This is a genomic window from Cypionkella psychrotolerans, assembly GCF_001294535.1.
Classification (GTDB): Bacteria; Pseudomonadota; Alphaproteobacteria; order Rhodobacterales; family Rhodobacteraceae; genus Cypionkella; species Cypionkella psychrotolerans.
This window is the reverse complement of sequence record NZ_LGIC01000031.1, coordinates 1-226,291: the sequence shown is the minus strand read 5'-3', so window position 1 is coordinate 226,291 and position 226,291 is coordinate 1. Positions and strand designations below refer to the sequence as shown.

Below are 226,291 nucleotides of genomic sequence, written 5' to 3'. Positions count from 1 at the left end.
AAACCACCGAAACCGGTGGCGATGCTGCACAGGTGATGAGCGTGATGCTGCGCAAGATCGCGGGCTTTTCCGGCCTTGTGCATGAAAACATGTATCGCGCGGCGGGCTGGCATTTTCTGTCCATCGGTCGGTCTTTGGAACGTGCCGCAATGATGACCGATCTTTTGGCGGCGGTCGCTGGTCCCACCTCGCCCCCCGGCGGCCTCGATATGGCGATTGAGGTCGGCGACAGCATCATGGTCCACCGCCAGCGCTACGCCGTGTTCACCAGCCGCGAAAGTGTGATTGATCTGCTGGGCCTTGACGAGTCCAACCCGCGCTCGGTCCGCTTCCATCTCGATGTGATCGCCAAATGCGTGGATGAGTTGTCCCACACCGGCCCGCACGGCCAGATGACCGAGTTTGAGCGCAAAGTGCGGATACTGCAAACCTCGGTGATCGTCCACACCGTGCAAACGCTGGACACGCAGGCGCTGCTGGCGGCACGCGGGCAGATTTATGATCTGTCCACCGCGCTCGGCTCCGCGTTCATGCATTAAAGCATGTCAGGTTCTGATAAAAATAGTCTTATCGAAAAACGCGTTCGAGCGTATGCGAGAGGCAGAGACTTTCGATTCAATGTGAACCGGACATGCACGAGGGGCGGGCGGTGATCTACGACATCAAACTGCAAATTGCCTATCAATATGCCAATCCGGCGGTGGGCGGGCGGCATGTGGTCTGCGTGATGCCGTTGGACATGCCCGGTCAGCGCGTGCAGGCCAGCCTGCTCGACATCACCCCACGCCCGGAAGAACGCTTGGACCGCTTGGATTTCTTCGGCAACCGCATCACCGAGTTCAGCTTTCGTGGTCCGCATGACTCAGTGGCCTTCACCATGAAAGCCCGGATCGAGCGGCTGGTGATCCCCAGCCTGCCCAGCAATGCCATCGCTTTGTCCGCGATGCCCGCCGCTTTGGCCGCGCAGCGCGATCTTGGCCCGAATTCACCGCTGCATTTCCTATCACCCTCGGTCCGTGTCCCGCGTGACCGCGCGATGACCGCCTTTGCCCATGGCGCGCTGCACCCAGATATGGATGTGGCCGAAGCCGTCGTCGCCGTAGGCAGCGCGCTGCACCGTCACATGAAGTTTGACCCCGAAGCCACCACAGTTGACACCCCAGCGACCGAGGCTTTCGCCAAGCGTCACGGCGTCTGTCAGGATTTTTCGCACATCATGATCGCTTGCCTGCGCGGCATCGGCATCCCGGCAGGCTATGTCAGCGGCTTCCTGCGCACTCTGCCACCGCCCGGAAAACCCCGGCTGGAAGGGGCCGATGCGATGCATGCTTGGGTGCGTGCATGGTGCGGTCCTGACGCTGGCTGGATCGAGTTCGACCCCACCAACGACAAACTTGCCGGAGAAGATCACATCGTCGTGGCGCGGGGTCGCGATTACGCCGATGTCTCGCCGATCAAAGGCACGATGCGGATTTCGGGCGGCCAAAAAAGCAAACAAGCCGTCGATGTGATCCCGCTTGCGGGGTAAACCACAGCTATGCGGTTTGCGCCTGCGGTGCCGCCGCCATCTGCGCCTCGATGAACCGCGCGGTGCGCAGATAATGTTCGGCCAGCAGATCGCAGGCCAAATCGGCATCCCGCGCCAGTGTCGCCTGCGACAAAGCCGCGTGTTCGGCCTGAATATCGCGATGATGTTCAACATTGCGCTGTTGCAGCATCGGATAACGATAGCGCTCGGCCTCAACATACAGCCGCTGGAAAAACTCCAGCAGCCAGCTTGAGCCACAGCCCGCAATCAGTGCCAGATGAAAGCCGCGATGGCGATCTTCCAGCAGCTTTTGCTCATCCGCATTCGCCTCCACCGCCCGCGCCGATTGCAGCATCAAGCCATGCAGGGCGCTGACAATCCCGGCCTCCCAATCATCGTCGCCCAGTTCGATGGAAAGCCGCAGCGCGCGCTGTTCGATCAGCACACGGGTGTTGATGGTATCCCACATTTCCGCCATCGACAGCGGCGCCACCGAAAACCCCCGTAAGGCGATCGAGGTCACCAGCCGCTCGGCCTGCAAGCGGTTCAACGCCTCACGCAGCGGCGAGAATCCCATGCCATAGCGCTCAGACAGCTGCGCCATCCGCAACGGTTTGCCCGGAGCCAGCACCCCCCGCACAATGTCTCGCCGCAACGCGTCATAGGCGGTTTCTGCCAAAGTCATCCGGGGCCTCTTTCTGCTGCGCCCAGTATGGCGCAGGGTAGATCAGATGGCAATTTCATTATTTTCGAAAATATGACTTGCTTGCGAAAATAATTCTGGCATTTTAGACGAACAAAGTCGACATAAGGGGGCAGGGATGAGCAATCAGCGCGAAAATCACCGCGAGGACGTGGCCGGCCGTGCCAATGTCGAAGACACGCCCGAACTGTTGGCCTATTACGAGCAGCTCGAAAAATTTAGCACCGGTGCTTTGTGGACGGTGGCCAATAAGATCGAACCGTGGCAACCGAAAAGCCAATCGGTCCCCGTGGTTTGGCGCTACCGTGATCTGCGCGAGCAAGTCCTGCGCTCGGTGCAGCTGGTGACGCCCGAAAAAGCTGGGCGGCGGGTGATCTATCTTAACAACCCCGGTCGCACCGATGTTGCCGCAGCGGTCGGCTGGATTTACGCAGGCCTGCAAGTGATGAACCCCGGCGAGGTCGCCTCGGCCCACCGCCATTCCGCCAGCGCCATTCGCTTCATCATGGAAGGCAGCGGCGCTTATACCGTCGTCGATGGCCACAAGATGACCTTGGGCGCGAATGATTTTGTGCTGACCCCCAACGGCACTTGGCACGAACACGGTGTTGCCGCCGAGGGCACCCCCTGCATCTGGCAAGACGGCCTCGACATCCCCTTCGTCAACGCGATGGAGGCGAATTTCTACGAGGTCCACCCCGATCTTGGCCAAGCTGTCGGCTATCCGGTGGATGATATGACCAAGACCTGGGGCAACGCAGGCCTGACCCCCGGCGGTGGCGCTTGGAGCAAAGGCTACAGCCCGATGTTCAAATACGAATGGGCCCCGACCTATGACGCACTGGTGAAATACGCCAGCACCACCGACGGCTCGCCCTTTGATGGCGTGCTAATGGAGTATGTGAACCCGGTCACCAACGGCCCGGTGATGCAAACCCTTGGCGCGTCCATGCAACTGCTGCGCGCGGGCGAACACACCAAAGCCCACCGCCACACTGGCAGCTACCTCTATCATGTCGCCAAAGGCAAAGGCCATTCCATCATCAACGGCCAGCGCTATGACTGGCAGGAACGCGATATTTTCTGTGTGCCGTCATGGGCTTGGCATGAACACGTCAACGATCAACCGGGGGAGGATGCCTGCCTGTTCTGCCTGTCGGACCTTCCCGTCATGCGGGCCTTGGGCCTCTACCGTGAAGAAGCCTTTGGCGACACCAACGGCCATCAGCCGCTTCTGTAAGGACAAGATATGAAACTGGTAACTTACCGCGCCTCGGTCGAGGCCGCAGCAAAGCTGGGCGTTATGGACGGCGATCTGGTCGTCGATGTGGCCCGCCTGGGCGCGATGATGGGCGAAGATCTGCCCGATTCCATGCTGGCCCTGATCGACGCAGGCCGCCCCGGTCTGGCAACGCTGAAAGCCTGCCTTGAGGGCGCCGAGGGCGATTATACCACCGGCGTTGCCACCGATCTGGCCAATGTCACCCTGCTTGCCCCGATCCCGCGTCCCCGCAAGAACATCTTCGGCATCGGCCTGAACTATGTTGAACATGTCGCCGAAAGTGCTGCATCCCTCGACACCTCGAAAGACCTGCCGAAACAGCCGGTGATCTTTTCCAAACCGCCCACCACCATCATCGGCCCCGGCTGTGCCATCGAACACAACGCCAAAATCACCCAGCAACTCGATTGGGAGGTGGAACTTGCCGTGATCATCGGCACCACCGCCCGCCGTGTCACCCGCGAAAACGCGTTGAATCACGTCTTCGGCTATTCGGTGATGATCGACATCTCGGCCCGCGACAACCGCCGCGCCGGGCAATGGATTTTCTCCAAGGGCCAAGACACCTACGCCCCTTTCGGCCCTTGCATCATCACCGCCGATGATATCCCCGACCCGCAAACGCTGGACCTCTGGCTCACGGTTAATGGCGTCGAAAAGCAGCGCTCCAACACCCGCCACATGCTGTTCAAGGTCGATACGCTGATTGCCGACATTTCCGCTGGCATCACGCTGGAACCGGGCGACATCATCGCCTCGGGCACCCCGGAGGGCGTCGGCGCGGGGCGGACCCCGCAAGAATGGCTCTGGCCCGGTGATGTGGTTGTGGCGACGGTTGAAGGCATTGGCACCATCCGGCACCCAATCGTCAACGCCACCCCAGACTAACGCTTAGGTCATCCTCTGTGCTCAAATATCCCGGGGGTCCGGGGGCTGGCCCCCGGCGGTCTGCCACAAAAGGAACGCCTAAATGACTTTCACCGTCGCCGTCGCCCAAATCGCCTCGCTGCCCAACGACCCGCTCGCCACCGCTGAAAAAGCCGCCGCCGCCCTGCGCGAAGCCGCCGCCAAGGGCGCGAAACTGGTGGTGTTCCCCGAGGCGCTATTAGGTGGCTACCCGAAAGGTGCCAGCTTCGGTGCCCCGATAGGGATGCGCAAACCCGAAGGTCGCGCCGCCTTCGCGCGCTACCACGCCGCCGCCATCGACCTTGACGGCCCCGAAATCGCCCTGCTGGCCGAGGCCACCGCTGAAACCAACACCTTCGCCGTCATCGGCGCCATCGAGCGCGACGGGGCCACACTCTACTGCACCGCGCTCTATTTCGATGGCGCGAAAGGCCTTGTCGGCAAGCACCGCAAACTGATGCCCACCGCCGCCGAGCGGCTGATCTGGGGCTTTGGCGATGGCTCGACCCTGCCGACCTTCAAGACCGATTTAGGCACCATTGGCGCGGTGATCTGCTGGGAAAACTACATGCCCGCACTCAGGATGCACATGTATCATCAAGGTGTTAGCCTCTACTGCGCCCCCACCGCCGATGACCGTGACACTTGGCTGCCCACCATGCAGCATATCGCGATGGAGGGCCGGACCTTTGTGCTGACCGCCTGCCAGCACATCACCCGCGCCGCTTACGGCCCCGAGCATGAAAGTGCGCTGGGCGATGCCCCCGATACGGTGATGATGCGCGGCGGCTCTGCCATCATCGGCCCCTTGGGCAAGGTGCTGGCTGGCCCGGATTTCAGCGGTGAGACCATTCTTTACGCCGAAATCGACCCCACCGAGGTGATGCGCGCCAAATATGATTTCGACGTGACAGGCCACTACGCCCGCCCCGATGTGTTTGAACTCGCCGTCGATACCCGCGCCAAACGTGCTGTGACGGAAATCTGATGCGCTGGGATTTGGATAAGGTGGCCGAGCCCATTGCCTACAAACTGCTCGCCGCCACCGTGATGCCGCGCCCGATTGCTTGGGTGGTGACGCAAAGCCACGACGGCAAGCTAAACGCCGCCCCTTACAGCTTTTTCAATGTCATGGGCTCCGCCCCGCCGACCCTCGTGCTGGGCCTGATGGCCGACCCTACGCGCGGCTTCAAGGATACGGCGGCGAACATCCTCGCCACGGGCGAATTTGTGGTCAATCTGGTGCCCGAGGCACTGGTGCAGCAGATGAACACCACCTCGGTCGATGCGCCAACCGGGGTGAACGAACTTAACCTCGCGGGCCTAGAAACTGAGGCTTCGGTGCATATCCGCCCGCCGCGCATCGCTGCCAGCCCGGTGGCGTTTGAATGTCGGATGCTGTCCTCGGTGGTCACTGGCCCGCATCAAACCATCGTCATCGGTCGCGTGCTGGCGGCGCATATCGACGACCGTTTCATCCTGAACGCGGAACGCGCGCATATCGACACCCCCGCCCTGAATCTCGTCGCCCGCAGCTATGGCTCAACCTACGTCCGCAGCCATGACACCTTCGAGTTGGACCGCCCGAAATGGGCCGAGTGGTCTGCGAAAAACCTGAAATAATCGGCGTTCTGCAAGATTTTCGAAAATCTTGTTGACACAAAGATGAGTCTGATAATTACTAAACCGATCAGTAAAATTATTAGACTCAAATCCAGTGGGTCAAGGGGGAAGCCGCGATGATGCAAGAACGGATAGAGGGCAAATGGCTGGCCGCCTTCCGCCGCGTTTTGGCATTGAATGGCATCGGCAAAGGCACCCCCATTGCCATCCTCGCCGAAACCCAATCCCGACCGGTGCTGATCCATCTTTGCGAACTCGCCGCCTACGATCTGGGTGCCGAGTTCTGCATCATCACCATGCCGACCCCGCCGCAGAACGCCCCGGTTCCGGTCAAATCCACCGGCACCTCTTGGGCAATCCAGCAGAACCGCGCGGTGATCGAGGCCCTGAAACGTGTCGAAGTCATCGTAGATTGCACCGTTGAAGGCTTGATCCACGCCCCCGAATGGCCCGAGATCGAAGCCGCAGGTCGCACCCGCCTGCTGGTGATCACCAACGAACACCCCGAAATTCTGGAACGCACCGAACCACGCGCCGAACACGGCCCCAAGGTGCAACTCGGCACCCAGATGCTGCGCGAAGCGTCAGAGATGCGCGTGACCTCTGCCGCTGGCACCGATCTGACCATCAACCTGCGCGACGCGCCCTGTGGCGGCACGGCGGGTTTTGGCACCAAGCCCGGCGATGTGGCGCATTGGCCGGGTGGCCTCTGCCTCGCCTTCCCCGGCAAGAACGCGGTGAACGGGCGGATCGTGATGGACGTGGGCGATATGAACCTGACGTTTAAAACCTACCTCACCAGCCGCATCGATTGCACCATCGAGAATGATTTTGTCACCGACATCAAGGGCGACGGTATCGACGCCTTGCATTTCCGCGAATACATGGCCGCGTGGGACGATCCGAACGCTTACGGCCTTAGCCACGTCGGTTGGGGCATGAACCCGCACGCCCATTGGATCAGCGCCGCCATGTACGACAAGCGCGACATGCAGGCCGTCGAATTCCGCGCCCTCGCAGGCTCGTTCCTGTGGTCCACCGGTGCCAACCAATACGCCGGCCGCTACACGCTTGGTCATTTCGACCTGCCCATGCGCAACTGCACCATCGCCCTTGACGGACGCATCGTCGTCAAAGCGGGCATCCTTCAAGGCGAACTGGCGCTTTAAGCGCAACGGAGAACACCATGAGCACGATTGCCGATTACTACGACCTGTCCCGCATCCGCCCCGAAGTCCAAGCGGTCCTGAACCGCCTGAACGAAATGGGCCCGACCTTCGCCGCCCGCGCCAAGGGCATCGACGTGGAAGCCAGTTTCCCAGTGGAAAACTACAAAGACCTCGCCGCCGAAGGCTTCCTGACCCTCACCGTCCCCACCGAATTCGGCGGCCACGGTTTCACCTTAGGCGAATACGCCATGTGCGGCGCCGAGATCGGCAAATACTGCGGGGCCACCGCCCTGACCTTCAACATGCACAACTCGTCGATGATGTGGTCGCGCTTCATGTATGAACTGCCGAACCTCACCGACGAAGACCGCGCCGCCTTCGCCCCCTTGCGCGAACGCCAATTCCGCCGCGCGGTGGCCGAACAGGGCATCTATTCGCAGCCTATATCCGAAGCAGGCCAGAACTGGACCAGCAAACCCGCCCAAACCAACTGCCGCAAGGTGGATGGCGGCTGGCTGATCAACGGCTTTAAGAAATTTGCCAGCCTTGCGGGTTATTGCGACTATTACTCCATCGTCTGCACCGAACATTTCGACGGCATCGAACCCCGCCACGAAGACACCATGATCTTCGTCGTCCCGAAAGAGGCCAAAGGCCTGACCGTGCAGGGCACATGGGATCCTCTGGGAATGCGCGGCACCAACTCCCGCGATCTGGTGCTGAAAGACGTGTTCGTTTCGGAAGAAGATCTGATGATGCCGCGCGGATTGTTCATCAAAACCCTGCCGCATTGGCCGCATATGATGGCCACCCTATCCCCCACCTACATGGGCCTCGCCCAAGGTGCCTATGACTTCACTGTGGCTTACTTGCGCGGTGAGGTCGAAGGCCAGCCCGCCGCCGACCGCCGCATGTTCGGCACCAAACGCATCGCGGTGGGCCGCATGTATGCCCGTCTGGCGAACATGCGCGCCCTGTGGTGGCAGGCGTTTATGGAGGCGCAAGGTATGCCTTCCAAGGCGCAAGTGCTGCGGATGTATGCCGCCCAATACAACGTCATGGAAGGCGTGCAGGAAATCGCCGCCCTTGCGATCCGCACCTGTGGCGGCCAGTCGATGCTGAAATCCATGCCCTTGGAACGCATGTATCGCGACAGCCGCTGCGGTGCGCTGATGCTGCCCTATACATCGGAAATCATGGAGGATTATCTGTCTGTCCTTACCCTCTATGACACCAATGAGCTCGACAAAGCCCCCGGCGACGAAGGCGGCGCACGTTCCTCGCTCTGGCGCGGTGACAGCGGCACGCTGAAAGGACTGCGCTGACATGACCCGCGAAACCGTCCACGTCATGGGCCGCACCAGCGCCACGCCCGACGCCATCTGGGCCATAGCCCGCGACTTCTGCGGCGCATGGCACCCCGGCCTCGCCACCATCACGCCTGAGCGCAGCGAGAGCGGTGCCGAAATCCGCCGCTTCACCGCCCACGGCGAAGACACCGTCTACCGCGAGCAACTGATCTACCGCTCTGACAGCGACCGTAGCCTCGCCTACACCCACCTTGAAGGCATCCGGGGTGCCGACCGCTACACCGCCCGCCTGACGATTTCCCCTGTCACCGGCGGCTCTGTGATCAATTGGAGCGCGGAAATCGTGGCCCCCCCGGCCCGCGCCACCGAGATCGCCAACGGCACCAAACCGATCTTCGAGGCTGGCATCACCGCGCTTTCTGCCGCTACCCCTCAGCCCATCGAGCCAGACCCAACCCTCACCAACGCCCCGCTAGAAACCCGCATCCTGCCCGGCACCCCGCAACTGGCGCTGACCCACACGCCCGCCAAACCCGGCCCGCTGATCCTGTTCCTGCACGGCATCGGCGGCGCGCGCAGCAACTGGGCCGCACAACTGCAAGCCGCAGGCAATTTCGCCCAAGCCGCCGCCCTCGATCTGCGCGGTTACGGCGACAGCACCCTCGGCTTCCGCCAATCCACCATCGACGACTACTGCGAAGACATCCTGCGCGTCATGGCCGAATTCAACGCCGAAAAACTGATCCTCTGCGGCCTGTCCTATGGCTCTTGGATCGCCACCAGCTTCGCGATGCGCCACCCCGAAAAACTCGCGGGCCTTGTGCTCTCCGGCGGCTGCACCGGCATGTCCGAAGCTGGTCCCGAAGAACGCGAAGCCTTCCGCGTCAGCCGCGAAGTCCCGCTCGACGCAGGCCAAACCCCCGCCGATTTTGCGCCCGCCGTCGTCGGCATCATCGCAGGCCCCAACGCCTCCGATGCCATCCGTGCCGAGCTGCTGGCCTCGATGTCCGCCATCCCCGCCGCCACCTACCGCGATGCCCTGCGCTGCTTCACCAACCCTTTGGAACGCTTCGACTTCGCCAAACTCACCATGCCCGTGCTGTTGATGACAGGCGAACACGACCGCCTCGCACCCCCGTCAGAGATCCGCGCCGTTGCAGGCCGCATCACCGACGCCGCCCCCCGCCCCGACGTGCGGTTCGAAGTGATCGCCGACGCAGGCCATGTCTGCAACGTCGCCCAACTCAGCGCCTACAACCGCCCCCTGCTGCAATTCATCCGCAAGGTGATCGCATGACAGCCATCCCGCAACGCGAACTCAACCGCCTCGCCAAACAACGCCGCATCCTTGACGCCGCTTTGTCGGTCTTTGCCGCCGAGGGCTATTCAGGCACCTCGATGGATGCCATCGCCCTCAAAGCTGCCGTCTCAAAACCCACGCTTTATCAATACTTTGGCACCAAAGAACAGCTTTTCACCGAGATCATGCTCGCCGAGCGCAACACCATGTTGCTGGCCTTCGATCACCCCGGCACCGATATGGTGGCAGAACTCCACAGTTTCGCATGGCATTACGCCGACACCGTGATGCGCCCCGAATTCCTCTCGCTCGCCCGCCTGATCATCGGTGAGGCGCAGCGCTTCCCCGAGATCGGTCGCGCCTACCAAGCCGCTGGCCCCGATCGCGTTCTGGCTGGCATGATCACCTACCTGACCCGCCAGCGCGACGCAGGCAAACTAACCTTCGACGATGCCGAACTCGCCGCTGAAGACCTCTGGGGCCTGATCCTTTCGGCCCCGCGTAACCAGGCCCTGCACCTGCCTGACCGCATCCCGACGCGAGCAGAACTTGCCCGCTACATCCACAACGGCCTGCGGGTTTTCCTGAAAGCCTATGCCACCGATCCGGCCCGCGACTTGGCCCAACTTCAAACCATCACGGGGACAAAATGAGCCTGCAAGCCTTCCTTGACGATGAAAACAGCCGCTTCGCCACCGTCGCCCTTGTCGATACCAACGGTCTGTTGCGCGGACAAATGGTCTCCACCCGCAGCCTGAAGGGCATCCTGAAATCCGGCATGGGCATGGCCCCGGCGCAGCTGGCGCTGGACCCCACCGATCAGATGTTAGAGATGCCCGGCGTCACCGATGGCACCTCGGATTTCCACGACGATCCGCTGATCGTTGACCCCACCTCGGCCCGCCGCATCCCTTGGGCGCGTCCCGGCCACGACCTTTTGCTGCTGACGCAATACTCCGGCGACACCGCCGCTCTTTGCCCACGCTCGATCCTGAAATCGGTGCTGGACCGCGCGAGCGCCGCAGGTTTCACCCCGAAATACGGCATGGAGCTGGAATACACCCTGTTCAATGAAACCCCCGAATCCGCCCGCGACAAAGGCTATCGCAACCTGAAAACCGCGACCATGCACGCCAGCCACGATCTGATCCTGTATCAAACCGTCCAACAAGAATGGTATGAGGCGGTCTCGGATATGTGCGGCCCCCTCCGCATCGACCTCGCCAAAATGCACGAAGAAATCGGTGGCGGTTTCATGGAGGCTTGCATTGGTGCTGGCGAAGGGCTGGAGCCTGCCGACCAACTGGTGCTCTTGAAAAACTTCATCCGCGCGCTGGCGATGCGCCAAGGCCGCTGCGTCACCTTCATGCCGCGCTGGACAGAAGACGCCGACAGCCAGTCGATCCACGTCCATATCTCGCTGAAAGACCGCGCGGGCAAACCCTTGTTCTACCAAGACGGCGAGAAAAATGGCATCTCCCAAACCTTCCGCCATTTCATCGGCGGCTTGCAGCGCTACATCGGCGACATGACCCTGATCTGCCAGCCCACCGTCAACTCCTACCGCCGCTTCGCCCCCGGCACCTTCGCGCCCCCCGGCTTGACCTGGGGCTATGAGAACCGCACCACCTGCTTCCGCGTCGTCGGCCATGACGCCGGAAGCCTGCGCGTCGAAAACCGCCTGCCCGGTGCCGATACCAACCCCTATCTTACCGCCGCCGCCACCATCGCCGCAGGGGTTGCAGGCATCATCGAGCAGATCGAACCCGAACCCGAGGTCATCGGCAACGGCCACACCCTGACCGGCGAGCGCCCCGATTTCGCCCGCTCGATGCCCGAAGCCATCACCCGCCTGCGCAACTCGGCCTTCGCCAAAGACTGGCTCGGCCCCCGCTTTGTCGAGGCATTCTCTGCCACCCGCCAAAGCCAATACGACCAATTCCGCAAGAAAGTCCCCGATGTCGAACTGCAACGCTTCTTTGATCTGGGGTAATAAATGACTGACCTGCGCCAACACTTCATCGAAGGCATGAGCCGCGCCGCCACCTTCGTTTCCGTCGTCACCACTGATGGCGAGGCGGGCCGCTTCGGCGTCACCGTCTCGTCGATGACCTCGGTGTCCGCCGATGGCGCAGGCCCGTCGCTGCTGGTCTGCGTCCACCACCTGTCGCCAGCGGCCACCGCCATCCTGCGCAACCGCGCCTTCTGCGCCAACCTGCTCAGCGCCGCGCAACACGGCACCTCTGACCTGTTCTCGGGCCGCCAAAAGCCGCAAGGTGACCGCTTTGATGAGGTGAAATGGCATCCGGGGCAGGCGGGTCAACCGATCTTGACCGAGGCTTCCGCCAGCTTCGAATGTAGCTTGAAGACAGCTCTACTCTGGGAAACCCACTACATTATGGTCGGCGAAGTCAGCGCCGTGGCGCTGACCGATAACCATGATGCGCTGCTCTATGGACAGCGCGCTTACAAACGCGCTGTCCATATCCCTTAGGAATGCTCAACCTTAGAGTCACCGCGCGTCTTGTACAGGCTGAACCCCACGCCAGCCGCCAAGATCGCGAAGGTTATGCCCAGCGACCAGCTTGGCGGAAACTTCTCCAGATCCATCCAGTCGGCGACAAACACTTTCGAGCCGATGAACACCAACAACAACGACAGCGCGTATTTCAGATAAGCAAAGCGGTGCAAGATCGCAGACAAAGCGAAATACAGCGCGCGCAGACCCAGAATAGCGAAGATGTTAGAGGTATAAACGATGAACGGATTGGTGGTGATCGCGAACACCGCAGGCACCGAATCCACCGCGAACACCAGATCGGCAATCTCAATCAGCACCAGCGCCAGAAACAGCGGCGTCACATAGCGCAACCCGTCGCGCTTCACGAAAAACGCGTTGCCCTCAAGCCCCTCCGTCACCCGCATCCGCCGCTTCAAAAACCGCAGCACCGGGCCATCGACCGAGTGTTTGCTCTCGTCGATGAACAACATCCGCACGCCGGTAAAGATCAGGAAGGCGGCAAAGACATAGAGCAACCATGAATACTCAGCGACCAAAGTAGCGCCCAGACCAATCATGATGCCGCGCAACACGATCACGCCCAGAATACCCCAGAACAGCACCCTATGCTGATACATCCGGGGAATGGCAAAACTGCTGAAAATCAATGCGATGACAAACACGTTGTCCATCGCAAGGGTCTTTTCCACCACAAACGCCGTCAGATACTGCGCCGTGGCTTCCGAGCCCATCTGCCAATAGACAAAGCCCGAAAACGCCATGCCCAAGGTGATGTACACCGCCGACAAGCGCAGGCTTTTCGACACGCCGATCTCTTGATCGCCGTTGTTCACCAACCCCAGATCGGCGGCCAGCAGCACCAATACGATGGTGATGAAGGTCAGCCACATCCACAGCGGTGTGCCCAAAAATAGTGAAGTGATAATGTCCATACTGTCCTCTGTTTTGCATATCGCGCCAGAGGTCAGCCAAGGTCTACGGGCATGACATCGAGCGCACTCGATGCGATCCGACATCACGATGCAACATCGTCAGAGGGGCCCGTCTCGCATCCCATGAGATGGGGCGGGGTTGCAGCACTTCAACCCCAGTGGCCGAAAATTCTCACGCCCGCGTGAAAGATTTTGGAAAAAATGCCGCAGCAACGGCCTGCAAGGTCTCCAGCGCCTCATCAACGCTATAAGGCTCGGCTTGCGTCACAAGGTCCATCCAAAGCCCCTCACTGGCCACCCGGATCGCCCGCGCCACCCGCTCGGCATTGCCCGTTGGGCCCAGCAGAGCCGCACACAAATTCTCCAGTTTGGTGACGTATTCCGCGTTGTTAGAGCCGCATTTCTCTTGATAGAGCGGCCTGCTTTGCGCCTCGCCCCAGAACGCACACCACGCCGCCAAACGTTGCGGCGTGCAGAGTTCGGGGCGGAAATCGGCACGGATCAGCGCATCCAACTGCGCCGCAGGCTCGTGCGGGGCCGCTGCCAGTGCGGTCTGCCAGTTCTGCACATATTCATCAGCCAGATAGGTTAGCGTTTCGGCCAGCAGCAGGTCTTTGGACTGAAAATGAAAGTTCACCAGACCATGCGACAGCCCAGCCTGATTGGCCACATCGCTCATCGTGACGCGGGCATAGCCCTTGATCGCCAGCACTGCGATGGTTGCCTCTATCAACTGTTCCCGCCGCGCCTCCCGCGACAGTTTTCGGGGCGGTTTCGGCTTGGTCATTCAATAGGCTTCCGTTGAAATTGGCGGTGTTAGAGCCATTTTTTCAAACACAATCTGCAACCCCGCGCGTGATGGCGAGCAGCACATCACCCCAGCATCGACCACCAATTCGGGCGGGAAATAAGCCAGCCGCAGCATCTGCCAAACCTCCCCCGCCAAATATTGCACCCAAACTGCATCCCGCACCCGTGTCAGCCGCAAGTGTAACTGGCCGTCAAACTCGGGTAGTGGCATCTGCGACCAATCCGACATGCCATTCGTCACCACCACCGCCAGATGTGCGGTGCCGCCAACATACTCGATGCCGCATTTCACCCAATGCGTCGCATCGGCGCGGATCATCAGCCCGGCTTGGTCATATTGCTGCGAAAAAGCGGCTCTAAACGCCGTTTCGAGACTGAAATCGCCCGATGCAGGCTGATGCAGGAAATGGCCATTGTGGTGCCGAAAGCCGTAGTAGGTGCCGTGCCAGAAGTCGGTTTGATCGCCAGTGGTTACATGCAGTCCCGCCGCATCATGGCTAGCCTTGGCGGGCGGGTTTAGCCAATTCAAGTCGTTCCAATTCATAGCCAGCTCCTTGAATGTGCGCCGGATTGGCGAGCGCAAAGTGTAAATTTTTCCTTAACGGAAAACATGTAATTTATCTAAATCAATAGCTTAACGTCTGGTCCCAACTCGGGACCATCACTTCAAAAGCCCACTAAGCCCGTCCTGATAGGTCGGATAAGCCAGCCTCACCCCCAAATCCCGCTTGATCAGATCATTCCGAACCCGCTTCGATTCCGAATAGAAACTGACCTGCATCGGCGTCATCTGAGCCTCCTCAAACCGCACTGTCGGCGGCTCCGGCAACCCCAGCAAAGCCGCAGCATAAGACAGCACATCCTCAGGCGGGGCAGGATTATCATCGCAGACATTATAGATAGTACCCGGATCAGGATGCAGGATCGAGCCAAGCAAGGTGGCTGCAATATCCGCCACATGGATGCGGCTGAACACCTGATTGGCCTTGATCACCCGCCGCGCCGAACCATCCCGCACCTTCTCAAACGGCCCGCGCCCCGGCCCGTATATCCCGGCCAGCCGAAACACCTGCACCGGCAACCCCGTGTCCAACCACTGCCGCTCCGCCAGCACCCGCGCCACGGCCCGCGCCGATTGTGGGTTGACCGGGGTCTCCTCATCCACCCAACCGCCCTGATGGTCGCCATAGACAGCGGTGGTGGAAAGGTAACCCACCCATTCAGCCCGCGCCGCCATGATCTGATCGCGAGCTGCATGCAGGAACGGATCGCCCGAACCATCGGGTGCTGCCGAGGCCAAGATATGCGTCGCCTGCGCCAAAGCCGCCCCAATATCGCACGGCCACAAAAGCGGCTCCACCCCCTGATCGCGCAGGGCAGCGATCCGCTCGGGCTCTCGGGTGGTGCCGATCACCCGCCAACCCTGCGGGATCAGCAGAGCGGTCAAGGCGGCGGCGGAATAGCCATGTCCAAGGGAAAGCAAGGTTTTCATCGCGCCTTTATTCCCGCCCGCCCCCGGCTTCGCAAGACCCCAGATGCGCGCAGGGCTGCGTCATCAAGACTTCACTTGCGAAATCGCCCGCTTCGGCCTTAGATGCCCGATCAAAAAGAAGAAGATGATGCCATGAACGACGAACCCGCTCTAATCCTGATCCCTGATTTCACCGCCCCAGACTCCTATACCGATGCCGCTGAAGCCGTGGATCGCCTGGAGGTGCTTTACAATGACGCCACGAGTTTCCTATCCCAGCATTTCAGCGCTTCGGTCACAGGCGCCAAACCCGCCACCCGCATCCGCGCGTTTTATCCTGAAATCCGGTTGACCGTCAGCAGCCATATCAAGACTGACAGCCGCCTTGCCTTTGGCCATGTCGCCAGCCCCGGCACCTATGCCACCACGGTCACCCGGCCCGACCTGTTCCGCAACTATCTGATCCAGCAGATCAGCCTGTTGATGCAGAACCACAGTGTTTCGGTGCAGATCGGCTATTCTGACACGCCGATCCCGGTGCACTTCGCGGTGGCGGGCAACCCAGCGGTGTCGGTGCCGCAAGAGGGTGTGCTGGAGTTTTCGCTGCGCGATGTGTTCGATGTGCCGGATTTGGCGACCACCAACGATGACATCGTTAACGGCACCCGCACCCATAACGCCGATGGCTCGCAGCCGCTTGCCCCCTTCACGGCGCAAAGGGTGGATTACAGCCTTGCGCGACTGTCACACTACACCGCGACCGATCCGACGCATTTCCAGAACCATGTGCTGTTCACCAACTATCAGTTCTACGTTGATGAGTTTGAGGCCTATGCCCGCACCACACTGGCCGATGAAGACTCGGGCTACGTCAGCTTTGTGGCAACTGGAAATCAGGAAATCACCACGCCGGATGGGGTGATTTTGCCCTCGACCAAGACGCCGCAGATGCCGACGTATCACCTCAAACGCGCTGACGGGAACGGCATTACGCTGGTCAATATCGGGGTGGGGCCGTCGAACGCCAAAACTGCGACCGACCATATCGCGGTGCTGCGCCCGCATGCTTGGCTGATGGTTGGGCATTGCGCCGGATTACGAAACAGTCAGTCTTTGGGCGATTTTTGCCTTGCTCATGCTTACCTGCGCGAAGATCATGTGTTGGACGACGATCTGCCGGTCTGGGTGCCGATCCCCGCGCTGGCCGAAATTCAGATCGCGCTGCAAGAGGCTGTCGCCGAGGTCACCCAGTTGGAAGGCTATGAGCTGAAACGCATCATGCGGACTGGCACCGTGGCCACGATTGATAACCGGAATTGGGAGCTGCGCGACAAATCCGGCCCGGTGCAGCGGCTGTCGCAAAGCCGTGCAATTGCGCTGGATATGGAGAGTGCGACGATTGCCGCCAATGGCTTCCGTTTCCGCGTCCCTTATGGCACCTTGCTGTGTGTTTCCGACAAACCGCTGCATGGCGAGCTGAAGCTGCCGGGTATGGCCAGCGAGTTCTACAAGACGCAGGTCAGTCGCCATCTGCAAATCGGCATCCGTGCGATGGAGCGGCTGCGCGACATGCCGATAGAGCGGATTCACAGCCGCAAGTTGCGCAGTTTTGAAGAGACAGCCTTCCTCTGACCAAAGCGGTTCAGGTTTACAAGGTATCGGAAATCGCTGCCTCGCGCGTCTCGCGAACGCGTTTTCCGATGCCCATGCTGCCGCGAAAACCTGAACCGCTCTAAGGAAATGCCTTATTTTAGGCCGAAAGGGCTTGCCATAGGGCGCAAAACCATGAGAAGCCGCTGCATCCGCCATATCAGGGCCCCTGAAGCATGAGGGCCGGAAACAAGGACAAGACGATGAACAAAGCCATGACCAAAACGCAACTGCTTGCCGCGATCTCGGACGCAATGGGTGCGGACAAGAAAACCGCAGCAGCCGCACTGGACGCCGTTGCGGCTGTCGTTGCACGCGAAGTTGCGGCTGGTGGTTCGGTGATGCTGCCGGGTCTGGGCAAGATGGCTTGCCGTGAGCGCCCCGAGCGTCAGGTTCGCAACCCGGCAACCGGCGAGACCGTGACCAAAGCCGCCGACAAGCAAGTGAAATTCGCCATCGCCAAGGCGCTGAAAGACAGCGTTAACGCTTGAATTCAGACTTCGGTTTGACTTGGAAAGGGTCGCCCTTTGGGCGGCCCTTTTGCTTTCATGACCCGCGCAATCCGGTGGGATTGGTCACACGACATAACGGGGCTAATCTTGCTGCCCCTGCCCAAGCGGCGGCTATAGCGATGCTTTGAATGCGGTGCGCTTTGCCTGCTCCGTCGCCAGTTCCGCCTCATCCCAATAACCAATCAGAACCCCGGATTCGAGGTTCAGATCATAGGCCTGCGCTGCCTTGTCCGAGGCGATGACTGCGGCATCTGACACCGTGGTTTGCGTGCGGGTGGTTCGGCTCCACTTCGCCAAAGCCTCGTACAGCCGGGCGCGGGTTTCGGTATGGGCGGGATCGGTGCCGAGATCGGTGAATTCCTGCGGATCGGTTGTCAGATCATACAGCATCGGTGCGAAGCCGTCGGCGTGGATATATTTGAACCGCCCGTCATAAACCATATAGAGCCGCGCATCAGGGACTGGGACGGCTAGGTTTACCCGCGCTAAATCAAAGGCATAGTCGTACTCACTGATCACCACCTTGCGCCACGAGGGACTTTCTGCGCGCAGTAAGGGCAGAAGGGAGCGACCTTCAAGGATATGTGGCAGGGGCGGGCCGCCAAAGGCTTCGACGAAGGTTGGGGCAAGGTCAATCATCTCAACCAAAGCATCCGAAACCGTGCCGCGGGTGGCATCGGCGGCGGGTGAGGGATCGGCGATGATCAGGGGCACTTTGACGGATGGGTTGTGAAACATGTATTTCTCACCCAGCCAATGATCGCCCAGATAATCGCCGTGATCTGAGGTGAACACCACCATCGTCTCCTCGGTCAGCCCCGCCTTGTCCATGAAGGCAAACAGGTGGCCCAACTGATCGTCGATCTGCTTGATCAGCCCCATATAGGCTGGAATCACGGTTTCGCGCGCGCCGGTCCGGTTGAAGACGGTGGAATAGCGTTCGGCCTGAAACGCCGCCAGCACCGGATGGGCCGATTGCCGCTCGGCCTCATCGCGCACCACAGGCAGCAGATCATCGGGGCTATACATGTCGTGATAGGGGGCGGGGACGATATAGGGCCAATGCGGTTTGATGTAGGACAGATGCAGGCACCACGGGCGGCCATCGGCCTGTGCTTCGGCCATGAATTGCATGGCGCGGCGGGTCATATAGGGCGTTTCGGCGTCGTCGTCGCGCACTTGGGCGGGCTTGTCGGCATGGGCATAAAGCCAGCCGTTTTGCAGCGTGCCATCCGCCGCCAAACCCGAGTTCGCCACATGCTCCCAAGGGTTTTTCGCCGCATAGCCTTGGCGGCGCAGATAGCTGTCATAGGCGGGGTCGGGGGAATAGGGGCCGTCGGGGTGCAGGCCGTCGTCGCGCTCATAGGGCTCAAAGCCACATTCGCTGATATGCACGCCGATCACCGACGCCGGATCAATGCCCAAGCGATCCATGCCATCCTCGTCCGCGACCATATGGGTCTTGCCGACGAGAACCGTGCGCACGCCCAACGGTTTCAGATGGTCGCCCAGCGTCAACTCACCCACCTTCAGCGGCACGCCGTTCTGCGTGCTGCCGTGGCTGCGCATATAGCGCCCGGTATAGGCGCACATCCGCGAGGGGCCGCAGATGGTGGATTGCACGAAGGTTTGCGTAAAGCGCACCCCGCGCGCGGCAAGGGCATCAATGTTGGGCGTGTGCAGATGTGGATGGCCGTAGCAAGACAGGTAATCCGCCCGCAACTGATCGCACATGATGAACAGGATGTTTTTGGCCATGATCTACTCCGCTGGCCGCTGGTCACGGTAGTGCCAGAACAGCCATTTCTTCTCCAATCGAAACACCCCGGCATTCACCAAAACCCCCGCCAACGAGATGAAAGCGATCCCCGCCAGCCCGGCATCAATGCGAAAATTCTCCTGACTGCGTTGCAAGTAAGTGCCGATGCCATTGGTCGATAGCAGCATTTCCGATGTCACCGACACCAGCAGGCTGGACGCAATCGCCAACCGCGCGCCCGTCGCGATCATCGGCAGGCTGGAGGGCCAGTCGATCAACCGCATCGTCTCCAGCCGCGACAGATGCAGCGATTTGGCCACGCGCGACAGCATCGGATTGATCGAATGTGACGCCTCATAGCTGTTCATCAGCAAGGGCACGGCGGCGGCATAGGCGATGATCACGATCTTCGCCCAATCCCCGGTGCCCGCAAACAACATCACCAAGGGGATGATCGCAGGTGGCGGCAGGGTCGCCAGCATATCCATCAGCGGCTCCAACACTTTACCCACCACCCGCACCCGGCCCAAGAAAATCCCCAGCGGAATCATCGTCACCACCGCCACCGCAAAGCCCGCCGAGGCGCGCCGCAGAGTGATGCCCAACTGGTGCAGGATCACCGGGTAGTTGTCCCAGATCGCAACCACCACCTTGCCCGGCCCCGGAAACAGCGGTGTTTTTTGCAGCAGCGCCGCGATTTGCCACAGAATGACTATGCCCAGCGGCACCAGCAGGCCCAGCAGGGCGATTCGCGTTTCTCGTTTCATTCCGGGCGCTCCATCATCTTGATGTGCCATCCGGTCAGACCCTGCCGCAGCAGATTAACCAAGCCGTTCAGCAAGACGCCATTCAGGCCGACCAGAAACATCAGGCCAAACACCTCGGGGGTGCGCAGCGCGAAGGCTTTCTTGAAGATCATAAAGCCAATGCCATCACGCCCCGCCAGCATTTCAGCCACGATCACCGCGATCAGGCTGATGGTCGCGGCATAGCGGATGCCGGTGAAAATCTCGGGCAAAGCGGCGGGCAGTTTCACTTGCCACAGCAGTTGCCAGTTGGTCAGCCCAAACATCCGGCCGGTGTTCAGTTGCACCGATCCGACCCCCGCCAAGGCAGCCACCCCGTTCAGATAGGGCGGCCAGATTGTGACGAGGATGATCACGAAGGCGTATAGCTTGGTCCCCAGCCCCAGCATGAACACCGCCATCGGCACGAAGGCGGCAGGCGGGATCGGTTGCAACACGTCCGATATATAGCGGATGCCGCGCGACAGCACGGGCGAGAGGTCAGAGATGATCGCCAGTGCCACGCCCAGCAGTGCGGCCCCGATCAGCCCAACCGTCGCGCGCCCAAAGGTCACCGCCCAAGCTGACAGCACCGTGCCGTCATTCAGCATCGCCCAGAACGCGGTCGCGATGGTGGGAATAGAGGGGAAGTATTTCTCGGGCACCACACCCAAAGCATAGACGAGCTGCCACGCTCCCAGCAGCAAGGCGGCGCAAATCGGCACCCGAAGCCGTTCGGCCCAAATTGCCCAGTTCATGCCAGCGCCTTCCCCTGTCGCATGCCGCGGATCAGCGCCATCACCTCGTGGCGCGCGTGCAGAAAGGCCGGGTCTTCACGGGTGGCCAACTGGTCGCGCGGCATCGGCAGGTCAACAATCACCTCGCGCACCACCTTTGTCGGGCGCGGCCCAAGCACCAGCACCCGGTTGGCCATATAGACGGCTTCCTCAACATCATGTGTCACCAGCACACAGGTTTGATTAAATCGCTTGGCCAGATCGAGCAGCAAATCCTGCATATCCGCCCGCGTCTGTGCATCGACTGCGGCCAAAGGCTCATCCAGCAACAACAGTTGCGACTGTGCCGCAATGCCGCGCGCAATCGCCACCCGTTGCTGCATCCCGCCCGACACCTGCCACGGATAATGCGCCTCAAACCCGCTTAACCCGACCGCCGCTAAAATCTCAACGGCGCGGGCGCGCTTTTCGGGGCCAGACAACTGCACCCGCCGCATCCCAAACAGCACGTTGTCGAGGTTGCTTTTCCACGGCAGCAGGCTGCGCGAATAATCTTGAAACACCACCGAAAGCCCAATCGGCGGTGCCGTCACCAGTTGCCCGTTAAAACGCACTTGCCCTTCGGAGGGGGCCAGCAGCCCCGCCAGACACATCAGCAAAGTGGTCTTGCCACAGCCCGAGGGCCCGACCAAAGACACGAATTCGCCCTTGGCAATCGACAGCTCCAACCCGTCAATGATCGGCATCCGCGCGGCACCGCTGCCGTAATGTTTGCCCACCGCGCTGGTGCTCAGAAGTGCTGTCATCGTGGCGTCCCCCAAAGCAAAGGCCGGGCCAATCGGCACCGCCCTGCAAGATCAATACTTCACTTCGGCCACGAAATCGGCGCCGTTCAGCGGGCCGGGCTGCATCCCGGTTGCGATCATCGCATCGAGAATCCGCTGCACATCGGCCCCGGTGATCGCCATGCTTTCCTTGACAATCGGTAGATTGAAGGCCTTGGCGGCTTCAGGTGTCAATTCCATGAATTGCACCGCAGCACCTTCGAGAGCGGCACGGTTGCCCAGCAATTCATGCCGCGCTTTGTCCATAACTTGGGCCACCTTCACCACGGCTTCACCGTTCGCAGCCAGCCAATCATCGCTGGCAAACAGCGCGTCATTCATCAAGGGCTGCGTCAGATCATGCAGCGTGCCTGCAGCGATCGTCACCGGGGCAAGCGCTGTATTGCCAGATATTGAGGAATAGAACGGGTTTATCGCGCAGGTTGCGTCGATATTGCCTTGCTCAAGTGCGGCTTCTTGTTCGGGGAAGGGCAGCACCACGGGTCGCACATCGTCAATCGTCAGCCCGGTGGCGGCAAGGTGATCGCACCACATCAATTCGCACAAGCCTCCATTGGCGTTGAAGGCGATTTTCTTGCCCTTTACTCCAGCCATATCTTTGATCCCCGACGCGCCCGAGGCCACCAGCCAAGTGTATTTCTTATCTGGGTCAACCTCTTGCGACAGTTGCAGGAACATCTTTATCGGCACACCGTTCAGCCGACCATTGATCGGCGGCACCGGAGACGAATAGCCGATATCGGCCTCGCCCGATGCAATCGCCGCCACCACCGCAGGACCGCCTTGCACGGCGATGAATTCGGGCGCGATCCCGGCTGCGGCGAAATAGCCCTTCTCCTGCGCGTAGAGTGCGGGAAGCATACTGTCGGCGAGGAAATAGGCGATACGCACCTTGGTGTCTTCTGCCGATGCTGCAATCGTGGACGCCAGTACGGTGGCAATGGCCACCCCGCTCAGTACTCCGCCCAGCACTGCACGCCGGATGAATTTTGCCATTTCCTTCTCCCTGTTTGTGTGGTTCACTGTGTAAACCGTTGGTTCAGATATCGTGCAGAGAAACCGGCTCTACGTCAACTGGGCAGATATTTTATTTAACACGTTAAAAGAGATAAGGATTCCATGACCATAGCTGTGAAACGTGCGCTGTCGCTGTTGGATCTGTTTTCCGAATCAGTCCCCGAGATCGGTCTGTCCGACGCCGCGCGGCTGTCGGGCCACGACAAGGCCACGGTACACCGCCTGCTGAACACTTTGCGGGAGGCAGGGTTGATCGAGCAAAATACGGGTAGCAAGTTGTATCGCCTTGGCCCCGCCGTGCTGCATCTGGCGCGGTTGCGGGAGGCGACGTTTCCGGTGATTGCCGTGGTGCAACCTATGCTGGATGCTTTGGCCGAGGAAACCGGCGAGACCGCGCATTGCTCACTTTACACCAACAATGCGCTGGCGGTGATCGCCACTACGGAAAGCAAAAGGGCCAATCGCGTCTCAATGCGCGGGTCTGAGACCTTGCCGTTTCATGCCACGGCCTCGGGGCTGGCGTTTCTGGCCTTTGCCGCGCCGGATGTGGTCGCACGGGCCATGGCGCTGCCGATGGTGGCGTTCACCCCCAACACCATGACCACGCAGGCAGAGTTGACAGCTGCCCTGACAGAGACGCGGCGCTTGGGTTACGCCAGTATCGACAAATCCTATGAAGGCGATGTTTGCGGCATCGGCTGCCCGATCTTTGGCTCTGACAAAGCAGCCGTTGGCGCGATTGCAGTGGCGACTCCCTGCCACCGCCTGACCGCTGAGTTACAGGCGGTGATCACGCGGGCTGTGCAATCTTCTGCGCGCGAGCTGACCCGCAAACTCGGCAATGCGCTGCCGATGTAGCGGCAGCGCATTGTTGGAAGATAACTGCGAAAGTTATGGCTGTGACTGGCCTCAGGCGGTTTTCGCCATCGCTGCGGCATCTGCAGCCAGCACCCGCAGCCGTGCTGGGCGTGCCATACAACGCGCCACCCAATCGCGGATCAACGGATCGTCGGGGGTGACATCTTTGAACCAAGCGTAGGGCGAATGGACAAGCAGATCGGCGGCGGAAAATGTATCACCCAGCAGCCACGGACCCTTCTGCAGCGCGCTGCGGATGCGGGCAGCAGCTTCGGGATGGCCTCGGAACGTGCGCGGGATGCCCGGATGGTCAAGGCCAAGTGCGTTCATCACCAAAACAGGCTCTAACACGCCCTGATACCAAGACAGCCACGTCAGATACTCGCCCCACAGCGGCGAACCGACGGGGGGTGCCAGCCCCGCTTCGGGGAACAGCGTGGTCAGATGCAGCATGATCGCGCCGCGTTCGGTGATCAGATGACCGTCGTGCAACAGCGCAGGGGCCTTGCCCTCGGGGTGCGGATTGGACGGATCGCGGCCGCCAGAGCCATCCATGCGCGGGATGTCGACAGGACGGATCTCGACCTTGTCGATGATGCCCATCTCATCAAGCAGGGTCACGATGGCGGATGAGCGCGAGTTCGGGGCGTGGAATAGGGTCAGCATGTTTCGTCTCCGTTGTGTTTTGCGATGGGCTCTTTATGCTAGAGGCCTACTGTCAGAAACCGTCAGGATGTTATGGCCAAGTCTGATCGCCTTTTCCGACTGCTGACTGCTCTGAGGATGTTGCCGCAGCCGGTGACGGCTGCGCGGCTGGCCGAGGAAATGGGTGTCTCGGCGCGGACGTTGTATCGTGACATCGACAGTTTGCGGGCGGGTGGCGCGCTGATCGACGGTGAGGCGGGAGTGGGCTATACGCTGACCGAAGACCCCGCGCTGCCACCGCAGATGTTCACACGGCTAGAGGTCGAGGCGCTGGTGCTCGGTCTGGCCGAGGTGCGGCAGATGGGCGATCCGGCGATGGCCAAGGCGGCGGAAGTGGCGATGGCGAAGATCGTCGCCACTCTGCCGGAACGGGTGCAGCGGCAAGCGGTGCATGCGGTATCACGCTCGATCAAGTTTCAAACCCGAACCGCGCCGCCCGCGCATGTGGCTTTGTTGCGCGAAGCCTCTTGGGCCGAGCAAGAGGTGGCGCTGAGCTATCTTGATGTGAATGGCACCCAGACGCAGCGGCAGATATGGCCGCTGTCGATTGTGTATTTTGATCAAGCGTTGATGTGTTTGGCATGGTGTTGCTTGCGGCAAGACTTCCGCCGCTTTCACCTCGACCGGATGCAGAATGTGGTGCCGACCGGCGCAAGCTTTCGCCCGCGCCGGGTGCCGATGTTGCGGGATTATATCGCCCAAGTCCGCGCCGTTGCGCCGCGTTTGGCCGAGGCAGTGCAGTGATCAGAGCGCCGCAAAGCCTGCGTCCAAGCTGGACAAGATCACCTGCACATCCGCCGAGGTGAGCACCAAGGGCGGCGACATGATGATATTGTTGCCAGACACCCGCACCATCGCGCCTTCTTGATAAGCGATCTGCTGCACCTTGCCGGGAATGGCTTTGTCGGCCGGCTTTTTCGTGGTCCGATCCGCGATCAGTTCCAGCGCGCACATCAAGCCATGCCCGCCGCGCACATCGCCGATTAATTCGTGCCTGGTTTGCAAATCCAGCAGACCCTGATGCAACTCAGCTCCGCGCGCGGCAGCGTTTTCCTTGACGTTCAGCTTTTGGGTTTCCGCCAAACACGCCAGTGCCGCTGCAGCACCCACCGGATGGCCGGAATAGGTGTAGCCGTGGCCGATGGCGGCTTTGCCGGTCTCATCAGATTCGAACACCTCTGCCACCCGCTCGGAAATCATCGTGGCGCCGAAGGGGAAATAGCCGTTGGTGATCGCTTTGGCGGTGCAGGCGAAATCCGGCTTCACCCCCCATAAGCGGCTGCCGGTCCAAGCCCCGGTGCGGCCAAAGGCGGTGATTACCTCATCCGCGATCAGCAGGATGCCATTTTTGCGGCAGATCGCCTCGACTCCCGGCATGAAGCTTTCATGCGGCAGGATTACCCCGCCCGCGCCAAGGATCGGTTCCATGATAAAGGCCGCGATGGTTGCGGCGCCCTGGAAGGCGATTTCGTCCTCCAGCGCGGCAAGGCACAGTTGGGCCAGTTTGGCCGGGTCGGTCTCATTGAACGGGTTGCGATAGGTGTAGGGGGCTGGAATATGGTGGCAGCCGGGCAACAGCGGTTCGTACATGGTGCGGAAGTTGGCGTTTCCATTCACCGATGCGCCGCCCATGTGGGTGCCGTGGTAGCCCTTTTTCAAGCTGAGGAATTTCACCCGGCCCTGATCGCCCCTGATCTTGTGATATTGTCGCGACAGCCGCAGCGCGGTTTCAACCGAGTCTGACCCACCTGAGGTAAAAAAGGCTCTGACAAGGCCATCAGGCTCGAAAAACTTGCGCAATTCCTCAGCCAGCTCAATCACACAATCGTTCGAGGTGCCCCGGAAGGTCGAATAATACGGCAGCCGCTCCATCTGCGCGGTGATCGCATCTTTCACCGGCTGGCAAGAGTAGCCGAGGTTGACGTTCCACAACCCACCGACGCCATCGACCGTCTCATGCCCGTCGATATCGGTGATCCGCACGCCTTTGCCGCCAACAATGATTGCAGGCGGGTTTTTCAGGCTGTCAGAGGGCGCGGTCATCGGATGCCACATGCTGCGGGCATTGTTGGCTTTCAGGTAGTTTTCGTCTTTCATCGGCTTTCCTTCCGTCAGGCGGCCAAGCGCCACAGTGTCGCGATATCGGCGGGCAAAGTGCCGCCCCAGAGTGTGGTGATCTCAGTGCCCGCTTGCAGCAGTGCGTAGCGGATCATGCGGCGCTGCGCCTCACCCATCCGGGTGCCAAGGGCAGCCACCGCCAGCGCGCCGCTGCACCGACCCAAAGCGTCAAACAGTGGCACCGCCATAGAATGAACATCCGATTCGTAGCCGCCCCGGCTTTCGGCATAGCCCAAACCCCGCACCTCAGCGATGCGGGCGCGCAGGGCGGCGGGGTTGGTCAGTGTCGTGCTGGTCAACTGCGCCAGCGGCTTTGCCAGCACCGCGTTGCGGAAGGCTTCCGGCTGAAATGCCAGCACCGCAAGACCAGACGAGGTGGCATGAAACGGCAGAGTCTCGGTATCTTCCAGCATGACCTTGGTGGCATGCGCCGCACTGTAGGCATGCGCCAGCGGGCGCAGGATATCGGCAATCAGCAGCGACAGATGTGCTGTCTCGCCAGTTTGCTGCGCCAGAGATTGCAGCACCGGCATCGCGGCATCGCGCGTTGGCACCTGAGCCTCGCGCAGCGCCGCCAGACGCAGGACGCTGGGGCCAAGCCGATATTCGCGACTGGTGCCGACCTGCTCGACGAAGCCATTTTCGCCAAGCTCGGTCAGCAGGCGAAAACAGGTGGCTTTGTTCAGATCGGCCAAACGCGCAATATCCGACAGCCCGATAAGTGGGCGCGCCTTGGTGAAGTAATCTAGCAATTCCAGTGCTTTAGAAACAGTACCCATTTTGCGTCCAACATTCTGATCCGACCCCGCAGGCCAGTTCTTTCATTTCAGTTGACAGAATGTCGCGGGTGCTGTCAAATGAAATCGAACCATCGGTTCAAATAACAAACCGAAAGCCACCGATGAACGGAGGCAGTCAACCGACAGGAAGGGAACGCGAATGAAAAATTCCGCACATCCGGGGGTGCAGCATGGCTGAGGCTGGCATTCCTTCAAACCAACTGAAGAAAAATTCGCTGGGCGTGGCGGCTGTGACGTTCATGGTGGTCTCGGCGGCGGCACCCTTGACCGGGGCTGCGGGTGGCATTCCGCTGTCAATGCTGCTCGGCAATGGCATCGGCATCCCCGGCACCTTCCTGATCGTGACGGCGATTTTGCTGATGTTTTCCGCCGGATATGTCGCGATGTCGCGGCATGTGAAGAACGCGGGCGCGTTTTATGCTTTCGCGGCGCAGGGTTTGGGCGGCCATGTCGGCGGCGCTGCGGCCTTGATCGCAATGCTGTCCTACAACGCCATGCAGATCGGGCTGATGGGCCTGTTCGGCTATGCCGCTGCAGGCACTTTCGCGCAGTTTGGCGTCGATCTGCCATGGTATTACTGGTCTTACGCCGCTATCGCCATCATCGCTGTGCTGGGCTATCGCCAAGTTGATCTATCGGCCAAAGTGCTGATGGTGCTGGTGTTTTTCGAGTTTGCCATCGTCGTGCTGCTGGATATCGTCATACTCGCCAAAGGCGGCGCGAGCGGTTTGAACTTTGCGCCCTTCATGCCCGAAAACATCTTCTCGGGCACTTGGTCGATTGGCATCCTGTATTCTTTCGCAGGGTTCATCGGGTTTGAGGCGACCACGATCTACTCGGAAGAAGCCCGCGACCCGCATATCACCGTGCCGCGCGCGACCTTCCTTTCGGTGCTGGCGATCGGGATTTTCTATTCGATCACCTCTTGGCTGATGGTGATGGGGATCGGCAATGACCAGCTGATGCCAACCTTGGGCGGCATGGACCCGACGATGTTCCTGTTCCAGCTGGGCAGCACCTATCTGGGCGATACCCTGTCGATGATCATGGGCATCTTGTTCGTAACCTCGGTTTTCGCCGCCCTGCTGGCCTTTCACAATGCCATCGCCCGCTACATCTTCGTCACTGGGCGCGAAGGTATCCTGCCCGCTGCGGTCGGCTTCACCCATGCGCAACACCTGTCACCGCATATCGGCTCGGTGATCCAGACCGTTCTGGCGCTGATCTTCGTGACCGTGTTCGTGGTCTACCAGCTTGATCCGGTGCTCAACCTGTTCTCGTGGTTGTCGCAGCTGGGCACGCTGGGCGTGTTGGGCCTGATGTCGCTGACTTCCTTTGCGGTGATCGCGTTTTTTGCAAAGGATGCGATGGGGGAGACCGCGCTTTCGACCAAGATCCTGCCGATCATCTCTGGCGCGATCATGGCCGTGCTGTTCGTGAAAATTTTCACCGACTTCGGCGCGCTGACTGGGGCAGAAGGCAATCTGTCGTGGATGCTGCCATCATTGGTGATCGTCGCGGCCATCGTCGGCATCTTGCTGGCCGCGAAACTGAAAGCTGCAGATCCGACAAAATTTGCCGATCTGGGCAAAACCAAAGTCTAATGCAAAACACAACGGGCGGCTGGCAACGGCCGCCTTTTTTCATGCCGCAGGAGTGCTTGATGGCCGCGCCAACCCAAAGTGATATCGACCGTCTCGCTGCCGTTGCGGTGTCTGCTGGCAAACTGCTGATTGATGGCAAATGGCTGGAGGGTGAGGCGGGGGAGACGGTGGTGCTCTCGCCGATCAATGGGCAAAAGCTGACCACAACCGCCGCCGCTTCTGTCGGGGATGTGGCGCGCGCGGTGGCTTCGGCACGGGCGAGCTTTGAGGCCGGTATCTGGTCGCGGATGCCGCCCGCTGGTCGCAAAGCCGTGCTGCACCGATTGGCCGATCTGATTGAGAAAAACAGTCTCGAACTGGCGGTTTTGGGGGTGCGCGACAATGGCACCGACATTGGCATGGCGCTGAAAGCCGAGCCGGGCAGTGCCGCTGGAACTTTCCACTATTATGCCGAGGCGATTGATAAGGTCTACGGCCAGATTGCCCCGACCGCTGACAACATTCTGGCGCTGATTCATCGTGAACCCGTTGGGGTGGTGGCGGCGATTGTGCCGTGGAATTTCCCGCTGATGATCGGTGCGTGGAAGATTGCGCCTGCATTGGCTGCGGGCAACTCGATTGTGCTGAAGCCTGCCGAAACTGCGTCTCTAACCTTGCTGAAACTGGCCGAATTGGCGCTGGAAGCTGGCGTTCCTCCGGGAGTGTTCAACGTCGTAACAGGGCCGGGGCGGGTGACGGGCGAGGCCCTAGCCCTGTCGATGGATGTCGATGTGATGGTGTTCACCGGATCGGGGCCGACCGGGCGGCGGTTGCTGGAATATTCGGCGCGCTCCAACCTGAAGCGCTGCTATCTCGAACTTGGCGGCAAAAGCCCGAACGTGATTTTTGCTGATGCGCCTGATCTGCCTGCTGCTGCCAAAGCTGCGGCGACGGCGATTTTCCGCAATGCGGGACAGGTCTGCGTGGCGGGCTCGCGGCTGTTGGTTGAGGCTTCGGTGCATAATGAATTCGTCTCTATGTTGGCTGTTAGTGCTGAAAAAATGCGGATCGGCAATCCGCTGAACCTTGCCACCCAGATCGGTGCCGTGAACTCCGACGTGCAGTTGCAGGGCAACCTTGGTTTCGTCACCGATGCCGTGAAGGAAGGCGGCGAGATCGTTCTAGGGGGCAAGCGCACGCTGCTGGAAACTGGCGGCTATTACATGGAGCCGACTGTGGTGACTGGTGTGCGTCCAGAGCACCGCCTGTACCGGGAGGAAGTTTTCGGCCCGATTCTTGCAGTTACGCCGTTCAAGGACGAATCCGAAGCGCTGCGGCTGGCGAATTCCAGCGATTTCGGACTGGCTTCGGGGGTATGGACCTCAAACCTCAGCCGCGCGCATCGGATGGTGCGCGGCATTCGCGCTGGGGTGGTGCATGTGAACACTTATGGCGGGTCTGATAACTCCGTGCCGTTGGGTGGGGTGAAGCAGTCTGGCAATGGCCACGACAAGAGCCTGCACGCGCTGGACAAGTATACCGATCTGAAAACCGCGTGGATTCAGCTCTAATAGGGACTGTTTTGGGGAAATCATGGGCAATCGCATCCTGATCGTCGGCACATATGACACCAAAGACGACGAGCTGACCTATCTGGCCGAGGTGATCCGAAAGCAGGGCGGTGAAGCTTTGACGATGGATGTCTCAGTGCTGGGCAACCCCAAAGCGGCGACGGATTGGTCGAAGCACGATGTGGTGGCCGAGGCGGGCACGACGATTGAGGCGATCATCACGGCTGAGGATGAAAACGTCGCGATGCAGGCGATGGCGCACGGGGCTGCGACCTTGGCGGGGCGGCTCTATCGCGAGGTGCGGTTTGATGGGGTGTTGGTGTTGGGCGGGTCGATGGGCACCGATCTGGCGCTGGATCTGTGTGCGGCGTTACCGCTCGGGGTGCCAAAATACGTGGTCTCAACCGTCAGTTTCAGCCCAATGATCCCGCCCGCGCGATTGGCGGCGGATATTCAGATGATCTTGTGGGCGGGGGGGCTCTATGGGTTGAATTCGGTTTGCAAGGCCTCGCTGTCTCAGGCGGCCGGAGCAGTGTTGGGGGCGGCGCGGGCGGTGGAGCAACCTGCAGCAAAGAAGCCGCTGATCGGGATGACTGGGTTCGGCAAGACGGTGCTGCGCTACATGGTGGCTCTCAAACCGGCACTAGAGGCGCGGGGGTTTGAGGTGGCGGTGTTTCACGCGACTGGAATGGGCGGGCGGGCGTTTGAGAGTTTGGCCGCCGATGGGGCGTTTGCGGCGGTGATGGATTTCGCGCCGCAAGAGGTGGCGAACCATCTGTTTGGCTCGGCAATCTCGGCGGGCGCGGATCGGATGACCCATGCGGGGCGGGCGGGAATCCCGCAGATGGTGTCGATTGGCTGCTATGATCTGATTGACTTCGTGGCGTGGCAGCCCTTGCCGGATCAGTTCAAGGACACCCCGGCGCATGCCCACAATCGGCTGCTGACCTCGGTGGTTCAGACCACGGATCAGCGGCGGCTGGTGGCGCGGGAAATCTGTGGCAAGCTGGCCGGGGCTGCGGGGCCGGTGGTGTTTTTCTTGCCCACCCGGGGCGGGCATGAATGGGATCGGCCGGGGGCTCCGTTGGAGGATGCAGCGGGGTTGGCGGCGTTTTGTGAGGAGATGCGGGCGGCCTGCCCGGCGAATGTGGACCTGCTGGAATTGGACGCCCATATCAATGATCCGGCGTTCTCCGACGCGGTTTTGGCGCGGTTTGATGACTGGGTGGCGGCGGGGGTCGTCAAGGGTTGAAGGTGTGTCCATGCGTGGACAGGAGCGCAAATTTATATAAATCAATAGCTTAGATATGCGTCGTTCATTGTTTGTTAAGAAGTGCGCGCGGCGGCCCCAACCTGAAATGTCGCATTTTACAGCTTTGCCAGCAGAGCCAAAAGCTGCGTCACTTCACGCGTGGTCAGTGCATCGGTGGTCTTCGCCGAGACCTCGAAAGCGGTGGGAATGGCGGCCAGCACGAAGGCCTCACCCGCCGCTGTCAAAGACACATCCAGCCGCCGCAGATCGCTGGTCGAGGCTTGGGTCTGCACAAAACCCTTCTTGCGCAGGCGGGTGACGACGCCGTTGGTGGTGGCGGCATCCATCGCGACCAAACGGCCCAGATGGTTTTGCGACATCACGCCAAGCTGGTGCAGTTTGACCAAGGTGGCGAACTGGGTGGGGGTCACGTCCGACAGGGCGGCTGCGAAAATTTCCAAATGGCGCTGGTTGGCAAGGCGCAGCAGGAAGCCGATTTGATCCTCGAGCACATAGGTGCCGGGGTCGGGAGAGTTTGTGTCTTGGGCCGCTTCGCTCACGCTGTGTCTCCACTGTGCCGGGTCGTTTTCAGACGCCGTTGCAAGTGCATAACCGGATGGGGGCGGGTGGTCTAGGGTTTCGACGCGGCGTCAAGCGCCTGTTGCAGCGCGGCTTCGGGCAGGCTGTCGGCAATATACCAACTGAGCGTATCGTAGAGGCCAAGGAAAGAGGTTCGGCTGTTGTCGATGAGGCTCTGTGCCTGCGGTTTTGTCATCGGCAGGTTCGCGCAGAGCACAGCCAGTAAGACGGCTTCGGCGCGGGAGTCGGTGAGGAGTTTATTGGCGGAGGTCGTGGTGAGCAGGGGGATTGGCAGCTTGGGTTGGTGGTAGCCTTGCACTTGGGCGGTGAGGCGGATGTCGCGGCTGGAGGCGGCGACCTCGATGAGGAAGGCGTCACCGCGCAGCACGAAACGGCCTTCGGTTGGGTCGAAATGGCTGAAATCGCGGGGGGTGAGGGCGAGGGTTAGGGTGCCCGTCTCGCCGGGGTTCAGCGCGATTTTGCCGAAGGCTTTGAGTTCTCGTAGGGGGCGGCGCCCATCAGGGTTTAGCGGACGGATGTAGAGTTGGACGATCTCTTTGCCGGCGCGGTGTCCGATGTTGGTGAGAGTGATTTGAGCGGTAATAGAGCCTGTTGGGGTGATGTTATCATCCGATAGCGTGAGGCTGTCGTAGCGGAATGTTGTGTAGCTGAGGCCGTGGCCGAACGGGAACAGCGGGGCAATCTCGCGGGCGTCATAGGCTCGGTAGCCCACAAAGATGCCCTCGGAATAGGTGTGGTGCAGGCCTTCGGGCGGATAGCTGAGGTGGCCCGGGATGTCGGCGCTTTTTTGCGGGAAAGTGGTGGTGAGTTTGCCGCAAGGGTTGGCCTCGCCGAACAGCACGCGGGCGAGGGCCGCGCCACCGCCTTGGCCGGGGTAGAAGCAGGCGAGGATGGCGGCGGCGTCACCGGCCCAAGGCATTTCCACGGCATCGGGCGAGGTGAGAGCGACGATGATGCGGTGGGATTGGGCGAGGCTGGCGATTAGGGCGTCTTGGTCGGGGGCGAGAGATAGCGATTGGCGGTCTGCGCCTTCGCCGTCGCTGCTGCTGTGGTGGGTGGCGAAGATCAGGATAGCGTCGGGGTTGTGGGTTGCGATTTCTTCGAGGGTGGCGGTGAAGGGAAGGTGGGTTGTGGTGGCGAGGCGCGCGCGGATTTCGTCGAGCGGAATGTCAACGCGGGTGGGGCGAGTGGAGGCGGAACCAGAGCCTTGGATGGTGGGATTGGTGGCGCCTTCACCGATTATTAACAGGCGGAAATTAGCCTTGGGCAGCGGCAAGGTACCGTCATTTTGTAGAAGGACGAGGGATTCGGTGGCGATGTTTTGGGCGAGTTGATGGTGGGCGGTCGGGTTGTTTGGCGGGGCAGCGTTGGCGGTTTGGATGCGGTTTAGCAGCAGGAGCATCCGGGCTGTCGATTGGTCTAGGGCTGCCATTGGGACGCTGCCGTTTGTGATCGCTGCACGCAGGGCTTCGCGGCGGCGGGGGCTTTCGGGCATGTCCAGATCGGTGCCAGCCAGCAGCGAGGCGGGGCGGTCTTTGATGGCGTGCCAGTCGGAAATCACAAGGCCATCGTAGCCCCAGTCTTGGCGCAAAACTTGGGTCAGCAGCCAAGGGTTTTCGGCGGATTGGGTGCCGTTGAGCGGGTTATAGGCGCTCATCACCGTCCACGGGTTGCAGCGGGCGATGGCGCGTTCAAAGGCGTAGAGATAGATCTCGCGCAGGGCGCGTTCACTGACATCCGAGCTGATGTTGGTGCGGTCGATTTCCGAGTTGTTACAGGCGAAATGTTTGAGCGACGCGCCGATGCCGTGGTCTTGCAGGCCGCTGATCATCGCGGCGGCGAGGTCGGCGGTGAGGATAGGGTCTTCGGAATAATATTCAAAGGCGCGGCCCGCGAATGGGGTACGGCGCAGATTGATGCCGGGGCCGAGCAGCAGATGCACGCCAGCGGCCCGGCATTCGGACGCAAGCGCCGTGCCCATCTGATAGGCTAGATCTTTGTCCCAAGAACAGGCGGACAGGTTGGCGTTGGGAAAGCAGGTGGCGGGCAAAGTGGTGCCGAACATGCCGTCTTTGGCGACGTTCAGGAATTGCGTCAGTGTGTCGGCCCCAGCGTCGATTTGAGTGGTAGAATAGCGCAGGCCATAGGCGCCGTCGGTCATGATGATGGAGGGGATATTGGCGTGGGGTATGGGCTGGCTGCGCCAGAGGCCGCGGCCGTGGAGCAGGGTGATTTTCTCGTAAGTGGTCAGATCGGCGGGGGTCAGCGCGGCCATGCGGCGAGGATCTCGAAGGTGGTGGCCAGTTCGACTTGGTTGGGCAGGCGGCGGGCGATGATGTTGAGGGTGGCTTCGTGGGCGGCTTGGTCGGAGCTGGTGACGGCGTCGGTGGCGAGGATGACACGCAGGCCAAGGTCAACGACGGAGAGCAGGCTGGCGTAGATGCAGGCATCGGTTTCGGCGCCGGAGAGGATCAGGGTGTCGGTTTGATCTAGGTGTGGTTGGATGGCGGGGAAGATCGAGTAGGTGGTTTTGTCGAAGATTTGGACAGGCTGGGCGATTTGCTTGAGCGGTTGGATAAGGTCGAGGATTGCGGCGTCTAGGCCTGTGACCTGCGGGTAGGCTTGGTAGAGGTTTTGCCAGCGGCCCATGGCGGCTTGCGGATTGGGTGGGGTGATGAAGCGGGAATAACGGGTGTTCTCGGCGGTGGTTTGGCAGAGGGTCACCACGTTGGGCAAGATGTCGGCTATGCTGGGCACATGCCAGCCGTGCGGTTCGGCGAACAGGCGTTGCAGGTCGATGACTATGTGTTTTGTGTGGGGCGAGATGGGGGGCAGCATCAGTTTTGCACGGGGATGGAATGGGCGGGGGACCAGTGCAGGGTGATGCTGTCGCCCTCGCGCATCAGGGTGCCGTCGCGGTTGGCTTGGAACAGTTTCAGGCGGGTGCCATCGGGGGTTTGCAGCAGGTAGGATAGGGCGGGGCCTGCGTAAATGACGGTGAGGATTTTTGCGGCGACGTGGTTGGTGGCACCTTCGAGCGGGGTGGGAGACATTTTCTCGGGGCGGATGGCGAGGGTGGCTTTTTGCCCGTTGGCGTGCAGAGTCGCGGTGGTTTGGATCAGCGTGCCATCGGGCAGACGGACGCCGCCTGCTTCGACCACTCCGGTCAGGAAGTTGGAATCCCCTAGAAATTCGGCGGCGAAGCGGGTTTGGGGGTTTTCGTAGATGTCTTCCGGTGCGCCGGATTGCACGATGCGGCCTTTGTCGAGGATGGCGATGCGGTCGGAGAGGGTTAGCGCCTCTTCTTGGTCGTGGGTCACGAAGATCGTCGTCAGGCCGGTTTGGCGTTGGATGCGCAGCAACTCAACCTGCATTTCTTGGCGCAGGCGGCGGTCCAGGGCTGATAGGGGTTCATCGAGCAGCAGGACGGAGGGTTTGATCACCATGGCGCGGGCGAGGGCGACGCGTTGTTGTTGGCCACCCGACAGGTTTTTCGGCATCCGGTCGCCGAAATCCGAGAGGTGGACCATATCCAAAGCCTCGGCGACGGCCTTTTGGGCTTCCGCGCCCTTGATGCCGCGCCGTTCCAGCCCGAAGGCGACGTTGCGGGCGACGGTCATGTGGGGGAACAGGGCGTAGGATTGGAACATCATGCCGATGTTGCGGCCCCAGACCGGGATGCCGGTGACGTCCTTTTCGCCGATTGTCACCTCACCTTGGTCGGGGGCCACGAAGCCCGCGATGATGCGTAGCAGGGTGGTTTTGCCGGAACCGGAAGGGCCTAAAAGGCTGGTGAAGGTGCCCTGCGGGAACACTGCGTCAATGTCGTGCAGCACGGGGATGGTGCCGAAGCTTTTGGCGACGTTTTGGACGGATACGGTTGTCACTTGGGGGCTCCGGGTTTGGCAAAACGGGCGAAGATCAGGATTGCCGTCATCGAGCCGAGCAAAAGCAGGGTCGAGATGGCGTTGATCTCGGGCGTGAAACCCTTGCGGATCGCGGAATAGATTTGCACCGGCAGGGTGGTGTAGCCGGGCGAGGACAGGAAATACGAGATCACGAATTGATCCAGCGAGACGGCGAATGCGAACAAAGCCGCGCCGAGGATCGAGGGGAACAGCAGCGGCAGTGTGATCGCGAAGAAGGCGTGGATCGGGGTTGAGCCGAGCGACATCGCAGCTTCTTCCAGATCGGCGCGTACAGATTTCATACCGGTGCCGACCACCAAGACCACATAGGGCACGGCGAGGGCAACGTGGCCGATGATCAGCGCGTGCATACCGCGCCCAATGCCTGTCCAGAAGAAGAAGATCAGCATGGCGGTGCCGGTGATCAGCCACGGGATCGCGATGGGGGGCAGAAGCAGCAGTTGCAGCAGGTTGCGGCCCCTGAAGGTGCGGCGTGACAAAGCAAGGGCCGCGAGGGTGCCGATGGATGTGGCGACCACGGCGGTGATCACGGCGAGGACGATGGAGTTGAAGCCGGAGGTGAGTAGCTCGGTGTTTGTTGAGAGGGCGGAGTACCAGCGGGTCGAGAATTTGAAGGGCAACTCGTAAAGCTCGGATTCATTGAAGCCCATCGCCATCAGCACGACTATGGGGGTGTAGAGGAAGATCAGGATCAGCCCGAGGAAAATTTGGCCTAAGCGGGTCATGCGGTGCCTCCGGTGCCACGGCGCAAGACGCCCGAGAAAGTGGCGAAGATTGCCATGGTGACGGCAAGAAGCGTGAAGGACAAAGATGCGCCGAGCGGCCAGTTGAAGGCTTGGGTGAACTGGTCTTCGATGACGGTGCCCATGGTGACGCCAACTTTGCCGCCCAGAATGCGGGGTTCCATGAAGGAACCGATGACGGGCACGAAGGTAAGGACCGCGCCGGAAATCAGGCCGGGGGCGGCGAGCGGGATCAGGATTTTGGTCAGGATCACCCACCAGCGCGCGCCAAGGCTTTGAGCGGCTTCTATAATCGCGTCGTCGATGGTGACGAGGGCGATGTAGCAGGTGAGGATCATATAGGGCAGATAGCCATGGACAAGCCCGATCACGATGGCCTCGCGGCTGTAGAGGATGGCGATGGAGCCAGCGGCGGGGGCAATCCAGTGCCAGATATTGTCGAGGAAACCGTTCTCGCGCAGCACCATCGTCCATGAGAACACCCGGACAAGGCCGTTGGTCCAGAATGGCAGCAGGATCAGGATCAGCAGGGTTTCGCGGCGCGCGCCATGGGTGCAGCGCACCAAAGCGAGGGCGGCAAGAAAGCCTAAAATGGCGCAGGCGAGGGTGGTCCACAGGCCCATCAGCAGCGTGTTGGTGGCGATTTTGATCAGGTAGGGCTGGTCGATGAAGGCGCGGTAATGGCGCAGGGTGAATTCAATCGGGGCTTTGCCCATCGGGGTTTTGTTCATAAAGCTGAACAGGAACATCGTGAGCAGTGGCAGGAAGACGGCGATGGTCAGCCAACCGTAGGCGGGCAGCAACAGGGCGGTGGTGGACACCCATTGCGGCAGGATGCGCGCCCCTTTCGAGGCGCGCTGTGGGGTTGCCTTATTCGGCATAGAAGGCTTTCACTTCTTGCCACAGGTTGTTGAAAGCCTCGCGGCGTTCGTCCGGCATCGCCGACATGACGTTTTTGCTCACCATGTATTCCGGCTTGTGGACTTGGGCAGAAAGGTCATCGGCGGGCAGAGCAGCGAGGGCTTTGGCGTTGGCGGAAGCGGGTGCGCCGACTTTGGTGGCCCATTCGACGTAGAATTTCGGGTCAATCATCCAGTCGATGAAGGCAGCAGCGCCCTCGGGGTTTGGCGCATCTGTGGCCATCGCAAGGCCGTCGACCCAGACGATTGCGCCTTCGGTTGGCACGATGAAATCGACGGGCAGTTTGGCGTTGCGTTTGGAGCGGACAGCGCCGCCGGACCAGAACACCGAGACGTCGAATTCATTGGCGGCGAAGGATTTGTTCCATTGGTCTTCGGACGACCACAGCATTTTGACATTGGGTTTCAGCGATTTCAGCGCCTCGGTGATGGCAGGTAGGTCTTGCGGATCGTTGATATCCTGCCCGGTCATCAAAGCGCCCATGGCGACGGCGATCATCGCATCGTCGTCCATCGCGAAGCGGTCGGCATAGGCGGGGGCGGCGAGGTCTTTGTAGCTGGCGATGGCAATACCCTCACGCGCAGCAATTGAGGTCATCCCCCAAACCCACGGCACCGCATAGCCTTTGCCGTCGATGGTGAAGTTCGGGTTGGCGAGAAGGTCGGGGTTCACGTCGGCGGCGTTCGGGACTTTGGACAGATCCGCAGGCTCGATCAGGCCTTCGGTGGCGGCGGTCGAGACGCGGGCGGAGTTCAGCAGGACCACATCATAAGCGCCGGGATTGGTGCGCATTTTGGTCAGGCTTTCGGCCTCGGACGAGAAGTAATCATGGACGACTTCGATGCCCGTGGCTTTCTGGAAGGCTTCCAACGACCAAGCCTCATCGGTGCCGTAGCCTTTCCAGTTCAGTACGGTGATTTTGCCACCAGCGGCGCGGGCGGGCAAAGCGGTGGATGCGCCTACTGCAGCGATGGCGGCAGACAGCAGCCGCAGCGTGTCGCGTCTTGAGAAATTCGACATATCAGACCTCCGTTAGGCCCGATTGCTGGGCCGTTGTTATGGTGAACCGTCGCTGGGCTGACGGCAAGCAGGCTTGGGGCGCGGCGGCATGGCTGGGCCTCCGGCAAATGCTGGTTTTCGATGGATTGGTGGGCTTTTGGCCCGGTTCTCCCTGCCAACAAGCCATTCTCCCGACGGCAATTATTTGTTGGCGTACATACTGTTATTTTGCCGGAAGCTTCTGTCAAATCTTTTTTGCAGGGTTTGGAAGCGGCTGGTTTAGTTCGGAAATATCACGTCGAGTTTTGCGCCCTGGTCTGCGGGGGTGATGTCAAAGGTGAACCCGCCGTAGATTGGGAGGCTGCGAATCACCTCGCCGTTGAGGTGGGCGAGGAGGGGGGGCTCGGGTGTTTGGCGGTGGAGGGTCAGTCGGCCTGCGGTGGTGACGTGGTGCAGGGTGGCGGTGATGCGGCTGGGGTGCAGGTGTAGGTTTGTCAGGGTGCCGGGGAAGGTGAAGGAGAGGGCGGGTTGGGTGTTGATCGTGGCGGTGAGGGTGGCGTCTTCGACCGTGACGGAAAGCGGGCCGAAGGGGGAAACCATCGGGCCGCATTGGGTGGGTTGGGCGGTGTTGGTGAGGGTGAGGCCCGCCCATGGGTCGAAGTCGATCAGTTCCGAGACGGCCATCAGCGGCAGCAATCCGGCCCAGATGTAGAACGGGTCGGTGTCGCCTTGGTCCATCGCCTCGCCCGTGGTGGCGTTGTAGTTTTCGGCGGCGATGCGGTTTGTACGCCAGTTTTGCAGGAACAGGTTTAGGCTCTGTTCGGCCAAGAGGGTGGCTTCGGGGTAGTGGCCGGTGCGGCGCAGAGCGAGCCAGACGAGGTAGTTGACGTTCGGCCAGATGCGGCCGCGCCAGTAGACGTTATCGAGATATGCGGGGGCGTCACGGGTGGCGTTGGGCAGAGGGTATTTACCTGCGAAGGTTGTGGGGTTCGACAGGTGGCGGAGAAGATGAGTGGTTTGCTCGGCGGTGGCTGCGTTACAGAGGAGGGGGTAGAAGCTGGTAGGGGAAAGCGATTTGACGAAAGCGCCGTGGCGTTGGCGGTTGGCGAAAATTTGGCGGGTTTCGTCCCAAAGATGGGTTTGGATCAGGGCGCGGTGGGTCGTCGCGAGGGTTTCGAATTCGGCGGCCTCATTGGGGCGGCTCAGGGCTGAGGCTATCAGGCTGAGCATTTCGGCGTCTAGGGCTATGACGCAGTTCAGGCCGAGATCCCATGTCGAGAGGCTGCGGGTTTCGGGGTCGTAGATCGCCTCGTCATGGGTGGCGGAGTTGTCCATTCCGGTTTCGTTTCGCGCGCCAAAGGCGGTACCTTTGTATAGCGCTTCGCCCACGTCAGAGCTGCCGCAGGAGATCAGGCCTGTGCCATCGGGGTCGCGCATTTCGCGCCACCAGCGTTGGTTGCGGGCCATTGCGGGGTAGCATTGCTCTAGAATCGAACGCTCGCCAGAGCGTTGGTAGAGTTGCCATGCGATCAGGCTGCCAAGTGGCGGTTGGCTGCGATCGACCCATGTGTCGCGTGAGGTCGAGATGCAGGCGAAGTTACCTTGGGGAGTGGCGGCGGAGAGGGCGGTGGCGAGGTTTTCGCGCGCAAGTTCGGTGTCAAAGATGCCTGCTAATAGGGCGGCGTAGGTTTGGTCGTTGTGCCAGACGGCGAAGGTGCCGAGGTTCCAGATGCGGGTGACGGCGGTGTAGGGGCGGTTGTTGGTGGCATCCCAGATGGTGTTCCAGCCGACGATGTCGCGGATGGCTGACAGGGATTCGGCGTGAGGTGTGGTGGCGTCGGGGCTGGGTTGTTGGGCTGCAAGCGCGGCTTTCGCGGCAGCGATGGCCAGCGGGGCGCTGTCGGCCACGGCGGCGGCGTAGGTGCCGGAGCGCATCATTTCGAGGTTAAAGCGGAGGGCGAGGACGGGGGCGGTGGTGGCGCGGCTGTCGCGGGTGAAATAGCCGTTTTCGGCGTAATCGGCGCAGAGGGCGTCCAGGGATTCGTGGCCGGTGACTTGCACCGGAGGGTGTTCGGTGGCGATGGCGGTGAAGCGGTCGCCGGATTGCAGCAGGGTGACGTTTTGGGCGGGATCGAAGCTGGCTTGGGTGCCGTCTTCGGCGGAGATGGCGATGTTGACCCAGAAGCGCAGGCCCCATTCGGCGGTTTTGGGCGCTGTCCATTTGGTGCGGAAGGTAAAGGGGTTAGGCTTTGTGGTGGCGAAGGCGAGGGTCGTTCCGGCGAGGTCGGCTTCGAACTCGATGATTGAGCCGTCGATGCTGTGGCGGCCAAGCCGGAGGGTGTCGTTGCGCGGTTCCAGTTTGATGCATTGGCGCAGGCGGGACGAATACAGCAGCGGGGTGACGCGGATGCCGAGGGGGAGGAACACCATCTCGCCGGGGCGGTCGGACCAAGAGTTCCACGCGCGGGCGGTCGAGACGGTGGTGTGTTTCAGCATGGTGTTCCCCTTGGTTCGCGGCAGCTAAACAGAAGCGGGGGTGGTGGGCTAGTGCCCAGAGCCAGCGCTGGGCGCGGGTTGACGCTCCACCGAGGGGATGCGCCAAGCGGGGGGCGTGTTGCGGCTGCGTTGGCTGGTGATGGCACCGTCGATGATGGTCATGCCAATGCCGGGCAGGTTGCCGAATTGGATAGATTCGAGGATGGTTTTGCCGGGGGTGTGCTGGGCTTGATCCATCAGAACGAAATCGGCGCAGAAGCCTTTTTCGATCATGCCGGTGTCTAGGTTGCGCTGGCGGGTGGTGTTGCCGGTGCCAAAGCAGAACGCCAATTCGGCGGGCATATTGCCGAGGCTGGACAGCATCGCGATCATCCGCAGGATGCCGAGGGGTTGCACGCCTGATCCGGCGGGGCCATCGGTGCCGAGGATGATGCGGTCGAGCTCTTTCAACTCACGCGCTGTGTTCAGGGTCAGCAGGGCGGCGCGTTCGTTGCCATTGTGAACGATTTCCAGCCCGGCTTTGCAGCTTTCACAAATGCAGATGATCTGATCGTCGGGCAGCGCCGAGTGGCCGCCGTTGATATGGCCGATCACGTCGGTGCCGGTTTCCAGCACCATATCGGCGTCGATCAGGCCCGAGCCGGGAATCGACGGGCCGCCGGTGTGGATGGTGCTTTGGATGCCATATTTGCGCGCCCAGTTGACCATTTGCTGCGCGGTTTTGCCATCTTTAACGGTGCCGAGACCAACCTCGCCCAGCAGTTTGACGCCTGCATCGGCAAGGTCTTTGAAGTCTTGCTCAACCATGCCGTGTTCGATGACCGGCGCGCCTGCCATGACTTTGACACCCGAGGGGCGGAAGTTTTCATACCAGCGCTGGGCGGCAATCGCCATCGCCTTGAGGCCGATAACGTCACGCGGGCGGCCGGGCATGTGGACTTCTCCGGCCGAAATCAGCGTGGTGACGCCGCCGTGCAGGGTGGAGTCGATCCAATGCAACTGCTGTTGGCGCGGGGTGTAATCGCCGATCACCGGATGCACATGGCTGTCGATCAGGCCGGGGGTGAGGGTGGCACCATTGGCGTTGATCAGGGTGGTGGCGTGTTCGGTGTCGAGATCGGCCTCGCGCCCCCAAGCGGTGATCTTGCCGTTCTCGGCGATCAGGCAATCGGCGTCGAGGATGGGTTGCTCCATCCGGCCCGACAGCATCAAGCCGATATTGCGGATCACCAGTTTTGTGGGTTGGTCGGACATTTTGGCCTCCTAATTTATTCGTAGGCTAACATGTTTATTGAGGCGATCAAGGGGGATGGTGAGGTGGGTGCAAGATAGCGTTTGACAGAAATGGTTGCACGGCTTCTTATTCGTATGCAAACATGTTTTGATGCCGGGGATTCCTGCGATGGCCTATCTTTGCCCTGACAATATGGCGGATGCGTTTGCAGCGCTGGAGCGTGGCTGCGTGTCGGTGATTGCGGGGGGAACCGATTGGTTTCCGCAGGCGGGTGAGGTTTTGCCGAAAGTGTCGTTGCTGGATGTGACCGGGCTGCCGGGGTTTCGCGGGATTTCTCGCGTGCCGGGTGGCTGGCGGTTGGGGGCTGTGACGCGGTGGAGCGATGTTGTGGGGGCCGATTTGCCGGCTGCTTTTGATGGGCTGAAAGCGGCGGCGCGGGAAGTGGGGTCTTTGCAGATCCAGAACGCGGGGACGCTGGCGGGCAATTTATGCAACGCCTCGCCTGCGGCGGATGGGATGCCGCCGTTGTTGTGTTTGGGGGCCGAGGTGGAACTGGTGTCGCGGCGCGGGTTGCGGTGGCTGGCTTTGGCGGAGTTCGTGACGGGGGTGAGGCGGACGGCACGGGCGGCGGATGAGTTGGTTTCGGCGGTGTTCGTGCCTGATTTGGCGGCGGGGACGGTGGCGGGATTTCGTAAGCTGGGGGCGCGGCGGTATTTGGTGATCAGCATTGCGATGGTGGCGGCGAGTTTGCGGGTTGAGGCTGGGCGGATCGTGGATGCGCGCGTGGCGGTGGGGGCGTGCTCGCCTGTGGCGCGGCGGTTGTCGGTGTTGGAGGCCCGGTTAGAGGGGCTTTCGGTGGGGGCGGTTTTGCCTGTGGATGTGGCAAGTTTGGCGGGGTTGGCGCCGATTGCGGATGTGCGCGGGTCGGGGGAGTATCGGCTGGAGGCGGTGGTGGAGATGGTTTCTCGGCTGTTGGGCGATCTGGTGGCGCAGGGGGTTCGGGCGAATGGATAATTTTCGGGCCATCGCGGATGTGGGGTTTGTGCTGAACGGCAGCGCGGTACGGGTCGCGCCGGAGCGGGGCGAGCGGTTGTCTTATGCTTTGCGCGAACGCTTGGGCGCGCGGGAGGTGAAGATTGGCTGCAATGCGGGCGATTGCGGGGCGTGTTCGGTTTTGGTCGAGGGCGATGTGGTTTGTGCGTGCCTGATGGCGGCGCATCAGGCGGCGGGGAAGCGGGTTGAGACGGTTCGAGGACTGTTGGATGGCGCGCAAGGGCGGGCTTTGGTGGCGAGTTTTCAGGATCATCAGGCGGCGCAATGTGGGGTCTGCACGCCGGGGATGATGGTGTCGGCGGTGGCTTTGCTGCGCGACGTGCCGCAGCCTGACGCTGGGCAGGTTCAGGATGCTTTGGGCGGGGTTTTGTGCCGCTGCACCGGGTATCGCAAGATTATTGATGCGGTGGTTGCGGCGGGGTCGGGGGCTGCTGCGCCTGCGGTTTCGGGCGGCGTTGGCGTGGCGATGCGTAGGCTGGACGGGCTGGCGAAGGTGGAGGGGCGCGAGGCGTTTGGTGATGATGTGGCGCCAGAGGGGGCGTTGGTGGTGAAGGTGATCCGCTCGCCCCACCCCCGCGCGGGGTTTGTTTTTGGCGATTTAGAGACGTTTATTGCCGGGTTGCCGGGGGTGGACTGTGTGCTGACGGCTGCGGATGTGCCGGGGCGCAATGTGTTTGGCGTTATTCCGGCGTTTGTGGATCAGCCGGTGTTTGCGGAAGCCGAGGCCCGCTTTCGGGGGGAGGCTATCGCGGCGGTTGTGGGTTCGGCAGAGGTTATGGCTGCGTTTGATCCGGCCAGTTTCCCGGTGACGTGGCAGGTTTTGCCGAGCGTGCAGACGGTGGCGGAGGCTTTGGCAGAGGGCGCGCCGTTGTTGCACGCGGGGCGTGCGGGCAATCTGATGTGCGGTGGGTTCGTAAAACGGGGTGATGCGGACGCGGCGCTGAAACGGGCCGATGTGGTGGTCGAGGCTCGGTTTGAGAGCGGCTTTGTCGAACACGCCTATATCGAGCCTGAGGCGGGGTTTGCGCAGGTGGTGGATGGGCGGGTGGAGATTTATGCCTGCACGCAGGCCCCGGTGATGGACCTTGATTCCATGGCCGAGATTTTGGCGATGCCGCGAGAGGCGATCAGGATAGTGCCTACGGCGGTGGGTGGCGGGTTCGGCTCGAAGTTGGATATTTCGGTGCAGCCGTTTGTGGCTTTGGCGGCTTTGAAAACCGGCAAGCCGGTGCGGATGACTTATTCACGGGCCGAGTCGATGCAATCGACAACGAAGCGGCATCCTTCGGCTATTCATTTGCGGATTGGGGCGACGCAGGACGGTCGCCTGAGTGGGATGCGGTTTGAGGGCGATTTCAACACCGGGGCCTATGCGTCTTGGGGGCCGACGGTGGCGAACCGGGTGCCTGTGCATGCCTCTGGCCCTTATCTGGTGCCGGATTATCTGGCGCAGTCGCGGGCCATTCATACGCATTGCCCCTCGTCAGGCGCGTTTCGGGGCTTTGGCGTGCCGCAGTCGGCGATTGCGCAGGAGAGCTTGTTTGACGCGTTGGCAGACAAGTTGGGCATGGATGCGCTGGAGTTCCGGTTGCTGAATGCGTTGGACAACGGCGAGCCGACGGTGTGCGGGCAGGTGTTTGCGCAAGGCGTCGGGATCAAGGCGTGTTTGCAGGCTTTGCAGCCGGCCTGGGAGACGGGCAAGGCGGAGGTGGCGGCTTTTAACGCTAAGAACAAGGGGTTGAGGCGCGGGGTGGGGATTGCCTCGGGCTGGTATGGCTGTGGCAATACCTCACTGCCCAACCCCTCGACGATCAAGGCGGGGCTACGACCGGATGGGGGTGTAGTGCTGCATCAGGGCGCGATGGATATTGGGCAGGGCTCCAATACCGTGATCGCGCAGATCTTTGCGACGGCTTTGGGGGCTGATGTGCGGGATTTGCTGCTGGTCGGGTCGGATACCGATGTGACGCCGGATGCGGGGAAAACCTCGGCTTCGCGGCAGACGTTTGTGAGCGGAAATGCGGCGCGGTTGGCGGGGATTTCCTTGCGGGCGATGATCCTTGAGCGGTGCAATGCGGCGGTGGATGCGGTGTTGCGGTTTGATGTGGGCGTGGTGGAGGTGACGGACGGCGCGGGGGTGCATCGGGTGGAGTTGGCCGATCTGCCCCAGGACGCTGAGGGTTATGTGATGCGCGCCGAGGAACGCTATGATCCGCCGACGCTGCCGCTGGATGCCAATGGGCAGGGCTCGCCTTACGCGCAGTTTGGTTATGCGGCACATTTGGTGGTGGTGGAGGTTGATCTGAAGCTGGGTCTGGTGAAGCCGCTGCGGTTTGTGGCGGCGCATGATGTGGGCCGGGCGATCAATCCGCTGTTGGTGGAAGGCCAAGTGCAGGGCGGCATTGCGCAGGGGTTGGGCATGGCGCTGACCGAGGAATATCTGCCGGGACGCACGGAAAATCTCCATGATTATCTGATCCCGACGATTGGGGATGTGCCGCCGATTGAAACCCTGATCATCGAGGAGGCCGATGCGCATGGGCCTTATGGCGCGAAAGGGCTGGGCGAGCATGTGCTGATCCCGACTGCGCCCGCGATACTGAATGCGATCCGTCATGCGACGGGGGTGGCGATGACACGGGTGCCTGCGACGCCTTCACGGGTGCGGGCGGCGTTGAAGGAGGCTGGTTATGAATGAAGCTGTGACGCCGGAAAAGATCCGCTGCGATGCCTGCCCGGTGATGTGCTACATCGCGAACGGGCGGGCGGGGGCTTGTGATCGCTATGCCAACCATGCCGGGGTTTTGGTGCGGCTGGATCCGTTGACCGTGTTGCAATCGGGGGCGGTGGCTGTGCCGTTTCTGGATGGGCAGCAGGAGGATTGGGACGGCGATGTGATCAAGGGCCATCGCCCTTTTATCACGGCGGTGGGGGCGGGGACGACGTATCCGGATTATAAGCCTGCGCCGTTTATCGTGTCTCAGGCGGTTGAAGGCGTCGATATGGTCACGGTCGTGACCGAGGGGATTTTCAGCTATTGCGGCGTCAAGGTGAAGATCGACACCGATCGGCATATCGGGGCCGAGAGGGCCTATGTGCGGGTCGATGGCGAGGCGATCGGGCATGTGATGACGGGGGAATATGGGTCTTCCATGCTGTCGCTGGGCGGCGTTTTGCATCTGACGGGGGGGTCTAAGAAAGAGGGCCGGGTGACCTGTGATGCGCTGATGCGGCTGTGCAATCGGGAAGCGGTGGAGGTGGCGATTGACGATGGCGCGACGGTGGTTTTGCAGGCGGGGCAGGCGCCGATTATCAATGGCGTGCCGGAAAAGCTGATGCGGGTTGGGTGTGGCTCGGCGACGATTGGGATGTTTGCCAAACAGTGGGTCGGGCATCTCGATGAGGTTGTTGTTGTTGATGACCATATCACCGGGGTTTTGTCAGAGCATCAGGCGGGGAAGCTGCTGGATGTGGCCCCGACGGGGATCAAGATGAAAGGGCGGCGCTCGACTCCGGGGCGGTATTTTCAGGTGGCGCATCCGGGGACGGGCTGGGGCGGCACCGATGTGGATGATCCGTTGACGATTCTCAATGCGTTCGATCCGAAGGTGGCTTGGCCGGGGTTGCGGATGCTGATGGTGTCGACGACGGGCGAACAGTGGGCCTATTATGAGCTGGATGACACGCTGGTGCCGCGGGCGGTGGAGGCTCCGGCGGTAATCCGGGCTTCGGCGGAGCGGATTGCTGAAAATTGCGAGCCTTCGGTGTGTTCGGTGCTGTTTATGGGTGGGGCCGGCGGATCTTTGCGGGCGGGGGTGACGACCAATCCGGTGCGCTTGACGCAATCGGTGAAGGCGGCTTTGACGCGGGTGTCGTGTGGCGGGGCCTCAGCTTATGTCTGGCCGGGGGGCGGGATTACGGTGATGGCGGATGTGATGGCGATGCCCGCCAATTCGTTTGGTTATGTGCCGACTCCGGCTTTGGTGGCACCGATTGAGTTCACGCTACGGCTGTCGGATTACGCGGCTTTGGGCGGTCATTTGGAACATGTGCAGCCGGTTGAAGCGGTGATGGGGGCTGCCGTGCGGCGGGTGGAGCCCGGTGAGGGGCGTGATCCGCAGGATGCGCGGAATTTCCCGTGGGGGCGGTGATGGGGGCAGTTGCGCGCCTGTTGCCGGATCGGGAACGGTTGCATTTGCAGCATGGGCCGATTGATCTGATCATCGGGGCGGAGGGCGCGCGGGATTTGGCGTTTGAGGCGGCGCGGGTGCGATTTGAGACGATTTTGGACGAGTTGGTGGCGGAGTTGGCTTTGCTGCGGCAAGAGGTGGGTGAAGTTCCTGTCGGACTGGCGGCGCGGCGGATGGTGTCTGCCGTGCGGCCTCATTCAGCGGTATTCGTAACGCCGATGGCGGCGGTGGCGGGGGCAGTGGCGGAGGAGGTTCTGGCGGCGATGGTTGCGGCTGGGCCTTTGACGCGGGCTTATGTCAACAATGGCGGGGATATTGCGTTTCATTTGGCGCAAGGCGCGCGGTTTCGGATGGCAGTGGCGGGGCTGGATGGTGCGGCTTTGGGGCGGATTGATGTGGGATTTGGTGACGGCGCGCGGGGTGTGGCGACGAGTGGCTGGGGCGGTCGGAGCTTCTCGCTGGGGATTGCTGATGCGGTGACGGTGTTGGCTCGGTCTGCGGCGGAAGCGGATGTGGCGGCGACGATGATCTGCAACGCGGTGGATGTGCCGGGGCATCCGGGGGTTGGGCGCGCGCCTGCTGTCGGTTTGCAGCCGGATAGCGATTTGGGCGCGCGGCTGGTGACGGTTTCGGTGGGGGCGTTGAGTACTGAAGAAGTGGCTGAGGCGCTGGAGCGCGGTGTCGCTGTGGCAGAAGATATCTGTGGGCGCGGGCTGGCTCTGGCGGCGGCGCTGTTTTTGAAGGGGCAGGCTCGGATGGTCGGGCAGGCTGCGTTGAGTTTAATTCCTGACGGGAGCCTGTGTGATGCCTGAAGTTGTTGTGCGTAAGATCGCCACTGTGGTGGAGGAAATCTTCCATGAAGGCGGACCAGTATCGGCCAATCCGCCGAAGCGGGGGGCGATTATGGCGGTGATTTCGAACCCGTTCGCGGGAAAATATGTTGAGGATTTGCAGCCGTTTATGGAGGATCTGAAGCCGTTGGGGCTGATGATGGCGCAAAGGCTGCTCGCAGTTCTGGGCGGGGATGCCTCGGCGATTGAGGGCTATGGCAAGGCCACTTTGGTTGGCAGCGGTGGCGAGTTGGAGCATGGCGCTTTGTGGCACGCTCCGGGCGGCTATGCGATGCGTGAGGTGCTGGGTGGCGCGAAGGCCATCGTGCCCTCGGCGAAGAAGGTGGGCGGGGTTGGCGCGCGGCTGGATGTGCCGATTACCCATGTGAACGCGGCCTATGTCCGCAGCCATTTTGACTCGATGGAGGTGGGGATGAACGATAGCCCTCGTGCTGGCGAGTTGATGGTGGTTTTGGTGATGACCACCGGGCCACGGGTGCATTCACGGATGGGCGGTCTGGAAGCGAGCCAGATCAGAGGTGAGGATGGCCTAAGATGAGCGCGGATATTCGCAAGATTGCGGTCTGGGTTGAGGAAACTCATATGGAGGCCGGGCAGGTGGTGGCTCCTGCCGCGCGCAAGGCGGTGGCGGTGGCGGTGATCGCCAATCCATTTGCGGGGCGGTATGTCGCGGATCTGACGGCGCTGATGGATATTGGCGCCGAGTTGGGCGCATTGCTGGGGGATCGCTGCGTGGCGGCCTTGGGGATTTTGCCTACGCAGGCGCAGAGTTATGGTAAGGCGGCGATGGTTGGAGAGGCGGGCGAGTTGGAACATGCCGCCGCGATTCTGCATCCGAAGCTGGGCGCGCCGTTGCGGGTGGCGGTGGGTGGCGGGGCTGCACTGGTGCCATCATCGAAGAAGATGGGCGGGCCGGGGCAGGTTTTGGATGTGCCTTTGGGGCATAAGGATGCGGCCTTTGTGCGCAGCCATTTCGACGCGATTGAGGTGCGGCTGAATGATGCGCCTCGGGCTGGCGAGATTATGGTGGCGGTGGCGGTGACCGATGGCGGGCGACCTTTGGCGCGTGTGGGCGGTTTGACCCATGAGACGGCCGAGGGGAAAGACGGATTGCGGTAGGGATTTGGGACTGGCCGCCGGGGGTTTCATCCCCTCATGCCATTGGTTCTCGGACCGGTGGCGAACCAATGGCAAACCCGTTGGATATTTGCGCGCAGAGATGGCATTTTAGACAAGTCGAAGTGATTGAGCGCGGTTGGTGGGAACCTAGGCTGCGCAAAACGGTGGCTTGGCCATAGCGGCATTTGGCGTTAGGCAAGGGGATTGTCTTGCGGAGGGCGCAAATGCTGACGGCGTATCATTTTGCCAACAAGCGGTTGGAGGTGCTGCCCGAGGGTGCGGTGCTGGAACATGCGGAGTGGATTGATCTGTTTCGCGCGACGCCTGAAGAAGAAGCGGCCGTGCGCGCGCTGGCCTTCGATGTGCCGACGCTGACGGATATGGAAGAAATCGAAATCTCAAACCGCCTCTACCATGAGGATGAGATTGACTATCTGACCGTGGTTTTACCGGGGCAGGATGCGGCGGGCGAACAGGTGATGAGCCCGGTGTGCTTTGCGGTGTCCAAAGCGCGGCTGGTGACGGTACGGCATCATGCGCCGCGTCCGTTTGAGACTTATCCGGCGCGGGCGGGCAAGAGTTCTTTGGGTTGCTCGACGCCGGATCGGATTTTTCTGGGGCTGATCGAGGAGGTGATCGGGCGGCTGGCGGACCATTTGGAAATCGCGGGGACAGGTTTGGATAAGGTGTCGCGTCAGACGTATCACCCGGGGGCAAAGGGGCATCAGCAAAAGGATCTAGAAAGCGCTTTGAGCAGTCTGGGGGCGGAGGGTGAGCGGCTGGGCCGGGTGCGGCTGGCGCTTTTGACTTTGGGGCGCGCGCTGAACTATGTCGATCAGATGCTGGGGCATCGGCTGGGCACCGAAGGGTTGGGCATGGTGCTGAAAGGCCAATTGCGTGACATTGAGGCGCTGGAGGTGCATGCGGATTTTCTGTCATCCCGGCTGGGGCTGATGTCGGATGCGACGATGGGGCGGATTAACCTCGCGCAGAACACCACGGTCCGGATTGTGTCGGTGGTGGCGGTGCTGTTTAGCCCGCCGACGCTGATCGCCAGCCTGTACGGGATGAACTTTGATTTCATGCCGGAATTGGCGTGGAAACTGGGCTATCCGATGGCGCTGGTGATAATGGTGGGGTCGGCGGTGCTGACCTATGCGTTTTTTAGGTGGAAGGGCTGGCTTTAGCGGTTTGGCAGTTATGGCGATAAGGCGAGGCCCCGGCTCAGGGCCGGGGCGGCGTGGTGTGTGGGTGACGACTCGCTTTAGCGGTCGGTGAATTTGGCGGGGCGCTTTTCGATGAAGGCGGCCATACCTTCTTTTTGGTCTTCGGTGGCGAACATCGCGTGAAATAGGCGGCGCTCATGGAGCAGGCCTTCGCGCAGGGTGGACTCGTGGGCGCGGTTGACGGATTCTTTCGCGGCACGGATGGAAATGGCCGATTTTGCGGCGATTTTTGCGGCGGTTTTCAGGGCTTCGTCAATCAGATCGGCGGCGGAGATGATGCGGCTGACAAGGCCTGCGCGCTCGGCCTCAACCGCGTCCATCATGCGGCCTGTGAGGTTCATCTCCATCGCCTTGGCTTTGCCGACAGCGCGGGTCAGGCGTTGGGTGCCGCCCATGCCCGCGATGATGCCGAGGTTGATCTCGGGCTGGCCGAATTTGGCGGTATCGGCGGCGAGGATGAAATCGCACATCATGGCAAGTTCGCAGCCACCGCCCAAAGCAAAGCCTGCGACGGCGGCGATGATCGGTTTGCGGATGCGCTGGATGGCCTCGGTTTCAGGGCCGAAGATGTCGGCGACGAAGGCTTCGGCGAAGGTTTTCCCGGCCATTTCGCGGATGTCTGCGCCTGCGGCGAAGGCTTTTTCCGACCCGGTGATGACGATGCAGCGGACGGCTTCGTCGATGTCCATTGCCTGTAGAGTGGTGGCGAGTTCGGACATGAGTTGTTGATTGAGGGCATTGAGCGCCTCGGGCCGGTTCAGACGGATCAGGGCGACATGGTTGGCGATTTCGATGATCAGGGTCTCGGGCATGTCGGTTCCTTAGCTTTGGCAGGTGGGGCAGTAGAAGGACGAGCGCCCCGATTGCACCATGCGGGCGATTGTGGCGGTGCAGCCGGGGGTTTGGCAAGGCTGGCCTTCGCGCCCATAAACGGCGAAGGCTTTTTGGAAATAGCCCAGCTCGCCATCGGTGCGGCGGTAGTCTTTCAGGCTGGAGCCGCCTGCTTCGATGGCCTCAAGCAGCACTTCGCGGATGATCGGCACAAGTGAACCTGCGTTTGCGATGCTTCCGGCACGGGTGTTGGGGGCGATGCGGGCGCGGTAGAGCACTTCGCAGACGTAGATATTGCCAAGGCCTGCGACGAGGTGTTGGTCGAGCAGGGCGGATTTTATGGGGCTGTTGCGGTTTTTGAGTTTCGCCGAGAGATAGGATTCGTCGAAAGCGTTACCCAGAGGTTCGGGGCCGATTTCAGCAAGCAGCGGATGACTTTCGGCGGTGAGGGTGGGCAGCAAATCCATCGCGCCAAAGCGGCGGGCGTCGTTGAAGGTGACGCGCGCGCCGCCCTCTAAGTGGAGGACAACGTGGTCGTGTTTCTCGGGGGCGGCGTGGTCGTGGTAAAAATCGCCAAGAGTGATGCCCGAAACGAGCATCCGGCCCGACATGCCAAGGTGAATCAACAGGGTTTCGCCGGAGGAGAGGTCGGCGAGGATGTATTTTGAGCGGCGGCGCAGGGCGAGAACGCGCTTGTCCGTCAGGCGTTCGGCCATATTCAAGGGCAGCGGCCAGCGCAGATTGGGGCGGTTGACCTCGGCTCGGGTGATGAGGCGGCCCTCCATGGCGGGCAAAAGGCCTCGGCGGACGGTTTCGACTTCGGGCAGTTCGGGCATGGAACCTCGGCTTCGGGCGGTGACAGATCGGCGCATTGAGGGTTTGGCCGTGCGTCCCTATAAGGGGGGTGCAATCACAGGACGGCAAGAGATGAACGACAGCACCACGCATTTCGGCTATCAAACCGTGCCCGAGGCCGACAAGGCCGGCATGGTGCATGGCGTGTTCACCCGGGTGGCCAGCAAGTATGACATCATGAACGATCTGATGTCGGGCGGGATGCATCGGTTGTGGAAAGACGCGATGATGGATTGGCTGGCGCCGCGGCCCGGTCAGCGGCTGCTGGATGTGGCGGGGGGCACCGGGGATGTGGCGTTTCGGTTCATGAGGCGGGCGGAGGGGTCGACGGCGGTTGTGTGCGATTTGACCGAGTCGATGCTGGTCTCGGGGCGGCAACGAGCCGAGGCGGATCAGATGGCGGCGCGGCTCGATTGGGTGGTGGGCGATGCGATGGCGCTGCCGTTTGCGGACAATTCGTTTGATGTCTACACGATTTCCTTTGGCATCAGGAATGTGACGCGGATTGGCGATGCTTTGCGCGAGGCCTACCGGGTTCTGCGCCCCGGCGGGCGGCTGATGGTGCTGGAGTTTTCGCGGATTCCCAATGACTTGGCGCAATGGGTTTATGATAAGTATAGCTTCAACGTGATCCCAGTGATGGGGCAGGTGGTGGCGGGGGATCGGGAATCGTATCAGTATTTGGTCGAGTCAATCCGTAAATTCCCCGAACAAGAGGCATTTGCCAGCATGATCCGCAGCGCTAGGTTCGATCAGGTGAAATATCGCAACCTGACAATGGGCATCGCGGCGCTGCATTCAGGCTGGAAACTGTGAGAGGACCGCATAATATCTGGCGGCTGATCCGCACCGGGGCGACGTTTGAGCGCACTGGAGCGATGGCGGTGGCGCTGGAGGCGATGCAGGTGACGCCGCGCCTGCGCTTTGCCGCACGGATGCTGGGTTGGCCGTTTAAGTGGCTGGGGTTGCAGGGTGATCTCGCCTTGCCGCCCATAACGCGGGCGCTGACGGCGTTGGGACCTGCCTATATCAAGTTCGGTCAGATTTTATCGACACGACCGGATATTGTCGGCGAAGAATTGGCTCTGCAGTTGAAATATCTGCAAGATAAGCTGCCGCCCTTCCCGACTGCTGTGGCCAAGGCAATGGTGGCGGAAGAATTACGGCTGCCGGTGGATGAGGTGTTTTCGAGCTTTTCCGAGCCTGTGGCGGCGGCATCTATCGCGCAGGTGCATCGCGCGACGCTGCGCAGCAATGGGCAGGATGTGGCGGTGAAGGTGCTGCGGCCGGGGATTGAGCGGGCGTTTCGCCGCGACATCGACGCGTTCTATTTTGCGGCGCGGACGATTGAGTTTTTGTCGCCCTCATCGCGGCGGTTGCGACCGTTGGATGTGATCACGCATTTTGAAGGCGTGGTGCTGGGTGAGTTAGATTTGCGGCTGGAATCCTCTGCGGCCTCGGAATTTGCCGATAACACCAAGAATGACGCCGGGTTTCAGGTGCCGAAAGTGGTGTGGGATCTGTCGGGCCGCTCGGTGATGACGCTGGATTGGGCCGAGGGGATCAATTTGGCCGATAACGCAGCACTGGATGCGGCGGGTTTGGATCGCAAGGCGTTGGGCGCGCGGGTGCTGCAACTGTTTCTGTCTCATGCGCTGCGCGACGGATTTTTCCATGGCGATATGCATCAGGGCAATCTGAAAGTGGCGGCGAATGGCAATCTGATCGCCTATGATTTTGGCATTATGGGGCGGATTGATGAATATACCCGCCGGGTCTATGCGGAAATTCTGATGGGCTTCATTGGTCGTGATTATCGCCGGGTGGCCGAGGTGCATTTTGAGGCAGGCTATGTGCCGCCAGACCGCGATATTGACGAGTTTGCACGGGCTTTGCGCGCGGTGGGCGAGCCGATTTTCGGTCTAGAGGCCACGCGGGTGTCGATGGCGCGGCTGTTATCTTATCTCTTTGAAGTGACAGAGAGATTTGGCATGGAAACCCGCACCGAGCTGATCTTGTTGCAGCGCACGATGGTGGTGGTGGAAGGTGTCGCGCGCAGTTTGGACCCGAATATCAACATCTGGCAGGTCGCAAAGCCCGTGGTGGAAACCTATGTCAGCCGCAATGTCGGACCACTCGCGTTGCTGCGCGATCTGGCGCAGACGGCGCGGGTGTTGGCGCGGTTTGGGCCGCGTTTGCCGCGACTGGTGGAAGCGGCTTTGATCGCGCAGGCCGAAAGCCCGCCGCCTGTGAAAACCCGGCCCCGGTTATTCGCGCTGCGGCTGGTTTTGGCGGCGTTTGTGGTGTTCGCCTTGGGGATTTGGCTGGGGCGTATCCTGTAGCTAAAGCGTGTCAGGTTTAGATTGAATCGAAAATCGCGACCTCTCGCAGATGCTCGAGCGCGTTTTCGATAAGCATGTTTCTATCAAAACCTGACCCGCTCTAAGGCACGCGCAGGGCAGTGATTTCTGTGGCGTTTACCTCGACCCCGCCCGCCAAAACCAGTGTAGGGCCATTGGCCCCGCCGCGTGCCTCAAGGATCTTTGCATAGGATTCGACGGCTGCGGCATCGCCCAACTGCTGCGTGCCGCTATAGCTTTCAAGGCTGAGGGAATAGATGCCATTCGGCAGAGGATTTCCGGCTGCATCCGCGCCAAGCCATTGATAGGTTCCGCCCTCTCGCGAGACATCTTCGCGGGAGATGACCTGATCTTGCGCATTTTTCACCACCAGAACCGCGCGATCGGCGTGGATTTTGGGCTGATAGCTGATGGTGACGGGATCGTCGCCCAGATAGACCGGGGCGGCAGAGCGGGCCTCTTGCCCGACCCAAGCCGCCAGCTGCGCCATGCCGAGAACGCCGAACTGGCTGGTCAGGCCTTCCAGCAGTTGGTTGGTTTTGGTCTGCTGCTCGACCCCGGAAAAGGTCGCCAGTTGCACAGCGTAATCTGCCGAATCAATCGGCTTCGTCGGGTCTTGGTTCTTCATCTGCGTCGTCATCATCTTTAGAAATGTATCAAAATCTGCCGAGATGGCGGCTTTGGAAGGAGTCCTATTGGCCGTTGTCTGGGCGGTGGTGACAGTGGAGGTTTCCATCGGATGCTCCTTTCAAGAGCTTTTCGAGATAGGTTGACTTCAGCGGCTTCGCTTTTCAAACGGAACGCGAAAACCTTTAGAGGCGCAGGTCAAGCCCCTGCCCAGATGGTGCGGCAGCGGCGGTAGAAGTGGGTCGTGGGGTGGGGTGGGGCTCGACGAAGTCCGCGTCGAATGATGCGACAAGCTCGGGTGGCGGTGTGGGGGATCTTTGTTGCTGACCCCACTGGCCGAAGTTGAGCGAGGCTTGCGAAAACCCAGATTGACGGAATTCTTGCAGCAACTGATCAGAGTGCCGCCGCAACAGATCAAGGGTTTCCGGGCGCTCGGCGCTGAGCAGGATGCGGACGGTCTCGCCGTGTTGCTGGATCTGAAACTTGACGTGGCCGAGTTCCTCGGGTTGCAGCAGCACATCAACGCCGTCGGTTTTCGCGGCGGTGGTGTGATGGAGGAGTTGTGCCGGAACAGTGGTGGCAAGGGCAGGCGGCAGGGCTTGCGTTTGCACCGTCTGATGGGGAGGGATCGGCTGCGCTGATGCCGGGTTTGTCTGCTGGTTGACCTGATCGGGGGTGGGCTGGAGTGTGGTCTGATCTGGCAGTGCTGCGGGCGGATTGGGGGGTACGGCGGCATCGGCTGTTGGTTTGGGTGTCATGGCTGGGGATAGCTGTGCCGAAGTAGGCGCAGCTGGGTGTTGGGCTGGCGCGGTGTCAACCTTTGGGGGGGGCGGATTCGGGCTATCGGCGGCTTGCGGGATCGGGGTCACATTCGCAAGCGGGTTTGGCGGAACAAATGACTTGAGATCAATGCTATCGGTCTCGGGCCACACATTTGCAGGGGCAGGGGCATCCACTTTGGGACTGTCCGTTTTGGACGCATGCGCATCAACCCGCATCCGATCAGGTGAGATGTTTGGTATGTGGAGCGAACCAATCGGCACAACGACTTGAAGGCGGGTTAGCCATGCGGATTCTGCGGGGGAAATGCTTGGCTTATGCTCTGGCACTGGAGATGATGGCGTATCCTGAGTTTGGTCCTCTGGGATTTGACCTGACTGGATTTGAGTGAGCAAAGCTTGGGCGGGAAGGGTGCGATCTGGCTGGGCTTCTACGGGCAGAATCTGCTGTGATGCAGCTTGATCTGCCGAGGTTTGATTGGGGAAAGCGTGCGGGGGAAACGCCTGAAGCGGGGGGGTGTTTGCTTCGGCACGAAGCGGGGCGGGCGTCATCGCAGGCCGGTTTATGCGGGTGGGTCTATCGGCGGGTTGGTCGGCCGTTTGCGCTGGGGCGACGATTTCTGCGGCAGTGATTATTGGAACCAAGACTGCGGCTGCGACACTGGTCTTTGCGATGATCGCTGTCGCGGCGGCTATTGATTTGCATGCGAGGGCGTTGGTGTCTTGTGGTGTCGGTGTCGGTGTCGGTGTCGGTGTCGGTGTCGGTGTCGGTGTCGGTGTCGGTGTCGGTGTCGGTGTCGGTGTCAGGATAGGGGCGGCCTCGTAGACGGGGCGGGTGACTGCCTCGGCGGGGACGACATCGCGCGGTTTTTCGGAGGGTGTGATCGGAGGCGAAGGATCGCCCGACGCAAGCGGCAGCTCTGGTTTTGAGATGCTTGTAGCGGGGATTTCCGCAGCCCCGAAAGTGGCAGGCTGCGGTTTATTCTCTGGTGTCAGCCCCAAGGGCACAGGGGTGGAGATCGGCATCGTCTGCGGGACAGACGGCGCAGAGCCAAGCGCTGATGGGCTTGCTTCTGTTGCTGGGGCGGCTGTTGGATATGCGGCGGCTGGATCAGGGGTCGAAATGGGCGGAGCGGTTAGAATCGATTCCGCCACCAGAATCGGTTGGGTTTGCAGAATTGGCGGGGCGGGCATGACCATGCCGGCCGCAAGACAGGCTTCGGCGTTGACCGCTGCAACGGGTGGGCTTTGGCTGTCATCCTGCGCCGCAAGCGCCGCGAGAAACCCCGGAGCATCCGGAATATCATCGGCAGGGCCGCGCGGGCCCAAAGCCAGAATGTGTAAACCTTGATGGATTATGGGAATCATCTCTCACCGACTTCTACCGCTCTGAGTCCCTTTATTCCGCTGATTGGTTACCACCTGTTTACCGCCATCGCCGATACTAGGAAAAATCCGAAGGATCAGGAGCTTTTGATGCAGATTTCTTCCACCCCGCCCATGCAGCCCTTCCGTAAGACTGCCGATGACAATCCGATGATGGTGCAGGCCAAAGCGCTGGAGGCCAGTTTTCTGTCAGAAATGCTGGGATATGCGGGGGTTGGCAAAACCCCGGAGAGTTTCGGCGGAGGTATTGGTGAGGATCAGTTTGGATCCTTCCTGCGCGATGAACAGGCCCGGCAGATGGTTGAAAAGGGTGGCATCGGGCTGGCCGAACAGTTGTTTCACGCCATGACGAAAGGACAAGATCATGCAGCCTGAGATGCAGATTGAAAGCTTAATGGAAGCGATGCACGTGGCGATTCTGGCGGCGGATTATTACGCGTTGGGGCAGCTTTCGCCTGCGTTGGATACGGCATTGGCCAATCTACCGCAGCATTTGGACGAGAAGGCGCTGTGGCGGCTGCAACGCAGAGCGGAGCGCAACGCGATCAGTGCGGGTGCGGCGGCCAAGGGCGTGCGTGCAGCCATTCAACGCATGAAGGATGTGCGGCAAATCGCAAGCGGGCTGGTGACCTATGACGAGAACGGCCAACGCTCGGGCCCGAGTGGCCAGCGCGAATTGTCGCGGCGGTTGTGAAGGTTTGCTTCAAATCCGCCGCATATTGTCGGGCGGCATTAGAATTCTGTTAGAACTTTTGGCTGTTTATTCAATCTGCATCCCACGACGGGGTGGCGCATCTGGAACAGGCTTCGATCTGAAACGGGTTCTGGATGCAGCGGGTAGAACGCCAAATCAGCCATCGCAGGATGGCGCACCATGCCGGGCGCAAAGCGCAGGCAGATCGCGAAGGAACAGACAATGTCGTCCATTTTGACCAATAACAGTGCCATGGTTGCGCTTCAGACCATGAAAAGCATCAACCACAATATGAACAAAACCCAGTCGGAGATTTCGACGGGTAAATCGGTGGCCAACGCCAAAGACAACGCTGCGGTCTGGATGACCTTGGCGTTGGAGGAATAGGCGCGCTGGGTCTGGATCAATTGCGTCAGTTCCGCCGCCACATCGGTCGAGGATTCCTCGCGCGAAAAGCCCACCACTGTGCCGGTTGGTCCATCACCTGCATTCCACAAATAGAACGGGCCAGAGGCCGCTGAGATCTGATAGGTTTGATTGTTCATCGCCATCAACCCATTCGGGTTTGGTACATCCACCACCGGAATCTGGTAAATCCGCCGGGTGAAGCCCTGATCATAAATCGCGTAAAGATCGCCCTTTTCATCAATCTCAACCGAGGTCAGGCTGGCGACGGGAGAGCCGTTTTTGCTGATCGACACCGGGGCGAAGCTGCTGGACAGCTGGGTCATCCCATTCGGTTGGCCAAGCTCACCCACTTTCAACGAAATGCCGCCACCCGCTACCGATAGTGGGATTGTGCCACTTGCCGGATCATAGGCCCCGCCTGACACCGCCGTGACCGAGGCCAACGTGCCACCCGCTGACTGTGAGGGATCAAAGGTCAGCGTATATTCGCCAATCACCGCCCCCCCCGAGGCGCTGTCGCGCACCGTCATCGTCCAAGCGTTCGAGGCCCCGGTGGCGGGCACTGTCGGGGTAAAGCTGAAATCCAGCGATTCCGAGGTGCCGAGATTGCCGAAATATTCGACCGTCAGATCATGCGGATCGCCCGAAGCCCCGGCAATGCTGGCGGAGGCGGGCAGGTTCACGCCCAGTGTCATTTCTGACGTCGGGTTGCCGATATATTGGTTGGCGTTAATGCGCACTGGTTCTAGCGCCGCCATCGTATCGCGCGGATAGGTGTTCAGGCCGCCATCCGGGTTGGCAGGCCAGCCCATCAGCACCAGCCCGGTTTCGGTACGTAACACCCCATTGGCATCCGGGCGGAACGAACCAGTTGTCACCAGTGAAATCGGATAGGTGCTGTCGGTGCTATCCAGCGACCCGGCATCGGTCACTGGTAGAAAACCCCGGCCATCAATCGCCAGATCGGTGGCATTGGCGGTCGAAATCAGCGGCCCGCGTTCATCAATCAACCGCATATTCGAGGCCCGCACTCCGCCTGCCGAATAGCTGGACTGCGCACTGCCATTCAGCACAACCGAATGAAAATCCGTCTCGGCTCGTTTGTAGCCATAAGTCGACGAGTTCGCGATGTTGTCGGCAATCGTCGCAAGTCGGTTGGCGTTGGCATTTAGCCCCGCCACTCCCGCGTTCATTGATGAGGAAATCGTCATGGAAAGCGCCTTTCTGCAGCCTCGACCTTTTGTCAGATCGAACCTGCCTGATGCGCCTTAAGATCGCCCTAACAGTTCAAATTTTACGCATCTCATCGGTCCTTGCGCAGCAGAATGATCTCCAACCGGTTGTTACGGATTGCCGTCGGATCTTGCGTGGCGGGCTTGCGGTCGGCATGGCCACTGATCCGCGCCATCCGGGCGCTGGCAATGCCATCACTTTCCAGCAAGGCCCGGATCGCCTGCGCCCGCGCGGTGGAAAGATCCCAAGCGGGGTTGTCTTTCAAGGTGATTGGCAAGGTGCGCAGATGGCCGTTCACCGCGATTTTATTCTCAGCCAGGCCCAACACTTCGGCGATCAACCCGGCAATCTTCCGAGTCTCCCCCGTGGGTTCCGCCGTGTTATCCAAGAACAAGGGTGCATCCGGAAGATCAAATATTTCAACCACTAAGCCCTCATCTGTGACCTTAGTCACCACATGCCGCAGCATTCGCTGCATGGTCATGCTTTCGCCGCCCTGCGCCATCAGAGTCTGCGCGATCTGAGCCATCCGGCCCTGTTCTGCCGCCGAGTCTGCATCCTTCTCGGCCGAACCAGACTCGCCACGCGCCTTGTCACTTTCGGTTGGCTGCGCGAGGCTGGCCCCGGTGCCATTCTGAGCAAGCGCCTCCTCGGAGAACGTCGAGTCCCCCCCGAACATGCTGTCGCCGCCCCCGGAAACCCGGCTGATCGCAATCGTAGGACTGAAGTAATCCGCGATTCCCTTACGTTGTTTTTCCGTCGTCGCGTTTAACAGCCACATCAGCATGAAGAAGGCCATCATAGCCGTCACAAAGTCAGCATAGGCCACTTTCCACGCCCCACCGTGGTGACCGCTGGCTTTGATAATTTTCTTCCGCTTGATGATGACTGGCGCGGCATTTGATTGCCCGGCCATCACACACCCATGTTTCACACCCACGGTCAGGTATAGCCGAACAGGCTTTACCAAGGCTTAAGCGATTGGATTTTAGCTATTTCCCAAAAGCCGCGTGATGCCTTGCTTGGTCATCCTCTGTGCACAAATATCCCACAGGGGTCTGGGGGTGTGAAACCCCCGGCGCTTAGCTTAGCCAAGCAAACTACCGCTCCCGCAAAGCCTCATTCGACTTATAGAGCGGCTTGGTCAGATAGGTCAGAATCGTCTTGCCACCCGTCTCCAACTCCACATCTGCCTGCATACCGGGCTTAATCTCCAGCCCCTTCTGCCGCGCAGTGAACTTGCTTTGATCCACCGCCAGCGTCACCTTGTAGTGCGGATCGCCATTCGGATCACGCGAGCGTTCATCCTTGAACGTATCGGCCGAGATGAACACCACCTTGGCCTTCAACGAGCCATAAATCGTGTAATCATAGGCCGACAGCTTCACCGTCGCGTCCAAGCCTTCGCGCACCGAGGCAATGTCGCGCGGCTTCACCCGCGCCTCGATGAACAAAGCGTCATCCAGCGGGATGATCTGTAAAATTTCCTCACCGGGCTTGACCACGCCGCCAATCGTGGTGATCGACAGCTTGTTCACCACCCCCTTCATTGGCGCCACCAGCACGGTGCGTGACAACTGGTCTTGCGCCAGTTTCAGCTTTTGCCGCAGCCCCGCGAGGTCACTTTCGGTCTTGGCGTAATCCGTCGCCCGCTCCATCTCGGTGGTGGTGCGCGCCTCTGACAGCTTGTTCTTCGCGTCCGAATTATCCCGGCGCGCGCGCGTCACTTCGATCAGCGGCGCGATGTCTTGCTTATACATTTTCTCCAGCAGTTCCGCCTCTTTGGAGGTCTGCTCCAATACCGCCTGCGCGCCACCCACCCGCGCGTCATATTCGCTAAGACGCGCTGTCAGCAGCGCCTTTTCCGAGGCCACAACATCCTGCACCCTCTGCGCAAATATCTTCGGCACGTCAAACCCTGGCGCGCCATTCATCTCGGCCTCCAGCCGCAAACGGCGGATTTCCAAGGTGGCGATTTCATCCGACAACTCATCCACCGCGGCCTGATATTGCGTGCCATACAGCCGCGCCAATGTCTGCCCCGGCTCCACCACATCGCCCTCGGCGACATTCAGTTCCGCCAGAATCCCACCCTCAAGGTTCTGGATGATCTGGGGCCTGCTGGAGGATACCACCTCACCCTGCGCCCGCACGATCTCATCGACCCAAGCCACCGAGGCCCAAGCCACGAACACCACCATCACCACGACAATCATCCAGATCGTGCGGCTGGGGCCGCGAGTCTTTTCGGCAAAGCCTTCGTCATAGGTGGCAAGGCTCATGGCTTCGCCCCCCCGACCTGCATGGTGAATGGCTTTTTCACCGACGTGACGCTGCCAATTGCAACCCCAGCTGCCGGGGCAGGGGCCTGCGCTGCCACGCCACCATTGTTCAGATGTGCCAACACGGCTTCCCTAGGCCCATCGACTACCAATCGCCCGTTCTGCATGATCACCACCCGGTTGGTCAGTTGCAAAATCGGCACCCGGTGCGTGGCGATGATCGCGGTCCGCCCGTCCAACCAAGTTTTCAGCCGACTAACCAGAGTGGTCTCCAGCGTCTGATCCAGCGCCGCCGTCGGTTCATCCAAAATCGCAACGCGCGGGTTTTGCAGCCAAATCCGCGCCCAGCCGATGCTTTGACGCTGACCCACCGACAGACCTTCGCCCATCTCGCGGATCTCCAGATCGAGGCCCCTCGGATGGCTGCGCACAAACGGCCCCAGTCCTGCAAAATCCAGCGCAGCGAACAGACGGTCATCATTGCGCTCTAGCTGAGACATATTCAGGTTGTCGCGCAGCGTGCCCGCAAACAGCCGCACTTCCTGCCCCAGATAGCCAACGCCTCGCCGCAAATCGCGCGGATGTACTTGGTTGAGGTCAACGCCGTCGATCAAAACGCGCCCCGCCGAAGGCTCATAAAGCCCAGCCAGCACGCGCAACAACGTCGATTTACCCGAGCCATTCGCGCCCAGCACCGCAATATGCTGCCCTGCCGGGATCGACAGGCCGTTGATTTCAACAGTCGTCGCCGCTTTCGGATCATAGCGGAACTCGACATTGCGCAACTCAAACGCGCCCACCAGCTTGTCGCGGCGCAGATAGTGACGTCCGGTTTCCTCGGCTTGATTGGACCCTACAATCGCCTCTAGGCCGTCCAAAGCGGCCTTCACATTGGTCCATTTCGACATGGTGGAGGAAAGCGAGGCCAATGGCCCCAAAGTCCGACCGGTCAGAATCCCGATGGCAATGATCGTGCCCACCGTGAAATCGCCAGCAAACACCAGATAAGCCCCGGCGACCACCGCCAGAACATAGGTCGCCTGCTGCACACCCTGCGCCCAATAGCCCAGCATCGCCGTCAGATGCCGCTGATCGGATGATTTCACCGCCGACAGCGTGGAAAGTTCCGCCCAAATCCGCTTGATCCGGTCTTCCCCGCGCTGGGTGGTGACGGTTTCGGCCTCAAAGATCGCTTCATACAGCAACCGTGCTGCACGGGTCGAAGCGCCCTGCGTTGCCGCCGTCAAAGCCACCATGCGCTTTTGAAACAGGAAACCCGGCAGCACCATCAGCGCGCCGCCCGCAATCAAAATCCACACCAGATTGCCGCCAATCGAGGCCACCAAGGCGAGGAAAATCAGGATAAACGGCAAATCCGCCATCGTGCCGATTGTGGTTGCGGTGAAAAACTCGCGCACCGAGGAAAACTCGCGCATCGCGGCAAACAGCGATGACGGGCTGCGCTGCCCCGGCCCGTGCTTCATCCCCAACAGCTTGTCCATCAGCCGCGCCTGCACGGAAAGTTCAATCCGCTTGCCCGTCGTATCCATCAGCCCCGAGCGCGCCAGCTTCAAAGCGGCTTCCAGCACAATCGCCAGCATCGCGCCCAGTGCCAGCACCCACAACGTCGGTTCCGACTGATACGGGATCACCCGATCATAGACCTGCATCGAGAACAGCGACACCGCCACTGCCAATAGGTTCGCCACCAGCGACCCCGCAGCGACCTCGCCCAACTGCCGTTTGTAACGGGTAAACTCACCCCAGAACCAATGCGGGGTTTTCGCGGCCTCAACATGCCGCGTCTCAAGTTCTTTAACGGAGGTGCGCACCCGCAAAATCCGGCCCGCATAGACCTGCGCGAAATCTTCATGCGGCACCTCGGCGCGCATATTATCGACGCTGGTGTCATAAACCTCAACGCCGTCGGCCGTCTCACCCAGAACCAAAACGATCTGGCCCGAGGTCATCTCGGCCAAAGCTGGCCAGTGCCCAACTGCAGGGGTAGCCACAGCATCCACCTGCGCCGCAATTCCGCAACTGCGCAACGCCCGCGCCACTTCCGGCAGGCCCAACTGCCCCGCGTCCGAGGCCAGCTGAATCTGCTCGACCACATCAGACACCGCCAGATCGACACCACAGAGCCCGGCATATACCGTGGCCAGTTGCGCCCGGCTTAGCGCCCGCGCGTTGTGCCGACCCTGCGGCACCCGCGCATCCGAGCCACTACGCGCGGCAATATCTCCAGCCGCAGCCACCCGGCCCGCATTGATATCGAAGGCCACAACCCGGTCATTCACATCCGTGCCCCATCTACCAACAACCCACGATCCCGGGCGATTTCCAGATCAATCAGTGCCATGTCATAGCCCAGCGAGGCCTGATCGCGCTGCAGCCGCGCATAGGCGTCGTATTGGCCAACCAACTCCAGCAGAGTCCGCCGCCCGACCTTGTATTGCTGCGTGAACAGATCAAGGTTTGCCGCCGTCTGCCGCAGCACCTCATCGCCCTGCGCCCGGCGCGAGGCCAAATTGGCCTTCTGCTGCTGCAACGAGACAATACGGCGATTGGCGGTTTCGGCGGCTTCCGCCGTCTGACGATCCACCACATCCCCGGTTTGCTGCAATGCCGCGATGTTGTCCTTCGCGCCGGGGTTCAACAGCCCCGCGCCATTCAGCCGAACGCCGGGGTTCACACCGCCGTCATCCAGACCCGCCGTCGCCGACAGGCCAAACTTCAACCCGGCGAGTTGTATCTGCGCTTGTGCAACCGCCCGCGCGCCTTCACCCCGCGCTTTCACCACCGCCAAAGGCTCGGCAGTGGATTGGCCCAGATCGGGCAGCGCATCCAAGCCGCTGATCCCGCCCAAAGGTTGCCCGGCCAAAGCCGCCAGTTGCGCTATCTGGCTGGACTCGGTCTGCAGATCCACCGCCACCGTCGCCTGCATTTCGGCAACACGTTGGTTCAAGACCTGCTGTTCTGATCCATCCGACAGACCGCCCGCCACGCGCTTGCCCATGATCGCGTTGAATTCCTGCAAACGGCCCGCGGCCGCCTGCGCCACTACGGCCTGCGCCCGCGCCCGTTGGGCATTGACGTAATACGACAACCCCTCAAACACCCGCTGATTCATCGCGGTGGACAGGCTGACCGCCGCCACCTCGACATCAGCCGAAGCAAACGCCCGCTCAGCTTTACGCCGCCCGTTGTCGAACAAAGCCTGCTCCAGCAACAAACTTGCTGCCAACCCACCCAGCGAGGACAGGTTCACCGAAGGTCCAATCGACGGCAGCCAGTTCTTCGACTGCGCATTCGCCTTCAGCCGCGCCACGCGCAACTCGGCCTCTGCCGCGCCAGCGCTGGCATGGATCACCGCGTCGGACACTTTCGCATAAGCGCCTCCCGGCGGCAAAACCGAGCGTCGCCCCTGTAAATTTCCGATCAGGCCCGATCCCGCAGGTTGCCCCAGAGCCCCCACCGCACTCTGCCCCGCCTGCTCATGCGTTTGCAGCATCGAAGGTGCCTTCGCCCCCCCCATGCAGCCCGCCAGCAGAGCAAGCCCTGCCAGCGCCGGAACGAGGTATTTCACCCCGTTCCCGGACCCGTTCTTGCTGTTCTTGGGCATCGCCCGTTTCCCTGATCAAACAGCGGTATTGACGTGGATATCGTCGTCAACCAACACCGAAGCCCCACTGCTGCCCAGCGTGTAGAGCGTGTAGCTCTCGCCGTTCACCACCTGATGCGCCCCTGCCACCGCACCCACGATATTGACGTGATCATCCGCACCGCCGCGGATCGCCATCTGGTGATCCGCCCCGGTCAGACTGTTGATCTGCGCCTCGGTCAGCGTCAAAGTCGCTTTCGAAGACGTCAGGTCGATGGTGCCGAAGTCAAAGCCATGCAGACCTTCGCGGTTCAGATCCACCGTCACATCGGTGGTCGAGCGCAGATACAAAGTGCTCTGCTCGTTGCCCGCCGCATCGGTGTCGTTGATCACCAGATAGCTGCCATCGGCCACCGGAGTGCCGAAGAACGCCCAGTGGCTTTGAACCGAATTGATTGCGGCATCGGGAGGGCCCCCAAGGTCTTGCAGCATGGTCGCTGCGCCCGTCGCCGCGACCGCGTGATAGGTCAGGTCATCCGGCGATACTGCCGTCGCAACGCCAAATATCACGTTTCCGCTGCCCGCGTCATTGGTGATCCACGGATCATTCGGCATCACGGTGTCATAGTGGAAGCTGTCGGTATAGCTGGCAGTATTGCCCGCATGATCCGTTGCCGTCACCGTGACCGTGGTGTCACCCTCACCTGTCGGAAGGGACGATGCCGGGAAAGTCGCGCTCCACAGCCCATCCGCGCCGACCGAAGCCGTCACTTCCGAGCCATTGGCCAGATGCAGCACCAAGGTCGAGAACGGCTCAGACGTGCCGGTCAGCGTCAGGCCAGCCGCGCGTTCAGCTGCGTTCAAAATATCGTCGCCCGCAATCACCTCAACATGGCTGAAGTTGCGCACGATGGTATCCACCGCAACCTGCTCGGTCAGGGTCGAGACGTTGCCAACATGATCCGTCGCCACCGCCGTCAGCGTCACCGAGTTCTCACCCGCCGGGATTTCGCCCGCCGGAATGGTGAAGCTCCAGCTGCCATCGGCTGCAACAGTGGCCGCATGTTGCGCGCCGCTGCCGAACTTGATCATCACCGACGAGCCCGCTTCAACATGGCCCGTCACGGTCAAACCGCTGGTGGCCTCTGCCGCGTTCAGGATCACATCCGCTCCGGTCGACAGGGTCGCACGGTCAAACGGCACCACCTCGGTATCGACATTCACCACATGGCTGGTCCTGGCGGTGTTGCCCAAAGCATCGGTCGCCACAGCCGTCGCGGTCGTGGCATAAGTGCCCGAGCGGATTTCACTGGTCGAGAAATTCGCAGTCCAAGTGCCTGCACTGCTGGCGATAACGGTATGGCTCACACCATCCAGCGTCACAACCACGCTTGCACCCGCTTCGGCCGTCCCGGTCAGCGCCACACCAACCGCTTCTTCCGCGCCGCTGATGATGTCATCGCCGCCCGCTTGGCCGACAGTGATCGCCACATTGGTTTCGGTATCGACATGCACGGTATGCGACGCGGTTGCCACGTTGCCCGCCGCATCCGTTGCCCGCACCGTCACGACCGAGTCATAAGTCCCGGCCGCCACTTGGCTAGGCGCGAAATTCGCGCTCCAGGTGCCAGCAGCGCTTGCGGTCACGGTATGGCTGACGCCTTGCATGGTAACAACAACCGTCGCCCCTGCATCCGCCGTGCCGTTCAGCACCAGCCCAGCCGCCTGTTCAGCGCCCGAGATTGCATCATCGCCGCCCGCCTGACCCGCCGGGATCGCCACTGCGATCTCGGTGTCAACATGCAGGCTGTGCGTGGTGGTCGCGGTATTGCCAACCGCATCCACCGAAGACACCTGCACCGTCGAGTCATAGGTGCCGCTGCGCACTTCGCTGGCAGTGTAATTTGCGCTCCAAGTCCCTGTCGAACTGGCGGTTACGATTCTGGTCGCACCTTGGAACACCACCGTCACCTGAGCGCCCGCTTCCGCCGTGCCAGTCAAAACCAGCCCGCCCGCTGCCTCTGCCGCGTTGACAAGATCATCGCCGCCAGCTTGGCCCGCATTCACCGCAACCGAAGTCTGGGTGTCGACATGGATGTTATGTGTGGTGGATGCGCTGTTGCCTACAAGATCGGTCGAAACCACCGAAACCACCGTGTCATAGGTGCCGGGTGTCACTTCGCTGGCCGCAAAATTTGCGGTCCAAGCGCCAGAAGCGCTTGCCGTGACAGTGTGGCTAACCGCGCCCATCGTCACCACAACCGTAGCACCAGCTTCCGCCGTGCCGGTCAACGCCACCCCAGCGGCAGCTTCAGCGCCAGAGATCACATCATCGCCGCCCGACTGGCCATTGTTCACCGTCACCGAGGTTTCAGTGTCGACATTCACCACTTGGGTTGCCGTCGCGGTGTTGCCAAAGCTATCGGTCGCCGTCGCCGTTGCGGTCGACGTATAAGTGCCCGCCGTCACCGAGCCCACCGGATAGGTCACCGACCACACTCCGCTCGAATTGGCGGTCGTGGTCAGCGTCGTGCCATTCCATGCCACCGAAACCGATGCCCCCGCCTGCGCTGTGCCGTTCAGCACCACACCCGCTGCCGCTTCGCTTGCGTTCACCATGCCGTCGCCACCCGGCGTGCCTGTGAAGGCCACCGAAGTCTCGGTATCCACCGCGAACGTATGGGTCGAGGTCGAGGTATTGCCGTGGTTATCCGTCGAAGTCGCGGTAATCGTTTGGGTATATTCCCCAGCGGGCAGGGTGCCAGTCGGATAGGTCGTGGTCCAATGCCCGTCCGAGCCGACCACAACCGTGTTCGTCACGCCATTCAGCGTCACATCCAAAGTCGCGCCCGCAATCGAGGTGCCTGCCACCACCAATCCGGTCGAATTCTCGACAAAGTTCACCTTGTCGTCGCCCGTCACTGCATCAAAGTCGATCGGGTTCGGCATGGTATCGACCACCAGAACATCGTTCCAGGTCGTGCTGTTGCCCGCTGCATCGGTGGCCTTCACCACCACCGGAATTTCATATTCGCCGGGATCCACTTCCTTCGTCGGGAAGGTCACTGTCCAGTGCCCAGTGCTATCCACCACGGTAGTCTGCGTATGGCCATTGACCAAAACGTCGATCTTCGCACCCGGCTCGCTGGTGCCAGCGATCACCACGCCATTCACATAATCTGCGGCATTCTCAACATGGTTCACCGATTTGGTGCCCTCGGTCACAGCCACCGCAGGCGGGGTCGTGTCAGGCGTGCCACCACCACCGCCACCACCCGAACCACCGCCACCAGCAATCACAGCAATCGCGCCAGCCCCGGCAGCAATCGCGCCAAAACCGCCCAAGCCCAGAAGGCCCGGCACAAACGGCGCCATGCCAGCAGGCTCGTTCGACACCATCGCCACATCCGAGATGCTATCCGCTTGGGTAAAGCGCATATCGTCGAGCGGGCTCCACTTGTCCCAGCCGCTGACCGGTCCGTAATCCGCCGCCAGCACGCCGCCTTGACCCTCGTGGACGATCACTTCGGTGATCTCGCCATCCGAGGAAAGATAGAGATGGTTCACATCTCCCGGCTGTTCGTTGAAATAGTTGCTCAGCACGATGCTGCGGCCATCCGACAGCTTGACCAGCAAATCGCCGCCCTGCTGCTCATAGCCCACCACGCTTGCGCGGGAGAGGTTCAGTGAAACGCTATCGCCCGAACCAACCTGAATGAAATTGCCTTGGCTGTTGCCTGCGACACTGCCATGCTGCGCGCCGCCCGCAACATTGCGGACCGCGAAATCAATCGCTTTTACCATCTTACTGCTCCGCCTCAAAAACCCAGGCTTTCGTGCCCGGCGTGTTATTCGCCCCACTTTCGGGGGCTGATTGCTGATAGGGATACAAAGGTCGCGATGCGATTTCTAGTGGTTCGGCCGAGCGTGCCTTGAATTTGTCAGATTTCCCCCTCATTTCAGCTACATTTGCGGCTTTCGCGCTACAGATCATCTTCTTTCGTGCAGCCATGGCGCGGAAGCCATTACGCGTCAATCTCCCATTGGTTGCATTTTCGAAACAATCAACCGGACGTTACATGAAGTATTCCGGCTATCCCCCTTTACCTGACAGCCTTTTCGGTCTTTTGATCAGACATGGCAGGCCAAACCGAAACCCTCACCAATAAGATCCTATCGTGGATCGACACAGGCCGCCTCAACCCCGGCGATCTGATTGATGAGGCCGAACTGGTCGCCGAATTCACCGTCTCCCGCACCCCCGTCCGTGAAGCTATCTTACAACTCGAAGCCATGGGCCTTGTGCGCCGCCTGCCGCGCAAGGGGGCGACAGTGTTCCGCCCCAGCCTTGAGGAATTCTTGGCCATCCTCGAAGTTCACGCCAAACTTGAAGGTCAAGCCGCAGGCCTCGCCGCCCGCCGTCTGTCGGTGTCTTGGGCCACAGCGCTAGAAGCCGCCGTGCAAGCCTGTGAGACATTCTCGACCGAACAAGGCGACGCCAACCCCGATGCCTATTACCAGCTGAACCTGCGCTTTCATGAATGTGTGGCGCTGGCCGCAGGCAACCCGTTCTTGACCGAGATGATCAAAACCAATGCCCGCAAGCTTCTGGCCTATTACCGTGCCCGCTACCGCTATGCCGGGGCCATCGCCACCTCTGCCACTGAGCACCGCGCCATCGCCACGCTGATCTTCGCCCGCGATGCAGCCGGGGCCGAGACCCTGATGCACCGCCACGTCCAATTCGACCAAATCACCGCCATGGACCTACTGGCGGCGCTGTCCTGATGCTTTGTCCTGATGCGTAGGGTGCGCTTCAGCGCACCGCGCCTGTCGCCTCACGCCCCCAACCGCTGCAACAGCCGCACATAAGCCGCTTGGCCCAACCGAAACGCTTCCAGCCGGAAGAACTCATTCGGCGCGTGCAGGTTCTCGTCATCATGCGAAAATCCAAACATCACCGCATGAACCCCCAGCACCTCCAGCAAGGTCGTCATCACCGGAATAGACCCTCCCAACCGCGTGCGATACGGGGCTTTACCGTAAACCTCCTCCAACACCTGCGTCGCGATCCCCGTCGCATTATGACCCGATGGCACCAAAAACGGCCCCGCGCCGCCCGACCCCGGCTCCAGTTCAGCCGTCACCCCGGCGGGGCAATGCGCCTGCACATGCGCTTCCAAAGCTGCTAAAATCTTTGCAGGATCCTGCGCTGCCACCAACCGACAGGTGATCTTCGCCCGCGCCTCTGCCGGATGCACGGTTTTCGAGCCAATCCCCTGCCACCCGCTCGTCAACCCGTTCACATCCAGCGTCGGACGCGCCCACAGCCGTTCGCGTGTCGTGTACCCCGGCTCGCCAAACACCGCAGACGCACCGGTTTCCGCCAGATAGCTGGCCTCATCATAGGGGATCCGCGCAATCGCCGCCCGATCCGCCTCGGTCAGCCCCACCACATCGTCATAGAACCCATCGACCGTCACCAGCCCGTCTGCCGATTTCATCGACGCCAGCAGATGCGCCAAAGCCATCGCCGGATTGGCAATCCCACCGCCATGCAGGCCCGAGTGTTGGTCCGATCTTGGCCCCCGCACCACGATCTCGGCCTTTACCAACCCCTTCAACGCCTCAACGATCTGTGGCTGATCTGGCGCATATTGCAGCCCATCGGCAGAGAAAATCATATCCGCCGTCAGCCGATCCACATTGGCCGCCACAAAAGGTGGCAGATCTGGGGAGCCGATCTCCTCCTGCCCCTCAAAGAAAAACTTCACATTCACTGGCAAGCGCCCCGTGGTTTTCAGCAGCGATTCCACCGCCAGAATGGGCACCAACATGCCGCCCTTGTCATCCGAAGCCCCGCGCCCCCAGACCTTGCCATCGCGCACCTCAGGTTCAAACGGCGGGCTGTCCCACAGCTCAAACGGCTCTGCAGGCTGCACATCGAAATGCCCATAGATCAGGATCGTCGGCTTATCGGCCCCCGCGTGCAGCCAATGCCCACAGACCACCGGATGCCCCGCCGTCGGCAGCACCTCGGCCCCGTCCACCCCCGCCGCCGTCAACCGCGCCGCCACCCATTCCGCCGCCCGCACCACATCCGGGATATTCTCGGGCTTGGCCGAAACCGACGGAATCCGCACAAACGCCAGCAATTCCTGCACAAACCGCGCCTGCTCCGCGTTCAGATACTGCTGCCATTCCATCGCCATCTCCTGCCATTTCACGCCAAGGCTAGACCATCTGCAACCGCCAAGCAAACCCTCGCCATGTCAGGATTTTCCTTTGCCGTTGACAGAATCCACACCCACCGATACCGATTGTGAAAACGTTTTCACTAGCAGGATCAAGCCATGAACACCGCTCGCCTCAACCGCCTGTTCGCGCCCTCGGGCAACTGCTTTGATGTTGCCATCGACCACGGCATGTTCAATGAGGCCTCCTTCCTTGGCGGCATCGAAAACATGACAAAATCCATCCAAACCGTCGCAGCCGCCGCCCCCGATGCCATCCAGCTCCCCCCCGGCACCGCGAGAATCCTGCAAGCCATCCCCGGCAAAAACCGCCCCGCGCTGGTTTTGCGCACCGATATCGCCAACGTCTACGGCACCCCGCTGCCGCGCAGCCTTTACTCCGAAGTCATCGACCGCCCGGTCGAACAAGGCCTCGTCCTCGACGCCGCCTGTGTTGTGGTGAACCTGCTGCTCCTGCCCAATCAACCCGAACTTTACCGCGATTGTGTGCGGAACGTGAACGCCCTGAAGCGCGAATGTGAAATCTACGGCATGCCGCTGATGGTCGAACCGCTTGTGATGCAAGACAATGCCAAGGGCGGCTATATGGTTGATGGTGACATCGCCAAAATCCTGCCCCTCGTCCGCCAAGCCGCTGAACTCGGCGCCGATATCATCAAAGCCGATCCCTGCACCGATGTTTCCGAATACCATCGCGTCATAGAAATCGCCCAAGGCATCCCGGTTCTGGTGCGTGGTGGCGGTCGCGTTTCTGACGCCGAAATCCTCGCCCGCACGCACGAGCTGATGCAACAAGGCGCGCGCGGCATCGTCTATGGCCGCAATGTCGTGCAACACGCCAACCCCGGCGGCATGACCCGCGCCTTGATGGCGATTGTGCATGACAAAGCCAGCGCCACCGACGCCGCCAAGCATCTGGCCTGAAGCGATGAAAGAAATCCGCTTCGGTATCATTGGGTGTGGCCTGATGGGCCGCGAATTCGCCTCCGCCGCCGCGCGCTGGCTGCACTTGGCCAATCCCAAAGCCAAACCGCGCATCGTCGCGGTCTGCGACACCAACCCCGCGCTGATGGATTGGTTCGCCACCCATCTGGGTGAGATTCAAACCACCACCGACTATCACGACCTGTTGAAAAACCCTGACGTGGATGCCGTCTACTGCGCCGTTCCCCACGTCCTACACGCCCAAATCTATCCCGACATTCTCAACGCCGGAAAACACCTGTTCGGCGAAAAACCCTTCGGCATGGACCTCGCCCAAAACCGCAGCATCATGGCCGCCATCGCAGCTCACCCAGAACTTACCGTGCGCTGCTCGTCGGAAATGCCGTTCTACCCCGGCGCGCAAAAGGTCATCGACTTCGTATGGTCCGGCGCGGCTGGCGATATTCTCGAAGTCGAAGCCAGCTTCCTGCATTCCTCCGATATCAACCCCGACAAGGTGATCAACTGGAAGCGGATGCAGGCGGTGAACGGCGAATATGGCTGCATGGGCGATCTGGGGATGCATGTTCTGCACGTCCCGCTCCGCCTCGGCTGGCGCCCCGATACTGTGCAAGCGAGCCTTGTGAAACGTGTCAGCCAACGCCCCGATGGCAAAGGCAATCTGGTGCCGTGCGAGACTTGGGACAACGCCACCATCACCGCCCGCGTCCCCACCACCTATGGCAATTTCCCAATGGTGCTAAAGACGTGGCGCATCGCACCGGGCGAAGCCAACACTTGGTCGCTCCGCGTCCTTGGCATGAAAGGCAGCGCCTTTTTTACCACCAAATCGCCTCGGCAGTGGCAGTTCATGCACTACAAAAACGGCGGCACCCAGACGTGGCAAACCGAAGATCTCGGCTACACGCCCTTGTTCCCCGGCATCACCGGCGGTATTTTTGAATTCGGCTTCACCGATGCCATCCAGCAAATGTGGGCCGCCTATATCGACGAACTCGCGGGCGGAGACGCCGCAGGCTTCCCCTGCGCTCACCCGTCCGAGGCGGCAGCCCATCACGCTATCCTCACCGCCGCCCTGACCGCAGGCAAAGAAAACCGCACTGTCAGCGTGGACTACGCATGAGAAAGGGCATCGCCTGCGCGGGCAACTGGATCGTCGATATCATCCACAGCATCGAGGCTTGGCCGCAGAAAAGTGATCTCGTCCGTATCCAGCACGAAGCCACCGGGGTAGGTGGTGGTGCCGCCAACGTCGTCCTAGACCTCGCCGCCTTCCAGACCGACCTGCCGCTGTACGCTGTGGGTCTGATCGGCACCGACACCCATGCGCAAATCTGCCTTGCCGCCTGTGCGAGCGCCAAAATCGACACAGGCTGGCTAAAGCAAACCCCGCACCACCCGACCGCCCACACCCAAGTGATGAACGTCCCCGGTGACAGCCGCACCTTCTTCTACCATCCCGGCGCCAATGACGCGCTCAGCGAAGCTGACATCCCCATCGAAGCCATCGCCGCCCAAAATGCTAAAATCTTCTACCTCGGCTACCCCAACCTGCTCGCCACCCTAGACACGGTGGAACCCAACGGAGAAACCCCCGCCGCCCGCATCCTTGCCCGCGCCCAAGCCGCAGGCATGATCACGTGCGTTGATCTGGTCTCATCCGCCACCCCGCGCTTTGCCGCTACCGTCAAAGCCATCCTGCCACACACAGATTACCTATTCCTGAATGAAATCGAAGCCGCCCGCGCCACCAACCGCGCCGACATTGCCCCCGACGACCGCGCCCGCATCTTGGAAGCCGCAACCGCCCTGCAAGCCCAAGGCGCTAAAACCGTGATTCTGCACACCGGCACCCTCGCCCTCTGGCTGGACGAATCCGCGCTCTGGTCTAGCCCCGAGCCGATAAATCCCGCTGAAATCCTCAGCCCCGTCGGTGCCGGAGACGCCTTCTGCGCAGGCATCATCTACGCCATCCACGAAAACTGGACCGCCGAGCAAGCCCTTCACCTTGGCCACCGCGCCGCCGCTGCCGCGCTAAAAAGCGTCACAGCCAGCGAAGGCATCCCTCCGCTGGCCGCGCTTATCTAGTTCTTAGCCGCTACTCAGATGTAGTGGTTCCACAAGTTCTCCAGCCGTTCTTGACGGCCCGAGCGCGGTTGCGGGTTGATGTTGTTCTTGATCACCGCCTCGGCGATCACTTCCAACGGCTGCGTCAGCATCGCCTTCGCCCCCTCACGCTCCCAGCCCGCATAGCGCGCGCGCCGCGCCGCTTCCAACGTGTCATCCTCCAGCAGATACGCCGCTGCTTTCAGCGCCCGCGCGCAGGTATCCATGCCGCCGACATGCGCGAGGATCAGATCCTCCGGGTCCAGCGACTGACGCCGCACCTTGGCGTCAAAGTTGGTGCCACCCGTGGTATAACCGCCCGCCCGCAGGATCTCATAGAACGCCACCGCCTTTTCGGCGTGGTTGTTCGGGAATTGGTCGGTGTCCCAGCCGGATTGGTAATCATTGCGATTCATGTCGATCGAGCCGAAAATCCCCAAGGCCGAGGCCAAGGCGATTTCATGTTCAAACGAGTGGCCCGCCAAAATCGCATGGCCCTGCTCGATGTTGACCTGAACCTCTTTCTCCAGCCCGAAATCCTTCAGGAATCCGTACACCGTCGCCACATCGTAATCATACTGATGCTTCGACGGCTCTTGCGGCTTCGGCTCGATCAGGATCGCGCCCTTGTAGCCGATCTTGTGCTTATACTCGACGACCGACTGCAGGAACCGGCCCGCATGGGCGCGCTCGGCTTTCAGATCGGTGTTCAGCAGCGTCTCGTAACCCTCACGCCCGCCCCACAGCACATAATTCGCGCCGCCGAGCTTATGCGTCGCGTCCAGACAGGATTTCACCGTGGCGGCAGCATAGGCGTAAACTTCCGGGTCCGGGTTGGTGGCAGCGCCCGACATCCAGCGCTTGTGGCTGAACATATTGGCGGTGCCCCAGAGCAACTTGGCCTTGTGGCTCGATTGCTTTTCTCCAAGATAATCCACGATTTCTTCAAGGTTGCGCAGGGATTCGGCGAAAGTCGCCCCCTCAGGTCGCGCATCGGCGTCGTGGAAGGCGTAGAACGGCGTGCCAAGAATATCGAACATCTCAAACGCCACATCGGCCTTCAGCTTGGCAAGCGCCATGGTGTCGCCGAACCACGGGCGATCGAAGGTCTGGCCGCCAAACGGGTCGCCGCCCGGCCATGCGAACGAATGCCAATAGGCGACGGCAAAGCGCAGATGATCCTCCATCCGCTTGCCCAGCAGCACCTCATCGGGGTCGTAATGCCGGAAAGCAAACTCGTTGGTCGAGCCTTCGCCCTCATACTTGATCTGCGGGATGTTCTTGAAAAAATCGGTCATGCGAGGCTCCTTATGGCGGTTTGTGCAGCACGATAGCGGGCGTGGCCCGCATCAAAGGCGTCTTTCAGTTTCGGATCGGGCAGGATTTCCCGCGCAATTTCGGGCAGGGTGGCGATTTCAGCTCCAGCTCCGGTCGCGGCCATCAGGCCAAGGCGGGCCGCGCCAAATGCTCCGCCAAAATCACCCGCAACTGGCAGGCTGACCGGGCAATCCAAAGCGGTGGCAATCGCGCGCAGCCAGTAGTCGGACCGCGAACCGCCGCCCACCGCCAGCAAATGCTCCAACTTCGTCCCCGTCGCGGCCAAAGCGTCGCGGCAATCGCGGAAGGCAAAGGTCACGCCCTCCAACACCGCGCGGGTGCCCGCTTGGCGGTCGGTGGCATGTTCCAAGCCGGTGAACGCGCCTCGGATTGAGGCGCTATTCAACGGCGTGCGCTCCCCCCCCAGATAGGGCAGGAACACCGTCTTACCCGGCGCTTGCAGCGGGCCGACTTCGCCCGTCAAGGTCGCGGCATCCGCCCCGACCAGTTTGGAATACCAGTTCAAAGCATCGGTCGCAGCCAGAACCACCCCCATCTGGTGCCAGGTGTTCGGCAGGGCGTGGCAGAACGTATGCACCGCCGTCGCAGGGTCGGGCTGATAGCCATCATTGGCGGCAAACAACACTCCGCTCGTGCCCAAAGACACAAACGCCTCGCCCGCCCGCACCACACCGACACCAACGCCCGAGGCCGCGTTATCACCACCACCCCCGGCCACGACCACGCCGGCAGGCATACCGAAACGATTGGCCAACGCACCTCGAAGCACCCCAGAAATCTCTGAGCCTTCCACCAAACGCGGCATCTGCGCGCGGGAAAGCCCGGTATCCGCCAGCAAAACGTCCGACCACGCGCGCTTGCCGGTATCCAGCCAAGCCGTACCAGCGGCGTCTGACATCTCAGACACATGCTCGCCCGTCAGCCACAGCCGCAGATAATCTTTCGGCAGCAGGATCTTGGCGACTTTAGCCCAGATCGCAGGCTCGTGCTTGCGCAGCCAATCGAGTTTCGGCGCGGTGAAGCCGGGGAACACGATATTACCGGACAGAGCGCGGAACTCTGGCTTGGCATCCAAGCTTGCCGCCTCAGCAAAGCTGCGGGTATCGTTCCACAGGATGCAGGGGCGCAGCACCGCATCTGATGCGTCCAGCAAGGTCGCGCCATGCATATGGCCGGAAAGCCCGATGCCCTTCACCGCCCCCAAGCCATGCTCGGCCAATTTGCCCAGCACCAGCTCCGCCGCTGCAATCCACGAGGTCGGGGCCTGCTCTGACCACCCCTCCGCCGGGCGCTCCACCGTCAAGGGGGCGGTGGCTTCGGCCAGCACTTGCTGGCTGTCATCCATCAAGATGCCCTTCAGACCCGAGGTGCCCAGATCGAGCCCGATATACATATGTGTCCCCTCCAGAACCGATCGCATCCAGCACTATTAGCGCTAACATGCCAGTTGTGAAAACGTTTACGCTATGCCGTTTCATCCTTCAACAGCAGGAATAAAGCCAAAGCGGTTAGAATGACACCGCCCAGCACATTTATCGGCGGTGCTGCGCGGCCAAGCGCGATTTCCCACAGGATCACCCAGCTTGGCACCAAATAGGTATAGGCCATCACCTTGGCCGAAGGCAGTCGCAGCGTGGCAAATTGCAGCAAAACAAAGGTCATCGCAGAGGCCGCGACCGATACATAAACCAAACAAATCCACACGATAGCGGGCAGGGCGGCCCAATCCGTCACCAGCACATCGCGCCAACCCCACAGGCACAGAATCACAAAGCCTGCCAGCATCATGCCGAAGGTGAACACCAATGCAGGCTCGCCCCGGTTCAGTTTTCGCACCATCGGCGCATAAAGCGCATGTGCAATGCAGCCGAAGAAATAGACCACCTCGCCGCGTCCAACCTCAAACCGCGCCAAAGCTGCCAGATCACCGCGAAAGATTACCCACAGCGCGCCAACAGCCCCGATCGCCAAGGCCAAACCCATCCGGACGGTGGTGATTTGCCCCAACAGCAGCCAGGCAAACCCTGCCGCCATCAACGGCGTCAGCGTGAACACCGCCGCCGTCGGCACGGCTTCCGCCGTCTGCAAGCCCCAGAACATCAGCACGAAATAACACGCGAGCAACCCGCCCAAGACGACATAACGCCACGGTGCCGCCCATGTCTTGCGCGGCACCCCCACGGTGAGAAATGCCGCCAGCCCCACCAGAGCCCCTGCCAAAGCAAACCGCGCCACCGTCAAGGCCGCGGGCGAGACATGCGGGGCCGCCATTGCCCCCAGACTAAAGCTGCCCGCGACCAGGGCTGAAAACGCCAACATCGCAACATGGCCACGTTGGGGTGGGCTTAATGTGGCCCAAAGCCTCAAGCGCTGCACCACGTTGCCGCCGATTGCCGCAAACAGCTCAGGAAGCTCTGCACCTTCAAGGTCCGGTGCAAATCCACATGCGTCACGATCCAGAGCGGCGAGTCCCATTCCGGGATCGGTGCCATCACCTCGACCAGATCGGGGTCCAGCCGCGCCTCATGCGCCCGCATGAACCCCAGCCCCATCCCCGCCTTCACCGCCGCTTCCGATGCCGCAGGCTCGTTGACGCGGAAGGTCAGCCGATCTTGCGACACTCGTTCCCGCAGCCAGCGATAGAACGGCGCGCGGTTATCAAGGTTATCAACGCCAACGAAACGGTGCAGCACCAGCTCGGCTTCGCCATTCGGCAGCCCATGCCGTGCTACATAGGCTTTCGAGGCATAAAGCCCGAACTGCATCTTCACCAAGGGCAGCGCGACATTGTCCGGCTCTTGCGGCGTCGCCCCCGCCCGGATCGCCACGTGCGCTTCGCCATAATCCAGCCGATACAGCCGCATATCGGTCAGAAACCGGATCACCACCGCCGGATGCGCCTCTTGGAAGGTCGCGAAAACCGGCGCCAGCAGATGTGCAATCCCGGTGATTGAGGTCACCACCAACTCGCCCGCCACGGTCTCGCCCTGACCCTTGATCCGGCTGGCCAGCTGACCAAACTGATCCTCGGTGGTTTGCGCCACCGATAACAAATCCCGCCCGGATTCCGTCGGCGTATAACCGCGCGCATGGCGCTGAAACAGCTTCGCCCCCAACCGCTTTTCCAGACTGTCGATATGCCGGATCACCGTGGCATGATGCACCCCCATCACCTCGGCCGCCCCAGAGACCGTGCCCATCCGCGCCACCTGAAACGCCGTCCTGATCTCGTCCCAGTTATCCATCGAGCAGATCCCCTGTGCATTTGCGCACATAAATCAGCAAAGGCTGCAGATAAAGCAAGGGGTTTGTCGGCTTAGACATAAGGCTTGCCCGAAGCGCTGCTTAGGCGGATGCTAAGGTCAGGGTGTTCAAGCCGCCAGAGGCCATCATGAAGCTTGTTTCCTCATCGCCGGATCGCTTGGTGCTGCGCAAAAGACCGGTGCTGATGGGCATCGGGATCGCCGCTGCCATGCTGCTGTTCGCGGCGATCTGGCTGGCCAAATTCTTCTCAAACGATCACAGCGATCTGACCGTCCTCGCGCTGCTGTTTGGCCTGTTCGGCGTGGTGTTCATCGTCTTCGTGCGGCAAGAGGTGGCGGTGTTCGACCGCCCCAGCAATTCGCTGACCCTGCGCAGCATCGGTGTCTTAGGTGCCCGCGAGCAAAGCCGTCCCTTGGCCGAGGTGACCAAGGCGGTGTTGGAAACCAGCGCCAATGACGGCGACAGCAGGGCCGGGCCAAGTCACCGCGCCGTGCTGAGCTTCACCTCTGGCCCACCACTCCCCCTATCCGCAATCTTCCGCTCGGGATCAGAAGCAAAGACAGCGGTGCAACAAATCAACACTTGGTTGAACCAAAAGACCGGGCAGACCCAAAAGCGTCCGAAAAAACGCTGATCACCCAGCCCTGCTTGACTCTGCCCCCCCAACCGCGTATCGCCCGAACCAATTCCCCCGGAGGCAACCGCTTCCGGTCCCTTGGCTTATGCCGGGATCGCCACCTGTCAGCGCGTTGCGCCCACAGGTGCTGTTTCGCATTGGCCTTGGGAAACCCGCCGTAGCGCCCCATATCGGGGTTTTGATCTAGGAGAGCGTGATGTTTGAAAGCCTGTCAGAACGCCTTGGTGGCGTGTTCGACCGCTTGACCAAGGCCGGCGCGCTCTCGGAAGCCGACGTTGACACCGCGCTACGCGAAGTCCGCACTGCCCTGCTGGATGCAGACGTGTCGCTGGAAGTCGCGCGCAATTTCGTCAAAGCCGTCAAAGTCCGCGCCATTGGCCAAGCTGTCACCAAGTCGATCACTCCCGGCCAGCAAGTCGTCAAGATCGTCCACGACGAACTCGTGCGCGTGCTGGCGGGCGATGATGAACCCGAAGCGCTGAAAATCGACAACCCGCCGTCCGCCATCCTGATGGTCGGTCTGCAAGGTTCGGGCAAGACCACCACCACCGCCAAGCTGGCCAAGCGCCTGAAAGAGCGCAACGGCAAGCGCGTGCTGTTGGCCTCGCTCGACACCAACCGCCCGGCGGCTATGGAGCAGTTGGCGATCCTCGCTGCGCAAGTCGGCGTCGACAGCCTGCCGATCGTCAAAGGCGAATCCGCCGTCCAGATCGCCAAACGCGCGAAAACCCAAGCCGCGATGGGGGGCTATGACGTGGTGTTCTTCGACACCGCTGGCCGTCTGCACATCGACGAAGTGCTGATGGCGGAAATCCAAGCCGTCCGCGACATCGCCCAGCCCCGCGAAACCCTGCTGGTGGTCGATGGTCTGACCGGGCAAGATGCGGTCAACGTAGCCTCGGAATTTGACGCCAAAGTCGGCATCTCGGGGGTTGTCCTCACCCGGATGGACGGCGACGGTCGCGGCGGTGCCGCGCTTTCGATGCGCGCTGTCACCGGCAAGCCGATCCGCTTTGTCGGTCTTGGCGAAAAGATGGATGCGCTGGAGACGTTCGAGGCTGAACGTGTTGCAGGCCGCATCCTTGGCATGGGCGACATTGTGGCGCTGGTCGAAAAGGCCCGCGAAACCTTTGAGGCCGAACAAGCCGAGCGGATGGCACGGCGCTTCGCCAAGGGTCTGTTCAACATGAACGACCTGAAAAGCCAACTTGAACAGATGCAGAAAATGGGCGGGATGCAGGGCGTGATGGGCATGATGCCCGGCATGGGCGGCATGGCCAAGAAAGCCGAAGCTGCGGGCTTTAACGACAAAATGCTGACCCATCAGATCGCCTTGGTCAATTCGATGACCAAGAAAGAGCGCGCCAACCCCGATCTGCTGGCCGCGTCGCGTAAAAAGCGCATTGCCGCCGGAGCAGGGCTTGAGGTGTCAGAAGTGAACAAGCTTCTGAAGCAGCACAAGCAAATGGCCGATATGATGAAGAAAATGGGCAAAGGTGGTGCCATGAAAAACGCCATCAAGCAGATGATTGGTGCCAAGGGCGGGATGCCCGATATGGCCAACATGTCGCCCGAAGCCATGGCCGAAGCCGCCAAAGGCATGAAACAAGGTCTCGGCATGGGCGGCGGATTCCCCGGTATGCCGCGCGGTCTGTCGCTGCCCTCCAGCCTTTCGGGATTGATGAAGAAGAAATGATCACCCGTCCGCAGCATATCGCCCACGCCACAGCGCCGGTCCTTGCGACCGAGCGTTTGCGTCTGCGTATGCCGCGTTTCGAAGATTTCGCGCACCGCCAAGCGTTCTACGCCTCCGACCGTGCGATCTGGGAAGGTGGGCCTTTTACTGCCGAGCAGGCGTGGCGGATTTTCGCATCCGAGGTAGGTCAATGGCCGCTGATGGGCTTTGGTCCGTTCTCGATGGATGATCGCGAGACCGGCGAATACCTTGGCGAAGTTGGCGTCTATCAACCGATGGGCTATCCCGAACCCGAACTCGGCTGGTATGTGGTCGATCACGCCGAAGGCCGTGGCCTTGCCGGCGAAGGCGCCCGCGCTGTGATGGTTTGGGCGCATGATACCTTTGGGTGGGATCATATCGACAACTACATCGACCCCGGCAACGCCCGGTCCATCGCGCTTGGCCTGCGCCTTGGCGGCGTGCAAACCGATGCCCCCGGCGCGGACGCCACCGATGTGGTGATCCGCCACGATCTGCGGAGACTGGTATGATCGAACTCACGGGCATCCCGGTGATCGAAACCGCAAACCTGCGCCTGCGTGGGCCGAAGTCGTCGGATTTTGAGGCGATGGCGGTTTTCCTCGCCTCGCCCCGCAGCGCCTATGTCGGTGGGCCCGTCAGCCGCGCGCAGGCTTGGCGCAGCTTTGGCCATCTAACCGGGCATTGGCTGCATCGTGGCTATTCGATGTTCATTCTGGCCGACAAAACCACCGACGCCGCCCTCGGTATGGCAGGCCCGTGGTTCCCCGAAGGCTGGCCAGAACCCGAACTCGGCTGGTCGATCTGGGCATCTGAGGCCGAAGGCAAAGGCCTGGCACACGAAGCCGCCCGCGCTGCCCGCCACTTTGCCTATGACAGCCTTGGCTGGAAAACCGCCATCAGCCTGATCGCCGATAATAACCTGCGCAGTCAGGCGCTGGCGCAGCGCATGGGCTGCACTCGCGACGGCGATTTCATCCACGAAACCTTCGGTGCCAGCCAAATCTGGCGTCACCCCGCCCCGGAGTCCCTACAATGACCGACGCCACCACCATCGCCGCCGAACTGTTGAAAGACCACCGCGAGAGCATCGACCGCCTCGATGCGATCCTCGTCTACACCCTTGCCGAACGCTTCAAGCGCACCCAAGCCGTGGGGCGTCTGAAAGCCGAACACGATCTTCCCCCGTCCGATCCCAGCCGCGAAGCGCGCCAGATCGAACGGCTGGAATGGCTTTCGAAAGAAGCCGACCTCGACCCCGAATTCGCCAAGAAATTCCTGACCTTCATCATCTCCGAAGTCATCAGGCATCACGAACAACTTCAGAAATAACCGCAGACACGCGGTTCCAACCAAACCTAAGGAGACTACACCATGTCCATGAAAATTCGCCTCGCCCGCGGTGGTTCGAAAAAGCGCCCGCACTATTCGATCGTCGCCACCGACAGCCGCAACCCGCGCGATGGCCGCTTCCTGGAAAAGCTGGGCACCTATAACCCGCTCTTGGCCAAAGACAGCGAAGAGCGCGTGAAAATGAATATGGAGCGCGTGCAATATTGGCTGAGCCAAGGCGCTCAGCCAACCGACCGTATCGCGCGTATGCTGGAAGCCGCTGGTGTGCTGGCGAAAAAGGTCCGCTCGAACCCGAAATCGGCCGTCCCAGGCAAACGTATGGCCGAACTGACCAAGAAGAAAGCCGCGCGCGCAGAAGCACCGGCAGCTGCTGAATAATCAGCTTGCTGATTCCTGAAAACTGCGGCTCCCATCCGGGGGCCGCATCTTAGCATCGGAGAGTCTCATGCCCAACCCAGACCACATCTGCGTCGGCGCCATCGCAGGCTCTTTCGGCGTGCAAGGCGAAGTGCGGCTGAAAAGCTTCTGCACCGACCCCGAAGCCATCGCGTCTTATGGCCCGCTTTACAGCGAAGACGGCCAAACCACCTACAAAATCAAACTGACCCGCCCCGTCGCAGGCGGTCTTGGCGCGCGCATCATAGGCGTGGAAACCAAAGAACAGGCCGATGCCCTGAAAGGCATAAGCCTATATGTTGACAAGAAAAAACTCCCCCACCTGCCCGATGATGAATTTTACCACGCCGATCTGATCGGCCTCGCCGCGTTCGACACTGGCGGCAAAGAACTTGGCCGCGTGCAAGCCGTACACAACCACGGCGCGGGCGATCTGTTGGAAATTGCAGGCCCCGGCCTGAAATCCGGCTTGCTGTTGCCCTTCACGCTCAAAGCAGTCCCCACGGTAGACCTCACCGCTGGCCGCATCATCGTCGATCCGCCAGAAGGTCTTGATTAAAAACCGCTTTAGGGCAAGCGACGTGTGATCAAATCAAAAACTGCTAGACTAAAATCCGCCGCCACGCCACTCTGCGCAGGGCTGTAAGGGGGCGTGATGCACAACCGTATGCGATGGCTGATGGGCGCAACCGCTCTGCTTTACATCGGGCCGCTGATGGCGGGCTTGGGCGGCTATGGCTGGCCCTTGGTGCCAGTCTTCACCCTGCTGTTCGTACTCTGGCAATTCATCATTCGCCCGCAAAACTGGCCGCGCCAGTTCCACGACTGGACCCAGTATCAGGCTTGGGCCACCCTGTTCAGCAACGCCGCCATCCAACTGCTGTTCGTGGCCCTGCTGTTCGGTGTCGGTCGCGGCATCGGCGGAGCCTTGGGTTTCGTGCCACCCTATTCCGAAATGCTGCCCGTCGCGATTTCCTTCCTGTCGATCCCTCTGGCCCGGATGATCTGGGACCCGTGGAAGATCAATGAAACCAACGCATTTCTCGATCACGCCATTGATCAAGTCGCCCATCCGGGCAATCCGGTGGAACGCAGCGAGTTGAACACCGCGCGCCGCATGATCGCTCCCTTGGCCGATCTGCCCGATGACACCACCCCTGCCACCGTGGCCCAACACCTGCTGGCGCTATCTGCCCATGCCGACCCCGCTTTTATCCGCACCGCTTTGTTTGAACGCGCCCGTACAGGTGCCGCCCGCGCCGAAATCATCGCCCTGATCCTGCACAGCACCGATCCGGCCCTGATCACCGATGTGCACGGCGACGGTCCAACGCTGGCACTGGCTCTGCTGCCCGAAGACCCCGAGTTGATCGGCCTGTTCGCCACCCGCCTCCGCGCTGCCATGCCGCAAGACCCGGATATCTGGGGCAAGTCCCCCAGCTCCGATCTGCTGGCGGAATGGCTGGCGAAATACCTCAATTCCGCCGCCGAAACCCCGTTGCGCGATCTGATCGCCGCGACAAATGCCGCCCAACCCGAGGATGGTTTGGCCTAGCAGGGGTGCCCGCGACAGGCTAAAAGCCAGTATGACCGACACACCCGACACGCCCGCCAGTGACACCCCACCCAGCAAATCGCATGGCCGCATTTCGATCCGCGCCAGCCTGAAGCCGCGCGATTTGATGGAGGAGCCTTTGCACGTCAAAGATGCATGGCGCGCCAAAATCATCACCCTGATGCCCGATGCCTTCCCCGGCATTTTGGGGATTTCGCTGACCGGCAAAGCGCTGGATTTGGGGTTGTGGGCGCTCGACGTGATCAACCTGCGCAGCTTCGGGCAGGGCAAGCACCTGAACGTTGATGACACGCCCGCAGGCGGCGGCGCGGGCATGGTTTTGCGCGCCGATGTGCTGGACGCGGCCCTAACCGATGCGGCCCAGCACACCCCGCGCGACCGCAATCGCTGGCCGGTGATCTACCTTTCCCCACGCGGCAAGCCGTTCAACCAAGCCATGGCCCGCCGCTTTGCCGCCTGCGATGGCGTCACGCTGCTCTGCGGTCGCTTTGAAGGCGTCGATCAGCGCCTGCTCGATCACCACGACATCGAAGAAGTCTCCCTTGGCGACTTCGTGCTGACCGGGGGCGAGATCGCGGCCACCGCCCTGATCGACGCCACCGTGCGCCTGCTGCCGAAAGTGCTGGGAAATCAAGAGTCGACGGTAGAGGAATCCTTTTCCGACGGCCTGCTGGAACACCCGCAATACACCCGCCCCGCCATCTGGAATGATCTGCCGATCCCCGAAGTGCTACAATCCGGCAACCACGCCGCCATCGCCAAATGGCGCCAAGCGCAGGCCGAGGAGATCACCAAGACCCGGCGGCCTGATCTGTGGCAGGCTTATTTGCGGCGGAAAGCCTAGTGGATCGGTTGTACGCTCCGCGGGGAGTATTTCAAAAAGAGCAAATTCCTTGGGTCATCCTCTCTGCTCAAATAACCCCGCCGGAGGCTTCGCGATTTCCGCACTCCAACCGTTAACAAATCCTTATCAACCCAATGCTAACCCATTGATTTTACATACACGCCACCCTTGTCCACGCGTGGACACCCAAGGCCTCTTGACCCATCCCCCCACAAACCCTATACGCCCGTAGTCCGGGGTCAAAAGCCTATCGGGCCCGATTCCTTTTGGCCGCAATGCTTGCCTTCTTCCGCAAGTTTGGCCCGAAATTCGGACTTCAAAAGCTAGCCGCATCTCTGGCGGGGTCACAAAATTCTGTGGCGACCCGATCGAAGACCAGAAGCTCTACGGCTGCATCACGTCGGGGAAAACCCTGCAAACAAAGGAACTGCGATGAATTTGATCGCCATCATTGAAGCCGAGCAGATCGCTGCGCTCGGCAAGAAAATCCCGGATTTCAAAGCCGGTGATACCGTGAAAGTCGGCTATAAAGTGACCGAAGGCACCCGCTCGCGCGTGCAGAACTACGAAGGCGTCTGCATCGCCCGTAAAGGCGGCTCGACCATCGCAGCTTCGTTCACCGTCCGCAAAATCTCGTTTGGTGAGGGCGTGGAACGTGTGTTCCCGCTGTATTCGACCAACATCGACAGCATCGAGGTGGTCCGTCGTGGCCGCGTGCGCCGCGCCAAGCTGTATTATCTGCGCGATCGTCGCGGCAAATCGGCCCGGATCGTCGAAGACACCAATTACAAACCCAAAGCCGAGTAAGGAGCAGAGCGATGAAAGACGGAATTCACCCCGACTATCACACCATCACCGTCAAAATGACCGATGGCACCCTGTTCCAAGCCAAAACCACTTGGGGCAAAGAAGGCGACCAAATGGCGCTGGACATCGACCCGCTGGCACACCCGGCTTGGACCGGTGGCTCGGCCAAACTGATGGACACCGGTGGCCGCGTGTCGAAGTTCAAGAACAAATACGCCGGTCTGGGTTTCTGATCCCACACCGCTGCACAGATTGGGGCGTCTCTGCGGAGGCGCCCTTTTTCATTTGATGCTCCAAGATTTCGCCGCAATTTTGCGGTAAGGGGGCAGCATGTCTCGCGTTTTAGCCGCCTTGTTGTTATGCGCCACGCCCTGCGTCGCAAAAGCAGACGCGTTTCAGCGTCTGCCCGGACTATATGGCGATCCGCACCCTGTGATGGAAAGCTGCGAATGGACGCGGCAACGGTTGACCCTCTCGCAAGATAGCCAGCGCGGTGCGATTGAGGTGTTGGTCCTCGATGTGGATGGGCAATATTTTGTTGGCTCGGATATCGCGTTCACTATCCGGCGGACGACGCCGGATGGGGCTGAAATCGAGTTCGATGATGACGATGGCCGCACCCCCAGCGGCGCGCTTGTGGTCTGGGAGTTGCGCCTCCTGATCAACCCCGACCGCTATTGCTGGCACCGCACCGACTGGCCTGCCAATCAGTGCATCAACATGGTGCAGCGCTGCGAAGGACCTGAGCCGATTTCATAAGCAACTTCCCGCTTCCCCTTTCCGCCGCTATCCGTATAGGAAGCCTGATAGACCAAAGGGGACAAGCGGCATGGCGCATATTATCGTTGTCGGCAATGAAAAGGGCGGCTCGGGTAAATCGACCACCTGTATGCATGTCGCAACCGCATTGTGCCGGATGGGGCATCGGGTTGGGGCTTTGGACCTTGATCTGCGGCAGAAATCCTTCGGTCGCTATGTCGAGAACCGCCGCGCCTTCCTTGCCCGCGCGGGTCTTGACCTGCCCACCCCCGATTATCGCGATCTGCCCGAGATTGAGGCCGGATCGCTGGCGCAAGGCGAGAACGCTTTTGACGCGCGGCTGTCAGCGGCGGTGGCGCAACTCGAAGCAGTGTCCGATTTCATCCTGATCGACTGCCCCGGCAGCCACACCCGGCTGTCTCAGGTGGCGCACTCTCTCGCCGATACGCTGATCACGCCTTTGAACGATAGTTTTATCGACTTCGATCTGCTCGCCCGCGTCGATGCCGAAACTGGCAAAGTCAAAGGCCCCTCAATCTATTCTGAAATGGTCTGGAATGCGCGGCAGTTGCGCGCACAGGCGGGCCTGAAGCCCATCGACTGGATCGTGCTGCGCAATCGGTTGGGCGCTCAACAGATGCACAACAAGAAGAAGGTCGGGGCTGCTCTGGAGGAACTTTCCAAGCGCATCGGCTTCCGCGTCTCGCCCGGTTTTTCCGAGCGGGTGATCTTCCGCGAACTGTTCCCGCGCGGTCTGACCCTGCTGGATCTCAAAGATACCGGGGTGGATCAGCTGAACCTGTCCAACATCGCAGCCCGGCAAGAACTGCGCGACCTGATGAAAGAGCTTAAGCTTCCAGGGGTGACAGTCTCGTTCTGAACAGCATCGGCTGGGCTTCACGCCGCGCCTCACGGGTGCGGGTGCGTTCTAACCGCATCTCGAACATGTCAGGACCAGCTTCGGCCTTGCGGGCGAACAGGCCAAAGCGGGCGAACAGGGCGTATCCGAATTTCATGGTGGTCTCCTGCGGCTTTCGTTTCGATGGGCCCAATCTGGAGTTGAATCGCGGCGGGAAAATGTCCGACTAGCGTTAGTTTCGGGCCGTTTTTACAACGAGGGAAACAGTGGGTTTCTTTTCCGGACTTGGCGCGCCTCGGTTTATGCGTGCCGTAAACATCAGATTGCGCGGCGAAAGCCAGCGTAGTGCCGACGTCATGCCGCGCGTCAAAAGGGGGTATCGCAGACATTCCAACGTAAAATCAAAATATTAACCCTGCGTCTCGGCTTCGGCATCCGCTTCCGCCAATTCGCCCTCCAAAAACCGCTCGAAGGCGTCCAGATCAACCGGCTCGAATTGCCCGAAGCCCTGCATCCACACCGATGCATTGCGCATCGCGTCCGGCTCTAGCTTGCACCAGATCACCCGCCCACGTTTTTCGCGGCTGATCAATCCAGCTTCTGTCAGAATACCCAGATGCTTGGAAATCGCAGTCAGACTCATCTGAAACGGCTCAGCCACATCGGTGACGGCCATATCATCTTCCAGCAGCATAGCCAAAATCGTCCGCCGCGTCGGGTCGGCAAGGGCTGAGAAAACGGTATCAAGATTGGCGGCCATGACACGACTATCACAAGGCCTCACAGGATCGTCAACCAAATGGTTGAATATGCAAGGCGCTGCAATCGCAGATAAATCGTAGACTAGGTTTTCAACGCGGTGCTGTAATATGAAGTAAAATCAAATGGTTAAGCCGCACTTTCCCCGCTTGACTCACAGCCCCCCAATCCGTAGGTATCCCCCAACCCTCTGGAGGCTTTTGCCGTGGTATCCGACGCAGATCGTGAGCGCCTTGCCGCCCTCGAAAAGCGGATTGAAACCGCCAAAGCCGCCGCCGCGCCCCGGCGCTCTGCGCAAGAGGATAACCATCGTCAGGCCCAGTTGGCATGGCGCATGGTGATAGAACTTGTGGCCGGTCTTCTGATCGGTTTCGGCATCGGATACGGACTGGATACCTTGTTTGGGACCATGCCGATATTCCTCGTGCTGTTCGTGTTGGCGGGGTTTGCGGCAGGGGTCAAAACCATGCTGCGCTCGGCAAAAGAGATGCAGGATAAAGCGACCGCTGCGGCGGTTGACCCGCAACAAAACGCCACTCCGGTGGCCGACGATGAAGAGGAAGACTGACGTGGCAGCCGAAGCGCAAGAAGGTGGTTTGTCGTTCCATCCGCTCCAGCAGTTTGAGGTTCATCCGCTGTTTGGCGATGGCCCGATCCACTGGTACACCGTCACCAACGCGACCGTCTGGCTGCTGTTGGCCGCTGTAGCCGTGGTGATTTTCTTCGTTGTGGGCTCGGCTGGTCGCAAGCTGATCCCGTCGCGGATGCAGTCGGTGGGCGAGCTCGGCTATGATTTTGTGCATAACATGGTCGTCGATGTGACTGGTCAAGATGGTGCGAAATACTTCCCGATGGTGATGACCCTGTTCCTGACCATCGTGTTCTCGAACCTGCTCGGCCTGCTGCCCGGGTCGTTCTCACCAACCTCGCATATCGCGGTCACGGCAATCATGGGCGTGGGCGTGTTCCTGTTCGTCACCCTGCTGGGCTTCTGGAAGCACGGCTTCCACTTCCTTGGCCTGTTCTGGATGAAAGACGCGCCGCTGATCCTGCGCCCGATCATCGCGGTGATCGAGTTGATTTCCTACTTCGTGCGCCCAGTCAGCCATTCCATTCGTTTGGCGGGCAACATCATGGCAGGCCACGCAGTTATGAAAGTGTTCGCCGCCTTTGCGCCGATGATCCTGATTTCAGGGATTGGCGTGCTGGTGACCCCGGTGTCGGTTCTGGCGATCACCGCAATCTACGCGCTGGAGGTTCTTGTGGCCTTCATCCAAGCCTATGTCTTTACCATCCTGACCTGCGTTTACCTGAAAGATGCGCTGCATCCGGGCCACTAACCCCGAACTTAACGCTATGTCGTAACCTAATCTAACCTATTCCATCGTAAGGAGAATATCATGGATCTCGCAACCGCAGCCGCACTCGGCAAATTCATCGGCGCTGGTCTGGCCGCTATCGGTTCCGGCGCTGCCGCAATCGGCGTTGGCAATGTTGCTGGCAACTTCCTGGCGGGCGCTCTGCGCAACCCTTCGGCAGCTGGCTCGCAAACCGCGACCCTGTTCATCGGTCTGGCCTTCGCAGAAGCTTTGGGGATCTTCTCGTTCCTCGTCGCTCTGCTGTTGATGTTCGCAGTCTGATCTGACGCTCGCATCCTTACGGTCAGGGGTGCCGCCATTGCGCGGCGCCCTTGAACTTCAAAAAGGGTCCGACGGAGGGCAAAATGGCGACCACGACCACGACCACTGAAGCCGCAACGGAAGTTGCGCACGAGGCCGCTAAGGCAGGTATGCCGCAGCTGGACCCGACCCATTTCGTAAACCAGATCTTCTGGCTTGTCGTCACCCTGCTGGTGATCTTCTTCGTGCTGAAGCTGGTGGCTTTGCCACGCATCGGCGGCACTTTGGCCACCCGGCGCGGCACGATCATCAACGATCTTGCGGCAGCCGAAGAGTTGAAGCAGAAGGCTGTTGCAGCCGAGAAGGCCTATAACGATGCGTTGGTTTCGGCCCGCACCGAAGCAGGCAAAATCGTCACGGCAGCCAAGGCCGAGATTCAGGCTGACCTGAACAAAGCCATCACGAAGGCCGATGCCCAGATCGCGGCGAAAGCCACAGAATCGGCGGGCCGGATTGATGAAATCCGGGCTGGCGCGCAAGCAGCCATCACGGAAGTGGCAAAAGACACCGCCAAAGAACTGGTGGCAGCTTTGGGCGGCACGGCGGATGCCCGGTCGATCACAGCGGCAGTCACTGCTCGGCTGAAAGGGTAACGCGATGAAAAAGATCTTTTACATCATCGCGTTGCTTGGCGTTGTCGCGGTTCTGACCGGCAATAACCATGGCGAACCACTGGTCAGTCTGCGCAACACCAACTTCGTGGTGTTGCTGGCCTTCCTGATCTTCGTGGGCATCCTGCTGTACACCGGGGTTCCGGCCAAACTGGCCACCGCGCTGGATGCGCGGGCAACCCGCATCAAGGCTGAGTTGGACGAGGCGCGCGCCCTGCGTGACGAAGCCAAGGCGCTGCTAGCGTCCTACGATGCCAAGCACAAAGAGGTGCAGGAGCAATCCGCCCGCATCATCGCCTCCGCCAAAGAAGAAGCTGAGGCAGCTGCCAAGCAAGCCAAGGCTGATCTGAAAGACTCGATCGCGCGCCGTCTGGTAGCGGCAGAGGAGCAGATCGCTTCGGCAGAAGCTTCGGCTTTGCGCCAAATCCGTGAAAGCGCGATTTCGGTGGCGGTGGCTGCGGCGGGCGAAGTTCTGGCCAAGCAGGCAACTGCGGAAACTGCCTCGGCTTCGATTGACGCGGCGATTGCCACGGTTGACGCTAAGTTCCACTAAGCATCTGGAAGTATTGGGAAAGCCCGGTCTTTGCGCCGGGCTTTTTCATTTCTACCGACCTATTTCGACTGCTCATGCTGCAAGCGCTGACGGGCAATCGCCTCATTCCGGTTGGCTTTGATCTGATCGGCCATCGCAGCCTCAACAAAGCCCAGATGTGTCGCCACCGCCTCGCGCGCTACCATTGGGTCACGGGCCTGAATGGCCGTGTTGATCGCACGGTGTTGATCCAACAGGTGATCACGGGTCAGCCGATTTTTGAACATCACCTGACGGTTGTAGAACACACCCTGCCGCAGCAAATCATACATCGATCGCATCATATGCAGCATCACCACGTTATGGCTGGCCTCGATGATTGCCATGTGAAAATTCGCGTCTAACTCTGCTTCATCCGACGGGTCGCGCTTGGCGTGGGCTGCCTCCATCTTGGCGAAAATCGCGGCGATCACCGCCAAATCGGTGTCTGACCCCAGTCGCGCTGCACGCTCTGCCGCTAACCCCTCCATGTCACGGCGAAAGTCGAGGTAATCGAACACCGCTTCCTCATGCGCGGAAAACAAGCCAACGAGTGCTGGCGAGAAGGCTGACCCCAAAACTTCGGCCACAAAAATACCAGCATTGGGGCGACTGGAGAGCAACCCCCGCGCCTGCAAATCCGCCACGGCTTCCCGCAAACTGGGCCGTGAGACGCCCATGCGTTCAGACAATTCTCGCTCGGACGGTAGACGCTCGCCAGGGCGCAAGATACCACGCAGGATCAACAGTTCGATCTGCTGCACCACCGATTGCGACAGTTTCTCCGCGTCGATTTTGAGGAAGGGCATGAATGGCTCCAGCTGATTGGTGCAAATATATGACCAATCCGGCTGCGTCTCAATCACAAAGGCCGCAATGACAAAGGGCCGAGGTTTTCCCCGGCCCTTTGCGCCATAATCCGAAGCTTACTTGGTCGGACGAATGATGATTTCGACGCGACGGTTTTGCGCGCGGCCCGATGCCGACAGGTTCGAGGCAATCGGTTGATCTTCGCCACGGCCATAGGCGGCGACGCGACGCGCAGGCACACCCGAACCGATCAGCACATTGGCCACAGCCGAGGCGCGACGCTGCGACAGGTCTTGGTTATACGCCGCCGATGCGGTGTTGTCGGTGTGACCGATCACTTCGATGGTTGAATTCGGATAACGGTTCAGCGACGAAGCCACGGCGCGCAGGTCCGAAGTAAGGTCAGGGCGCAAGGTGGCGCTGTCGCTGGCGAACAGCACGTCTTGCGGCATGTTTACAACCAGATACTGGCCGTTGTTGGTGACCGAAACGTTGGAAGAAAGCGAACCGCGCAGGTCAGCCGCTTGCGCGTCCAAGCTGGAACCAATCGCACCACCAACGGCCGCACCCAAAGCGCCACCGATCACAGCTTTCGCTAGACGGTCGTCGCCTTTGCTGGTGCCGCCCGCGACAGCGCCCAACAGGCCGCCAACGATCGCGCCGTTTTTCGCGCGGGCATTTGGGTCATTTGGATAAGCATCAGGATTGACGCAGGCGGTCAGCGCCAACAGCGCGACGGTGGATATGATAACCGGGGATTTGAACTTCATAGCTGCCTCTAATCTGCTGGGTGGGCCGCTTCGGCCTCAATCCCGTGTATACAGCAACGCGGATCGGGGGGCATGGTTCCCGCGCGTCACTGGCAATTTATCGCGCAAATGTGAAACAATGGCGTAAGGGCGAGATCAGACCCTTGCATCCTCACGCGCGGATTCCCATGCAAGGATCGCGCGTTTGACCGGAAGGCCCCAATGATAGCCGCCCAAGCCGCCCGATTTTCGCAAAGCACGGTGGCAGGGCACCAGAAAGCTGATTGGATTGCGCCCAACAGCCGTACCCACCGCCCGCTGCGCCGTCGGGTGGCCGACAGCCCCCGCCAGTTCGGAATAGGTGGTGACATGGCCTGAGGGCACCTGCAACAAAGCCTCCCACACCTTCAGTTGGAAGGGTGCGCCGATGAGATGCAGGCGAGCCGCGCGGCCCGCCATGGCCTCGTTGACCAGCGGCGCAATGCTTTGATCCTCGATATAGCTCGCCTGCGGCCAGCGGGCAGTCAGATCATTCATTGACCAATCGCGGCCAAATTCCTCGGTAAATCCAAGGCCGCAGATGCCGCGATCCGTGGCCATCACCAAAGCCTCGCCGAACGGAGTCTGGAAATATCCCCAGCGGATCAGCAGACCCGCACCCCCGGTGGCGTAATCGCCGGGGCTCATCGCCTCCCATGTCAGGAACAGATCATGCAGGCGACCGCCCCCAGAAAGGCCTGCCGCATGGGCGGTTTCCAGCACGGTGAAGCGGTCGGCGAGTAGGCGGCGGGCATGGTCCAGCGTCAGATATTGTTGGTAGCGTTTCGGGCTGACACCGACCCATTGCGAAAACGTGCGCTGAAAATGTGCAGCACTCATGCCCATCTGGGCGGCGAGATCATCAAGGCTTTGCCCGGGACCGCCCGCGTCAATGATCTTCAAGGCGCGGGCAATGACGGCGTAGTGATAGCTGGATTGATCGGTCATAACTGTCTCCTTGCACCCAAGATAAGGCCACGGTGAGGTATTCGCGACCCGATTCCTGCGCTTATGCTTGCTCGGCTGTTTGGCATCGGGCATATCGGGGCGATGACACGCCAGCTTGATTACCCCGCCATGCAGCGCATTTTCGCCCGGTTCCAAGCCTTGGAGGCCGAGCCGAAGGGGGAATTGGAGCATACCAACGCCTTTACCCTTGTCGTAGCCGTGGCCTTGTCGGCACAGGCGACCGATGTGGGGGTGAACAAGGCTACCCGAAAGCTGTTTGCCATTGCTGACACGCCTGCCAAAATGCTGGCTTTAGGCGAAGACGGCGTGATCGAACATATCAAGACCATTGGGCTGTATCGCAACAAAGCGAAGAACGTGATCAAGCTTTCGCAGCTTTTGATCGACAATTTTGGTGGCGAAGTGCCCTCTAGCCGCGCCGCGTTGATGTCTTTGCCGGGGGTGGGGCGCAAAACCGCCAACGTGGTGTTGAACATGTGGTTCGGCCAGCCCTCGCAAGCGGTGGACACGCATATCTTCCGGCTGGGCAACCGATCCGGCATTGCTCCGGGGAAAGATGAGACCGCAGTCGAGCGCGCGATTGAAGACAACGTCCCTGCCGAATTTCAGCGCCACGCGCATCACTGGCTAATCTTGCACGGGCGGTATATCTGCATCGCGCGCAAACCCAAATGCGGCATCTGCCCGATTGCTGATGACTGCCTGTTCGAGGAAAAGACCCTATGAAACGCTATCAGGTTGTCGGCATCGGCAATGCTATTGTGGATGTGTTCGCGCAGGCGGACGACAGTTTTCTTGAGATGATGGGCATCGAAAAGGGTATCATGCAACTGGTCGAGCGCGAGCGCGGCGAGCTTTTGTATGCGGCAATGGCAGGACGGGTGCAGGCGCCGGGTGGGTCTGTGGCCAATACTTTGGCGGGTCTGGGCAATCTGGGGCTGACCACGGCGTTCATTGGGCGGGTGCATGATGATGCTTTGGGACGGTTTTATGCGACTTCGATGGCCGAGGGAGGCACGGATTTTGTCAATGCTCCGGTGGCGGGGGGGGAGTTGCCGACCTCACGTTCGATGATTTTTGTGGCGCCGGATGGGGAGCGGTCAATGAACACCTATCTGGGGATTTCCTCGGAACTCGGGCCAGAGGATGTCTCGGATGAGGTCGCGGGGGACGCGGCGGTGCTGTTCCTTGAAGGCTATCTTTACGACAAGCCGAAGGGGATGCAGGCGTTTGAGCGGGCGGCGAAGCTGTGTCAAGCGGCGGGGGGGCAGGCGGGGATTGCGCTATCGGACCCGTTCTGTGTCGATCGGCATCGGGGAGATTTCCGCCGGTTGGTCAAGGATCTGGATTATGTGATCGGCAACGAGCATGAGTGGTCGAGCCTGTATCAGACCGATCTGGACGCGGCCTTGAAGTTGGCGGCTGGGGATGCCGGGCTGGTGGTTTGCACGCGGTCGGGGGACGAGGTGATCGTCATTCGGGGCGAGGAGCGGGCCGTGGTTCCGGTGCGCCGGGTGGTGCCGGTTGATGCGACCGGGGCGGGCGATCAGTTCGCCGCTGGGTTCTTGTATGGGATCGCGACGGGGCGGTCTTTGGAAGTTGCGGGGCGGATGGGTTGCGTCGCGGCAGCGGAGGTGATCGGGCATTTCGGGGCGCGACCGGAGGCGAATTTGGCGGATTTGTTTGCGGGTGAAGGGCTGATTTAGGGTGGTCCCGACTCGGGACCAAATTTATATGATACTTATCAATGGGTTGATGTGCTCAATTTAAGGTTTTGTTAACTTTTGCCCCCGGTCTGACCTAAGAAGCTCCGCAGGGAGTATTTGGGCCAAGATGAAGCTGTGAAGGCTTCGTTTTGGGCCTGATATTCAATTGGGCTTGAGATTTTCGCTGTGGGTTGCGGGAGGCGGTGGATTCGGGCATGACCTAAGGCAACACTGTTGGATATGAGGCGACACTATGGATTACGGCAAATCGGGCAATCCCAAGGGCGACAAGAACGTGCCGAAGCACCGGGTTGGCAAGGGACTCGGCGCTGAGAAATCTGCGACCGGCGGCAAGGCCAGCAAGGAAGAACTGGTGGCGCGGATGAAGGCGGCCGCGGCGGCGAAGGCGGCTGAGGCGAAATGACGAAGGACGGCTGTCCTTTTTTGACTGAAGCTTTTCAGGTAAATTTCCAGCCCGGAAACAAGGCGCTTTAGCGCCGCTGGGCAGCGCCCAACCGCCCCCTCGGGCGGGTGCTTTGAGCTGTACCGCTTAGAACTTCTGTGGGATTGGTTGCTCTATAAATCGCCTAGAATGACTGTTGCTCGCCCACCCGGCCGCCGCGAGCGGCCCTCTGTGTGGTGGGATCGAAGGGCGTTTTACCGCACCGCCTCCAACCCCGCATCTTTCAGCGTGCAATCCTTGATCGTGTCCGCACCGCAGCGACGTGGTTCCAAGTCTTTCGTCAGGCAAATCCGCAGTTCTTGGATCATGCCTTGGGTGCAGGTGACGGTCATCTGATCGCGGGCGATCTGGGGATTGGCTTCGGCGAAGGCGTCTTCGATCACTGAGGCGGGGACGTGCAAGTCTTTGCTGATTTTGGCGAAGATTGGTGGGATCACCACGGTTTTGTAGGCTTTGCGCATGGTGGAATAGTAGGATTTGGCGGAGAGGCCGGAGCAGCGGCCGTGTTTTTTCCATTCGTAGAACGCGAGGCCCGCGCCGCCCATGATGTCGGCCATCTGGGCGGAATCGTTGCGGTTGGGGTCGTTCTGGACAGTGCGGCAGTCGGAGGGATAGCCGGACTCAAATTGCGGCCAGAGCCCATGCAGGGTCCATGTCAGGCCGCGCCCGGCGTCGCATTGCGGGTCGCTTCGGTCGTCGCCTGTGAGGGCGCACCAGTTGGAGGACCAGCCCAGCGACATGACGTAATAGTCGAAATCGCCTGCTTTCTCGCCTTGGGCTTGCGCCATTCCAGCGCAACAAATCGCCGCGATCACTAAGGCCAGTTGACGCATTACCACTTTCCCTTTGTCGAAAACCGCAGTATATGGGCGAAGATTTCCCTGAAAACGAAAACTTCGCGGCCTCGGTCGCAGCCGTTTTCCCGGCTCGGGGAAGATTTGTAAAGGCCCGCCTGTCTGCGTGGGCAAACGCTGAGGAGATTTCCGATGTCGAAGCCTTTGATGTCCAAAGCGACCGCCGTTTGGCTGGTGGACAACACCACGCTGACCTTCCGCCAGGTGGCAGAGTTTTGCGGGATGCATGAATTGGAAGTGCAGGGCATTGCCGATGGCGATGTGGCGACCGGGGTGAAGGGGTTCGATCCGGTTGGCAACAACCAGTTGGACGCGATCGAGATTGAGCGGGGCCAGAAGGATCCGCTGTATAAGCTGAAGCTGAAGTTTAATGCCTCGGCTGTTGGTGAAGAAAAACGCCGTGGGCCGCGCTATACGCCGCTCTCAAAGCGGCAGGACCGTCCGGCCTCGATCCTGTGGCTGGTGAAGTTCCACCCGGAATTGTCGGATGGCGCGATTGGCAAGCTGGTCGGCACCACGAAGCCTACGATTGCGGCGATCCGTGAGCGGACGCATTGGAACATCAACAACATCACTGCGATTGATCCGGTGGCACTGGGGCTGTGCAAGCAGTCTGAATTGGATGCCGCCGTGCAGATTGCGGTGCGCAAGAAGGCGGCGGAAGGCTCGGTGATGAGCGATGACGAACGGCGCAAGCTGGTGTCAACCGAGCAGTCGCTGGGGATGGATACTGAGGCGAAAATGCCTTCCGGTCTGGCGCAGTTCACCCGCGAGGAGCAGGAAGAAAAGCCAGCTGATTTCTCGGATGCCGATAGCTTCTTCAATCTGCCGCATGGCGATGATGATGACGAGGATGAAGACGACGATGTGCGTCGTTGATCTTTAGGTGATTAAAAACCCCGGTCCTTGTGGCCGGGGTTTTTGTTTGGGCTAGTGCGCCATCAGCACCGGGATTTCGGCACGTTCCAGCATGTAGCGGGTGGTGCCGCCCAAGATCGCCTCGCGCAGCCGCGAATGGCCGTAGGCGCCCATCACCAGCATATCGGCGTTTTGGTCGATGGCGTGGCGGGTCAGCACGTCGCAGGTTTGCGGCAGGGTGCGGGCGAGGACTGAAACCTCGGCATGGACGCCGTGGCGGGTCAAAAGCTGGCAGAGCATGCCACCGGGATCGGAGCGTTCCTCGCCTTGCGTCGGCGGGTCGATCACCGTGATGTTGACGCTGTCGGCGCATTTCAGGAAGGGCAAGGCGCGCCGGGCGGCGACCATGGCCTCGGCGCTTTGGTTCCAAGCCAACACGATGCGTTTGGGCTGGGTGTATTTGCCTAAACCCGCGGCGGGCAGCACTAGAACCGGGGCTTTGCCGTCAAACAGCGCGGCTTCGACCACGGCCTCGGCGTCAGAGGTGGCACCGGGACCGTAAGGGCGCGGCTGCACCACCAGATCGGCAAAGCGGGCGCGGCTGGAGACCAGATCGGTCAGCGCGCCAAGTTGGGTGATCACGGTTTCCAGACTGAAGCGCAGATCGGGGCCTTCGGCGGCGAGAGCGGCGCGGGCTTCAACTTCCAGCGCTTTGGCGTCGGCCTCGGCGCGGTCAATACCGACCTGCATCAGAACTGCCCCGGTGCCAATGTAGGAATAGCCCATCTGGGTGCGATCCACGCCCAGCACCAGCACATCAAGATGAGCGTCCTGCGCGCGGGCCAGCCTTGCTGCGGCGCTGATCGCCAGTTTGGCGTCGGTGGGGTTGGTCAGCACGGTCAGAATCGTTTTGTAGTCCATCACACGGTCTCCCCTTTGGGTGGTGTCATGGCGCGACTATGCCTTGCGGCACAGCGCACCGCCTTGACCTCGATCAACTTTAGATGGGGGTTTGTTGATATGGATCAAGGCCCACATCGGTCCGGACTGCCAGAAGCGGATCAGTCAAAAGCGTTGGCCGTGGTCTGAGTCTGGCTCTAAAAGCCGGATAAAGCAGCGGACCGGACCAAAGTCGAAGGGACGCAAAATGTGGGATTACGTTAAACTGATCGTGCTTGGCACGATCGCGGTTCTGGCCGCGATCGCGGCCAATTTCGCGCATGATCTGCCGTATATGGTGAACGCAATCGTCGTCATGATCGCCGCTTCTCTCACCTTTCTGTGGGAGATCCGGCATGTGGGCGAGGTGCGGCTGCATCCGGCAAATGAATATATGGACGGCGTGGTGCGCGCCGGGGTGATTGCGACGACCTTCTGGGGCGTGGTGGGGTTTCTGGTGGGCGTGGTCATTGCATTTCAGTTGGCGTTTCCGTCGCTGAACCTGGGCAACATCACCGATGGTGTGCTGAACTTTGGTCGTCTGCGTCCGCTGCACACCTCTGCGGTGATCTTCGCTTTTGGCGGTAACGCGCTGATCATGAGCTCGTTTTACATCGTGCAACGCACCAGTGGTGTGCGGCTTTGGGGCGGCAATCTGGGCTGGTTCGTGTTCTGGGGTTGGCAGTTGATGATCGTTCTGGCGGCAACCTCGTACATCACGGGCGGCACGCAGGGCAAGGAATATGCCGAAACCGTCTGGTATATCGACATCTGGATCACGATTGTTTGGGTGGCTTTCCTTTTGGTGTTCATGGGAACGCTGTGGAAACGCCGTGAACCGCATATCTATGTCGCCAACTGGTTCTTGCTATCGATGATCATCACGGTGGCGATGCTGCATTTGGTCAACAACATGGCTATTCCCGTCAGTATTCTGTCCTCGCAATCGGTCCCGGTGTTCTCGGGCGTGCAGGATGCGATGACGCAGTGGTGGTATGGCCACAACGCGGTGGGCTTCTTTTTGACCGCGGGCTTCCTTGGCATGATGTACTACTTCGTGCCGAAGCAAGCCGAGCGTCCGGTCTATAGCTATAAGCTGTCGATCATCCACTTCTGGGCGCTGATCTTTCTGTATATCTGGGCCGGTCCGCACCACTTGCACTACACCGCTTTGCCGGAATGGGCGGGTACCTTGGGCATGGTGTTCTCGATCATCCTGTGGATGCCAAGCTGGGGTGGCATGATCAACGGTCTGATGACGCTGTCGGGCGCATGGGACAAGTTGCGCACCGATCCGATCATTCGGATGATGGTGGTTTCCATCGGCTTCTACGGCATGAGCACGTTTGAGGGCCCGATGATGAGCATCAAGGCCGTCAACAGCCTGTCGCATTACACTGACTGGACGATTGGTCACGTTCATTCCGGCGCTTTGGGCTGGAACGGCATGATCACTTTCGGGGCGCTTTACTTCCTGACACCGCGTTTGTGGAACCGCGAAAGCCTTTACAGCCTGAAACTGGTCAGCTGGCACTTCTGGTTGGCGACGATTGGGATCGTGCTTTACGCGTCCTCGATGTGGGTGACCGGGATCATGGAAGGCCTGATGTGGCGCGAAGTCGATGCCAATGGCTTCCTTGTGAACGCTTTTGCCGACACGGTGGCCGCGAAGTTCCCCATGTATGTAGTGCGGGGTCTGGGCGGCGGGATGTTCCTGACCGGGGCGCTGATCATGGCCTTTAACCTGTGGATGACGGTGCGCGCACAGCCTGCAAGGGCAGTGATCAACGCGAACAACGCCGTTCCTGCTGAATAACCGGAGGGCATGGATATGGCTTTTCTCGACAAACACAAAAAGATTGAGACCCATGCGACCTTGCTTATGGTTCTCAGCCTGTTGGTGGTGACCATCGGCGGTATCGTAGAGATCGCACCGCTGTTCTACTTGCAGAACACCATTGAAAAGGTGGAAGGGGTGCGCCCCTACACGCCGTTGGAACTTGCAGGGCGCGATATTTACATCCGCGAGGGCTGCTACAACTGCCACAGCCAGATGATCCGGCCGATGCGGGATGAGGTGGAGCGGTATGGCCATTATAGCCTTGCCGCCGAGTCGATGTATGATCATCCGTTCCAATGGGGCAGCAAGCGCACCGGGCCGGATTTGGCGCGAGTGGGCGGCAAATACTCGGACGCTTGGCATGTCGATCACCTGATCGACCCGCAGGCGGTGGTGCCGGAATCGGTGATGCCAAAGTATAGCTTCCTGATGGATGCCGAAATCGACGGCAAATATATCGGCGATATCATGGCGACGCATCGCATGGTGGGCGTGCCCTATACCGATGATGACTTGGTCAATGCGAAGGCCGATTTCGCGGCGCAGGCCGATCCGAACGCGGACACATCGGGGCTTGAGGCGCGTTATGGCAAGTTCACGGTGGCAAATTTCGATGGTCAGCCTGCGCTGACCGAGATGGATGCGCTGGTGGCCTATTTGCAGGTGTTGGGCACGATGGTCGATTTCTCGACCTTCATTCCTGACCCGAAACGCTAGGGGGCGGCTCATGGAACTCTATAGTCTCTTGCGCGAATTCGCTGACAGTTGGGTGCTGTTGTTCCTGACGCTGTTCTTTCTGGGGGTGTTTGTCTGGGCATGGCGTCCGGGCTCTCGCAAGACCCATGACGATATTGCGAATTCGATCTTCCGCCATGATCAGAAACCTGCGGCCCCCGCGCCGCAAACCGAGGAGGCGTAAACCATGTGCGCCAAGCAAGTGAAGCAAGCCCCGCGTGAGGTGCCGACAACCGGGCACGTTTGGGATGGTATTCAAGAATATGACAACCCGATGCCGCGATGGTGGCTGTGGGTGCTGTATCTGACGATCATCTGGGGGATCGGCTATACGATTGCCTATCCGGCGTGGCCACTGATTTCGGGCCATACGCAGGGGGTGATCGGGTCGAACCAGCGGGCGGATGTCGAGGCCGATATCAAGCGGTTTGACGATGCCAATGCCGGGATCAAAGCCAAACTGGTGGCGGCGGATTTGGCGAGTATTCCCGCCAATGACGAGTTGAAGACCTTTGCGGTGTCGGCCGGGGCGTCTTTGTTCAAGAACAACTGCGCGCAGTGTCATGGATCGGGTGCCGCGGGGGTGCAGGGCAAGGGCTATCCGAACCTCTTGGACAACGACTGGCTGTGGGGCGGCGATATGGCGGCGATCCATACCACGGTGACGCACGGCATCCGTAACACCACCGATGAGGATGCGCGTTTGTCGCAGATGCCTGCCTTTGGGGTGGATGGTATTCTGGAGAAACCGCAGATCGACCAGGTGGTGCAATATGTGCTGCAAATCTCGGGTCAGGATCATGACGCCGGACTGGCAACAGCGGGGGGTACGGTGTTTGCCGAGAATTGCGTGGCCTGTCATGGCGAGGATGCCAAGGGGATGCGTGACTTCGGTGCGCCGAACCTGACGGATGCGATCTGGCTCTATGGAGGTGACGTGGCGACCTTGACCGATACTGTGACGAAAGCGCGTTATGGCGTGATGCCGGCTTGGACGGGCAAGCTGTCTGAGGATGAAATCCGGGCTGTGGCGACTTATGTTCATAGTCTGGGTGGCGGCGAGTAATTCCTCGACTGGCAGCCAAAACCGCCCTCGGTTCACGCCGGGGGCGGTTTCATTTCAGGCGGAGCATTTAGCGGCCATGGCCATCGCCGGGGGTGCCGCTGCGGCCTTGCCAGAAGTACTCATCATCCCAGCGGCGCTGTGCCACTAGCTTTTCGCGGCTGGTGCGGTGGTCGATCTGCGGCGCGCTGGGGTGATCGGTGCGGGTGGCGACGCCAAAGGCGGCTGCAAGAATTCCTAACATGGTGGGCCTCATAGGGGTTGCTTGATGTAAGTAATATCGCTCAAAGTGGCGCATGTTTCCACGCAGCAACAATGTTTCCATGTAAGGCAGGCTTTCATGACGAACTGGCGACATATGCCGCCCTTGTCGGCGTTGCGGGCGTTTTCGGCTTTTGCAGAGGCGAGTGGGCTGGAGGAGGCGGGCGCGCGGATTGGGGTTACGCATGCCGCGATCAGCCAGCAGATCAGGGCGTTGGAGGCGCATTTGGGGCTGGCGTTGGTCGAACGCGGTGGGCGGCGGTTGGGGTTGACGGTTGAGGGGCGCAGACTGGCCGAGACGCTCCAGACCAGCTTTGCCGCGATTGCCAGCACGATTGAAGACCTGACTGGGGCGGATGCGGCACGGGTGCTGCGGATCACCACGACCTCGACCTTCGCGGGCGGTTGGCTGCTGCCACGTCTGGCGGATTTCCGAGCCAAGCATCCGGGGATTGATCTGGTGATCGACCCGACCGCCGAGGCGCGGGACATCGGGCGCGAGGCTGATCTGGGCATCCGTTATGGCAATGGCGGTTGGGCGGGGCTGGTGTCCAAGCTGGTGCTGCGGTCAGGTGTGGTGGTGGTGGCTTCGCCCAAGCTGGTGCCAGAGGGGGCGGCGTCTTCGTTGGCTGATTTGGCGAAACTGCCGTGGTTGCAGGAGTTGGGGACATCCGAGGCGACGGCGTTTCTGGATAGGCATGGGCTTCAGCGCGCGGAGGGGGCGGCGATGACCTCGATGCCGGGCACGCTGCTGCTGGATGCGGCACGGGATGGGCAGGGGGTGGCGATCTCGGTTCGCGCGTTCATGGAGGCTGATCTGGCGGCGGGGCGGTTGCGGTTGTTGTATGAGGATCATGGCCGCGAGGGCTATTTTCTGGTGACGCGACCGGGAATTTTGCGGTCATCCTTGCAGGTGTTTTGCGATTGGGTGTTAAAGCAAGCAGCGGGTGGGCGGGGACAAACGGTCGCAGGCTGAAGTTGTATTTCGGATGCGGGATTGATTCAGGTCAAAGTCCAGCGCGGCACCGGGGCGCATAGAGGGGCCAGCCTTAGCCACCGGAGAGTTCCGTGACAAATCCTGATACCCAGCCTCCCAGCCTTTATGCCGCGCGTGAGCCGATCTTTCCGCGCCGGGTCAAAGGTACCTTTCGCACGCTGAAATGGTGGCTGCTGGGGCTGATGCTGGGGGTTTACTACGTCACGCCTTGGTTGCGCTGGGATCGCGGGCCAAGTCTGCCGGACCAGGCGGTGCTGGTCGATATCGCCAACCGTCGGTTTTTCTTCTTCATGATCGAGATTTGGCCCTACGAGTTTTATTTCGTAGCCGGTCTGCTGATCATGGCGGGGCTGGGGTTGTTCCTGTTCACCAGCGCCGCAGGGCGGGTCTGGTGCGGCTATGCCTGCCCGCAAACGGTGTGGACGGATCTTTATATTTTGGTTGAGCGTTGGATTGAAGGCGACCGCAACGCGCGGCTGCGCTTGCATCGGCAAAACTGGAACCTGGAAAAGCTGCGCAAACGGCTGGTGAAGTGGAGCGTCTGGCTACTGATCGGCCTCGCCACGGGGGGGGCTTGGGTGTTCTATTTCACCGACGCGCCGACGTTGTTGCAGAACCTGATCCATGGCACCGCGCATCCGGTGGCTTATACCACGATGGCGATCCTGACCGCGACGACCTTTGTGTTTGGCGGCTTCGCGCGGGAACAGATTTGCATCTATGCCTGCCCTTGGCCGCGGATTCAGGCGGCGATGGTGGATGAGGATACGCTGACCATTGGCTACCGCGACTGGCGGGGCGAGCCGCGCGGCAAGGCGAGCGTCGAGGGCAACGGCGATTGCATAGACTGCATGGCGTGTGTGAACGTCTGCCCGATGGGGATTGATATTCGCGATGGTCAGCAGATGGCCTGCATCACCTGCGGTCTGTGCATCGACGCCTGCAACGATACGATGGCGAAGATTGGCAAGCCGTTGAACCTGATCAGCTATATGGCTCTGACGGATGAGGTCCGCGAACGCGCGGGGCAACCGGCGAAGTCGGTCTGGAGCCATGTGTTTCGGCCCAGAACAATGATGTATACCGTACTTTGGGCAGGAATTGGCATTGCCTTGGTGGTGGCGTTGTTCCTGCGGGCGTCGATTGATGTCAGCGTGACCCCGGTGCGCAATCCGATGTTCGTGACGCTATCGGATGGCGCGATCCGCAACACTTACGATCTGCGGCTACGCAATAAGCATGGCGAAGACCGTTGGTTCACCTTTGCCGCGACCTCGGATGCCGGGTTTCTGCTGACGTTGGATGGCGCGCCGGGCTTGAAGGTTCTGGTACCCGCCAATGCCACCAAGACTCAACGGCTTTTTGTGACGGCTCCGGCACATTCACTGGGGGCGGAGGCTGCACGGACTGATCTGCGGTTCTGGATTCAGGATTTGGGGACCGAGGCCGCGCCGGGCAATGATCGGGTGCATCATGACACCGTGTTCAACGGAAAGGGCGAATAAGATGGCCGAGGCGGGTGTACGCGAAATCAAGGGCTGGCATGTGCTGGCGTTTACCGTGGCGGCGTTTGGCGTGATCATCGCGGTCAATCTGGTGATGGCCTACAAGGCGATCAGCACGTTTCCGGGGCTGGAGGTGGAGAATTCCTACGTCGCTAGTCAGACGTTTGACGCGGATCGGCGGGCGCAGGAGGCGTTGGGTTGGACGGTTGCGCCCGGTTATGATAGCGCGAAGGGGGAGTTGGTGCTGGCCTTTACCGATGCTGCGGGCAAGCCGGTGGTGGTCGAGGGCTTGGATGTTCTGCTGGGCCGGGTGACCGAGGCGCGTGAGGATTCGACGCCTCGGTTTGTCTATGAGGGTGGGGTTTATGTGGCGAAAGCCGCTTTGCATCCGGGCAAATGGATGCTGCATGTCACGGCGCGCTCGGGCGATGGCGTGCTGTTTCAGCAGCGGCTGAACCTGTTTGTGAAAGGCTAGGCGATGAGCGTGGTCGAGTTTGAGCAGGGCGGGATGGCGGCTTGTCCGGCCTGTGTTGTGGTGCCTTTGGCGCAACAGCAGGCGCATGTGGCGGCGCGGGGACGGCTGATGTTGTCGCTGCCGTCGGCGCATTGTGCGGCTTGTATTTCGACGGTGGAAACTGCGTTGGCGGCGGTGCCGGGGGTGGACTCGTCTCGGGTGAATCTGACGATGAAGCGGGTGTCGGTGGATGCTATGGCTGACGTGACCGCAGAGGCTTTGGTTGCGGTGCTGGCGGGCGTGGGGTTTGAGGCGCATGAGCTGGACGCAGGGCTGCTGAGCGCCACGGAGACGGATCGGCAGGGGCGCGAGTTGCTGATGCGGCTGGGGGTGGCGTTCTTTTCAATGATGAACGTAATGCTGTTGTCGGTGGCGGTGTGGTCGGGGGCCGAAGGGGCGACGCGCGACATGTTCCACTGGATCTCGGCGGCGATTGCGGTGCCGACGGTGATTTTCTGTGGCCAGCCGTTTTTCCGTTCGGCCTGGGCGGGAGTTAGGGTTGGGCGGCTTGGGATGGATTTCCCGATCTCGCTGGCCTTGGTGCTGGCGTCGTCGATTTCACTGTTTGAGACGATTAAATCCGGCCATCACGCTTACTTTGATGCGGCGGTGATGCTGTGCTTCTTCCTTTTGCTGGGGCGCTATCTGGATCATCGCACCCGGGCGGTGGCGCGTTCGGCTGCCGAGGAATTGGCGGCGTTGGAGGTGCCTCGGGCCTCGGTGCTGGAGGATGGCGTTGAGGTGGTGCGGGTGATTTCCGAGGTAGTGGTCGGTGATCTGGTGCGGGTGCGTCCGGGGGGGCGGATGCCAGTGGATGGGGTGGTGGAAAGCGGCGCGTCGGAGGTGGATCGCAGTTTGCTGACCGGGGAAAGCCTGCCGGTGTTTGTCGGGCCGGGGATGGTGGTGGCGGCAGGGGAGGTCAATCTGACCGGGCCTTTGACGTTGCGGGTGACGGCGGCGGGGCGGGATTCGAGCCTGCACCGGATGGCGGATTTGGTCGCAGTGGCGGAAAGTGCGAAGACAAAATACACCACTTTGGCCGAGAGGGCGGCGCGGTTTTACTCGCCCTTGGTGCATATCCTGTCGTTCTCGGCCTTTAGCTACTGGATGTGGGCGACGGGGGGGGATCTGCGGTTTGCGATCAATATCTCGGCAGCGGTGTTGATCATCACTTGCCCCTGTGCCTTGGGCCTCGCGGTGCCTGCGGTGGTGACGGCTGCCTCTGGCAAGCTGTTCCGTAAGGGACTGTTGATCAAGCATGGCACGGCGCTGGAGCGATTGGCGCAAGTGGATTGCGTGGTGTTTGATAAGACCGGGACGCTGACGATGGGTGCGCCGGAGTTGGTGGATTTGATGGCGCATCCGGCTTGGGCTTTGGAGGTGGCGGCGGGATTGGCTGTGGGATCGGCGCATCCTTTGGCGCAGGCTTTGGCTGCGGCGGCGCGGGGGCAGGGAGTTGTCGCGGCAGAGGTATCTGATCTGCGCGAGGTGCCTGGCTATGGGGTGGAGGGCGTTTGGCGCGGGGAAGTGGTGCGGTTGGGCCGGGCGGATTGGTGCGGGGCGCAGGCACTGGCGGTGACGGCGACGTATCTGAGCGCGGGAGGCGAGACGCAGGCTTTCGCTTTCGCGGATCGGCTACGTCCGGGGGCGGAGGCTGCGATTGCGGCCCTGATGGCGCAGGGGATGCGGATCAAGTTGATCTCGGGCGACGTGCCGGGGGCGGTGGGAGAGCTCGCGGCACGGTTGGGGATTGCGGATTGGGTGGCGGGGGCTTTGCCTGCCGAGAAGGTGGCGCTGGTGCGCGCTTTGACCGCTGAGGGGCGACGAGTGTTGATGGTGGGGGATGGGCTGAACGACACGGCGGCTTTGGCTGTGGCGCATGTGTCGATCTCACCCGCGACGGCGCTGGATGCGGCGCGGACGGCTTCGGATATCGTGCTGCTCGGGCAGGATATGACGCCGATTGGCGATGCCACCCGGATCGCGCGGCAGGCGACGCGGCGGATGCTGGAGAATTTCGGGATTTCGGCGGCCTATAACGTGATTGCCGTGCCTTTGGCACTGATGGGGGCTGCAACTCCGCTGGCAGCGGCCTTGGCGATGTCTTTGTCGTCGATTACCGTCTCGCTGAATGCGATGCGGTTGAAGTAGGGGGAGGCGGGAGTCATGGAAATTCTGTCAATCCTGATTCCGGTGTCATTGCTGCTGGGGGGCGTGGGGTTGCTGGCGTTTATCTGGGCGATGAAGACCAAGCAGTTTGACGACCCATCCGGCGATGCCAATCGGATCTTGATGAAGGATTGGGACGACAAGCCGAAGCAGTAAGCGAATTCCGAAACGGAATTCGTGCACGATTTTCGGGGCGAAAATCGGTTAGGCGCGGCCGGAAGTTGCCGAAAGGCTGAGCGGTTCGATGCCCATGCCGCGCAAGGCGCCTGCCCATTTGGAGGCGTCGTTTTCGGCGAAGATCAGCGCTTCGGAGGGCTCTACCGTCAGCCAGTCATTGCGGGTGATTTCAGCCTCGAGCTGGCCCGGACCCCAGCCGGAATATCCCAATGCCAGCAGGGCTTTGTCGGGGCCTTGGCCTTGCGCCATCGCTTCCAGCACGTCCAGCGTCGCGGTCATGCCAAAGCCGCCTTCGATCTTCAACGTCGCTGGGCCGCCGATGTAATCGGGAGAGTGCAGCACGAAGCCGCGCCCGCGTTCGACCGGGCCACCGAAATGCACGGCGATCTTGCGGCTTTCCTCGCCCAGCGGGATTTTCAGATGTTCGAGCAGGCCAGAGAACGACATATCGGGCAGGGTTTTGTTGATGATCAGACCCATGGCACCTTCAGGTGTGTGGGCGCAGACGAGGATCACCGCATGCTCAAACCTCGGGTCGCCCATACCGGGCATTGCCACCAATAGCTTTCCGCAGAGATCCATCGAATCGCGCCCCTATGTCTGGTTGGACTCAAGATGGGCAAAGCCGGATTTGGTTACAAGCCTCTCGCCGGATCGTGATTTCCCCGAAGGCGGCGCTTTGCTTATGACAGTCTCATGCTGAAAGCTCTGACATTCGCGCTCTGCGCCGCCTCGCCTGCCCTTGCGCTCTGCGCAGCGACGGCTGCTTTTGCCACCACGCAAGACGATGTCTTGCAGGCTGATCTGCTGCCGGGTTGGCAGATGCAGAACGGCCACCATATGGCAGGGCTGCGGTTGCAGCTTGCACCCGATTGGAAGACCTATTGGCGCAGCCCCGGTGAGGCGGGGATACCGCCGCTGTTCAACTGGTCGGGTTCGGTGAACGTCAAATCTGTGCTTGTGCATTGGCCGAGCCCGGTGGTGTTTCACACCAATGGCATGCAGACGATTGGCTATCACGAAGGCGTGGTGCTGCCGCTGGAGGTGGTGCCGCTGGATGCGTCCAAGCCCGTGGAGTTGCGGGCCGGGGTTGATCTGGGAGTGTGCAATCAGATTTGCATGCCAGCGGAGGTGCAGCTTACCGCCGTTTTGGATGCGGGTGCGCCTGATGCGGCGATCAACGCGGCTTTGCGGGCGCAGCCTGTGGGCGGCAAGGCGGCGGGGTTGCGGGCGATTTCTTGTGAGGTGGCCCCGATTGTCGACGGGTTGCGGTTGACCGCAGTGCTGGATTTGCCGCAGCGTGGGGCCGAGACGGTGGTGTTTGAAACCTCGGATGCAAGCGTCTGGGTGGGTGAGGCGGAAAGCACGCGGGCTGGCGGGCGGTTGACGGCAGGCGTCGATCTGGTGGCCAGCAGCGGAGCACCCTTTGCGCTGGATCGCTCGGGCGTGGTGGTGACTGTGTTGGGGCCCAGTGGGTCAGTCGAGATCGCAGGTTGCCCCGCGCCGTGAGGGTCAAGGCGGAGGGGGCCTCCTGCGGGCATATTTGAGCAGAGAGGACGACCTTGGGGGCCATTTTCATCCGAGCGGGGCGGCTTTTTACCTGCGTAGTTTGGTCTGCAGCGACAGAAGGTCGGCCCAAGCTTCGCGTTTGGCGATGGGGTTGCGCAGCAGGTAAGCGGGGTGGGTCATCGGCAGCACGGGTTTGCCTAGTGCTTCGGTCCAGTTGCCCCGCGCGCGCAGGATGCCTTTGGTGTTCAGGAGGGTTTGCAGCGGCGTGTTGCCGACCAGCACGATGACATCGGGATTGATCAAGGCGATGTGACGTTCCACGAAGGGGCGCATCATGGCGATTTCATCCAGCGAGGGGTCGCGGTTTTGCGGCGGGCGCCATGGCAGGGTGTTGGTGATATAGAGCGCGGTTTCGGGGTCGGGCGAGGTGCGGGCAAGGCCGATGGCGGCGAACATGCGGTCGAGCAGTTGGCCTGCGCGACCGACGAAGGGGCGGCCTTCGCGGTCTTCTTCCACACCGGGGGCTTCGCCGAGGATCAGCACGCGGGCCTTTGGGTTGCCGTCGGCGAAGACGAGGTTGCGCGCGCCGCGTTTGAGTTCGCAATGCTCGAAGGCGGCGACGGCCTCGCGCAGGGCTTCCAGCGTTTCGCAGCCATTGGCCGCCGCACGGGCAGCAAAGATCGCAGCTTCGGGATTTGGTGCTTCGGGTTCGGGTGGCGGCGGGGTGACTTTGGGCGCCGCGATGATCGGAGCCGGAGCCGGGGCTTTGATCGGCTCTGGCAGGTCGTAGCGGTTGAGCGGGGTTTCGGCTGAAATATCGGTCAGGCCAAGATCGACCTGCCACGCCAATGCGGCCAAGGCGGCATGCCAGTCGCCTGCGATGTTGGAGTCGATTCCCATTGTGGCAAAGTAGGGGGCTTGCGACTGGGGAACAAGCCTTGCCGGGGGCGCTTGGGGTTTCTATAAGCGGCAAAACATGCCCTGGAGATGCCGATGAGCTTTCGCGCCCGCCACCTGCTTGGGATCGAGCAACTTTCGCCTTTGGAAATCACCACGATCTTGGATTTGGCGGATCGCTATGTCGATCTGAACCGCCGCACGGTGAAATCGTCGGATGCTTTGGCGGGGCTGACGCAGATCAACATGTTCTTTGAGAACTCCACCCGCACGCAGGCCAGTTTTGAGTTGGCCGGGAAACGGCTGGGCGCGGATGTGATGAATATGTCGGTTGGCTCGTCTTCGGTGAAGAAAGGCGAGACGCTGATTGATACCGCGATGACGCTGAACGCGATGCACCCGGATTTGCTGGTGGTGCGGCACGGCGCGTCGGGGGCAGTGAATTTGCTGGCGTCCAAGGTCAACTGCGCGGTGCTGAACGCGGGCGACGGGCGGCACGAGCATCCGACGCAGGCACTGCTCGATGCGCTGACCATCCGGCGGGCGAAGGGGCGGATTCAGCGGCTGACGATTGCGATTTGCGGCGATATTGCGCATTCGCGCGTCGCCCGCAGCAATTTGATTTTGCTGGGGAAGATGGAGAACCGGCTGCGGTTGATTGCGCCGCCGACCCTGATGCCTGCGGGGGTGGAGCATTTCGGCTGTGAGCTTTACGACGACATGCGCAAGGGGCTTGAGGGTGCCGATGTGGTGATGATGCTGCGCTTGCAGAAGGAACGGATGGACGGCGGGTTTATCCCTTCTGAACGCGAGTATTATCACCGCTACGGGCTGGATGCCGAGAAGCTGAGTTTCGCTAAGCCCGATGCGATTGTGATGCATCCGGGGCCGATGAACCGGGGCGTCGAGATTGACGGCGAGTTGGCGGACGACATCAACCGAAGCGTGATTCAGGATCAGGTCGAGATGGGTGTGGCGGTGCGGATGGCCTGCATGGATTTGCTGGCGCGCAACCTGCGCGCCGAGCGCGGCCGAGCGGCTGTGGGGACGATGGTATGACCAAGAAACCCAAGCAGAAATGGTCGGACGCCCGGATGAGCGGCATGGTGGCCACCGGCGTGCTGGTGTTTCTGGCGGTGTTTACTGTGGCGTTTGTTTGGATGGCGGGGTGAGGGATGGTTTCCCTAGTCTACCTAGACCCTGGCGAGTTCTGGCGCAGCCGCATCGAACTGGGTGAAAAAATTATCTGGATGGGGACAGCCACACCGTTTTCACACAAAAATAGGTTGGTATTCGAATTGGTGTTGTGGGTTTTCGCGGCTACCGTCTGGTTGTACATATTTTTGAAACCCACTCATTGCGCCGAAGTAAGTTTTGCGCTGCAAGGCAAGTGCGAAATTTCCTTCTATGGCGGTGCGCCAATAGTTTTGATCTTCTTTGCGTTGTTCTTAAAGGATGTTGCCCTTGTTTTGTCAAAAGCTCTGCACAGATCCTATGCCGCTTGGACAATAACCGATGTGAGAGTTTATTGTTACGTAAATTGGTTTAAGGAATCGCATTTTAGCTTTGCGCATGAATGTGAAGTCCCGCAACTAACGCCCAGTTCGCCCATTCGAGCGAGGAAAGGGTCTAGGTGCTTAGCATTTGTCCGGGGCAGGGCACTATACTTTGCCGATAAATATTTCATGGGCGCTTTGTCTCAACCTCAATGTGATGAAATTCAGGATATTATGCGGAGCCTTGCCAAGACAGTGGGAAAGCCTCCTCTGGCGATGAATGAAAGATGACAAGTATGACCCTCCACTTCACCAACGCCCGCCTGATCAACCCGGAATCCGGCACCGATGAGATCGGCTCGCTGACCATCGACAATGGGGTAATCGTGGCGCTGGATGACGATGCGCCTGCGGGTGCAACCGAGGTGGATTGCGGCGGGCATTGTCTCGCGCCCGGCATTGTCGATATTGGCGTCAAGATCGGCGAACCCGGTGAGCGGCATAAGGAATCCTTCCGCTCGGCGGGGCTGGCGGCTTCGGCTGGCGGGATCACCACGATGGTGGTGCGGCCGGATACCACGCCCTCGATCGACACGCCGGAGGTGTTGGAATTTGTGACCCGGCGCGCGGGCGAGGCGCGGGTGCGGATCCGGCATATGGCGGCGCTGACCAAGGGGCGGTTGGGGCATGAGATGACCGAGATCGGCTTTCTGCTCGATGCGGGTGCTGTGGCGTTTACCGATGTGTTCAAGGTTTCCAGCGATACCAAGGCGCTGTCGCGGGCGTTCACCTATGCGCGGTCTTTGGGGGCCTTGGTGATCGGGCATCCGCAGGAGCCGGGGCTCTCAGTTGGGGCGGCGGCGACCTCTGGCAAGTTTGCCAGTTTGCGCGGGTTGCCGGGAGTTTCGGCGATGGCGGAGCGGATTGGGCTGGACCGCGATCTGGGCTTGGTTGAGATGACCGGGGTGCGCTATCACGTCGATCAGATCACCACGGCGCGCAGTCTGCCTGCGTTGGAGCGCGCCAAAGCGAATGGCTTTGACGTGACGGCGGGGGTGTCGATCCACCATCTGACGCTGAACGAGATTGATGTCGGCGATTACCGGACGTTCTTTAAGTTCACCCCGCCGCTGCGGTCGGAAGAAGACCGGATGGCGATGGTGCAGGCGGTAGCCGAGGGGTTGATCGACGTGATCGGGTCATTTCATACTCCGGCGGATGAGGAGAGCAAGCGGCTGCCGTTTGAGGAAGCGGCTTCGGGGGCGGTGGGTTTGGAGACTTTGCTGCCTGCGGCGTTGCGGCTGTATCATGCGGGGCAGTTGGATTTGCCGACACTGTTCCGGGCGTTGTCTTTGAACTCCTCGAAACGGCTGGGGTTGCCGCAGGGGCGGCTTTCGGTGGGGGCTCCGGCGGATTTGGTGCTGTTCGACCCCTACGCCCCTTACCTGCTAGATCGGTTCAAATTGCACTCGAAATCTAAGAACACACCGTTTGACGGCTGCCGGATGGAGGGTAAGGTGCTGGCAACTTATGTCGCGGGCCAAGCGGTTTATCAGGGGTAAGATATGCCAGAGATTGTTTCTTCGCCGTTGGTTTTGGTAGCGGTCGCGGTGCTGGCCTATCTGCTTGGGTCGGTGCCGTTTGGCGTGGTGATCACGCGGGCGCTGGGTCTGGGGGATTTGCGTTCTATCGGCTCGGGGAACATTGGCGCGACCAATGTGCTGCGGACGGGGAACAAGGGTGCGGCCTTGGCGACACTGATTCTGGATGCGGCGAAGGGCGGCATCGCGGTGCTGATCGCGCGCTATGCGGTGGGAGAGGATGCGGCGCAACTGGCCGGGTTAGCGGCCTTTCTCGGGCATCTGTTCCCGGTTTGGCTGGGGTTTAAAGGCGGCAAAGGGGTGGCGACATTCCTTGGCACGTTGTTGGCTTTGGCTTGGCCGGTGGGGCTGGCGGCCTGTGCGACTTGGGCGTTGGCGGCGGCTGTGTGGCGGATATCGTCGCTGGCGGCACTGGTGGCGGCGGCCTTGTCGGGGCTGTGGCTGTTCATGTTCGATCAGGGCCAGATGCTGGCTCTGGTGTTCATTCTCACCGTGCTGGTCTACATCCGGCACTGGCCAAATTTGCAGCGCCTTAAAGCGGGAACGGAGCCGAGGATCGGGGCGAAGAAGGCCTAAAGGATTTGCTCTTTTTGAAATACTCCCGCCGGAGGCTTCTGGCATAAATGCAGTTAGCCTACGGCGGGGATATTTAGGCCAGAGTGAAACCTAGAGGCTCGACGCCTCATAGATCGGTGTCAGGTCTTTGCCCCAGGCGCCGTTATAGAGATCTAGCCAGCGGTCGGCTTGGGTCTTCTCGGTGGCGAGGTTTTGCACCAGGGGGGCGAGGTAGCGCTGCTCATCAAGGCCACGGGCAGCGAGGCCTGCGTGCGACAGGCCGACGGCTGCGCGGGCGAGGTCTAGCAGTTTGATGCTGTTGGCTTCGGCTTGCAGGGCGCTGACAGAGGCGTTGACGCGCAGGGCTTCGCGGGTCTCGGTGTCAAAACCTTTGACCAGATCCCATGCGGCGTCCAATGCAGCGTCGTCATACATTAGGCCGACCCAGAAAGCGGGTAGCGCGTCGATATGGGCTTGGTCGCCGCAATCTGCCCCGCGCATTTCGATGTATTTCTTCACGCGGGCTTCGGGGAACACGGTGGTCATATGGTCGGCCCAGTCGGACAGGGTGGGCTTTTCACCGGGCAAAGCGGGCAGGTTTCCAGCGAGGAAGTCGCGGAAGGATTGACCCAAAGCGTTGATATATTTGCCGTCGCGGTAGACGAAATACATCGGGGCATCCAAGACCCAGTCTACATATTGTTGGAAGCCGAAACCTTGATCGAAGGCGAAGGGCAGCATTCCGGTGCGGGCATTGTCCAAGCCGCGCCAGATGCGGCTGCGCCATGATTTATGGGCATTGGGTTTGCCATCGAAGAACGGCGAGGAGGCGAACAGGGCGGTGGCGACGGGTTGTAAGGCGAGGGCGACGCGGAGTTTTTTCACCATATCGGCCTCCGACGCGTAGTCGAGGTTCACTTGCACGGTGCAGGTGCGATACATCATCTGGGTGCCATGAGTGCCGACGCGGCCCATATAATCGGTCATCAGACGGTAACGGCCTTTTGGCATCACCGGCATGGTCTGGGCCGACCATTCCGGCGCGGCCCCGATCCCCATGAATTTGATGCCCAGAGGATCGGCGATGGCGCGGACCTCGTCGAGGTGATTTTGCAATTCAGCCGCGCCTTGGTGCAAGTTTTCCAAGGGCGCACCGGAGAGTTCAAACTGGCCACCCGGCTCAAGGCTGATGTTCGCGCCGTTGCGCGTCATACCGATGATGTTCTCGGCTTCCAGCACCGGGGTCCAGCCGAAGCCTTGCAGGCCCGCGAATAGGGCGGATACTGAACGGTCGCCAGCATAGGGCAGCGGCGCGCGGCTGTCGGTCAGCCAGCCGAATTTCTCATGCTCGGTGCCGATGCGCCAATCGGCTTTCGGTTTGCTGCCAGACTCCAGCAACTCGGCGAGTTGCGAGAAATCTTCGATGGGGCCGCCGCCGGACTGGGGAATCGACATGGGGCAGGGCCCTTTCGCGTTGGAAATTTCAGGATGCAACAGGTGGAGCGGAGCCGTGCCTAAGTCAAGAGAGGCTGCGCAGCGTTACAATTGCTTCACGATCCGGGCAACACCCCGCGACCGGGGCGATACCAGATGGTTTTTGTCTCGGCGGCGAGGGAAAGCGTGGTGCTGCCAGTGCTGGGTTTGGCATCAAGAGCGGCGACTAAGGCGAGGGTGTTCATGCCGGGCAGGCTGGCGAAGGCGTCGAACAGTTTGTCCGCACCGGTGGCATCGATCGGGATCAGCAGGGCTTGGCCATCGGCTTGTTTCAAGCGCCAGACGCGGCGGCCGCGTAAGCTGAGCAGGCGCAGCTCGGTCAGCTCGGGGATTGAGACATAGCCGCCGGTTTGTGGCCCGAGATAGCCGATCTGGCCTTCATCGACCTCGACAATGCCGGGGGCCTCGACGGTTTGGGCAAAGCGCTGGCGGCGCAGCGCAAGGATGGCCCAAGCCACGCCGAATGCACCGATGGCGGTGCCAACAGGGGTGAGCAGGTAGCCACCTAATAGGATCAGCCAGAGGCCGAAGCCTATGATGGCAGATGCCCAGATCACTTCGGAGAAGCGCCGCAGCATGGCGAGGAACTCGGGGCGGATCATGCCCAGTCGCCTAAGGTCGCTTGCCACAGGGTGAGGGCTGCGACGGCGGCGGTGTCAGCACGCAGGATGCGGGGGCCGAGGGCGGTGGGGTGGATTTGCGGCAGCCCGCGCAGGCGGGTTTGTTCGTCTGCCGAGAAGCCGCCTTCGGGGCCGATCAGGATCGCCCATTTTCCGCCGCGTGGGCCACTTAGGGCCGGGGCTTGGCCGACCATCGCCTCATCACACCACAGCAGCTTGCGGTCTGCGGGGAGAGTGGTGAGGAATTTATCCAAGCTGGTCAGGTCGCTGACTTCGGGGACGAAGGTGGCGCCGCATTGCTCGGCCGCCTCTAAAGCGTGGGCTTGCAGGCGGTCTTGCCGGATGCGTTCGGCGTTGGTGTGGCGGGTTTGCACCGGAATGATGCGGGCGGCCCCCAGTTCGGTGGCTTTTTCGACGATGAAATCGGTGCGGGCTTTTTTGATCGGCGCGAAGGCGAGCCAGAGATCGGGGGGCAGGCGCAAAGGCGCGGTTTGATCGGTGCAGATCAGGATGCCGCCGCGTTTGCCAGCCTCGGCAATTTCCGCGCGCCATTCACCGTCGCGGCCATTGAACAGGGCCACAGGCGCGCCGCGCGCAAGCCGCATCACGTTGAAAAGATAGTGGGCCTGATCGGCGTTGACGGCCACGGCTTGCCCATGCGCCAGTGCCTGATCTACATAGAGGCGGATTTTTGCATCTGTCATGCCGGGGAATCTATGTCTGAGTTTGCGGAAAAACCAGAGGCCACGGTGGCGGATGCGCCGAAAGACAATTGGGTGGATCGCTTTGCGCCACAGGCGACGCGGCCCTATCTGCGACTGAGCCGTGCGGATCGCCCAATTGGGACCTGGCTTTTACTGATCCCGTGCTGGTGGGGCATTGCGCTGGCGGGGCTTTCGGACGGGTTCCGGTTGTGGGATTTGTGGCTGGTGGTGTCTTCTGCGCTGGGGGCTTTCCTGATGCGCGGCGCGGGTTGCACTTGGAATGACATTGCGGATCGTGAGATTGACGCAAGCGTGGCGCGGACGCGCAGCAGGCCGCTGCCCTCGGGGGCGGTGACGGTTCGGGGGGCGCTGCTGTGGATGGCGGTGCAGGCGGCACTGGCGGCGCTTAATTTGTTCACTTACAACTGGTTGTCGATTGGGTTGGGGGTGGCGTCGCTGGGGTTGGTGCTGATTTATCCGTTCGCCAAGCGATTTACCTGGTGGCCGCAGGCGTTTCTGGGGCTGGCGTTCAACTGGGGGGCGGTGCTGGTGTATGCCGCCCATGCCGGCGAGGTGCGGCTGCCTGCGGTGCTGTTGTATGGCGCGGGCATCGCTTGGACACTGTTCTATGACACGATTTACGCGCATCAGGACCGGGAGGATGACGCGCTGATCGGGGTGAAATCGACGGCGCGGCTGTTTGGTGACAACTCGCGGGCGTGGCTGCGCGGGTTTATGGTGGTGGCGGTGGTTTTGATGGCGGGCGCGGTGATCAGCATCCCGATTCCCCCCGGCAAAGTGCTTGCGTTGATCCTTGCTTTGGCGGGGGTCTGGGGCTTTGGTTGGCATATGGCGTGGCAGCTGCGTGGCTTAAATATCGACGATCCGGCGCAATGTCGGCGATTGTTTCTATCCAACCGCGATGCTGGCCTCATTCCTGCGCTGTTTCTTGCCGTTGCGGTGTTCCTTTGATTGATCCGGGGGGACGCGCGCTTTATGCAGACCGGGACCGGGTGGCCTGCTGTCCTCCGGCGGCGTTTCTGACAGACCGAGTTGAATGACCCCGTGGTAACATTGCCGAAACTCAGCCTTGCCCAGCTTCCTGCGAAGTATCTTGCCCCCTGCGCGTTTATCGCGGCGGGGATGGTTTCGGTGCTGGTGGCCTGGGGTGCGGCTGTGCTGGTTGAGAATATTTCCGCCCGGGCGGTGAAATCCATGCTGCTGACCGAGGGCATCACCTTTGCCAGCGTCACCCCGGATGGGTTGCAAATTCACCTAAACGGGACAGCTCCGAATGAGGCCATGCGGTACAAAGTGGTCAATCTTGTGGGCGGCCTGATCGATTCGTCCCGCATACGCGACCGGCTGGAGGTGACTCCGGTGAAGGCGATTGAAGCGCCCCGGTTTTCGGTGGAAATGCTGCGCAACGATGATGGGATTCAGTTGATCGGTTTGTTGCCGGAAAGCGATGCGCTGCAGGGCGTCAAAGACACGGCGCAGGCGCTTTCCCCCGATATTCCACTGTCGGATATGTTGGAGACGGCGGCCTATCCGGCGCCGGAAGGCTGGGATGCGGCGCTGACCTATGGGTTGAACGCGCTGAGCATGTTGCCGCGATCAAAGATTTCGGTGGCGGCGGATCAGGTGGCGATCACCGCGATTGCTGGATCTGAGGCCGAAAAGCGCAGTTTTGAGAAGCAGTTGAACAGCGCGAAGCCTGCGGGGCTGGCGGTGAAGATTGAGATTTCGGCGCCGCGTCCGGTGCTGACGCCGTTCACGCTGCGCTTTGTGAAAGACGCCGAGGGCGCGCGGTTTGATGCCTGTTCGGCGGATACCGAGGTGGCGCGCGCGAAGATTTTGGCGGCGGCGGGGGCTGCGGGTGCCGTGGGACGCAATGCTTGCACCATCGGGCTGGGCGTGCCAACGCCGCGTTGGGCGGATGCGACGATTGCCGGGATCAAAGCGGTGGCACAGCTGCAAAGTGCTACGCTGACCTTCGCGGATGCCGATGTGACGCTGTTGGCGGGTGCCGATGTGCCGCAGGCGGATTTTGACCGGGTGGTTGGAGAATTGGGTGCAGCGCTGCCGGATGTGTTCTCGCTGAAAGCAACGCTGGAGAAGAAGGCCACAGGTGGAGTTGCAGGCCCGGCTGAGTTCACCGCCAAGCTTGCGCCTGAGACGCATCGGTTGGAGATGCGCGGTCGTCTGACCGATGAGGTGTTGCGCAAAGCCGTTGACAGCTTTGCCAAGGCCGAGTTTGGCAGCAACACTTACCTTGCGACCCGGATGGACCCCGAACTGCCGACCGGCTGGCCGTTGCGGGTGCTGGCTGGGCTGCAGGCTTTGGGAGAGTTGGACAACGGCACCCTGCTGGTGCGCGCTGATACGGTGGAACTGAAGGGTATCACTGGGTCGCAATCCGCCAAGGTCCGAATCTCGCAGATTCTTTCCGAGAAACTCGGACAGGGCCAGACCTTTAAGGTCGATGTAAAATACGACAAGGCGCTTGATCCGTTGGCAGGCATCCCGACCCCGGAAGAATGTGCGCAGGACGTTGATGACGTGGTGGCGCGGCAGAAGATCACCTTCACGCCGGGGTCAGCCGAAATCGCCTCGGCTGCCAGTGGCGTGATGAAGGCGTTGGCGGATGTGCTGAAAGCCTGTCCGGGCGTCAAACTGGAAGTCGCTGGCTATACCGATTCGCAAGGCTCGGACGGCGGCAACCTTGCGCTGTCGCAAGCCAGGGCGGAAACCGTGGTGTTGGCTTTGCAGGGGCGGCAGATTGATGTTTCTGGCATGGTGGCGCGCGGCTATGGCGAGGCCGATCCCTTGGCCGACAATGGCACCGAAGCCGGGCGGGAGGCCAATCGGCGGATTGAATTCCGGTTGATCGGGGCGCCAAAGCCCGCCTCTCCCGATGCGGGTAAGGCGGCAGCGACAGTGGCGCAGGGTTCGGATGCGGCGCAGAGTACGGTCAAAGCCGCGCAGGAGGGCCCGGATTTTTCGGGCGATACCAGCCCTTCGGTGGCACCACAGAAAAAAACCATCGCGCCAAAGCCGCGACCGAAGAAGTCAGAATGATGTTGGGGATGCAGCTATGAACCGCACCGAATTTATCGCGGCCACTGCCGTCATCCTGCTGTTGGCCTTCGCGGCGGGCTGGTTCACCTATTGGTTGCTGCACCGCTTTACCCGCGTGGCGGGCGGCGATATGGCGGAAATGGACCGGATGGCGCAATCTTTGCATGAAGCGGAGGAGATGCGCGATCAGGCGATTGTTTACCTCGAAAGCCGTGAGGGCGAGTTGATGAACCAGATCGCCCAGTCTGAGGCCGAATTGCGCGCTGCGATGGAAGGGTTGCGCGATGCGCGGCACGAGGCGGAAGAAATGCGCGCCTATATTGAGCGGATGCACGCGAATAGTTAGTCGGCTGCGATTTTTGGGAAAAATCAGGGGCATTCTGCCCCTCGGCGCGGCGCGCCTCACCCCTGAGGATATTTGAGCGCAGAGGATGGGCTTAGAGGCCTTTGAGGCAGGTTTGTATCAACGGTGAGTTCGGGTCTTCCAGTGCGTCAATCACGTTGTAGTGGTGGGTGCCGGGATCGACCGTCCACGGGCAGTTCCAGTTTTCCGACAGGGTGCGGGCTTGCCATAGGAAGGCGGGACGTTCTGCGCCTCCGACCCAGATATGGGCTTGGGTGGTCAGGGCGTGGCGGGCGGGGCTTTCGGCTGCGATTTCTTCGGGGTCGAGGAGCAGGTTGGTTTGCATGTCGGTTTGCGAGAGCGGCTCTAGGTCGGCGAGGGGCGAGATTGGTACGATGCGGGTGAGGCGGGCTCGTAGGGTGCCACTGCGGTCGGGGTTGCCCATCCGGGCGGTGAGATGACCGCCTGCGGAATGGCCAGTGATGACGAGCGGGCCTTCGACAAGCGCGCAGGCGGCGGTGATAGCGATGTCAACCTCGGCGGTGATTTGGGCGATGCGGCCTTCAGGAGCGAGGGTGTAGCCGGGTAGCGCACATGCCCAGCCTTGAGCGATGGCACCTGCGGCGAGGTGGGACCAGAGGCTTTTGTCGGTTTCCAGCCAGTAGCCGCCGTGGATGAACACCATCAGGCCTTTCGGTGTGGCTTCGGGCAGGTACAGATCGAAGCGGTTGCGCGGGGCGGGGCCGTAGGCGATGTCAAGGCGCGCGCGGGGGCCGAGGCTTTCGCGGAAAGCGGCGGCCTTGGCGGTCCACAGCGCAGGCAGCGCCTCGGACCCCGGAATGAAGGCGCCGTTCAGATATTCGCGGGTCATGTCCATCGGTATCACTCCAGTTTGACGCCAGCTTTAGGTCCAGCATTGGTGGAGGATGTGGACTTTTAAGTCCAGAGCGGGCAAGCAGGGGCAACCCGTGCTAATGGAGGCCCCCATGCTCGATTCCGTGACCGATCTGCGTTCGTTGTTGAAAGACCCCAGCTTGCTTCCGAACAAGGCCTATGTGGCGGGGCAATGGATTGAGGCCGCCGATGGTGCGACCTTTGCCGTCACCAACCCGGCGCGCGGCGATGTGATTGCCCATGTGCCTGACCTGACCCGTGCCGATGCCGCGCGCGCGATTGCCGCCGCCGATGTGGCCCGCAAGGAATGGGCTGCGCGCACCGGCAAAGAACGCGCGCAGGTGATGCGCAAATGGTTTGATCTGTGCATGGGGGCGCAGGAGGATCTGGCGACGATTCTGACCGCCGAGATGGGTAAGCCGTTGGCTGAAGCCAAGGGCGAGATCGCTTATGGTTCGGCCTATATCGAATGGTTCGGCGAAGAGGCCAAGCGCACTTACGGGCAGATCATTCCCGGCCATATGCGTGACAAGCGGATTTCTGTGCTGAAACAGCCGATTGGGGTGTGTGCCTCGATCACGCCGTGGAACTTCCCGAATGCGATGATCGCGCGCAAGGTGGCCCCAGCTTTGGCGGCGGGCTGTGGCTTTGTGGCGCGGCCTGCGGCGGAAACGCCATTGTCTGCGATTGCTTTGGCGGTGTTGGCGGAGCGGGCTGGCGTGCCGGGCGGTGTGTTCTCGGTGATCACGTCTTCTCGGTCGTCCGAGATCGGGAAGGAATTCTGCGAGAACCCGGCGATCCGCAAGATCACTTTCACCGGATCGACCGAAGTGGGGCGGATCTTGCTGCGTCAGGCGGCGGAGCAGGTGTTAAAATGCTCGATGGAATTGGGCGGCAACGCGCCGTTCATCGTGTTTGACGATGCCGATCTGGATGCGGCGGTCGAGGGTGCGATGATTTCCAAGTTCCGCAACAACGGCCAGACCTGCGTCTGTGCGAACCGGATTTATGTGCAGGCTGGGGTGTATGATGCCTTTGCTGAGAAGCTGGCGGCCGCGGTCAGCAAGTTGGCGATTGGCGATGGTTTGACGGCTGGCGTGACCACCGGGCCTTTGATCAACGAAGATGCGGTTGAGAAGGTGGAAGAACATATCGCTGATGTGTTGGCGGGTGGCGGCAAGGTGTTGACCGGCGGTGCGCGGCACGCTTTGGGCGGCACGTTCTTTCAGCCGACCGTGGTGACGGGTGTGACCCCGGCGATGAAAGTGGCCAATGAGGAAACCTTTGGCCCACTGGCGCCGTTGTTCAAGTTCGATACCGAGGAAGAAGTGATCCGCCGCGCCAATGATACAATCTTTGGTCTGGCCAGCTACTTCTACGCCAAGGATATTGGCCGCATCACCCGTGTGCAGGAGCAGTTGGAATACGGCATGGTCGGCGTCAACACCGGGCTGATTTCCAATGAAATGGCACCGTTTGGCGGCGTGAAGCAGTCGGGCTTGGGCCGTGAAGGATCGAGCCACGGCATCGACGATTACATGGAGCTGAAATACGTCTGCTTGTCGGTTTAATTCGGGCAGACGAGCACTCAGATGAAAAGCGGCGCGTGGCAACCTGCGCCGTTTTTGTTTAGCCGCCCACTGCCCGGTTCGCGCCCGAGCCACCAAAGCCGCCGCGCGATTGCACTTGGGTTTTCGTCATCGGTGCCATTCCTTTGGTCACCGGGGCTTTGTTGAACGCGCTGGCATTGATAGTGCCGCCGCTGTTGAGATTGCTGATCCGGGTGCCGCCGTTCGGTGTGGAATAACCTCCGCCCGCCGTCTGCACCACCGGCTGCGACATCACTCGACCGCCGCCCAAGGCTTGCCCGATCATATAGCCCATCAGCAGCGGCATGAACACCGAACCCCCGCCGCCGCTGTTCGCGGCCGCATCGCCGCCACAGGCACCCACGCCGTGCTCGGCCTCACACAATTCGCGGCTTTCATAGCGCGGCGCTGTTTCATCATGCAGCTTTTGCGCCTCGGCAAAGGCGGTTTCGCAATCGGCAGCCGAGAACCAGCCGTCCGGACTGGCCGCAGCCAGACAGCTTGCCTTGTCGGCAAAGGCGCTGGCCTCGGTCTTTTCCTCGGTACAGGCGGCGACCCCGAAGGCGGCGGCCCCGAGCAAAGCCAATGCGACATGACGTGAGCGTTTCATTGGCTTAGCCCTCAATAAAATGCGGTTTGAACCGCGACAAATCCTGCGTGATCCGGCTGCGATCTTCGCGCAAACCCATGCCGACACAAGTCTCTCCGACAATCCACGCGCCGATCACCGGGCGCATGTCGGCAAATATGGGCAGCGGGTGGTAGGCTTGGACGATCTTTGGGTGCTGGTCGTAGTCACGTGCGGTGGCGGCCTCTAGCACGGTGCCATTTTGATGGATGGTCACCGACTGGCCTTCGCGCGAGAAGATCGGCTTTACGACATAGCCGCCCGCCAACAGATCTGGTGCGCGGCCCAAAGCCGCCTCGTCCTCAAAATAGGCGGGCAACAGATTGGGGTGACCTTCAAACATCTGCCACAATACGGGCAGGATCGCTTTGTTCGACAAGATCGCTTTCCACGCAGGCTCGATGAAGCGACAGCCCGAGGCCGCGATCTTGTCGGCAAACGGATCGCGCAGCAGGTCTTCCCACGGGTACAGCTTGAACAGGGTGCCGATCACCCGATCTTCAGAATCGGTGAACTGCCCGTCGGCGCTGATGCCGATTTTGTCGAGATCGGTGTAATGTGCGCCCAAACCTGCCTCTCGCGCGGCCCAAGCCATGGTTTCCACCGTGGCGTAGTCTTCTGGTGCATCCGCTACGGCGGCGAAATGCAGATCGGTGTCGGGGGTAAACATCTCGGCAAGCCGGGCGACCAAAGCCTCATGCACGCTGTTGAATTGATCGCTGCCTTGCGGCAGCACGCGGGCGGCCAGTTGTTGTTCAAACCACAGCCATTGGAACGAGGCACTTTCATACAGCGATGTCGGGGTGTCGGCGTTATATTCCAGCAGCTTGGCGGGGCCATTGCCGTCGTATGCCAGATCGAAACGGCCATATAATTCCGGCTCGGCATCTTGCCAGCTTTGCGCCACCAGATCCCAATGCGCGCGCGGAATATTCATCCGTTGCATCAGGCTTTCCGAACCAATCACTCTTGCCACAGCCTCGCGGCACATCGCGTGGAGTTCGGTGCTGGGGTCTTCGATATCGTCTTCGATCTGGGCCAGCGTGAAACTATAGGCTGAGGTTTCGTCCCAGTAGGGCTCGCCATACATATCGGCGAAGGTGAAACCAAGCTTTTCGGCTTCGCTGCGCCAGTCGGGGCGTTCGGGCAGGGCAATACGGTGCAACGGCATCTCCACATGGTTTGATGCAGATATCAGGGTTGCCTGCCCTCGACACAAGCCCCGCTTGCGCATTGTCGGGTCTGGCGGGGCGGATGTCGGGGATGGCTGGGACAATCTGGCGTCAATCGCCACACTGGACCTTGACCTAACAGGAGTATGCGCATGCAAACCGTCGTTAAACTGCCCGCTACCACCGGATCAGAACCCTCCACCGCCGATCTGGATGGTTGGATTGTCACCGAAGGTAGCCCGAAAATGAAGACTTGGGCGCTGCACACTTCGGCGGCGGGTGATATGGTTTCCGGCATCTGGGAATGCACCGTTGGCAGCTACCACGCCACCTACACGGCCTATGAATATGTCGTGCTGATTGAGGGCAAGATCACCATCACGCCGGATGGCGGCACGCCCGTGACCGTCAAAGCTGGCGATTCTTTCGTGGTGGAGCCAACTTTTAAGGGCATTTGGAAAATCGAAGAAAATGTGCGCAAGCATTTCGATTTCCGTATTAAATAAACTACTTACGGCGGGGGGCGTGCTGCATCCCGCCGCAAACACCGTATTGTTATCGCCTATCAAGGCAACGATTTTGCTTATCGCGCGTTCAATCCACATGTTGCTCTCATCGGCCCAACGAGACTGCTCTCGCTGGCCAACAACATGAAAGGATATGACATGCTGCCCGCTGTCTCAAACATCAAACGGAACACCATCGCTGCATTGCTCGCCCTTGCGGTTGCTTTGCCCGCAGCCCCTGCACTGGCTTGGGGCCAACGTGAGCAAGACGTGCTGAAAGGCGCTGCAGGCGTCATTCTGCTGCAAGGTATCATTCGTGAAACCAAGCCGAACAAGAAGCATTACGAGCCGCGCTACGAGCCTCGGTATGAACCCCGCTATGAACAACCGCGCTATCAGCAGTACCAACCGCGCTATGAACCCCGCTATGAGCCACAGCGCGTCTCGGTTTACAGCACCGCGGCCGCACGGGCGTTTAACAACTATTCGTCGTCCGAGCGTCGGTTGATCCAGCGCCGCCTGTCGGCCTATGGCTACTATCGCGGCGGCATCGACGGCTCGTTTGGCCCCGGCACCTATAACGCTGTGGTGGCCTATGCCGATGCGCAGGGCCAGACCCGACAACTGGCCTCGACCAACAGCGCTTATGGCGTCTATGACGGGCTGATCTATTAAGCCCAGTCCTGTTGAGCCCTGATTGCTCACTAGAGAAGCGCGCTCGGGATGTCCGGGCGCGCTTTTATTTTGCCGTCCTGCCAAGGATTGCGGGACCTGCTGCGTCTCATTAAAGTCATGCTGATGGAAACCCCAGATGAGACCCTCGCCTCTGCCGCCGCTGGCGGTGATCGGGATGCGTTCGCGCTGCTGGTGGAACGGCATTACGACCGCATTTATGGGCTGGCTTACCGCTTGATCGGGCTGCGGGCTGAGGCACAAGATCTGGCGCAGGATATTTGCGCCGCTCTGCCTGTAAAGCTGCGGCATTGGCGGGGTGAGGCACGGTTTACCACATGGCTATACCGGGTGGTGATGAACGCCGCCCACGATCTGCGCCGCCGTCAGGCCACCCATGCGAAGGCGGCGAGTGGTTGGGGCGATTGGGAAATTGCGCGGCAGGATGAGATTAAAGTGCAGGCCGAGGCGCAGGATTGGCTGGCGCAGTCGATGGCGCGATTGTCGGTTGAGTTGCGCGATACGGTTGCACTGGTGCTGGGCGAGGAGATGACTCAGGCCGAGGCGGGCTTGGTACTGGGGGTGTCGGAAGGCACGGTGGCTTGGCGGATGTCCGAGGTGAAAAAACGCCTGCGCGCGATGGCGGAGGAAGCAAGATGAGTGATGAGCTTGACGCCCTGAAAGCTGCTTTGCGCGCTGTGCCCGCGCCCGATCCCGCTGCCAAAGCTGTCGCCATGCGGTTGGCGAGGGAAAATTTTGATCGGCTCCAAGGATCGACCGAGGTGATGCGTCCTAAGCAAGACCGCCCTGTGAAGGCGGGTATCTTGCAAAGGGGGCTCGCCATGCTGAACGCTTTGAAAATGAAACCTATTCTTGCCGCTACCACATCTGTCGCTGCCCTGTTGGTGGGGTTTGTGGTGATCCTGCCGTTGTCGGGGAAGGGGCCGATGGAGGAGGCGCGCGGCAACAAGCCCATCGCGCAAGTGGATGCGCCTGCTGAATTGACCGTGCCGGATGCGTTGCCAGAGCCTATGCTCCAAACGCAGAATGACACCACCGAGGCAAAGCCAGCGCCCCAAGTGTCCGAAGCCGAGGCTCCAGCCAAAGCGGAAGCCAAGGCGAAGGCAGATAAGCAAGCAAAGACTGATGCTGATGTCGCAGCGGATGCTGCCCAAACTGCAACGCTGGCAGAGCCTGAAGCGGTGACGCGTGATGAGCAGGCGATAGCACCCGCGCCGATGCCAACCGGGCGCGCCGTCGCCAAAATGGCGGCCGACAGCTATGCCGCTGAGCCCGCAGCGTCGATGCCCGTGATGGAACCCGCCCCATTGCCGCAGCCCAATACCGAAACCTTCGCCAATGCTGACGCCAATCCTGTGAAGGTGACGACGGAAGAACCCGTCTCGACCTTTTCGATTGACGTAGATACGGCGTCTTATGCAACGGTGCGATCAAGTCTGAACGCGGGGTACCTGCCGGATCCGGCCGCGGTGCGGATCGAGGAGATGGTGAATTATTTCCCTTACGCCTATCCGAAACCCCAAGGCGATCAGGCGTTTCGGCCCACCATTACCGTGATGCCGACACCGTGGAACCCGAACACAAGGCTGGTGAATATCGCCATTCAGGGCGCGGTGCCGCAGGTGGACAATCGGCCTCCGCTGAACTTGGTGTTTTTGGTGGATACCTCGGGCTCGATGGAGGATGCCAACAAGCTGCCGCTGTTGAAGCAATCGCTGGGGCTGATGTTGGGGCAGTTGCGGTCAGAGGATCAGGTGGCGGTTGTGGCCTATGCGGGAAGTGCGGGCGAAGTTTTGCCGCCCACCAAGGCCAGCGATACGGCGGCGATCATGGCGGCGTTGGATCAGCTTTCGGCGGGGGGATCGACTGCGGGCGCGCAGGGGTTGGAGCTGGCCTATCAGGTGGCGGACAGCATGAAAGCCGAGGGCGAAGTTTCTCGAGTGCTGTTGGCGACCGATGGCGATTTCAACGTCGGCATTGATGACCCAGAGGCGTTGAAGGACTTCATCGCCAAGAAGCGCGAAAGCGGGGTGTATCTGTCGGTCTTAGGTTTTGGGCGCGGCAATCTCGATGACGCGACGATGCAAGCACTGGCGCAGAACGGCAATGGCACGGCGTCTTATATCGACACGCTGAATGAGGCGCGCAAAGTGTTGGTCGATCAGGTGACCGGGGCGCTATATCCGATTGCAGATAATGTGAAAATTCAGGTGGAATGGAACCCGGCACAGGTCGCGGAATATCGGCTGATTGGCTATGAAACCCGCGCTTTGGCGCGCGAAGATTTCAACAATGACAAGGTGGATGCGGGCGATATTGGCGCAGGTACGGCGGTGACGGCGATTTATGAGGTGACCGCGCCGGGGAGTGCGGCGTTGCGGAATGATCCGCTGCGCTATGGTTCGGCTAAGGCGCCGGAGGGTTCCAGTGAACTGGGTTATCTGCGGTTGCGCTCGGTTGCGCCCGGCGGCAAAGACAGCGCCCTACAGGAAACCCCAATTGTGCCGGGGATGCCAGTGACGGATGAAACCCGCTTTGCCGCCGCGATTGCGGGGTTTGGGCAGCTTTTGACCGATACCAAGTATCTCGGCGCTTGGGGCTGGGATCAGGCAATTGATCTGGCCCTCGCCTCGCGCGGTGCGGACGAGTTCGGCTACCGGATTGAGGCGGTGAACCTGATGCGCACCGCCAAGGCTTTGTCCCAGCGTTAAATCGAGCGCATTAATCGGCCAGCGCGCGGTCCAGATCCTCGATCAGATCGCGTGCATCTTCCAAGCCGACCGATAAGCGGAACACGCCTTCGCCGGCGAAGCGTTTGTAATCGGCAAGGCTTTCGCCTGTCATCCGGTAGGTCGAGGCCATGATATCATCGGTGCCGATATGGACGCAGATGCTGCGTTGGTGGCCGAGTGAAAAGGCGTAGTGCATCACACGGAACCGCGCGGCCATCTTTTGTGCCACCACTTCGGGATCGGCGGTTTGGAAGGTGATCATGCCGCCGGGCAGCGCCATTTGGCGGGCGGCAAGGGCGTGTTGCGGATGGCTGGCAAGGCCGGGGTAGGTGACGGCCAAGACTTTGGGATGCGCTTCCAGATGCTTTGCGAGCACCATGGCGTTCTCGGAGGCGGTGCGCAGGCGGGGAAACAAAGTGTCGATGCCGCGCAGGATCAGCCACGCGTTTTGTGCCGACAGTGCCGCGCCGAGATAGACCCCAGACGAGGCGCGGATGCGGGAAATCAGCTCTTTGCGGCCAATCACAGCGCCGCCCAAGGCATCGCCATGGCCGTTCATAAACTTGGTTAATGAGTGGATGACCAGATCCATGCCATGGGTCAGTGGCTGGGTTATCACGGGGGTGGCGAGGGTGCTGTCCACCGAAGTCAACACGCCTGCGGCGCGGGCAATCTCGGCCAGCGCGGAAAGATCCGTCAAGCGCAGTAAGGGGTTACAGGGGCTTTCGGCATGGATCAGTTTGGTATTCGGGCGCAGGGCTGACCTGAGGGCGTCAAGGTTTGAGAGGTTCACCGGGGTCACCTCAATACCAAAACCGGGCAGAATTCGGGTGGCGAGTTCGTAAGCCCCGGCATAGCAGACGTCAGAAATGATCAGATGATCGCCCGATTTCAGCAGCGCCAGAAAGGTTGCGGCGATTGCGGCGACTCCGGTGGCGGTGGCGAGGGCATCTTCGGCGGATTCGAGGCTGGCGAGGCGGCGTTCCAGATCGCGGACGGTCGGGTTGGTCCAGCGGGCGTAAAGGTAGGGCAGTTCGGTCAGATCCCCAATGCCATCGGCGGAAAACGCAGAGCCGCCGGGGGTGAAGACGTTGTTGACGGACATGGAAATGCTGGGGGCGATGGCCCCGGTGATCGGATCGGGACGCAGGCCGCCATCCAGCGCGCGGGTGGCGGGGTGCATCGGGTGCGGAGTTTCAACAGCCGTGATTTGTTTGGGGGGAAGGTGGGCTTTCATCTGCTCTCCATACGGCTGGTTGCGGCTGTGGCCCAGAGTATCGCAGAGCGTGAGGCAAAGCAAAAGGCCCGGCGCAGGGCCGGGCCTTTTGGGTCGGTGTGGTGTTTAGGCGTTGGCGGTTTCGACCTGTGCCTCAACCGCTTTCGTCTCAACATCGACGCGGCGACCGATCTCAATGCGGCGGGGTTTCAGCGCCTCCGGGGTTTCACGCACCAGATCAATATGCAGCATACCGTGTTCATGGGCTGCCCCGGCGACGCGGACATGATCGGCCAAAGCAAAGCGGCGATCAAAGGCGCGGGTGGCGATGCCACGGTGCAGATAGGCGCGGCCTTCAGTCTCAGGCGCTTTGCGGGCGGTGACGTGCAGCGCGCCGTCTTTCACCTCTACCGATAGCTCATCTGGCGAGAAACCGGCGACGGCGATCGAGATGCGATAGGCATCATCGGCGGTTTTCTCAATGTTGTAAGGAGGATAGGTGGGCTGGGCTACATCGGCGTTCAGGGCACGATCAACCAGATCGGCCATACGGTCGAAGCCAACGGTGGCACGGTAGAGCGGAGCGAAATCAAAATTGCGCATAGTCATCCTCTTTCAAGCGATGGCCGTTTTGTGAACGGCGCGGAAGCCTTCCCAGAAGGGCAAGGCGGTTGACGCCCCCGAAGCCCGATTGCGGCACCTTGGGGACTACGCTGATTTGGGAAGCGCTTTGGCGGGTTTCAAGACCCAGCAAGAGTCGAGGAATCAGGGTTTGACGAATTTTGCGCCGCTGGCTTTGCCGCCGGAAAGGGTGTTGACCTTGGTGCCCGCCACTGAAACCGCCCGGCTTTCTTTCGCCAATTCTGCCAGCACAACGGCCAAAGGCGCTTCAAGCGGGGTGCCGAGCGAGACCTTTTTGCCGTCCGATTCCGCCTTGGCCGAAACCACCGAGACAATCTGCGGCACGCCGTTTTTCACCGTGAAAATCGGCGCACCGGAGGAGCCGAAATCCACATCGCAGGACAGCACCAGCACTTTGTCCGAGCCATCAATCACATGGCATGTCTGTTGCAGCGAAGGCGCTTCGGCGCGATCCTGCGCGTAAGACACCACTCCAACCTCATCGCCTAAGGAGGGCGGCGACGTGGTGCCGATCGGCTGGATCGAGGGCAGGCGGATCGGCTGATCCAGTTCTAGCACGGCGACATCAAAGGCGGTGCGATCCAGATCGTCCTCGCCGGAATAGGCGTAATCCGGGTGGGCGACGGCGCGGGCCACGTTGCGATAGGCCTCGGCGCGGCCATTGCGCAGACCGGCAAGGAAATGGATATCCCGGGCGTCAATCCGCGCCCCGGTTTCTTTGTCGAACAGGCAATGGGCGGCGGTCAGCACCAGATCGGGGGCGATCAGGGTGCCGGTGCAAAAACCACGGTCGCCTAGGTTCAATCGCCCAACCGCGTTCCAACCCTTTGAATCATCGCCGGTTTGCAGGCTGATGAGGGGGGATTCCTGTGCCGCAGCGGGCAGGCTGGCAAGGGCAAGCAGGGCTATGAGGGCAAAGCGCATGGGTTCTCCGGTCTGGTCGCCCGATCTAGCCAAAAAGTGAGGCAGATGTGAGGCAAATCACCCCAAGGCGCGCGGTTTCGGCCCACCTGTGGCCCAATCCAGCAGTTCAACCGTATGCACGATGGGGATGGCTGTCGCTGCACCGATCTGCATCATGCAGCCGATGTTACCGGCCGCGATGATATCGGGATGCTTGGCCTCTAGGGTTTGAACTTTGCGGCTTCGTAATGCCTGCGAAATCTCGGGTTGCAGCAGGTTGTAGGTGCCTGCTGATCCGCAGCACAGATGGCTGTCGGCAGGCTCGACCACGGTGAAGCCTACACGCTTCAGCAGGTCTTTTGGCGCGGTTTTGATTTGCTGGCCGTGTTGCAGGCTACAGGCGGCATGATAGGCGACGGTCAAGCCTTTGGGCGCACCTTCCGGCAGGGTAAGACGTTGCAACAGCTCGGATATATCCAGCGTCAGGGCGGATACTTCAGCGGCCTCTGCCGTGCCGATCATATGGCCGTAATCCTTAACGGTGGTGCCGCACCCACTGGTATTGATCACAATCGCATCCAAGCCAGCACCACGCGTTTCAGCCATAACCGCGGCGATATTGGCGCGGGCGGCGGTATGGCTTTCGGCCTCGCGCCCCATGTGATGCGTCAGCGCACCGCAGCAGCCCATGCCGCGCGGCACCACCACCTCGCAACCCAAACGCCGCAGCAGACGGATGGTGGCGTCGTTGATATCGGTGTTCAGTGCCTTTTGCGCGCATCCGGTCATCAAAGCCACGCGCATCCGCTTGGGCGCAGTGGGCGCAAAGCTTTGCGGATCATCGTTGCGGCTGACCGGGGGGATGGTTCTCGGAGCCATTGCCAGCATGGCCCTCAGCCTCGCATCCGGGATCAACCGTGCGAAGGGTCGGCCCAGTTTAGCGGCAAACAGCGCAAGCCGGAAGCGGGTGGGATGCGGGATCACTTTGGCGAGCACCCAGCGCAGCAGGCGATCTGACAGCGGGCGTTTGTAGGTTTTCTCGACATAGGCCCGCGCCTGATCAATCAGATGCATATAGTCCACACCAGACGGACAGGTGGTGGTGCAGGCGAGGCACGACAGGCAGCGATCCAGATGTTTGACGGTGCGCGCATCGGCGGGCCGTCCGGTTTCCAGCATTTCCTTGATCAGATAAATCCGACCACGCGGGCTGTCTAACTCATCACCAAGCACTTGATAGGTCGGGCAAGTTGCGGTGCAAAACCCGCAATGCACGCAGGATCGCAGGATCTTGTTGGCTTCGGCCAGTTTTGGGTCTTGCAGTTGAGTTTCAGTGAAATGCGTCTGCATCAGCTCCTCATCCCCGGATTGAAAACGCTGCGTGGATCGAATTTTGCCCGCAGGCCAGCTGTGAGGGTGGCCACGGCGGGGGCTTCTGGTGAGAAGGCAGGAACGGTTTCCATCCGCGACGAGGCCCGTATCAGGGTGGCATGGCCGATCCCTGCCACTGCGCCACGCACATCCGCCGCAGCTGATGGATCGAGCAGCCAGACCAGCCCGCCGCCCCAATCGCAAATCGCCTCCAGCCCAAGGCGCTGGATCAGGGCTGCGGCTTCGGTTGGCTTGATTGACAGCTTCCAGACGGCTCCCGTCCGCCTAGCAAATGCAGACACATCGCGGATCGCCGCCCAATCGCTTGGCGCTTCTTCAAACCCGAGTAAATCCCGCAACTTCCCCGCACGGTATGCGACCGATCCGGCCATACCTTCCAGCCGGATCATCGCCCGGCCCTGTATCCAAGCCGCGCCCGAAATGTCATAAGGAGAGCCAAGTGCGGCCCGCAAATCCGCCAACCCCTGCGGTAAAGCCCGCTCGGCCACAAGTGTCACCTCGGCCTCTGGCACCGCCTGCACTTTGAACGACAGTTCGGTCAACACGCCCAAAGTACCATGTGCTCCGGCCATCAGCTTGACCAAATCATAGCCGGTGACATTCTTCATCACCCGCCCGCCGTTCTTGATCACATCGCCCCGGCCATCGACAAAGCGCACCCCGAGCAAGGCATCGCGGCAGGCCCCAACCTGCACACGGCGCGGGCCGGAGGCATTGGCGGCCACCACGCCGCCTATGGTTGAGACACCCTGACGACCTAAAACTGCGCGCATGTCGGGCACTTCAAAAGCCAAGCGCTGCCGTTCAGAGGCCAGCAGTGCATTGATCTCGGCCAGCGGAGTCCCCGCCCGCGCCACCAAAGTCAAAGCGCCGGGTTCATACAATTCAACACCGCTCAACCCACTGGTATCCAACACCTCGCCCACCACGCACCCAACTCCACGCGTGCCCCCGCCTTGGATATGCAAAGCCTGCGCGGCTTGTATCATCTCGCTCAGTTCGCTTTCCGAAGCAGGTCGCATGGTCATCCTCTGTGCTCAAATATCCTTGGGGGAGTCCGTTGGTTTCGCTATTAGTTCGAGAAATCAATGGACTGGTGGGCAGACAGTCCCGGCGCTTCAACCCGCGCGCCGCCCCGCCGTTACATCTAACGGAAACACCTTCGCCGGGTTCAACAGCCACGCCGGATCGAACACGTCCTTGACCCGCAACTGCGCCTCTAGGTCGACCGGATTGAACTGCACCGCCATCAGATCGCGCTTCTCTATCCCCACGCCGTGCTCTCCTGTCAAACAACCACCAACCTCGACACAGAGCTTCAGGATATCCGCGCCAAACGCCTCGCAGCGTTCCAGATCGCCGGGTTTGTTGGCGTCGAACAGAATCAACGGGTGCATATTGCCGTCGCCTGCGTGAAACACATTGCCGACGTCCAGACCGCAAGCGGCGCTCATCTCGCCGATACGGCGCAGCACATAGGGCAGGGCCGAGACCGGAATCGTGCCATCCAAGCACATGTAATCATTGATCTGTCCCATTGCTCCGAACGACGATTTGCGGCCCAGCCAGATGCGCTTGGCTTGGTCTTCGTCGGCTGCTTCGCGAAATTCCACCGGATTGTGGGTCATCGCGATGGCCTTGATGCGGGAGAGTTGTTCGGCGATTTCAGACGGTGAACCTTCGACCTCGATGATCAGCAAAGCCTCGCAATCGGGATAGCCGGCTTTGGCGAAGGCCTCGGTCGCGCGGATGCAGGGGCGATCCATGAATTCAATGGCAACGGGCAGGATGCCGGCTTTGATGATGTCAGACACGCAGGTGCCTGCGACTTCGTTGGAGTTAAAGCCGACCAGAACGGGCCGCGCGCCTTCGGGTTTCGGCAGGATGCGCAGGGTGGCCTCTGTTACGACGCCAAGCTGCCCTTCCGAGCCGCAAATCACTCCCAAAAGGTCAATCCCACCAGAATCCAGCCATGGCCCGCCGACCTCGACCACTGTGCCATCCATTTGCACCAAGGTCACGCCCAGCAGGTTGTTGGTGGTGACGCCATATTTCAGGCAATGCGCGCCGCCCGAGTTCATCGCGATATTGCCCGCGATGGCGCAGGCGAGTTGACTGGAAGGATCGGGAGCATAGAACCAGCCATCGGCCTCAATCGCCCCCGTCACCGACAGGTTGGTGCGGCCCGATTGCACCCGGATGAAACGATTGTCGTAGTCGGTTTCCAGCACTGCGTTCATCCGCGACACGCCCAATATCACGCAATCGGCGGTGGGCAAAGCGCCCCCGGCCAGCGAAGTGCCAGAGCCACGCGGCACCACAGGCACTTGTTCTTCATGGCAAATTCCCAAAACGGCGGCGACCTCGGCGGTGGTGCGGGGCAGGACGACGACGAGGGGAGCGCAGCGGTAGGCGGTCAGCGCATCACATTCATAGGCGCGGGTTTCCGCCGGATCGCTGATCACCGCATCCGCAGGCAGAACGCTGCGCAGCCGTGCGACAATGGCAGATTTGCACGCGACGATGGCGGCATTGGGGATCGGCATATCCATGACAGACTCCTTGCGTGGTCAAAAAATATAACCAATTTTTTGAAATGGCAAGATACTGTTGGCCCTTCCCAGATTTGCCGTGAAAGCATAGGTTTGTGGCATGCAAAGTATGATCAGTCTCGGCCCGTTCAGCACCATCGACGCGCTTTCTGTGGCGCTGGCTTTGATTGCGTGGGCAGGGATCGGCTGGTTGATCGAGCACCCGCCTGCCAGCCGTCCTTCGGTCACTGTGCTGATGAAAGAATATCGGCGCGAATGGATGCGGCAGTTTCTGACCCGGCAGCCGCGGATTTTTGACGCGTCGATGATCGACAGTCTGCGGCAGGGCACGGCGTTTTTTGCCAGCGCCTCGCTGATCGCGATTGGCGGCGGCATCGCGCTGATCGGCAATCCGGCGGCGATTGTCGGGCTGGCTGAAGACCTGACCCTGCCCGCCGATGCCACCGGGTTGCAACTGCGGGTGCTGCTGGTGATTGTGTTTCTGGCCAATGCAGTGCTGAAGTTTATCTGGTCAAACCGGCTGTTTGGCTATTGTGCGATCATGATGGCGGCGGTGCCGAATGACCCCAGTGATCCAGCAGCGTCGCACCGGGCGCAGCAGGCGGCAGAGTTGAACATCACAGCAGCGAAAAGCTTTAACCGGGGCCTGCACTCGATCTATTTCGCACTGGGCAGCTTGGGTTGGCTGCTTGGCCCTTATCCTCTGATCGCAACGACGCTGCTGACCTCCGCGATGCTGATCCGCCGTGAGTTCGCCTCGGAATCACGCAAGGTCATGCTGCGCGGCGCTTGAATCGACCTTCCACCAACCAAGCTGCCACAGCCAATCCAGCTGCCAAGATCAGCATCAGCCAGCTGGGCACCAGCGGGCTGATGCGCAGATCTTCGGTCACAAACGCGCCGCGCGGGGTGACGCCGATCCAGCCGCGCCCTGCGGCAGGGCGACCTTCACGCACGGTGCGGATACCGGGCAGGCCAGCCTCAATCGGCAGGATGCCGCCCTGCATGGTGGCGACGACAGGGGTGAGACCTTCGGCGCTGGCCAAGGTTTCGACAAACTCCTTCGGGGCAGACGGGCCGACGGCCACCACCCGCACCAGATCATCCTGTTGCAGGCGATACAGACCCAAGGCCGGGGCTTTCCAGTCGATACTGTATTTGCCCGGACCCATCGGCGGCAGGGTCAGGGTTTGGATTTTGCCATCCGGCCCGGTAATGGTCAGATCACCCGGCGGTTTGTCGGAAACCGTGCGGCGGGTGATGGTCAGAACGTCTGCCTTGTTGGTGGCGGTCAGCGCCTCCTCCTCCAACTCCGGCTCTTTCAGCATCCAGTGTGCGAGTCGTCGCAGCAGTTCCAACTGCGGTCCGCCGCCTTCGTAGCCACGGCCCCAAAGCCACGCTTGATCCGAGGCAAGCACTGCGATGCGGCCCTTTTCGACGCGGTCGAGCACCAGCAATGGTTTGTCTTGCGGGCCAGACATCAGAACCTGACCGCGCAGCAGGTTCACGTCGATCAGACGGAACCAGCGGCCCCAGCCTTTCGGGAACAGTGCTTCCAGCCCTTCGGTCACGGGATGGCGGCGACCAAGCTCGGTGAGCTTGGGTTTGTAGCCTTCCTCGATCACTTGGCTGGTCGGCTCCACCGGGAGAATTTCGGCCAAAGGCGAGCGCCACAGGCTGTCCACCGCGCCAAATTCGGGGCCTGCAGCGACCAGAACCGTGCCGCCATTTTTGACATATTGCACAACGTTATCAATATATTCCATCGGCAGGATACCGCGCATCCGGTAGCGGTCAAAGATGATCAGATCGAAATCTTTGATCTTCTCGACGAACAGCTCGCGGGTCGGAAAGGCGATCAGCGACAGCTCCTCAACCGGGACACCATCTTGCTTTTCGGGCGGGCGCAGAATGGTGAAATGCACGAGGTCCACGCTCGGGTCAGATTTCAGCAAATTGCGCCAGACCCGTTCGCCCGCATGGGGTTCGCCAGACACGAACAACACCCGCAAACGGTCGCGCACACCGTTGACCTGCACCACTGCGACATTGTTGCGGTCGGTCAACTCGCCTGCGACCGGGGCCACTGAGAATTGCAGCACGTTCATCCCGGCATGGGGCAGGCGCACGGGCAGTTCCATATCCTCATTCACCGGGATATGAAACGTCATTGGGGCATCGGAATCGACGCCGATGGTCAGGGCCACCGATGTGCCTGCCGAGGCTGGCACCGCTCCCTTGTCTTCGACTTTCAGTTTCAGGGTGAATTCTTCGCCCAAAATCGCGAAGGCAGGGGCGTCTTTGATGATCAGATGGCGATCCCAATCCTGCTTTTTCCCGGTCAAGAGCACCTGCAACGGCGCGGGCAAAGCCGGGGCGAGGCCAAGATCATGCACTTGTCCATCGGTCACCAGAATGGCTCCGGCAATCCGGGCGCGGGGTTCTTCGGCCATGGCTTGCGCAAGCGCTGTCATGGCCAGAGTGCCTGCATCCTCGGGGCCGTCGCCAAAGCGGATCAGGCGGAGTTCGGTGTTTGGCAGGGCTGCGACCTCGGCTGTAACCTTTGCGACCGCAGCCTCTGCTTGCGTTTTACGGTCTGACAGAGTTTGGCTGGAGCTTTCATCGACCAGTAGTAAAACGATGTCGGACAAGGGCTTGCGGTTTTCTTCTTGCAAGGATGGGTTCGCAAGCGCGACGCCCAAAGCGATGAAGGCAAGGCCACGCAACGGCCCGCCGCGCAGACCTTTCCACAAAGCGAAGGCGACCAGCAGGCCTGCGATGATTGCCAAGGCCCAGATCACCGGTAAGGCTATCAGGGGGTCGAAAACCAAGGTCCGGCTCATTCGCCTAGCCTTTCCAGCAGGGCAGGCACATGCACCTGATCCGATTTATAATTTCCGGTTAGCACATGCATGATCACGTTGATGCCAAAGCGGTAGGAAATCTCACGTTGATCCTCGCCCGCATAACCGCGCCCCACTGGGAACATCGGCACGCCGTCGGTGTCAGTGGCCCAAGCCGAGGCCCAATCTGCGCTGCCGATGATCACCGGCGTCACGCCATCATTCAGGTTGCGGAAGGGCATGCCTTCGGCCTTTTCCGCTTCGGGATCAGAGGCCTCAACCCACACCGCGCCGCCTGCGAAACGGCCAGGGAAATCTTGCAGCAGGTAGAAGCTGCGGGTCAGCACATGGTCTTTCGGCATCGGTTCTAACGACGGAATATCGAGGCCGGATGCGATCAGTTGCAGCATCTGGCCTTCCGGCGTGGTGTCGCCCGAATAGCCCGCGATATCACCATCGCGAGTGTCAAACAGGATCATCCCACCCGTGCGCAGAAAGCGGTTCAGCTTGGCATAGGCGGCGGTTGACGGGATCGCTTGGTTTGGGGTGATCGGCCAATAGAGGAAGGGATAGAACGCCAGTTCATCCTTTTCCAGATCAATGCCCATTGGGGCTTCGGGTTCAACCGCCGTGCGCAGCCAAAGCTGATCGCTGAGGCCACGCAAGCCAGCTTCTGACACCTGATCCATCGCGGCATCGCCGGTCTGCACATAGGCCAGCACCACGCCGCGCGTCGCCTCCAGCGCTTTGACGTCATCAGGCACCTGTGCGTGGGCATCGTGCGGCATCATCAGGGCCAGCAGCAAGACTGCGGCGCGGGCAAGACCACCGATACGGCCCGAAACCCAAAGCGCGGCGAGAACGTCCAAGGCCAACATCAGCATGGCGGCGGTCAGCAAGATGCCTTTCAGCGCCTGTGCTTTCACCGTCTCAATGCCCTCAATGACGGTGTCTGCGGGCCAAGTGGCGGCGGTGATCGCGGTTTTGGCAGAGATTACATTCAGCGCGACTTTGCGTTCGGCACTGGCGTAAAGCCCCGCTGGCAGGCCCGGACCGGGGCCAGTTACCATAGCTTTGGACAGCGTTTCGCCCGCTACCCCGGCGATTTCGCCTGCATCGCGCTCTAACCCGTAGCCATCCATGATCTTCTGCGGCACCCACGTTAGCCCTGCCAAATCTTTTGCATCGGGCGCTGCGGGTTTGGTGGACACTGCCAGACGTTCAAGCATTTGTACGAACAGCCCCGAAAGTGGCAAGCTGGACCATTCGGCATTTGCCGTCACATGCACCAGCACCACTTGCCCCGCGCCGATTTCTTTGCGGGTAACGAGGGGCGTGCCATCGGTCAGGGCGGCGATGGTGCGGGTGGTGAGGTCGGGGTCGGGTTGGGCGAGGACTTGCTGACTTACGGTGACATCATCGGGGATCGCCAGGCCATGAAAGGGCGAGTTTTCCGGGAAAGGTGCCAAGGTTTTCGGCTCGCCCCAGCTCATCGCACCGCCCACTGACCTGCCACCTTCGCGCAGCCGCACCGGCATCAGCGGGTCTTCTTCCGCACGCGACAATTCCGACGCTGCCAGTCGTGGTCCGGCAAAGCGCAGCAGCAGACCGCCCTTGTTCACCCACTCCAACAGGCCGTCGGTTTCAACCGGAGTCAGCTTGGCGACATCGGCGAGGATGATCACATCGGGGTTGGCAGGGATCACATCCGAAAGCCCACCCTCAACCAGATCGGCGACGGGGGTGAGGGCTTGGCGCAGGTAGTAGCTGGGCTGCAGCAGGGGCAGACCTTCGCGGTCAGGCGTGCCGCCGATCACCGCGATTTTGCGGCGTTTCAGACTGTCATCGGTGAGGCTGACCGCCCCTGCGGAGCGTTGGCCGAGGAGTTCAAAACGGTTGACGCGGTTGCGCAATTCGGGCGGCAGGTCGAGGGAGGTTTTGGCCTCAGGCGCATTGGCGTCAAAATGCAGGGGCGCGCGGGCGAGTTCGCGGTCGATACCGGAGGGGTCGGGGCCGCGCGCGATCACATCCAGATCGGCAGTGTCACCGGGGAGGCGGGCGGCGGTGAGGGTGATTTTGCCATCCTCAAACGCAGCGGGGCGCAGGGCGAAGACCGGGCGGGGGGCGAGGAAGGCGGTGAGCCTGCCTTTGGATTGAAGGGTTTTGAGCAGGGCATCGCGGCCCGGATGGTCGAGGCCATCAGAGAGCCAGTAGCTGTCGAAACTCTCGGTCGGCAGAATTTTTGCCCAATCTGCGTAGCCTTGCGGCGCGAAAGGTTGTGGCTCCATCGCGGCAAGACGGCCTGCCCATGCGTCGGCGTTTTGAAACTCGACAGGCTGCGGTAGGTCGGTCAAGCGGATCGCGGCGGTGGTGCGGCCAGCGCGACCCGCCTCGGCCAGCAGGGTGTTGGCTTTGTCCATCCGGCGCGGCCAGTCGCTGGCATCTGCCCAGCCACCATCCAGCACAATTAGTAAGGGGCCAGAGCCGGGAGCGCGGTTTTCAGGGTTCAAGATCGGGCCCGCAAAGCCGATGATGGCGGCGGCGACGGCCAAAGCGCGCAGTAGAAGCAGCCACCACGGGGTTTTGTCGGCTTGGCGGTCTTCGTCGTTCAGGCCCAGCAGCAGCACCACTGCGGGAAAGCGGCGGCGGATCGGAGCGGGCGGGATGGCGCGTAGCAGCAGCCACAGGATTGGCAGCGCGATCAGGCCCCAGAGCAGCCAAGGCGTGGTGAAGGCGAGCATGTTCATCGCCCGCCCTCCAAGGCGCTATAGGCCCAGAGCAGAGCGGTTTGCGCCGATTGTCCGGTGTGGTGACAGTGGTAATGCCAGCCCATCGCGCGGGCCAAAGTGGCAAGACGGGCCTTGCGTTCAGCCAAACGGTCAAGATAGCGGGCGCGCAGATCGCCTGCGGATTGGGTCTCGTGACGGAGGCTGCCTTGCATGGATTCGAACACGGTTCGGCCTTGGTAGGGGAAATCTTCCTCTGCCGGATCAAGCACTTGAAGCAACACGCCGCGCACGCCACGATCTGAGGCAAGGGTCAGGCCTGTTTCCAACGGATCAAGATTGCCGAGGAAATCTGACAGGAACACCGCGCGGCCATGACTGACCATGCCAGCGACATCGGGGGTGCCATAGTCGTCGGGATTGTCCGAAGACAGACCTTCGACCAACGCCATGATCTGCGCGCGGCCGGGTTTTGGCGTGGTGCCGGACAGGCCAACACGCTCACCTCCGCGCAGCAGCAAGACGGAAAGCGCGAGTGCCAGCAGACGGGCGCGGTCGAGTTTCGGGGCGCGGTCTCTGTCGCCCGAAAACGCCATCGAGCGCGCGGCATCTACCCAGAGCGTCACCGATTGCGCCGCCTGCCATTCGCGTTCGCGCACGAAATGCGCGTCTGATTTGGCCGATCTGCGCCAGTCAATCGAACGCGCGGCATCGCCCTGATGCGCGGGGCGGTATTGCCAGAATTCATCGCCTTGGCCCGCGCGGCGGCGGCCATGTTCGCCCAGCATCAGAGTTGCGGCCAAATGCTCGGCTTCTGCCAACAAGGCTGGCAGCGATTGGCCGAGCGTTTCGGCTCTCGCCCGAAGATCGGTGGATATGCTCACGCAGCAGCCTCGGTGCGCAGGGCGCGGGTGATGGTGCGGTCAATCAAGCCCGACAGAGTTTCGCCGCGCGCACGGGCGGCGAAGGACAATGACATGCGATGCTCGAGCACGGGTTTCGCCATCGCGGCGACATCGGCGATGGAGGGCACCAGGCGGCCATCGAGCAGCGCACGGGCGCGGACGGTCAGCATCAGGGCTTGCGCGGCACGCGGCCCAGGACCCCAAGACAGGCTGCCCGCCAGATCGCGGCCCTCGGGTTCGCCCGGACGGCAGGCGCGGACCAGATCAAGGATGGCCTCCACCACTTGATCACCGACCGGCATCCGGCGCAGTATGGTTTGAGCGGCCAGCAGTTCCTCTGCGCTAAACACTTGATGCGATTCGGATTCTGTGGCCCCGGTGGTGGCGAGCAAGATGTCACGTTCATGCGCGCGGGTGGGATAGTCGACATCGACTTGCAGCAAGAAGCGGTCCAACTGCGCCTCTGGCAAAGGATAGGTGCCTTCCTGCTCAATCGGGTTTTGCGTGGCGAGAACGTGGAACGGGCGGCCCAAAGCGCGGTGCTGGCCTGCGATGGTGACTTCCTTTTCCTGCATGGCTTGCAGCAAAGCCGACTGGGTGCGGGGGCTGGCGCGGTTGATTTCATCCGCCATCAAAAGCTCGCAAAACACCGGGCCTTCGATGAAGCGGAACGCACGAGAGCCATCGGAGGCGGTTTCCAGCACCTCGGACCCCAGAATATCGGCGGGCATCAGATCGGGGGTGAACTGGATGCGGTTGCCTTTCAGGCCCATCACGGTGCTGAGGGTATCGACCAGCAGCGTCTTCCCAAGCCCCGGCAGGCCGACAAGCAGCGCATGACCACCGCACAGCATCGCTGCCAAAACCTGATCCACCACTTTGTCCTGCCCGATAAAGCGCTGATTGATTGAGGCCTTCGCCTGCGCCAGCCGCACGCCTAAGCTTTCGATCTCGGCGACGAGTTGGGTGGGATCGGCCATGACAATTCTCCGGAACAGGTTATATGCTGCCATATGATCCAATCTGGGCGCCGGGTACAAATGGCAAAAAGCGAAGATGCACAAATGATCGTGAAACCGCTGGCCGAGGGGCTGGCTGCGGTGCAAGTCGCTGCAAAAAAAGGCCCGCCGCCGGTGCATTTGTGGCATCCGCCATTTTGTGGCGACATAGATATGCGGATAGCAAAGGATGGGACCTGGTTTCACGAAGGCTCTCCCATAGGACGAATGCCGATGGTGAAGTTGTTTTCCTCGATTCTGCGGCGCGAGGGGGATGAGTTCTTCTTGGTCACTCCGGGGGAGAAGGTGCGGATCCGGGTCGATGATGCGCCGATGCTGGCGGTGGATTTTGAGGTGGAGGGGGCTGGCGAGGGCCAGCGCTTGCGGTTCTTCACCAAAACCGAAGATGAGGTGGTGGCAAATGCTGCCAATCCGATCCGCGTGGTGGTGGGGGAAGGCGGGGAGCCTTCGCCCTATGTGCATATCCGGGCGGGGTTGGAGGCTTTGATTGATCGCAAATCCTTCTACCGGTTGATGGAATTGGGCGCGCATCACGACCATTTGGGGGAAAGCTGGTTCGGGCTTTGGTCAGATGGTTGTTTCTTTCCGGTGATTCCTTCGCTAGAGCTGCGCTGATGCCTTTATTTGCCGCCAACCTGACTATGCTGTTCACCGAGGTTTCCCCCCTCGACCGCCCCGGCCTTGCTGCGCAGGCAGGGTTTGATGGCGCAGAAATCCTGTTCCCCTACGACTATCCCGCCAAGGACTGGGAAGCCGCTTTGGCTGGCTTGCCGCTGGCGATGATCAACACGCCTCCCGGTGATTGGGCGGCTGGGGATCGCGGATTTGCTGCCGTCCCCGGCGAGGAGACGCGGTTTCGCGATGGCTTCCTGCGGGCGGCGGAGTTGGCGTCACGGTTGGGGGCAGCGAGGGTTCATGTGATGGCCGGGGTGGCGAAGGGGCCGCAGGCGGAGCAGGTTTATACGGAGAATCTGGCTTGGGCGGCGTCGCAGGCACCGGATTTGACGATCACTTTGGAGCCTTTGAACCCGGATGACATGCCGGGGTATTTCCTGAACGACTTCGATCAGGCGGGGCGGATTGTGGATGATCTGGGTTTGCCGCAGGTCGGGATACAGTTTGATCTGTGGCACGCGGCGCGGATTCATGGCGATGCGGCGGCGGTCTGGGCCAAGCATGGGGCGCGGGTCAATCATGTTCAGATCGCGGGATTTCCGAGCCGGAACGAGCCGGGTGGTGGCGGGTTTGATCTGACCGGGCTCTGTACCTGCTTGGATGAAAGTGGCTATCAGGGCTGGGTTGCGGCGGAGTATCGGCCCTCGCGCGCTACCGTGCATGGGCTAGCTTGGCTGGGGGCTTTGAAGGCGCGATCACGGTTGATCGGGGTCTGAGGCTATGGTCCCAACTCGGGACCTTTTTTAATCGTTTTATATCAATATGATGACCTTGCCCCGTTAAGGGATTTTTAAGGTTTGACCCACCAGCGGCGGGGTGAACCCCGCCCTACTCTAACTGGGAAGTGCATTTGCAATCGCTTGTGTCGCAATTCCAATCCCGGTCATCATGGCGGCCCATTTATTCCAATATGCTTGGCGTTTGATCGTTGCGCCGAAATCGTCTCCGTCCTCAGTTACGATTTGTGACGGTCCGCTGCCCGCCCCATAAGTTTTTTGGTATTCGGCAACAACGTCGGCAGCTTTCACCCGGACAAGTGTTGACGCAATCCAAAGAATAGCCGCAATCCCTTGAAGGAATACAGCGACCCAGTTGATAGCTTCCTTAAATGTCATTTCCCGTTCCGATTAAGTGACATCTCCCTCAATGCTCCGGCAGCAAAATCTCGCGTTTGCCGACATGGTTGGCGGCGGTGATCACCGAGTGTTCTTCCATCTGTTCGACCAGTTTCGCGGCCTTGTTGTAGCCGATGCCGAGTTTGCGTTGGATGTAGCTGGTGGAACATTTGCGGTCTTTGGCGACGATGGCGACGGCTTGGTCGTAGAGGCTGTCGTCTAGGCCGTCGGAACCGAGGCCCAAAAGGCTGTCGATTTCGGCGGCGTTCTCATCCTCGGGGCCTTCGATCACGCCTGACATATAGACCGGCGGGCCGTAGGATTTGAGGTGGTTGACGATTTCTTCCACTTCTTCATCGGAGACGAACGGGCCGTGGATACGGGAGACGCGACCGCCGCCGGCCATATAGAGCATGTCGCCCATGCCGAGCAGTTGTTCGGCGCCTTGTTCGCCGAGGATGGTGCGTGAGTCGATCTTCGAGGTCACTTGGAAGGAGATCCGGGTCGGGAAGTTGGCTTTGATCGTGCCGGTGATCACATCGACCGAGGGGCGCTGGGTGGCCATGATCAGGTGGATGCCGGAGGCGCGGGCCATTTGGGCAAGGCGTTGGATGCAGGCTTCGATTTCCTTGCCTGCGACCATCATCAGGTCGGCCATCTCATCGACCACCACCACGATATAGGGGATGGTGACGGGCTGGAATTCATCGGTTTCAAACATCGGCTCGCCGGTGTCTTCGTCAAATCCGGTCTGGATGGTGCGCTTGAACATCTCATTTTTCGATAGGGCTTCGCGGACGCGGCCATTGTAGCCTTCAATATTTCGCACACCCATTTTCGACATTTTGCGGTAGCGTTCTTCCATTTCCGACACCACCCATTTCAGAGCGACGACGGCCTTTTTCGGGTCGGTGACGACGGGGGAGAGCAGGTGCGGGATGCCGTCATAGACGGAAAGTTCCAGCATTTTCGGGTCGATCATGATCAGACGGCATTCTTCCGGGCTGAGTTTATACAGCAAGGACAGGATCATGGTGTTGATGGCGACGGATTTGCCCGAGCCGGTGGTGCCTGCGATCAGCAGGTGGGGCATTTTGGCAAGGTTTGCGACGATGGGATCGCCGCCGATGTCTTTGCCAAGGGCGAGCGGCAGGCGCATGTTGCTGTCGCCAAAGTCGCGGGCGGCGATGATTTCGCGCAAGACCACCTTTTCGCGGGTGGCGTTGGGCAACTCAATGCCGATCACGGTGCGGCCGGGGACGGTGGAAACGCGGGCGCTGAGCGCGGACATCGAGCGTGCGATATCGTCGGCGAGGCCGATGACGCGGCTCGCTTTCAGGCCGGGGGCGGGTTCGAGTTCATACATGGTGACGACCGGGCCGGGGCGCACAGAGACGATTTCGCCTTTGACGCCGTAGTCGTCGAGCACCGATTCCAACATGCGGGCGTTTTCTTCAAGGGCTTCGTCGGAGAGGGCGTGGCGTTGCACGGAGGACGGCGGGGTGAGCAGCGAGATGGGGGGGAGTTCGTAGGCGGGGGCGGGGTCGTCAAAGCGCAGGCGGGGTTGCGCCTCGGCTGCGGCGCGGGTGGAGGGGGTAGTGGGTTTTTTCACTGCATGCTGGACAACCGGGCGGCGCTCGGGTGTGGGAGCAGGGCGGGGGATTACAGCGACGGAGGTGTAATCTTCGTCTTCATCCGCAGCGTCGTCGCCGGCTGCGTAGTCATGCGCATCGTCGGTCAGGGTGAAGCCGTGATTTTCAGGCAGATCAAAGGCTTGATCGTCTTCGGTTTCCAAGAAGGCGTTGTGGAGGGGGGCTTTTGGGGCAGTGACGGGCGGTTCGATGCGTACGATCGGGCGGGTGTCGGCGATCAACGGCGCGGGGCTGCGCGGGCGTTGTAGCGGCGGCTCGCGGCGCTGGATGGCGGCGGCGAGAGGGGAGAGTTGCGCCTCGGGCGGGCGGGTGCGCGAGCGGATGGCATCGGAAATCCGCGATTTGATGCGGTCGTCGGACGGCATGTCGGCGTGATCGGCAGCTTGCGAGAGTGTGGGTTCAATCAGTTCGGGTTCGGGATCAACGGCGCGGCGCATCAGGGCGGGCATTCGGGCCAAAAGGCCGAGTTTTTCGCGGGGGGGGGCGTATTGCGGAGCCTCGGCGAGAGGTTCAGGGTAGCGGGCGTCGGCGCGTAAGGTGGAGGGGCGGCCAAAGGCTGCGGCCTCAACGCTCGGTTCGGCGCGGCGGATAGTGGATTGCGGGCGGTCTTCGCGCCAATCGGCTGGCGCGCGCAGGGTCTCGTCTGGTCGGGCGGCTTCGGCGGCGTTGCGGCGGCGGCGGGCTTGGATGGCGGCGGCGGCGCGGGTGGTGCCTTGCGCGCCTTTGCCAGCGGCCCCGAGCAGGATGGAATAGCTGTAGATCAGGCTGGTGATCAGGAAGCGGAAGCCCGCACGGATTTCGGGGAAGTTGAAGCCGGTGACGAACAGCATCAGGGCGACCATTGCGGCGCCGGAGGCAAGCGAGATCAGTTTCAGGCCGACTGCCGAGCCGCCGGGGATGATGTTCATCAATGCGCCGACCACGGTGTCGCCGAACAAACCGCCCATGCCGAAGCTTTGCACCCACATGGCGGAGGGCAGCAGGGTGGCGGCATAGACCGAGGCCATGGCGATGGCGATGACGGCGAAGACCATGCGGGAGACGGCGCGCTCGGCTCCGCGATGCAGCACAAACCGCAGACCCCAAGCGCATAGGATCAGCGGGATCGCCCATGTGCCTTTGCCGCCGATGATGATCAGGGTGGACGCGAGGGCCGCGCCGAAGCGGCCAAGGGTGTTGGCGGCGGGCTCGTCTGTGGCGACCATCCAGCCGGGATCTTCGGGGGAATAGCTGTTCAGCATCAGCATGAAGGCGAAAGCCAAGGCAATCAGGGCTAGCCCCAAAAGCTCGCGCCCCCGGCGTTCCAGCATCGCTGTGGTGCCTTGGTCCAACAGCGGATCGCGTTGCCGTGCTTGATAAGATGCCATGTTACCCTGTCCTCAACCGTAGAGGCAGTCGCGGAGTTGGATCAACCCGCGCTGCATTTCTTCTTTGGGGGCCACAAGTGCGACCCGAATATAGCCTTTGCCGGGGTTTTCCCCGTTCGCATCGCGCGACAGATACGCGCCGGGGAGAACCCGGACTCCGGTCTGTCGCCATGCTTTAAGCGCCGCTTGTTCGCCGTCTTCGACCGGCAGCCAGAGGAAGAAGCCGCCTTCGGGGGTTTTGAAGCCCTGTAGGCCGCTGAAAATTGCGTCCGCGGCGTCGAATTTCGTGTGGTAGAGGGCGAGCGAGGCGGCGACGTGATGGTCGTCGTTCCATGCGGCTTGCGAGACTTTTTGGATCGGCAGCGGCAGCGGTGCGCCTGCGAAAGAGCGCAGTTTGCGGATTTGCGCGATGCCTTTTGCGCCACCTGCGACGAAGCCAGAACGCAGACCGGGGAGGTTGGAGCGTTTTGACAGCGAGTGGAAGGTGAAGACGCGCTCGGGGTCGGCATTGGTGGCTTGCGCCACTTCGAGGATGCCTGTGGGGGCGGTATTGCGCCAGATTTCGCTGTAGCATTCGTCGGCGAAGATGGTGAAATCATGCTTCTCGGCCAAGCCCAGCAGGGTTTTCCAATAGTCAGCGCTGGCGACTGCACCCTGCGGGTTGGCGGGCGAGCAGATGTAGGCCACGGTCACACGGTCGAGGATTTCCGCAGGCAGGCTCGCGTAATCGGGCAGGAAACCTGTGGCGGCGGTGGCGGGAACGTAAAGCGGTTCGGCACCGACTGTGACGGCGGCGACGGCGTAGACTTGGTAGAACGGGTTCGGCATCAGCACGATGGGCTGTTTGCCGTTTTTCGTTTCGGGCGAAAGGGCGATGCAGGCGTTATAGAGGCCTTCGCGGGTGCCATTGAGGACCATCAGTTGATCTTGCGCTATCTGCGCGTTGTAGCGGCGTTTGATCCAACCGGAAATCGCGGCCAGCAGTTCAGGCGTGCCGTCATTTGGCGGATAGACCGCGAAGTCATTGATATTGGCGGTCATTATGGGCGCGACAAAATCGGGAATCGGGTGACGGGGTTCGCCGATGGTCATGGAAATGGCTTCACCGCCGGGCGGATATGCGTCTAGAAGCTTCCGCAAACGCGGAAACGCATAATCCGGCAGGTTCGAAAACCGCTTGGGAAACGCCATTACTGCCTCATCTCAGGGTCATATCGCCCCGTTCTGGATCAGGATAACCAGATCATGCGGGCGCGTCCAGAAAAACCCATATGGGATATGGGCTTGGTTGCTGTTGTTGTGGCTTTTAGGCCAGCGCGCGTTCTGCCGCTTGGCCAATACGGAGCAGGCGTTCCTCTTGGCCAGGGCCCGCCATGAAAGAGATGCCGCAGGACGGTTGTGCTGTGGGCAGGGTAAGCGCGCAAAGCCCCATCAGATTGCCGATGCGGGTGTTGCGCAGGGCCAACAGATTTTCGCTGACATAATAGGCATCGTCGGTCATCAGGCGGTGGGCATTGGGCGGCAGAATGGGCGAGGTTGGGAGCAGGATGGCATCGTATCCGGCGGTTTTTGCGGCCCAACTCTGGCGAATGTCGTGCATGCGGCGCCATGCGGCGACGTAATCGGCGGCTTTGATCGTGGCCCCGGTGCGGAAGCGTTCGAGGATACGGGGGAACATTTTTTCGGGGGCGGCTTCGATGGTTTTGGCCCAGATGCCATAGGCTTCGGCGGTGAACAAGATGCCTGCGAGAGCCATCGCCTCGGCTGTTTCGGGAATGTCTGCGTGAGAGATTTGCGCGCCTGCACGCGACAGGCGGGTGAGTGCGTCTGCAAAGCCTGCGGCGGGGCGGGGGCGCAGATCGTCGAGCGCGACGGTGTTCAGGACCAGGAAGCGGGCGTTGGTCAGGCTGCTGCCCGCAAGGTCGGCGGGTTTGCCGGATTCGAGGGCGGCGAGGAGCAGCGCGCAGTCTTCGACAGAACGGGCGAGCGGGCCTATGGTGTCGAATTGCTCGCATAGGGGGACCGCTCCGGTCAGCGGCAGGCGGCCGTGGCTGGTTTTCAGGCCGACAAGGTCGTTCCAAGCGGCGGGGATGCGGACGGAACCGCCGGTGTCTGATCCGATGGCGGCGGGGGCGAGGCCGAAGGCAACCGAGGCCGCACCGCCGGAGGTAGATCCGCCCGCGACGGCTTGATCGTCGTTGATGCAAGGTGGGGTGGCGGTGACGGGGTTAAGGCCTAACCCCGAGAAGGCGAGTTCGGACATGTGAGTTTTTCCAAGGCAAACAATACCTTGGCGGGTGGCGGTTTCTACGGCGGCGGCATCTTTCAGCGGTGTGCGGTTCTTCAGCAGCGCCGATCCGGCCTCGGTGACGATGCCTGCGGTGTCGAACAGGTCTTTCCAACTGACCGGGACGCCATCCAGCAAGCCCCGGCGCAGGCCGGATTTGGCGCGGGTGGCGGCCCCCATTGCTTCGCCGCGCGCACGCGTCGGGGTGGGGCGGGCGTAGATGCGGGTGGAATACTCGTGGATGGCAATTTTTTCGAGGAAAAACTCGGTCAGTTCGACCGGGTTGATACTGCCTTTGCCGATCTCGCGACCAAGGTCAGCGGCGGTCATGTTGGACCAGGTTTTGCTCATGTTGTTCCCCATTTTGGCGGAGCGTAGCGGCAAGGCGGCGCATGGACAATCCTGTAGGTTGGGCCATATTTGGCGGTATGGAAAATCATGCTGACATTGTGATCGTAGGCGGCGGCTTGAATGGCCCGGCTTTGGCTTTGGCTTTGGCTAAGAGCGGTTTGCGGGTGGTGGTGGTGGATGCGCGACCTGCGGGGGCGCGGGCCGAAGCCGGCTTTGACGGGCGGGCTTATGCACTGGCTGTGGCATCGAAGCGACTGCTGGAGGTGATCGGGGTTTGGTCGCGTTTGGAAGGCCGGGTGCAGCCGATCTTGCAGATCAAGGCCAGCGACGGGGTGGCGGGGCAGGGGGCCGCGCCATTTTTCCTGACCTTTGATCATGCCGAGATGGAAGAAGGCCCGATGGGGTTCATGGCCGAAGATCGGTATTTGTACGCGGCGTTTCTGGCGGCGATGGCGGTGGCGGGGATTGAGTTGATCTCGGGGGAAACGGTGGTTTCTCAGGAGGTCAGCGCACAGGGGGTTGAGGTTGTTTTGGCCTCGGAGCGTGTCGTTCGAGGCTCGGTTTTGGTGGGATGCGATGGGCGTGCGTCGGGGGTGGCCTCGCGCGCGGGGATCGGGCGAACGGGTTGGGGCTATGGGCAGACGGCGTTGGTGACGGCCATTCGACACGAGAAGGATCATCAGGGCATTGCGCAGCAGTTCTTTATGCCTTCCGGACCGCTGGCGATTTTACCGCTGGTGGGGGGGCATCATTCTTCGATTGTTTGGAGTGAGACAGAAGGACAGGCGGCGGCCATTCAGGCGTTGGGGGATGCGGAATATCTGGAGGCGTTGCGGCCTCGGTTTGGCGATTTTCTGGGCGAGATTGCGCTGGCGGGGGAGCGGTTTACTTATCCTTTAAGTCTGACTTTGGCGAACAGCTTCGTCGCCCCGCGCGTGGCTTTGGTGGGCGATGCGGCGCATGGGGTGCATCCGATTGCGGGGCAGGGGCTGAACTTGGGGCTGCGCGATGTGGGGGCTTTGGCGCAGGTGCTGATTGAGGCGCGGCGCAGGGGCGAGGATATTGGGGCGGCGGATGTGTTGGAGCGCTATCAGCGCTGGCGGCGGTTTGATTCTACAGCGCTGGCCTTGGGAATGGATGGGGTGAACCGGTTGTTCTCGAACGACAATCCGGTACTGCGGTTGGGGCGCGATTTGGGGATGGGGCTGGTGAATGCGGTGCCGGGGCTTCGGCGCAAGTTCATGCGGCAGGCGGCGGGGTTGTCGGGCGAGGTGCCACGGTTGTTGCGGGGGTTGGAGGTTTAGAACGCGTGGCGGGGTGAACCCCGCCCTACGAATTTGCATCGTCTGGCAGGAGGTGGGTCAGGTCGTTCGCAGCAAGATGGGCGGCGAAGGCGTCCCAGTTCTCGACGCCTTCGGACAACGGTTTTTCGTATTGTTTGACGTGATCGCTGGTCAGTTGATCGGCGCTGGCTTTTGAGCCGACAAACTTCAGAATAGCTTGCAGATGCTGCGGGTCGGACAGTTCTTCATATCGGGCGGTAAATACCGCCGCGTCGCCGTGTTTGTGGTGCAGGTTTTGTGCCACCTCGACAAAGCGCATATGGTTTTTCAGAAATTGGGTGAAGCTGTCGGCGTCAAAGCTGATTTTTGTATGTAGCAGATCGGCGGTGACGGACTCCCCCTGTTTGAGCACGAAAACCCCTGTTTCGGCGGCGCGGCGGCGCGAGATGTACCGCTCGATCGGATTGCGCAGCAGGATGATTTTTTGCCAGTTTTTTGAATGGCCAAGTTTGCCGAACAGCTTGACGCGGTTCAGGTTGGGCAGGAAATCTTTGAAGCCAAAGATCGCACCCTCGGCTTCGGTATCCTTGCGCAGACGGTTCAGCAGGCCGATGGGATCGGCATCGCGGGCGGCCATATCGCGGTTGGTCAGGCCGAGTTTGGCAAGCTGAGGTTTCGGCAGTTCCAGCGCGTTTTCTTTGAAAATCTCGCCGAAGCAGGTGATATCGGGGGCCGAATTCAGCAGAGCCGCCAAGTGGTAAGAGCCGCTACGGGCTTGGGTCAGGATCAGGAAGGGCATCGGCTACCTCGGGGTTGAGGCGTGATACCCGGGTTGGGGGCGGGGCGTAAAGGGGGGAGGTGCTGCGGTTGGGGCGCGATCTGGGGATGGGGTTGGTCAATGCGGTTCCCAGCTTGCGGCGCGGTCTTATGCAGCAGGCGGCGGGGCTGTCGGGGAAGTGCCGAAGTTGTTGCGGGGGGGGGGGAGGTTTGAGAACGTAGTAATGAGTGCTTTTTTGTGCATACTGGTATGGTGGCGCGTATTATGATGGAGTCGCAGGGGTTTAGCATGTGACTGATATACCGGGAAGTTCCTATATTGAACGGGTCGCAGCAATGCGAACTGAGCGGTGGGCCCTGCGCACAATCGTAGTTATTTTTTTGTTGCCATTCTTCGTCTTGGCATTTGTCGCCTTTGCCCCAATCAATGATGAAATTCTAATTGGACATGCGAAGGCCTTGACGATTATAGTTCCGGGCTTATCGAAATCATTTTTAAACATTCAGCAGTATTCATCCACGCTGAATGCTGCAAAGTTTGTAACTATCTATTTTTGGAGCTTTACGAGCGTTTGCACGATTTCTGTGATACTCGGAATGGCGTTTGGGTTCACCAGAAAGCTATATAAAATAGAAAATAACGGCAACAAAGATCACGTGCTTGGAATTTCTGCTCCTCGTGATCCGAGGAGAATGGTCGGGCCAGCCTTGTTCGTTATGTGCTGTGTTATGATCTTTCTATTTGCCCCAGTGGCCTACGTTCCATCTACCGGCACTTCGGTTGATAAAGCCTACTTCGGGTCTACTCTTGCAGCAGTAGGAATGTCATCACTATTTGGGGTGTTTCTATTCTTGCTCACAGCATCTTTAATATCTATTATATATAAGGCAGTCATTAAGTTCAATGTGCGCGGATAAGCTTTGTGCGCGGATAAGCTTTCACTCCACCTGTCTCGCCTCGCTCACCAACATAATCGGAATCCCGTCCCGGATCGGGAACGCCAGATGCGCGGCTTTGGAGATCAGCTCCATTTTTTCGGCGTCATAGGTCAGGACGGCTTGGGTGACGGGGCAGACGAGGGCCTCTAGCATGCGGCGGTCGTGCAGGGGGGTGTTTTGCGGCGTGTCGGTCATTGCAATGTCTCATCGCGGCCATCGGAATGGAGGGCGATTTCCAAGAGGGTGACGAGGGTTTCACGGCGGGTGACGAGGGAAGGAGCTTCGAGCAGCGCTTGTTTGTCTTCGGGGGTGAAGGGCAGCAGCATTGACAGCGAGTTGATCAGCAGTTCGGTGTCGGCGGCTTTGATGCCACTCCAATCCGTCCCTAGATCGCGGGTAGCGAAGTAGCGGGCGAGCAAGGCGAGGAAGGGTTCGCGGTCAAAATCCTTGTCGGTTTCTTCGCGGCCCAGATCGCGGGCGAAGGGCTGCCAATCAATATGGGCGCGGCGGTAGGGGGTGAAGCCTTCGACCTCGGCGCGCAAACGAAACCGCGACACGCCGGTGAGGGTGATCATATAGCGGTGGTCTTCGGTTTCGGAAAACCCGGTCAGACGGCCCGCGCAGCCGATGGCCGACAGACGCTTTTCACCATTTGGCGCCTCACGCGGTTGGATCATGCCGATCAGGCGGTGCGGGGTTTTCATGCAATCATCCAGCATCGCAAGGTAGCGCGGCTCGAAGATATGCAAGGGCAGGCGGGCGCGCGGCAGCAAAAGCGCACCCGGAAGCGGGAACAGCGGCAGGGTGTCGGGCAGGTCAGTTTGCTTCATCATGCCCTCTAGCTAGTGCGCCAACCGGTTTAGGCAAAGATCATCGAGGACAGGCGGCGGCGGCCTGCCAGCACGATGGGGTCTTGCGGTTTGAGGGCCTCAAAAATGGTGAACAGCTGGGTGCGGGCGGCGTTGTTGTTCCACTCACGATCCAGTTTGAACAGGTCTAGCAGGGTGTTGACGGCTTCCTCAACCTTGCCGTTGGCGTGCTGGGCGGTGGCGAGGTCAAACAGGATCTGCGGATTTTTCGGATCGGCAGCATGGGCGGCGCGCAGATCATCCTCGGGGCCAGCGGAGGCGGCTTGGCGGGCAAGATCAAGCATGGCGCGGGTGGCCTCAACTTCCTTGGCTTTGGTGAGGGCCCCGGGCGCGGTGGTGATCAGGGTTTCGGCCAGATCAAGATCGGCAAGCGCGAGGTGGGCGCGGATCAGGCCAGCGTAGGCGACGGCATTCTCGGGTTCTTCTTCGAGGATGGCGGTGAAGGTTTCTACTGCATCGGCGTAGTCACCGTCATCCAGCATGGTTTCAGCGGCAGCGATGGCATCGGCGAGGCCATTGTCCGGCTCTGGCCCCATCGCCGCGAGTTTATCGACGAAGCGTTTCAACTCGGATGGTGCGACATTGCCTTGGAAGCCATCGACGGGCTGGCCTTGGAAGAAGGCGTAGACGGTGGGGATGGATTGGATGCGGAGTTGGGCCGCGAGGGCTTGGTTTTCATCGACGTTGATTTTCACCATCCGCACGCGGCGTTTGGCGGCGGTGACGGCGGCTTCCAAGGCGGGGCCGAGGGTTTTGCAGGGGCCGCACCATGGCGCCCAGAAATCGACGATGATGGGGGTGGTTTGTGACGGCTCGATCACGTCTTGCAGGAAGGTTTTTTCCGAGCCGTCGGTGATCAGGTCGGTGGCGGGGGCTGCTGTGGGGGCGGTTGCGGTGCCGAACATGGGAAGCCTCAAAGGTTTTGGGTTGGGGTATATATGGGGGGCAGGGCGCGAAAGGGGAAGGGGGTTTACGCGCGGGCGTCGGCTTCGTAGCTTGGCGCAAAATGGGGGGATCAGATGCCGGTTGTGATGTGCTTTGGCGACAGTAATACGCATGGGACGCCACCGATTGTCGATCTGGCGAAGTATGAGCGGTATGGGCTGGGGGTGCGCTGGCCCTCGCGGGTTCAGGCGGCTTTGGGCTGTGAGATGATCGAGGAGGGTTTGCCGGGGCGGACGGCGATGTTCGATGATCCGATCATGGGCGCGCATATGAACGGGCAGGCGGGGCTGAAGATCGCGTTGGAAAGCCACGGGCCGCTGGATATTTTGGTGCTGATGCTGGGCACCAATGATGTGAAGGCGCGGTTTACCTCGACGCCCGAGGCAGTCGTTGGGGGGATCGCTGGCCTGTTGGACATAGCACAGCACCGGGTGATGCAGGAACGGCATAGCGGTTTTAAGGTGTTGTTGGTGTGTCCGACGCCGGTGGTTGAGATCGGGCCGATCAAGGATGAGTTCTGGGGCGGGGCTGCGCGGTCGCAAGCTTTGGCGCCAATGTATGCGGCTTTGGCCAAGGCGCGCGGGGTGGAGTTTCTGAATGCGGGTCAGGTGATCAAGGTTAGCCCGCTGGATGGGGTGCATTTTGATCAGGGCGAACATGCCAAGCTGGCGGTCGCGGTGGCAGCTAAGTTGCGCGGGATGATTTAGGGGGCTCTTTGCATTTGCTCTTTTTTGAAATACTCCCGCCGGAGGCTCCTTAGGCCAGCGTCGGATGCCTCCGGCGGGGATATTTAGGCCAAGATGAAAGCCTTTAGTTCGGCCAAGACCCAAAGGGGCGAGGCCGCTGGGGCGGGGCGCAAATTTTAATCTTGTTTGAATTAAGCTGACGCGGTCAGGTCGGACCAACCGCAAAGCGAGGCGAGGTATTCCGGGGGGTGATTGATCCCGATCGACATGTTGGCGCGAAATTTCTCGGATCGGTAGTCTCGCCAGCGGTTTTTATAGAGGTGCAGGCCGGATTTGCTGATTTTGATAATTGGGGTGCGCAGGGGCAGATGGTCGTGCCATTTCTTGCGCATCGCGGCGTAGGATTGCACGAAATCCTCGCGCAGATGGTCGTGGTAGCGGTCGTTGTGGATGGTGGGGAGCGCGCCTGCATAGGCGTGCAGGCCTTTGGTGCGAGCCGAGGTTACGATATCGGTGCCATACATGTGCCAGCCGGGCAGGGTTTCGTCAAAGCGCAGGCCTGCCGAGCGGCGCATTATGATGACCATTTCGTCGTAGGATTGGACTTCGGCGGGGGTGGTGGGGACGCGGCCGACGATCAGGCCGATGCTGGAAGACCAGACCGGGCCGATATGGCTGGCATCGAGGCCTACGCCGAACGGGCCGTAGAGCGCCCAGTTGGGATCATGCGCTTCGAGTTCGCGCAGGCGCCGGGTGAGCAGGTTTTCCCAGCCGCGCGGCAGGTAGACGTCGTGATGGGCGAAGATCAGGATTTCAGCATCGGTGGCGTCGATGGCGCGGTTATAGGCGACGGCAGCGGAGGCGGCGTCGCGTTCCAGATGCAGGGGCACCGCGCCTTCGGCGATTATCGGCGAGCGCGCGAGGTTGGCGTTTAGGATCTCGTCACTGTGGCTGGCGCAGATGAGGGCGTAGGTCATGCGGGGTTCACGGTTTCGGTATGCAGCGGATGGGCGGCCACTGCGGCGGATTTCAGCGCTTCGGTGAAATGCTGCGCCAATTTGGCGGCTTCGGTGTTGCCGTCGTGGCGGGCCATAGCGCGGGCGCGGGCGGCAAGGCCCATTTCGGCCAACACTGCGTTGGGGGTGTTGGAGAGCTCTAGGATGGCATCGGCCAAGGCTGCGGGGTCGCCTGCTGGCACCAGCCAACCTTCCTTCGGAGTCAAAAGCTCGGGCACGCCGTTGATGCAGGTGGAGATCACGGGGCGACCGCAGGCCATAGCCTCGATCACCACCATCGGCAGGCCTTCGGCGAGCGAGGGCAGGATCAGCGCATGGGCGGCGGCGATGGCGGCGCGCACGCCGGTCTCATCGACCCATCCTGCGATATTGATGCGGTCTTGGATGCCGTGGCGGGCGATTTCGCTGTCGATCAGTTCGCGCAACTCACCATCGCCGCAGATCGTCAGGGTCAGGCCGGGCAGGCGTTTGGCGGCGATGGCCATGGTTTCGATCAGGACGGGGAAGCCTTTTTGCTCGCACAGACGACCAATCGCCACCAGATGTGGGCCGCCTTCCGGCATTGGGGCGGGCGTGGGGTAGCCGGAGGTGTCAACGCCGCAATGCACCTCTTTGATTTTTGGCCATTCGGGGATTTGGCTCCAGCGGTAGAGCTGGCTGCGGCAATAGCTGGAGATCGCGACGGTGAAGCGGGCGCGGGCGATTTTCTCGGGGAAGGAAAATGCGCGCGGGGCGTCGAGTTCTTCGGGGCCGTGGACGGTGAAGCTGAAGCCGGGGCCTCCCAATGCTTCGGCCAGCATGGCGACGGTGGCGGAATTCGTGCCGAAATGGGCGTGGATGTGCTGGATGCCGAGTTCATTGGCGCGACGCGCGATGTGGGCGGCTTCGAGCAGATAGATCAGATGACGCGGCACCCCGCCGGTGCCGGGGCCGCCGGAAGTGCCCTTTGTGCCGCAGCGGATTGCCATCGCAAGGCCTGTAAGCGCCTGTTTGGGGTGTTTGATCATCCAGCCGAGGCTGGAGCGGAGGAGATTCTTGCCGCCGATTTCCAAAACATGTTCGGTCTTGTCGTCCTCGATGAAATCGACCGGATCGACCAGCGCGCTGCGATCCGAGCGCATGGCAAAGCGGTGAACCTGCCAGCCAAGCACCTCAAGCGCTGCTATTTCGCGGCGAATAAAGGTGTGCGAGGGCTTTGGATAGGTGTTGATCAGGTAGGCAATTTGCATGGCGGCACCGAATTGGGTCTTAGCCTTGGTCAATAGGCACGGCTTTTGGCAAGAGTAAGGCAAATTCAACGATTTCGCGCATAGATTGTTGCCAAATCGGGCTTCATTGACGCGTTACCTGCATCCGCCTAGGGTCGGGGCGAAGTCTTAAAGGGTTTGCTTGATGTCTGAGCTGAATGGGACCGCACCTGCGGGACGAAGTTTGTTTGCGCGGGCGCTGCGTGGATCGGCGTTTACGGCTGGGTCGTACGCGCTGACGCAGGTGATGCGGCTGGGCTCGAACCTGATTTTGACACGGATTCTGGCACCCGATGCGTTTGGGGTGATGGCGCTGGTTTCGGTGGTGCTGGTCGGCATGGTGATGTTCTCGGATGTCGGGGTTTCAGCCTCAATCGCGCAGAACAAACGTGGCGATGACCCGGATTTTCTGAACACGGCGTTCACCATTCACGCGTTTCGCGGCACGATGCTGTGGCTGGTGACTTGCGCTTTGGCTTGGCCGCTGGCGCAGTTTTACCATGCGCCGGAGCTTGTGTATCTGCTACCCGTCGCGGGGATTTCCTTGTTCATTTCAGGGTTCAACCCAACGCGGATTGATACGGCGACACGGCACTTGCTGTTGGGCAAGGTGACGCTGCTGGATCTGATCGCGCAGGCGATTGGGATTGTGGCGATGGTGGTGTTGTCGTTGATGACGCATTCGGTCTGGGGGCTGGTGGTCGGGGCCATTGTCGGGTCTTTGGCCAAGCTGGTGTTGACGTGGATGTATTTGCCGGGGCCAGCCAATCGGTTTCATTGGGACAAGTCGGCGGGGCATGAGTTGATCCATTTCGGCAAGTGGATTTTTATGTCAACCGCCTGCGGTTTTGCCTTGGCGCAGGGTGATAAGGCGATCTTTGGGCATTATCTGAGCCTTGAGGAGTTAGGGGTCTATAACATTGGGTATTTTCTGGCGTCGTTCCCGCTGCTGTTGGCGCGGGCGGTGAACAGCCGAATTATGATTCCTTTGTACCGCGATCATCATCCAGCGGAATCAGCGGCAAATTTTGCCAAGATGCGCAAGCTGCGCTGGGCGATTTCGGGCGGAACGCTGCTGCTGCTGGGGTTTTTGGCGGTGATTGGGGTGCCGTTGGTCGGGATCCTGTATGACTCGCGCTATGCGGCGGCTGGGTTCATCGTGGTGATGGTTGCGCTGATCCAGATGCCGGAAACCATTGGCATCAGCTATGATCAGTCGGCTTTGGCGGCTGGCGATGGGCGGAACTATTTCTGGCTGCAGGCGTTGAAGGCCTTTGTCCAGACCGTGGCATTTCTGATCGGCATCACCCATGGCGGGCTGGAAGGCGCGTTGTTGGCGCAGGCTTTGGCCTTACTTGCGCTACATCCGGCGGTGATTTTGCTGGCGCGCAAGCATCGGGCTTGGGATCCGGTGAATGACGTGGTGCTGTTCGGTTTGGCGGTGGCGCTTGTGGTTTTGGCGTTTTGGGTCAATGCCGATATGCTGGGGATGGCGTAGGGCCGCAATCCGGTCTGGGCGTGGCTGCGCGCTTGCGGTAAAGCTTCGCGGCGGATGTGCGAATGGGTTTGAGATATGCAGATTGAAGAAACGGCACTGACGGGGGTGTTGATTGTCACGCCGAAGCGGTTTGGCGATGATCGCGGCTGGTTTTCTGAGACGTGGAATGCGACGGCGATGGCTGGGGCGGGGCTGAGTTTGGGCTTTGTGCAGGACAATCACTCGATGTCGGCGCAGGCGGGCACGTTGCGGGGGCTGCATTATCAGGCTCCACCGCGGGCACAGGACAAGCTGGTGCGTTGTACTTCTGGTGTGATTTTTGATGTGGCGGTGGATTTCCGGCGAGGGTCACCGACGTTTGGGGCTTGGGTTGGGGTGGAGTTGTCGGCGGCGAATGGGCGGCAGTTGCTGGTGCCTAAGGGGTTTTTGCATGGGTTCGTGACGAAGGTGCCGAACACCGAGGTTCAGTATAAATGCACCGATGTCTATGCGCCGGACTGTGACGGTGGCGTGCGCTGGGATGATCCTGAGATTGGCATTGATTGGGGGCTTTCGGGCGCTCCGATTCTGTCGGGCAAGGATGCGGTGGCCCCGTTGTTGCGCGATGTGGTGTCCCCTTTTGAATGGGTTGCAGAATGAAGATACTGGTAACGGGTGGCGCGGGTTTTATCGGCTCGGCTGTGGTGCGGTTGGCGGTGTCGCGTGGGCATGAAGTGGTCAATCTGGATGCGCTGACCTATGCGGCCTGTCTGGAGAATGTGGCGAGCGTGTCGGGGTCGAACCTGTATAGCTTTGAGCGGGCGGATATTCGGGATCGGGCGCGGTTGGATGAGATTTTTGCGCTGCACCGCCCGGATGTGGTGATGCATCTGGCGGCGGAATCGCATGTGGATCGTTCGATTGATGGGCCGGGGGATTTCATCCTAACCAATATCAACGGCACTTATAATATGCTGGAGGCGGCTCGGGCCTATTGGCAGGGGGCGGGGCGTCCGGCGGGATTCCGGTTCCATCATATCAGCACGGATGAGGTGTTTGGGTCTTTGGGGGCCGAGGGGCAGTTCACCGAGGACACATCCTATGATCCGCGCAGCCCCTATTCGGCCAGCAAAGCCGCCAGCGATCATCTGGTGCGGGCTTGGCACGAAACCTACGGGCTGCCGGTGGTGCTGACGAATTGCTCGAACAACTACGGGCCGTTCCATTTCCCGGAAAAGCTGGTGCCTGTGGTGATTTTGAACGCTTTGGCGGGCAAGCCTATTCCGGTTTATGGCGGCGGTGAAAACGTGCGTGATTGGCTTTATGTCGAGGATCACGCTGACGCGCTGCTGTTGGTGGTGGAAAAAGGCGCGCTGGGGCGCAGCTATAATATTGGCGGCGAGAACGAGCGGCGTAACATTGATCTGGTGAAGACCATCTGCGGAATTTTGGACGCCAAGCGCCCCAAGGCTGCGCCCTATGCCGATCAGATCACTTACGTCACTGACCGCCCCGGCCATGATGCGCGCTATGCGATTGATCCTTCGCGGATCCGCGAGGAACTGGGTTGGCGGCCAAGTGTGACGGTCGAGGACGGTCTTGCGAAAACCGTGCAGTGGTATCTGGACAATGAGGCATGGTGGAAGCCATTGCAGGCGCGCGCGGGTGTGGGCGTGCGGCTGGGGGTGAAAGCGTGATCGGAATTCGCGCGAATTCCGGGGCGATTTTCGCGCGAAAATCGTGGGGGTGGCTGTGAGGGTTTTGGTTTTTGGCCAGACTGGGCAGGTGGCGCGGGAATTGGCGCGGCGGATGCCTTTGAGCGTCTCGGCGGAGTTTATCGGGCGCGGGCAAGCGGATTTGGCGGATCCGGCGGCATGTGCGGCGGCGATTGCGGCCTGCGATGCCGATGTGGTGATCAATGCGGCGGCCTGGACGGCGGTGGACAAGGCAGAGACCGAGGAAGCAGCGGCGCGGGTGGTGAACGGCGATGCGCCGGGAGCCATGGCGCGGGCCTGTGCGGTGCGAGGACTGCCGTTTTTGCATATCTCGACCGATTATGTCTTTGACGGCACGGGGGATCAGCCGTTTGGGGTGGATCATCCGGTGGCACCTTTGGGGGCCTATGGGCGTACGAAGCTGGCGGGTGAACAAGCCGTGCAGGCGGCGGGCGGCGTGCATCTGATCCTGCGGACCTCTTGGGTTGTCTCGGCGCATGGCAGCAATTTCGTTAAGACTATGCTGCGGTTGGGGGCGGAGCGGGACAGTCTGAACGTGGTGGCGGATCAGATTGGCGGGCCGACACCTGCGGCAGATATTGCCGATGCTTTGTATGTGATGGCGGCGGGCTTGCGTGCGGGCAAGCCGGGCGGCGTGCAGCATTTTGCGGGCGCGCCGGACTGCTCTTGGGCCGATTTTGCGCGCGCGATCATGGCGCGGGCGGGCTTGGCTTGTGCGGTGCATGACATCCCGTCGAGCGCTTATCCGACGCCCGCGAAGCGGCCGTTGAATTCACGGTTGGATTGCAGCGGATTGGCGGCGTATGGGATTGCGTGGCCGGAGTGGCGCAATGGTTTGGACAAGATTTTGCAGGAGTTGGCGGTATGACGCGCAAGGGGATTATTCTGGCGGGCGGCTCTGGCACGCGGCTCTGGCCGATTACCATGGGGGTGTCGAAGCAGCTTCTGCCGATCTATGACAAGCCGATGATCTATTATCCTTTGTCTGTGCTGATGCTGGGCGGGGTGCGTGAGATCGCCATCATCACCACGCCGGACGATCAGGATCAGTTCATCCGGTTGCTGGGCGATGGCAGCCAGTGGGGGCTTTCCTTAACTTATATCGTGCAACCCAGCCCTGACGGCTTGGCGCAGGCGTATCTGTTGGCCAAGGATTTTCTGGACGGCGCGCCAAGCGTGCTGGTGTTGGGCGACAATATCTTCTTCGGCCATGGCTTGCCCGAGATTTTGGCCTCGGCTGCGGCGAAAGCGGTGGGCGGCACGGTGTTTGGCTACCGGGTGGCCGACCCCGAGCGCTATGGCGTAGTGCAGTTTGACGCGGCGGGCAATGTGCAGGCGATCATTGAGAAACCCGAGGTGCCGCCATCGAACTATGCGGTGACGGGGCTGTATTATCTGGATGGTCGCGCGCCGGAACTGGCGGCACAGGTGCAGCCCTCGCCGCGCGGTGAGTTGGAGATTGCCGATCTGCTGGAGATCTACCGCGCCGAGGGCAGCCTGACCGTCGAGAAAATGGGCCGCGGCTTTGCTTGGCTGGATACTGGTACGCATGGCAGCTTGCTGGACGCGGGGAATTTTGTGCGCACGCTTGAGGCGCGGCAGGGCTTGCAGGTGGGCTGTCCGGATGAGATCGCCTATCGCGCGGGCTGGATTGATAAAGCCGCCCTGCTGGCGCGGGCGGATATTTTCAAAAAGAACGATTATGGCCGATATTTACTGGGGATTGTTTCAGAGTAAGCGGTCAATCATCGCGTCAGGGTTGAAAATTGTAGCGTTCCACCGAGCTTTTTGCATTTTGCGCTAGCATTGTTTCGGAATCCTGTAAAACAGAACCTCTCAGGAATAGTCTGATGAAAGCGTGGCGGATGATGATTGTCGGCGTGCTGTTCAGCGCGATTTCGGGTGGGGCGGCTGCTTTGGCGGTCGCGCTTGTGCATGACAGTGGATTGGCGCACGCGTTGCTGTCCTATCCTTTAGGGGGAATGCTGGCGATTATGGCATTTGCGGCGCTCGGTTTGGGCCGACAGGATGCCGGACGCTCTTAAGCGTCGCGCGGCGTTGGTGATTAAGTCGAAACAATAGCTTGGTGTTGCGGATGCACGGCCAAGCTTACCGCAAGCAGGGTGATTCGCATGCCGATGCTGCGCTGCCGTATTCACTGTGCACTTGCGGCGGAGAGGTGTTTCGGAGTTTCACGTCAGGGTTGCGCTAGTTTGAAACATGGCAAGATCATGGCGGCAATATGGCAAAATATCTTGGTTAAAATGGCTTAAATATGTTCGCCGCCTCTCAATAGCTGTCGCCAAGCCCCCTTTGAAACGGCTAAATTAGCTGTGGGGGCGTACTTCTTAAGTGCGGCAAATGAACTGCTAGTTTCTGATCGAATCCGGGTAACCGGGCGTTTGGTCCGTTTCCTGAAACCCACGAGACGGTGGGGCGGGGTGGTGGTGTCATTATGCCGTTTGGTGACGCGCAATGACGATCAATTACAGAGTGTTTTACAGTTTCCGATCTGCCTCGGCTGATCCCGCACGGGGGTCTGGCGACATTGCGGCGACACCGATGATCCTGGCCGGCCCGACAGGGCGTGGGCCGTATCGGCGGTTTTTCAAACGGGCCTTTGACATCACGGCGATTGTGCTTGCGGCCCCTGCGGTACTGCCGATTGTGGCGATCGCTGCGGTTCTGGTGGCATGCGATGGCGGCAGCCCATTCTACACGCAGATGCGGGTCGGCAAGGGCGGCAAGCGGTTTCGGATGTGGAAGCTGCGCTCGATGGTGCGCGATGCGGATGAGCGGATGGAGGAATTCTTAGCCTCTGACCCGGAAGCGCGGATGGAGTGGGACAGAACGCAAAAGCTGAAGGCGGACCCGCGCATCACGCGGATGGGGAAGTTTCTGCGCAAATCGTCGCTGGATGAGCTGCCTCAGATGTGGAACGTGCTGGTGGGCGATATGAGTCTGGTGGGGCCGCGCCCGATGATGATCAGCCAGCAAAGCCTGTATCCTGGCCAAGCCTATTACGCGCTGCGGCCGGGGATCACCGGCTATTGGCAGACCTCGGGGCGCAACCGCACGACGTTTGAGGCGCGGGTGCAGTTCGATGATGCCTATGAGGCTGATCTGTCTTTGCTGACCGATATGAAGGTGCTGGCCGCGACGGTGGGCGTTGTAGTGCAGGGCACCGGGTATTGAGATTTTACGGATGGCATGAGGCTCGCTTCGTATGTGGAGCGGGCTTCTTCATGTCTTGTGCTTCACAAAAGCTGGGGGTTTCACACCCCCACGCCGCCAAAGTGGGCGGCTTCCCCTGTGGGATATTTGCGCGCAGAGGATGATAATTTTAGAAAAGTTTTAGGCGTTTAACCGATCACGGCGGCCATCAGCACCAGCGCTAGGGTCGTGGCGGCGGCGAGCACGGCAAAGCGCGGCAGGCCGAAAATCGGGCGTTTGGGATCGTCGATCAGACGCAGGGCGGCGCTGCCGACACGGCCTTTGGGCGCGCGGATTTCGGGGATGCAGACCACCGGTTCCAGATCAAGCTGGCGCTGCATCTGGGCTGCGGTGCGCACCACGGGTTTGGCGAGATCAAGCAAGAAGGCAAGGCCGATGGCGCCCAGCAGGCTGGCAATCGCGCCCGCGATGGCGATTTTCTTTTTGCCGCCGCCCGTGGCATACTCTGGCGACAAGGCGCGGTCGAGCAGGGTGAAACGCTCGGACTGCTGGCGCTCGGCGAGGCGTTGGGTGGTTTCGGCCTCGGCCATCCGCTGGGTGACGTTGTCGTATTGGCCCTGCAACTGCTGAAGTTGGCGATCATACCCGGCCAGCACCCGTTCCACCTCGGGCGTGGCGGCGAGGGCGGTTTCGACAGCGGCCTTGCGGGCATTGATCGAGGCGATCTGGGCGTTCAGCACGTCAATTTGCGTGGCGATATCATCCGAGCGGCGCTTGTCGGTTTCGCGTTGCTGCGGCTTTGCGACAATCGCGGCTTGTTCGCCCTGCAGGCCGACGAGGTCTTGCGTGGCTTGGCGCAGATCGTCGGAGAGGCTGACGATTTCATCTCGGCGGGCATCGGACAGGGTGGGCATCGCATCTGCATGGGCGTTTTTATAGGCCGTTACGTCATCTTCCAGCTTGGCGATCTGATCATATATGCGGGCTTCCTCTTCCTTGAAGAAGGCGACGTTCTTGTCGGCACGGTCGCGCTGGCCTGCGGCGCTTTGGTCAAGGATACCTTGGGCGAAATCATTGGCGAGTTCGGCGGCGGTTTTCGGATCGCCGAAGCGGACCGAGATGATGATCGCCGAAATGCTGCGGCTTTGGCCAAAGCCCTGCCCGCCCGCGCTGTCTACGGCTTGGAAAGTGACCGAGCTGCGCAGGGCGACGAGTTTCTCATCGCTGGTCAGTTGCGGCTGATCGGTAAACAGGTTGTGACGCTCAATCACCGCCGTCAGCGCGTCACGGGTGGTCAGGCGTTGTTCGATGGTTTGCAGGATCTGCGCCGCACCACCGCCATCTGGTTGCGCTTGCGCGCCGGGCGTTGTGGGTTCGGCCACCTGTGCGCCCTCAATCTGGATGACGGCGGCGGTCTCATAGATGTCTGGGCGCGATTTTGCGAAGATCACAGCGGCCAGCAGCCCTGCTACGGTGATCAGGATGATCATCCAGCGGCGGCGGAGCAGCAGGCTGATAAGTTCCTCAATAGATTGAATTTGACCCATAATTTACTTCTTGGCGTAGCGGTAGCGGCCCGCATTGAAATCTTGCGCGCGGTTCAGTACCACGCCCAGCAGTGGAATACGGCCTTCAAACAGTTTCTCGCAGGCGCGGATTTCCTGCGGTGAGGATTTTGAGCCATCGGTGACCAGCAGCACGGCATCCAACGAGGGGCCAAGGGCCAGCAGATCGTCATTCACCAAAGCCGGGGGCAGGTCGTAGATCACCACCTCGGGGTCAAGCTGTTCGATCATCGCGGCAAGGGCTGCAACGGTGTCGGGGTCGTGCAGGGTTTCCGAAGCGCGCACGATAGGGCGGGTGTTCAGACCCAGCGCGAGGGTGCGGCCAAAGCGGCGGAATTCGCTTTCCAGCGGCTGGTGCCCCGCGAGAAATTCACCAAGATTGATGTCGCCTTTGACGCCAAGAATTTGCGCGATCTCGGGGTGGCGCAGGTCGAAATCCATCAGCACGGTGCGGCTGGCGGGGCGGCGGGCCAGCGAAAAGGCAAGGTTGGTGGCAACGAAGGATTTGCCGCAGCCATGCGTGGGCGAGGTAACGGCGATGCGCTTCCAGCCTTTTTCGGCCAGACCGCGCAACAGCCGGGTGCGCAGGATGTCGAAAGCTGTGGCTGCTGGATGCGATGAGGCTTCGAGAAACAGAGCGTTTCCAGATTTCGAACGTGTGTCGGCTTGAATCGGGCTGAGCGATTCCCAGACCCTTGCTGGGTTGAACAGGGCGGGCAGATTGGAAGAAAAAATCTCACGCCCGGTGATCAGATCGGGCGAGACATCATGCGGTGCGGTGGTCTGACCGGTGCCGAACACCGAAATGCCGCTGGCTTTGCCGTCTTTGCGAGGACCGGGATGGTTGGCAGTCATGGCCGAAAGCTCCAGATCTGTGGGGCCAGTGGGCCGCGACGTCAAGATATTGTGTCTGCTCATCCGAAGGCCGGGCTCCTGCAAAACCGCGCCGGACCGGGACGCAACCATCTAAACAAAGACCCAACCAAGGCTGGGGGTGGTGAAGAACGAACCCTGCCGCAGACTGCGCCGCATGACACAGCTCGGCGAAAGATTCGTCCGGGCCCCCGCCCAGAAGGGGTATACATAGCTGAACTGCCCTCAAATTGAAAGACTTGCGGCCTATGCTGCGTGTGCAGCAGGGCATAGCCAAGGCACAAACATGGCCTTAGATTGGCAGCAGGTTAAGGGGTGTTTGATGCAAGATGCAGTGATTGACGCGGTGGTGATCGGGCGCAACGAAGGCGCGCGGTTGATTGCCTGTTTGCGGTCATTGCAAGGCCGGGTGCGGCGGTTGGTTTACATCGACTCCGGCTCAACCGATGGCTCGGTCGAGGCCGCGCGCGCGCTGGGGGCCGAAGTGGCGGCGCTGGATATGCGGCTTGGGTTCACGGCGGCGCGGGCGCGCAATGCGGGGTTGGCGATGCTGGAAAGCCCTGAGTTCGTGCAGTTCGTCGATGGTGATTGCGAAATGCAACCGGGCTGGTTTGCGGCGGCTTTGGCGGGGTTTGCAGAGCATCCGGCGGCAGTGGTGGTCTGCGGGCGCAGGCGAGAGCGGTTTCCGGAGGCCTCGGCGTACAATCGGTTGGCGGATAGGGAATGGGACACTCCGGTGGGTCAGGCGCTTGCTTGCGGCGGTGATGCGCTGATGCGGTTTGCGGCGGTGCAGGCGGCGGAGGGCTATGACGCCAGCCTGATCGCGGGTGAGGAGCCGGATTTGTGTCTGCGGTTGCGGCGGGCGGGGGGGGAGGTCTGGCGGATTGAGGCTGAGATGACGTTACACGATGCAAATCTGCTGCGGTTTGGTCCGTGGTGGCAGCGGATGGTGCGGGCGGGGTATGCCTTTGCAGAGGGTGCTGCGCGCTATGGGGCGGCACCGGAGCGGCATTGGGTTGTCGAAGTGCGGCGGGCGATTTTGTGGGGTTTGGTGCTGCCTGTTGCGGTGGTTTTGGCGGGATTTCTGCATCCGTTGGGTTGGTTTTTGGCGCTGATCTATCCGGTACAGGTGCTGCGGTTGGCGCGGCGCGGCGGGCTTGCTTGGGGGTTCTTCACCGTCATGGGGAAATTTGCCGAGGCGCAGGGGGTGATCAGCTATTGGGTGAACCGGCTGCGTGGCCGCAGGCGCGGGTTGATCGAGTATAAGTAGTCAGCGCAGTTTTAGGGCGGCGATGATCTGGCCGGGCAGGATCGCGAAGCAGGCGGCATAGCGCGGCAGCATCCGGCGGGGATTGGACAGCGCGCGCCAGAGCCATTCCATCGCCAAGGTGCGCATCCAGCGCGGCGCGCGGGTTTGGCTGCCTGCGAGAAAATCGAGCCCTGCGCCGAAGTTGCCGAAACCTGTGTGCGGGGTGAAGCTGCGGCCAAGGGCGGCGAGCGCCTCTTGCTTGCCGGTGGGTAAAGCAAGGACGCAGAAGCCGATGTCTTCGGAGGCAAGGCGGGCGAGGATGGCTTGCGCCTCGGGACCTTGGGGGTCAAATCCCATCGGTGGGGCGATGGTGAGGGCGATTTTCAGGCCAGGGATTTGAGATTCAAGCGCGGTGGCGGCGGTGGCGAGGGCGGATTCTGTGGTGCCAATCAGCGCGACGCGGCGGCCCGATTGCACCGCCAGTTGCACCAAGGGGACGACCATATCTGAGCCCGGCACCAGTTCAACCGGACGGCGGGCGAGGTAGGACAGCCAAACGATGGGATTGCCATCGGCCACGACGAAATCTTGCGTGACATAGATGGTGCGAAACGCGGGTGAGGCGCGCAGTTTCACCAAGTGATCCAGGTTAATCGTGGCAAGTGCAAAGCCATCCCGCGACGCAAAGCGCTGACCGACTGCGGCCAGTAAGGTGGCGCGGTCGGGGATATTCACCGTGATCGTGGTTGTCTCAAACCGAAACTGCACCGGAACCCTCTTGATTTCCTGCGGGCGTCGCACAGCAACATGGCTGATATGTGGCCGCAAGGCTTGGTAAATGCGAACAATCTGTTTCGCGCTTGCAGCATAGAACCCGTTGCATGGTTTTGGCGTTATGGATTACCCACAGGGGATGAGTAAAGTCAGTAATCATCGCCAATCAGTTGATCTGGCCCGCTTCCTTGCCTGCTTTGGCATCGTGGCGGCGCATGCTTATGCGTTGGAGGATGATTGGGTTGGCCATCTGTCGTTGGGGCTGTTTCTGGTGCTGACCGGGTTTCTGGCAATGCAATCCTATCAACGCGCGGGCGGGACGTATAATTTCCGCTCTCGGGCCGAAAGGTTGCTGCTGCCGTGGCTATTTTGGTCGGCGTTTTTCCGATTGGTCGATCTGAAAGTTTCCGATTCGCCGGACAAGTGGCAACTGCTGCAAGATCCATGGACGTTGTTCGTCGGATCGGCGATCCATTTGTGGTTCTTGCCGTTTATCATTCTGGCGATGCTGTTGGTGAAACCTGTTGGGTATTTTGTGACAACGCCGGAGCGGCTGGCTGGAGTTTTGGGGGTGCTGGTGCTGATCTCGGTGCCGATGTTCTGGGGGATGCATTACTACGCCCCGCCCGCGCCGCTGCCACAGTGGCTGTATTCGCTGCCTGTCTACACGCTGGGCCTATTGGTTGGGGTGGCGCATCCGATGGGGCGTGCGTCTTGGCCGGTGATCGCCGGGGCGGCGATGGCAGTTGGAGCCTATCTGGTGACCGAGGCCGCACCTTGGGCTTGGACGGTGTTCGCCGCCGTGCTGCTGTTTGAGTCGTTCTGGCGCGTGCAGATGCAGCATAGGGTGCTGCCAAAGCTGGGGCAGGCGGCGTTTGGCATCTATCTGCTGCATCCATTCTTCATGCTGGTGACCTATAAATTCGCCGGTCCCGATGTTGACAGGATGCTGGCCACCCTTGCCACCTTCGGGATGAGTTGGGCCGCGGTGGTGATCCTGCGCCGTATCCCGATTTTCCTGCGTCTGACCTGACATCGGGCCAGCGTGTCATTGGCCAGTGTCGGCGGTCTGTGCTAAAACGCTGGCATTGCTCACAGAAAGCTGATCCACGCCGTGGCCTCGCCGAATATCCTCGCCTATCTGATGCTGTTTGTCTGGCCGATGCTGAGCTGGCAGATGTGGAACCGACTGGACCCGGCGCGGGCGCTAATCTGGACGGTGCTGGGCGGCTATCTGATCATGCCGCCGCTGACGGTGATCAACTTTCCGATCATCCCCGATCTGGACAAGACCACGATTCCGAACCTGATCGCTTGGTATTGTGCTTTGTATGTGGTGCGCGACAAGATCAGCTTTCTGCCTGAGGGGCGGATGGGTAAAGCGCTGATCCTGATGTATATTCTGTCACCTTTTGCGACGGTTTTGACCAATACTGACGCATTGTATTTTGGTGCAGGCTATGTGCAGGGCATGAAAATATACGACTCAGCGGCGGCGGTAGCGAACCAGTTCATCGCGTTGCTGCCGTTCTTTTTGGCGCGGCGTTATCTGGGCACGCCCGAAGGAATGCGCGCGGTGCTGGAGGCTTTGGTGCTGGCCGGGCTTTGGTATTCGGTGCCGATGCTGATTGAGGCGCGGTTCTCGCCGCAGATGAACGTCTGGGTCTATGGGTTTTTCCAGCATGACTTTTTCCAGACCATCCGGCAGGGTGGTTATCGCCCGGTGGTATTTCTGCCGCATGGATTGTGGGTGGCGTTTTTCGCGCTCATGTGTCTGCTGGCCGCGCTGGTGCGCCTTCGCGACACGCCAGCCGAGGTACGGCCCAAGGCTTTGGTAATCGTGCTGTATTTGGCCTTTATGCTCTACATCTGCAAAAGCGCGGGTGTGGTGGTCTATGCTCTGTGCTTCGCGCCGCTGTTGCTGCTGGCAAGCTGGCGGGTGCAGGTGTTGGTGGCCGGCGTGCTGGCGCTGGTGGTGATCAGTTACCCGATCCTGCGGGGGCTGCATCTGGTGCCGCTGCAGCAGATCCTTGATTTCGCCAATGGCTTTAGCGCGGATCGGGCGGGGTCTTTGCAGTTCCGTTTTGACAATGAAGAAGAATTGCTGGCGCGGGCGCAGGAGAAATCGCTATTTGGTTGGGGCGGTTATGGCCGGGCGTTTTTGCATGATCCGATCACCGGGCAGATGACGGCGATTGCCGATGGCTATTGGGTGATCGTGATGGGCACCTATGGTTGGCTTGGATTTATTGCCGAGTTTGGGCTGACCGGATTGCCGCTGCTGATTTTGGGACGCGAGGCGCTGTCGCGGTTTGCGCCGCCGTTCAGTCGTTATACAGCCGGGTTGGCGCTGATACTGGCCGCGAACATGGTCGATCTGCTGCCCAATGCCACACATATTCCGTTCACTTGGCTGATGGCTGGCGGGTTGCTGGGCGAAGCCGAGCGGATGCGGCGCTTGCGCTTGGCTGAAAGCCGCGCGGTGCTGCGAGGGGGCTTGAAGGACGGCAAGCAGAAGCGGACGGTGATCTGATGCGAGTGGATATTGGCGTCTTTGCCCACAATGAGGCGGCAGGAATTGCTGCAATGGTCGCCCGGCTGTTGGCTCAGGACATTCTGCTTGATCCGGCCTTCTCAGCGCGGATTCTGGTGCTGGCGAATGGTTGTTCGGATGATACCGTGGCGCAAGTGCCGCGCGCAGACGTTGAGGTGGTCGATCTGCCCGAAGGCGGTAAGTCACGTACGTGGAACCGTTTTGTGCATGATTTGGCGCGGGCGGATGCCGATGTGTTGGTATTCGTCGATGCGGATATCGAGTTCTGCGATGCGGGGGCTTTGCGGCGTTTGGTGCAGGCGATGGGGTCGCATTGGGCGATCAACAGCCAACCGGTCAAGGACATTGTGGCACGGCCCGAGGGATTGTCTGTGATAGACAAGATCATCGCATCGGCGGGCGGCGGCTTGGACGATTGGCGATCAGCGATCTGCGGTCAGCTTTACGCGATGCCTGCGACCGTGGCGCGGCGGTTTCATCTGCCGATTGGCCTTCCCGTTGAGGATGGTTTTCTGCGCGCGATGGTGTTGACGGATGCCCTGACGGGACCGGAAGATTTCAGCCGGATTGGTGGAGCGGAGGGGGTGTTTCACATCTACGCCTCGGAGCGTTCGATCGGGGCGTTGATCCGGCATCAGGTGCGGATTGTGATCGGCTCGGCGGTGAATTTCGCGGGCTTTGGCGCGCTGGTGGCGGTGCCAGAGGTTGCGCGGCACGCAGAACTGGCGCGGGCGGCAGCCGAGCCGGGCTGGCTTGGCAGTGCGTTGCGTCAGGTTTTGCCGCGCTGGCCGTTTGGGTTCGTGCCGGGACATTTCTTGACCAAAAGGCTGGCCCGCGCTGCCGCAAGCCCGCGCGATCTGCTGCGGCCCAAGCGGCTTTTGGTCACGGTTTTGGGCTTGGGCTTTGATCTTGTGGTCTACTGCCGGGCGCAATGGGCGATGTGGCGGGGCACAGGTGTCGGGCATTGGTAGCCGATTTGCCCGAAACTTTGCCATAACCGGGCCGTATTGTTTCAGTAGTGCGGGATTGTTCAAAGGCCCTGCACGCTGCATTTCAGAGCGTGCTAGGGTAGGAGAGCTGTGGATTTTGCGGTAAATTGTTGAGGTCTGTCTGAGGGTTTTGACCTGCGGGCAGCGAGAGAGAGAAGGCGCATGAGCGAAGATTTTGATCCCTCGGGCATCAGCGATAGCGATATCGCCGTGGTTGGCATGGCGGCACATCTGCCGGGGGCGGCGGATATTGCCGCCTATTGGGCCAATCTTGCGGGTGGGGTGGAATCGATCCGCGTGCTGAGTGAGGCGGAATTGCTGGCCGCTGGAGAATCCCCGACGCGGCTGCGCAAAGCGAATTATGTACCCTCGGCGGCGGTTTTGGAGGGGTTTGCCGATTTCGACGCGGATTTCTTCGGCTTTTCGCCAAAGGAGGCGGCGATCATGGATCCGCAGCACCGCCAGTTTCTGGAAGTGGCATGGGAGGCGTTGGAGAATGCCGGCCATCCACCCGAAAATTTCCCCGGAGCCATCGGGGTTTACGCAGGCTGCGGCATGGGCAGCTATTTCTATTTCAACCTGTGTTCAAACCGCGATCTGGTCGATCAGACGGGGATGTTCCTGCTGCGCCACACCGGCAACGATAAGGATTTTCTGGCGACACGGGTGAGCCATATCTTCGATCTGAAAGGCCCGTCGATCAACCTGCAAACCGCGTGTTCGACCTCGCTGGTGGCGGCGCATTTCGCCAGCCAAGCCCTACTGAATGGCGAATGTGATATGGCGCTGGCGGGCGGCGTGACCATCGAGTTGCCGCACGCCCGCGGGTATCTTTACACCGAGGGCGAGATTCTATCGCCGGATGGCCATTGCCACGCCTTTGATCATCGCGCCGAGGGCACGGTGTTTGGCTCGGGTGCCGGGGCGGTGGTGTTGCGGCGCGCGAAGGATGCTGTGCGGGACGGCGATCATATCTGGGCAATTCTAAAGGGCAGCGCTGTTAACAACGATGGGGCGGCGAAGGCGGGGTATTTGGCGCCTTCGGTTGATGGACAGGCGAAATGCATTGCCGAAGCGCAGGCGGTTGCCGGGGTTTCGGCGGCGGATGTGTCTTATGTGGAATGTCATGGCACGGGGACCTATCTGGGTGATCCGATTGAGGTGGCGGCGCTGACTTCCGCGTTTCGCCAGACCACGGATGCGGTGGGCTCGTGCCGGATCGGCTCGGTCAAGACCAACATCGGGCACTTGGATACGGCGGCGGGGGTGGCCTCGCTGATCAAGGTGGCGCTGTCCCTGCATCATCGGCAACTGCCGCCAAGTTTGGGCTATGAGGCGCCGAACCCGTCGATTGATTTTGCGACCAGTCCGTTCAAGGTGAATGATAGTCTGACGAATTGGGTCAGTGACGGGCCGCGTCGGGCGGGGGTGAACTCGCTTGGTGTCGGCGGCACCAATGCGCATGTGGTGTTGCAGGAAGCGCCTGTGCGGGCTGTGGGAGAGCAAAGCCTTTGGCCATTCCAACCAATTGTTATCTCAGCAAAATCTAAGGGCTCGCTGGATGCGGGGGCGTCTCGGCTGGCAGCGCATCTGCGCGATAATCCGGGGCAGGATCTGGCCGATGTGGCCTATACGTTGAAAGAAGGCCGCCGCGCGTTTGAGAAGCGGCGGGTGCTGGTGGCGGGGTCGCATGACGAAGCGGCAAAACTGCTTGAGGGCGGCGATCCGCGTCGGGTGTTTAACCACGACTATTTGGGCGACAACCCCGAAGTGGTGTTCATGTTCCCCGGTGGTGGTGCGCAATACGCGGGCATGGCGCGGGATATTTACGCGACCGAGCCAGTGTTCGCCGATTGGATGGACAAGGGGCTCGCGGTGCTGCAACCGAAGCTCGACTATGACATTCGGGCGCTGTGGTTGCCGGAACCGGGGGCGGAAGCGGCGGCAAACGAGCGGTTGAAGCGGCCTTCGGTGCAACTGCCGCTGATTATGATCACCGAATATGCACTGGCGCAGTTGTATATGTCTTGGGGGGTGACGCCAACTGCGCTGGTTGGACATTCGATGGGCGAGAATACCGCCGCTTGTCTGGCCGGTGTGATCGAATTTGAGGACTGCATTGGCCTCGTGCATCTGCGCGGCACTTTGTTTGACACCATTGCGCCCGGCGGGATGCTGTCGGTGCCACTGGCCGAGGCGGATTTGCGGCCCTATATCACAGGCGATCTCGATCTGGCCTCGGTCAACGCGCCGGGACTTTGTGTGGTGTCGGGACCGGATGCGGCTCTGCTGGCTTTGGCTGCGGAACTGGCGAAAGCGGATGTGGAAACCCAACGCATCCAGATCGACATCGCCGCGCATAGCCGGATGCTAGAGCCGATTTTGGCACGCTTTGGCGATTACCTCACAAAAATTCACTTAAGCCCACCGCAGATTCCGATTGTGAGCAATCGTTCGGGAATCTATCTGACCGATGCGCAAGCGACCAGCCCGGACTATTGGGTACAGCACCTGCGCAACACGGTGAATTTCCAGGCTTGCATGGCTGATCTGATAGCAGAGCCGGGGCGGGTGTATCTGGAAATGGGGCCGGGGCGGGCGCTGTCGTCACTGGCGCAGGCCAATGGAGTGCCGCAGGGTCAGGTGATCGCAGCGCTGCGCCATCCCGAGCAAAAGATGGCGGATGATGCGTGGCATGTGGCTTCTATCGCGCGTCTGTGGGCTTGTGGCGTGTCGGTGGATTGGGAGCCGATCTGGGGCGGGGCCGCGCGCAAGCGCGTGGTGCTGCCGACCTATGCGTTTCAGCGCAAAACCTACTTCATCGAACCCGGTAAGGGAGCAGAAGTTGAGTCGGTGGCGCTGCCTGCGCGGATTGATAGCATCAGCGATTGGGGCTGGAAGCCGCATTGGCGACCTGCGGCGACAGGGTTTGATTACGCGGCTGATTTTGCGGATGCAAAGTCAGAGTCATGGTTGATTTTCCTTGATACAGAGGGCCTTGGTGCGGAATGTACGGCGCGGTTGCGTGGCGCTGGCCATCAAGTAACCACCGTGCGCGCGGGCGATGCTTTTGGCCGCGACGGCGAGGGTGGTTATATATTGGCGCCAGAGCGGGGTCGTGAGGGTTATGATCTGCTGATCCGCGATCTGGTTGCAAAGGGCCACACCCCCCGCCGGATCGCGCATTTCTGGCTGGTGACGCGGGTGCAGGATTTCCGCCCCGGTTCCAGCTTTTTCCACCGCAATCTGGAGCAAGGCTTCTATAGCCTGCTGTTCCTCGCCCAAGCGATTGCCGAGGAAAATCTGCCGCGCCCGATCCATATCACCGTCGCCTCAACCGGCGCGGTTCAGGTGAAATCCGAGCGGCTTGCCGACCCGGAAAAAGCCACCATTCTTGGCCCGGCGCGGGTGATCCCGCGTGAGTTGCCGGGAGTGACGGTTTCGACTTTGGACGTGACGTTGCCAGCAATGCCGCGCAGAGGCAAAGCCGGGTTGGAGCCGCTGGCCGAGCAGGTCTTGGAGGAGCTTTTTGCTGAACCCGTCGGTGCCATAGCGGCTTTGCGGGGTGAAAAGCGCTATGAGTTGGGGCTGAAAGCTGCCAGCCTTCCTGAACAAATATTCACATTGCCGCAAGCCGCGCATGTGCTGATCACCGGGGGCTTTGGTGGCATCGGTTTGACCATAGCCGAGGATATGATCCAGCGCTTTGGTGCGAAAATCACCCTGATCGCGCGGCGTAATTTGCCGGATCGGGGCACTTGGGCGAAGTATCTGGCGGCGCATGACCCTTCCAGCCCGATTGCCCGGCGGATTTTGGCGCTGCAGCGGCTGGAGGCTTTGGGGGGCGACGTTCTCGTCGCCCCGGCGGATGTCTGCAATATGGAGGATATGCGCGCGGCGGTGGAGGCTGGGACCAAGCGGTTTGGTCCGGTCCGGGCGGTGATCCATGCGGCGGGGGTGGTCGATGATGGGCCGCTGATGCTGAAGACATCGGCTCAGGTTGAGGAAGTGTTCGCGCCGAAACTGCATGGCACGCTGGTGCTAGATCGGCTGTTCCCGGATGGATCGGTCGATCTGCTGGTGCTGTTTGCCTCGACGTCGACCGTGACCGGGCCTGCCGGACAGATTGATTATGTGGCGGCGAATGAATTCCTGAACGCTTATTCGAAATCGCGCAGCGGCGGCAAAACCAAGGTTGTGGCGCTGAACTGGGGCATCTGGACCGGCGTTGGCATGGCGGCCGAAGCTTTGGCGGATCGCACGGGCGCGCCGCCTGCACCGCGCCTGCCGATTTCCGCGCCGATGCTAGACGAGGCAAGCTTCGATAGCAGTGGAAATCGTCTGTTTACAGCAGCTTACAGGGTTGACCGTTGGGTGCTGGATGGCCACCGCACCAAGTCAGGTCAGGCGCTGATCCCCGGCACCGGCACGATTGAAATCGCCGCCGAGGCCCTGCGCGCGCAGGGTGAGACGGGCGCATTTGAGCTGCGAGATCTGTATTTCTTCCGGCCCTTGGATGTGGCCAATGGTGAGTTGCGGCAAGTGCGTGCCACGCTGTCGCGCAATGATGAGGGCTATGGTTTTGAGTTGCGCTCGGGCGTGACGGTGAAGGGGCGGCTGGGCTGGCAGTTGCACGCGCAGGCGCGGGCGATTCCACTGGCAGCGACCTTTGCTAAGATTGACGTTTTGGCGATTGCCGGGCGATTGCCTGCGGCGGAGGTTGGCGTCGGTCTGCGCAGCCCGCAAGAGGAGCATCTGGCGTTTGGGTCGCGCTGGCGGGTACTGCGCTCGCGCTCGATTGGCGGCGGTGAAGGGCTGGCGCGGCTGGCTTTACCTGCGGAATTTGCGGCTGAGGCGGGGCCGTGGTTGCTGCATCCGGCGCTGATGGATATGGCGACCGGCTGGGCGATGGGGCTGATTGCGGGCTATCAGCCGGATCATCTTTGGGTGCCGGTGTCGTATGCCCGCATCCGTGTGCTGCGCCCGCTTCCGGCAGAGATAGTGTCTTGGGTGCGCAATGCGGCAGACAATCGCGCAGGCGCGCAGACCGCAAGTTTTGACGTGACGCTTGCCACGCCAGAAGGTGAAGTTTGCGTTGAAATTGAAGGCTTTAACATTCACAAGCTGGAGGGAGGGCTGAGCTTTACCGCCCCCGATCCGCGCGAAGTGAGCTATGATGATGCGGCCGCAAAGCCGATCTCACCCGCCGAGGAACGCCTGCTGCATGCGTTCAGTTTGGGCATCAAACCCAGCGAAGGCGCTGAGGCGTTTGGCCGTGCTGTGGCTTTGGGTGGCAGTCAGATCATCGTCTCCAGCCTCGATCTGCCCGCGTTGATCCGGCAGACTGCAGAGGCGCAGGCGGCAAAATCCGAGGGCAAGGCGTTTGAGCGGCCCGATCTGGACACGGCCTATGTCGAGCCGCACAATGATGTCGAACGCACGTTGGTCGGATTCTGGCAGGAGTTGTTGGGCGTCGCCCAAGTGGGGGTCGAGGACAGTTTCTTCGACCTTGGTGGTCATAGTCTGATCGCGGTGCGGCTGTTCGCGATGGTGAAAAAAGCGTATCGGGTGGATTTCCCGATTTCAGTGCTGTTTGAGGCGCCAACGATTGCGCGCTGTGCGGCGCTGATCGTGACGCAGATTGGCGATGTGGGCGGCGATGCGCCTGCGAAACTGACGGCTCCAGCGCGGCGGTTTACCCATCTGGTGCCGATGCATCAGGGCGAGGGCGGGGCGAAGCAGCCGTTCTTCCTTGTGGCGGGCATGTTCGGTAACGTGTTGAATCTGCGCCATTTGGCGCAACTGTTGGGTGGTGACCGGCCGTTCTATGGCCTGCAGGCGCGTGGGCTTTATGGCGATGCCGCGCCGCATACGACATTGCCGGAAGCGGCTGCCGATTACATTGCCGAGTTGCGCCAGGTGCAGCCCGTTGGCCCCTATATGCTGGGCGGTTTCTCGGGTGGCGGTCTGACCGCGTGGGAAATGGCGCGACAGTTGGAAGCGGCGGGGGAAGCGGTGTCTTTGCTGGTGCTGCTGGATACACCATTGCCGTTGCGACCGGGTTTGAAGCGCACGGATAAGGCTTTGATCAAACTGGCAGAATTGCGCGCCAAAGGCCCCAGCTATCTGGCCGAATGGGCTCGCAAACGTTGGGCTTGGGAGATGCAAAAGCGCCAACCGCAGGCGACCGAACAAACCGACGCGCAGTTCCATAATGCGGCGATTGAGGCGGCCTTCCGCGCTGCGTTGCCGATGTACCAGATGACAGTGCGGCGTGGGGCGACGGTGTTGTTCCGCCCACCTTTGGACAGGCATTGGGCGGTGACAGGCGGCAACTGGGTGTCGAAAGCCAAGGAATATGTGTTTGGTGACAATGACTTGACCCGTTTTGCGCCCACGCTTGTGACGGTTGAGGTGCCCGGTGACCACGACAGCATGGTGTTGGAGCCGAATGTGCGAGTGCTGGCGGCCAAGCTGCGGGCGGTGATAGCTGAAGCCGAGAAGGGCGCGACGAATATCGTCCCCCTCGCCACTGCGGCGGAGTGAGCATGGCGGGCTTGCTCACGGTTTTGCTGAACTGGCGCTCGGCCGAGATGACGCTGCGGGCGGCGGAATCGGCTCTGCTGGCGTTGGACGGGATCGAAGGCGCGCTGGTGATTGTGGACAATGATTCCGGTGATGGATCGTTTGAGGCGATCACGGCTGAGGTGCAAAGACGCGGCTGGGACTGTGGCGCTCAGAAAGTACGCGTCCTGCAATCAGGGCACAATGGCGGCTTTGGTGCGGGTAATAATTTTGGGATCCGGGCGGGGATGCCGGATGGTTCTGCGCCGGAATTTGTCTATATCCTGAACTCGGATGCCTTTCCCGACCGCGGTGCAATCCGCGCCTTGCTGACGCATTTGCAGGCCCATCCGGCAACCGGGTTCGCGGGCAGTTTCATTTATGGCGACGATGGTGCGCCGCATCGCACGGCGTTCCGTTTCCCCTCGATCGCCTCGGAATTTGAGTCGCAGATCCGGTTCGGCCCTGTCAGCCGGATGTTGAACCGCTGGATCGTCGCGCAACCGATCCCGCAAGCCGCCTGTCGGGTGGATTGGCTGGCGGGGGCAAGCCTGATGATGCGGCAAGCGGTGCTGGATCAGATCGGGTTGTTTGATGAGCGGTTCTTCCTGTATTTTGAGGAAACCGATCTGTGTCGCCGCGCAGCGCTGGCGGGCTGGCCGACCGATTATTTGGTGGAAAGCCGGGTGATGCATATCGGTTCAGCCTCCACGGGGATGCGGGAATGGCAGCGCATACCGGGGTTCTGGTTGGACAGCCGTTTGCATTATTTCGTGAAAAACCATGGTGTTCTCTATACGCTGGCCGCAACACTTGCGCTGCTTGCCGGGGGTATCCTGTGGCGTGCGCGGCTGCTGATCCAGCGCAAAGACCGCGGCGATCCGCCACTGTATTTGACAGACCTGACCCTGCACGCGTTGCGCGCGGCGGTCAGCCCCATTTTCGGCAAACCTGCCGCTGTAGCCAAATCACCCCGCACGACCGAGGGGTAAGGACGCCAAGATGACCCAGTTTTCCGCCTATCTGATCGGCAATGAAACCCTGACCCGCCAGTGCGGTGAAATGCTGTTGGCCCGTGGCCATAAGCTGACGGCGGTGGTGACACGCAACGCGGATGTGCGGCTGTGGGCGGAAGCTAAGGGACTGCGGGTAGAGGCCTACGGGCGCGATCTGCCGGAACGTTTGGGCGCGCGCGTTGATTGGCTGCTGTCGGTCGCCAACCTGTCAGTGATCGGGCCAGAGATTTTGGCATTGGCGCAGGGGGCGGTGAACTTTCACGACGGACCTTTGCCGCGCTATGCTGGGCTGAACACGCCGGTCTGGGCGATTTTGAACGGCGAAACTCAACACGGCATTTCGTGGCATCTGATCGAAGGTGGCGTCGATGAAGGCGACGTGCTGGAAAGCCGCAGTTTTGAGATCGCCCCACAGGACACCGCGCTGACTTTAAACACCCGGTGTTTTGAGGCGGCGATGGAAAGTTTTCCCGGCGTTTTGGCACAGTTGGAAAGTAGCGTGCTGCAACGCAAGCCGCAGGATTTAGGCCAGCGGCGACTGTTTTTGCGCAATGATCGCCCGGCAGCGATGGGGCGGATTGATTTCTCGCAGCCCGCCGAGGCGGTTGTGCGCTTGGTGCGGGCCTTGGATCACGGACGCTATTGGAACCCGCTGACCACGGCGAAAATTGCCTTTGGGTCCGGTGTTTTGAACGTAGGCACTGCGGAGATTGCCGAAGGTTCGGGGGCTCCGGGGCAGGTTTTGCGCGCCGATGAAGCGGGGTTGGTGGTGGCTTGCGGCGTAGGTGCGGTGCGGTTGCTGCGGCTGACTTGTCAGGAAAAGGGGCTGGCGGTTTCGCCTGCGACAGTAACGGATACAGTGCTTCTGGCTGGGGTCGAGGGGCTGACCGCGTTGGCGCAGAGCCTGGCTTTGGCGGAGCCCACCTTGCGCAAGGCCTTGAAATCAATGCAACCTGCCGCACTTGGTCATGCGAGCAAGGCGGTGGCAGACTGGCAAACGCTGCCACTTACGGGCGAACTGGCCGACCTTGCACTGGCCGCTGGACTGGCCTCTGGCACGGCTGTGGTTGATCTGGCGCAGGCCGCGCAGGGGGTGGCGGGCTATGCCTCGGGCTGGCGGCCGTTGCGTGTTGCGGCTGCAGGCCACGTCGCGCAGGCGCGGAACGGGTTGGATTTGGCACCAAAGCCGGGTTTCGCGCTGGATTTGATGACGCGCGACACGGGGCTTGCTGGCCTGCAATGTCCGCAAGTTGGCGTGGCAGAGGCTGGCCCGGTTGCGGGAACCACCGTTACGCTGACGCCCACCGCCCTTTATTTCGACGCCACGCGCCTGTCCTTGAGCGAGGCGCAGGCCTATGCTGCGCGCATCAGCCATCTGGTCGTGGCCTTGGAAGAAGCCGCCGCCGATGCATCATTGTCCAGCATCTCAACCCTGACCGAAGTCGAACGCGATCAGGTGCTGCACGGCTGGAACCAAACCAAAACTTCATACGATTCAAGCCTTTGCGTGCATCAGGCGTTCGAGCAGCAAGTGCTGCGCAGCCCCGATGCGGTGGCTTTGGTCTGCAATGATCAAAGCCTGACCTATGCGGCGCTGAATGCCCGCGCCAATCGGGTGGCGCATGTGCTGATCGGCATGGGGGTTCTGCCCGGCACACTTGTGGGGCTTTGCGCGCATCGCAGTCTTGATCTGCTGGTCGGCGCTTTGGCGATCCAGAAAGCAGGTGGGGCCTATGTGCCGATGGACCCGACTTATCCCGCAGACCGTATCGCCTTGTATATTGAGGATTCTGCCTGCCCGGTGATCGTGACGCAAAGCGCTATTGCGGCGGGTTTGCCCGCGCATGCCGCGCAAGTGCTATGTCTGGATACCGACGCGCGTCCCAGTCAAGCCAGCGATGCCAACCCCATATCTGGTGTTACCTCGGCTGATTTGGCCTATATGGTCTATACCTCGGGCTCTACCGGGCGGCCAAAGGGCGTCATGGTGGAACACCGGAACGTGGCGAATTTCTTCACCGGGATGGATCAGCGGATTGGTCCAGAAGCTGGGGTGTGGCTGGCGGTGACCTCGCTGTCCTTTGACATTTCGGTGCTGGAGCTGTTCTGGACCCTTGCGCGCGGCTTCAAAGTGGTGCTGACCAGTGATGAAAACCGGGCTTTGGTGTCGGGTGGCACGATTGCTTCGGCGCAGAAGATGGAGTTCTCGCTGTATTACTGGGGCAATGACGACGGTGTAGGCCCGAAGAAATACGAACTGCTGCTGGAAGGCGCGAAATTTGCCGACAGCCACGGCTTTTGCGCGGTTTGGACGCCCGAGCGGCATTTTCACGCCTTTGGCGGCCCTTATCCGAACCCGTCGGTGACCGGGGCTGCGGTGGCGGCGGTGACGAAAAACATCGGCGTGCGCGCAGGGTCTTGCGTGATGCCGCTGCACCATCCGGCGCGGATTGCCGAGGAATGGGCGGTGATCGACAACCTCACCAATGGCCGCGCTGGGGTGGCGGTGGCCTCTGGCTGGCACCCGGACGATTTCGTGCTGCGGCCCGAGAATACGCCGCCGAACAACAAGGCGGCGATGTTTGCCGCCGCCGATCAGGTGCGCCGCTTGTGGCGGGGTGAAAAGGTTGGTTTTCCGACCGCAGATGGCGGTACGTTTGAACTGATCAGCCAACCGCGTCCGGTCTCAAAAGAGCTGCCGTTGTGGGTGACGACGGCGGGCAACCCGGACACTTGGCGCGAGGCCGGGGCGATTGGGGCGAATGTGCTGACGCATCTTCTGGGCCAGTCGATTGAGGAGGTTGCGGGTAAGATTAAGCTTTATCATCAAGCGCTTCGCGAGGCTGGGTATGACCCGGCGGCCCATACCGTCACGTTGATGCTGCACAGCTATATCGCGCGCGACCGCGATCATGCGCGAGAGGTTTCGCGCGGGCCGATGAAGGATTATCTGCGCTCGGCTGCGGCTTTGATCAAGCAATATGCTTGGGCCTTCCCGGCGTTCAAAAAGCCGCAGGGCGTGTCAAACCCGATGCAGATTGACCTGCAAACGCTGAGCGCGGAGGAGACTGAAGCGATCCTCGATTTCGCCTTCCAGCGCTATTTTGAGGACTCGGGCCTGTTCGGCACGGTCGAAGATGCACTGGCGCGGGTTGAGCAGTTGAAGCGGATCGGGGTGGGTGAAGTGGCTTGCCTGATCGACTATGGCGTAGCACCTGAAAAGGTGCTGGAGGGGCTGTATCCGCTGGCCGAAGTGGTCAAGCGCGCCAATGCGGGTGGCGGTGTGGCCGAGGATGATTTCTCAATCGCGGCGCAGATCCTGCGACATGGCGTGACGCATCTGCAATGCACACCGTCGATGGCACGGATGATCACGATGAACGATGAGTCGCGTATGGCTTTGGCCGGGGTGAAGACGGTGATGCTGGGCGGCGAGGCTTTGCCAGGCGCGCTGGTCGCCGATCTGCGGCAGGCGACCACGGCACGGGTATTGAATATGTATGGCCCGACCGAGACAACCATCTGGTCCTCGGTGGAGGAAGTCGGTGCGGTTGATGGGGTTTGCAATATCGGCAAGCCTTTGGCGAACCAGCAGATTTATGTGCTGGATGAGGCGATGAATCCGGTCGCCCCCGGCGTTGCTGGGGAGTTGTGGATCGGCGGCGATGGTGTGACGCGCGGCTATTGGCAGCGATCTGATCTGACGGCAGAGCGATTTGTGAACGATAGTTTTGTTTCGCCAGAGCGCGCCTGTGCTTGGGGCGCGCGGATGTATCGGACCGGCGATCTGGTGCGTTGGCGGGCGGATGGTAAGGTCGATTTTCTGGGCCGCACGGATCATCAGGTCAAACTGCGCGGTTACCGGATTGAGCTCGGCGAGATTGAATCTGTGCTGGAGGCGCAGCCGGGGGTGCGGCAAGCCGTGGTGATGGCCCGCGAAGATGCGCCGGGCGACTTGCGGCTGGTGGCTTATATTGTTGGCGCGGCGACCGAGGTGGCACTGCGGGCAGAATTGGCGGGGCTTTTGCCGGAGCACATGATGCCCGCGCATTTCGTCAGCCTTGATGTCTTTCCGCTAACGCCCAACCGTAAGGTAGATCGCAAGGCACTGCCTGCCCCGAGCGCCAAGCCGCTGGAAACGCAAAATTTTGTTGCGCCCACCTCGGATATCGAGACGCAGATCGCGGCGATCTGGGCGCGGGTTTTGGGGCTGGCGAAAGTCGGCTCGAAGGATAATTTCTTCGCTTTGGGCGGGCATTCTCTGCTGGCGGTGCAGGTGCATCGCGAGATCAGGGATAGTCTTGGTGCGGCAAAGCTCTCGATCACCGATATTTTCCGCTTCCCGGTCTTGTCGGCTTTGGCGGCGCATCTGGATGATCGCCCGAAAGCGGCCTCTGCGGTGGTGTCTGACCGTGCCCATGCGCGCGCCGATGCGATGGCGCGGCGACGGGCGATGCGTGGGCAGGTGAATGCCTGACATTGCAGCCCGCCTGCGCGCGGTTCTACCAAGTGGCGTGACGCTGGGTGAGGTGGACGAAGCGCTGGAACTGTGGCCGGGCGAGGTTCTGCCGGGTGCAGTACCCGCGCGGTTGGCAGAATTCGCCGCCGGGCGCAGTGCCGCGCGACAGGCGCTGCGCGGTTTGGGCTTTGCAGCTGTGGCGATTCCGATGGCTCTGGATCGTGCTCCGATCTGGCCACAAGCTGCGACAGGCAGCATCAGCCATTGCACCGGGGCTTGTCTCGCCGTGATGGGATTGACGCGCGACTATCGGGGGCTGGGTTTGGATATAGAACCCTTGCACCCTCTGCCAGCAGAGCTCTGGTCGACGGTGCTTCGGCCAGAGGAACACAAAGAAATCAGCGACCTGCCGTGGCCTCAGCAAGGCTTGCAGGTGTTGCGGATTTTTGTCGCGAAAGAGGCGGCGTATAAAGCGCAATACGCGATCACGCGTCAGATTTTTGATTTCCAAACTTTACGTATTACCTGCCAAGATCAAAGCTTTACCGCAAAGTTTTACGATGCGGTACATCCGGTCGGAAAAGGCTTTCAAATCCAAGGGCGCTGCGCAGAAAACCACCACTTTTTCGCAGCATTTTGCGCTGTGCCTACTGGGTAAACATCCCAAACGTCGCCAGCGGCACACGGCGCAGCATCGAGGCGTAGACCACCGAGTAAATCCCCTCACCGTCGCTGTCATCGGGATCATAAATCCGCAGCGTTGTCGTGCTGCCATCGGCGCTGTGAGAACCGCGCGCCCCGACGATCACCACATAATGCCCCGAGGAGCCGGTGCCACGTTGAAAAGAGCCGGGATTGTGCAAGAATTCCAGCATGATCGGGCCACTCCGCAACAACCCGATCAAGGTCGCGACGGGCCAGCTTTGCGGCGGCTGATAGCGCAGCCGGTGCAGCTGGGCGAAAGTCTGATGCACCTCAAGCCTTTGGCCGCGCTCACTTTCGTTGATCAGCGAACCATCGGCGGTCAACAGACGTTGCGGCGTGGTCATGCGGATGGCCTGAATCGACAGCCGCGTCAGCATCGCCGTCGCCGCGACCCAACAGGTGGTCGGTGTCGGTTGGCTGAGATAGGGCACGTTGTGCAGGATGATCGGCGCGGACTCGGTGCCATAGAGCGCATCCAGCGTGCAGAGCCCGGCGATGCCATCCATCTCCAGCCAGTTAGAGCGTTGAAACGCCAGCACGGCGCGTTCGGTTTGCGGTGTGAAAAGGCCGTTGATGGTCAGATTGGGCGAAGGATTCAGGCGATTGTTCAGCGCCATTTGCAAGTCCCGGACGGATTGCCCAGACGAGCCTGATCGCACAATGACATTTCGCATGAAACGTCTCCGATATAATAAAATCCGATCAAAATGGCCGGCCCGGTGAATCTCGGATCGACATGCATTAAGCCTAGGATAAAGACCGTAGCGGCTCAAGCACTCGTTTGATGCTGTAATGCCTTGATCCAGAAGTAGCTTTTTCTCTTGCCGTGGAGTTAAGCAGCGACAACGGGGCGCTTGATCGCAGCGGACGCCTCTAGTACCAGCGGCCGCAGGCCCGCGCCGCCTGCATCCAGCACTTCAAACAGATGACGGCGCATCCGGGGTTCCCAGAAGTCATTGATATGCGAGGCCAGTAGGGTCAGCCCTTCGTCATGCGGTTTCGATTCCATGAACTTGGCGATCTGGTTCGCCATATAGATCAGCTTGGCGTGTGGGCCTGCGTGGGTGTCGTTAAGCGACATGAGCGGTCTCCTGCGAAATGCGGTCGGTGTGGGTATAGGCCTCAAACCGATCCGGGCGGGCGAGGGCGATCAGGGTAATGCCAGCGAGGTCAGCAAGGTGGACGGCATGGGCGGTCGGAGCGGACACGGCGATGAGGATTGGCGTGCCGAGGGTGGCAACTTTTTGCACCATGTCGATGGAAACTCGGCTGGTCAGCACGACGGCTCCGGTTGGATGCGCGGTGCGGATCAGATGGCCGCAGAGTTTATCCAGCGCGTTGTGGCGGCCAACATCCTCGCGGGCGGCGAGCAGTTTGCCGCTATAGTAACCAGCCGCGTGGACCGCGCGGGTTAGATCGTGCAGCGGTTGGGCGGCGGGCAGGGAAGCGACGGCGGCCATGATTTCGGACGGGGTCATGCGGAAATTTGAGACGGAGACGGGCTGCATCACCCGCGTGGCTTCTTCCAGACTGTCGATGCCGCAGAGCCCGCAGCCAACCGGGCCTGCCATGGTGCGACGGCGTTTGGTCAGGCGGGCTTCGGCTTGCGGTTCCAACCAGATTTGCACATCTAAGCCGAGTGGCGTCTCAACCACTTCAACACTTTGAATTTCTTCAGGTTTGGCGATACCTTCGGTCATCGCAAAGCCATAGGCAAAATCTTCCAGATCAGCAGGCGAGGCCATCATTACGGCTTGGGTGGAGCCGTTGAACGACAAGGCCACCGCGACTTCCTCGGGCAGTTCTCGGGCCGATGCCGACCCGTTGATCGCGCCCAACCCGAAGGTCAGGCGCGGCAAGGGGCGGTGGGTTTGCATCACTCTGCCGCTGCGATGCGGCGCGACATCGCGGCTTGGGCGTTGTATTCTTCTTGCCATTCCGACGGGCCGTTGCTGGGCGAGACTTGCACAGCGGTCACCTTGTATTCCGGACAGTTGGTGGCCCAATCCGAGAAGTCGGTGGTGATCACGTTGGCCTGCGTGTCCGGATGGTGGAAGGTGGTATAGACCACACCCGGATTGACCTTATCAGTGATCGTCGCGCGCAGGGTAGTATCGCCCGAGCGGCTGGCAAGACGCACGAAATCACCCTCTTTTACGCCACGCACTTCGGCGTCATGCGGGTGAATCTCCAGCAAATCTTCGGAATGCCAGGCCACATTGCCCGTGCGGCGGGTCTGCGCGCCGACGTTATACTGCGACAAGATGCGCCCGGTCGTCAGCAACAGCGGGAAGCGCGGGCCGGTTTTCTCATCCGTTGCCACATATTCGGTGTTGATGAACTTGCCCTTGCCGCGCACGAAGCCATCGACATGCATCAAAGGCGTGCCTTCCGGAGCCTTGTCGTTGCAGGGCCACTGGATCGAGCCCATGGTTTCGATCTTCTCATAGCTCACACCCGCAAAAGACGGGGTGGTCATGGCGATTTCATCCATGATTTGCGTCGGGTGCGTATAGGTCCACTTGGCGCCGCCGGTGTCTTTCAGCATCGCATTGGCCAGCATTTGGGTGATCTCCCAATCACCATAGCCATTGCGCGGTGCCATCACCTTGCGCACCATGTTGATGCGGCGTTCGGCATTGGTGAAGGTGCCGTCTTTTTCCAGGAAGGTCGAGCCGGGCAGGAACACATGCGCGTAGTTGGCGGTTTCGTTCAGGAACAGGTCATGCACGATCACGCAATCCATCGCGGCAAGACCGGCGGCGACGTGTTTGGTGTCGGGGTCGGATTGCAGGATGTCTTCGCCTTGGCAATACAGACCCTTGAAGGTGCCCTCAACCGCCGCGTCCAGCATGTTCGGGATGCGCAGGCCGGGCTCATCGTCAATCTTGACGCCCCAAGCCTTCTCAAAAATGTCGCGCACGCCTTCGCCTTTGACATGGCGATAGCCCGGCAATTCATGCGGGAACGACCCCATGTCGCACGAACCTTGCACGTTGTTCTGACCACGCAACGGGTTCACACCCACGCCGGGGCGGCCAATGTTGCCGGTCATCATCGCAAGGTTGGCAATGCCGATCACCGTGGTCGAACCTTGGCTGTGCTCAGTCACGCCGAGGCCGTAGTAGATCGAGCCATTGCCGCCCTTGGCATAAAGCCGCGCCGCAGCACGCACTTCCGCAGCAGGAACGCCCGTCAGCAGGGCCACGGATTCGGGCGAATTTTGCGACTGGCTGACGAATTCGGCGTAATCTTGGAACTCATCCCAATCGCAGCGATCTTGGATGAATTGGGCATCGAACAGCCCTTCGGTCACGATGACATGCGCCAAAGCGGTGACAATGGCGACGTTGGTGCCGGGGGTCAGCGCGAGGTGATGCTCGGCTTTGACATGCGGGCTTTCGACCATCTCGGTGCGGCGCGGATCGACGACAATCAGCTTTGCCCCTTGACGCAGACGTTTTTTCAAACGGCTGGCAAAGACCGGGTGGGCAGCGGCAGGATTGGCACCAATGATCATCACAACGTCGGTTTCTTCAACCGAGTCAAAGTCTTGCGTCCCTGCCGAGGTGCCAAGGGTTTGACCCAAACCGTAGCCGGTGGGTGAGTGGCAGACGCGGGCGCAGGTATCCGTATTATTGTTCATAAACACGGCGCGGGTCAGTTTTTGCACCAGATACGCTTCTTCATTGGTGCAGCGCGACGAGGTGATCACCCCTACGGAATGACGGCCGTGTTTCTCAATAATGCCCTTCATCCGCTTGGCGGTGAAGTCCATCGCTTCATCCCACGACACTTCCTGCCACGGGTCGTTGATACTGTCGCGGATCATCGGGTTCAGAATGCGGTCTTTGTGGCTGGCATAGCCGTAGGCGAAACGGCCCTTGACGCAGGAATGGCCGCGGTTCGCCTTACCGTGCTTGTAGGGCACCATGCGGACCAATTCATCGCCGCGCATCTCAGCCTTGAAGCTGCAACCGACGCCGCAATAGGCACAGGTGGTAATCACCGAACGCTCTGGCGTGCCGATCTCAATGATCGACTTTTCTTGCAAGGTCGCGGTCGGGCAAGCCTGAACGCAAGCGCCGCAAGACACGCAATCGGACGACAGAGCGGTGTCAGTTTTCGCGCCGAAAGACACGCGGCTATCAAAGCCCCGGCCCTCGATGGTCAGCGCGAACGTGCCCTGCACTTCCTCGCAAGCGCGCACGCAGCGCGAGCAGACGATACATTTCTGCGGGTCGTAGCTGAAATACGGGTTGGAATCGTCGCGCGGGATGTAGTTCGGATTGGCAATGCCCGAGGTGTCTTTCACCTTGAAATGGGTATCAATCGCCTCATACCGCACGTCGCGCAGGCCTACTGCACCGGCCATATCCTGCAACTCGCAATCGCCATTGGCCGAGCAGGTCAAACAGTCCAGCGGGTGATCCGAGATGTAAAGCTCCATCACGCCACGGCGGAGTTGCTTCAGTTTTGCGTTCTGGGTGTGAACCTTGATGCCGGGCGCAACCGGGGTGGTGCAGGACGCCGGAGTGCCGTTGCGGCCCTCGATTTCCACGAGGCACAAACGGCACGATCCGAAAGCGTCGATGCTGTCCGTCGCGCAGAGTTTTGGCACCGAAATGCCGATTTCTGCGGCGGCGCGCATGATGCTGGTGCCTTCCGGCACGGTGATGTCAAAGCCGTCGATGGTCAATGTGACCATTTGTTTGCTTTTGGCGGCAGGGGTGCCGAAATCGCGATCCGGGATGATGAAGTCTTTCATTCAGCGGCTTCCTTCATAGGGGCGAAATCATCGGGGAAATGGGTCAGGGCGGACATCACCGGGTAGGGCGTAAAGCCGCCCAAGGCGCAAAGTGAACCGGCCTTCATGGTGTTGCACAGATCGGTCAGCAGAGGGATCGCCGAGGCATCACCCTTGGCAATCCGGTCAACGGTTTCAACACCGCGCACAGCGCCGATCCGGCAGGGGGTGCATTTACCACAGGACTCGATGGCGCAGAATTCCATCGCGAAACGGGCTTGTTTCAGCATGTCGGCGCTATCATCAAACACCGTCAGGCCCGCATGGCCGATCAAGCCATCCTTGCCTGCGAATTCCTCGTAGCCAAACGGCGTATCAAACAAAGCACGGGGGAAATAGGCACCCAAGGGGCCACCAACCTGCACCGCTTTCACCGGGCGACCGGAGGCGCTGCCGCCCGCAATTTTGTCAACGATTTCACCCAAGGTCAGGCCGAAAGCGATCTCATACAGCCCGCCGTGCTTGACGTTTCCGGCGATCTGCAACGGGATGGTGCCGCGCGAGCGACCAAGGCCGAAGTTCTTGTAGAACTCGGCGCCTTTTTCGAAAATCACGGGCACCGAGGCCAGCGAAATCACGTTGTTCACCACCGTCGGCTTCGCCATGAAGCCCTGCAAAGCGGGCAGCGGCGGCTTGGCGCGAACGACGCCACGCTTGCCTTCAAGGCTGTTCAGCAGGGAGGTTTCCTCACCGCAGACATAGGCACCGGCACCGACGCGGATTTCTATGTTGAAGGTGTGGGATGACCCCAAAACCGACGTGCCAAGCACCCCCGCATCCGCCGCGATTTTCACCGCCTTTTGCATCACATCAATCGCAATCGGGTATTCTGAACGGATATACACAAATCCCTTGGTGGCCCCGGTTGCGAGGCCAGCAATGATCATGCCTTCGATCAGCGTGAAGGGGTCGCCCTCCATTAACATGCGGTCGGCGAAGGTGGCGCTGTCGCCCTCATCAGCATTGCAGACGATGTATTTGCGATCTGCCGCAGCCTCGGACACAGTCTTCCACTTGATCCCCGTCGGAAAGCCCGCGCCACCGCGACCACGCAGGCCCGAATTCGTGACTTCGGCAACGATAGCCGCCTTGTCCATGGCAAGCGCCAAAGTCAGGCCAGCCAGACCACCGTGCGTTTTGTAGTCGTCCAGCGACAGCGGGTCGATCACGCCAACGCGGGCAAAGGTCAGGCGAGTTTGCGCCTTCATCCAAGGCAGATCGTCGGTCAAGCCCAAGGCCTTTGGATGCGCTGCCAGATCATCGAACAAAGCAGGCACATCAGCCAGCGTCAGCGGGCCAAACGCCATCCGGCCTGCATCGGTCACAACCTCGGCCATTGGCTCCAGCCAGACCATCCCGCGTGACCCATTGCGCACCAGCGTCAGGGTGATCCCACGCGCTTGGGCTTGAAACATTAGCGACTCGGCGAGCTCGTCAGCGCCAAGGGCGACGGCTGCACTGTCCAGCGGCAGGTAAATCTTCATTTCAAACCCCCGATGATCGCATCAATTCGGGCTTCATCGATCCGGCCCACCAGTTTGCCGTTGATCATCGCGGCGGGGCCACAAGCGCAAAGGCCAAGGCAGAAAATCGGCTCCAGTGTGACGCGGCCGTCCTTGGTGGTTTCGTGCCACTCAATCCCCAACGACTTTTGTGCATGAGCAGCCACCCGATCTGCACCCATCGACTGACAAGATTCCGCGCGGCACAGTTTCAGCACATGATCGCCCGCCGGATGTTCGCGGAAATCGTGGTAAAAGCTCATCACGCCATGCACTTCGGCCTTCGACAGGTTCAGGTCTTGCGCGATGATCGGCAAAGCCACCTGCGGCACATAGCCAAACTCGGCCTGAATGGCGTGCAGAATCGGCAGCAGAGATCCCTCCATGCCTTTATGGGCGCTGAGAATTTCCTCAAGCCGGGAGGTGATGTCGACGGAATCAAGCATGTGGCGGCCCTTTGGTAGCTTTGCTACGTCATACGCCGATTGATATGGAAATCAATATTGATATACCGTTGTTCAATAGCCTAAGGCTATCAAGCCTAACGGCGCAGCCGGATCGCCAGCTTGGCGGCCTCATCCATAAGCGCTTGCAGAACAGGGGTTTGCGGATCACGCTTGGCGGTGATCAGGCCGACCAGATGCTCGGCCTCTGGTTCAACGATGGGAATCGCCCGTAGGCCCTGCCCCGAGAACATATCCGCCAGTTTCATCGGCACCACCGAGGCCCACAGCCCCGACTTCACATGCGCCACCAAGGCGATGCTGGAGTTCGACTCCACCGTCGGCGCTACCCGCACGCCGACCTCGGCCAGATGCTGATTGACGATACGGCGGTTCTGCATATCCGCAGTCAAAAGACACAAAGGTTCATGCACGAGTTCGCTCCACGTCACCTGCGCCCGATCCGCCAGCGGAGAGTTTGGTGCGCAGAGATAGCGGTAGAACTCGGTGTAAAGTGGCGTCTGCGCCACCCGCCCCAACGGTTCGTTGTCGAGATAGGTCAGGCCTGCGTCCAGCTCCAAGCTTTCAATACCCGCCAGAATTTCCACCGAAGTCCGTGACAGCAAGGTGACGCGCATGTTCGGATGGCGCGCAGTGAACGGCGCGGTCAGATCGGCCACCATCGGCAGGGCCGTGGGGATGACGCCGATGCGCAGATTGCCCGAAAGACCGGAATGCACCGAGCGCATTTCATCCTTCAGCGCCCGCATATCGCCGACAATCCGCCGCGCCCAATCCAGCACGCGCTGGCCTTCCGGCGTCAGCCCCTGAAAGCGAGAGCCGCGGAACACCAGTTGCACGCCCAACTGATCCTCAAGCTGGCGGATGGCTGACGACAGGCTGGGTTGCGTCACCCGGCACACTTCCGCCGCGCGGCCAAAATGGCGCTCGTTGGCGAGGGCAATGAACATTTCCAACTTGTCGATCATGCGGTGCAGGGTGACGGGGAATGGTTTGATGCGCAAGGGATGTGAAGCGGCCCCCCCCCGGGGGGAGTATTTGGGCCAAGATGAAGTTGCAAGAGTTGTGCTTGCGGGTGCGAAGCCTTAGCTTTGCGGCATGATGAAATTTATCCCCTTTGTGAAAAAATCCCCCGTGGTGCCGGTGATCCGGCTAGCGGGCACGATTGGCTCTGGTCGCAATGCGTTGAACGACGCGGGGCTGGCGACGATCATCGAAAAGGCGTTTCGGATGAAGCCCGCAGCAGTGGCGCTGGTGGTGAATTCTCCGGGCGGATCTCCAGTACAATCCAGCCTGATTGCGGCGCGGGTGCGGCGATTGGCAGAGGAGAAATCCGTGCCCGTTCATGCCTTTGTCGAGGATGTCGCCGCAAGCGGCGGCTACTGGCTGGCCTGTGCGGCGGATCAGATCTGGGTCGATCCGTCCTCTATCGTCGGCTCCATCGGCGTGATCTTCGCGAGCTTTGGTTTCCCCGAACTGATGGCGAAGCAGGGGGTTGAACGCCGCATCGTCGCCATGGGCAAGCAGAAAAGCCTCGCCGACCCGTTCCTGCCGCAAAAGCCGGAAGACATTGAACGCCTGAAAGCCCTGCAAGCCCCGATCCATGAGGCCTTCATCGCCCATGTCAAAGCGCGGCGCGGCAATCGCCTTGCCGATGCCGATCTGTTCAACGCCGATATTTGGGTAGGCCAACGTTCGGTTGATCTGGGCCTGGCCGATGGCGTGGCGCATCTGGTCCCCAAGCTGAAATCGCTTTATTGCGATAAGGTAAAGCTGGTGCCATTGGGGCCAAAGCGGGGCTTGCTGAGCCGCTTTGGCCTGAACATGGCCGAAGATGCGCTGGCCTCAGTTGAAGATCGCGCGCTTTGGGCGCGCTACGGGTTGTAACATGATCAAAGCCGTCCTCGTTTTTCTGCTGGTGATGCTGGCCATAGGCATGGTCGGCAACGCATTATTCCCCGGTCGCATCGGCGGTTCGGTGAAAAAACGCCTTGGATTGGCCAATCCGGCTACCTGCAAACGCTGCGGGCGCTATGTGATTGGCTCCAAGGGGTGCGATTGCAAAAAGGGTGGACGATGAGGGCATTGGTGACGGGGGCGGGCAAGCGGCTGGGCCGCGAGATGGCGCTGTATCTGGCCAAGCGTGGCTATGATGTGGCGGTGCATTACGCCAGTTCCCGCAAAGAGGCCGAGGCGGTGGTGAAAGAAATCACCGCTTTGGGCCGCAAAGCCGTCGCCCTGCGCGCCGATCTGCTGATTGAAACTCAAGTCGAAAAGCTGGTGCCGATGGCGGTGCAGGGGCTTGGCGGGCCATTGACGGTGCTGATCAACAACGCCTCGATCTTTGAATATGACACGGTTGCCACGGTTACCCGCAAAAGCTGGGATCGCCATATGGAAAGCAACCTGCGCGCGCCCTTCGTGCTGATACAGGCGTTTGCCGCCCAAGTTCCCACGCCGAAACTCGACGATCATGGTGAACCTGTGGCCAGCGGCATGGTGCTGAACATGATCGACCAACGTGTGCATAAACTGACGCCCGAATTTCTGTCCTACACTTTGGCGAAAATGGGCCTCTGGGCGCTGACGCGTACCACGGCGCAGGGTCTTGCCCCGAGGGTTCGGGTGAACGGCATCGGGCCGGGGCCGACCTTGCAAGGCAGCCGTCAAAGCGCCGAAAGCTTTGTGACGCAACGCAGCGCCACGATCCTGAAACGCGGTGCAAATCCTGCCGACATCACCGCAGCGCTAGGGTTTTTTCTCGATTCCCCCGCCGTGACAGGGCAAATGATCTCCGTCGATGGCGGCCAGCATCTGGGTTGGAAAACCCCCGACGTGATGGATTTCGACTAGGCAAAATTTGGCCTCCCGTGAAAGTTGTCCACTTTTTGTATTTGCTTCACAGATGCGTTACAAAAAGTCCTGACTTATCAGGGATTTGCCAGATGGTCAGAAATCTTTCCATTGTTATCAATGCTTTATTATTTCGCCTAAAAAATAGGCAATACAGCGAATGGGGCCAAAAACAAGGGAAATTTGGCGGTTCTGAAATCTTCTCCGCAATGTTATCCACAGAAAGCGGGGATAGCTTTCCTCTTGTCCCAGCCTGCCTATCATTGCAGGCAGCGTTAAGAATCAACGAATCCGAGGGCGATGTTTCTGCATGAGTGAAGTCAGTCTAACCGGGCACGATCTGATTCAGGATTACCTGAAAACGCTGGATGGCAGCCCCGGCGTTTACCGCATGTTGAACGCGGCCTCGGAAGTGCTTTACGTCGGCAAAGCCCGCAATCTGCGGGCGCGGGTGTCGAATTATGCCCGCCCCTCGGGTCATTCGGGCCGCATCGCGCGGATGATTTCCGAGACCGTCTCGATGATGTTCCTGACCACGCGGACGGAAACCGAGGCGCTGCTGCTAGAGCAGAACCTGATCAAACAGTTGAAGCCGCGTTACAACGTGCTGCTGCGCGACGATAAATCCTTCCCGAACATCCTGATCAGCACCGAGCACCCCTTCCCGCAGTTGAAAAAGCATCGCGGCAAGCGTAGCGAAAAGGGCAGCTATTTCGGGCCATTTGCTTCGGCAGGGGCCGTGAACCGCACTCTCAATCAGCTGCAAAAGGTGTTCCTGCTGCGCAACTGCTCGGATTCGATGTTTGACAGCCGCACCCGGCCTTGCCTGCAATATCAGATCAAACGCTGCTCTGCCCCCTGCACCGGGCGGATTGACGGGCCGGGATATGCGACCTTGGTGGCCGATGCCGAGCGGTTTTTGCAGGGCAAGACCACCACCGTGCAAAGCAATCTCGCCGCCGAGATGAACATTGCCTCGGAAGCGATGGAGTTTGAGCGCGCAGCGGCTTTGCGCGACCGGATCAAGGCGCTGACCCAAGTGCAGCAATCGCAGGGGATCAACCCGGCGGGGGTGGCTGAGGCCGATGTGATCGCGCTGCATCTGGAGGGCGGGCAAGCTTGCGTGCAGGTGTTCTTCATCCGCGCCAATCAAAGCTGGGGCAACCGCGATTTCTACCCGCGCACCGGGGCGGGGGCGGAGGAGGCCGAGATTCTGGAGGCCTTCGTCGCGCAGTTCTATGACGACAAAGAGCCGCCCCGGCTGATCTTGCTGTCGCATCCGGTGGAGAACGAAGACTTGGTCAGCAATCTGCTGGCCGAGCGGGCAGGTAGGAAGGTCGAGCTTGCCGTGCCACAGCGGGGGGAGAAGGCGGAACTGGTCGAAAACGCAGTCAGGAACGCGCGCGAGAGTCTGGCGCGGAAGATGTCGGAAAGCTCGACCCAGAATAAGCTACTGGCGGGGCTGGCCGAGGCATTTGATCTTGATGCGCCGCCAACCCGGATTGAGGTCTACGATAACGCCCATATTCAGGGCTCGGATGCTGTCGGCGGCATGATCGTCGCGGGGGCTGATGGCTTCCTGAAATCGCAGTATCGCAAGTTTAACATCAAGTCGGCGGCGGGGAAGAATTCGGACGATTTCGGCATGATGCGCGAGGTGATGACGCGGCGGTTTGAACGGTTGTTGAAGGAGGATCCTGACCGCAGTTCGGGGTCTTGGCCGGACTTGCTGCTGATTGATGGCGGGGCGGGGCAGGTCTCAGCCGTGGCGGGGATTCTGGCGGAACTGGGGGTCGATGATATCGCGATGGTGGGGGTTGCGAAGGGAATTGATCGCGACGCCGGCAAAGAGGAGTTTTACCGCACGGGGATGCCGGTGAAGGCGTTGCAGCGTAATGATCCGGTGCTGTATTTTATCCAAAGGCTGCGGGATGAGGCGCATCGCTGGGCGAATGGGGCGCATCGGGCGAAGCGGGCGAAACAGGTTTCGATCACGCCACTGGATGATATTCCGGGGGTGGGCGCGGTTCGCAAACGGGCGCTTCTGGCGCATTTTGGCTCGGCCAAGGCGGTGGCTCGGGCGGGGATTTCCGATCTGATGGCGGTGCCGGGGGTATCGGAGGCGATGGCGAAGGCGATCAGCGATTTTTTCAGTGCCAGGGGGTAGTGTCCACGCGTGGACATCTGTGCGGTCTTATATTTATCAATGATTTAGCGGGGGATCATTTACGAGTTGTTAAGATAGTCCGCCGCTTGACCTGCTTTGCTGCCACAGTTTCAAGGGCGCGCAGGCCTGCATTTCCGCACAGGGGGGAGGGCGGAAACAGGCGTGGTCTCTGCTGGGAAAGTGGCTAAACTTCCGGGTTCAGATTTCTGTCAAAGGACGCGAAACAATGACTGCTTCGATTTTTGACCCGACCTCGATGGGGCCGCATAAGCTGCAAAACCGGATTGTGATGAACCCGATGACCCGGTGCCGTGCTGACGTTGATGCGGTGCCAACGCCGATCATGGCGGACTATTATGGCCAACGTGGCGCGGCTGGTCTGATCGTCACTGAAGGCACGGCCCCCAGCCCGAACGGTCGCGGCTATGCCCGCACGCCGGGGCTGTGGAGCAACGCGCAGGTGGCGGCCTGGAAGCCTGTCACCGCGGCGGCACATGCCAAAGGCGCGGTGATTTTCGCGCAGATCATGCACACCGGGCGGGTCAGCCATCCGGGGAACATGCCTGCAGGCGCGAAGATCGTGGCCCCTTCTGCGCTGGCCTTGGCGGGTCAGATGTATACCGACGCCGAGGGCATGCAGGACTATCCGGCGCCGCAGGAAATGACCGAGGCTGATATTCAGCAAGCCAAAGCGGAGTTCGTGACGGCGGCTAAGAACGCGATTGCGGCGGGGTTTGACGGGGTCGAGCTGCACGGGGCCAACGGCTATTTGCTGGAGCAATTCCTGTCGCCCGACACCAACAAGCGCACCGATGCCTGGGGTGGCTCGGTGGCGAAGCGGTTGCGCTTTGTGACCGAGGTTGCGCAGGAGGTTGTGGCGGCGATTGGCGGCGATAAGGTCGGTATCCGCATCTCGCCCTATGGCATGGCGTCGGGGATGGCGGCTTATCCGGAGGTGGATGAGACGTATCTGGCGCTGATGGCGAGCTTGGCTAAGATCGGGCTGGTCTATGTGCATCTGGTCGATCATGCGGCGATGGGCAATCCGGCGATTCCGGCAGAGTTCCGCGCCAAGTTGCGCGCGGCTTGGCCTCGGACGTTTATTGTCGGTGGCAGCTTGGATGCGGCTTCGGGGCAGGCGGCTGTGGATGCGGGTGCTGCGGATCTGGTTGGCTTTGGCCGGGCATACCTTGCCAACCCGGATCTGGTGGCACGGATGAAAGCGGGGGCGGAGTTGAACGCGCCGGACTTTGCGACGTTCTACACGCCGGGTGAGAAGGGCTATACGGATTATCCGGCTTTGGGGTGATTTTGGCTTTTAGTTTGGAGGGGGCCGCGCAGGTTGCGCGGCCCTTTTTCTTTGGTCCCGACTCGGGACCAATTTGAGATACTTTAAGATCAACGACTTAGAAGGCAGTGTTCAGGAAGTTTTAACGAATGGGGGTGGGAAGCGGGGAAGGTGTCAGTGCGGGTGTGTCCCTTAGTTGTGTGCGTAAATGCGCAACTTAGGTGCGATTCCTCTAATTGCGCAGAGATAGGAAAAGGCGCATCTAAGGCGCATAGAATTCCTCCTCATCCTGAACTGGACCCTGAAAATGACCAATATCCTGCGCGTAGAATCCTCGATCAAACCCGCTGGTGCTGTGTCGCGCCGCCTGACCGATCGGATCATGGAGCGTGTGCTGGCTGCCAATCCGGGCGCTACTGTTGTGACCCGTGACCTGTCGGCTGGCGTGCCCGCGATTGACGGCGCCTGGCTGGGCGCTGTGTTCACCCCGGCGGACGCCCGCAATGACGATCAGAAAGTGACTGCAGCTTATGCCGATGCTTTGCTGGCCGAAGTCAAAGCCGCTGACCTGCTGGTCATCGCGCTTCCGGTGTATAACTTTGGCGTGCCGTCGCAGTTGAAGTCGTGGATTGATCAGCTGGCCCGCAAAGGCGAGACCTTTAACTACACCGAAACCGGCCCGATTGGCCTGTTGACCGGCAAGCGCGCGATCGTGGCCTATACCTCGGACGGCACCAAGATTGGGTCGGAGATTGACTTCGCTTCGGGCTACGTGCGTCACATGCTGGGCTTCTTCGGCATCACCGACGTGCAGTTTGCAGCGGCGGACGCGATGGCTTACGGCGTGGATGCAGCGATTGCCAAGGGTGAAGCTGAAGTGGACGCACTGGCCGCTTAAGGTTTGCTTTGCTGGCCCCGGAGGGTTTCACACCCTCCGGACCTCCCGTGGGATATTTGGGCCAAGATGAAAGCAAATTTTAGACTAATTTGAAGGAAAGGTCCTGCGGTTTCGTGGGGCCTTTTGTTTTGGGGCGGAGTGCCTGCGCGTTGCGCGGATGGCTTGCAAAGCAAAACGGGGGCAGCTTGCGCTCCCCCCGTTTCAAATATCGATGGGCGGTGTGAACCGCCCGGTTGGCTTATGCCAGAGCGAGGTTGATCGCCGACTCGCGGCCATCACGGCCAGCTTCGATGTCGAAGGTCACTGCTTGGCCGTCATTCAGTTGACGGATGCCAGCGCGTTCCATTGCGGAAATGTGCACGAACACGTCTTTGTTGCCGTTTGCCGGGGCGATAAAGCCGAAGCCTTTGGTGGCGTTGAACCATTTCACGGTGCCGTTAGCCATCGTGTGTCTCCTAGTTTTGGTGTGCCATCCGCGGAATGCGATGACGTGGCTCAGTCGTAGCAATCGAGAACTGAGGCCTAGAGAGGAGACAGATGTTCGATAGATAGCGTTTCGCCCTGCCTACATGCGCCATTTTGGCTGGCAAAACAAGGGGGGCGAAAAAAGAATCAGATTGGTCGGCGGGTTAGAACAAATCAAGCAAGCGGTTGAGGTAGCTGCGTTCCTGATCGGTGCGGGATTGATCGGCGGAGCGTTTGCGAATCTGGTCGAGCAGTTCCTGCGCGCGTTTGTAGATGTCTTTGTTCTCGGCCAAGTTGCCGTCCGAGCCGATGTGCAGGCCGTTTTCGCGGCCCAAGGGATCACGCGGGCCACCCGATTGTGGGTCTTCGGTCTTTTGCGTGCCGTCGGGCGAGGCACCTTGCTGGCGATCTTGATCGGCGAGGGCATCGCCGAAATCGCGCAGGCCTTCGCGCATTTTGTCCATGGCTTCGGCTTGTTTGTCCAACGCACCGGGCAGATCGCCTTGTTTCAGCGCGTCTTCGGCGTCTTTCATCGCCTGTTCGGCGTCGTTCAGGGCTTGCTTGCCGTCTGCGTTCTTGTCGCCGCCCTGACCGGGAAGTTTGCCGCCCTCGCGCAGCTCTTTCAGCTTTTCGCGCAGCTCTTGCTGGCGTTGCGACAGCGTCTTGCCGTCTTTGCCGGGGCCTTCTTGGCCATCTTGCAGATCGCGGAAGCTGTCGTCGGACAGGCTTTGCTGGCCGCGCAAAGTGTTGCCGAGGTCTTTCATCGCCTGTTTGCCGGGGCTGCCTTTGCCGCCAGTGCCATCGCCTTGCTGGACCTTCATGTTGTTCATAAGGTCTTGAAGTTGCTTCATCAACTCGGCGGCTTCGGCGGTTTTGCCTTCTTCCATCAGCTTTTGCAGCTTATCGAGCATCTGGTCGATCTGGTCTTGGGTGATCGTCGGGCCCTTTTGCTGCGGCGAGGTTTCGTCATTGGGATCGGCGGGGTTTTTCTTGGCTTCCTCGGCCATGTATTCGTCCAAAGCGTCGCGCATCTCATCCATCAGTTTTTGGATTTCCTCGGGCGAGGCCCCTTTGCGGATGGCTTCGGCGAGGCGTTCTTGCGCGCGCATCATGCGGTCTTTGGCGTTGTTCAGCTTGCCGTCTTCGATCATCAGCGAAATCGCCCAGAGTTCCTTGGCGATCTCATCCCGTGCTTCCGGGGTGAGGGTTTTTGCTTCGGCATCCAGCCGTTTGATCAAGGCTTTCAGGCGGTTGTAGGAGGTGTCATCGGGGAAGATATCGCCGGGTTGGTTGGAGACGGCTTTCAGGATTTCCAGCGAGGTCGGGGCGTTGCTGCGCGACCACAGGATATCGCGGCGCATCTCGATCAGCGCATCGGCGAGCGGGTCGAAGAAGCGTTTGCCAGGCAGGATCAGGTGCAGCGGATCAGCGGTGCCGGTGTTGCCTGCGGCGTCGGTGACGGCATAGGTGAGGGTGACGGGCAGGTTGGAGAGCACGGATTCCGAGAGGTCATCGACGAGGGTGGTTTTAATGTCGGCGCGGCTGCCCTTGAACGGCAGCGGCAGGTCGAGGGTGACGGGGGCGATGGAGTCGGGGTCGGTTTTCAACCCGTAGGTGCGGGTGACGGCGGCAAGGTCTAGGGCGATTGTGACTTCGCCTTTGGTGACGCCGTAGTCGTCTTTGGCTGCGAATTTTTGCTTGAAGCGGCCTTCGCCGTCGCGGGTGATCTCGGCCGCCGGGGTGATGCTGGGGGCTTTGTCGGGGGTGGCGATGATTTTCCATGCGCGGCCCGCAGCGCCTTCGATGGCGAGTTTGCCGGAGGTGGTGACAGTGAAATCTTGGGTAGGTTGGCTGGCGGGGGGGGCATCGGTGCGGCCCGAGACGGTTTCCGACACGATCAGCGCACCGGGTTCGCCGTAGAGGCGGATTTGCAGGCGAGTGCCGGTGGGCAGGGTCAAAGCGTCGGCGGTTTGGTCGTTGAGGTAGAGCGCGGGTTTGCCGGTATAGCTGGGCGGCTGTGCCCAGCCTTCCCATGCTGGGCCAGCGGCTGCATTGGCGGTGCCGCCGGGGGTGAGATCTGCGACGGAGGTGACGCGCCAGATCGAGCCGAACAGCAGGGCCATCACGAGGGCGGTGAGGGCGACGTAGCGCAAAGCGAAGGGGTCGCGGGAGGACAGTTGCAGGTCGGGCTGCACCGGTTTCGCGCCGGAAGCGCGGGCGGCCATGCGGGTGCGGTGGGCGGCCCAGACGGCTTTTGAGGCCTCATCCGTGATGCCGATGGCTTGGGTATCGCGCAGGGCTGCGATGGGTTGGCCGGGGAGTTTGCTGTCCAGCCGGATCAGCGCCTCAACGCGGGTCGGGCGGCGGAAAGCGCGGAAGCCGTGGGCAATGCCCCAGATCAGGCCGAGGGTGGCTGTGACCATGCCGAACCATGCGGCCTCAATCGGTAGCAGGTCTTGCAGGCCGAAAGCGGCAGCGGAGAGGCTGGTGATGGCGATGGTCCAGAACGGCCAGAAGGCGCGGGTGATGCGTTCAGCCCAAAGCCCCGCGAGCGTGATCCGCAGCGGGGTTTCAATGCGTTTTAATGCTTGCGCTTCGGTGCTTTCGGTCATCGGCCTCTACAGTTTCAAAGCCACAAGGGAATGGTATCGCGGTTCAGGATGTCTTCATAGCTGGGGCGGGCGCGAATGACGGCGAATTGATCATCTTTCACCAGCACTTCGGGGATTAGAGGCCGTGTGTTGTATTCCGACGCCATCACCGCACCATAAGCGCCTGCCGAGCGGAAGGCGATCAGGTCATCTTCTTTCAGTGGTGCCAGCGGGCGGGCTTTGGCGAAGGTATCGCCGGTTTCGCAGACCGGGCCGACCACGTCATAGCTATGGGATTCGGTGGCAGCTTTGGCTTCAGTGACGGGGATGATGTCGTGATGCGCGCCATACATAGAGGGGCGCACAAGGTCGTTCATCGCGGCATCGACGATCAGGAAATCGCTGATCTCGCCGTTCTTGACATAGATGACCTTTGAGACCAGCAGGCCGGAGTTGCCGGAAATCAGGCGACCGGGTTCGATTTCGATTTCACAGCCCAAGTGGCCAACGGTGCGTTTGATCAACGCGCCATATTCTTGCGGCAGCGGCGGGGCGGTGTTGGACCGCTCATAGGGGATGCCCAAGCCGCCGCCAAGGTCGAGGCGGGAGATGACATGGCCTTCGCTGCGCAGGCGCAGGGTCAGGTCGGCGACTTTTTTGTAGGCTTGTTCAAAGGGTTCAAGCTCGGTCAACTGGCTGCCGATATGCACGTCGATGCCAATCACCTGCAGGCCGGGAAGCTTCGCGGCCTCGGCATAGACCTCAGAGGCGCGGCTGATCGGGATGCCGAATTTGTTGTCTTTCTTGCCGGTGGCGATTTTCTCATGCGTGCGGGCATCGACATCCGGGTTGACGCGGATGGTGATCGGGGCGGTGGTGCCCATCGCGCTGGCCACTTCGGAGAGGGCGCGCAGTTCGGGTTCGGATTCGACGTTGAACTGGCGGATGCCGTTCTCTAAGGCGAGGCGCATTTCCTCGCGGGTTTTGCCGACGCCAGAGAACACGATGCGGCTGCCGGGCACACCGGCTGCGATGGCGCGGCGGTATTCGCCGCCGGAGACTACATCCATACCTGCGCCCAAGTCGCCCAGCAGTTTGAGGACGGCAATATTCGACAGTGATTTGATCGCAAAGCAGACGAGGTGCGGCAGGGGGGAAAGCGCCTCGGTGAACAGGGTGTAATGTCGGGTCAGGGTGGCGCTGGAATAGACGTAAAACGGCGTGCCGACTTGGGCGGCAATATCGGCCACGGCCACATCTTCGGCATGAAGGATGCCGTCACGATATAGGAAATGGTCCATTCGGCGGCCCCTTATGAAATCAGTCGCTTGGGGTATAGCAGAAGCCGAAGCTTGCGCAATTCGACGCAGTCGGGTGTTGCGGTGATTACGGGGTTTCGCCCGATGAGATGCCAACGCGGGCATCGCCGGACATGGTTATCCCGGTTTCCGGGGCAGTGGGAGGGCCATCGGCTCCGCAGGCGGTGAGGACAAGCAGGGCGATCAGGGGAAGGAGTTTCATGTCTTGTCCTCAAGGCGAATAGCTGATGCGGCCGCCGCCGGGGATAGCGCCAGAAATCACTGGGCGGATGGTTGCGCCGTGCGGGCCGATGCCTATGCCTGCGCCAAGACGGGGCTCGGTGCAGGCGGTGAGCAGGAGGGCGAGGATCAGCAGGCGCATGTTTGCTTTCGGGGTTGCTGGCCGGAAGGTGCCTTAGGCCAGCAGGGTTTTCCAGCGGGCGACTTGCTCGGCGACGCGGGTGGGCGAGGTTCCGCCGTAGGACATCCGGCTGCGGACGGAGTTTTCGACGCCTAGGACGGAATAGACCTCTTGGGTGATGCCGTCATGGACGGATTTCATTTCAGTGATGGAAAGGTCGGGCAGGTCGCAGGCTTTGGATTCCGCAAGGGCGACGAGGGTTCCGGTGACGTGGTGGGCGTCACGGAACGGCAGGTTCAGGGCGCGCACCAGCCAATCGGCGAGATCGGTGGCGGTGGAGAAGCCACTCGCGGCAGATGTGGCCAGAACCTCACGGTTGGCGGTCATGTCGCCAACCATGCCTGTCATCGCGGCCAGCGCCAGCATCAGGGTGTCGGCGGCGTCGAAGACTTGCTCTTTGTCTTCCTGCATGTCTTTGGAATAGGTCAGCGCCAGACCCTTCATGATGGTGAACAGCGCGACGGTTGCGCCCAGGATGCGGCCCAGTTTGGCACGCAGCAGTTCGGCGGCGTCGGGGTTTTTCTTTTGCGGCATGATAGAGGAACCGGTGGTCCATTTGTCGGAGAGTTTGACAAAGCGGAATTGGGCCGAGGACCAGATCACCAGTTCTTCGGCGAAGCGGCTTAGGTGCATGGCGCAGATGGAGGAGGCGGACAGGAATTCCAGCGCGAAGTCGCGGTCGGAGACTGAGTCGAGGCTGTTGGCGGTGGGGCGGTCGAAACCTAAGGCGGCGGCGGTCATGTGGCGGTCGATGGGGAAGGAGGTTCCGGCGAGGGCGGCGGCCCCGAGCGGGCATTCGTTCATGCGACGGCGGGCGTCTTCAAAGCGGGATTTGTCACGGGCGAGCATTTCGACATAGGCCAGCATATGGTGGCCCCAAGTCACGGGCTGCGCGGTTTGCAGATGGGTGAAGCCGGGCATCACCCAATCGGTGCCAGCCTCGGCTTGGGCGAGGAAGGCGCGCATCAGGGCATTGAGGCCTTGGATCGCGGCATCGCATTGATCGCGCACCCAAAGGCGGAAATCGACGGCGACTTGATCGTTGCGCGAACGGGCCGTGTGCAGGCGGCCAGCGGGGGCACCGATCAGGTCTTTCAGGCGGCTTTCCACGTTCATGTGGATGTCTTCAAGGGCGGTGGAAAAGGTGAAATTCCCGGCGTCAATCTCTGACAACACCGTGAGCAGGCCTTCCCCGATGGCCTCGGCATCACTAGAAGTCAGAATGCCCGTGGCAGCCAACATGGCGGCATGGGCGCGGCTTCCGGCAATGTCTTGCGCGTAAAGCCGTTGGTCAAAGCCGATCGAGGCGTTGATCGCGGTCATGATCGCGTCAGGGCCAGAGGCAAAGCGGCCGCCCCACATCTGATTGGCGGTGGTTTTTGGGGAATTGGTCATGGAAGGGCCTTCGACATGATGCGCAAGATGCTGTTGGTGGCTCTGTATACGGCCTTTGCCTGTGGTGCAAATGCGGGCAGCGTTGAGGGGCTTCTGACGGGTGACATGAAAAAGCTGGCTCTGGTCGCGCCTGTGGCTTTGCCCGAGGCAGTGTTGCTGGATGGCGCGGGGCTTGAGACTTCGCTGGCGCAATACAAGGGCAAATGGATGGTGCTGAACTTCTGGGCAACATGGTGCGCGCCGTGCCGCAAGGAAATGCCCGCGTTGCAGCGGTTGGCGGATGCGATGCCGGAGATTGCGGTGGTGCCTGTGGCGACCGGGCGCAATGATGTGGCGATGATCGAGAAGTTCTATGGTGAGGCGGGGGTGACCTCGCTGCCGGTTCTGCGCGATCCGAAATCTGGGCTGGCGCATCAGATGGGGGTGATGGGGCTTCCCGTGACGTTGATCGTCAATCCTGCGGGCGAGGAAGTGGCGCGGTTGATTGGCGATGCGGAATGGGATTCAGTTGAGGCTCAGGCGGTGTTGAAAGCGATGATGGCGGAGTGACGGGATGCGAGGCGATTTTCGCGCGAAAATCGTGGACGGAATTCGCGCGAATTCCGGGCGTCGGGTCAGGCGGTGCGTTTTATACTGCGGCGCAGGCGTTTGATCAGGGCGTGTTGGATCACGCCGCTGATCAGGGTGGCGGTGGAGAGCACCAGGCTGACGAGGCCCGCGCCTAAGGCCCAAGCGGTTTCGGAGAATCTTAGGGTGGCGCGGAACAGGCGGGCTTTGCCGAGGACTTCGGCGCGGCCGACGAGTTTTGGGCCGAGGGCTTCGGCGGCATTGGCAAGGCGGCGGGCGTCATTGGCATCGTCAACCATCGGCAGCAGGTGCAAGGCGGTGGTGGCGTCTGTTGCGGTGTTCAGGCGGCTGAGGTCGGTGAGGGTGTTGGTCAGCGGCAGGAAGGCTTCGGTGCGGATCGCGGCGGTGAGATCGTCGAGACTGCGCACGGCGGGGAGGGCGGCCCAATTTACGCCTGCGCGGGCGGCGTCTATGGCCATTTCGATCAGCCGAGGCGACAGGCGGTCCATTTTTCGGGCGAGTTTGGCGAGGCTTGCGCCTGCTTTTACCACTCCGCTGGAGCCGCCCGAGGCGAGGATGGCGGCGGTGGCTCCTAATCCTACGACCGAAAGAGCGAGGTCGATTTGGTCTACTTCGTCGCCGCTGGCGTAGGCCACTCCGGCGCGGGTGATGCCTGCGATGTCACCGATGGGCGTCAAGGCGATGGGGGCTTGGCAGATCATCACTTCGCTAAGGGAGCATTGCGCGGGATCATAGGCGCAGGTGGCGCAGGAGGTGACGGTGGCGTAATAGCTGTGATCATCCTCGCGCGCGGTTTGCACGGCGGCGTTTAGGGCCGAGGGCAGTGAGATTTTCCGCTCGTAGGCGAGATCCACCAATGCATCGAGGGCCAGCCAGTTGCGCGGGGATTCGGCGAGGCGGTTGGCGATATGGGCGCTGAGGGTTTCGGGCGTGGCAGCGGTTATCAGCATCCGTTCGGTTGCGGCTGCGATCTGATCTTTGCTGGCCTCGACAAACGGGGCGAGCAGCGGATCAGAGGCGATGCGGGCGGCGGTGAGGCTGGTCCCGGCAAGTGAACCTGCCAGAACCAGTAACAAAATCAGTCGGGTAAGCCCCCTCCACATCAGGCTTGCGCCATCAGATTTGACGCGACCGGATCATGCCGATGATGTCGTAGACCTGATCGACAATGGGCCGCGCTATGGCATTGGCGCGGGTGGCACCTTCGCCCAAGATGCGGTCGATCTCGGCGGGGTCTTGCATCAGATGGCTCATTTTGGTGGTGATCGGTGAGAGTTTCGCCACTGCCAGATCAGCCAGTGCGGGCTTGAAGGTGCCGAATTGTGCGCCTGCGTATTCGGTGATCACGGCTTCGGGGGTCATATCGGCCAAGGCCGCGTAGACGTTGATCAGGTTGCGGGCGTCGGGGCGACCGGACAAGCCCTCAAGATCGCTGGGCAAGGGTTCGGCATCGGTTTTGGCTTTGCGGAACTTCTTGGCGATAGTGTCGGCGTCATCCGTGAGATTGATGCGGGATTGATCGGAAGGGTCTGATTTTGACATCTTTTTCGTACCATCGCGCAGGGACATCACGCGGGTCGCAGCGCCTTCGATCACCGGTTCGGTGATCGGGAAGAAATTCACCTTATAGTCATTGTTGAACTTCAGCGCGATGTCGCGGGTCAGTTCGATATGCTGCTTCTGGTCCTCGCCCACCGGGACATGCGTGGCCTTGTAGGCCAGAATATCGGCGGCCATCAGGGCGGGGTAGGCGTAAAGGCCAAGCGAGACGTTCTCGGAATTCTTGCCGGCTTTGTCCTTGAACTGGGTCATCCGGCTCATCCAGCCCATGCGGGCGACGCAGTTGAAGATCCAGCCAAGCTCGGCATGGGCGGTGACTTGGCTTTGGTTGAACAGGATCGAACGCGCTGGATCAATGCCAGCCGCGATAAAGCCAGCGGCGGCTTCGCGGGTTTGTTGGCGCAGTTTCGCCGGATCTTGCCAGGTGGTGATCGCGTGCATATCGACAAGGCAATAGATCGTCTCGATGCCCTCATCCTGCTTTTGCACGAAGCGTTTCAGGGCTCCGAGGTAATTGCCAAGGGTCAATCCGCCGGAGGGCTGGATGCCCGAGAAGATGCGGGTGGGGAAAGTCTGAGGCGTTTGGACCGGCTCGGACATGGGATACTCCATCTGGAAAAAGCTGCGCTTTGGGCTTAACGCTGCGGGGCGGGGGCGTCAATCAGTGGTGCCGGAAGGGAATGCGATGCAGGACGATGTGAGAGCTGACCAGATTGCGCCGATCAATCCGCTGCCAGGGGTGGTGTGGTTGCTGGCGCTGCCGATGATCGCGTTGGAGATCGCGTTTTCGCTGGCGGATGCCGGGGTGATTGGGGGTCCGCAGGCGGTGGGCTGGCGGATAGCTGCAATCGAGGGCTACGGGGTGTTCCCCGAGTATTGGCGGCAGAATTGGGCGGCGGGGGCGGTGGATATGCCGTTGCTGCGGCGGTTTTTGAGTTTTGCGTTCATCCACGGCTCGGCGACGCAGGCGCTGTTTGGCATCGCGATGACGATGGCTTTGGGTAAGTTCGTCGGCGAGGTGTTCAAAGGCTGGGCGGTGGGAGTGGTGTTTCTGGGGTCGGGCGCGGTGGGGGCGTTGGTTTATGCCTATGCGGTGCCGAACCAACCGTTGTTTGGCGCGTTTCCGGGGGTCTATGGTCTGATTGGGGCGTTCTCGTTTCTGATCTGGGTGAAGCTGGCGGGCACTGGGGTGAACCAGTTGCGGGCGTTCAGTCTGATTGGCGCGCTGATGGTGTTTCAGGCGATTTTCGGAGCGTTTTACACGCTGCTGCCGATGCTGATGCCGAGCATGGGCGAGGTTGGGCATGATTGGTCGTGGGTCGCGGATTTGCCCGGCTTTGCGGCAGGGTTCTTGCTGTCGTTTGTGGTCAGCCCCGGTGGGTTTGTGCGGGTGCGCGAACGGATCAGGGGGCGTTAGCGCCGGCGCAGTTTGCGGAAGTCGGAGAGTTTGAACGCACCGATGGCGGTGCCAGCGGCGTAGTAGCTGACCATGCCGACCGCGATCAGTAGGGCTAGGCCAGCGTAGCGCCAGCCGTGGCTTGCGAGCATATCGCCGAGGGCGATCTGTGCGCCGTAGAGGGCTGCTCCCATCGCGATGGCAGCGATGATGATGCGGGGGGCGCGGCTGCGGAAGCGGGTGTCAAAGCGGGCGGCGTCGCCCATGCGTTTGGTGCCGAGCCAGAGTTGGGCGGCCATCATCCAGCCTGCGAGGGTGGTGGCGAGGGCGGCTGCGGCGAAGCCGATGTAGTGCGTCAGGCCTATGGCGATCACGGCGTTGATGATCATCGAGACGATGGCGAAGCGGAACGGGCTGCGGCTGTCTTCGCGGGCGTAGTAGAGCGGCTGGTAGACTTTGTGCAGCACGAAGGCGGGCAGACCGGCGCCGTAGATCGCCAGCACAAGGGCGGTGGCGGCGGTGTCGTCGGCGGTGAAAGCGCCGCGTTGGTAGAGCACTTGGGTGAGCGGCAGGGCGATCACCATCAAAGCGACGGCGCAGGGGAAGGTCAGCGCGAGGGCAAGTTCGGTGCCGCGGTTGAAGCTTTCGCGGCCTCCGGCTTCGTCGCCTGCGCGGAGGCGGCGGGAGAGGTCTGGCAAGAGGACGGTGCCGATGGCGATGGCTACCACGCCGAGTGGGAGTTGATAGAGGCGGTCGGCGTAGACCAGCCAGCTGACTGCGCCCTCGGTGTAGGAGGCGACTTGGCGGCCTACCAGCATGTTGATCTGAACGACTCCGCCTGACAGGATCGCTGGGCCTGCGATGATGGCGAGGCGCTTCAGTTCGGGCGTGATTTTCGGCCAGCGGGGGGAGAAGCTGAGGCCGAGTTTGGCGGCGGAATACCAAGTGAAGGCGAGTTGAGCGACGCCGGTGATCGGGACGGCCCAAGCGAGGGTCAGGCCGATGTCCCAGCCGAGTTTGGCGGCGAGGAACATCATCGCGATGAAGATCAGGTTCATCAGCACGGGGACGAAGCCCGCCTCGGTGAAATGGCCGTAGGCGTTCAGCACGCCGGACAGCAATGCCACGAGGCTGATGAACAGGATGTAGTTGAAGCCGATCTGGCCGTAGAGGACGGCGAGATCGAACCGGGCGTCGCCTGCGAAACCCGAGGCCATCGCCCAGACCAGCCATGGCATCGCGAAGGTGCCGATGATCGAGAAGATGATCAGGATCGCGGCAAGGCCGTTGAAGGCGTCGCGGGCGAAGCCGTTGGCATCTTCGCCACCCTCCAGCTTTTTGGCGAACATCGGCACGAAGGCCATGTTGAAGGCACCCTCGGCGAAGAAGCGGCGGAACATGTTGGGCAAGCTGAAGGCGACGTTGAAGGCGTCGGCGATGGGGCCGGCACCGAGATAGGCAGCCATCATCATGTCGCGGGCGAAACCGGCGCCTCGGGACAGCAGGGTCCAGCCGCCGACGGTGAGGATGGAGCGCAGGAGGCTGATCGGTTTCATGGGCGGCCCTTTGATTTGGGCAAGGCTTACAGGGGAAAGGCTGCGGGGTGAAATGGGAAATTGCGTTGGCTGGAGGCGGGCACGCAGATGTGTCCGCGTGTGGGCAATGGGGTGGGGTGTGAGATTTCAAAGGGTTATGGGAGGGGTGTTAAGGCGTTGTTAAGGGTCTGAGCTGGGGCGAAGGTTTGGCGCGTGACATCACGCCCCCTACGGCGGATGGCGGCGGGGAACCATCGGGCGGAGTGGGCGTTGGTTTCGCGACGCTCATGCAGCTTGCGCTGCCAGATCAGGAGAGGACACCAGATGACCGAGCAAATGAAAGTTGTGCCGAAGGCCGAGCGGGTTCAGACCGGGGTGAAGGACACCAAGGCGTTGGCGGCGGCGTTGACCAAGGCGGTGGCGGATACCTATCGTTTGATCTTCAAGACCCACGCCTATCATTGGAATGTCGAGGGGCCGTTGTTCTACTCGATCCATCATCTGACCGATGAACAGTATAAAGAAATGTTCCCCGCCGCTGATGATTTGGCCGAGCGCATCCGGGCTTTGGGCCAGTTGGCCCCGTTCTCGTTTGCCGAGGTGATGAAGGTGTCTGGGATCAAGGATCTGGAGGCGCTGCCCTCGACTTTGGAAATGGTGGATGATCTGGCGCAGGATCACGCGGCGGTAGCAGTCGGGTTCCATGCGTTGTTCAAGCTTGCCGAGGAAAACAGCGATCCGGTCACGGCTGATCTGGTAACGCGGCGGTCGGCGTTTCACGAGCAGGCGGCTTGGATGTTGCGGGCTACGGCGAAGTAGCGGGCTTGACGGCGGCGTGTTGCTGGGCTGGCGGCTGGGGGTTTCGCACCCCCAGACCCCTGCGGGATATTTGAGCCAATGTGAAAGATCGAAGGAATGATGGCCGTGGCCTTTCACGGCGGGCATTCCCGTGAGCCGGGGCCAAGTCCGCGCAATGTGGCACCGCCAATATGCGCGGTGGTGAAACATTTTCGCGCCGGAAATGGAACGGATTGCAGCCTTGGTCGTTTGCATCTTGGCAGCCGTAACCACTGCCGTCGCAGCAACGTGGGGAATCAAATGGGCATCATCTGGACAATTCTGATTGGTTTCGTCGCGGGTGTGGTGGCGAAGTTTGTAACGCCGGGCAGCAATGAGCCTTCGGGTTTCATCCTGACCACCATTCTGGGCATCATCGGCGCTTTTGTCGCGACCTATCTGGGGCAAGCGATGGGCTGGTATGCGCCGTATGAGGGCGCGGGCCTCATCGGGGCGGTTGTGGGCGCGGTGATCGTGCTGTTGATCTGGGGCTATGCGTCGCGTCGGACCTGAAGGCCGCGCGCTTTGCAAATATACTGAGGAGAAGTACCATGGGTAGAGGTTCACCATCTATGACGGCGCTGCTGGCTTTGCTGGCGGTGGCGGGATACCAGAATCGCGACAAGATCAGCGATCTGCTGCGCAAGGCCGGTGGTTCGGGTGATCGGCCTGCGACCGGTTTGGATTCGCACAACAGTCAGTCGATCTCGAATGTTTTGTCGGAGATTGGCTCGTTCTTCACCGGATCTTCGGGTGGCGGGGCTTTGTCGGGCGGGTTGGCCGGGTTGGTCGATCAATTCCGTGGCAATGGTCACACCGAGGCTGCCGACAGTTGGGTAGCCTCCGGCGAGAACAAGACCGTGGCGGGGCATGATCTGGCTGCGACCTTGGGCGAGGATACACTGGCGGAACTGGCGGTGAAAACCGGGCTGAGCCGCGAGACCTTGCTGGAGCGGTTGTCGCGGGTGATCCCCGAGGCGGTGCATGGCATGACGCCAGACGGGCGGTTGCCGACGCCAGAGGATGCGCAACGCTACATCTGATACCGGGCTTAGTTGAACGGGCGCACCGCTTTTGCGGCGCGGGAGACGACAGAAAACCGGACGCAGCTTGGCTGCTGCGGTCGGTTTTCTTTTGCCGAATTGACGCGGGATTTGCGCAATTCACTTCAATCAACCTGATGGAGACTATCATGAAAACTCTGGCTGAAGCGTTTCATCACACCCTGCAAGACATCTATTATGCCGAAACCGCGCTGACCAAAGCGTTGCCGAAAGTCGCGGCTGCAGCGGGCAATGCTGAGCTGAAAAAGGCGGTGACGCATCACTTGGACGAAACCAAACAGCAGATCGTTCTGCTGAAGCAGGTGTTCGCGGTGATTGGCGAGAAGGCCGAGGGTGTCAAATGTGATGCGATTGAGGGTCTGATCAAAGAGACCGAAGGCATCATTGCTGAGGCCAGCGGGGCGGCCTTGGATGCGATGCTGATTGGGGCAGCCCAAGCGGTGGAGCATTACGAGATCGCGCGCTACGGCACGCTGCGGGAATGGGCGAAGGTTTTGGGCCATACCGAGGCGCATGATCTTTTGTCGCAGATTCTGGACATGGAGAAGGCGGCCAATGCCAAGCTGACCAGCATGGCGGTCGAGTCGGTGAACGGTAAGAAGTAGGGGCGCTGCGGTCATGTGATCGTCGGGAGACTGACGCGGTGGCTGGGGGTTTCACACCCCCAGACCCCCGTGGGATATTTGAGCCAAGATGAAAGTTGGCGGTTTTTTCAGGCGGAATTCTGTGCCCGCTCGGCACCTTCGGTGATGGCTTGGCGGAGTTTGCGGTCGAGGGCTTCTTGTTTGCTTTTGGTGTGCAGTTTCAGGCCAAACATGTCTTTGACATAGAAGCTATCGACCACCTGTGCGCCGTAGGTCGCGATCACGGCGGAGGCGATGTAGATGTTGTTGGCGGCTAGGGTGCGGGTCAGATCGTAGAGCAGGCCGGGGCGGTCGCGGGTGTCGACCTCGATGATGGTGTAGATCTCCGAGCCTTCGTTATCAAAAGTGATATGGGTCGGGAAACGGAACTCGCGTTCGCGTTTTTTGACCTTGTCGCGGCCAGCGAGGGCTTCGCGCGGCAGCACTTCGCCGCGCAGGGTTTTTTCGATCATGCCGCGCAGGCGGGGCAGGCGTTCGACGTCATAGGGCCGACCATCAGCGTCTTGAATCCAGAACACTGGCGTCGCGTAACCGTCTTTCGAGGTGTAGGTGCGCGCATCCACCACATTTGCGCCGACGAGTGCCAAGGCTCCGGCGAGGCGGGAGAAAATGCCGGGGTGATCACCCAAGGCAAAGCAGGCGCGGGTGGCGTCGCGGGCGGGTTCGGGGTGCAGATCAATACGGATTTCATCATCGCCAAGGCCGCGCAGCAGGCGGGCGAACACCTCTTGCGTGTCGGTTTGCAGGCCCTGCCAATAGGGCGCGTAGTGGCGGCCTTGCTCGGTCGTGATCTCGGACTCGGGCCAGTCGTGCAGGCGCAGACGCAGCGCAGCTTTCGCCTCATCCTCGCGCTTGTCGCGGTTGATGGTTTCCAAGCCACCTTGTAGCGCTTCGGCGGTGAGGCTGTAGAGCTGGCGCAGCAACATGGCCTTCCAGTTGTTCCATGTGGTGGGGCCGACGCCGCGAATGTCGCAGACCGTCAGCACCGTCAGCAGATCAAGGCGTTTGCGGGTTTTTACCGCTTTGGCGAAATCGCGCACGGTGCGGGGATCGCCGATGTCACGCTTTTGCGCCATGTCGGACATCAAGAGGTGATAGCGCACCAGCCATTCGACGGTTTCGGTTTCTTCCTGATCCAGCCCCAGACGGGGCGCGATGCGGCGGGCCATTTGCGCGCCGATGATGGAATGGTCTTCGGGGCGGCCTTTACCGATGTCGTGCAGCAGCAAGGCCACATAGATCACCCGGCGGTTGATACCAGCCTTCAGGATCGAGGACGACAGCGGCAGGTCTTCGACCAGCTCGCCGCGTTCGATCTGGGCCAGAACAGAGATGGTCTGGATGATGTGCTCGTCGACCGTGTAGTGGTGGTAAACGTTGAATTGCATCATGGCGACGATGTTTTCAAACTCGGGGATGAAGGCCGAGAGTACGCCCAACTCGTTCATCCGGCGCAAAGCGCGTTCGGGGTTGCCGTGCTTCAGCATCAGATCGAGGAAGATGCGCTGGGCTTCGGGAGTGTCGCGCAGGGTGTCGTCGATCAGGTCGAGGTGGCTTGCGATCACCCGCATGATGTTGGGGTGCAACAAATAGCGCGAGCGCAGGGCTTCTTCAAACACCCGCAGCATGTTCAACGGATCCGCAAGGAACTGCGCCGGGTCAGCGACGTCAATGCGGCTTTGCACCAGTTTATAGGGCGGCTTGACCTTGCGGCGGTTGAACATGCCAAGGATGCGGGCCTCGGGCTTGGCGTGACGGGCTTCAAGTTCGGTCAAGAAAATCCGCGTCAGTTCACCGACATGGGTGGCGTGGCGGAAGTAGTCTTGCATGAACAATTCCACGGCGCGGCGGCCTGTGGTGTCGTGGTAGCCCATGCGAGTGGCGACATCGACTTGTGCATCGAAGGTCAGCTGATCGACGGCGCGGTGGGTGATGTAATGCAGATGGCAGCGCGCCGCCCAGAGAAAATTCTCGGCACGTTCAAACTGGTCGTATTCCTCGCGGCTGAGCAGGCCAGCGGCGACAAGGCCTGCCGAGGAGGAGACACGCAGCAGATATTTGCCGATCCAATACAGCGTTTGCAGATCGCGCAAGCCACCCTTGGCCTCTTTGACGTTGGGTTCCAGCACATAGCGCTGGCCGCCTTGGCGTTTGTGCCGCTCAGCCCGTTCCGCCAGTTTGGCCTCGATGAATTCGGGGCCGGAATTGCGGAACAGGTCGGACCACAGGCGTTCGTTGAGTTCGGCGGCGAGGGAGGCGTCGCCTGCGATGAAGCGGTGCTCCAGCAGCGCGGTGCGGATGGTGATGTCTTCGCGACCCAAGCGGATGCAATCGGGAACGGTGCGGCTGGAATGGCCGACTTTGAGTTTCAAATCCCACAGCATGTAGAGCATGGATTCGATCACCGATTCCGCCCAAGGGGTGATTTTCCATGGTGTGAGGAACAACAGGTCTACGTCGGAATGCGGGGCCATCTCGGCGCGGCCAAAACCGCCGACCGCCAGAACTGTCAGGCGCTCGGCGGTGGTTGGCGATTGTGCGCGGTGCAGATGGTCGCGAGCGATCATGAGAGCGGTGGTGACCAGCACATCGGTGAGGTGAGACTGGGCCGAGACAAGCGCGCGGGCTTTCAGTGGGTTCAGCAGGAAGGCAGCCTCTAGGGCCGCATTGGCGCGGTTCTTCGCGAGGGTCATATGGCGGACGGCGACGGCTCGACCTGCGCGGGCATCCGCTGCGGGAAGCTCAGCGAGGATCGCGGCCAGCAAAGCCCCGCCGTCGATCAGATCGGCGGCGGGGATCAACAGATCGGGTGCTGCCACAGGGCCAGCCGCTGGGGCCACGGCGCGTTTCATGCCGGACTCCCGTTTCTGCCTTAGGACCCAAAGCCGCCGAAGCTGCGCGGGGCGGGATCAATGACCACGGCACGTCCGCCTTGGATTTGCGCAATGGCCAGACCGCGCTCATTGGTGCCATCCGAACGCAGCCGGAAGATGCCGTTGACGCCGACAAAGCCCGCGCCTTGGGTCAGGGCTTGTTTCGACAGCGGGCCGGGGCCTGCTTTTTTCATCAAAGCGCCGATGGCTGCAATGCCGTCATAGGCAAGGCCGGAAATCGGATGCGGCGGCTCGTTGAAGGTGGATTGGTAGCGGGCTTGGTATTGCGCATAAAGTGCGGGATCAGGCAGCGCAAACCAGCCACCTTGCACGCCGGGCAGGCCGAGGGTGGCGGCAGGAATGTCCCAGCGGGTCAGGCCGATGAACTGGGCCGAGGCGCTGGACAGGCCGTTGTCGGTCAGAAGCTGGCTGACCAAGGGCAAAGCACCTGCGGTATCGGCGGTCAGGAACACCGCCTGCGCGCCTGCGGATGTTGCAGCCGCCGCGATGCCGGGGGCCGCCGCCACCACGCCGTTTTGCGAGAATTCGTAATTGCCGGTGGCGACAACCGAGCCACCCGCTTGCGTCACGGCCTGCGCGATCGCGGCACGGCCCAATTCGCCTGCGGTGTTGCGATCATGCACGATCATGATCTGGGATTTGCCTTGGCGCACGGCATAAGACGCCAGACGGCTGGCGGTGTTGCTGAAGGTTGGTCCCAGCACGAAGACGTTGTTGCCGGCAATATCGGGGTTGTTTGAGAACGCCAGCACATTGACGCCAGAGCCTGCCACGGCCACGCCGGCGGCATTGGCCTCTTGCGCGAACACCGGGCCAAGGATGACCTGCGCGCCATCGGCGACGGCTTGGGTCGCCATTGCAGCGGCTTGGGCGGGCTGACCTGCGGTGTTGTACACCCGCAGATCGACGCGGGCGGCACCGCCAAGATCAGAAATCGCCATGCGGGCGGCGTTTTGCAACGAGCGGGCGAGAAGTTCATCGCTGGCTTGGCCGGAGCCTGCGGGCACCAGAAGCGCCACCTGAATTTTGCCCGAAGCGTTGCCTCCGCCTACGGTTGGGCCAGAGGAGGGCACGCAAGCGGCCAAGACCACTGCGGCGGCTGCAATAACTATTTGGCCCAGCGACTTGCGGGCCCGCATCAAAACGGACAACATAGAACTCCCTCACCCTTGGCGGACTGGTGTTCAGGTTAAGCGCATCGGGGCGGGAAGTAAACTTGTCAGGGAGGGATTCGGCGTGACGATCAGCAGAGCGGCGCCGGAAAAACAGCGCTTGACGGCGGGGTTATATTTTATCGCAACCCCGATTGGTGCGGCGCGGGATATTACCTTGCGCGCGCTGGATATTCTGGCCTCGGCGGATGTTCTGGCGGCAGAAGATACAAGGACCTTGCGGCATCTGATGGAAATTCATGGGGTTAGCCTTGGGGACCGCCCGTTGGTGGCCTATCACGAGCATAACAATGATGCCGCCTTGCCGCGCCTGCTGCGCGCGATAGCGGAAGGCAAGTCGGTGGCCTATGCCTCGGAAGCCGGAACGCCGCTGATTTCGGACCCCGGTTTTCAACTGGCTCGTGCCGCGATAGCAGAAGGTTACCCCGTGCTGTCCGCGCCGGGGGCCTCGGCGGTTCTCTGCGCGCTGACGGTGTCGGGGCTGCCGTCGGACCGGTTTTTGTTCGCAGGCTTTCCGCCAGCGGCCAAAGGGGCGCGGCAGACGTTTATACGCGAACTGGCACAGGTGCAGGCGACGGTGATTCTTTATGAATCGCCGAAGCGCGTTAAGGCATTATTAGATGATTTGGTGCAAGGGTTAGGGGAAGGGCGTAAATCTGTGGTGTGCCGGGAGTTGACCAAGCGATTCGAAGAAGTCTCGCGCGGGACGTTGGGCGAATTGGCGGCGGCATTTGACGGGCGCGCTGTGAAGGGCGAAATCGTCGTGTTGATTGATCGCGCGCCGGAACAGGCGGCAGATGCGGCAACGGTGGAACAGGCTTTGGATCAGGCTTTGACGCATATGACGATGAAAGATGCGGCGGCGGCGGTGGCGCAGGCTTATGGGCTGGCGCGGCGCGATGTGTATCAACTGGCATTGAAAAGGGCAGGCGGATGAGCGGAGCACGGTCTTATCACGCAGGGTTTGCCGCCGAAGAACAAGTGGCGCAGCTTTATGACCGTTCGGGTCGTGTCGTGTGTGCGCGGCGCTGGCGTGGCTCGGCGGGGGAGATTGATCTGATTGCACGCGATGGCGCTGAGGTGATCTTCATTGAGGTCAAGCAAAGCAAAACCCATGCGCTGGCAGCGGAACATCTGACGGCGCAGCAGATGGCGCGGATTTATGGCGCGGCTTCAGAATTTCTGGCGGGGGAACCTGCGGGGCAGTTGACCGATGTGCGGTTTGACGTGGCATTGGTCGATGCGGTGGGGCGGATCGAAGTGTTGGAAAACGCTTACGCCGCCTGATTGCATCCGGTGCGGGCTTGCGGCATCAAAGGAGCAATGGTTTCCGGAGAGTCTAATGCCCCTCAAAGTCGCGCTACAGATGGACCCAATCGGGTCGGTCAATATCAACGGTGACAGCACGTTCCGCATCGCACTTGAAGCGCAAGCGCGCGGACATTCGTTGTTTTTCTATACGCCTGACAAGTTGGCCTTTGTTGAGGGTCGGGTGATGGCACGCGGGTTTCCGATCACCTTGCGGCGTGAGCTTGGCAATCATGTCAGCTATGGGCCGGAGACCGAGGTCGATCTGAGCGAGTTTGACGTGGTTTGGCTGCGGCAGGATCCGCCGTTTGACATGGGTTACATCACCACGACGCATCTGCTGGATATGATTCATCCGAAGACTTTGGTGGTGAATGACCCGTTCTGGGTGCGGAATTATCCTGAGAAATTGCTGGTTCTGCAGTTTCCTGAGCTGACGCCGCCCACTGCGATTGCGCGGGATCTGCAGACGATTCGGGAATTTAAGGCGCAGCATGGCGATATTATTCTGAAGCCGCTCTATGGCAATGGCGGCGCGGGGGTGTTCCGGCTGGACCCGAATGATCGCAATTTGGCCTCGCTTTATGAGATGTTCACCGGGATGAACCGCGAGCCGTTGATTGTGCAGAAGTTCCTGCCGGATGTCTCAAAGGGCGACAAGCGGGTGATTCTGGTCGATGGCGAGCCTGTGGGTGCGATCAACCGGGTGCCGCAGGCGGGGGAAACCCGGTCAAACATGCATGCGGGGGGGCGGCCGGAGAAGATCGGGCTGACGGCCCGCGATTTGGAGATTTGTGCGGCGATTGGGCCCACCTTGCGCGAGCATGGCCAGATTTTTGTCGGCATCGACGTGATTGGCGATTATCTGACCGAGATCAACGTGACCTCGCCTACGGGGATACAAGAGTTGGAGCGGTTTGATGGCACCAACACCGCCGAGCGGATTTGGCAGGTGATTGAGGCCAAACGCGGGTTGTAGGTGGGCGCTCATCAGGCCGGAAGGCTTGAGGAGTGGATGGCTAGTTTTTCACGCCCACAGCCAGACGGTAGCTGACGGCTTCGGCGATATGCGGCAGGCGGACGCCGGGGGAGGGGTCTAGGTCGGCGATGGTGCGGGCGACGCGCAGCACGCGGTGGTAGCCGCGCGCCGATAGGCCGAAGCGTTCGGCGACTTTGGCGAGCAAAGCGCGGCCTTCGGGATCGGGGGCGGCCACTTGTTCCAGCAGGCTGCCCTCCATATCGGCGTTGACGCGGGTGTTCTCATGGCCTTGGAAGCGTTTGGTTTGCAAAGCGCGGGCGGCTTGTACGCGGGCGGCGACCGTTGCCGAGCTGTCGCCGGAGGAGGGCAGGTCGAGGTCGGTATAGGCCACCGGGGGGACTTCGACGCGCAGATCGAAGCGGTCCATCAGCGGGCCCGATATCCGGCCAAGGTAGTCTTCGCCGCAGATCGGGACTTTCGCGCAGGCGCGGGCGGGGTCGGACATATAACCGCATTTGCACGGGTTGGCAGCGGCGATCAGCAGGAAACGGCAGGGATAGCGGATATGGGCGTTGGCGCGGGCGACCATGATTTCGCCGGTTTCAATCGGCTGGCGTAGGGTCTCTAAGACGGCGCGGGGGAATTCGGGAAATTCGTCCATGAACAAAACGCCGTTATGGGCGAGGGAAATCTCGCCGGGTTTGGCCCCTTTGCCACCGCCCACGATGGCGGCCATTGAGGCGGTGTGGTGCGGCTCTCGGAACGGGCGGGCGCGGGAGATGCCGCCTTCGGATAGCAGGCCCGCGAGGGAGTGAATCATGGAGGTTTCAAGGGCTTCTTGGGCGGAGAGTGGTGGCAATATGCCGGGCAGGCGGGCGGCGAGCATGGATTTCCCTGACCCCGGCGTGCCGACCATCAGCGCGTGGTGACGGCCGGAGGCGGCGATTTCCAACGCCCGTTTCGCGCGTTCTTGCCCCTTCACATCGCGGAAATCGCGGCCGGTGGCTTGCGGTGCAACCTCGCCTGCCTCTGCCGGGGTGATCGGGATTTGCCCGGTGTAGTGGCGCACCACGTCGTTGAGGGTGGCGGCGGCGAGGACTTGGGTGGCGCCGACCCAAGCGGCTTCGGCACCGCAGGCTTTCGGGCAGAGCAGCACGCAGTCTTGTTCGGCGGCGGCCATCGCGGCAGGGAGTGCGCCGAGCACGGCAATCAGGCGGCCATCGAAGGAGAGTTCGCCGAGGGCGACGGTGGCCTCAACCGCATCTTTCGGGATGATTTCCAATGCGGCGAGCAGCGCCAGAGCAATCGGCAGATCAAAATGCGAACCTTCTTTCGGCAGGTCGGCGGGCGAGAGGTTCACCATGATGCGCTTGGACGGCAAAGCGATCGACATCGCGGCCATCGCGGCGCGGACGCGCTCTTTCGCTTCGGACACCGCTTTGTCGGGCAGGCCGACGACGCCAAAATACGGCATGCCGGGGGCGATGGCGCATTGCACCTCGACGATGCGGGCCTCCACGCCTTCAAAGGCGACTGTGTAGGCTCGTGCGACCATTGCGCCCCTCCCCGTTCATCTTCGTTAACGGCTAGGGGGCAATGGTTTACGAATGGTAAAGATCAGGCTTCAGGGCTGATAAATCGCCATAAACTTCGGCCATGCTTCGGGATCGGCCACGGTTTTATCGCGGCAGAAGGCGTTGCAGAAGCCGATGCGGCGGGTAGCGATTTCAAGCACATGTGTGATGGGCTTGCCGGAATAGGGGCAGGCGGTGTTTTCAGATGCGCTGCCTTCGACCGGGCGCGCGGCGAGAGGAACCGGGCCGGGCCACGGGCGGCGCGGGTAGGGGCGGCGGTAGAAATCCTGATCCGCGCCGTCGATCATCCCCATCGCCCGCCAGCGGCGGAAGGACGGACGCGCGAGATGGGCGTGGACATAGGCTGCAGCTGCCGGGGAGAGGGGGAGGTTATAGCTGGCGACGCGGGCGGCGACGGGCGCGAAGAAGGCATCGGCGGCGGAGTAGGCTCCGCAGAGCCAAGTGCTTGATCCGGTTTCGTTTTGCGCCCAAGCCCAGATGGTTTCGAGGCGTTTGAGATCGGCCAGAACCCCAGGCGTGGGCGCGCAATCGGTATAGCTGACACGCAGGTTCATCGGGCAATGCTCGCGCAGGGCGGCAAAGCCCGCGTGCATTTCGGCGGCGAGCACGCGGGCGATGGCGCGGTGTTTGGGATCGCTGGGCCAGAGGCCAGCCTGCGGGTGGCGGGAGGCGAGTTCTTCGGCTATGGCGATGGTTTCTGGCACCACCACACCGTCGGGCGTGCGCATGGTGGGGGCGGTTTTGGCGGGGTAGAAGTCTTTGAGAAGATTGGGAAGCTCGTCGGTATAGAGGCGGGCGGTGTGCAGTTTGACGGGGATGTTGAAGGCATCGAACAGCAGCCAGCCGCGCAGGCTCCAACTGGAATAGGCGCGGTCGCCGATTACGAGATCATAGGTCATTAGAGGCTCCGGGTTTGGGTTGGGCGCAGGCTAGGCGATGCACGGGCGCGATGGAAAGCGGTGATTTGTGCGCAGGTTCATCACGGGAAGTGATGGGTGAAGATAATTCACCTTTGTAGGAAGCTGCGAGGGATCCAAATGGGCTCGGGCTGCGTATGCCTTCTGTCAGCCGCAAATGCGCGGGGCATTGGGGGATCAGATGGCACTTGACGCGCCCTATCAGCAGGTTTTTTCGCGGCAGGCGCGGGCGGCGGAGTTGCTTGACGCTGAGACTGAATTGCGGCTGGCCTATGCGTGGCGCGATCAGCGCGATGAGGCGGCGCTGCATCGGTTGATCACCGCCTATATGCGGCTGGCGATTTCGATGGCCTCGAAATTTCGCCGCTATGGCGCGCCGATGAATGATCTGATTCAGGAGGCGTCGCTGGGGTTGATGAAGGCGGCGGAAAAGTTTGACCCGGATCGCGGTGTGCGGTTTTCGACCTATGCGGTGTGGTGGATCAAGGCCAGCATTCAGGATTATGTGATGCGGAATTGGTCGATGGTGCGGACGGGCAGCACCTCGGCGCAGAAGTCGTTGTTTTTCAACATGAAGCGGGTGCAGGCCAAACTGGAGCGTGAGGCTGCGGCGGAAGGGTTGGTGCTGGATCAGCATCAGTTGCGCGAGAAAGTCGCGCAGGAAATCGGCGTGCGGGTGGCGGAAGTTGAGATGATGGAGGGGCGACTGGCGGGCTCTGACGCATCGCTGAACGCGACGCAGGCGGCGGATGAGGACGGACGCGAGTGGATTGACGCGCTGGAAGATGACGGCCCGCAGGCGGCGGAGCGGGTGGAGTTTTCGCATGATACCGAGCGATTGCGCGGCTGGTTGGTGGCGGCGCTGCGGGGGTTGAGTGCGCGCGAGCGTCATATCGTGGCGGAGCGGCGGTTGCGTGATGAGCCGAGGACGTTGGAGTCTTTGGGGGTGGAACTGGGCCTGTCGAAAGAACGCATCCGGCAGTTAGAGGCGGCGGCCTATGTGAAGCTGCGCCGGGCGCTGGAAGCGCAGTCGCCGGAAGTGCTGGCTTTGCTTTGAAAACCCACGCCGCTTTAGGGCGTTGAGTTTGGTCCCGCTGCCGCCTACATCTATGGGGGGCCAAGGGAGTGGGCGATGCTGGCGAACAAGCGGATTTTGCTGATCATTGGCGGCGGTATTGCGGCGTATAAGTCTTTGGCTTTGATCCGGCTTTTGAAGCGGGCGGGGGCGGCGGTGACTCCGGTTCTGACGCGCGCCGGGGCGGAGTTTGTCACACCCTTGTCGGTCAGTGCCTTGGCGGGAGAGAAGGTGTATTCCGCTTTGTTCGATCTGACCGATGAGGCCGAGATGGGGCATATTCAACTTTCGCGCGTGGCGGATCTGATCGTAGTGGCCCCTGCGACGGCGGATCTGCTGGCGAAAATGGTGCAGGGGCGGGCGGATGATCTGGCCTCGACCCTGCTGTTGGCGACCGATACCCGCGTGCTGGTGGCGCCTGCGATGAATGTGCGGATGTGGCAGCATCCGGCGACGCAGCGCAATCTGACGCAGGCACGGGCGGATGGCGTGGTGTTTGTCGGGCCGAACGACGGCGAGATGGCCTGTGGCGAGTTCGGGCCGGGGCGGATGGCGGAACCTGAAGAGATTATGGCGGCGATTTCTGGCGCGCTTTCTGAGGGGCCGTTGCGCGGCAAGCATGTGCTGGTGACCTCGGGGCCGACGCATGAACCTATTGATCCGGTGCGCTATATTGCCAATCGGTCGTCGGGCGCGCAGGGCACGGCGATTGCGGTGGCGCTGCGGAATTTGGGCGCGCGGGTGACGTTTGTGACTGGCCCTGCTGTGGTGCCTGCTCCTGCGGGGGTGGCTGTGGTGCGGGTGGAGACGGCGGCAGACATGCTGGCAGCGGTTGAGGCGGCTTTGCCTGCTGACGCGGCGGTGATGGCGGCGGCAGTGGCGGATTGGCGGGTGGCCAATGCGAGTGGATCGAAGATGAAGAAGGATGGCTCGGGGAAGGCACCGAGCCTGGAGTTTGCCGAGAACCCGGACATTTTGGCGCGTGTTTCCAAGGGGATGCAGCGGCCAAAGTTGGTGGTGGGGTTTGCGGCTGAGACGGATCGCGTGGAAGAATATGCGGCGGCGAAACGGTTGCGCAAGGGCTGCGATTGGATCGTGGCCAATGATGTCTCAGCTGCCACCGGGATCATGGGCGGGTCTGAAAATGCGGTGACGTTGATTACCGATGCGGGGGCCGAGGTTTGGCCGCGTATGGGTAAAGATGCGGTTGCGCGGGCTTTGGCGGAGCGGATCGCGGCAGTTTTGCTGGAGTGAAGCCAGAATTTTGCGGAAAGTTCCGTGGGATAAGGTCTGAAGCGGTGATTTTGGTGGATGGGTCGGATGCCTCCGGCGGGGATATTTTTACACAGAGGATGACCATGACGCTGGTGCAAGTGATGAGGGAGGAATGGGCGGATCGAACGGTGGCTTTGCCCAGTTATCAGACGGCTGGGGCGGCGGGAGCGGATGTTTGCGCCAATTTACCCGAGGCGGATCGGGCGGGCGGTATTGTTATTGCGCCGATGGAGCGGGTGATCGTGCCGACCGGGATTCGGGTGGCGGTTGCAGTGGGATATGAGATGCAGATCCGGCCTCGGTCGGGGTTGGCGGTGAAATTTGGCATCACTTTGCCAAACACTCCGGGGACGATTGATAGCGATTACCGTGGGCCGTTGGGGGTGGCTTTGGTCAATTTGGGCGCGGAGCCCTATGTGGTGCGGCACGGCGACCGGATTGCGCAATGTGTGGTGGCACCTGTTGTGCAGGCGGGATTTCAGGTGGTTGAAAGTTTGGATGAAACCGCGCGGGGTGCGGGCGGGTTTGGCTCCACGGGCTTTGGCCAGGCTGCCCCGCGTTCGAGTGGAAAAGACTGATGCTGGTTGTCGCGCTCGCCTTTGCACTGTGGGTTTTGGGCTGGGTTTTGGGCACACCAAAGCGGGTGCGTTGGGGGGCGATTGCGGCTTTGTGGCTGGCGGCGGTTTTGGTGAATTTGCTGCTGCCTGCGGGGCATCCATTGCGCGAGATGACCGGAGGCGATGCGCGGGTTTGGCTGGCGGTGGCCTTGGGGTTTGGTGCGGTGCTGGGTTATCGGGCTCTGCTTAAGAGATTGAAAAGTAGGGTGGAATTGGCGGCTCTGGTGATCAGGCCCACAGCGTTTTCCAGTGGTGAGGTGGAGCGCTATGCCCGGCATATTCTGCTGCGCGAGATTGGCGGGCCGGGGCAGCGTAAGCTGAAGGATGCGAAGGTTTTGGT

216 protein-coding genes and 2 pseudogenes (1 of these 218 cut by a window edge) are annotated in these 226,291 nt (G+C 60.9%); 121 read left to right on the top strand and 97 right to left on the bottom strand.

What is annotated here, in order from left to right; translation table 11 throughout:
• Positions 1-539, top strand: partial view of a circularly permuted type 2 ATP-grasp protein gene (locus AKV04_RS06200; RefSeq protein ID WP_054005565.1) — the 3' end only. Its footprint begins 1,858 nt before the window's first position; only the last 539 of its 2,397 coding nucleotides appear in the window; its start codon lies beyond the left edge, outside the window; it ends in the stop codon at positions 537-539.
• 110 nt (positions 540-649) lie between these two features.
• Positions 650-1,528 carry a transglutaminase family protein gene (locus AKV04_RS06195; RefSeq protein WP_054005610.1) on the top strand — a complete coding sequence of 293 codons (879 nt, stop codon included), beginning with the start codon at positions 650-652 and terminating at the stop codon, positions 1,526-1,528.
• 7 nt (positions 1,529-1,535) lie between these two features.
• Here the strand turns inward: AKV04_RS06195 and AKV04_RS06190 are convergent, their stop codons facing one another.
• Positions 1,536-2,213: a GntR family transcriptional regulator gene (locus AKV04_RS06190; RefSeq protein WP_054005564.1), complete on the bottom strand. Its 678-nt coding sequence runs from the start codon at positions 2,211-2,213 to the stop codon at positions 1,536-1,538.
• 136 nt (positions 2,214-2,349) lie between these two features.
• Between AKV04_RS06190 and AKV04_RS06185 the strand changes: the two genes are divergently transcribed.
• The 10 genes from AKV04_RS06185 (at position 2,350) to AKV04_RS06140 (ending at position 12,315) form a co-directional block, all read left to right on the top strand.
• On the top strand, positions 2,350-3,471 hold the full coding sequence (locus tag AKV04_RS06185) for a cupin domain-containing protein (protein ID WP_054005563.1): 1,122 nt from the start codon (positions 2,350-2,352) through the stop codon (positions 3,469-3,471).
• A gap of 9 nt (positions 3,472-3,480) precedes the next feature.
• Entirely contained in the window at positions 3,481-4,401 is a 921-nt protein-coding gene (locus tag AKV04_RS06180) for a fumarylacetoacetate hydrolase family protein (RefSeq protein ID WP_054005562.1), read from the top strand.
• Positions 4,402-4,483: 82 nt separating this feature from the next.
• Complete coding sequence (locus AKV04_RS06175; RefSeq protein ID WP_054005561.1) at positions 4,484-5,407, top strand: carbon-nitrogen hydrolase family protein; 924 nt, start codon at positions 4,484-4,486, stop codon at positions 5,405-5,407.
• A complete protein-coding gene (locus AKV04_RS06170) occupies positions 5,407-6,042 on the top strand; it encodes a flavin reductase family protein (protein ID WP_054005560.1) in 636 nt (211 codons plus the stop codon). Before AKV04_RS06175 ends, AKV04_RS06170 begins: the two co-directional genes overlap by 1 nt.
• A 116-nt stretch (positions 6,043-6,158) precedes the next feature.
• A complete protein-coding gene (locus tag AKV04_RS06165) occupies positions 6,159-7,211 on the top strand; it encodes a M29 family metallopeptidase (protein ID WP_054005559.1) in 1,053 nt (350 codons plus the stop codon).
• 17 nt (positions 7,212-7,228) lie between these two features.
• The gene (locus tag AKV04_RS06160) at positions 7,229-8,536 is read left to right on the top strand and encodes an acyl-CoA dehydrogenase family protein (protein WP_054005558.1); all 1,308 of its coding nucleotides are present in this window, start codon (positions 7,229-7,231) and stop codon (positions 8,534-8,536) included.
• A 1-nt stretch (position 8,537) separates the two neighbouring features.
• Positions 8,538-9,818 carry an alpha/beta fold hydrolase gene (locus AKV04_RS06155; protein WP_054005557.1) on the top strand — a complete coding sequence of 427 codons (1,281 nt, stop codon included), beginning with the start codon at positions 8,538-8,540 and terminating at the stop codon, positions 9,816-9,818.
• A complete protein-coding gene (locus AKV04_RS06150) occupies positions 9,815-10,474 on the top strand; it encodes a TetR/AcrR family transcriptional regulator (protein WP_054005556.1) in 660 nt (219 codons plus the stop codon). The genes AKV04_RS06155 and AKV04_RS06150 overlap by 4 nt, the downstream gene beginning before the upstream one ends.
• On the top strand, positions 10,471-11,814 hold the full coding sequence (locus AKV04_RS06145; protein WP_054005555.1) for a glutamine synthetase family protein: 1,344 nt from the start codon (positions 10,471-10,473) through the stop codon (positions 11,812-11,814). The genes AKV04_RS06150 and AKV04_RS06145 overlap by 4 nt, the downstream gene beginning before the upstream one ends.
• A 3-nt stretch (positions 11,815-11,817) precedes the next feature.
• The gene (locus tag AKV04_RS06140) at positions 11,818-12,315 is read left to right on the top strand and encodes a flavin reductase family protein (RefSeq protein ID WP_054005554.1); all 498 of its coding nucleotides are present in this window, start codon (positions 11,818-11,820) and stop codon (positions 12,313-12,315) included.
• Here the strand turns inward: AKV04_RS06140 and AKV04_RS06135 are convergent.
• The 4 genes from AKV04_RS06135 to AKV04_RS06120 form a co-directional block, all read right to left on the bottom strand.
• Positions 12,312-13,274 carry a TerC family protein gene (locus tag AKV04_RS06135; RefSeq protein WP_054005553.1) on the bottom strand — a complete coding sequence of 321 codons (963 nt, stop codon included), beginning with the start codon at positions 13,272-13,274 and terminating at the stop codon, positions 12,312-12,314. The genes AKV04_RS06140 and AKV04_RS06135 overlap by 4 nt on opposite strands.
• 172 nt (positions 13,275-13,446) lie before the next feature.
• Complete coding sequence (locus tag AKV04_RS06130) at positions 13,447-14,061, bottom strand: TetR family transcriptional regulator C-terminal domain-containing protein (protein ID WP_054005552.1); 615 nt, start codon at positions 14,059-14,061, stop codon at positions 13,447-13,449.
• The gene (locus AKV04_RS06125; protein ID WP_054005551.1) at positions 14,062-14,628 is read right to left on the bottom strand and encodes a DUF1349 domain-containing protein; all 567 of its coding nucleotides are present in this window, start codon (positions 14,626-14,628) and stop codon (positions 14,062-14,064) included.
• Between the two features lie 117 nt (positions 14,629-14,745).
• Complete coding sequence (locus AKV04_RS06120; RefSeq protein WP_054005550.1) at positions 14,746-15,576, bottom strand: SDR family oxidoreductase; 831 nt, start codon at positions 15,574-15,576, stop codon at positions 14,746-14,748.
• Between the two features lie 132 nt (positions 15,577-15,708).
• On the opposite strand from AKV04_RS06120, the gene AKV04_RS06115 reads away from it, so the two are divergent.
• Positions 15,709-17,187: an AMP nucleosidase gene (locus tag AKV04_RS06115; protein ID WP_054005609.1), complete on the top strand. Its 1,479-nt coding sequence runs from the start codon at positions 15,709-15,711 to the stop codon at positions 17,185-17,187.
• 221 nt (positions 17,188-17,408) lie between these two features.
• Complete coding sequence (locus AKV04_RS06110) at positions 17,409-17,696, top strand: HU family DNA-binding protein (protein WP_054005549.1); 288 nt, start codon at positions 17,409-17,411, stop codon at positions 17,694-17,696.
• A gap of 132 nt (positions 17,697-17,828) precedes the next feature.
• Here AKV04_RS06110 and AKV04_RS06105 read toward each other — a convergent pair whose 3' ends face one another.
• Genes AKV04_RS06105 through AKV04_RS06085 form a run of 5 tightly spaced genes read right to left on the bottom strand, consistent with a single transcriptional unit; the run spans position 17,829 to position 22,839 of the window.
• Entirely contained in the window at positions 17,829-19,475 is a 1,647-nt protein-coding gene (locus tag AKV04_RS06105; RefSeq protein WP_054005548.1) for a sulfatase-like hydrolase/transferase, read from the bottom strand.
• Between the two features lie 3 nt (positions 19,476-19,478).
• Complete coding sequence (locus AKV04_RS06100; protein ID WP_054005547.1) at positions 19,479-20,243, bottom strand: ABC transporter permease; 765 nt, start codon at positions 20,241-20,243, stop codon at positions 19,479-19,481.
• Positions 20,240-21,019, bottom strand: coding sequence for an ABC transporter permease (locus AKV04_RS06095; RefSeq protein ID WP_054005546.1), 780 nt, complete (start codon positions 21,017-21,019; stop codon positions 20,240-20,242). The genes AKV04_RS06100 and AKV04_RS06095 overlap by 4 nt, the downstream gene beginning before the upstream one ends.
• On the bottom strand, positions 21,016-21,804 hold the full coding sequence (locus AKV04_RS06090) for an ABC transporter ATP-binding protein (RefSeq protein WP_054005608.1): 789 nt from the start codon (positions 21,802-21,804) through the stop codon (positions 21,016-21,018). The genes AKV04_RS06095 and AKV04_RS06090 overlap by 4 nt, the downstream gene beginning before the upstream one ends.
• Positions 21,805-21,855: 51 nt before the next feature.
• Complete coding sequence (locus AKV04_RS06085; RefSeq protein ID WP_054005545.1) at positions 21,856-22,839, bottom strand: ABC transporter substrate-binding protein; 984 nt, start codon at positions 22,837-22,839, stop codon at positions 21,856-21,858.
• Positions 22,840-22,962: 123 nt separating this feature from the next.
• On the opposite strand from AKV04_RS06085, the gene AKV04_RS06080 reads away from it, so the two are divergent.
• Entirely contained in the window at positions 22,963-23,718 is a 756-nt protein-coding gene (locus AKV04_RS06080; protein ID WP_054005544.1) for an IclR family transcriptional regulator, read from the top strand.
• Between the two features lie 51 nt (positions 23,719-23,769).
• On the opposite strand, the gene AKV04_RS06075 is transcribed toward AKV04_RS06080, so the two are convergent.
• Positions 23,770-24,384 carry a glutathione S-transferase family protein gene (locus tag AKV04_RS06075; RefSeq protein WP_054005543.1) on the bottom strand — a complete coding sequence of 205 codons (615 nt, stop codon included), beginning with the start codon at positions 24,382-24,384 and terminating at the stop codon, positions 23,770-23,772.
• 72 nt (positions 24,385-24,456) lie between these two features.
• Here AKV04_RS06075 and AKV04_RS06070 point away from each other — a divergent pair, with 72 nt between their 5' ends.
• Complete coding sequence (locus tag AKV04_RS06070; RefSeq protein WP_054005542.1) at positions 24,457-25,167, top strand: helix-turn-helix transcriptional regulator; 711 nt, start codon at positions 24,457-24,459, stop codon at positions 25,165-25,167.
• Here the strand turns inward: AKV04_RS06070 and AKV04_RS06065 are convergent, their stop codons facing one another.
• Both AKV04_RS06065 and AKV04_RS06060 read right to left on the bottom strand, forming a co-directional pair.
• Positions 25,168-26,520 carry an aminotransferase class III-fold pyridoxal phosphate-dependent enzyme gene (locus AKV04_RS06065; protein ID WP_054005607.1) on the bottom strand — a complete coding sequence of 451 codons (1,353 nt, stop codon included), beginning with the start codon at positions 26,518-26,520 and terminating at the stop codon, positions 25,168-25,170.
• A gap of 14 nt (positions 26,521-26,534) precedes the next feature.
• Positions 26,535-27,320, bottom strand: a complete 786-nt coding sequence (locus tag AKV04_RS06060) for an IclR family transcriptional regulator (RefSeq protein ID WP_054005541.1) — start codon at positions 27,318-27,320, stop codon at positions 26,535-26,537.
• A gap of 191 nt (positions 27,321-27,511) precedes the next feature.
• On the opposite strand from AKV04_RS06060, the gene AKV04_RS06055 reads away from it, so the two are divergent.
• Genes AKV04_RS06055 through AKV04_RS06045 form a run of 3 tightly spaced genes read left to right on the top strand, consistent with a single transcriptional unit; the run spans position 27,512 to position 31,747 of the window.
• The gene (locus tag AKV04_RS06055) at positions 27,512-28,945 is read left to right on the top strand and encodes an APC family permease (protein WP_054005540.1); all 1,434 of its coding nucleotides are present in this window, start codon (positions 27,512-27,514) and stop codon (positions 28,943-28,945) included.
• A 59-nt stretch (positions 28,946-29,004) separates the two neighbouring features.
• Positions 29,005-30,495, top strand: a complete 1,491-nt coding sequence (locus AKV04_RS06050; protein WP_054005606.1) for an aldehyde dehydrogenase family protein — start codon at positions 29,005-29,007, stop codon at positions 30,493-30,495.
• Positions 30,496-30,517: 22 nt separating this feature from the next.
• Positions 30,518-31,747, top strand: coding sequence for a Tm-1-like ATP-binding domain-containing protein (locus AKV04_RS06045; protein ID WP_202905573.1), 1,230 nt, complete (start codon positions 30,518-30,520; stop codon positions 31,745-31,747).
• A 116-nt stretch (positions 31,748-31,863) separates the two neighbouring features.
• Here the strand turns inward: AKV04_RS06045 and AKV04_RS06040 are convergent, their stop codons facing one another.
• The 9 genes from AKV04_RS06040 to AKV04_RS06000 all read right to left on the bottom strand — a co-directional run bounded on the left by AKV04_RS06040 (position 31,864) and on the right by AKV04_RS06000 (position 42,689).
• Positions 31,864-32,307, bottom strand: coding sequence for a MarR family winged helix-turn-helix transcriptional regulator (locus AKV04_RS06040; protein WP_054005538.1), 444 nt, complete (start codon positions 32,305-32,307; stop codon positions 31,864-31,866).
• Positions 32,308-32,378: 71 nt separating this feature from the next.
• Complete coding sequence (locus tag AKV04_RS06035) at positions 32,379-34,622, bottom strand: beta-glucosidase (protein ID WP_054005537.1); 2,244 nt, start codon at positions 34,620-34,622, stop codon at positions 32,379-32,381.
• On the bottom strand, positions 34,610-35,185 hold the full coding sequence (locus tag AKV04_RS06030) for a cysteine hydrolase family protein (protein WP_054005536.1): 576 nt from the start codon (positions 35,183-35,185) through the stop codon (positions 34,610-34,612). Before AKV04_RS06030 ends, AKV04_RS06035 begins: the two co-directional genes overlap by 13 nt.
• Entirely contained in the window at positions 35,185-36,234 is a 1,050-nt protein-coding gene (locus AKV04_RS06025; protein ID WP_054005535.1) for an ABC transporter ATP-binding protein, read from the bottom strand. Before AKV04_RS06025 ends, AKV04_RS06030 begins: the two co-directional genes overlap by 1 nt.
• Positions 36,231-37,001, bottom strand: coding sequence for an ABC transporter permease (locus tag AKV04_RS06020; protein WP_054005534.1), 771 nt, complete (start codon positions 36,999-37,001; stop codon positions 36,231-36,233). Before AKV04_RS06020 ends, AKV04_RS06025 begins: the two co-directional genes overlap by 4 nt.
• Complete coding sequence (locus tag AKV04_RS06015) at positions 36,998-37,900, bottom strand: ABC transporter permease (protein WP_054005533.1); 903 nt, start codon at positions 37,898-37,900, stop codon at positions 36,998-37,000. Before AKV04_RS06015 ends, AKV04_RS06020 begins: the two co-directional genes overlap by 4 nt.
• Positions 37,890-38,960 (bottom strand): ABC transporter substrate-binding protein, encoded by a 1,071-nt coding sequence (locus AKV04_RS06010; RefSeq protein ID WP_054005532.1) that lies wholly within the window; start codon positions 38,958-38,960, stop codon positions 37,890-37,892. The genes AKV04_RS06015 and AKV04_RS06010 overlap by 11 nt, the downstream gene beginning before the upstream one ends.
• 258 nt (positions 38,961-39,218) lie before the next feature.
• Entirely contained in the window at positions 39,219-41,435 is a 2,217-nt protein-coding gene (locus tag AKV04_RS27510) for an MGH1-like glycoside hydrolase domain-containing protein (RefSeq protein WP_054005531.1), read from the bottom strand.
• Positions 41,436-41,483: 48 nt separating this feature from the next.
• Entirely contained in the window at positions 41,484-42,689 is a 1,206-nt protein-coding gene (locus AKV04_RS06000; protein ID WP_054005530.1) for an amidohydrolase family protein, read from the bottom strand.
• A gap of 148 nt (positions 42,690-42,837) precedes the next feature.
• Between AKV04_RS06000 and AKV04_RS05995 the strand changes: the two genes are divergently transcribed.
• The 7 genes from AKV04_RS05995 to AKV04_RS05965 all read left to right on the top strand — a co-directional run bounded on the left by AKV04_RS05995 (position 42,838) and on the right by AKV04_RS05965 (position 51,069).
• Positions 42,838-43,683 carry an FAD binding domain-containing protein gene (locus tag AKV04_RS05995; protein WP_054005605.1) on the top strand — a complete coding sequence of 282 codons (846 nt, stop codon included), beginning with the start codon at positions 42,838-42,840 and terminating at the stop codon, positions 43,681-43,683.
• Entirely contained in the window at positions 43,676-46,420 is a 2,745-nt protein-coding gene (locus AKV04_RS05990; RefSeq protein WP_054005529.1) for a molybdopterin-dependent oxidoreductase, read from the top strand. The genes AKV04_RS05995 and AKV04_RS05990 overlap by 8 nt, the downstream gene beginning before the upstream one ends.
• Positions 46,413-47,873: a hypothetical protein gene (locus tag AKV04_RS05985; RefSeq protein WP_054005528.1), complete on the top strand. Its 1,461-nt coding sequence runs from the start codon at positions 46,413-46,415 to the stop codon at positions 47,871-47,873. Before AKV04_RS05990 ends, AKV04_RS05985 begins: the two co-directional genes overlap by 8 nt.
• On the top strand, positions 47,873-48,724 hold the full coding sequence (locus AKV04_RS05980) for a UPF0280 family protein (protein ID WP_054005604.1): 852 nt from the start codon (positions 47,873-47,875) through the stop codon (positions 48,722-48,724). Before AKV04_RS05985 ends, AKV04_RS05980 begins: the two co-directional genes overlap by 1 nt.
• Entirely contained in the window at positions 48,717-49,301 is a 585-nt protein-coding gene (locus tag AKV04_RS05975; RefSeq protein WP_054005527.1) for an amino acid synthesis family protein, read from the top strand. Before AKV04_RS05980 ends, AKV04_RS05975 begins: the two co-directional genes overlap by 8 nt.
• A complete protein-coding gene (locus AKV04_RS05970) occupies positions 49,298-49,882 on the top strand; it encodes an amino acid synthesis family protein (RefSeq protein WP_054005526.1) in 585 nt (194 codons plus the stop codon). The genes AKV04_RS05975 and AKV04_RS05970 overlap by 4 nt, the downstream gene beginning before the upstream one ends.
• Before the next feature lie 224 nt (positions 49,883-50,106).
• Positions 50,107-51,069, top strand: coding sequence for a magnesium transporter CorA family protein (locus AKV04_RS05965; RefSeq protein WP_054005525.1), 963 nt, complete (start codon positions 50,107-50,109; stop codon positions 51,067-51,069).
• A gap of 77 nt (positions 51,070-51,146) precedes the next feature.
• Here the strand turns inward: AKV04_RS05965 and AKV04_RS05960 are convergent, their stop codons facing one another.
• Together AKV04_RS05960 and mutM are read right to left on the bottom strand one after the other, a co-directional pair.
• Positions 51,147-51,920: an enoyl-CoA hydratase gene (locus tag AKV04_RS05960; RefSeq protein WP_054005524.1), complete on the bottom strand. Its 774-nt coding sequence runs from the start codon at positions 51,918-51,920 to the stop codon at positions 51,147-51,149.
• Positions 51,921-51,929: 9 nt separating this feature from the next.
• A complete protein-coding gene (gene mutM / locus AKV04_RS05955; RefSeq protein ID WP_054005523.1) occupies positions 51,930-52,775 on the bottom strand; it encodes a bifunctional DNA-formamidopyrimidine glycosylase/DNA-(apurinic or apyrimidinic site) lyase in 846 nt (281 codons plus the stop codon).
• A 91-nt stretch (positions 52,776-52,866) separates the two neighbouring features.
• On the opposite strand from mutM, the gene ubiE reads away from it, so the two are divergent.
• A complete protein-coding gene (ubiE, locus tag AKV04_RS05950) occupies positions 52,867-53,610 on the top strand; it encodes a bifunctional demethylmenaquinone methyltransferase/2-methoxy-6-polyprenyl-1,4-benzoquinol methylase UbiE (RefSeq protein WP_054005603.1) in 744 nt (247 codons plus the stop codon).
• On the top strand, positions 53,607-55,136 hold the full coding sequence (ubiB, locus tag AKV04_RS05945; protein WP_054005522.1) for a 2-polyprenylphenol 6-hydroxylase: 1,530 nt from the start codon (positions 53,607-53,609) through the stop codon (positions 55,134-55,136). Before ubiE ends, ubiB begins: the two co-directional genes overlap by 4 nt.
• A 100-nt stretch (positions 55,137-55,236) precedes the next feature.
• Here the strand turns inward: ubiB and AKV04_RS05940 are convergent, their stop codons facing one another.
• On the bottom strand, positions 55,237-55,890 hold the full coding sequence (locus AKV04_RS05940; RefSeq protein WP_054005521.1) for a flagellar hook capping FlgD N-terminal domain-containing protein: 654 nt from the start codon (positions 55,888-55,890) through the stop codon (positions 55,237-55,239).
• 76 nt (positions 55,891-55,966) lie between these two features.
• The gene (gene fliK / locus AKV04_RS26075) at positions 55,967-56,539 is read right to left on the bottom strand and encodes a flagellar hook-length control protein FliK (RefSeq protein ID WP_156317394.1); all 573 of its coding nucleotides are present in this window, start codon (positions 56,537-56,539) and stop codon (positions 55,967-55,969) included.
• Between the two features lie 1,082 nt (positions 56,540-57,621).
• Between fliK and AKV04_RS27505 the strand changes: the two genes are divergently transcribed.
• The 3 genes from AKV04_RS27505 (at position 57,622) to AKV04_RS05920 (ending at position 58,640) form a co-directional block, all read left to right on the top strand.
• On the top strand, positions 57,622-57,756 hold the full coding sequence (locus tag AKV04_RS27505; protein ID WP_268871779.1) for a hypothetical protein: 135 nt from the start codon (positions 57,622-57,624) through the stop codon (positions 57,754-57,756).
• 154 nt (positions 57,757-57,910) lie between these two features.
• A complete protein-coding gene (locus AKV04_RS27805) occupies positions 57,911-58,321 on the top strand; it encodes a rod-binding protein (RefSeq protein ID WP_407638405.1) in 411 nt (136 codons plus the stop codon).
• Positions 58,311-58,640 carry a hypothetical protein gene (locus tag AKV04_RS05920; protein WP_054005518.1) on the top strand — a complete coding sequence of 110 codons (330 nt, stop codon included), beginning with the start codon at positions 58,311-58,313 and terminating at the stop codon, positions 58,638-58,640. The genes AKV04_RS27805 and AKV04_RS05920 overlap by 11 nt, the downstream gene beginning before the upstream one ends.
• A 38-nt stretch (positions 58,641-58,678) precedes the next feature.
• Here AKV04_RS05920 and AKV04_RS05915 read toward each other — a convergent pair whose 3' ends face one another.
• Positions 58,679-58,894: a hypothetical protein gene (locus tag AKV04_RS05915; RefSeq protein ID WP_054005517.1), complete on the bottom strand. Its 216-nt coding sequence runs from the start codon at positions 58,892-58,894 to the stop codon at positions 58,679-58,681.
• Between AKV04_RS05915 and AKV04_RS27680 the strand changes: the two are divergent.
• Positions 58,845-58,946, top strand: a pseudogene (locus AKV04_RS27680) (hypothetical protein); the annotation flags it as partial. The gene AKV04_RS05915 and the pseudogene AKV04_RS27680 overlap by 50 nt on opposite strands.
• Here AKV04_RS27680 and AKV04_RS05910 read toward each other — a convergent pair.
• The 6 genes from AKV04_RS05910 to AKV04_RS05885 form a co-directional block, all read right to left on the bottom strand.
• Positions 58,904-60,259, bottom strand: a complete 1,356-nt coding sequence (locus AKV04_RS05910; RefSeq protein ID WP_082351534.1) for a flagellar hook protein FlgE — start codon at positions 60,257-60,259, stop codon at positions 58,904-58,906. The pseudogene AKV04_RS27680 and the gene AKV04_RS05910 overlap by 43 nt on opposite strands.
• A gap of 92 nt (positions 60,260-60,351) precedes the next feature.
• Positions 60,352-61,197: a flagellar motor protein MotB gene (locus AKV04_RS05905; RefSeq protein WP_054005516.1), complete on the bottom strand. Its 846-nt coding sequence runs from the start codon at positions 61,195-61,197 to the stop codon at positions 60,352-60,354.
• A 184-nt stretch (positions 61,198-61,381) separates the two neighbouring features.
• Positions 61,382-62,563: an HlyD family type I secretion periplasmic adaptor subunit gene (locus AKV04_RS05900; protein ID WP_054005515.1), complete on the bottom strand. Its 1,182-nt coding sequence runs from the start codon at positions 62,561-62,563 to the stop codon at positions 61,382-61,384.
• Complete coding sequence (locus AKV04_RS05895) at positions 62,560-64,863, bottom strand: ATP-binding cassette domain-containing protein (protein WP_082351533.1); 2,304 nt, start codon at positions 64,861-64,863, stop codon at positions 62,560-62,562. The genes AKV04_RS05900 and AKV04_RS05895 overlap by 4 nt, the downstream gene beginning before the upstream one ends.
• Entirely contained in the window at positions 64,860-66,188 is a 1,329-nt protein-coding gene (locus AKV04_RS05890) for a TolC family protein (protein ID WP_054005514.1), read from the bottom strand. The genes AKV04_RS05895 and AKV04_RS05890 overlap by 4 nt, the downstream gene beginning before the upstream one ends.
• Positions 66,189-66,203: 15 nt before the next feature.
• On the bottom strand, positions 66,204-69,971 hold the full coding sequence (locus AKV04_RS05885; RefSeq protein ID WP_054005513.1) for an Ig-like domain-containing protein: 3,768 nt from the start codon (positions 69,969-69,971) through the stop codon (positions 66,204-66,206).
• A gap of 333 nt (positions 69,972-70,304) precedes the next feature.
• Between AKV04_RS05885 and AKV04_RS05880 the strand changes: the two genes are divergently transcribed.
• Entirely contained in the window at positions 70,305-70,955 is a 651-nt protein-coding gene (locus tag AKV04_RS05880; protein ID WP_054005512.1) for a GntR family transcriptional regulator, read from the top strand.
• Positions 70,956-71,005: 50 nt separating this feature from the next.
• Here the strand turns inward: AKV04_RS05880 and AKV04_RS05875 are convergent, their stop codons facing one another.
• A complete protein-coding gene (locus AKV04_RS05875; protein ID WP_054005601.1) occupies positions 71,006-72,373 on the bottom strand; it encodes a dipeptidase in 1,368 nt (455 codons plus the stop codon).
• Between the two features lie 147 nt (positions 72,374-72,520).
• Here AKV04_RS05875 and AKV04_RS05870 point away from each other — a divergent pair, with 147 nt between their 5' ends.
• Genes AKV04_RS05870 through AKV04_RS05860 form a run of 3 tightly spaced genes read left to right on the top strand, consistent with a single transcriptional unit; the run spans position 72,521 to position 75,454 of the window.
• Positions 72,521-73,345, top strand: coding sequence for a class I fructose-bisphosphate aldolase (locus tag AKV04_RS05870; RefSeq protein ID WP_054005511.1), 825 nt, complete (start codon positions 72,521-72,523; stop codon positions 73,343-73,345).
• Complete coding sequence (locus AKV04_RS05865) at positions 73,302-74,489, top strand: Gfo/Idh/MocA family protein (RefSeq protein ID WP_235815551.1); 1,188 nt, start codon at positions 73,302-73,304, stop codon at positions 74,487-74,489. The genes AKV04_RS05870 and AKV04_RS05865 overlap by 44 nt, the downstream gene beginning before the upstream one ends.
• Entirely contained in the window at positions 74,486-75,454 is a 969-nt protein-coding gene (locus AKV04_RS05860) for a carbohydrate kinase family protein (protein ID WP_054005509.1), read from the top strand. The genes AKV04_RS05865 and AKV04_RS05860 overlap by 4 nt, the downstream gene beginning before the upstream one ends.
• 14 nt (positions 75,455-75,468) lie before the next feature.
• On the opposite strand, the gene xylA is transcribed toward AKV04_RS05860, so the two are convergent.
• The 4 genes from xylA to AKV04_RS05840 form a co-directional block, all read right to left on the bottom strand.
• On the bottom strand, positions 75,469-76,770 hold the full coding sequence (gene xylA / locus AKV04_RS05855; protein ID WP_054005508.1) for a xylose isomerase: 1,302 nt from the start codon (positions 76,768-76,770) through the stop codon (positions 75,469-75,471).
• Complete coding sequence (xylB, locus tag AKV04_RS05850) at positions 76,767-78,203, bottom strand: xylulokinase (protein ID WP_054005507.1); 1,437 nt, start codon at positions 78,201-78,203, stop codon at positions 76,767-76,769. Before xylB ends, xylA begins: the two co-directional genes overlap by 4 nt.
• Before the next feature lie 71 nt (positions 78,204-78,274).
• Complete coding sequence (locus tag AKV04_RS05845; RefSeq protein ID WP_268871780.1) at positions 78,275-79,177, bottom strand: DMT family transporter; 903 nt, start codon at positions 79,175-79,177, stop codon at positions 78,275-78,277.
• Entirely contained in the window at positions 79,174-80,055 is an 882-nt protein-coding gene (locus AKV04_RS05840) for a LysR family transcriptional regulator (protein WP_054005505.1), read from the bottom strand. The genes AKV04_RS05845 and AKV04_RS05840 overlap by 4 nt, the downstream gene beginning before the upstream one ends.
• Before the next feature lie 146 nt (positions 80,056-80,201).
• Between AKV04_RS05840 and AKV04_RS05835 the strand changes: the two genes are divergently transcribed.
• The 13 genes from AKV04_RS05835 (at position 80,202) to AKV04_RS05775 (ending at position 89,043) form a co-directional block, all read left to right on the top strand.
• Complete coding sequence (locus AKV04_RS05835) at positions 80,202-80,708, top strand: hypothetical protein (protein WP_156317393.1); 507 nt, start codon at positions 80,202-80,204, stop codon at positions 80,706-80,708.
• 199 nt (positions 80,709-80,907) lie between these two features.
• Positions 80,908-82,407 carry a signal recognition particle protein gene (gene ffh / locus AKV04_RS05830; protein WP_054005503.1) on the top strand — a complete coding sequence of 500 codons (1,500 nt, stop codon included), beginning with the start codon at positions 80,908-80,910 and terminating at the stop codon, positions 82,405-82,407.
• Positions 82,404-82,940: a GNAT family N-acetyltransferase gene (locus AKV04_RS05825; protein ID WP_054005502.1), complete on the top strand. Its 537-nt coding sequence runs from the start codon at positions 82,404-82,406 to the stop codon at positions 82,938-82,940. Before ffh ends, AKV04_RS05825 begins: the two co-directional genes overlap by 4 nt.
• Positions 82,937-83,467 (top strand): GNAT family N-acetyltransferase, encoded by a 531-nt coding sequence (locus AKV04_RS05820; protein WP_054005501.1) that lies wholly within the window; start codon positions 82,937-82,939, stop codon positions 83,465-83,467. Before AKV04_RS05825 ends, AKV04_RS05820 begins: the two co-directional genes overlap by 4 nt.
• Complete coding sequence (locus AKV04_RS05815; RefSeq protein ID WP_054005500.1) at positions 83,464-83,760, top strand: chorismate mutase; 297 nt, start codon at positions 83,464-83,466, stop codon at positions 83,758-83,760. Before AKV04_RS05820 ends, AKV04_RS05815 begins: the two co-directional genes overlap by 4 nt.
• A 42-nt stretch (positions 83,761-83,802) precedes the next feature.
• Positions 83,803-84,159: a 30S ribosomal protein S16 gene (rpsP, locus tag AKV04_RS05810; protein WP_054005499.1), complete on the top strand. Its 357-nt coding sequence runs from the start codon at positions 83,803-83,805 to the stop codon at positions 84,157-84,159.
• 67 nt (positions 84,160-84,226) lie between these two features.
• Positions 84,227-84,736 carry a ribosome maturation factor RimM gene (rimM, locus tag AKV04_RS05805; protein WP_054005498.1) on the top strand — a complete coding sequence of 170 codons (510 nt, stop codon included), beginning with the start codon at positions 84,227-84,229 and terminating at the stop codon, positions 84,734-84,736.
• Between the two features lie 96 nt (positions 84,737-84,832).
• A complete protein-coding gene (locus tag AKV04_RS05800; RefSeq protein ID WP_054005497.1) occupies positions 84,833-85,732 on the top strand; it encodes a hypothetical protein in 900 nt (299 codons plus the stop codon).
• Between the two features lie 31 nt (positions 85,733-85,763).
• Positions 85,764-86,597: a tRNA (guanosine(37)-N1)-methyltransferase TrmD gene (trmD, locus tag AKV04_RS05795; RefSeq protein ID WP_054005496.1), complete on the top strand. Its 834-nt coding sequence runs from the start codon at positions 85,764-85,766 to the stop codon at positions 86,595-86,597.
• Positions 86,598-87,029: 432 nt separating this feature from the next.
• Entirely contained in the window at positions 87,030-87,404 is a 375-nt protein-coding gene (rplS, locus tag AKV04_RS05790; RefSeq protein ID WP_054005495.1) for a 50S ribosomal protein L19, read from the top strand.
• An 11-nt stretch (positions 87,405-87,415) separates the two neighbouring features.
• The gene (gene rpmE, locus AKV04_RS05785; protein ID WP_054005494.1) at positions 87,416-87,637 is read left to right on the top strand and encodes a 50S ribosomal protein L31; all 222 of its coding nucleotides are present in this window, start codon (positions 87,416-87,418) and stop codon (positions 87,635-87,637) included.
• 97 nt (positions 87,638-87,734) lie between these two features.
• Positions 87,735-88,163, top strand: coding sequence for a hypothetical protein (locus tag AKV04_RS05780; RefSeq protein WP_156317392.1), 429 nt, complete (start codon positions 87,735-87,737; stop codon positions 88,161-88,163).
• A gap of 70 nt (positions 88,164-88,233) precedes the next feature.
• Entirely contained in the window at positions 88,234-89,043 is an 810-nt protein-coding gene (locus AKV04_RS05775) for a division plane positioning ATPase MipZ (protein ID WP_054005492.1), read from the top strand.
• Here the strand turns inward: AKV04_RS05775 and AKV04_RS26070 are convergent.
• Both AKV04_RS26070 and AKV04_RS05770 read right to left on the bottom strand, forming a co-directional pair.
• Positions 89,012-89,179, bottom strand: a complete 168-nt coding sequence (locus AKV04_RS26070) for a hypothetical protein (RefSeq protein WP_156317391.1) — start codon at positions 89,177-89,179, stop codon at positions 89,012-89,014. The two genes, AKV04_RS05775 and AKV04_RS26070, sit on opposite strands and share 32 nt — an antisense overlap.
• 252 nt (positions 89,180-89,431) lie before the next feature.
• The gene (locus AKV04_RS05770; protein ID WP_054005491.1) at positions 89,432-89,782 is read right to left on the bottom strand and encodes an ArsR/SmtB family transcription factor; all 351 of its coding nucleotides are present in this window, start codon (positions 89,780-89,782) and stop codon (positions 89,432-89,434) included.
• A 204-nt stretch (positions 89,783-89,986) separates the two neighbouring features.
• Here AKV04_RS05770 and AKV04_RS05765 point away from each other — a divergent pair, with 204 nt between their 5' ends.
• From AKV04_RS05765 to AKV04_RS05745, 5 genes are all read left to right on the top strand, one after another.
• Complete coding sequence (locus tag AKV04_RS05765) at positions 89,987-90,349, top strand: AtpZ/AtpI family protein (protein WP_054005490.1); 363 nt, start codon at positions 89,987-89,989, stop codon at positions 90,347-90,349.
• 1 nt (position 90,350) lies between these two features.
• The gene (locus tag AKV04_RS05760; protein ID WP_407638404.1) at positions 90,351-91,121 is read left to right on the top strand and encodes a F0F1 ATP synthase subunit A; all 771 of its coding nucleotides are present in this window, start codon (positions 90,351-90,353) and stop codon (positions 91,119-91,121) included.
• Positions 91,122-91,181: 60 nt separating this feature from the next.
• Positions 91,182-91,421, top strand: a complete 240-nt coding sequence (locus tag AKV04_RS05755) for a F0F1 ATP synthase subunit C (protein ID WP_054005488.1) — start codon at positions 91,182-91,184, stop codon at positions 91,419-91,421.
• 83 nt (positions 91,422-91,504) lie between these two features.
• Complete coding sequence (locus AKV04_RS05750) at positions 91,505-92,053, top strand: F0F1 ATP synthase subunit B' (protein ID WP_054005487.1); 549 nt, start codon at positions 91,505-91,507, stop codon at positions 92,051-92,053.
• 4 nt (positions 92,054-92,057) lie between these two features.
• The gene (locus AKV04_RS05745) at positions 92,058-92,624 is read left to right on the top strand and encodes a F0F1 ATP synthase subunit B family protein (RefSeq protein ID WP_054005486.1); all 567 of its coding nucleotides are present in this window, start codon (positions 92,058-92,060) and stop codon (positions 92,622-92,624) included.
• Between the two features lie 59 nt (positions 92,625-92,683).
• Here the strand turns inward: AKV04_RS05745 and AKV04_RS05740 are convergent, their stop codons facing one another.
• The 3 genes from AKV04_RS05740 to AKV04_RS05730 all read right to left on the bottom strand — a co-directional run bounded on the left by AKV04_RS05740 (position 92,684) and on the right by AKV04_RS05730 (position 95,188).
• Positions 92,684-93,451 carry a FadR/GntR family transcriptional regulator gene (locus AKV04_RS05740; RefSeq protein WP_054005600.1) on the bottom strand — a complete coding sequence of 256 codons (768 nt, stop codon included), beginning with the start codon at positions 93,449-93,451 and terminating at the stop codon, positions 92,684-92,686.
• Between the two features lie 117 nt (positions 93,452-93,568).
• Entirely contained in the window at positions 93,569-94,222 is a 654-nt protein-coding gene (locus tag AKV04_RS05735; RefSeq protein WP_054005485.1) for an OmpA family protein, read from the bottom strand.
• A 135-nt stretch (positions 94,223-94,357) separates the two neighbouring features.
• Positions 94,358-95,188, bottom strand: coding sequence for a methylated-DNA--[protein]-cysteine S-methyltransferase (locus tag AKV04_RS05730; protein ID WP_054005484.1), 831 nt, complete (start codon positions 95,186-95,188; stop codon positions 94,358-94,360).
• Between the two features lie 102 nt (positions 95,189-95,290).
• On the opposite strand from AKV04_RS05730, the gene nth reads away from it, so the two are divergent.
• The 3 genes from nth (at position 95,291) to AKV04_RS26630 (ending at position 97,339) form a co-directional block, all read left to right on the top strand.
• Positions 95,291-95,935 carry an endonuclease III gene (gene nth / locus AKV04_RS05725; RefSeq protein WP_054005599.1) on the top strand — a complete coding sequence of 215 codons (645 nt, stop codon included), beginning with the start codon at positions 95,291-95,293 and terminating at the stop codon, positions 95,933-95,935.
• A complete protein-coding gene (locus AKV04_RS05720) occupies positions 95,932-96,915 on the top strand; it encodes an adenosine kinase (RefSeq protein ID WP_054005483.1) in 984 nt (327 codons plus the stop codon). Before nth ends, AKV04_RS05720 begins: the two co-directional genes overlap by 4 nt.
• Positions 96,916-97,168: 253 nt before the next feature.
• A complete protein-coding gene (locus AKV04_RS26630) occupies positions 97,169-97,339 on the top strand; it encodes a hypothetical protein (RefSeq protein WP_202905572.1) in 171 nt (56 codons plus the stop codon).
• 233 nt (positions 97,340-97,572) lie between these two features.
• Here the strand turns inward: AKV04_RS26630 and AKV04_RS05715 are convergent, their stop codons facing one another.
• Positions 97,573-98,211 carry a ribonuclease T2 family protein gene (locus AKV04_RS05715; protein ID WP_054005482.1) on the bottom strand — a complete coding sequence of 213 codons (639 nt, stop codon included), beginning with the start codon at positions 98,209-98,211 and terminating at the stop codon, positions 97,573-97,575.
• A 153-nt stretch (positions 98,212-98,364) separates the two neighbouring features.
• Between AKV04_RS05715 and AKV04_RS05710 the strand changes: the two genes are divergently transcribed.
• Positions 98,365-99,111: a DUF1013 domain-containing protein gene (locus AKV04_RS05710; protein WP_054005481.1), complete on the top strand. Its 747-nt coding sequence runs from the start codon at positions 98,365-98,367 to the stop codon at positions 99,109-99,111.
• A 51-nt stretch (positions 99,112-99,162) separates the two neighbouring features.
• On the opposite strand, the gene AKV04_RS05705 is transcribed toward AKV04_RS05710, so the two are convergent.
• On the bottom strand, positions 99,163-100,011 hold the full coding sequence (locus tag AKV04_RS05705; protein ID WP_054005480.1) for a universal stress protein: 849 nt from the start codon (positions 100,009-100,011) through the stop codon (positions 99,163-99,165).
• Positions 100,012-100,237: 226 nt separating this feature from the next.
• Between AKV04_RS05705 and ccoN the strand changes: the two genes are divergently transcribed.
• Genes ccoN through ccoP form a run of 4 tightly spaced genes read left to right on the top strand, consistent with a single transcriptional unit; the run spans position 100,238 to position 103,670 of the window.
• On the top strand, positions 100,238-101,845 hold the full coding sequence (ccoN, locus tag AKV04_RS05700) for a cytochrome-c oxidase, cbb3-type subunit I (protein WP_054005479.1): 1,608 nt from the start codon (positions 100,238-100,240) through the stop codon (positions 101,843-101,845).
• Positions 101,846-101,860: 15 nt separating this feature from the next.
• Positions 101,861-102,586: a cytochrome-c oxidase, cbb3-type subunit II gene (gene ccoO / locus AKV04_RS05695; RefSeq protein ID WP_054005598.1), complete on the top strand. Its 726-nt coding sequence runs from the start codon at positions 101,861-101,863 to the stop codon at positions 102,584-102,586.
• A gap of 10 nt (positions 102,587-102,596) precedes the next feature.
• Positions 102,597-102,788 (top strand): CcoQ/FixQ family Cbb3-type cytochrome c oxidase assembly chaperone, encoded by a 192-nt coding sequence (locus AKV04_RS05690; RefSeq protein WP_054005478.1) that lies wholly within the window; start codon positions 102,597-102,599, stop codon positions 102,786-102,788.
• A 3-nt stretch (positions 102,789-102,791) separates the two neighbouring features.
• A complete protein-coding gene (ccoP, locus tag AKV04_RS05685) occupies positions 102,792-103,670 on the top strand; it encodes a cytochrome-c oxidase, cbb3-type subunit III (protein ID WP_054005477.1) in 879 nt (292 codons plus the stop codon).
• Between the two features lie 67 nt (positions 103,671-103,737).
• Here the strand turns inward: ccoP and AKV04_RS26065 are convergent, their stop codons facing one another.
• Positions 103,738-103,911 (bottom strand): hypothetical protein, encoded by a 174-nt coding sequence (locus AKV04_RS26065; RefSeq protein ID WP_156317390.1) that lies wholly within the window; start codon positions 103,909-103,911, stop codon positions 103,738-103,740.
• Between the two features lie 96 nt (positions 103,912-104,007).
• Here AKV04_RS26065 and AKV04_RS05680 point away from each other — a divergent pair, with 96 nt between their 5' ends.
• From AKV04_RS05680 to ccoS, 5 genes are all read left to right on the top strand, one after another.
• Positions 104,008-104,904, top strand: a complete 897-nt coding sequence (locus tag AKV04_RS05680; protein ID WP_054005476.1) for a LysR family transcriptional regulator — start codon at positions 104,008-104,010, stop codon at positions 104,902-104,904.
• Between the two features lie 92 nt (positions 104,905-104,996).
• Complete coding sequence (gene ccoG, locus AKV04_RS05675; RefSeq protein WP_054005475.1) at positions 104,997-106,430, top strand: cytochrome c oxidase accessory protein CcoG; 1,434 nt, start codon at positions 104,997-104,999, stop codon at positions 106,428-106,430.
• A gap of 1 nt (position 106,431) precedes the next feature.
• Positions 106,432-106,905 carry a FixH family protein gene (locus tag AKV04_RS05670; RefSeq protein WP_054005474.1) on the top strand — a complete coding sequence of 158 codons (474 nt, stop codon included), beginning with the start codon at positions 106,432-106,434 and terminating at the stop codon, positions 106,903-106,905.
• A gap of 3 nt (positions 106,906-106,908) precedes the next feature.
• Positions 106,909-109,095, top strand: coding sequence for a heavy metal translocating P-type ATPase (locus tag AKV04_RS05665; protein WP_054005473.1), 2,187 nt, complete (start codon positions 106,909-106,911; stop codon positions 109,093-109,095).
• A 15-nt stretch (positions 109,096-109,110) separates the two neighbouring features.
• Positions 109,111-109,269: a cbb3-type cytochrome oxidase assembly protein CcoS gene (gene ccoS / locus AKV04_RS05660; RefSeq protein ID WP_054005472.1), complete on the top strand. Its 159-nt coding sequence runs from the start codon at positions 109,111-109,113 to the stop codon at positions 109,267-109,269.
• Between the two features lie 48 nt (positions 109,270-109,317).
• On the opposite strand, the gene AKV04_RS05655 is transcribed toward ccoS, so the two are convergent.
• Positions 109,318-109,872, bottom strand: a complete 555-nt coding sequence (locus AKV04_RS05655; protein WP_054005471.1) for a YqgE/AlgH family protein — start codon at positions 109,870-109,872, stop codon at positions 109,318-109,320.
• Between the two features lie 114 nt (positions 109,873-109,986).
• Here AKV04_RS05655 and AKV04_RS05650 point away from each other — a divergent pair, with 114 nt between their 5' ends.
• Positions 109,987-110,799 (top strand): protein-disulfide reductase DsbD domain-containing protein, encoded by an 813-nt coding sequence (locus AKV04_RS05650; RefSeq protein WP_054005470.1) that lies wholly within the window; start codon positions 109,987-109,989, stop codon positions 110,797-110,799.
• Between the two features lie 87 nt (positions 110,800-110,886).
• Here AKV04_RS05650 and AKV04_RS05645 read toward each other — a convergent pair whose 3' ends face one another.
• Positions 110,887-111,699, bottom strand: a complete 813-nt coding sequence (locus tag AKV04_RS05645; RefSeq protein ID WP_235815550.1) for a uracil-DNA glycosylase — start codon at positions 111,697-111,699, stop codon at positions 110,887-110,889.
• A 93-nt stretch (positions 111,700-111,792) separates the two neighbouring features.
• On the opposite strand from AKV04_RS05645, the gene AKV04_RS05640 reads away from it, so the two are divergent.
• From AKV04_RS05640 to plsY, 4 genes are all read left to right on the top strand, one after another.
• Positions 111,793-112,755: an aspartate carbamoyltransferase catalytic subunit gene (locus tag AKV04_RS05640; protein WP_054005596.1), complete on the top strand. Its 963-nt coding sequence runs from the start codon at positions 111,793-111,795 to the stop codon at positions 112,753-112,755.
• A 116-nt stretch (positions 112,756-112,871) separates the two neighbouring features.
• Positions 112,872-113,483 (top strand): hypothetical protein, encoded by a 612-nt coding sequence (locus AKV04_RS05635; protein ID WP_054005469.1) that lies wholly within the window; start codon positions 112,872-112,874, stop codon positions 113,481-113,483.
• 5 nt (positions 113,484-113,488) lie between these two features.
• Positions 113,489-114,754: a dihydroorotase gene (gene pyrC, locus AKV04_RS05630; protein WP_054005468.1), complete on the top strand. Its 1,266-nt coding sequence runs from the start codon at positions 113,489-113,491 to the stop codon at positions 114,752-114,754.
• Between the two features lie 3 nt (positions 114,755-114,757).
• Positions 114,758-115,369 (top strand): glycerol-3-phosphate 1-O-acyltransferase PlsY, encoded by a 612-nt coding sequence (plsY, locus tag AKV04_RS05625; RefSeq protein WP_054005467.1) that lies wholly within the window; start codon positions 114,758-114,760, stop codon positions 115,367-115,369.
• Between the two features lie 90 nt (positions 115,370-115,459).
• Here the strand turns inward: plsY and AKV04_RS05620 are convergent, their stop codons facing one another.
• The 3 genes from AKV04_RS05620 to AKV04_RS05610 form a co-directional block, all read right to left on the bottom strand.
• Positions 115,460-116,803 (bottom strand): glutamate--cysteine ligase, encoded by a 1,344-nt coding sequence (locus AKV04_RS05620; protein ID WP_054005466.1) that lies wholly within the window; start codon positions 116,801-116,803, stop codon positions 115,460-115,462.
• A gap of 95 nt (positions 116,804-116,898) precedes the next feature.
• Positions 116,899-117,444 carry a hypothetical protein gene (locus AKV04_RS05615; RefSeq protein ID WP_054005465.1) on the bottom strand — a complete coding sequence of 182 codons (546 nt, stop codon included), beginning with the start codon at positions 117,442-117,444 and terminating at the stop codon, positions 116,899-116,901.
• Positions 117,441-118,166 (bottom strand): 16S rRNA (uracil(1498)-N(3))-methyltransferase, encoded by a 726-nt coding sequence (locus AKV04_RS05610; protein ID WP_054005464.1) that lies wholly within the window; start codon positions 118,164-118,166, stop codon positions 117,441-117,443. The genes AKV04_RS05615 and AKV04_RS05610 overlap by 4 nt, the downstream gene beginning before the upstream one ends.
• A gap of 12 nt (positions 118,167-118,178) precedes the next feature.
• Here AKV04_RS05610 and ubiA point away from each other — a divergent pair, with 12 nt between their 5' ends.
• The 3 genes from ubiA (at position 118,179) to AKV04_RS05595 (ending at position 121,593) form a co-directional block, all read left to right on the top strand.
• Positions 118,179-119,138, top strand: a complete 960-nt coding sequence (gene ubiA, locus AKV04_RS05605; RefSeq protein ID WP_054005463.1) for a 4-hydroxybenzoate octaprenyltransferase — start codon at positions 118,179-118,181, stop codon at positions 119,136-119,138.
• 93 nt (positions 119,139-119,231) lie between these two features.
• A complete protein-coding gene (locus AKV04_RS05600; protein ID WP_235815549.1) occupies positions 119,232-121,247 on the top strand; it encodes an OmpA family protein in 2,016 nt (671 codons plus the stop codon).
• A 16-nt stretch (positions 121,248-121,263) separates the two neighbouring features.
• The gene (locus AKV04_RS05595; RefSeq protein ID WP_054005461.1) at positions 121,264-121,593 is read left to right on the top strand and encodes a hypothetical protein; all 330 of its coding nucleotides are present in this window, start codon (positions 121,264-121,266) and stop codon (positions 121,591-121,593) included.
• Between the two features lie 91 nt (positions 121,594-121,684).
• On the opposite strand, the gene AKV04_RS05590 is transcribed toward AKV04_RS05595, so the two are convergent.
• Positions 121,685-122,467, bottom strand: a complete 783-nt coding sequence (locus AKV04_RS05590; protein ID WP_054005460.1) for an alpha/beta hydrolase — start codon at positions 122,465-122,467, stop codon at positions 121,685-121,687.
• A 109-nt stretch (positions 122,468-122,576) separates the two neighbouring features.
• Between AKV04_RS05590 and AKV04_RS05585 the strand changes: the two genes are divergently transcribed.
• Entirely contained in the window at positions 122,577-124,055 is a 1,479-nt protein-coding gene (locus AKV04_RS05585) for an NAD-dependent succinate-semialdehyde dehydrogenase (protein WP_054005595.1), read from the top strand.
• 58 nt (positions 124,056-124,113) lie between these two features.
• Here the strand turns inward: AKV04_RS05585 and AKV04_RS05580 are convergent, their stop codons facing one another.
• Positions 124,114-124,683 (bottom strand): DUF1190 domain-containing protein, encoded by a 570-nt coding sequence (locus tag AKV04_RS05580; protein ID WP_054005459.1) that lies wholly within the window; start codon positions 124,681-124,683, stop codon positions 124,114-124,116.
• Positions 124,684-124,687: 4 nt separating this feature from the next.
• Complete coding sequence (locus tag AKV04_RS05575; protein ID WP_054005594.1) at positions 124,688-125,866, bottom strand: glutathionylspermidine synthase family protein; 1,179 nt, start codon at positions 125,864-125,866, stop codon at positions 124,688-124,690.
• Positions 125,867-126,025: 159 nt separating this feature from the next.
• On the opposite strand from AKV04_RS05575, the gene AKV04_RS05570 reads away from it, so the two are divergent.
• The 4 genes from AKV04_RS05570 to AKV04_RS05555 all read left to right on the top strand — a co-directional run bounded on the left by AKV04_RS05570 (position 126,026) and on the right by AKV04_RS05555 (position 129,783).
• The gene (locus AKV04_RS05570) at positions 126,026-126,379 is read left to right on the top strand and encodes a cupin domain-containing protein (RefSeq protein ID WP_202905571.1); all 354 of its coding nucleotides are present in this window, start codon (positions 126,026-126,028) and stop codon (positions 126,377-126,379) included.
• A gap of 159 nt (positions 126,380-126,538) precedes the next feature.
• Positions 126,539-127,054, top strand: a complete 516-nt coding sequence (locus AKV04_RS05565; RefSeq protein WP_156317389.1) for a peptidoglycan-binding protein — start codon at positions 126,539-126,541, stop codon at positions 127,052-127,054.
• Between the two features lie 123 nt (positions 127,055-127,177).
• On the top strand, positions 127,178-127,711 hold the full coding sequence (locus AKV04_RS05560) for an RNA polymerase sigma factor (RefSeq protein ID WP_054005593.1): 534 nt from the start codon (positions 127,178-127,180) through the stop codon (positions 127,709-127,711).
• Positions 127,708-129,783, top strand: coding sequence for a vWA domain-containing protein (locus tag AKV04_RS05555; protein WP_054005456.1), 2,076 nt, complete (start codon positions 127,708-127,710; stop codon positions 129,781-129,783). Before AKV04_RS05560 ends, AKV04_RS05555 begins: the two co-directional genes overlap by 4 nt.
• 10 nt (positions 129,784-129,793) lie before the next feature.
• Here AKV04_RS05555 and AKV04_RS05550 read toward each other — a convergent pair whose 3' ends face one another.
• The 6 genes from AKV04_RS05550 to AKV04_RS05525 form a co-directional block, all read right to left on the bottom strand.
• A complete protein-coding gene (locus AKV04_RS05550; RefSeq protein ID WP_054005455.1) occupies positions 129,794-131,041 on the bottom strand; it encodes a trans-sulfuration enzyme family protein in 1,248 nt (415 codons plus the stop codon).
• Positions 131,042-131,146: 105 nt separating this feature from the next.
• Positions 131,147-131,623: an Hsp20 family protein gene (locus AKV04_RS05545; protein WP_054005454.1), complete on the bottom strand. Its 477-nt coding sequence runs from the start codon at positions 131,621-131,623 to the stop codon at positions 131,147-131,149.
• A 162-nt stretch (positions 131,624-131,785) separates the two neighbouring features.
• Entirely contained in the window at positions 131,786-132,586 is an 801-nt protein-coding gene (locus AKV04_RS05540; RefSeq protein ID WP_054005453.1) for a trypsin-like serine peptidase, read from the bottom strand.
• A 57-nt stretch (positions 132,587-132,643) separates the two neighbouring features.
• Positions 132,644-133,915 (bottom strand): glycolate oxidase subunit GlcF, encoded by a 1,272-nt coding sequence (gene glcF / locus AKV04_RS05535; protein WP_054005452.1) that lies wholly within the window; start codon positions 133,913-133,915, stop codon positions 132,644-132,646.
• Positions 133,915-134,979, bottom strand: a complete 1,065-nt coding sequence (gene glcE, locus AKV04_RS05530) for a glycolate oxidase subunit GlcE (RefSeq protein WP_054005592.1) — start codon at positions 134,977-134,979, stop codon at positions 133,915-133,917. Before glcE ends, glcF begins: the two co-directional genes overlap by 1 nt.
• A 96-nt stretch (positions 134,980-135,075) precedes the next feature.
• Positions 135,076-136,509 carry an FAD-linked oxidase C-terminal domain-containing protein gene (locus AKV04_RS05525; protein ID WP_054005451.1) on the bottom strand — a complete coding sequence of 478 codons (1,434 nt, stop codon included), beginning with the start codon at positions 136,507-136,509 and terminating at the stop codon, positions 135,076-135,078.
• 100 nt (positions 136,510-136,609) lie between these two features.
• On the opposite strand from AKV04_RS05525, the gene AKV04_RS05520 reads away from it, so the two are divergent.
• Positions 136,610-137,302 (top strand): DUF599 domain-containing protein, encoded by a 693-nt coding sequence (locus AKV04_RS05520; RefSeq protein WP_235815548.1) that lies wholly within the window; start codon positions 136,610-136,612, stop codon positions 137,300-137,302.
• Here AKV04_RS05520 and AKV04_RS05515 read toward each other — a convergent pair.
• From AKV04_RS05515 to AKV04_RS05500, 4 genes are read right to left on the bottom strand one after another with little or no spacing between them, the layout of a single operon-like run.
• Positions 137,283-139,352 carry a hypothetical protein gene (locus AKV04_RS05515; protein ID WP_054005449.1) on the bottom strand — a complete coding sequence of 690 codons (2,070 nt, stop codon included), beginning with the start codon at positions 139,350-139,352 and terminating at the stop codon, positions 137,283-137,285. The genes AKV04_RS05520 and AKV04_RS05515 overlap by 20 nt on opposite strands.
• Positions 139,349-142,099 (bottom strand): DUF4159 domain-containing protein, encoded by a 2,751-nt coding sequence (locus AKV04_RS05510; RefSeq protein WP_054005448.1) that lies wholly within the window; start codon positions 142,097-142,099, stop codon positions 139,349-139,351. The genes AKV04_RS05515 and AKV04_RS05510 overlap by 4 nt, the downstream gene beginning before the upstream one ends.
• Positions 142,096-142,962, bottom strand: a complete 867-nt coding sequence (locus AKV04_RS05505) for a DUF58 domain-containing protein (protein WP_054005447.1) — start codon at positions 142,960-142,962, stop codon at positions 142,096-142,098. Before AKV04_RS05505 ends, AKV04_RS05510 begins: the two co-directional genes overlap by 4 nt.
• Positions 142,959-143,963: an AAA family ATPase gene (locus AKV04_RS05500; RefSeq protein ID WP_054005446.1), complete on the bottom strand. Its 1,005-nt coding sequence runs from the start codon at positions 143,961-143,963 to the stop codon at positions 142,959-142,961. The genes AKV04_RS05505 and AKV04_RS05500 overlap by 4 nt, the downstream gene beginning before the upstream one ends.
• Positions 143,964-144,047: 84 nt before the next feature.
• Between AKV04_RS05500 and AKV04_RS05495 the strand changes: the two genes are divergently transcribed.
• Together AKV04_RS05495 and AKV04_RS05490 are read left to right on the top strand one after the other, a co-directional pair.
• Positions 144,048-144,617, top strand: coding sequence for a DUF1285 domain-containing protein (locus AKV04_RS05495; protein ID WP_054005591.1), 570 nt, complete (start codon positions 144,048-144,050; stop codon positions 144,615-144,617).
• A complete protein-coding gene (locus tag AKV04_RS05490) occupies positions 144,617-145,393 on the top strand; it encodes a hydroxypyruvate isomerase family protein (RefSeq protein WP_054005445.1) in 777 nt (258 codons plus the stop codon). Before AKV04_RS05495 ends, AKV04_RS05490 begins: the two co-directional genes overlap by 1 nt.
• A 117-nt stretch (positions 145,394-145,510) precedes the next feature.
• On the opposite strand, the gene AKV04_RS05485 is transcribed toward AKV04_RS05490, so the two are convergent.
• The 4 genes from AKV04_RS05485 to AKV04_RS05470 form a co-directional block, all read right to left on the bottom strand.
• On the bottom strand, positions 145,511-145,792 hold the full coding sequence (locus AKV04_RS05485; RefSeq protein WP_054005444.1) for a hypothetical protein: 282 nt from the start codon (positions 145,790-145,792) through the stop codon (positions 145,511-145,513).
• 28 nt (positions 145,793-145,820) lie between these two features.
• Positions 145,821-148,811: a DNA translocase FtsK gene (locus AKV04_RS05480; RefSeq protein WP_054005443.1), complete on the bottom strand. Its 2,991-nt coding sequence runs from the start codon at positions 148,809-148,811 to the stop codon at positions 145,821-145,823.
• Between the two features lie 12 nt (positions 148,812-148,823).
• Positions 148,824-150,002 carry an aminotransferase class I/II-fold pyridoxal phosphate-dependent enzyme gene (locus tag AKV04_RS05475; protein ID WP_054005442.1) on the bottom strand — a complete coding sequence of 393 codons (1,179 nt, stop codon included), beginning with the start codon at positions 150,000-150,002 and terminating at the stop codon, positions 148,824-148,826.
• A 115-nt stretch (positions 150,003-150,117) separates the two neighbouring features.
• Positions 150,118-151,449 (bottom strand): amidase, encoded by a 1,332-nt coding sequence (locus AKV04_RS05470; protein WP_054005441.1) that lies wholly within the window; start codon positions 151,447-151,449, stop codon positions 150,118-150,120.
• Between the two features lie 77 nt (positions 151,450-151,526).
• Here AKV04_RS05470 and AKV04_RS05465 point away from each other — a divergent pair, with 77 nt between their 5' ends.
• Positions 151,527-152,753: an FAD-dependent oxidoreductase gene (locus AKV04_RS05465; protein ID WP_054005590.1), complete on the top strand. Its 1,227-nt coding sequence runs from the start codon at positions 151,527-151,529 to the stop codon at positions 152,751-152,753.
• Between the two features lie 25 nt (positions 152,754-152,778).
• Here the strand turns inward: AKV04_RS05465 and AKV04_RS05460 are convergent, their stop codons facing one another.
• Positions 152,779-153,531, bottom strand: a complete 753-nt coding sequence (locus AKV04_RS05460) for a hypothetical protein (protein WP_054005440.1) — start codon at positions 153,529-153,531, stop codon at positions 152,779-152,781.
• A gap of 269 nt (positions 153,532-153,800) precedes the next feature.
• On the opposite strand from AKV04_RS05460, the gene AKV04_RS05455 reads away from it, so the two are divergent.
• Positions 153,801-154,427, top strand: coding sequence for a hypothetical protein (locus tag AKV04_RS05455; RefSeq protein WP_156317388.1), 627 nt, complete (start codon positions 153,801-153,803; stop codon positions 154,425-154,427).
• Between the two features lie 21 nt (positions 154,428-154,448).
• On the opposite strand, the gene AKV04_RS05450 is transcribed toward AKV04_RS05455, so the two are convergent.
• From AKV04_RS05450 to AKV04_RS05440, 3 genes are read right to left on the bottom strand one after another with little or no spacing between them, the layout of a single operon-like run.
• Entirely contained in the window at positions 154,449-154,643 is a 195-nt protein-coding gene (locus AKV04_RS05450) for a Trm112 family protein (protein WP_054005438.1), read from the bottom strand.
• Entirely contained in the window at positions 154,640-155,281 is a 642-nt protein-coding gene (locus AKV04_RS05445) for an LON peptidase substrate-binding domain-containing protein (RefSeq protein WP_054005437.1), read from the bottom strand. The genes AKV04_RS05450 and AKV04_RS05445 overlap by 4 nt, the downstream gene beginning before the upstream one ends.
• Positions 155,282-155,307: 26 nt before the next feature.
• Positions 155,308-156,222 carry a tetratricopeptide repeat protein gene (locus AKV04_RS05440; RefSeq protein WP_054005436.1) on the bottom strand — a complete coding sequence of 305 codons (915 nt, stop codon included), beginning with the start codon at positions 156,220-156,222 and terminating at the stop codon, positions 155,308-155,310.
• A gap of 114 nt (positions 156,223-156,336) precedes the next feature.
• On the opposite strand from AKV04_RS05440, the gene AKV04_RS05435 reads away from it, so the two are divergent.
• A complete protein-coding gene (locus tag AKV04_RS05435) occupies positions 156,337-156,969 on the top strand; it encodes an SGNH/GDSL hydrolase family protein (protein ID WP_054005435.1) in 633 nt (210 codons plus the stop codon).
• A 170-nt stretch (positions 156,970-157,139) separates the two neighbouring features.
• On the opposite strand, the gene AKV04_RS05430 is transcribed toward AKV04_RS05435, so the two are convergent.
• Together AKV04_RS05430 and AKV04_RS05425 are read right to left on the bottom strand one after the other, a co-directional pair.
• The gene (locus tag AKV04_RS05430) at positions 157,140-157,925 is read right to left on the bottom strand and encodes a glycosyltransferase family protein (protein WP_054005434.1); all 786 of its coding nucleotides are present in this window, start codon (positions 157,923-157,925) and stop codon (positions 157,140-157,142) included.
• Positions 157,922-159,193 carry a glycosyltransferase family 4 protein gene (locus AKV04_RS05425; RefSeq protein ID WP_054005589.1) on the bottom strand — a complete coding sequence of 424 codons (1,272 nt, stop codon included), beginning with the start codon at positions 159,191-159,193 and terminating at the stop codon, positions 157,922-157,924. Before AKV04_RS05425 ends, AKV04_RS05430 begins: the two co-directional genes overlap by 4 nt.
• A gap of 163 nt (positions 159,194-159,356) precedes the next feature.
• On the opposite strand from AKV04_RS05425, the gene AKV04_RS05420 reads away from it, so the two are divergent.
• The 7 genes from AKV04_RS05420 (at position 159,357) to AKV04_RS05390 (ending at position 165,619) form a co-directional block, all read left to right on the top strand.
• Positions 159,357-160,709 (top strand): oligosaccharide flippase family protein, encoded by a 1,353-nt coding sequence (locus AKV04_RS05420; RefSeq protein ID WP_054005433.1) that lies wholly within the window; start codon positions 159,357-159,359, stop codon positions 160,707-160,709.
• Between the two features lie 75 nt (positions 160,710-160,784).
• Positions 160,785-161,348: a dTDP-4-dehydrorhamnose 3,5-epimerase gene (rfbC, locus tag AKV04_RS05415; RefSeq protein ID WP_054005432.1), complete on the top strand. Its 564-nt coding sequence runs from the start codon at positions 160,785-160,787 to the stop codon at positions 161,346-161,348.
• Positions 161,345-162,385: a dTDP-glucose 4,6-dehydratase gene (gene rfbB, locus AKV04_RS05410; protein WP_054005431.1), complete on the top strand. Its 1,041-nt coding sequence runs from the start codon at positions 161,345-161,347 to the stop codon at positions 162,383-162,385. Before rfbC ends, rfbB begins: the two co-directional genes overlap by 4 nt.
• 55 nt (positions 162,386-162,440) lie before the next feature.
• Positions 162,441-163,292: a dTDP-4-dehydrorhamnose reductase gene (gene rfbD / locus AKV04_RS05405; protein WP_054005588.1), complete on the top strand. Its 852-nt coding sequence runs from the start codon at positions 162,441-162,443 to the stop codon at positions 163,290-163,292.
• Positions 163,289-164,161 carry a glucose-1-phosphate thymidylyltransferase RfbA gene (gene rfbA, locus AKV04_RS05400; RefSeq protein WP_054005430.1) on the top strand — a complete coding sequence of 291 codons (873 nt, stop codon included), beginning with the start codon at positions 163,289-163,291 and terminating at the stop codon, positions 164,159-164,161. The genes rfbD and rfbA overlap by 4 nt, the downstream gene beginning before the upstream one ends.
• Before the next feature lie 113 nt (positions 164,162-164,274).
• Positions 164,275-164,469 (top strand): hypothetical protein, encoded by a 195-nt coding sequence (locus AKV04_RS05395; RefSeq protein ID WP_156317387.1) that lies wholly within the window; start codon positions 164,275-164,277, stop codon positions 164,467-164,469.
• 430 nt (positions 164,470-164,899) lie between these two features.
• Positions 164,900-165,619: a sugar transferase gene (locus AKV04_RS05390; RefSeq protein WP_156317386.1), complete on the top strand. Its 720-nt coding sequence runs from the start codon at positions 164,900-164,902 to the stop codon at positions 165,617-165,619.
• A gap of 167 nt (positions 165,620-165,786) precedes the next feature.
• On the opposite strand, the gene AKV04_RS05385 is transcribed toward AKV04_RS05390, so the two are convergent.
• Together AKV04_RS05385 and AKV04_RS05380 are read right to left on the bottom strand one after the other, a co-directional pair.
• Positions 165,787-167,145, bottom strand: coding sequence for a GumC family protein (locus AKV04_RS05385; protein WP_054005428.1), 1,359 nt, complete (start codon positions 167,143-167,145; stop codon positions 165,787-165,789).
• A gap of 3 nt (positions 167,146-167,148) precedes the next feature.
• Entirely contained in the window at positions 167,149-168,018 is an 870-nt protein-coding gene (locus AKV04_RS05380) for a CpsD/CapB family tyrosine-protein kinase (RefSeq protein WP_162232839.1), read from the bottom strand.
• 340 nt (positions 168,019-168,358) lie between these two features.
• Here AKV04_RS05380 and AKV04_RS05375 point away from each other — a divergent pair, with 340 nt between their 5' ends.
• A complete protein-coding gene (locus AKV04_RS05375; protein WP_054005586.1) occupies positions 168,359-169,306 on the top strand; it encodes a glycosyltransferase family 2 protein in 948 nt (315 codons plus the stop codon).
• Here the strand turns inward: AKV04_RS05375 and AKV04_RS05370 are convergent, their stop codons facing one another.
• Complete coding sequence (locus AKV04_RS05370; protein ID WP_054005426.1) at positions 169,307-170,053, bottom strand: WecB/TagA/CpsF family glycosyltransferase; 747 nt, start codon at positions 170,051-170,053, stop codon at positions 169,307-169,309.
• 145 nt (positions 170,054-170,198) lie between these two features.
• On the opposite strand from AKV04_RS05370, the gene AKV04_RS05365 reads away from it, so the two are divergent.
• The 7 genes from AKV04_RS05365 (at position 170,199) to AKV04_RS05335 (ending at position 186,299) form a co-directional block, all read left to right on the top strand.
• Positions 170,199-171,092, top strand: coding sequence for an acyltransferase (locus tag AKV04_RS05365; RefSeq protein WP_162232838.1), 894 nt, complete (start codon positions 170,199-170,201; stop codon positions 171,090-171,092).
• Positions 171,093-171,173: 81 nt separating this feature from the next.
• On the top strand, positions 171,174-172,592 hold the full coding sequence (locus AKV04_RS05360; protein ID WP_156317385.1) for a hypothetical protein: 1,419 nt from the start codon (positions 171,174-171,176) through the stop codon (positions 172,590-172,592).
• Positions 172,592-173,584, top strand: coding sequence for a glycosyltransferase (locus AKV04_RS05355; protein WP_054005424.1), 993 nt, complete (start codon positions 172,592-172,594; stop codon positions 173,582-173,584). Before AKV04_RS05360 ends, AKV04_RS05355 begins: the two co-directional genes overlap by 1 nt.
• A gap of 180 nt (positions 173,585-173,764) precedes the next feature.
• Positions 173,765-180,148 carry a type I polyketide synthase gene (locus AKV04_RS05350; RefSeq protein WP_054005423.1) on the top strand — a complete coding sequence of 2,128 codons (6,384 nt, stop codon included), beginning with the start codon at positions 173,765-173,767 and terminating at the stop codon, positions 180,146-180,148.
• Between the two features lie 2 nt (positions 180,149-180,150).
• On the top strand, positions 180,151-181,158 hold the full coding sequence (locus AKV04_RS05345) for a glycosyltransferase (RefSeq protein WP_054005422.1): 1,008 nt from the start codon (positions 180,151-180,153) through the stop codon (positions 181,156-181,158).
• Between the two features lie 10 nt (positions 181,159-181,168).
• Positions 181,169-185,659, top strand: a complete 4,491-nt coding sequence (locus AKV04_RS05340) for a MupA/Atu3671 family FMN-dependent luciferase-like monooxygenase (protein ID WP_054005421.1) — start codon at positions 181,169-181,171, stop codon at positions 185,657-185,659.
• Positions 185,652-186,299: a 4'-phosphopantetheinyl transferase family protein gene (locus tag AKV04_RS05335; protein ID WP_054005420.1), complete on the top strand. Its 648-nt coding sequence runs from the start codon at positions 185,652-185,654 to the stop codon at positions 186,297-186,299. Before AKV04_RS05340 ends, AKV04_RS05335 begins: the two co-directional genes overlap by 8 nt.
• Here the strand turns inward: AKV04_RS05335 and AKV04_RS05330 are convergent.
• From AKV04_RS05330 to AKV04_RS05300, 7 genes are all read right to left on the bottom strand, one after another.
• Positions 186,289-187,020, bottom strand: coding sequence for a peptidoglycan-binding protein (locus AKV04_RS05330; protein ID WP_082351531.1), 732 nt, complete (start codon positions 187,018-187,020; stop codon positions 186,289-186,291). The two genes, AKV04_RS05335 and AKV04_RS05330, sit on opposite strands and share 11 nt — an antisense overlap.
• Positions 187,021-187,178: 158 nt before the next feature.
• Entirely contained in the window at positions 187,179-187,427 is a 249-nt protein-coding gene (locus AKV04_RS05325) for a formate dehydrogenase subunit delta (RefSeq protein ID WP_054005418.1), read from the bottom strand.
• The gene (fdhD, locus tag AKV04_RS05320; RefSeq protein ID WP_407638403.1) at positions 187,417-188,226 is read right to left on the bottom strand and encodes a formate dehydrogenase accessory sulfurtransferase FdhD; all 810 of its coding nucleotides are present in this window, start codon (positions 188,224-188,226) and stop codon (positions 187,417-187,419) included. The genes AKV04_RS05325 and fdhD overlap by 11 nt, the downstream gene beginning before the upstream one ends.
• Positions 188,223-191,114 (bottom strand): formate dehydrogenase subunit alpha, encoded by a 2,892-nt coding sequence (gene fdhF, locus AKV04_RS05315; RefSeq protein ID WP_054005416.1) that lies wholly within the window; start codon positions 191,112-191,114, stop codon positions 188,223-188,225. Before fdhF ends, fdhD begins: the two co-directional genes overlap by 4 nt.
• Entirely contained in the window at positions 191,111-192,637 is a 1,527-nt protein-coding gene (locus AKV04_RS05310) for a formate dehydrogenase beta subunit (RefSeq protein WP_054005415.1), read from the bottom strand. Before AKV04_RS05310 ends, fdhF begins: the two co-directional genes overlap by 4 nt.
• On the bottom strand, positions 192,634-193,101 hold the full coding sequence (locus AKV04_RS05305; RefSeq protein WP_054005414.1) for a formate dehydrogenase subunit gamma: 468 nt from the start codon (positions 193,099-193,101) through the stop codon (positions 192,634-192,636). Before AKV04_RS05305 ends, AKV04_RS05310 begins: the two co-directional genes overlap by 4 nt.
• 95 nt (positions 193,102-193,196) lie before the next feature.
• Complete coding sequence (locus tag AKV04_RS05300) at positions 193,197-194,087, bottom strand: LysR family transcriptional regulator (protein WP_054005584.1); 891 nt, start codon at positions 194,085-194,087, stop codon at positions 193,197-193,199.
• 130 nt (positions 194,088-194,217) lie between these two features.
• On the opposite strand from AKV04_RS05300, the gene AKV04_RS05295 reads away from it, so the two are divergent.
• From AKV04_RS05295 to AKV04_RS05270, 7 genes are all read left to right on the top strand, one after another.
• Entirely contained in the window at positions 194,218-195,006 is a 789-nt protein-coding gene (locus tag AKV04_RS05295; protein WP_054005413.1) for a S49 family peptidase, read from the top strand.
• 1 nt (position 195,007) lies between these two features.
• Positions 195,008-195,199: a hypothetical protein gene (locus tag AKV04_RS05290; protein ID WP_054005412.1), complete on the top strand. Its 192-nt coding sequence runs from the start codon at positions 195,008-195,010 to the stop codon at positions 195,197-195,199.
• Positions 195,196-195,972 carry an SDR family oxidoreductase gene (locus tag AKV04_RS05285; RefSeq protein WP_054005411.1) on the top strand — a complete coding sequence of 259 codons (777 nt, stop codon included), beginning with the start codon at positions 195,196-195,198 and terminating at the stop codon, positions 195,970-195,972. Before AKV04_RS05290 ends, AKV04_RS05285 begins: the two co-directional genes overlap by 4 nt.
• Before the next feature lie 92 nt (positions 195,973-196,064).
• Positions 196,065-196,286: a hypothetical protein gene (locus AKV04_RS26060; protein ID WP_156317384.1), complete on the top strand. Its 222-nt coding sequence runs from the start codon at positions 196,065-196,067 to the stop codon at positions 196,284-196,286.
• The gene (gene uvrC / locus AKV04_RS05280; RefSeq protein WP_054005410.1) at positions 196,283-198,139 is read left to right on the top strand and encodes an excinuclease ABC subunit UvrC; all 1,857 of its coding nucleotides are present in this window, start codon (positions 196,283-196,285) and stop codon (positions 198,137-198,139) included. Before AKV04_RS26060 ends, uvrC begins: the two co-directional genes overlap by 4 nt.
• Before the next feature lie 226 nt (positions 198,140-198,365).
• Complete coding sequence (locus tag AKV04_RS05275; protein WP_054005409.1) at positions 198,366-199,448, top strand: alkene reductase; 1,083 nt, start codon at positions 198,366-198,368, stop codon at positions 199,446-199,448.
• Between the two features lie 286 nt (positions 199,449-199,734).
• Entirely contained in the window at positions 199,735-200,325 is a 591-nt protein-coding gene (locus AKV04_RS05270) for an FMN-dependent NADH-azoreductase (protein ID WP_054005408.1), read from the top strand.
• Positions 200,326-200,563: 238 nt separating this feature from the next.
• Here the strand turns inward: AKV04_RS05270 and AKV04_RS05265 are convergent, their stop codons facing one another.
• From AKV04_RS05265 to argH, 6 genes are all read right to left on the bottom strand, one after another.
• Positions 200,564-200,770, bottom strand: coding sequence for a cold-shock protein (locus tag AKV04_RS05265; protein WP_054005407.1), 207 nt, complete (start codon positions 200,768-200,770; stop codon positions 200,564-200,566).
• 184 nt (positions 200,771-200,954) lie between these two features.
• Complete coding sequence (locus AKV04_RS05260; RefSeq protein ID WP_054005406.1) at positions 200,955-203,402, bottom strand: DUF4175 domain-containing protein; 2,448 nt, start codon at positions 203,400-203,402, stop codon at positions 200,955-200,957.
• Positions 203,403-203,416: 14 nt separating this feature from the next.
• Positions 203,417-204,682, bottom strand: coding sequence for a diaminopimelate decarboxylase (gene lysA, locus AKV04_RS05255; protein WP_054005405.1), 1,266 nt, complete (start codon positions 204,680-204,682; stop codon positions 203,417-203,419).
• A gap of 85 nt (positions 204,683-204,767) precedes the next feature.
• The gene (locus AKV04_RS27500) at positions 204,768-204,902 is read right to left on the bottom strand and encodes a hypothetical protein (protein ID WP_268871778.1); all 135 of its coding nucleotides are present in this window, start codon (positions 204,900-204,902) and stop codon (positions 204,768-204,770) included.
• A 9-nt stretch (positions 204,903-204,911) separates the two neighbouring features.
• On the bottom strand, positions 204,912-205,061 hold the full coding sequence (locus AKV04_RS26055) for a hypothetical protein (RefSeq protein WP_156317383.1): 150 nt from the start codon (positions 205,059-205,061) through the stop codon (positions 204,912-204,914).
• 33 nt (positions 205,062-205,094) lie between these two features.
• Entirely contained in the window at positions 205,095-206,495 is a 1,401-nt protein-coding gene (gene argH, locus AKV04_RS05250; protein WP_054005404.1) for an argininosuccinate lyase, read from the bottom strand.
• 18 nt (positions 206,496-206,513) lie between these two features.
• Here argH and AKV04_RS05245 point away from each other — a divergent pair, with 18 nt between their 5' ends.
• On the top strand, positions 206,514-207,044 hold the full coding sequence (locus AKV04_RS05245) for a TlpA family protein disulfide reductase (protein WP_054005583.1): 531 nt from the start codon (positions 206,514-206,516) through the stop codon (positions 207,042-207,044).
• A gap of 65 nt (positions 207,045-207,109) precedes the next feature.
• On the opposite strand, the gene AKV04_RS05240 is transcribed toward AKV04_RS05245, so the two are convergent.
• Positions 207,110-208,186, bottom strand: a complete 1,077-nt coding sequence (locus tag AKV04_RS05240) for a hypothetical protein (protein WP_054005403.1) — start codon at positions 208,184-208,186, stop codon at positions 207,110-207,112.
• Positions 208,187-208,199: 13 nt separating this feature from the next.
• Positions 208,200-209,243 (bottom strand): tryptophan--tRNA ligase, encoded by a 1,044-nt coding sequence (trpS, locus tag AKV04_RS05235; protein ID WP_054005402.1) that lies wholly within the window; start codon positions 209,241-209,243, stop codon positions 208,200-208,202.
• Between trpS and AKV04_RS05230 the strand changes: the two genes are divergently transcribed.
• The gene (locus AKV04_RS05230; protein WP_328287140.1) at positions 209,242-210,060 is read left to right on the top strand and encodes a rhomboid family intramembrane serine protease; all 819 of its coding nucleotides are present in this window, start codon (positions 209,242-209,244) and stop codon (positions 210,058-210,060) included. The genes trpS and AKV04_RS05230 overlap by 2 nt on opposite strands.
• Here AKV04_RS05230 and murJ read toward each other — a convergent pair.
• The gene (gene murJ / locus AKV04_RS05225; protein WP_054005401.1) at positions 210,057-211,595 is read right to left on the bottom strand and encodes a murein biosynthesis integral membrane protein MurJ; all 1,539 of its coding nucleotides are present in this window, start codon (positions 211,593-211,595) and stop codon (positions 210,057-210,059) included. The genes AKV04_RS05230 and murJ overlap by 4 nt on opposite strands.
• A gap of 303 nt (positions 211,596-211,898) precedes the next feature.
• Between murJ and AKV04_RS05220 the strand changes: the two genes are divergently transcribed.
• The 4 genes from AKV04_RS05220 (at position 211,899) to AKV04_RS05205 (ending at position 214,080) form a co-directional block, all read left to right on the top strand.
• Positions 211,899-212,393, top strand: a complete 495-nt coding sequence (locus AKV04_RS05220) for a Dps family protein (RefSeq protein ID WP_054005400.1) — start codon at positions 211,899-211,901, stop codon at positions 212,391-212,393.
• A 279-nt stretch (positions 212,394-212,672) separates the two neighbouring features.
• Positions 212,673-212,924: a GlsB/YeaQ/YmgE family stress response membrane protein gene (locus tag AKV04_RS05215; RefSeq protein ID WP_054005581.1), complete on the top strand. Its 252-nt coding sequence runs from the start codon at positions 212,673-212,675 to the stop codon at positions 212,922-212,924.
• Between the two features lie 38 nt (positions 212,925-212,962).
• Positions 212,963-213,454, top strand: a complete 492-nt coding sequence (locus AKV04_RS05210; RefSeq protein ID WP_054005399.1) for a YidB family protein — start codon at positions 212,963-212,965, stop codon at positions 213,452-213,454.
• A gap of 149 nt (positions 213,455-213,603) precedes the next feature.
• Positions 213,604-214,080: a YciE/YciF ferroxidase family protein gene (locus AKV04_RS05205; protein ID WP_054005580.1), complete on the top strand. Its 477-nt coding sequence runs from the start codon at positions 213,604-213,606 to the stop codon at positions 214,078-214,080.
• Between the two features lie 107 nt (positions 214,081-214,187).
• Here the strand turns inward: AKV04_RS05205 and AKV04_RS05200 are convergent, their stop codons facing one another.
• Entirely contained in the window at positions 214,188-216,971 is a 2,784-nt protein-coding gene (locus AKV04_RS05200) for a [protein-PII] uridylyltransferase (protein ID WP_054005398.1), read from the bottom strand.
• 20 nt (positions 216,972-216,991) lie between these two features.
• Complete coding sequence (locus AKV04_RS05195; RefSeq protein ID WP_054005397.1) at positions 216,992-218,167, bottom strand: penicillin-binding protein activator; 1,176 nt, start codon at positions 218,165-218,167, stop codon at positions 216,992-216,994.
• Between the two features lie 82 nt (positions 218,168-218,249).
• On the opposite strand from AKV04_RS05195, the gene rsmI reads away from it, so the two are divergent.
• Genes rsmI through gshB form a run of 3 tightly spaced genes read left to right on the top strand, consistent with a single transcriptional unit; the run spans position 218,250 to position 220,472 of the window.
• Entirely contained in the window at positions 218,250-219,122 is an 873-nt protein-coding gene (gene rsmI / locus AKV04_RS05190) for a 16S rRNA (cytidine(1402)-2'-O)-methyltransferase (protein WP_054005396.1), read from the top strand.
• The gene (locus tag AKV04_RS05185; RefSeq protein WP_054005395.1) at positions 219,119-219,472 is read left to right on the top strand and encodes a YraN family protein; all 354 of its coding nucleotides are present in this window, start codon (positions 219,119-219,121) and stop codon (positions 219,470-219,472) included. The genes rsmI and AKV04_RS05185 overlap by 4 nt, the downstream gene beginning before the upstream one ends.
• Positions 219,473-219,527: 55 nt before the next feature.
• Positions 219,528-220,472, top strand: coding sequence for a glutathione synthase (gene gshB / locus AKV04_RS05180; protein ID WP_054005394.1), 945 nt, complete (start codon positions 219,528-219,530; stop codon positions 220,470-220,472).
• A gap of 40 nt (positions 220,473-220,512) precedes the next feature.
• On the opposite strand, the gene AKV04_RS05175 is transcribed toward gshB, so the two are convergent.
• Together AKV04_RS05175 and AKV04_RS05170 are read right to left on the bottom strand one after the other, a co-directional pair.
• Positions 220,513-222,027: a YifB family Mg chelatase-like AAA ATPase gene (locus tag AKV04_RS05175; protein ID WP_054005393.1), complete on the bottom strand. Its 1,515-nt coding sequence runs from the start codon at positions 222,025-222,027 to the stop codon at positions 220,513-220,515.
• Positions 222,028-222,096: 69 nt separating this feature from the next.
• Positions 222,097-222,966, bottom strand: a complete 870-nt coding sequence (locus AKV04_RS05170) for a glutathione S-transferase (RefSeq protein WP_054005392.1) — start codon at positions 222,964-222,966, stop codon at positions 222,097-222,099.
• 199 nt (positions 222,967-223,165) lie between these two features.
• On the opposite strand from AKV04_RS05170, the gene AKV04_RS05165 reads away from it, so the two are divergent.
• From AKV04_RS05165 to AKV04_RS05150, 4 genes and pseudogenes are all read left to right on the top strand, one after another.
• Positions 223,166-224,041, top strand: coding sequence for an RNA polymerase factor sigma-32 (locus AKV04_RS05165; protein ID WP_054005391.1), 876 nt, complete (start codon positions 223,166-223,168; stop codon positions 224,039-224,041).
• A gap of 75 nt (positions 224,042-224,116) precedes the next feature.
• Positions 224,117-225,313 (top strand): bifunctional phosphopantothenoylcysteine decarboxylase/phosphopantothenate--cysteine ligase CoaBC, encoded by a 1,197-nt coding sequence (coaBC, locus tag AKV04_RS05160; RefSeq protein WP_054005390.1) that lies wholly within the window; start codon positions 224,117-224,119, stop codon positions 225,311-225,313.
• Positions 225,314-225,417: 104 nt separating this feature from the next.
• Positions 225,418-225,912 (top strand): dUTP diphosphatase, encoded by a 495-nt coding sequence (gene dut / locus AKV04_RS05155; RefSeq protein WP_054005579.1) that lies wholly within the window; start codon positions 225,418-225,420, stop codon positions 225,910-225,912.
• A pseudogene (locus AKV04_RS05150) lies at positions 225,912-226,291 on the top strand (molybdopterin biosynthesis protein); the annotation flags it as partial. The gene dut and the pseudogene AKV04_RS05150, both read left to right, overlap by 1 nt.

Coding starts and splice junctions, on each gene's coding strand:
- AKV04_RS05710 (WP_054005481.1), top strand. CDS start 98,365: ATGTCGAAGCCTTTGATGTCCAAAGCGACCGCCGTTTGGCTGGTGGAC.
- AKV04_RS05510 (WP_054005448.1), bottom strand. CDS start 142,099: ATGAACATGCTCGCCTTCACCACGCCTTGGCTGCTCTGGGGCCTGATC.
- AKV04_RS05515 (WP_054005449.1), bottom strand. CDS start 139,352: ATGAGCCGGACCTTGGTTTTCGACCCCCTGATAGCCTTACCGGTGATC.
- AKV04_RS05310 (WP_054005415.1), bottom strand. CDS start 192,637: ATGAAGATTTACCTGCCGCTGGACAGTGCAGCCGTCGCCCTTGGCGCT.
- AKV04_RS05420 (WP_054005433.1), top strand. CDS start 159,357: ATGTCTGAGCTGAATGGGACCGCACCTGCGGGACGAAGTTTGTTTGCG.
- AKV04_RS05865 (WP_235815551.1), top strand. CDS start 73,302: ATGACAAAGCCAGCGCCACCGACGCCGCCAAGCATCTGGCCTGAAGCG.
- AKV04_RS05265 (WP_054005407.1), bottom strand. CDS start 200,770: ATGGCTAACGGCACCGTGAAATGGTTCAACGCCACCAAAGGCTTCGGC.
- AKV04_RS05555 (WP_054005456.1), top strand. CDS start 127,708: ATGAGTGATGAGCTTGACGCCCTGAAAGCTGCTTTGCGCGCTGTGCCC.
- AKV04_RS05965 (WP_054005525.1), top strand. CDS start 50,107: ATGCTGACGGCGTATCATTTTGCCAACAAGCGGTTGGAGGTGCTGCCC.
- AKV04_RS05495 (WP_054005591.1), top strand. CDS start 144,048: ATGATCGTGAAACCGCTGGCCGAGGGGCTGGCTGCGGTGCAAGTCGCT.
- trpS (WP_054005402.1), bottom strand. CDS start 209,243: ATGTCCGAGCCGGTCCAAACGCCTCAGACTTTCCCCACCCGCATCTTC.
- AKV04_RS05880 (WP_054005512.1), top strand. CDS start 70,305: ATGGCAGGCCAAACCGAAACCCTCACCAATAAGATCCTATCGTGGATC.
- ubiA (WP_054005463.1), top strand. CDS start 118,179: ATGTCTGAGTTTGCGGAAAAACCAGAGGCCACGGTGGCGGATGCGCCG.
- AKV04_RS05890 (WP_054005514.1), bottom strand. CDS start 66,188: ATGCCCAAGAACAGCAAGAACGGGTCCGGGAACGGGGTGAAATACCTC.
- AKV04_RS05585 (WP_054005595.1), top strand. CDS start 122,577: ATGCTCGATTCCGTGACCGATCTGCGTTCGTTGTTGAAAGACCCCAGC.
- AKV04_RS05390 (WP_156317386.1), top strand. CDS start 164,900: ATGACGATCAATTACAGAGTGTTTTACAGTTTCCGATCTGCCTCGGCT.
- AKV04_RS06075 (WP_054005543.1), bottom strand. CDS start 24,384: ATGCTGACCCTATTCCACGCCCCGAACTCGCGCTCATCCGCCATCGTG.
- AKV04_RS05465 (WP_054005590.1), top strand. CDS start 151,527: ATGGAAAATCATGCTGACATTGTGATCGTAGGCGGCGGCTTGAATGGC.
- AKV04_RS05300 (WP_054005584.1), bottom strand. CDS start 194,087: ATGATCGACAAGTTGGAAATGTTCATTGCCCTCGCCAACGAGCGCCAT.
- AKV04_RS05355 (WP_054005424.1), top strand. CDS start 172,592: ATGCGAGTGGATATTGGCGTCTTTGCCCACAATGAGGCGGCAGGAATT.
- coaBC (WP_054005390.1), top strand. CDS start 224,117: ATGCTGGCGAACAAGCGGATTTTGCTGATCATTGGCGGCGGTATTGCG.
- AKV04_RS05365 (WP_162232838.1), top strand. CDS start 170,199: ATGAGTAAAGTCAGTAATCATCGCCAATCAGTTGATCTGGCCCGCTTC.
- AKV04_RS06090 (WP_054005608.1), bottom strand. CDS start 21,804: ATGACAGCACTTCTGAGCACCAGCGCGGTGGGCAAACATTACGGCAGC.
- AKV04_RS05200 (WP_054005398.1), bottom strand. CDS start 216,971: ATGAAACGCGCCGTGGCCCCAGCGGCTGGCCCTGTGGCAGCACCCGAT.
- AKV04_RS05595 (WP_054005461.1), top strand. CDS start 121,264: ATGAACCGCACCGAATTTATCGCGGCCACTGCCGTCATCCTGCTGTTG.
- AKV04_RS05240 (WP_054005403.1), bottom strand. CDS start 208,186: ATGTGGAGGGGGCTTACCCGACTGATTTTGTTACTGGTTCTGGCAGGT.
- xylA (WP_054005508.1), bottom strand. CDS start 76,770: ATGACCGATTTTTTCAAGAACATCCCGCAGATCAAGTATGAGGGCGAA.
- nth (WP_054005599.1), top strand. CDS start 95,291: ATGACACGCCAGCTTGATTACCCCGCCATGCAGCGCATTTTCGCCCGG.
- AKV04_RS05470 (WP_054005441.1), bottom strand. CDS start 151,449: ATGAGCAAAACCTGGTCCAACATGACCGCCGCTGACCTTGGTCGCGAG.
- AKV04_RS06085 (WP_054005545.1), bottom strand. CDS start 22,839: ATGGCAAAATTCATCCGGCGTGCAGTGCTGGGCGGAGTACTGAGCGGG.
- AKV04_RS06175 (WP_054005561.1), top strand. CDS start 4,484: ATGACTTTCACCGTCGCCGTCGCCCAAATCGCCTCGCTGCCCAACGAC.
- AKV04_RS06015 (WP_054005533.1), bottom strand. CDS start 37,900: ATGCCGAATAAGGCAACCCCACAGCGCGCCTCGAAAGGGGCGCGCATC.
- AKV04_RS05750 (WP_054005487.1), top strand. CDS start 91,505: ATGGCGACCACGACCACGACCACTGAAGCCGCAACGGAAGTTGCGCAC.
- rfbA (WP_054005430.1), top strand. CDS start 163,289: ATGACGCGCAAGGGGATTATTCTGGCGGGCGGCTCTGGCACGCGGCTC.
- AKV04_RS06165 (WP_054005559.1), top strand. CDS start 6,159: ATGATGCAAGAACGGATAGAGGGCAAATGGCTGGCCGCCTTCCGCCGC.
- AKV04_RS27510 (WP_054005531.1), bottom strand. CDS start 41,435: ATGCTGAAACACACCACCGTCTCGACCGCCCGCGCGTGGAACTCTTGG.
- AKV04_RS06060 (WP_054005541.1), bottom strand. CDS start 27,320: ATGGGTACTGTTTCTAAAGCACTGGAATTGCTAGATTACTTCACCAAG.
- mutM (WP_054005523.1), bottom strand. CDS start 52,775: ATGCCCGAACTGCCCGAAGTCGAAACCGTCCGCCGAGGCCTTTTGCCC.
- AKV04_RS05770 (WP_054005491.1), bottom strand. CDS start 89,782: ATGGCCGCCAATCTTGATACCGTTTTCTCAGCCCTTGCCGACCCGACG.
- AKV04_RS05905 (WP_054005516.1), bottom strand. CDS start 61,197: ATGGCCGGGCAATCAAATGCCGCGCCAGTCATCATCAAGCGGAAGAAA.
- AKV04_RS05910 (WP_082351534.1), bottom strand. CDS start 60,259: ATGACGATTTCCTCATCAATGAACGCGGGAGTGGCGGGGCTAAATGCC.
- AKV04_RS05295 (WP_054005413.1), top strand. CDS start 194,218: ATGATGAAATTTATCCCCTTTGTGAAAAAATCCCCCGTGGTGCCGGTG.
- AKV04_RS06155 (WP_054005557.1), top strand. CDS start 8,538: ATGACCCGCGAAACCGTCCACGTCATGGGCCGCACCAGCGCCACGCCC.
- AKV04_RS05480 (WP_054005443.1), bottom strand. CDS start 148,811: ATGGCATCTTATCAAGCACGGCAACGCGATCCGCTGTTGGACCAAGGC.
- AKV04_RS05665 (WP_054005473.1), top strand. CDS start 106,909: ATGAGCGTGGTCGAGTTTGAGCAGGGCGGGATGGCGGCTTGTCCGGCC.
- AKV04_RS05450 (WP_054005438.1), bottom strand. CDS start 154,643: ATGACCGACACGCCGCAAAACACCCCCCTGCACGACCGCCGCATGCTA.
- AKV04_RS05775 (WP_054005492.1), top strand. CDS start 88,234: ATGGCGCATATTATCGTTGTCGGCAATGAAAAGGGCGGCTCGGGTAAA.
- dut (WP_054005579.1), top strand. CDS start 225,418: ATGACGCTGGTGCAAGTGATGAGGGAGGAATGGGCGGATCGAACGGTG.
- AKV04_RS06190 (WP_054005564.1), bottom strand. CDS start 2,213: ATGACTTTGGCAGAAACCGCCTATGACGCGTTGCGGCGAGACATTGTG.
- AKV04_RS05645 (WP_235815550.1), bottom strand. CDS start 111,699: ATGGGAATCGACTCCAACATCGCAGGCGACTGGCATGCCGCCTTGGCC.
- uvrC (WP_054005410.1), top strand. CDS start 196,283: ATGAGTGAAGTCAGTCTAACCGGGCACGATCTGATTCAGGATTACCTG.
- AKV04_RS05970 (WP_054005526.1), top strand. CDS start 49,298: ATGAGCGCGGATATTCGCAAGATTGCGGTCTGGGTTGAGGAAACTCAT.
- AKV04_RS06010 (WP_054005532.1), bottom strand. CDS start 38,960: ATGTCGAATTTCTCAAGACGCGACACGCTGCGGCTGCTGTCTGCCGCC.
- AKV04_RS05545 (WP_054005454.1), bottom strand. CDS start 131,623: ATGCGCAATTTTGATTTCGCTCCGCTCTACCGTGCCACCGTTGGCTTC.
- AKV04_RS26060 (WP_156317384.1), top strand. CDS start 196,065: ATGGTCAGAAATCTTTCCATTGTTATCAATGCTTTATTATTTCGCCTA.
- rplS (WP_054005495.1), top strand. CDS start 87,030: ATGAATTTGATCGCCATCATTGAAGCCGAGCAGATCGCTGCGCTCGGC.
- AKV04_RS06145 (WP_054005555.1), top strand. CDS start 10,471: ATGAGCCTGCAAGCCTTCCTTGACGATGAAAACAGCCGCTTCGCCACC.
- ccoN (WP_054005479.1), top strand. CDS start 100,238: ATGTGGGATTACGTTAAACTGATCGTGCTTGGCACGATCGCGGTTCTG.
- gshB (WP_054005394.1), top strand. CDS start 219,528: ATGCCCCTCAAAGTCGCGCTACAGATGGACCCAATCGGGTCGGTCAAT.
- AKV04_RS05900 (WP_054005515.1), bottom strand. CDS start 62,563: ATGAGCCTTGCCACCTATGACGAAGGCTTTGCCGAAAAGACTCGCGGC.
- trmD (WP_054005496.1), top strand. CDS start 85,764: ATGACCGACACACCCGACACGCCCGCCAGTGACACCCCACCCAGCAAA.
- AKV04_RS05885 (WP_054005513.1), bottom strand. CDS start 69,971: ATGGTAAAAGCGATTGATTTCGCGGTCCGCAATGTTGCGGGCGGCGCG.
- AKV04_RS05435 (WP_054005435.1), top strand. CDS start 156,337: ATGCCGGTTGTGATGTGCTTTGGCGACAGTAATACGCATGGGACGCCA.
- AKV04_RS06185 (WP_054005563.1), top strand. CDS start 2,350: ATGAGCAATCAGCGCGAAAATCACCGCGAGGACGTGGCCGGCCGTGCC.
- AKV04_RS05995 (WP_054005605.1), top strand. CDS start 42,838: ATGGCCTATCTTTGCCCTGACAATATGGCGGATGCGTTTGCAGCGCTG.
- ffh (WP_054005503.1), top strand. CDS start 80,908: ATGTTTGAAAGCCTGTCAGAACGCCTTGGTGGCGTGTTCGACCGCTTG.
- AKV04_RS05670 (WP_054005474.1), top strand. CDS start 106,432: ATGGCCGAGGCGGGTGTACGCGAAATCAAGGGCTGGCATGTGCTGGCG.
- AKV04_RS05185 (WP_054005395.1), top strand. CDS start 219,119: ATGAGCGGAGCACGGTCTTATCACGCAGGGTTTGCCGCCGAAGAACAA.
- AKV04_RS05560 (WP_054005593.1), top strand. CDS start 127,178: ATGGAAACCCCAGATGAGACCCTCGCCTCTGCCGCCGCTGGCGGTGAT.
- AKV04_RS06045 (WP_202905573.1), top strand. CDS start 30,518: ATGGGCAATCGCATCCTGATCGTCGGCACATATGACACCAAAGACGAC.
- AKV04_RS05635 (WP_054005469.1), top strand. CDS start 112,872: ATGGTTTCCCTAGTCTACCTAGACCCTGGCGAGTTCTGGCGCAGCCGC.
- AKV04_RS05990 (WP_054005529.1), top strand. CDS start 43,676: ATGGATAATTTTCGGGCCATCGCGGATGTGGGGTTTGTGCTGAACGGC.
- AKV04_RS06150 (WP_054005556.1), top strand. CDS start 9,815: ATGACAGCCATCCCGCAACGCGAACTCAACCGCCTCGCCAAACAACGC.
- fdhF (WP_054005416.1), bottom strand. CDS start 191,114: ATGAAAGACTTCATCATCCCGGATCGCGATTTCGGCACCCCTGCCGCC.
- plsY (WP_054005467.1), top strand. CDS start 114,758: ATGCCAGAGATTGTTTCTTCGCCGTTGGTTTTGGTAGCGGTCGCGGTG.
- glcF (WP_054005452.1), bottom strand. CDS start 133,915: ATGCAGACGCATTTCACTGAAACTCAACTGCAAGACCCAAAACTGGCC.
- AKV04_RS05475 (WP_054005442.1), bottom strand. CDS start 150,002: ATGGCGTTTCCCAAGCGGTTTTCGAACCTGCCGGATTATGCGTTTCCG.
- AKV04_RS05340 (WP_054005421.1), top strand. CDS start 181,169: ATGACCCAGTTTTCCGCCTATCTGATCGGCAATGAAACCCTGACCCGC.
- AKV04_RS06050 (WP_054005606.1), top strand. CDS start 29,005: ATGGCCGCGCCAACCCAAAGTGATATCGACCGTCTCGCTGCCGTTGCG.
- AKV04_RS05580 (WP_054005459.1), bottom strand. CDS start 124,683: ATGAAACGCTCACGTCATGTCGCATTGGCTTTGCTCGGGGCCGCCGCC.
- AKV04_RS05705 (WP_054005480.1), bottom strand. CDS start 100,011: ATGGACTACAAAACGATTCTGACCGTGCTGACCAACCCCACCGACGCC.
- ccoS (WP_054005472.1), top strand. CDS start 109,111: ATGGAAATTCTGTCAATCCTGATTCCGGTGTCATTGCTGCTGGGGGGC.
- AKV04_RS05275 (WP_054005409.1), top strand. CDS start 198,366: ATGACTGCTTCGATTTTTGACCCGACCTCGATGGGGCCGCATAAGCTG.
- AKV04_RS06180 (WP_054005562.1), top strand. CDS start 3,481: ATGAAACTGGTAACTTACCGCGCCTCGGTCGAGGCCGCAGCAAAGCTG.
- AKV04_RS05650 (WP_054005470.1), top strand. CDS start 109,987: ATGCTGAAAGCTCTGACATTCGCGCTCTGCGCCGCCTCGCCTGCCCTT.
- AKV04_RS05640 (WP_054005596.1), top strand. CDS start 111,793: ATGAGCTTTCGCGCCCGCCACCTGCTTGGGATCGAGCAACTTTCGCCT.
- AKV04_RS06170 (WP_054005560.1), top strand. CDS start 5,407: ATGCGCTGGGATTTGGATAAGGTGGCCGAGCCCATTGCCTACAAACTG.
- AKV04_RS05485 (WP_054005444.1), bottom strand. CDS start 145,792: ATGACATTTAAGGAAGCTATCAACTGGGTCGCTGTATTCCTTCAAGGG.
- AKV04_RS05525 (WP_054005451.1), bottom strand. CDS start 136,509: ATGGATATGCCGATCCCCAATGCCGCCATCGTCGCGTGCAAATCTGCC.
- lysA (WP_054005405.1), bottom strand. CDS start 204,682: ATGGACCATTTCCTATATCGTGACGGCATCCTTCATGCCGAAGATGTG.
- AKV04_RS05920 (WP_054005518.1), top strand. CDS start 58,311: ATGCAGCCTGAGATGCAGATTGAAAGCTTAATGGAAGCGATGCACGTG.
- AKV04_RS05195 (WP_054005397.1), bottom strand. CDS start 218,167: ATGTTGTCCGTTTTGATGCGGGCCCGCAAGTCGCTGGGCCAAATAGTT.
- AKV04_RS06130 (WP_054005552.1), bottom strand. CDS start 14,061: ATGACCAAGCCGAAACCGCCCCGAAAACTGTCGCGGGAGGCGCGGCGG.
- ubiE (WP_054005603.1), top strand. CDS start 52,867: ATGAACGACAGCACCACGCATTTCGGCTATCAAACCGTGCCCGAGGCC.
- AKV04_RS05690 (WP_054005478.1), top strand. CDS start 102,597: ATGGAACTCTATAGTCTCTTGCGCGAATTCGCTGACAGTTGGGTGCTG.
- AKV04_RS05210 (WP_054005399.1), top strand. CDS start 212,963: ATGGGTAGAGGTTCACCATCTATGACGGCGCTGCTGGCTTTGCTGGCG.
- AKV04_RS05220 (WP_054005400.1), top strand. CDS start 211,899: ATGACCGAGCAAATGAAAGTTGTGCCGAAGGCCGAGCGGGTTCAGACC.
- AKV04_RS05395 (WP_156317387.1), top strand. CDS start 164,275: ATGAAAGCGTGGCGGATGATGATTGTCGGCGTGCTGTTCAGCGCGATT.
- AKV04_RS05740 (WP_054005600.1), bottom strand. CDS start 93,451: ATGCCCTTCCTCAAAATCGACGCGGAGAAACTGTCGCAATCGGTGGTG.
- AKV04_RS06000 (WP_054005530.1), bottom strand. CDS start 42,689: ATGTCCGACCAACCCACAAAACTGGTGATCCGCAATATCGGCTTGATG.
- AKV04_RS27505 (WP_268871779.1), top strand. CDS start 57,622: ATGGGCTTGCTTCTGTTGCTGGGGCGGCTGTTGGATATGCGGCGGCTG.
- AKV04_RS05590 (WP_054005460.1), bottom strand. CDS start 122,467: ATGGACATGACCCGCGAATATCTGAACGGCGCCTTCATTCCGGGGTCC.
- AKV04_RS05215 (WP_054005581.1), top strand. CDS start 212,673: ATGGGCATCATCTGGACAATTCTGATTGGTTTCGTCGCGGGTGTGGTG.
- AKV04_RS05230 (WP_328287140.1), top strand. CDS start 209,242: ATGGGATACTCCATCTGGAAAAAGCTGCGCTTTGGGCTTAACGCTGCG.
- AKV04_RS05565 (WP_156317389.1), top strand. CDS start 126,539: ATGCTGCCCGCTGTCTCAAACATCAAACGGAACACCATCGCTGCATTG.
- AKV04_RS05870 (WP_054005511.1), top strand. CDS start 72,521: ATGAACACCGCTCGCCTCAACCGCCTGTTCGCGCCCTCGGGCAACTGC.
- AKV04_RS05715 (WP_054005482.1), bottom strand. CDS start 98,211: ATGCGTCAACTGGCCTTAGTGATCGCGGCGATTTGTTGCGCTGGAATG.
- AKV04_RS06065 (WP_054005607.1), bottom strand. CDS start 26,520: ATGAAAGACGAAAACTACCTGAAAGCCAACAATGCCCGCAGCATGTGG.
- AKV04_RS05755 (WP_054005488.1), top strand. CDS start 91,182: ATGGATCTCGCAACCGCAGCCGCACTCGGCAAATTCATCGGCGCTGGT.
- AKV04_RS26070 (WP_156317391.1), bottom strand. CDS start 89,179: ATGAAATTCGGATACGCCCTGTTCGCCCGCTTTGGCCTGTTCGCCCGC.
- pyrC (WP_054005468.1), top strand. CDS start 113,489: ATGACCCTCCACTTCACCAACGCCCGCCTGATCAACCCGGAATCCGGC.
- AKV04_RS06035 (WP_054005537.1), bottom strand. CDS start 34,622: ATGGCCGCGCTGACCCCCGCCGATCTGACCACTTACGAGAAAATCACC.
- AKV04_RS05260 (WP_054005406.1), bottom strand. CDS start 203,402: ATGACCGAAAGCACCGAAGCGCAAGCATTAAAACGCATTGAAACCCCG.
- rpsP (WP_054005499.1), top strand. CDS start 83,803: ATGTCCATGAAAATTCGCCTCGCCCGCGGTGGTTCGAAAAAGCGCCCG.
- AKV04_RS06110 (WP_054005549.1), top strand. CDS start 17,409: ATGAACAAAGCCATGACCAAAACGCAACTGCTTGCCGCGATCTCGGAC.
- AKV04_RS05940 (WP_054005521.1), bottom strand. CDS start 55,890: ATGGAAACCTCCACTGTCACCACCGCCCAGACAACGGCCAATAGGACT.
- AKV04_RS05325 (WP_054005418.1), bottom strand. CDS start 187,427: ATGTCGCTTAACGACACCCACGCAGGCCCACACGCCAAGCTGATCTAT.
- xylB (WP_054005507.1), bottom strand. CDS start 78,203: ATGTATATCGGGCTCGATCTGGGCACCTCGGGTCTGAAGGGCATCTTG.
- AKV04_RS05270 (WP_054005408.1), top strand. CDS start 199,735: ATGACCAATATCCTGCGCGTAGAATCCTCGATCAAACCCGCTGGTGCT.
- AKV04_RS05875 (WP_054005601.1), bottom strand. CDS start 72,373: ATGGAATGGCAGCAGTATCTGAACGCGGAGCAGGCGCGGTTTGTGCAG.
- AKV04_RS05520 (WP_235815548.1), top strand. CDS start 136,610: ATGCAAAGTATGATCAGTCTCGGCCCGTTCAGCACCATCGACGCGCTT.
- AKV04_RS05440 (WP_054005436.1), bottom strand. CDS start 156,222: ATGTTCGGCACCGCAACCGCCCCCACAGCAGCCCCCGCCACCGACCTG.
- AKV04_RS05730 (WP_054005484.1), bottom strand. CDS start 95,188: ATGACCGATCAATCCAGCTATCACTACGCCGTCATTGCCCGCGCCTTG.
- AKV04_RS05350 (WP_054005423.1), top strand. CDS start 173,765: ATGAGCGAAGATTTTGATCCCTCGGGCATCAGCGATAGCGATATCGCC.
- AKV04_RS05335 (WP_054005420.1), top strand. CDS start 185,652: ATGCCTGACATTGCAGCCCGCCTGCGCGCGGTTCTACCAAGTGGCGTG.
- AKV04_RS26065 (WP_156317390.1), bottom strand. CDS start 103,911: ATGTTAGGAATTCTTGCAGCCGCCTTTGGCGTCGCCACCCGCACCGAT.
- glcE (WP_054005592.1), bottom strand. CDS start 134,979: ATGCGACCTGCTTCGGAAAGCGAACTGAGCGAGATGATACAAGCCGCG.
- AKV04_RS06120 (WP_054005550.1), bottom strand. CDS start 15,576: ATGAAAACCTTGCTTTCCCTTGGACATGGCTATTCCGCCGCCGCCTTG.
- AKV04_RS06115 (WP_054005609.1), top strand. CDS start 15,709: ATGAACGACGAACCCGCTCTAATCCTGATCCCTGATTTCACCGCCCCA.
- AKV04_RS05610 (WP_054005464.1), bottom strand. CDS start 118,166: ATGACAGATGCAAAAATCCGCCTCTATGTAGATCAGGCACTGGCGCAT.
- AKV04_RS06095 (WP_054005546.1), bottom strand. CDS start 21,019: ATGAACTGGGCAATTTGGGCCGAACGGCTTCGGGTGCCGATTTGCGCC.
- AKV04_RS06135 (WP_054005553.1), bottom strand. CDS start 13,274: ATGGACATTATCACTTCACTATTTTTGGGCACACCGCTGTGGATGTGG.
- AKV04_RS06080 (WP_054005544.1), top strand. CDS start 22,963: ATGACCATAGCTGTGAAACGTGCGCTGTCGCTGTTGGATCTGTTTTCC.
- AKV04_RS05915 (WP_054005517.1), bottom strand. CDS start 58,894: ATGGCACTGTTATTGGTCAAAATGGACGACATTGTCTGTTCCTTCGCG.
- AKV04_RS05980 (WP_054005604.1), top strand. CDS start 47,873: ATGGGGGCAGTTGCGCGCCTGTTGCCGGATCGGGAACGGTTGCATTTG.
- AKV04_RS05490 (WP_054005445.1), top strand. CDS start 144,617: ATGCCTTTATTTGCCGCCAACCTGACTATGCTGTTCACCGAGGTTTCC.
- AKV04_RS05170 (WP_054005392.1), bottom strand. CDS start 222,966: ATGACCTATGATCTCGTAATCGGCGACCGCGCCTATTCCAGTTGGAGC.
- AKV04_RS05860 (WP_054005509.1), top strand. CDS start 74,486: ATGAGAAAGGGCATCGCCTGCGCGGGCAACTGGATCGTCGATATCATC.
- AKV04_RS05550 (WP_054005455.1), bottom strand. CDS start 131,041: ATGAAAGCCCACCTTCCCCCCAAACAAATCACGGCTGTTGAAACTCCG.
- AKV04_RS05285 (WP_054005411.1), top strand. CDS start 195,196: ATGAGGGCATTGGTGACGGGGGCGGGCAAGCGGCTGGGCCGCGAGATG.
- AKV04_RS05960 (WP_054005524.1), bottom strand. CDS start 51,920: ATGCCCGAGACCCTGATCATCGAAATCGCCAACCATGTCGCCCTGATC.
- AKV04_RS05820 (WP_054005501.1), top strand. CDS start 82,937: ATGATCGAACTCACGGGCATCCCGGTGATCGAAACCGCAAACCTGCGC.
- AKV04_RS27805 (WP_407638405.1), top strand. CDS start 57,911: ATGGATTATGGGAATCATCTCTCACCGACTTCTACCGCTCTGAGTCCC.
- AKV04_RS05985 (WP_054005528.1), top strand. CDS start 46,413: ATGAATGAAGCTGTGACGCCGGAAAAGATCCGCTGCGATGCCTGCCCG.
- argH (WP_054005404.1), bottom strand. CDS start 206,495: ATGACCAATTCCCCAAAAACCACCGCCAATCAGATGTGGGGCGGCCGC.
- AKV04_RS05245 (WP_054005583.1), top strand. CDS start 206,514: ATGCGCAAGATGCTGTTGGTGGCTCTGTATACGGCCTTTGCCTGTGGT.
- AKV04_RS05735 (WP_054005485.1), bottom strand. CDS start 94,222: ATGAAGTTCAAATCCCCGGTTATCATATCCACCGTCGCGCTGTTGGCG.
- AKV04_RS05205 (WP_054005580.1), top strand. CDS start 213,604: ATGAAAACTCTGGCTGAAGCGTTTCATCACACCCTGCAAGACATCTAT.
- AKV04_RS06100 (WP_054005547.1), bottom strand. CDS start 20,243: ATGAAACGAGAAACGCGAATCGCCCTGCTGGGCCTGCTGGTGCCGCTG.
- AKV04_RS26630 (WP_202905572.1), top strand. CDS start 97,169: ATGGATTACGGCAAATCGGGCAATCCCAAGGGCGACAAGAACGTGCCG.
- AKV04_RS05175 (WP_054005393.1), bottom strand. CDS start 222,027: ATGGTCGCACGAGCCTACACAGTCGCCTTTGAAGGCGTGGAGGCCCGC.
- AKV04_RS06070 (WP_054005542.1), top strand. CDS start 24,457: ATGGCCAAGTCTGATCGCCTTTTCCGACTGCTGACTGCTCTGAGGATG.
- AKV04_RS06140 (WP_054005554.1), top strand. CDS start 11,818: ATGACTGACCTGCGCCAACACTTCATCGAAGGCATGAGCCGCGCCGCC.
- AKV04_RS05835 (WP_156317393.1), top strand. CDS start 80,202: ATGAAGCTTGTTTCCTCATCGCCGGATCGCTTGGTGCTGCGCAAAAGA.
- AKV04_RS06020 (WP_054005534.1), bottom strand. CDS start 37,001: ATGACCCGCTTAGGCCAAATTTTCCTCGGGCTGATCCTGATCTTCCTC.
- AKV04_RS05680 (WP_054005476.1), top strand. CDS start 104,008: ATGACGAACTGGCGACATATGCCGCCCTTGTCGGCGTTGCGGGCGTTT.
- rimM (WP_054005498.1), top strand. CDS start 84,227: ATGCCCAACCCAGACCACATCTGCGTCGGCGCCATCGCAGGCTCTTTC.
- AKV04_RS05780 (WP_156317392.1), top strand. CDS start 87,735: ATGTCTCGCGTTTTAGCCGCCTTGTTGTTATGCGCCACGCCCTGCGTC.
- AKV04_RS05445 (WP_054005437.1), bottom strand. CDS start 155,281: ATGATGAAGCAAACTGACCTGCCCGACACCCTGCCGCTGTTCCCGCTT.
- murJ (WP_054005401.1), bottom strand. CDS start 211,595: ATGAAACCGATCAGCCTCCTGCGCTCCATCCTCACCGTCGGCGGCTGG.
- AKV04_RS05380 (WP_162232839.1), bottom strand. CDS start 168,018: ATGACTGCCAACCATCCCGGTCCTCGCAAAGACGGCAAAGCCAGCGGC.
- ccoO (WP_054005598.1), top strand. CDS start 101,861: ATGGCTTTTCTCGACAAACACAAAAAGATTGAGACCCATGCGACCTTG.
- fliK (WP_156317394.1), bottom strand. CDS start 56,539: ATGACACCCAAACCAACAGCCGATGCCGCCGTACCCCCCAATCCGCCC.
- rfbC (WP_054005432.1), top strand. CDS start 160,785: ATGCAGATTGAAGAAACGGCACTGACGGGGGTGTTGATTGTCACGCCG.
- AKV04_RS05385 (WP_054005428.1), bottom strand. CDS start 167,145: ATGGGTCAAATTCAATCTATTGAGGAACTTATCAGCCTGCTGCTCCGC.
- AKV04_RS05815 (WP_054005500.1), top strand. CDS start 83,464: ATGACCGACGCCACCACCATCGCCGCCGAACTGTTGAAAGACCACCGC.
- AKV04_RS27500 (WP_268871778.1), bottom strand. CDS start 204,902: ATGAAACTCCTTCCCCTGATCGCCCTGCTTGTCCTCACCGCCTGCGGA.
- AKV04_RS05330 (WP_082351531.1), bottom strand. CDS start 187,020: ATGCGAAATGTCATTGTGCGATCAGGCTCGTCTGGGCAATCCGTCCGG.
- AKV04_RS06125 (WP_054005551.1), bottom strand. CDS start 14,628: ATGAATTGGAACGACTTGAATTGGCTAAACCCGCCCGCCAAGGCTAGC.
- AKV04_RS05655 (WP_054005471.1), bottom strand. CDS start 109,872: ATGGATCTCTGCGGAAAGCTATTGGTGGCAATGCCCGGTATGGGCGAC.
- AKV04_RS06030 (WP_054005536.1), bottom strand. CDS start 35,185: ATGCTGCCCCCCATCTCGCCCCACACAAAACACATAGTCATCGACCTG.
- AKV04_RS05570 (WP_202905571.1), top strand. CDS start 126,026: ATGCAAACCGTCGTTAAACTGCCCGCTACCACCGGATCAGAACCCTCC.
- AKV04_RS06105 (WP_054005548.1), bottom strand. CDS start 19,475: ATGGCCAAAAACATCCTGTTCATCATGTGCGATCAGTTGCGGGCGGAT.
- AKV04_RS05290 (WP_054005412.1), top strand. CDS start 195,008: ATGATCAAAGCCGTCCTCGTTTTTCTGCTGGTGATGCTGGCCATAGGC.
- AKV04_RS05745 (WP_054005486.1), top strand. CDS start 92,058: ATGAAAAAGATCTTTTACATCATCGCGTTGCTTGGCGTTGTCGCGGTT.
- rfbB (WP_054005431.1), top strand. CDS start 161,345: ATGAAGATACTGGTAACGGGTGGCGCGGGTTTTATCGGCTCGGCTGTG.
- AKV04_RS05305 (WP_054005414.1), bottom strand. CDS start 193,101: ATGCTTGATTCCGTCGACATCACCTCCCGGCTTGAGGAAATTCTCAGC.
- AKV04_RS05825 (WP_054005502.1), top strand. CDS start 82,404: ATGATCACCCGTCCGCAGCATATCGCCCACGCCACAGCGCCGGTCCTT.
- rpmE (WP_054005494.1), top strand. CDS start 87,416: ATGAAAGACGGAATTCACCCCGACTATCACACCATCACCGTCAAAATG.
- AKV04_RS05800 (WP_054005497.1), top strand. CDS start 84,833: ATGCACAACCGTATGCGATGGCTGATGGGCGCAACCGCTCTGCTTTAC.
- AKV04_RS05460 (WP_054005440.1), bottom strand. CDS start 153,531: ATGCCCTTCCTGATCCTGACCCAAGCCCGTAGCGGCTCTTACCACTTG.
- AKV04_RS26055 (WP_156317383.1), bottom strand. CDS start 205,061: ATGCGCCTGCTGATCCTCGCCCTCCTGCTCACCGCCTGCACCGAGCCC.
- AKV04_RS05345 (WP_054005422.1), top strand. CDS start 180,151: ATGGCGGGCTTGCTCACGGTTTTGCTGAACTGGCGCTCGGCCGAGATG.
- AKV04_RS05840 (WP_054005505.1), bottom strand. CDS start 80,055: ATGGATAACTGGGACGAGATCAGGACGGCGTTTCAGGTGGCGCGGATG.
- AKV04_RS05620 (WP_054005466.1), bottom strand. CDS start 116,803: ATGTCGATTCCCCAGTCCGGCGGCGGCCCCATCGAAGATTTCTCGCAA.
- AKV04_RS05720 (WP_054005483.1), top strand. CDS start 95,932: ATGAAACGCTATCAGGTTGTCGGCATCGGCAATGCTATTGTGGATGTG.
- AKV04_RS05540 (WP_054005453.1), bottom strand. CDS start 132,586: ATGCGCTTTGCCCTCATAGCCCTGCTTGCCCTTGCCAGCCTGCCCGCT.
- AKV04_RS05425 (WP_054005589.1), bottom strand. CDS start 159,193: ATGCAAATTGCCTACCTGATCAACACCTATCCAAAGCCCTCGCACACC.
- AKV04_RS05165 (WP_054005391.1), top strand. CDS start 223,166: ATGGCACTTGACGCGCCCTATCAGCAGGTTTTTTCGCGGCAGGCGCGG.
- AKV04_RS05975 (WP_054005527.1), top strand. CDS start 48,717: ATGCCTGAAGTTGTTGTGCGTAAGATCGCCACTGTGGTGGAGGAAATC.
- AKV04_RS05615 (WP_054005465.1), bottom strand. CDS start 117,444: ATGATCCGCCCCGAGTTCCTCGCCATGCTGCGGCGCTTCTCCGAAGTG.
- AKV04_RS06160 (WP_054005558.1), top strand. CDS start 7,229: ATGAGCACGATTGCCGATTACTACGACCTGTCCCGCATCCGCCCCGAA.
- AKV04_RS05500 (WP_054005446.1), bottom strand. CDS start 143,963: ATGGCCGATCCCACCCAACTCGTCGCCGAGATCGAAAGCTTAGGCGTG.
- ccoP (WP_054005477.1), top strand. CDS start 102,792: ATGTGCGCCAAGCAAGTGAAGCAAGCCCCGCGTGAGGTGCCGACAACC.
- AKV04_RS05430 (WP_054005434.1), bottom strand. CDS start 157,925: ATGACCTACGCCCTCATCTGCGCCAGCCACAGTGACGAGATCCTAAAC.
- AKV04_RS05375 (WP_054005586.1), top strand. CDS start 168,359: ATGCAAGATGCAGTGATTGACGCGGTGGTGATCGGGCGCAACGAAGGC.
- AKV04_RS06055 (WP_054005540.1), top strand. CDS start 27,512: ATGGCTGAGGCTGGCATTCCTTCAAACCAACTGAAGAAAAATTCGCTG.